Below are 230,686 nucleotides of genomic sequence, written 5' to 3' on the forward strand. Positions count from 1 at the left end.
GGCGCACGTTCGCCAGCAGACTGGCGGCGCGGTGTCGATGCTGCCACAGGAGGACGTAGGGCTGGAGATCGATCCAGATCCTGCGTTAGAGCGTGAAGCCGAGGAAACCGCCCAGCGCGTGATGGAGGGCGGAGAGTTGGGCATTCAGCGGATGCGCAAGACCGAGGTGCATGTTCAGCGCATGCCTGGCGTCGAGAAACTGCGAGAAGTGCGGGGTCAAGTCGGCGGTTCCAACGACGAACGGGACAAGAGCATTCCGGCTGATCCCGAAGTGCTGGCCAAAGAAGTCCAGCAGATCAAGCAAAATCAGGAACAGGTACTCGAGACGCTCTCGGAAGCCCGACCCGGTGCGCCGACGACGCCGGGTGCTGGTGGTTGGGGGACGACCGCGCTGAAGGGAGTTACCGGGTCGATAGCCTCTGCGGGAGCAGGGGCAGTTATCGGTGGGGCCGCTGGCTCACTCCTCCCCGGTGTTGGCACTGCGGTCGGCGCGACGGCTGGAGCCATGATCGGCGATCTCACGAAAAAGGGTATAGAATACGGTGCTGACCGTGTTCCGGGTAGCCAGGCGAAACAGCTCGACCAGATGTACACCGAGATTACCCAGATGTACAAAGAGCTGAAAGAAGGGGAGCAGACTGGATCCCAGACGATGGAGGTCGATTACTAATGAAAGCTGAGATCGAGAAAGAAACTGAAAGGGGATTCGGAGTTACGGTGCACGATAACGAGAGTGTCAAACACAAAATCGGTGTGCTATATGATGGGGAAATAAACGGCCATCTTCAAGACGGCTACTCAGACGACCCTGCGAAACGAACCGAAGACGAAAACGAACACGTCAATCAAGCTCGCCGCTACGCTCGCTACTACGTCTACGAGCAGCGGGGCTACGACACGGTCGAGCACACCGAAAACCCGGGGTACGTCAACGCCGTCCGAGAAGCCATCGCCGATCTCTCGGACGTGGAGTTCAGACAGTACTTCGGACCGCTGCACCAGCAACTCCGGAGCCACCACGACGACAACGTCGAGCGACTCGTCGATATCCCCCCGGCGCACGGGCCGAGGACGCGGTAATCTACGAACTCGACACCTACCTCGGGATCGATCTCGAAGACGACTCTATCGCCGACCAGGTTGCGGCACTGACCGAAGCGCACGGACTGGGTTTCGAGAAGGGGACGCGGGCAGTCACCGAGGCGTCCGAAAACGACCTCGCAGACTGGGAGAGCGTCGGCGAGCACTTACTCGACATCACTGACGGTGACGTTCCACTGAACGTTGCCGCCGTCTCGGGTATCCACGTCGGCTATCCCAACGCCGCGGGTGAACACGAGGTGCAAGAAGCCGAGGATCCGCTCGACCGCGAAGCTGACGCCCGGATCGAACTCATGCCAGCCGACCCTGGGTCACTCGAGGAGTTCCGCGCATACCTGGACCACCATCTCCGGTGTCAGGTCCGGGACTGCTTCGCGGGAATGGGGCTGTTCCCGCCCGAACCCTTCCAGACGGTCGGCTACGGGAAGTTCATCTACGCTCGGCGGTACGATCACTACGATCTGTATCCGCGGTTCCACAGGAGTGACGAAGAGCAAAACGCACTGCTCGGGTAGTCTGATGAGCAGTATTCAAACGACTTCGTGAGTCGGCCACACGTGACCTTCCACACTCGAAGAAGTGGCAAACGATCGAACCGCATCGGCGCTCTGACGCCGACACGAAACCGAGCGAGGGCGAGGATCCTCGCGAGGACTCTCTGAGGACCAGTGCGATCAGACCCGCGGCTCGAAGTACTCGATCGTCCGTTCGAGCCCCTCACGAAGGTCGATTTCGGGCTCCCAACCGAGTTCTCGCTTCGCTTTCGTGATGTCCGGGCGGCGGACGTCCGGATCCTGGGGCGGGAGTTCCTCGTGGGTGATCCCGCTGTCGCTGTCGCACAACTCGATGATGACCTCGGCCAGTTCGCGAATCGATCGCTCGTCGGGGTTGCCGATGTTCACGGGCTCCTGGACGTCGCTGTCCATGAGCGCGACCAGGCCGTCGATCATATCCGAGACGTAGCAGAAACTCCGGGTCTGGCTGCCGTCGCCGTAGACAGTCAGGTCCTTGCTCGTCAGCGCTTGCTGGATAAAGTTCGGGATGACGCGCCCGTCATCGAGGCGCATCCGCGACCCGTAGGTGTTGAAGATCCGCGCGATCCGGATGTTCAGGCCGTGTTCTTCTTTGTACGCTCGCAACATCGCCTCGCCGTAGCGTTTGGACTCGTCGTAACACGAGCGCGGGCCGAACGGATCGACGTTCCCGCGGTAGTCCTCGGGCTGGGGATTGACTTCTGGATCGCCGTAGACTTCGCTCGTGGAGGTGAAGAGGTACTTCGCGTCTTTCTCTTTGGCGAGTCCGAGCGTCTTGTGCGTCCCCAGCGCGCCCACCTTCAGCGTCTTGATCGGGTACTCGCGGTAGAACACTGGGGAGGCGAGACTCGCCAGGTGGAGAACCCAGTCTAACTCTCCGTTGACGTGGACGAACTCGGTGACGTCGTGGTCGTGGAAGGTGAAGCCGTCCTCGTAGTAGATCTCCTCGAGGTTCTCGGTCCGGCCCGACACTCGGTTGTCCATCCCGATCACTTCGTGGCCGTCGTCGAGGAGGCGCTCACAGAGGTGCGAGCCGAGGAATCCCGCCGCCCCGGTGACGAGGACGCGACTCATCGATACTCCGCGATGAGTTCTTCGACGGCGTCGTGCATCTCGCCGTCGTCGTGTTTGAGTGCCATCTCCAGGTTCGCCTTGAGCCAGCTCGGGATGTTCCCGATGTCGTAGCGATCCCCTTCGAGTTCGACCCCGCGGACGCTCTCAAGCTTGCGGATCGCGTCCGTGAGCTGGAGTTCGCCACCGACACCTTCGCTCGTCTCTTCGAGCACGTCGAAGATCTCGGGCGTGAGGACGTATCGACCCGTGATCGCGAGGTTCGACGGGGCCTGCTCACGCGCGGGCTTCTCGACGAAGTCGTTCACGGGGAAACACCCCGAGACGGTCTCCGGATCGTCGACGTCGGCGACGCCGTAGGAGGGGACGGTCTCCCAGGGCACTCGCTCCAGCGAGAGCACGGAGGTCTCGTACTCCTCGGCGTACGTGATGAGTCGTTCCGTGCACGGGCGGTGATTCTGGACGATGGTGTCACCGAGCAACAGTGCGAACGGTTGATCGCCGACGTGTTTGCGGGCGTACAGCACGGCGTCACCGAGCCCGTTGCGCTCTTGCTGGCGGATGTAGTGGATGTCTGCGAGTTCCGAGATCCCACGGACGCGTTCGAGGCGGTCTTGTTTGCCGGCGGATTTGAGCTCCTCTTCGAGTTCGTAGGACTTGTCGAAGTGCTGTTCGATCGCCTGCTTGCCCCGGCCCGTGATGAAGAGGATGTCGTCGATGCCGGCGGCCACGGCCTCCTCGACGACGTACTGGATCGTCGGCTTGTCCAGCACGGGCATCATCTCCTTGGGCTGGGCTTTGGTCACGGGGAGAAACCGGGTTCCGAACCCCGCGGCGGGGATGACCGCTTTCGAGACGTCCATGAATGTGCGTCTGTTCTGCGAGCGCGGGTTTATATCTTGAGGGCTTTCCGTCACCTCCGAGTGAACTCCGCGCTTTTGGCCGTTCCAGAGACAGCGGTGCGGACAGTCGCAGGGACACTCCTGCTCAGGTCCGGTCACTGCCGAGGTCGATTTCGACTCGAAGCCCGCCTGCGGCACTCTCTGTGAGCTGAATCGACCAGCCGTGCGCATCGACGATCTCCTTGACGATCGCCAAGCCGAAGCCGGTCCCGTCTACAGTCGTCGAATATCCGGCCTCGAAGACTGCCGCACGCTTCTCGGCAGGGATACCGGGGCCGTCGTCCGCGAGGAAAAAGCCGGTGTCTGTATCGCCGACGGTCACGGTTACCTCGGGGCCGCCGTGTTCGATCGCATTCCGGACGAGGTTCTCGAACAGTTGCTTGAGACGGCTCGGATCGGCTTCGATCGTGCGTTCGGTCTGGACATCGAGCGTCGCAGTGTCCGTGTCCACGTTCTGCCAGCAGTCTTCGAAGAGAGATGCCAGCTGGACCGCTTCTAATTCCTGAACACGATTCCCCTCACGCGCGAGCGTCAGCAGGTCCTCGATCAAGGTCTCCATCCGTTCGAGCGCCGTTTCGATGGGCTCGATGTGCTCGCTCTCGCAGTCGTCTCTGAGGAGATCGAGCCGGCCGTCTGCGACCTGCAGTGGGCTCTGGAGGTCGTGGGAGACGACGCTCGCGAACTCCTCGAGGCGTTCGTTCTGACGCGACAACTCGCGCTCGCGTTCGCGCAGCCGCTCGGTCTGGTCTACTTGGTCGAGTGCCGTCGCGGTGTTGCTGGCCAGGATTCGGCCCAGGACGATGTCGTGTTGATCGAACGCTTTGTGTTCGTCCGATCCGGCGATCAGGATCCCGCCATCACCGACCGGCAGATAGAGTTCACTCTCGATCGGCGACTCCGAGTTGTAGATGTCTGAGTCCTCGTGGACATCGTCGAGTGCGACTGGATCGCCAGATTCGAAGACTCGCCAGGCGATGCTCTCGTCTGTTTCGAACGTCGGGGGCTCACCGATGATCGCGCGGCCAGCGTCGGCGATCGCTTTCGGGGCGAGCGCTGACCGCTGCTCGTCGTAGAGATAGAGCGCGTTCGCGTCCATACCCAGGATATCTCGCGCGGCTTCAGCGCTGATGTCGGCGACTTCTTGATGTGTCTCTGCAGCCATCAACTCTCGCGTCGTCTCGTTGAGCGCTTCGAGTTTCTGCTCGCGGGTTTCCTGTTCGGTGATGTCACTGTACACCCACAGGTGTCCTTCCCCACCCGGGAGTTCGATCGGTTCGTAACGCCGCTCGAACGTCCGGCCGTCACGCAGTTCGAGTCGTTCGTCTCGGACGGGATCGCGCTCTTCGATGAGCGTCTCGATGCGATCGGTAAAGGCGTCTGCATCGACGAACAGATCGCTAGCCTCCGCAGCCAACTCGTCACAGTCAGCTCCAGCCAGTGACTCCGGCGTCCCGGAAAATCCGAAGAGTTCGAGCAGTCGTTCGTTGGTCGCCAGTACGTTTCGCGAACTGTCTTCGGCGAGGACGCCCACAGGGAGTGTCCCGAACAGCGTCGAGAGGAGCGCGTTGGTCTGCTCGAGTTCGTCTTCGTACGCCTTGCGTTCGGTGATGTCTCGGTTGTTCGTGATGATCCCCGATATCACGGGATGCTCGAGTTCGTTTCGACCGCGGACTTCGAGCCAGCGCCACTCTCCATCGGCCGAGCGAAATCGGGCTTCGGAGGTAACGACGCCCGAGGGGTCTTCCACGAGGGCAGTAAACGTCTCGTACAACGTCTCGACGTCGTCAGGATGGACGAGGTCGAACCCGTTCTCACCGATCAGTTCGTCCTGTTCGTAGCCCAAGATCCGTGTTGCTGAGGGGCTTTGATACTTGATCCGGCCAGTTTCGTCGAGAACAGTGATGATGTCGCTCGACCCTTCGAGATACGCTTCGTACTCTTCGAGTTCTCGTTCACGTGCTTTACGCTCGGTAATCTCCCTGGCAGAGACGATGATCGACACGACTGTACCCTCCTCGTCTCTGACTGGCCTAAACACACCTTCGACAGTATAGGGGTCACCTGCTGGTGTTTGCAGGTCGGCCTCGAAGTTGACGTACTCGCCGTTCGCTGCCCGGCCGATCCACTCCTGGACGTCTGATTCGCTGAGATCCGAGTGGGCGAACCACGGCGTCTCCCAGAACCGCGTTCCAGTCAGGTTCTCGCGAGCCTTGCTGACGTACTCCATCGCTGTTTCGTTGACGTCGAGGACAGACCCATCTGTATCGAGCAGTCCGACGAGGATGTTCGGATCGTCGAATATCGCCTGATACCGGCGCTGGCTCTGTTCGACTAACTGTTGAGATCGGTCGTGTCCGACCGCGTTGACGATCCGATTGGCCAGCACCGTATACTGATCCGTCCCCTTCTCTTTCTGGAGGTAATCGGTCACACCAGCGGAGATCGCGTCGCTTGCAACTTCCTCGGACCCTCTCCCCGTGAAGAGAATGAACGGTAGATCTGGCTCAGTCTCCCGGACTGTTTGCAGAAACTCGATACCGTTCTGCCCGGGCATCTCGTAATCAGAGACGATACAGTCGACGCTCTCGCTCTGGAGTCGGTCCAGTCCCTCTTTTGCATCTGCTGCGGTCTCGACTGTAATCCGATCGTCTTCACGCTGGAGAAACTCGGATGCCAACTCCGTCACACTCGGATCGTCGTCGACGTGGAGAACTCGGATCGTCTCTGAAGGCCCGTCGACCATTACCGTCAAGTTAGTTTATCAGACGAATAACGGTTGGGGCACCAGTATCGGATTCGAGATTTGTCTACCGATACGTACACCGAAGCGTCTCGTGAACACACGTGCGACTGGCTAGTCGGCGTGAGCGGGTCGCCGTTCGACAGTCGTCGCTGGCTGCGACGTGATCGCGCGAAGCGTTGCCCAGACGAGTATCGTGACGAGTCCGAGAAGCGGCAGCGAGGCGACAGTCAGCAACTCTCTCACGACGAACAACAGATGCGACCGAATTGGGTCAGGCACGCCAGCTACCGTCAGCCCCGTCGCGATCTGTGCGGGCTGGACCGGAAACGCGATCGTGACGATCCCCGCCAACAGCAGCGACTGCGCGCGACTCGCCGCGTCGAGATACAGGAGGGTGAGAATCGGGAAGTAGGCGTAGACGACGTACAGTGCGTTCGACGCTGGCGAGACCAGCAACATGGCGATAGTGGCGACGAGATACGTCGTGAGTCGACCAGTGAGGCCGTGCTCACGGCGTGCGACGAGCGCCAGCGACGGTGTCACGACGAGCACGGACAGCGGCAGGTACAGGTGCGGGTCGATCTGGGGGAGGAGTTGGGAGAGCGGCCGATGCAGCGACATCGCGAAGAAATCCGGCGAGACAGTGCCAGCGAACTCCGCAACGCGACTGCGAGTGGCGAGAACGTCGAGATAGCGCCAGTAGGCATCGAGGCCGAACCAGACCCAGCCGAGGGCGAGCCCGGCGAGTCCAGTGAGGGTGGCGGCGAGGACGGCGCGCCAGGCGCGCCGCCAGACGAGCCAGAGACCTAGGACGACGGGAAAGACCTTCACGAGACTCGCGCCGGCGAGAGCGACGCCTGCAATGTCCTCTCTATCGCGTTCGAGTGCGACGAACGCACCCGCCAGGGCGAGTGCGATCAGCATATCGACCTGGCCCTGTCCGAAGACGGCCATCGCGGGCGCGGTACCGAGACAGAACCCGCCGATGAGCAGGCGATCGACGCTGGACAGTCTCGCTCGTCTGGCTTCGATCGTGTGTATCGTGAGTGCCGCGAGTGCGAGCGCCATACCGACGTTGCACAGCGTCTGCAGGGCGAAGGCGACCTTCCAGCCACCAGCGGCGGCCTGGGGCAGGAATAGCACGACAGATATCGGCGGGTAGACGTACGAGACACCTGGAATGTCGGTCTGGATGCCGACGAACGGTTGGCCGTGGAGGGCGGCCTCTGCGGCCGTGTAGTAGGCGCGGAAGTCCCACGCGAAGTACGTCGTCTCGGCCATCCCGAAGAAGTACATCGGTACCAGCAGGCCACCGATGATACCGGCCAGCAATACTATGCGGAGGGTGTTGGGTGCGTGCAATCGCTGTCGGAGGGGGAGGGGAGATCCGGGGCGGGGCGACATCGAGAGGCTGTACTCGTGGGCGGCGGATAATGGGTGAGCGCGTGTTTCTGAGCGGGAAACACCCCGAGACGGTCTCCGGATCGTCGACGTCGGCGACGCCGTAGGAGGGGACGGTCTCCCAGGGCACTCGCTCCAGCGAGAGCACGGAGGTCTCGTACTCCTCGGCGTACGTGATGAGCCGTTCCGTGCACGGGCGGTGATTCTGGACGATGGTGTCACCGAGCAACAGTGCGAACGGCTGGTCGCCGACGTGTTTGCGGGCGTACAGCACGGCGTCACCGAGCCCGTTGCGCTCTTGCTGGCGGATGTAGTGGATGTCTGCGAGTTCTGAGATCCCACGGACGCGTTCGAGGCGGTCTTGTTTGCCGGCGGATTTGAGCTCCTCTTCGAGTTCGTAGGACTTGTCGAAGTGCTGTTCGATCGCCTGCTTGCCCCGGCCCGTGATGAAGAGGATGTCGTCGATGCCGGCGGCCACGGCCTCCTCGACGACGTACTGGATCGTCGGCTTGTCCAGCACGGGCATCATCTCCTTGGGCTGGGCTTTGGTCACGGGGGGAAATCGGGTTCCGAACCCCGCGGCGGGGATGACCGCTTTCGAGACGTCCATGAATGTGCGTCTGTTCTGTGAACGCGGGTTTATATCTTGAGGGGGCGGGTTTCGAACCCAGCGGTAAACGATGACCTTCCCCGGACTCGGGACACTGCCGGGACCGTTCTGCAAACGCCGGAGAGGAGAGAAATATTTGATCGTCCGCAGGCGAAGCTATTCGTCGTCTTCTGTTGGTGGTTCGCCGCGCTCGGAAGTCTCCCCCGGGGGAGTGACAGCAACGAGGAGCATCCGTCCGACGTACCCCTCCCGAAGATCGTCGACAGTCACGTTCAGCCACACTATGAGGATCGCTATTCCGAGGACACACGACCAGATACCAATTCGTCCAGATAGCGTCTCACCACCGACGAACAGAGTGGTGAGATTCAGAAGTGCCACGAGTGCGACGACAGTGCCAACGACACGAACGTGTGACCCTCGATAAAAATCGATGATGTCAGCACTTACTATTCTTCGAACGCCACCGAATGTTCGCTCCAGCTGGTCGGACGTGTGGTCGAAGACTGCGAGCAGAATCCTGACAGTCCAGGACCCTCTCGGGGATTTACTGGCAGAGGCCACTGGTCCAGCTGTCAGAACCCGGAACGTCAACGAAGCGCGAACCCACCCTGCTACTACTTTCTCGTTCGCCGTCAGGGTGCTGTTCTCATCAGCAGCTTCGAGCGCCATTTGCAGACCTCTCCCTCCCTGCACTGTGTCTGAATTCGCTGCTGCTATGCGGACCGTGGTCAGAAGTTGCGCGTACAGTATATATACGGTAGAATTTTGTACTACAGTCGATTTGAACATTTTCAGTCCCCGTCGAAGTCCACGACAGTCCCTCTGACACGGATGTGGCCGAAATCTAGCGTAACGACCCTGCCGATACGCAGTGGTGCACCATGAAAGTAGAGATGGTCGCCGAGACGTCGGCCTTCGACAGCAAGCACGAGAGAGATATCACGCTGTGTCGGATGAGACGCGGTAACGAATTCACCACTGTCAGTCGTCAGGACCGTGCTCGCCGGACTCGACGACAGATCGGTTATCGTCGCAGGTGTACCCAGGTGAGATTCGTTTAGGCCCACAGTGAGTGCGTCCGAACGAGTCGCACTGACCCCTTCCAGAGACACGACGACAGTCGTGGGCGTCGACTCGCCAACAGGTTCCAGACGACCGACAGAATCAACGACGCCGGCGACTGTCCCGTTCTCCAGATACAGCGGGTGCTGTACGCCGGGACGAACAGGCTGACCGCCGTACATCGGATATCCATCTATCCGAACCGTTGGAAGTGATACTCCCAGCCCAATTCGATACATAGAGGCGTTTTCGATCGGATATGCCGAGGCCGATTCGACCTGTCCAACGGCTTCAGTACCGATTCGAAGGGTGCCATCTCGCTGTATCCTGTCGAGGCGTGACTCGGAAACTGTCGCCGAAAATCGAACGTCAGTCTGGTCTACGCGAAGCGTCGATTGATTCGAGAACTGCCGAACTGTTCCGTTGATCGCGTACGATTCAGTTTCGAATCGGTGGCGAGGTCCCGCCTTGGGCTTCTCCGCTCCTGCCCCGATGGCCACTTTCGCGACTGTAACGACGGTTCCGTTCCGCCCTGGTGTCCTGAATACGTCTGTGACGTTCATGCCCCCGGGACCATCCGCAATACTGATCCTGTCACCAGGCGCGACTTCTGGCTCAAGACCCTCTAACTGCGGTTCGAAAATCACTGTCATATGCGAGGGGGCGTCAGGGTCAGTAGTCCTCTCACCATCCAGAACTACGAGAAAAACGCCAGCTACGACCGCAGAAACGACGAAGACGAGGACGATGGCGTCGATGAGATTCACCACGCCGAATAGCCGACCGTCGTCATCAACGAGTGGCATCTGTTGCCTCGATTGATACTCGTACGGCCTATAATGGTTACGTGTTTTGCCACCACTGCCCTGGATACCCCGCCTCAGTAGTGGTCGTGGCGTGGGCGATCAAAAGCCGAAGCGTATGGTATTGGCAGAGGGCGATTATGAACACTAGCTGATAGCGTTGTCGAGCACCCTGAAACCGTGTCGACATCGCGAAGGTGACGACCAGCAGCCCGAAAAAGACGAAGAGATATCTGGTCGGTTTGTGTTCGAGAGCGAGGCGAGCGAATCCGTAACAAAACGCCGCGAATGCGACCCAGTGAAACACGGCGGCAAACTCCAAGAAGAGATAGTTCGGTTCGACCCCCCACGGACGAGGAGACAGTGACACTTTGAGGAGGCCAAAGGGCAGTGACACAGGGTCCAATCGGCTCACGGCCGTCTCCCAAAACCGGGTGAAGACAGGCACGGACTGGACCGCTAGTATTGCGACCGGCGTTCCGACGAGGCCGAGTATCGGGATGACGTATCGTGGCACCCAGCGGTACAGAAGCCAGAGGCTGGTGGTCGCAAGCAGAACGGCGATGATGTAAAATCGCACCCACCACAGGAGGATCAGACTGCCAGTCATGATCGACAGGTGAAAGACTACTGCTCGCCAGGAGAACGTCGAGCGTTGATCGAGACGGAAGAAGTGATAGATGTAGGCGACTGCGAGACACATCGCAATGGTGCCCTTGAGATTGAGGACCGACGTCCACGCGAGGATATCCCAGTGGAGCAGAAAGAACACCAGAAACCAGTTACTGTACGACTCTGAAAACCCGAGCGAGTAGAGCAACTTCGTCACGTAGACGCCGACGATCACTGTCAGAAAAACGTTCAGCAGGACGGGCGAGTGGTAGTACGGCCCGAACAGATACTGGGCGAGGAGGTTCCACCAGTAATAGAAGACGTGTGTCCCGCCGACGGGTTCCCAGAGCATGCTCATCCCATCCTGCGAAAATAGGATCGTGAGCGGGTCGTACCCCGATTCGAGGACGTGCCGACTCCAGAGATAGTACGTCACGTCGTCTTTGATTGTGAAGGCAGGCGCTTTTGCGACTATCACCTGCCCTCCCGCAGAAACGGAGCCTTCTAGATCGAATACGAAGGTGAAGTACAAAACGGGCAGAGTAAATTTGATCGCGGCCACAGTGATCGCGAGCCAGCGCGGGAGATACACTCGAAGAAATAAAAAAGAGACCGTCGCCAGAAAGACGGCCGTGAGAAACAGCGATGCAAGAGACATCGTGTCCTCCAAGTCAAGCCGTGATATTAAATTGTATCGTCCGATCGGTGTCGCATGAGGGCTGAAACGACCTCATCAATTCCTGACGTTGGATCGATAGGGCATTCGAACGGAAGTCCGTTTGTGACAGGACAGCTCGGAGTAGACCGCCACCACTTCCCATAGTATATTACCCGGGGTAAGTAACGTGTCCAGTACGAGTCGATAGTTACGTATGGACGAGAACCCCTCTCTCCGTGATAAATTTAGGGCGATTTACCGTGTTGGCTTGTATAGGCCGGCGACAACAGCCGGGATTATTGTTCTGAGTGTCTTTGCTGCCGTGCTCGAAGGGATCGGTCTGAGTTTCTTGCTGCCGATCATCGAGGTCGCACAGTCCGGGGCCGGTGCGAGAGACGCTGGCGGGCTGGTCGGGGTGTTCGTCACGCTGTACGATACACTGGGTATTCCGTTCGAGCTGGGATTCATCGTCGCAGGCGTTGGGGCAGTGATGGTCCTCCGCTACACGTCGAGCTTCTTGGTTGCGTGGCTCCGAGCATCGCTGCGGACGAACTATGTTCGACACCTCCAGACCGAAGCGTTCGATGCGACGCTTGATACCCGTGTCGCGTACTTCGATCAGGAGGGTTCGGACGACATCCTGAACGCAATCGTCACGCAAGCGAAATACGCTGGGTGGGTCGTCGATTACCTCGTTCGGCTGGTGCAGGAAACGCTCCTGTCTCTCATGTACCTCGGGATCGCCTTGTATCTGGCACCGACCCTCACGATCGTGTCGGCGGTCGTTCTCGGTGGCCTGACGCTTCTCATCCGAGGTGTAATACAGTCGGGATACGCTGTGGGAGACCGAGTGGCAGATGCCAACGAGCGGGTCCAACAAGCAGTACAGGCAGGAACGCAGGGAATCCGCGACGTCAAGCTATTCGGAATGGCCGACGAGTTACGGACTGACTTTCAGGAATCGATCGACCAGTTTGCCCGGGAGACGATTCGACTGCGCCGGAACGAGGCAGCGATGGACAACGCCTACCAGTTGGGAACGGCACTGACCGTGTTCGGACTCATCTACGCAGCACTGGAGTTTACCTCGCTCTCGCTGGGCGGCCTCGGCGTGTTTTTGTTCGCTATGTTCAGGCTTGCGCCACGGGTCAGTACACTCAACAACTGGGCGTACAAGATCGAAGGGCGATTACCTCATCTGGTCCGTACTCAACAGTTCACTGAAGAGCTAGACGCATTTGCCGAACCGACCGATGCCGAGGGGCAAGTCCCCGAACGGATAGATTACACTGCCTTCGAAAACGTCGCCTTCGAGTACGCGACGGGAGAGCGTGTCCTCGACGGTGTGCATTTCGGTGTCGACCGCGGAGAATTCGTCGCGTTCGTCGGTCCGTCAGGGGCAGGGAAGTCGACGATCGTCTCGCTGTTGACGCGGCTGTACGAACCGACCGACGGGCAGATCACCGCGGACGGCATCCCGATCGACGAGTTCGACGTTCGGGAGTGGCGTTCCCGAGTCGCCGTCGTCAGACAGCAGCCGTTCATCTTCAACGACACGCTCCGGTACAACGTCACGATCGGCAACCGCGAGGCCTCCGACGAGCAGATCGAACGCGTGTGTGAAATCGCGCAGGTCACGGAATTTCTGGACGACCTTCCCAACGGCTACGACACTGAACTCGGCGACGACGGCGTTCGGCTTTCCGGTGGCCAGCGTCAGCGCGTCGCCATCGCTCGGGCACTACTAACGGACGCGGACTTGCTCGTTCTCGACGAAGCGACCAGTGATCTGGACTCGAACATCGAGGAGACCGTCCACGAGGCGATCGAAGCGATGGACCGCGACTACGCGATGCTCGTCATCGCACACCGGCTCTCGACTGTCATCAACGCAGATCAGATCTACACCGTCGTCGACGGGGAGATTGTCGAGTCTGGAAGTCATCAGGAGTTGCTGGCCGAGGAAGGCGAATACGCGAGCCTGTATCAGACGCAGTAGATTCTCAATGCACAGGCTTGGTCTTTGACTAACAGCTGTTCCAACTATTCACTCTGCTTCATAGACCCTTCGAGCAAATACAATCTCGTCACCCCACCATGGGGCTTCACTTTTCACCCGGCACTCATATCCCGAAGATTCTAACATCTGGACGATATCCTTCTGAACTGATTCACCATACCTTTCAGGCCCTGCATCGACAGCTATCTTCCCGACGTCAATCTCGTCATTGAGAACACCTTCGATAATTTCAATTTCAACACCTTCAGCCTCTACCTTCAAAAAATCAATGTGGGTTATGCCTTCGCAAGCGACGAGTTCAGGGACAGTATTCGCAGCCACATTATAGGATGTTGTATTTGTGCCCATTTTCGGCGTTAGGAGTGTGTTCTTACTAGGACGTGTCGAAGTGTTTAGTTCTACAACATCTTCACATTTCCAAGCTGCTTTAGGTACAATTGATATGTTTGAGTAATCAGACACGTTATCATATAGTACATTGTTAATTGATGCGAAGGGATCAATAGCCACTACCTTTTTGGCTTTTTTTGTGGCGACGAGAGAAAACGTACCGATATATGCCCCGACGTCCACTACGACATCTCCCTTCTCTACCTCAACGAATCCCTCATAAGAGTACATCTCTGAGAGCATCTGCTTATGCCGATCTGAGCCCAAGTGAATACCAGAGAGTGTTTCGGAAATGTTTGGAATCTTTCTTTTACGTCTCAATGTTAGAGGTGAAAATAGCAGCCAGTTTCCATCACGTGTCGGATATGCAATCACTCCCTCGTTGAATAGGAGTAGTCCCCAGTTGTACAGTGTTGTTGGGAGAATCACTCGAGATATTGCAGCTACGAGAGCTATAGCACCCTTCTCTGTGAATATTTCATGAGCTGAAGATAACTTCTCTCGAAACATAACTACTGAATTCCTCGGACCATCTTATCACACAAAGCCTTCATTGACCTCAAGATGGTGTGTAGTACACTCTCATAGAATAAAAATATGAATCCCTTCAGTATCGAATCTGTTCCCGGATTGCAGATCTTGGGCCAAATATAGAGCCACCGAATATTTTCCAAAATATCCATCATCAAAGTATCATTTTGAAAGTACACAAAAGAAATTTAAGATAGAGAATGAAACCATCGATATGACCTCTAAGCCAAATATATTATTGTTCTCTATTGATAGTTTGCGGAGGGATTTTTGTACAGTGTATAATGAGTCGGAGAAAACGACACCGTTCCTTAGCTCATTTTCCAATGACTGCCACGTATTCCAAAAGGCGATATCCCCCTCAATATGGACACTGGCTGTACATACTTCCCTATTCACTGGCCTGTATCCAAGAGAACATTCAATAAATGATAAAGATCAGATTCTAGGTGATCACCCAACTATCGCAGAATTGGCGACTAAGGCGGGATACACAGCAAAATCATTTGGGTTCAATGGATGGCTCAGACAAGGAGCAACGCTACGTGGCTGGGAACATACGAAAACCGATCCATGGCCTCTTCCGGATGGGTTAGGACACTATGCAAAAAAGATCTATAATAACTTATCAAGACGTACTTTCACTCATAAACCAGAAGACGAGCACACAATATCGAAGGCTCTAGATGAGATTCGAGAGATTAATGAGCCTTTTTCAATGTTTGTTCATCTTCAAGGGGCACATTATAAATATCGACCAAATTATACCGCGTATCGACGGTTTAGCGATGGAGGGCGAAGAATGATGTATTCGTGCTCGAAGAAACAGCAGAAGGTGTATAATAGCAAAGTGGGGAGATATATACAGAACGATATGACTCAGTCGGAACGCGAGGAGGTCTTAAATATGTATCGGGGGGAAATTTCTATCATTGACGATCTCCTGTCGGATTTCATTAATACCTTCCGCGAACAAAGACCAGAAGAATACGAGAACACGATAATAGTCCTCTTTTCTGATCATGGGGAATTATTTGGAGAAGATGGAATATATGGGCATAATTTCTCAATGAATGACGGGCTTATTCGAGTTCCCTTAATTATTTATGATCCAATCAATGCGATTGATGAGTGTAGCCAAGAATCGATAGTACAACTCAACGATTTATATCCGACCCTGTCAAGAATTTGTGGATTTGACGCGCCAGGCACTAATAGTACAGATCTCAATGATGATCGTGAGTATGCATTTGTGCATTATGAAGCCGCTCAGTCAATGTACGCGAATATGTTGGGGGAAATGAAAGAAAAAAATATACATAAAGATAAAATTCCTCCACGGGAATTATATTCAATTTGGAAAAATGAAAACACGAAGAGAGTGTTAGATCCAAATCAGAACAAGCTAGATAAGGACGACATTCTAGTAAGTAGATTGAACGACCATCTGCAAAGTTTGGATCGGTTGCAGCGTAGAGGAAACGAGACTGCGTCAGACGAAGTACTAGATAACCTCAGAGAGATGGGATATCTATAGACTCAGTAGGTATAGGAACTGGGGGTCCGAAAGATGAGCTATCTTGGATGATAACACCCATTTCATTGGCTAATAACTACCCGAAGTGATAAAATAGTAGAAAGGCAACCAGAATATGAATGTGCGGAATCGTCGGCGAGATCTCGCAAGATGGAATCGATATTTCTACTTTCTCGTCAATGCGGGATGAACTCTCACATCGAGGACCTGATGGCGCTGGCCTCTACACAAATGAAACCGAAACGGTAGCACTCGGATTTCGACGACTCGCCATCATCGATCTCTCAGATGCGGGTATGCAACCAATGGCGAACGAAGACGAAACGGTGTATCTCGTATTTAATGGTGAAATCTACAATTATCGGACGCTGCGTGACGACCTCCAGTCTGCCGGGCACGAATTTACCAGTCAAACGGACTCGGAAGTCATCCTGCACGGCTATGAGGAGTGGGGAGTCGATGTTCTGGATCGTCTAGAGGGTATGTTTGCGTTCGGGATTTGGGATGAGCAAGCTGAACGCCTATTCCTTGGTCGAGACCCGTTTGGTATCAAACCACTCCACTATTATTCTACAGACGATCGCTTCGTTTTTGCATCGGAACTCAAGGCGATAGTCGCAGACGAGACTGTTCCACGCGAAATATCTCCAGCAGGACTCCAGAGCTATCTCACGTACAGGTACATTCCGGCTCCACAGACGATCTGGCAAGGCATTAAGAAGATACCTCCTGGCCACTATCTCGTGTACGATGGCACCGAAGCCGAAGTGACTCCCTACTGGAACTCTTCGACGTATCTTGATAATAAACAGATCCCCGAAGAGCAGGCGGTTGAGACGTTGGATGAAACGTTGAAAAATTCGGTGAGGAAACACCTCGTCAGCGACGTCCCGGTCGGAGTCCTTCTCAGTGGGGGTATCGATTCGAGCACGGTCGCGGCACTGGCTTCGAAGTCGCAACCAGGGTTGTCTGCGTATTCGATGGGGTTCGAAGGAGCCGATGACGAACTCGAATACGCCCGTCTGGTAGCGTCGGAGTTCGACCTCGATCAAACCGAAGAAGTACTCGGCCCGGATGAGTTAGACGGTCTGCTTGACGAAATTCTATACTACTACGACGAACCACTGGCCGATAGTTCGATCTTCCCGACCTTCTTGTTGATGTCGCGCGTGAGTCAAAACCTCAAGGTCGCACTCGCTGGAGATGGCGGTGACGAACTATTTGCGGGATATCGATGGTATGACCGATATCTCAGATACAAGCGATTGAATCCGATAGCCGAGGTGATGCGTCCACTCCACAAAGCGATCAAAACAGTCAATGCCCGTGCACAGAGCGAACTTATGCAGTCTGTAGAGTGGCGTGTACAGCTGGCGAGTCTTACGGGCCTTTCACAGTATCAGATGGCGATGCATCCCCCGATTGAATCACAATGGATCGATCGAATCGTCAGTGACGAATTAAAATCTGATTCGGCCGAAGATGTCGTTACACGGTACTCGGCCCCGTCTATGAATATAAAAGACCTCCAGCATTTGGATCTGAACACATTCCTCCCAAACGACATTCTCGTCAAGGTTGACCGGGCCAGTATGGCTCATTCGTTGGAGGTTCGCGTCCCACTTCTGGACAGGTCAGTAGCAGAATACAGTCTGGGACTTGAGGAGGAGTTGATATACAAAGACAATAACAAAAAGCACCTCTTGAAGCAAGTAGCACGGAGCTATCTTCCGGATCGGATCGTCGATCGACCAAAATCCGGGTTCGGTGCGCCACTACAGGAGATGGGCTTCATAGACAAATATAAGGAAGTGTTACGAGAGTCGGTAGCAGCATCAGATGGTGTCTTTGAGCAGGAGGGGCTTGACGAGTTTCTCGATGCCGATCCCCCGAGTAATAGTTTGTTCAAGTTAATTCTGTTCGAATTATGGTATCGTCGTTGGGCAGCGTGATCACAGCTGCTGAATAAACGATATGATGTTTTTTGCTCGTTGTTCCCAGGTATATTGTCTCACTTCGCTTGAGGCATTCTCGACCAGCGACTCATATAGTGATTCCTCCGAGAACAGTTTGTTCACATTCTGTGCCAGTTCAGGTGGTGATTCTGGAGGGACAAGAAGCGAATTGTGACCGTCGGTGAGTACTTCACCCAAGATGTCGAGGTCACTAGCGACGATCGGACGCTTTGCAGCCATATATTCGAATAATTTCAGGGGAGAAAGGGAATCACGAGCCTCGGTTGTATATGGTGCTATAAGTACGTCTGCAGCGACCTGATACAGGGGTATCGATCCGGGCTCAACGAAACCGGTAAACACTACGTTACTCGGTTCACCGACGCGTTGCTTGATTCGCTCGATATCCGTGTCGAATCCACCGACAATGTACACTGTCGCCTCGATGTCCGGTGCTGCTTTGACCAACGTCTGTACACCCTTGCTCGGGTACAGATGTCCGGTATACATCACGACTTTCTCGTCAGCAGGGATACCAAGCCTATCACGAGCCTCCGATTTAGTGATACTGTCGTACTGCTCTAGGTCAACTCCATCCGGTGCGACGAAACACTTCTCGGTCGGAACTCCATATTCGCGCTGGTCGAACTGTTTGAGTGAGTGTGTGATACAAACGATTCCGTCGATAGATCGATACAGTCTCGGCTGAAGATGAGCAGAGAGTTCGTCGTGATGCTCGAATACCATCGTTGGTTGTTTCCGTGCTGGCAGCAATCGGCTCAACTCATTAAAAAAGAAGAGTCCGTAATAGTTTCTAGAATAAACGACATCTGAAGCCGTCAATTCCCCCTTCAATAGACGAGCAGTGAGTGCCCCCGACAGTGAGACGGCCATCGAAAGTACACCTATCTGTGGGACAGAGTCGATATACCCTCGGAGATCTGGGACGGTTTCGATTTCGAATCTCGTAGTTAGTCCATAGTATTCCTGTACATCTTCCCATTGAACCCGTTTTCCAAACGTTCCATAGCTTGGATGAAGGAAGTGAACAGATTCACCAGAACGTTCGAATGCTTGACACATCCTCATTTGTTGTATCGTGTGGGCTTTTTTCCCTGGTAGATCGGCATCTGAAATGTAGTATATCAAGGTATCACAAAATCAGCATTCGTGGCGTTATATATTTATCTCCGAGGACGGGTCCCTCCCAAAAATAAGTTAGAGTGATTCGGTCCTTATATGTATTAAAAATACATCTAAGCAGATTCAAAATACATAGATAAATTGACCGTCAGACATTCAAACCCGGACATATTGAAAATCTGTCCAGTTAAGAAGTCTAATTTATTCACGAACAAAAATAAATGCAATCAACTCACATCTGACAGTCGTCTCTCTCGTAGTCTATCATAAAAGAATAGAGTGATGCCGAGTGGCGACGCAAGAATACAAACGAGAACGGCTGGAAATGGTAGCGAGAGAAATTGACCGATAATGTTTTTTCTTGCCTGTAAGCCAAAACGGGTAAAGTTCGCACCAGATCTGAAGAATTGGAAGGGTGCATATCGAATATAGTCGTCTAAGTTATTACTGAGATTATGTTTATGGTACATAATCATCTCGGGTGCAGATTCAGAGGGTAGCCGTGCAGTAATTTGATCTTCCTCCGAATCAGAGTGATAAAACAGAATTTTCTCATTTACATAAATATACTCATATTCTCTGGCAATAGAATCCCACACAATATTTTCATCAACCCGAACTACTTCGCTTGTGGCTGGGAACGGGAATTGTCTCGCAACTTCAGTTCGAAGGAATCCTGATTTTCCTCCGGAGATGTTGTGAATGTATCGTTTATCTAATGGATTCGAAATGAATGGGTTTTCCGGAAAACGATCGCCGATCACCTCTCTCTGAGAGTTCACACATAATCCAACAACTCCCGCATAATCGGTACGCTTCTCACTAGAAATATCTGTCCAATAATCATAGAGTATCTCGAGAGCCTCGAGTAATAATTCGTCGTCAGAGTCGACGGGATAGAACAGTTCGCCGCGTGCGAGTTTGAGACCTCGATTGTAATTGTGGTGTTTGCCGATCGTTTCCTGAATTTCGTACCGAATCTCGAAGTCGGCCTCGCTTTGCCACTTCCGGATGAGTTCTGCAGTCCCATCTTCAGACCCGTGATCCACAACCAGCCACTCGAAATCTTGGAACGTCTGTTCACACAAACTCTCGTAGAGCCGTCCGAGCGTGTGTGCTCGATTGTACGTGGGCGTGAAGACTGTAAAGGTGTATTCGTACGATGCCATCTCGATTGCGTGCGAGTAGATTGTCCACCTACAAAGGCTTCCCGGGGTTCAAATACTCTGTTACAAAAACATCCCAAATCAGGAAACTCAGCTGGTACGTCAGCACAACCACTATACGGTCCGGTCACACACGTCGACCTGTCGAATGCACGTCCTCGCGTTGCTGGAACATCGAGCCGACGAAGTCGTTGAACCACTCGAAGCTGTAGATGCCGACGAGACGGTGGTCCTTGTTGACAAGTCCGATGGAATGGTTACGGGGTACCGCCGTGCCCTCCAGGCAGCCCGAAAACAGATCAAAACTCAGCGGCCCGATGTGATAATCGGAGGGCGTGCAGGAATCGCCAGTCTGTTCGCGCTCGGGCTCGGGACGCTCTATCGGATACCGACGGTAATTCAACTCGGTGGGAACCCGGCGAAACTATACCGTGACCGTCGCATAGAGTTCAGGCGACGAAGAGAGTTTCGGCAGGTACTGAAGTACAGCTTTCTGACCCTTGTAACATGGTTTCTGTACCGTTATGCTTCGGGTTTTCTGGTGGTTTCAGAGGCACTCAAACGGGAAATCACGCCACTGGTCAACTGCAATCCAGACAAAATCGAAATAGTCCGAGTCCCCATCGACCACGACCACTACGCCACCGCGGACGGGACAGCGTGGCGGGACCGTTTCGACGGCGATCGCCTCGTTGTCACCGTGACGAACCTCGCGTTCGAGGGGAAGTACGAGGGGGTGCGAGAGACGGTCGACGCGATGCTCCCCGTCCTCGAAGCCGACCCCGAGATCACCTATGCCGTGGCTGGAGACGGCCTCTATCTCGAGTCGCTCCGGGCGTACGTCGACCGGGCCGTCGATCCCCACCTGCGCGACAGGATCCAGCTGCTCGGCTTCGTCGACGACGTCGCCGGCTTGTACGCGGCCGCCGACCTCGTCGTCTACCTCTCGTCGGTCGACGGCTACCCGAACGTCGTCAGAGAGGCCCAGGCAACGGGGCGAGCGGTGGTAGCGACACCGAGTCACGGCGTCGCCGAGCAGATCGAGGACGGAGTCGATGGGGTCCTGGTCGAGACGACAGGCGAGGAACTGACAGCAGCAATCGACCGACTCCTCACAAACCCCGACGAGCGCGAGCGACTGGGCGAGAACGCACAGCGTCGGGTCGCCGAGGAGAACGACCCCGAGACGATCGGCGCGGAGTTACTCGCCGCCCTCGACCGACTCCGGTGAGCGATCCACGTCGATATTTGCCTCGCGACAGAGTTCGCGGTAGAGCTCGCGATACTGCTCCTGGACCTGTTCGACGTCGAACCGATCGAGGTTGACACGGGTCTGCTCGGCCATCGACATCCGAAGCGCGTCGTCGTCGAGCAACCGAGAGAGTCGCTCGACGAGCGCGTCGACGTCACCCGGCGTAACAAGAAATCCGGTCTCGCCGTCACGGATCTGTTCGGGAATCCCGGCGATGTTCGTCGATACCACGGGAACACCGGCTGCCCGTGCTTCGGTGATCACTCGCGGTGTCCCCTCTCGATAGGACGGCAAGACGAGGCTATCGGAACTGGCGAGCAGCGCAGGAATGTCTTCACGATAGCCCAGCAGCGACACCGTCCCCTCGAGTCCCCGCTCGCGAATCGTAGCCTCGAGATCGCTCTCCAGGTCACCCTCACCGACGATCAACACCTCCAGCGAGCGGTCGGTCCGGAGTCGATCGACGGCTTCGAGGAGATCGAACAAGCCTTTCCCATCGGCGAGCCGTCCCACGAACAGCAACCGAGCAGTAGCGTGCTTCTCTGGTACGGTCTCGATACTCTCCTGGCGATATCTCTCAAGATCGACGCCGTGGTAGATCGTCCGATACTGTTCAGGACGGCCGATCCCGCGGTCGAGATAGACCCGTTTGATCCGTTCGGATTTGACGACGATCGTCGTCGAGAGTGGTGCAGCCGATCGTTCGAGAGCAGTCAGGAACGCGTTGAATGCGTCTGGGCGATCGGCCGCCACGGGATCGCCGTGGACCTCGTGAATTACGACGGGCGTCCGGGCGATGGCGGCCGCGTATCGCCCGACGATCCCCGCCTCTGTGCTGTGGGTGTGGAGGACGTCTATCTGGCGCCGTCGGAGCGCGACCGCGACGGCGCCGACCGCTGCGAGCAGTGCGACAGGGTTATAGTGTCTGATCGTCCGAAATCGTACGGTCTCGACGCCTCGATCGGCGACTGTCGATACCCGCTCGTGATCGTAGGCAGCACCGTAGCCCAGCGTGAGTTCGTACGTTTCTGGAGCGCTAGCGAGGGCGTCGAGTGTGTTGACGGTCGTGGTTTCAGCGCCGCCACGGAGAAAGCGCGTGATCAAGTGGAAGACACGAACGGTCATATGCCCTCCCAGACCCCATCGTGGAATGCAGTCGCGACCTCGTCCATCGGTCGGATCGTCAACGCTCCCCGATCCCGAAGTGTCGCCGCCCGATCGAATATCGTCTCGATGCCGCCCAGCAGTGGGCCGGGATCGAGTGCGAGATTCGATGGGTGTACCCACAGGTGAAAGATACGACCCGTTTCGGCAGCTCGTTCCAGGCCGGCGATGGCCCGGTCGACCTGGGAAGTTGATGGCGTGTACTGCCAGCCGCCGTGGTGGGGGCGATACAGTTGCGAGCCGGGCACCTCGACAACACCCTCGCGAAGACGCGGGGTCACAACCGGTGGGGTTCGCTTCGTCGCCTCCGTCAGGAACCGAATCGGTCGTCTCATCCAGTCTGGAACCGTCCTCTGCTCGTACCACTCGGCGTCAGGAGTCCGGACGACTTCGATTCCGTGATCTACGAGTACGTCGCGGTGACCGACTCGATTCCGCGGATAGACGAAACTCACGGGATCGAAACCAGCGGATCGAGCCACCGCAGTCGCTCGATCGAGTTCGTCGCTAGCGGCAGCGCGCGAACAGCCGTCCGCACCGAGGATCATATGCGTGTACCCGTGGAGTCCCAGATCGTGAGTCACGGCCGTGGAGCGAAGCTCCTCCACAAGGTCGGGCCACAGCCAGAGTGCGGGATCGACACCCGCTGAACACGGTGCCGAGCCGAACCAGTCGTCGACCCACGGATACTCCGGGGGTGTCTGGTCGGTGTGGCCCTCGTGGCTCCCGCCACGACAATCCGCCAGCAGATGTGCGACGAGCGCCCAGGTCGCGGGCACCTCGTATCGATCACAGAGCGAACAGAGGTCCGTGACGACGGATCTGGTCGCGCGGAACTGCTCGGCCCGATCGGAGACACGCTCGGTGTCGAACCGCCCCCAGGCGAGTTCGGTATCCAGCGAGAGTGTGAACGTTCCCGGCGGGCCTGACATAGATGGTGAACTTGTGCTAACGGACGGCGTCGAGTGCTTTGAATATTCGGGCCTGTCACTCGAGGAGCGTCTCGTAGATCGACTGGTACTGGCCAACGATCGTCTCGAACGTGTGGTTGGCCTCGACGTACTCCCGGCCCCGCTGTCCCAGCTCTCGACGCAGCTGCTCGTCCGCAAGCCTGTCGACGGCGTCACACAACGCGGTCGTGGCATCCGGTTCGACGAGATAGCCCCGAGCACCGTCTTTGATCAGTTCAGGCATCGACGTCGCGCGATAGCCCACGACTGGAAGCGCCGCCGCCATCGCTTCGAGGACGACGTTCGGACACCCCTCCTTCACCGAGGGGAAGACGAATCCGGCGCTATTTGCGTAGACCGCGGGGAGTCGGTGCTTCGCGAGACGACCCGGCGTGTACAGTGTGTCCAGGTCGCGAGCTGCTGTGGAAATCTCTTCGTGCAGCGTCCCGTTCCCGATCATCAACACAGCGAACTCGTCAGTGTGTCTGGCGACCTCCAGCAGTGCTCGCGGTCGCTTCCGACGCTGGAACGAGCCGACGTACAACAGCACAGGTCGATCGATCCCGAGTTTGTCGAACAGTTCCGGCCGTTCGTATTCGGGCCTGAATAGGTCGGTATCGACTCCGTTGTACACGACCTCGGGCGATACACCGAGGTGTTCCCGTGCGGTTGCGGCAGTGTGTTCACTGACCGCCGTGACGGTATCTGCGATGTCGACGAGCTTCTGCTTGTACGCCGTCTGGTACGGACCGTCCGGATCGACGTCGACGCGAAGTGAATGGACCTGTTTGATACCGGGATTTCGAAGCCTGGTGAGACGGGCAAGGACGTAGCGAAGCCGCGGGTACCCACCGGTGTGAATCAGGTCGTGGCCCCGGAGTGCGGCGCGGGCGTGAGCAGGGTATTTCAGAGTCGCACTCCGGTCAAACCCGTACAACTCGGTAACGTTCGGGGCATCGAGGAGAGGATTTCGCTGATTTCGAAGTACGGTCACGGAAAAACACGCTGGATCGAGTTTCGCGGCGATGTTTTGATACAGATAGGAGATTGGGCTGTCCGAGCCGAGGATATAGGGGAGATAGATCCGATTCATCGCACTCGCTTTAGATAGCTTGCCAGCACCATTCAACATACCGGTCCAGAACGTGCCACGGCAGTCCCACAATACTATACCCATCAGGGAAGATATCCAGATGATGAACATCGAAATCGACGACACCCTCTACGAACGCATCGACGATCGGGCGGCCCGCAAGGAGTTCGAATCGGCGGACGAGTATGCCGAGACGATCCTCAGAATCGTCTTGGACGAACTCGAAGACGAACCCGACCGAGACGTTCAAGACCGACTCGAAGACCTCGGATACATGTGATTGACGAGCCAGCGGTCGAGGCAGCTCCGTCCTACAAATTCGCTGATTCAGTTGCGATACGACGTGCGACGGACCGGATCCGGTCGATCTCAGTGTCCTTCGAATCGCGTTGGGTGTACTCAACTGATCGCGTTGCGGCGTCACTGTCTTCGGCGAAGACGTCAGCTCGGACCGTCCCGTCCATGTCGTCAGGGACGGCGTGACCGTACAAGTGTAGGAGCGTCGGTGCTAGATCGAGGATCGATAACGGCTCGGGCGATCCACGTCCGAATGCGGGGCCACTCGCGGCGAACAACCCTTCACGCTTGTTCTCGGCTCGCCATCCGCTCTTCGGATCGGTGAACACGTCGTCGCTACCGATGTTGCCCGGGATGTGGACGCCGTGCGCTTGGTCGATGACTAGATCGGGCGCTTCTTCTGTATACTCTCCTTCGTACACTTCCTCACCGCAGTAGACGGCATCTGCAACGGGATTCCCTGCCGGGCTGGTAAGCGATTCGATTCTTTCTATGATGGCTCTCCGTATCGACTCGTAATCTTCGTCGTCCCGATCGAGAGTCAGATAAATTGGCCCCTGTCCGCTCGCGATGACGTCGGTGTTTTCCCAGTCGATCATCTCGGTCTTCTGTTCGCGCTTGAATTCGCCGTGTTCGTTCGGGATGCGGTTCAACAACCACTGGGGAGCGAGCCGCTCGGCCGGTTCTCGAATTCTGAGTCTCGTCGCGAGACGGACGAGGCGGTCGGTATTGATCCCGAGGCGATAGAGCGCGTTCCCCGAGCCTGTAGCCAACGATAGGTACCCTTGCTCTTCGAGCCAGGTGTTGATGTGAAAGACCGTATGGATCGGGTTCGATCCGTGGTCGCTCATGAGGACGACGTTATCGGCTATCTCCGTGATGTCACCGACGTGTTCGTCGATCGTCTGCCAGGCACGGAGCGTATACTCGTCGTCCCACAGGTAGTGGTGGAGTGAGTTGATGTAGAACGTCGACACCTGCAGAAAGTGAACGTCGTGTTCTTTCGCGAGTTGCTTGGCTGCACGGAATCGAAGATCGATGAGATCGATGATCTCTTCGGCCGCGCGTTCGCGATAATCTTTGAGCCGACAGCTCAGCAGAACTCGATAATCGAACTGCTCGCGGAGCTCCTGCTCGACCGACGGTGGTGTCGCGAAGTCTGTATTTTCGCCATCCGGAGCCCCCGCCACGAGAAACCCGTTCTGGAGTGTCTTCGGTGGATACGTCGTCGGCACACCCAGAACACCAACCGGGTCGTCTTCGGCGAGCAACTCCCAGTATTCGGTGTTTTGGCTCTTGCGGTGTGTGGGATAGTACACGCGACGCGCATCGGTGTCGATGTTTTCCCACCAGAAGATCCCGATCTTACCGGGGTTCTTGCCGGTAGCATATGCCTTCCAGTTAGGCGATGTCACCGGCGGCATCACCGACTTTAGGTCGCTTGAGACGCCGGTTTCGATTATCCGCTCGATATTTGGCAACTTGCCCGCCTCGATCCACGGCTCCAGCAGTTCGAAGTGGGCTCCGTCGAGACCGACGACAGCCGTCCGTAACCCGCTCATATCTACGTGGAAGAGGAGCGAGTAGAAAAGAGTGTTCGAGACAGAGCAACCACAATCTAGATAGGACTACCGTCCGCCTGTCTCGATGTGAGTGGTCAACTGCCGATCCGACGGACAGTTTCGTCGCTGACGACGAAGCCGGCACGCCTCCTCCATCACTGGCTCCCACAGCTCTGGCGATCGGAGTTGGCCGATACCTCGACACTCAGTCCGGACTCGGTAGCGATGAATCGACGGCTCAACGATCACGGTGTACCAGTGCCGTTCGAACCCGGGCCACATCCGAGTGTCCGAAATCCTGTTTTGACTGGTGCAGATGTCGACGATTTCGGCCACGCGAACTACGTTGCTGATCCGTTTCTCTTCCCAATGGGCGATCGATGGCATCTGTTCGTCGAAGTCTACAACGAGTGGTGCAAGCCGACAGCAGCGATCGGCCACGCGACTAGTTCGGATGGCCGAGCGTGGACCTACGAGGGACGAGTATTGACGGAGCCCGTGCATCTTTCGTATCCCTATGTCTTCGCCGCCGAAGATGAACGGTATCTCGTTCCGGATCAGAAGCGACCCGCCGAAGACGCGACGGTGACGCTGTACCGAGCGCGGTCGTTCCCGACAGACTGGGAAGCGGTCGCCACGATCATCCAGCCGGGACGCGAGACGTCGGACCACGTCGTGTTCCGCCGCGACGATCGGTGGTGGTGTCTGGTCGGTCACCAGCCGACTGGGTCATTATATGCTTACTATAGCGACATGCTCGAACGAGACGAATGGCTACCACACCGAGACAATCCGGTCGTTGAACACAGACCACACGCAGCGCGACCCGGTGGGCGTCCGATAGTCACAGACGACGAAACCGTCGTCTTTTATCAGGACTGTACCGATTCCTACGGCCAGCGTGTCAACGGATATCGGGTGACTGAACTCACCGAGGATCGATTCGAAGATGAACCACTCCAGAAAGACCCGGTACTCGAGGCCACCGGTCGGATTGGCTGGAACGCCGGGCGAATGCACCACATTGATCCGTGGCCGGTCGAGGACGGTTTCGTCTGTGCCGTGGATGGCGATATCGGATTGGGACGCGGGTCTTGGGCGAGTGCCCAGTGGTCAATCGGGGTGTTCTGGCAACCTATCGTGGGGTAAACTCCCCGATCAATAGCTGGACATATTTAACCATGTCCTGCAGGACGTCCCACACCTGCCTGACGACGATCTTCAGGTCGAACCAGAACGACTGCCGGCGGATGTACTCCACGTCGTATCGCAACTTCGCCTCCGGGTCGGTACTCGAGACGTCGTTGATCTGGGCCAGGCCCGTTAGCCCGGGCTTGACGAACCACCGCTTGCGCCAGTCCTCGGCGCTCTCTTGCAGGTGCGTCTCCTCGTCGGTCCAGGCCGCACGCGGGCCGACGACGCTCATCTTCCCGGTGAGTATCGACCAGAGCTGGGGAATCTCGTCCAGGTGCGTCTGGCGCAGGAATCGTCCGAAACGTGTGATCCGCGGGTTCTCCTCGTCGTCGGTCGGCGTCGTCTCCTCGCCGCCGACGCGCATGGTCCGGAACTTGTAGATGGTGAACGTCTCGCCGAAGGTCGTCGTTCGTTCCTGGCTGTAGAGGACGGGCCCGCCATCGTCGAGCCTGATCGCGGCGGCGATGGCGAGCGTCACGGGAGCGAGCACCACCAGCCCGACCGCCGCGAACGTGACGTCGAACAGCCGTTTGATGACGTGGTCCTGGGGATCCCAGGGTTCGAGGTCGATGTCGATCAACTCGCCGCTGCCGACCTCGGGAGTCAACACGAGGTGGGCGTGATCGCGGTGGACCTTCGCGGCGACCCCGTTGCTGTAGCAGGTGTCGAGCGCGCCGAAGAACTCCGCGCGGTCGGGGTGGGCAAAGGCCAGTACCGCCGTGTCGACGTCGTACTCTACGAGCACCTCGTCGAGCCGGGAGAGGCCGCCGAGACAGGGCAGATCGGCCAGTGGGGAGAGCGTTCCGCCGTCGGTGTATTCGGTTGCTGCCGTCTGGTCGATCTCCCGGCCGACCTGTGCGGCGGGTGGGGAGACGTAGCCGATGACCTCGCCGTCGACGGCGTCGTAGATGTCGGCCATCGTCGCGGGATCGTCGCCGATGATGATCGTGCGGCCGCCGGCCGCGCGTGGTCGGCGGCGGATGAGCACGAACCACGCCGGGATCGTGACGAACAGGAACGCGCCGACGATCAACAGCGTCGAGCGCGGGAGTCGATAGGTGTAGTCGAAGTAGCCGATCGTCGCGAGCGCCAGAAACGCGACAACCGTGCGCTGGGTCGCGAGCATCCAGACGTCGAGGATCCGACGCGGCCGGGGCTTGTACAGCGGTGCCAGCGCGCCGACGACGACCAGAATCGCCGTGACCGTTTCGACCGCTAGCTCCACTCCGCCAGCGTTGTCCAGTGGGAGATCACCGACGACGGGAAGCAGCCGAAACAGTGATTCGACCAGCGGGTAGTTCGCCGCGACCAGCGCGATTATCACGAGTCCCACGACTCCGGTGACACTCGCGATTCGATACCGCCAGCCGCTCGCCATTAGAAGTGTGCAGTCTGCGAGGATGTATAAGCGCTACGCGCGTGTCAGACGTGTGCATGCCAGCCGTCGAATGGATCACCTGCGTCTGAGCGACTCGCCACTCTTTCGCTTCCGTATCCAGAACGATCCCCGAGAGTCTCCGGCGACTGACTCGCCTACAGACCGAGCTGACCTCGGAGCATCGACAGCCCGGTTCGATAGTACGACGGTCGCGTGATCCGGTCGTGTTCGTCGCGCGAGAGCGAGAAATCGAAGATGTCGAGATTCTGCCGGAGGTGCCCACGAGAGGTCGACATCGGGATCGTGACGACGTTCGCGTGCTGGGTCACCCATCGAAGTTCGGTCTGGGCACTCGACTTGCCATAGCGCTCGCCGATCTCCGAGAGGAGTGGATCCCCGATCGCCGCACCGTTCGCGAGCGGGCTGTACGCCGTCAGGAGAATATCATTGGCCTGGCAGTACTGCAGGAGGTCGCGCTGTGGCCACCAGCAGTGAAAGAGCACCTGATTCGTGAAGATCGGCGCGTCGGAGTATTCGCGGGCGCGATCCAGTCGATCTTTGCCGAAGTTGCTGACGCCGATGTGACGCGCGAGCCCGCGATCGATCGCGGTATTCAGGCCTCCCATCACGGTTTCGAGATCAGCCAGGGGGTTCGGCCAGTGGATCAGCAATAGATCGACGGCGTCGACGCCGAGTCGTTCGACGCTCTCTTCGACGGAGGTGACGATTGCGTCGACCGAGCGGTGGGTCGGCAGGACCTTCGTCGTGAGAAAGACGTCTTCGCGATCGACCTCTGCCTCGGCGATGGCGCGACCGACGCCGAACTCGTTCCCGTAGGCCTGGGCCGTATCGATGTGTCGATAGCCCAGGTCGAGCGCCGTCGCGACGGATTCGTACGCCGTGTACGTGTCCATCTGCCAGGTCCCGAGGCCGATTGCCGGAACTTCTGTCCCCGAGCGTGTCTCGTACTCCATACAACAATACACGCACTGTCAGTGTATATGCTCAGCGATGGTTCAGCCTCCGATACCTCAGTCTCTCTCAGCCCGATCGCTCACTCCCATCGATCGTCTCCGCTTCGAAGGGGGGCGTAGTGGCGAGCGTGCCTGGCCGCCGTTTCGAGATGACCCAGCGAGACGGAGTCGTTCAGCAGGGAGTGCACACCAGCAGGAAGTGAGCGCGCCCGAGAGAGAACTGCCCTCAGACGAAATAAAGGAAAGATATCTTTCAAAACCGCGATTGACCAACGGACGACTGATTCCGGCAACTCTCAAATTATCCCTCATCACAACCCGAAAAAGCCGTATTTTCGCTCAAACGAGATTTTGAAACGCGCTCGGTATTATATAAAAAACTCGATAATTCTTATGGTGGAGAGCGAGGAAGGTGTCGGTGGAGAGACAATGAGCGAAGATGCAATCGAACGGTTCGTCGGTGGCGTAACCGGGCACAGCCGACTCGTGCTCCTGGTGATGGTGCTTCTCACTGCCGGAATGTTTGGCGGGATGGCACAGCTGGACAGCGGGAGTCAGGCGGGGGGTACGACCGACATGTTCCCGGAGACGACGGTCGCAGAGAAGGCCGACTACGTCAGCGAGCAGTACAGTACACAAGACGGTGAACAACAGAGCGCACCGGCGATGGTGTACGTCCAGCCGGCGTCTGGAAACGCGCTCTCGAAAGACGCGCTACTCGGGGCGTTGCACTACCAGCAGGCGGTGCTCGATGCGGATGCCGTCGCGAGTGAGATACAGACCGATCAGCCGACGAGCGTCGCGAACCTCGTCGCGAGTCGCATAGCCGAGACACCGGACGCGACGCTCGACGAGCAAATCACGGCACTCGACGCAGCGACCGACTCGGAGGTCGCCTCGGCCGTGCGCTCGACGCTGACTGCGGATTCGGAAGCACTGGCGCTGCTCCCGCGGAGTTACGAGCCGGGGACCGCTCACGCCGAGAGTCACCGGATGCTGTTCGAGTTCACGGCCGGCGAGGATGGCCAGCCACCGAGCGCTGCCCAGCGCGCCCTCTACGAGGCGGCGAGCGAGCGCGAGGGGTTCTTCACGCTCGGTGAGCACGCCAGAGCAGCGGGAAGCCAGCAGCTGAACGCGAACACGATGGAACTCGTCGTTCCGTTCGCACTCGTGTCGATCCTCGGCATCCTCGCGTTCGCCTACCGCGACGTCGTCGACGTCATCGTGGGGATGATCGGCGTCGGCGTCTCGATCGTCTGGATGTTCGGCATCCTCGGGTGGCTCGGCGTGAGCGCGGGCATGACGATGATCATCGGGCCCGTGTTGATCGCCGGGTTGAGTATCGACTTCGGCTTCCACGTCTTCACGCGCTACCGAGAGGAGCGAGGCAGTGAGGAGACGATTCGCGCCCCGATGGCTCGGTCGATGCGCGGCGTCGCGCTCGCGCTCGGACTCGTCACCGTGACCGCGGCGATCGGCTTCCTCTCGAACGTCGCCAATCCCGTCGGGTCCATCCGGGATCTCGGCATCGGCATCACGCTCGGCGTGATCGCTGCGTTCGTGATCTTCGTGACGCTGGTCCCAGCACTGAAGATCAGCATCGACGGTCTGCTCGAACGCGTCGGCTTCGACAGACGAAACGCGCCGCTCGGTAGCGGGTCGTTCCTGCGGCCGCTGCTTTCGAGCAGTGTCACTCTCGCACGGAAAGCCGCACCCGTGATCGTGGTCGTTGCACTCCTCGCGAGTGCCGGCGGTGCGGTGACCTGGACGGCCCTCGACCAGGAGAGCTTTCAGCAACAGAGCGAGCCAGCAGCCGAGTGGAAACAGGACCTCCCCGAGCCGATGGGCTGGGACCAGCCGGCGTACTCCCAGCACAGCCGGTACGTCCAGGGAGCCTACAGTGCCGTCGCCACCGACGCGAGCCAGCGGTTCCAGCTTCTCGTCGAAGGCGAGGTGACCACTGACGGGAGTCTCGACGCGATCGCAGCGGCCACGGACCGATCCGTGTTCACCGATTCGCGCTCTCGGGAGTCGCTGAGATCGCCGGTGACGGTGATTCAGTCCGTCGCTGCAACGCACGACGGGTTCGCCGAGACAGTCGCCGCGGCCGACACCGACGGCGACGGGATTCCCGATACCGATCTCGCGACCGTGTACAACCGCCTCTACGAGGTCGCACCCGAGGAGGCACGCCAGGTCGTCGAGCGGACCGACGGCGAGTACCGCTCACTGCGAGTTATCGGGCCCGCCGAGAGCGCCGGCATGACTGACGATCGCATCGACGAGGTCCGTGCGGCTGCGACGGCCATCGAGGACCGTGGCAGGGACCTTCAGGCGACCGCTGTCAGTCAGGCCGCCGTGTTGGACTCCCAGCTCGACGTCGTCACCGACGGGATCATCCGCGTGCTCGTGCTCGCCCTGGCGGCGGTGTTCGTCGGACTGGTACTCATCTTCCGGCGCGTCCACGACAGCGCGACGCTGGGCGTAACGACGGTCGTGCCCATCCTGATGGTCACGGGGCTGGTCGTCGGCGGGATGTACCTCCTCGACGTGCCGCTCACGCTGGTGACGGCACTGTTGATGAGCCTGGTCGTCGGACTCGGTATCGACTACAACATCCACATCAGCGACCGCTTCGCCCAGGAACTCGACCGCGGACGAGAGCCAGTCGACGCTCTCCGGGTTGCGGTGACCGGGACGGGTGGTGCGCTACTCGGAAGCACGCTCACCTCGGCCGGTGCGTTCGTCGCCCTGCTGTTGCACCCTCACCCCCAGCTCCAGAGCTTCGGAATCCTGGTCGTCCTGACACTCGTCACCTCCTTCCTGGTGAGCGTCGTCGTCCTGCCGAGCCTGCTCGTGCTCTGGGCGCGTCACACCTCGGCCGTGAGGACGACGGCGCAGCCGACGACGGTCGCTGCCGCCCGGTCTGACGACTGATCGTAGCGGCCGTAGTTTCAATATCCTGGCCGCGCCCCCATGCGTATGGGGACCGATCGGACGGCCGACGACGTCTTTCGGTTGCTGGCCGACGAGATTCGGCTGGACATCCTCAAGACTGTCGCGATTGCACAGCACGAGGAGCTGGAGTCGGGCATCGCCGCGCTGTCGTTTTCGGACATCTACGAGCGGGTGGACGTCGACAACACGTCGAAACTCTCGTATCACCTCAGCGAACTCACGGGAACGTTTCTCAGGAAACACGAGGACGGCTACGCGTTCACACACGCTGGCGAACAGCTCGTGCGGTTCGTCCTCGCCGAAAACTTTCGGGCGCCGCCGGATATCGGAACGATCGAGACTGACGGCAGTTGTCTCTACTGCGGTGAGCAAGCCCTCGAAGCGAGCCTGCACGAGCAGTACTTCTTCATCCGCTGTTCGGCGTGCGAACAGCCGGCGTTCTCCTATCGGGTCCGGCCGGCACAGGCTCGGTCACGCTCGGGAGCGGCCCTGCTCGAATCGGTCATCTGGGAGCAGGCGGGTGACTTCTTCAAGATGCGCCAGGGTGTCTGCCCGGACTGTGGCGGCCGCATGGAAACCGAGATTATCGATACGGCCGACGCCTCCGTCCCCGATGCCGTCTCCGCGTCGTTCGGGACGATCAGCGTGTGCCGAACGTGTCTTCGGTTTTTGAGCATCCCGCTACCGTATGCCGCTGCCTATCATCCGGAAGCGATGACCTTCCTCTGGGAGCACGGGATAGACGTCATGGGAACCGGTATCTGGGAACTCCATCAGCACCTTCAGGACGGCAGGTGGACGTCCGAGCGTATCGAGAACGAGCCGGCAGAATTTTGCGTCGCGTTCGAGACCGAGTCTGCATCACTTCGGCTGTTTCTCGACGACGACGCGACGGTCGTTCAGACCGAACGCGTGCGCCGACGAAACCAGGGCGACCGGCGATCGTGATAGAATCGTTTCAAAACCGCTGTTGAGTGAACGTGGCTATCTCCAGGCCGAAATATCTCTATTTGCCGACTCTACCCGCCGATCTGCCTGCATCGCTCAATCGAGATTTTGAAACGATCTCGAAAATATATCAATAGTTCGATAATACTTATGCGGGTCGCAGTCTACCGATCGAACGAGAGAGAGCAGCCACGATGAATTCGACCGACACTCCCGGACACCAGACCGACGAACAGCGTGCTTCACAGCAACGAGATCGACCGATGTCCACCGCAGACATCCAGGAAGCCTACGCCAGATATGCAGACCGTATCCGTCGGTTCGAAGCAGTCGACCGCCTCGTTACTGGTCGGTATCGTCGTGAACGCTTCGCGGACGTGACTGGTAGAGTGCTCGACGTCGCCTGTGGGACGGGGCCGAACTTCCGATATCTCCCCGACACGGTCGATCTCGTCGGCATCGACATCAGCCCGGAGATGCTGGCAAACGCCGAAGAACGACTCGACCAGCGTTCGATAGACGGTGAACTTCGACAGATGGACGCCCAGAATATCGAGTTCCCCGACGACAGCTTCGATGCGGTAATCTCGGCGCTTTCGACCTGTACGTTCCCGGATCCCGTGGCTGCACTCCGGGAGATGGAACGCGTCTGCAAGCCCGGGGGGACGATCCGGCTGGTCGAACACGGCCGCAGCGACGTCGGCCTGCTCGCGCGTTATCAGGAGTGGCGTGCCGACGCCCATTACGAGAAGGCGGGCTGTCGCTGGACCCAGCAACCCCGTGAGATCGTCGCAGCGGCCGACATGTCGGTCACAGACACGACCACAGGACTGTTCGGAATCATCACGACGTTCGAAATCGACCCAGCCAGCGGTGACGATCGATGATCGAATCCGCTGGTCGCGTCGCACCAATCCCGTTGGACTCTGACTTCGATACGGGCCCTGAATCTGGGAGGCCAGTCACGATACCGACCTCGCGACCGACGCGGAGCCCCACCCGTCTCCCCAAATGTAGTTTAGAATATAACTAAGGCAGCGGCCGTTGTACTACCAGGTATGGAGACGACTGACACTGCGAGCGGCGGCGAGCAGGACAGCGCGACCAGTGAGCCGCGAGACGACCTCACGTTCGCTCGACCGTTGCCGGAGTACGTCGATTGGCTCGTCGGGGTGGCGATCGCACTCGGTGGGATGGCACTGGTCGTCGGTGGCACTGCCGTGGCCTTCGTCGTCGACCGAGACCTGCTGGCCGAAGACATCGAGGCTGGGGAGATCACGATCGTGGTCTTGCAACGCGATCTCACAGAAGCAGAGATGCTCGATTTTTCACTGGAAGTCGTGAACTGGACTGGGATCGGTCTCCTCGTCACGGGCATCGGGCTCGTCCTGTTCGCGATCGGATACGTCGTGTTCCGCCATCGTGCCCATCAAAAGGCCGGGGACGAGGATAGCGTCGGCACGTATCGATCGTCGGCCGTTCTCGGTGCAGTCACGACGTCGGTGCTCTCGTTCGTCCCCTTCTCGCCAGTGCTCGGCGGCGGCCTGGCAGGCTATCTCGAACAGCCCGCGTCGGGACGACCGGTGAGTGTGGGTGCTCTGTCGGGATTCCTGGCGATGGTCCCGGCACTGGTCATTCTGGGCTTCGTCACTGTCGGCCTGTATTCTGGGTTCGCCACGATCCAGGAAGCCGGCCTCGGTTTCGTTGTCGTCGCGGGGATGTTCTTCGGACTCCTGGTGCTCAGTGCCTACGGTGCCGGGCTCGGGGCGCTGGGTGGCTTCGCAGGTGGTCGGCTGGCCGAAACAGAGTGATCGTCCAGCTATTTATCTGATCAACGTTCCCAGCCCCGTTTCCAGATCCACCGATGGCTCGTAGCCGAGTCGTCCCCGAGCCTTCGAGATGTCCGCGACACTCCGCTCGATATCACCATCGCGCGGGTCTTCGTGGACGATATCGCTCTCACTACCGGCCACGCTTCGAATAGTTTCGGCCAGTTCCAGCACGCTCGTCTCCGCGCCTGTCCCGACATTGTAGGCCTCACCGACAGCGTCCGTTGTCGCGGCTGCGAGATTCGCTCGAACCACGTCCTCGACGTGGACGAAGTCCCGCGTCTGGGAACCGTCGCCGTGCACAGTCAGTGGCTCTCCTTGCTGTGCCTGCCGACGGAAGACGCTCACGGCACCGCTGTAATCGCCCGCGGACTGGCGCGGCCCGTAGACGTTGAAGTAGCGCAGGGCCACAGTGGGGAGGTCGTAGAGGTCGGCGTACAGCCGCGTGTAGTGGTCGACGGTGAGCTTGTCGACGCCGTAGGGTGAACTGGGTCGCATCGGTACGTCCTCGCCGACGGGGAGCGTCTCGGGATCGCCGTAGATTGCGGCACTCGAGGCCGTCACGATGCGGGCGTCCTGCTGACGGGCGAACTCCAGGACTCGGATGGTCCCGTCGGTCGTCACGTCGTGACAGCCGGCCGGGTTCTCGACGGACTTGGCGACGCTGACCACGGCGGCCTCGTGGAAGATCACGTCCACGTCACCAGCCTGTGCGAGATCCGCGAGATTGCGCACGTCGCCCTCGATTAGCGTCGCTTCCTCGGGAACGTTCTCGCGCTCGCCCGAGGAGAGGTCGTCCAGCACCACGACATCGTTGTCTGCGACCAGTACGTCGGCGATGTGGCTGCCGATGAAACCCGCGCCGCCCGTGACGAGCACGCGTTGTCCGGTGAGTTCGACCATAGGTCTCTCTCGCACGGGACGAGCAAAAAACCTCTCTGTCGACGCTGCGAAGCGTCGCAAGGTGTCCGACGTTCGTCTCTCGTGATCGAGGGGCTGGGCCAGCCACGGACACGAAGTTCACAGGCAGTACGAGAAAATATCAATCAGTCTGAACTGGCCCCAAAGAGTTTGGGCAATTCGGTATACCCGTGGAAGCCGTTGTTATCATTTGGTACCATGTCACAGATTGTACCCGCAGTCGTCATGCAGGCGTCACAGAAAGACATGTTCGAACACGTGCTGAACGATCCGCTGCTGGGGAGTTCGATCTACGCCAACATCGCTCTCGCAGGGCTGACGTTGCTGTTGTTCGCGTACATGGCGCGCGACGTCATCGATCCGCGGGCGAAGCTGATCGTCGTCTCGGTGATGGGGGTCTCGGCAGTCTCGATTGCCAGTTACATGGGGCTGGCCTCGGGGTTGACGGTAAGCATCCTCGAGATGCCCAGCGGCCACGCCCTGGCCGATGCGACGACAGAACTCGCTCACAACGGTGAGACCGTCGACGGGACCGTCAGCCTCTGGGGTCGGTATCTGACGTGGGCGTTCTCGACGCCCCTGATCCTGCTCGCGCTCGGACTGATCGCGGGCTCGAACCGCACGAAGATCTTCACCGCCATCTTCTTCGACGTCGGTATCATGCTCACGGGCCTGGCCGCCGCGCGGACCACGTCCTCGTACTCGATGCGATGGGCATGGTACGCACTCAGCGTCGCCTTCTTTCTGGTCGTCGTCTACATCCTGCTGTTCGAGTGGCCCGAGGACGCCAGAGAGGCCGGTACAGCAGACGTCTTCAACACGCTGAAGATCCTGACGGTGGTGCTGTGGTTCGGCTACACGATCTGGTGGGGCCTCGGTAACGAGGGACTGGCCGTCATCGAGTCCGTCGGGATCACTTCCTGGGGATACAGCGCCTTCGACATCATCGCGAAGTACCTCTTCTCCTTCCTCGTGATCCGGTACGTCATCAACAACGTCGAGACGATCAGTGCTGGGACCGGCCGCGGCACGAGCGCGGACAGCACACTCGCAGACGACTGATCGCTCCGCTCTCACCGTTTTTGTGCCGTCGATGGTCCATCAAGAGAGGATCGCCTCGGGCCCGACGAAAAGACTTATACTCGTTACTCAGAAAGTGAGTAACACAGATGTCGATCCTGATCACTGGCGGCGACGGCTACCTCGGCTGGCCCGCCGCACTGCGAATCGCTACCCGAACCGACGACCGCGTCGTCCTCGTGGACAACTTCGCCCGGCGCGAGTGGGTCGAGGAGGTCGGCTCGGTCAGTGCGGTGCCGATCGCCTCGATCGACGAGCGCATCGAAGCGGCCGAGGAGGTCCACGGCATCACGAACCTCTCGTTCGTCGAGGGCGACCTCACCGAGAAGGCCTTCGTCGACCAGCTGCTGGAAGTCCACGAGCCGGAGACGATCATCCACACGGCGGCCCAGCCCTCCGCGCCCTACAGCCAGATCAACGGCGAGCGGGCCAACTACACCCAGCACAACAACCTCCAGGCCACGCGCAACCTCCTGTGGGGGCTCGAAGAACACGACATGACCGACACCCACTTCGTCGAGACCACCACCACCGGGGTCTACGGCGCGCCCGAGTTCCCCATCCCCGAGGGTGGCGCGACGATGGAGAACCAGGGCGAGGAAGACGACGTTCCCTTCCCGGCGATGGCCGGTTCGTGGTACCACCTCACAAAGAGCCACGACGCGGCGAACCTGCGGCTGGCGAACTCGCAGTTCGACATCCCCATCTCGGACGTGCGCACCGCCATCACCTACGGGACCGAAGTCGACGAAACCCGCGCGGACCCCCGACTCAAGACCCGCTTCGACTTCGACTACTACTTCGGTGTCGTCGCCCACCGCTTCGCCGCCCAGGCCGTCGCGGGCTATCCCGTGACTGTGTACGGCAAGGGCGAACAGCGCAAACCGTTCATCGCTCTGGAGGACGCCGTCGAGGGCCTCGCCCAGTTGGCGACGATGGACCCCGACGACCGACCCGCCGAGCACGTCGTCTACAACCAGGTCACGCGCGCTATCTCTATCGTCGAGATGGGCAACACCATCGCCGACGTGGCCAACGAGTATGACCTGGACGTGGAAGTCGAACACTTCGAGAACCCCCGCGACGAGGACGAAACCCACAAGATGGAGATCGAGAACGACCGTTACGCCGACCTCATCGGCGGCCAGTCGACCACCTTCGAGGAAGGTATCACCGACGTCTTCGAGAGTCTCACTGACTATGCTGACCGGATCGAGGCCCGTGAGGACCGGTTCCTGCCAGGCGTTCTCGAACCCGACGAGGAATAATGGACGTCCTGGTCACCGGCGGCTGCGGGTACATCGGGAGCGCCCTCCTGCCCCTGCTCCAGGACGAGGAGGGGGTCGAGGAGATAACCGTGCTGGACTCCCTGGAGAGTGGCTCACCCCGAAATCTGCTGGAAGCCGAACTCGGCGAGGACCTCGCGTTCCGGCGGGGCGACGTCCGGGAGTACGGCGACGTCGAGAGCGCGATGCGCGGCGCGGACACGGTGATCCACCTCGCCGCGATCACCGGGGCGTCGAGCACGCACGACCGCCGCGAGGAGACGTTCGCGGTCAACCGCGACGGCTCGACCAACGTCTTCACCGCGGCCCAGAAGCTCGGCATCGAAAACGTCGTCTTCGCCTCCTCGTGTAACAACTACGGCCGAACCACGAGCACCGATATCGACGAGGAGACGGAGATGGAGCCGCTGAACCCCTACGCCGAGACCAAGGTCGAATCCGAGCGTGACCTGGTCGCCCACGTCGAAGACGGCAGCTTCGACGGGACGGCCCTCCGGATGGCGACGAACTTCGGCTATTCTCCGGGCGTGCGGTTCAATCTCGTCGTCAATCTGTTCGTCTTCCGCGCGCTGACGAACCGTCCCCTGACGGTGTACGGCGACGGGACGAACTGGCGGCCGTTCGTCCACGTCCGCGATGCCGCCCAAGCGTTCAAAGACGCGGCCTGCAACCCCGGCGAGTGGACCCACCCGGTCTACAACGTCGGGAGCAACGAATCGAACTATCGAATCAGCGAGATCGCCGAGGTCGTCAGCGAAGAAGTCGGTGACGTCGACATCACCTACCTCGAAGACGAACACCCCGGACCCTCCTATCACGTCAACTTCGACCGCGTGGCCGAGACGGGCTTCGAGACGGAGTGGACCCTTCGCGACGGGATTCGCGACCTCGCGAACACGCTGACAGAACGACAAGCATGACCCACTCGAGGACACAGGAGCGAGTATGACAGCAGACGACTTCCACGTCGCCGTGACCGGCGGTGCCGGCTACATCGGCAGCCGGGTCATCGATCGCCTTCGAACAGTGCATCCCGACTGGGACGTTACCGCACTGGACAACTTCTATCGCGGGGACGTCCGCCAGGTCGGCGACGTCGCAATCGAGCACGTCGACATCCGCGAGCGCGATCGCCTCGAAGACGCCCTCTCGGGCGCGGACGTCGTCCTCCACCTGGCTGCGATCAGCGGCGTCGACGACTGCAACGAGAATGCCGACCTCGCTCAGGCCGTGAACGTCGGCGGGACCGCCAACGTCGCGTGGTTCTGTCGGAAGACGGGTGCGGCGATGGCGTTCCCGTTCAGCATGGCCGTGCTGGGCGATCCAGACGAATTCCCGATCACGATCGACCAGCCGCGCGACCCGATGAACTGGTACGGCCGGACGAAGGTCATCGGCGAGCGCCTCGTCGACGAGTACGCAGACGGTGCCTTCCCCGCCCACCAGTTCATGAAGTCCAACCTCTACGGCGACCACCTCGTCGGCGAGAAAGTCGTCTCGAAAGGCACAGTCATCAACTTCTTCCTCGGGCGGGCGATGGCCGGCGAACCGCTCACTGTGTACGAGCCCGGCAGTCAGGCCCGCAACTACCTCCACGTCAAAGACGTCGCGCGGCTGTACGTCCGCAGCGCCGAACGCCTGCAGGCGCAACTCGACGCGGGAGAAACGGGGACCGAGAAGTACGCCATCGCCAGCGAGCAGGATCCCAGCGTGATGACCGTCGCCGAGCGCGTGCAGTCGATCGCGACGGAGTACGGCATCGACGTCGACGTCGAACTGGTCGAGAACCCGCGCGCCGGCGAGGAGACGCTCGTCGAGGAGTTCGAAGTCGACACGACCGACGCCCACGAGAAACTGGGCTGGGAGACCCAGTACACCATCGAGGACGCGATTCGCGAGCTGTTCGAGCGGCGGGTAGAATAAGCGACGTGGCGGCGGCCTACCGGCGCGGAAAATCCGAGCCCCGACCCATCAGGCGGACGACTTCTGTCGGACAGTCATGACCGGTACGTCGGAAAGTCGGACGACCTTTTCGGTGACGCTACCGAGCAGATACCGGTCCAGTCCCGTCCGTCCGTGAGTTCCCATTACGATGATGTCGATGCCGTCCGCGGCACGATCGAGGATCGCCTCGTGTGGCGTGCCGCGTGCGACGATGGTCTCGGTCTCGATACCCTCCAGCTGCGCGGCCGTCTCCTCGACGATCCGTTCTGCCTGTTCGAGCAGGTCCCGCTGAACGGCCTCGCTCGGAGTTCGTGACCCGGCCATGCCGGTACTCTCACCTTCGCGGCCGCCGCTCATCGCCGAGTCGTGCTCGGACTGGCGATCGTCAGCCATACCACCCATTCCCTCGGGCGTGTCGACGACGTGCATCACGTGTACCGTCGCACCGTACGTCTCGGCCAGGTCGCGGACGTTCTCCCGGGCCGCCGTTGCACCCTCGCTGTCGTCGGTTGGATACAGGATGTCGCTGTACATTGGATTTCACCCAGACCTCGCTGTGTTTAAATATAGGGAAATAATAGTTATTAAATTTATGTATTATTCCATAGGAGAGTGGTCGACACAATATCGGCAAAAAAATGCGAGTGCCACGACGGAAGTATCAGTACGCCTCGCCGCTTTCGTGCTCCCAGATCAGGTCGAACAGCCGTTTGAGCCCGGCGACGAAACTGCCGTTCTCGGTGACGGCAGCCTGGCGCATCGACAGTGGAATGTCTTTTTCCTCGACCAGCAGAATGGCCTTGCCCGACTCGTAGTCCATGCTCGGGTCGGCGAGGGTGCCCCGAAGCGGGAGTTTCTCGTTGCTGAAGCGCACGTCGATCCCGGGATACTTCGAGTCGAGCTCCTCGTAGATGTCGGCCTGGATCTCGCGGTTGTCGGGTTCGAGCAGTGCGGGGTCGAGCATCAGCACCCGGATTTCGACGCCGCGGTCGAGGGCGTCTTCCAGCGCCGGCCGAATATCGTCGAGATAGGCGAAGCTCTTGGTCATGACGCTGATCTCGCCGTCGGCCTCGTGGTACAGTTGTCGGGTTTCGGTCTCGCTGGGATCGCCCACGTCGACGACGTGAAAGAGGTCTTCGGTGGGCGTGACGTCCTCGCTGGCGCGTTCGAAGACCGGGCCGAGCGTCGAGACGAATTCTTCTCTGTGGTCCTCGACGTCACTTCGGAAACTCTCGTAGTCCTGGCGCTCGTTCTCGACCGCCCGATCGAGAATCTCGCTGGGGTGTTTGGCCTGGTACTCCTTCGGACGCCCGGGGATCACTTCGACGAAGCCGCGATCAGCAAGTTCAGAAAGCACCTCGTAGATCCGCGCTCGCGGGATTCCCGTGGCCTCCGCGAGATTCGGCGCAGTCGAGCGGCCGAGCGTCAGCAACTCTCGCAGGGCCTGGGTCTCGTACTCCCGGAGGTCCAGCCGGGCCAGGAGGTCGTCGGCGTCGTCGGTCATTACCGTGGTGTCGAGTGGTAGCCCCCTAAAAGGTTGGTCATGCACCCGGAGTCGCCACCGGAACTGACGCGACAGCCGTCCCACAATACTTATGCGATAGTATGTACACAGTGTTACTAAGATCGTGAGTAACATGGACGAACCGGAGCCACATCCAGACGATCATCTGGACGACCTCGAAGACGGCGCAGGGTGTACCGAAATCTGGGAGACGCTGAGTGAGCAGCGCGAAGCCGGTGCGGACTGATAGTGATTACTGTAGCGATTTACCACTACGACCGCCCGACTCCGGGCGGTCGATGTGGAACAGACCGACAGTAATCACTATGAGCGCCCCTCCGGTCTGGACTCGCGTCAACCCCACACGGTCTCTGCCGAGCGGCAGGCCCACGCGACAGCCACGAGCTGTTAGATATCGATCACGTGGTCGACACACCTATTCTCTCGGCCGTGGTATAGGGCCTCATGGTCGACGGGTTCGGTTCGTGGACGGAGACAAACGGCGGCAGTACTGGCACGGTCCGAATCCTCCACGTCGACGACAACCGAGACTTCGCAGCGTTGACGGCGACCTACCTGGAGCGCGAGTCCGAAGCGTTCACGATCCTCTCGGAACACTCCGCTGGTGCCGGTCTGGACCGTCTCCGGACGGCCGATGTCGATTGCATCGTCAGCGATTATCAGATGCCGGGAGAGAACGGCCTCGAGTTCTTCGAAGGCATCCCCGACCAGTACGCACACCTTCCGTTTATTCTCTTTACAGGGCAGGGGTCAGAGGAGGTCGCCAGCGACGCGTTTTCGCTGGGCGTCACCGACTACTTGCAGAAAGAGGTGGGGGGCGATCAGTACACTGTCCTGGCCAATCGAATCGAGCAGGCGGTCGCCAACGCCCAGTTCCAACGGCGCGTCGAACTCACCCGTGAGCGATTCAAGACGCTCGTCGAGGAGTCGAGCGACGCGATTCTCGTCGTCGGCCCGACGGGGAAGATCCGGTATGCGACTCCGGCCACCGAACACGTCCTCGGGCGGACGCCCGACGAGCTTCTCGGGACGGACGGGTTCGATCCCGTCCACGACGAAGACGTCGGCGTCGTGGCCCAGGAACTCACGAAACTGATCGAGGATCCGACCTACAGAGCACGAGTCGAGTTCCGGTACGACCACGGTGCGGACGAGTGGATCTGGGTCGAGGTCCGCGGTCGGAACCTGCTCGACAGCGACGCGATCGATGGGATCGTCGTCTACGTTCGGGACATCGACGACCGCAGGGGTCGTGAGCGAGAACTACAACGACAGACCGCCATCTCCCAGGCAGTCTTCGAGGAAGCCCTCGACGCGATGGTGATCGCCGACGACGACGGCGTGTACGTCGACGCCAACCGCGCGGCGTGTGAGCTCTTCGGGCTCCCCCGCGAGGAGTTGCTCGGGCGAACGATCGCCGAGTTCACGCCCGAGGAGTACGACTTCGAGCGCCACTGGACGGCCTTTCAGGAGACTGATCGTGATCACGGGCGTCTCACGCTGGTGCGAGCCGATGGCGAGCGCCGTCTCGTGGAGTTCGCGGCCACCCGGGAGATCGTCCCCGGCCGTCACCTTTCCATACTGCGCGTGATCGACGACGTGGACGCCCCCGATCAGTGATCGGCGTGGCCAGCACGAGTGCTCGCCGAGCCACGGCGACACCGTTTCGACCACCCCTGGATCGGGCGTGAGACAAGCGACGTTTCGGTAGGGATTTATCCGTGGGTGGATTCCTCCCGAGCATGAAGGTACTGGTCACGGACCCGATCGCCGACGCCGGTCTCGCGCGACTGCGCGACGCCGGTTACGAGGTGGTGACCGATTACGATATCGACACGCAGGGCGTCATCGACGTGATCGAAGACGTCGACGGCCTCCTGATCCGAGGCACAGAGATCACACGCGAGGTCTTCGAGGCCGCCGAGAACCTGCAGATCGTCTCTCGGGCGGGGATCGGGGTAGACAACATCGACATCCCCGCGGCGACCGATCACGGCGTCATCGTCGCCAACGCGCCACGCGGCAACGTCCGCGCGGCCGCCGAGCTCACCATCGGCCTCGCCTTTACCGTCGCGAGTCAGGTCCCGCAGGCCCACCAGCGCCTGAAGAACGGCGAGTGGGCCAAAGACGACATCACCCGCACCGAGTTGGGCGGGATGACCGTCGGCATCGTCGGCCTCGGACGGCTCGGCCAGGAGGTCGGCCGCCGCTTCGACAATCTCGGGTTGAACGTCGCGGCCTACGACCCCTACCTGGGTGAGGACCGAGCCGACCAGATGGACGTCGACTTGCTCGAACTCGACGAACTCCTCGAGACCGCGGACATGCTCTCGATCCAGGCTCGCCTGACCGAGGAGACCCGCGACCTCATCGGCGAGGAAGAACTCGAGAAATTCCAGGGTGACTTCGTCATCCACACCTCTCGCGGGGGCGTCGTCAACGAGCCTGCGCTGGCCGAAGCCGTCGACTCGGGCAAGATCAAGGGTGCCGGCGTCGACGTCTACGACACGGAGCCGCCGGGTGCGGACCACCCGTTCATGAGTGTCGAGAATATCGTCACGACACCGCATCTGGGCGCCACGACCAGAAACGCCCAGGTCAACGTCGCCGTCACCTCTGCCGAGCAGATAATCGACGCGCTGGAAGGCGAGTTGGTCAAGAACGCGATCAACGTCCCGTCCGTCGAAGCGACGGCCTACCCGCGCATCCGCAACTACGTCGAGGTCGCCGAGACCGCCTCGACTGTCGCGATGCGCCTGTTCGAAGGCCGCGTCGAGGAGATCGAGATCACCTACGCGGGCGCCATCGCCGACGAGGACCTCGACCTCGTCACCGCCGCGGTGTTCAAACCCTACGGCTGGCAGGATCAGGTCGTCAACGCCCCCGCCCGGATCGCCGAGCGCCGCGGGATCGACGTCACCGAGAGCCGCCGCCGCGAGACCAAAGACTACCGGAGCCTGGTCTCGATCACCGTCGGCGACGGCACCGACTCCCTCACGGTGTCGGGGACGCTGTTCGCCGGTGACGAGCCGCGACTGGTCGAGATCGACGGCTATCGGGTCGACGCCGAGCCCCACGGCCACATGCTGCTCTCGCGCAACCGTGACGAACCGGGCGTGATCGGCTTCATCGGTCGGGTCTTCGGCGAGCACGACATCAACATCGCCAGCATGGCCAACGCTCGCCAGTCCATCGACGGCGAGGCCCTGACGGTGTACAACCTCGACGATCCCGTCAGCGACGACGTGATCGAGCAACTACTGGCCGACGAGCGAATCATCGACGCCACGCGGATCGATCTGGACGGCTGATCGCCGTCGACAGACTGCGCTCGAAATTTCTCGGAAAACTCGGCCACTCACTCGCGCTGCTCGGGATGTGTCCACTCCTCGCGACACGCCTCGTCACAGAAGTGCGCCGTCTGCACCTCTCCGTCCTCGATCCAGGTGACGACCCGATGGGTCGCCTCCTGAACGATCGGGTCACCACAGATCGTACACGTCGGCGCGTCCTCCTCGGTGACGTCCTCACCGAGTTCCGAAGTCGGATCGACCATCTTCTATCGAACCGTGGGCTGGCGGATACTTAACCCCACCTTCTCGACGCGACGCTCTCTCCCAGGGCAGGCGTCACGAGCTCGCGTGATGTTTTCGACGCGGTGTCACCTGTCCCGCGTGACGACCTCGCCCGGCGTCGTCGACGCCCCGGTCGAGAGCGTGACGCCGGCGTTCAGGCTCGTGTTGATCCCGGTCTTGACGCCGTCGCCGACCACGACCCCGAACTTCCGTCGCCCCGTCGAGACGCGGTCGCCCTTGACTGTGAGCCGCACGTCGCCACCGTCGTGACGCAGGTTCGCCACGTTCGTCCCCGCGCCGAAGTTCACGTCTCGCCCGAGCACGCTGTCGCCCACGTAGGAGAGATGTGGGACGTTGCTGTCGGCCATCACGACTGTGTTCTTCAGTTCGACGCTCTGGCCCACGTGGGTGTCTTCCCCGAGGAGGGTCGCGCCACGAACGTAGGCGTTCGGGCCGAGGGTCGCGCTCGAGCGAACGAGTGCGGGGCCTTCGATCACGACGCCCGGTTCGACGGTCGCGCCCTCCTCGACGACGACTGTGCCCCGGAGGTCGGCGTCGTCGCTGACCTCGCCGTCGATCCGGCGGTCGAGGTCGCCGAGCTTCCACTCATTGGCTTCCAGCAGTTCCCAGGGCCGACCGACGTCGAGCCAGCGGTCGAGTTCGACGGGCGTCACGTCGTACTCGTCGATCACCCGCGCCACGACGTCGGTGATCTCGTACTCGCCGCGCTCGCTCTCGGGGACGTCCAGCCACTCGCGAGTCTCGGCGGGAAAGACGTACGCACCCGTGTTCGCGAGGTCAGTCGGCGGGTCGGTCGGCTTCTCGACGATACTCGAAACGAACTCACCCTCGACGGAAATGACGCCGTAGTTCGAGGGGTCAGCGACCTGGAAGGTCGCCAGCGCCGGCCCCGAGGAGAAGAGCGATTCGATTGATTCGGGGTCGTAGAGGTTGTCGCCGTTGAGGACGGCGAATTCGCCGTCGAGGTACTCCTCCGCAGCGCGGACGGCGTCGGCCGTTCCGTCCTGAGACTCCTGGATGGCGAAGGTGACTGGGACGCCGCGGTAGTTCTCCCCGAAGTAGTCCCGTACTTCGTCGGCTTCGTAGCCGACGACGACGATCAGTTCGTCCGCGCCGGCGTCGACGGCTGCGTCGGCGGTGTGGGCCAGCAAGGGCCGGTCTGCGACCGGGAGCATCGGCTTCGGCAGCGAGTCGGTCAGCGGTCGCATACGGGTTCCCTGGCCTGCAGCGAGAAGCACTGCTTGCATGTCAGACACGCCACGGCGAGGGGGCAAAACTCCGACGATGAACCCCCAGTCGAGGCAAGCTACGGGGTCGGGGGAAACACGAATGTGCGTCGAGCGGAGACGTAGGCGTGATGAGCGAGTCGCGTCGCCTGTTGCAGGTCGATTCCGACGACGCCGTTCGAGAGCAGACGGCGACCGTCGTTCGGGAGGCGACCGCGTTCGAGTACGAGGGCGTCTCGACGGCACAAGCGGCCCTCTCGCGGCTGTCGTCGTCGACGTTCGACTGCGTGGTGACAGCCGCCCAACTTCCCGAGCGCGACGGCGTCGCGTTGCTCGACTCGATCCGTGCGGAACACGACGACGTCGCGGTCGTGTTCTGTGACGACGTTTCCGACCCCACTGTGCCGGCCAGCGCACTCAACCGCGGTGCTGACGGCTACGTCCACCGTGACGAGGAGGACTGGCCGCAGGAACTCCTCGAACGAGTCCACGACGCGGCCAGGACGCGCCGTGAACGGAGAGACCATCGGCGGGCGTCGTCGATCCTCGATTCGTTGTTCGAACAGGTCCCCGAGCACATCCACCTCTACGTCAAAGACGAGACGGGAACGCATATCCGGGTGACCGACACGCTCTTCGACGCGGACATGCTCCTGGGCAAGCCCGACTACGAGGTCGTCGGTGTTCCCCCGGGCGAGTGTGAGACCTATCAGGACGACCTGGAGGTGATCGACACCGGCGAGCGGGTCGTCGACCGCGAGGAGCGCTCGCCGCTGTACGAGAAGTGGTTCTCGACCTGGAAGGTCCCGTGGCGCGACGACGGCTCGGTCGCCGGACTGATCGGGTTCACCGAGGACATCACCGAGCGCAAACGCTACGAGCAACGACTGGAGCGACTCACCGAGCGCTTCGAGCTCGCAGTGGCAGTCACGGGCGTCGGCGTCGTCGACTGGGATCTCAACTCCCGGGACGTCAATTTTCACGGCGCAGCCGCCGCGATTCTCGGGTTGGACGATCGGGCGACGCTGTCGCCGTCGACGCTACGTGACCAGGTCCATCCCGAGGACGTGAACGCGATCGATCGACTGGTCGATCCCGGCGACGCCAGCGAGATCGACGTCGAGTTCCGCGTTCCGAGCGTCGCGGGGTGGCGCTGGGTCCAACTGACGGGTGAGTGCCGGACCGACGAGGCGGGCGTCCCCGAACGAGTGATCGGGATCGTGGCCGACACGACCGAGCGAAAGGAACGCCAGCGCGCGCGGACTCGCCATCGCAAGCGGATCACCGCACTGCACGACGTGGCAGCCGCGCTCCAGCACTGTGACACCAGGACGGCGGTCTGTGAGCGGACGATCGAGGCCGCGGACGACGTCCTGGCGTTCGACCAGTGTGCGATCATGCTCCGGGAGGGCGACCGACTCCCGATCGAAGCCAGTTCCGAGGGGCTCGACGTCGACGCGATCGATCCGCTCGCCGTCGACGAAGGACTCGCGGGGCAGTGTTTCCAGCAGGGAAGCGCCTCGACTGCTCCGGACATCCGCGAGAACGACATCGCGAGGTATCGAGACGACTGCCGGAGCGTGCTCAGCGTCCCCGTGGGCGAGCACGGCGTCTTCCAGGCAATCTCGGCGGAGGTCGACCACTTCGACGCGGACGACCTGGAACTGGCGGAGCTGTTGCTCACCCACACCGCGACGGCGCTGACCCGACTCGACCGCGAGCGGGAACTCGAGCGTCAGACCGAGCGTCTCCAGCGCCAGAACGACCGTCTCGATCGCTTCGCTTCGATCGTCAGCCACGACCTCAGGAACCCGCTGGAGGTCGCTCGCGGTCACCTCGACCTCTCGGAAGCCGACGACGAGCACCTCGATCGCGTGGCCGCCATGCACGAGCGTATGGACGAACTGCTGGAGGACCTGCTGACGCTCGCTCGCGAGGGTGACCGCGTGACCGACACCGAACGGATCGAACTGGAATCGCTCGCAGCGCAGTGCTGGCAGAGTGTCGAGACCGACGGCGCAACCCTCGACGTCGCGGGGACACTGTCGTTCGGGGCCGACCCCAGCGGTGTCCAGCAACTCCTGGAGAATCTCTACCGGAATTCGGTCGAGCACGCCGCGACGGCCGACGATCCGTCGGTGACGATCCGGGTCGGGCCGCTGGAGGACGGCTTTTTCCTCGAAGACGATGGCCCGGGGATCGCCCCGGAGATCCGTGATCGAATCTTCGAGCCCGGGTTCTCGACGGACGAGACGGGGACCGGCTACGGCCTGTCGATCGTCGCCGAGATTGCCGAGAGTCACGACTGGACGATCTCCGTCGGCGAGAGCGACGACGGCGGTGTTCGCTTCGAGATCACCGGTGTCGATGTCGTGGGATGCGAGTGAGTGACCCCGTTCGACGGACTCCTTCTCCAGAAAACATTTGATACTGATGTCGGGCGAGGCTAGTATGGCTGCCGTCCTCCTCCGGGTGCTGGCGCTCGTCGTACTTGCCGTGACCGCAGGCTGTGTTTCGACGGACGCCGGACAGGCGCCCACAGTCGAGGAGACGGACACGCTGGAGGGGCCGACACAGACCGACGCGCCGACGCTGACGACGATGGAGTACCCCTACGGGACCCAGTTCGTCTCCGTCGAGCGGGTCGACGCGAGCGTCGCGCCGCCGCTGTCGGATGCTGAGTCGGCGCGGTTCGAGAACCTGACTCGGACCCGTCGGGAGACGTTCCTGCGAGCGCTTGATGCGGACGGGGGCCTCACGTTTCGACCCAGCGACGAGCGATCGAATCCGTTCGGCTTCGGCGAGAGTGACCGTCCCGAGTACGTCCGCTACGAAGGCACGTGGTATCTCGTCGCCGTCGGTATCGTGTGAGATCCCACATCGCGCTTTCGATAATTACGCCGAGAGGCAAAGCCATATGGGTTCGAACGCTCGGGCAGTAACCGGACGTGGTTTCGGTCTGGGCCGCCATGCGAGCACCTCCCTCGGAACGCTTTTCGGTCCGACTCGCGTACACGTATCTAACAATGGGTATCGGAGGCTCGGATATGTACCGCCAGCAGATCCTCGATCACTACAAGAACCCGCGTAACTACGGGGAGATCGAGGACGCGACGTTCACCCACGTCGGCGAGAACCCGATGTGTGGCGACACCATCGAGATGGACATCGTCTTGGACGACGACGAGGACACCATCGAGCACGTGGCCTTCCGCGGAGACGGCTGTGCCATCTCCCAGGCCTCGGCGTCGATGCTCTCGGAGAAGCTGCAGGGGATGTCCGTCGAGGACCTCGAAGCTCTGGATCGCGACGACGTCATCGACATGCTCGGCGTCGACATCTCGCCGATGCGAGTCAAGTGTGCAGTCCTCGCTGAGAAAGTCGCCCAGGACGGCGCGGAGATCTACTTCGGCGAGAAGGATCTGGACAAGACGCGAACTGAGGAAGACGACCCGGACGTTCCTGAGGAGTAGCCGACCAATTCTCGATCTACGGGAGCGCTTCTCACACTATCGAAACGAACACCGTCCAGCGAGCGGTAGGCACTCGTATGGTCACTGTCCGTGAAGCGACCGAGCGCGATTCCGACGCGATGCTCGATCTTCACGTCGCCTCGATCCGCGCGTTCGGTCCCGACGCGTACGACGACGGCCAGGTCGACGCCTGGGCGTACACTGAGGGCGGCCCGTCGTATCCGATCGACGATCCGGGCCACGTCGTCGTGGTCGCCGAAGCCGCCGACGGACCACTCGTGGGGTTCGGCGACGTCTCGCCATCCGAGAACGAACTGTACGCGGTGTACGTCCATCCCGACCATGCTCGGGTGGGCGTCGGGACAGCGATTCTCGACTGTCTCGAACGGACGGCTCGCCAGCGTGGTGCCGACTACCTCGAACTGACTGCCTCGAAGAACGCCGTCGGCTTCTACGAGCAGGCTACCTACGAGCGACTCGGCCTGGTCGAACACGAACCCAGCGGGCCCCACGACGTGACGCTGGAGTGTGTCCGGATGCGGAAATCGTTCGACCGCGTGACTGAGTGACACACCTCCAGCAGGGTTTTCAGGCCCGGTGACGCCACTGTTTCTATGACCGCCGACGCGAACCAGTGGGACCCCGACGACTACGACGAGCGTCACAGTTTCGTCTACGAGCGCAGCGTCGACCTGCTCGAGGTACTCGACCCCCAACCCGGTGAACGCGTCCTCGACCTGGGCTGTGGCACGGGTCATCTCACTCACGATATCGCTGAACGCGGCGCTGACGCCGTCGGAATCGACGCCGATCCCGAGATGATCGCCCAGGCTCGCGAGACGTATCCCGACCTCGACTTTCGACTGGCCGACGCCCGCAAATTCACGCTCGAATCGGCTGTGGAGGCCGTCTTCTCCAACGCCGCACTCCACTGGATTCCCGGCGTTGATCATGATGCGGTGCTCGACCACGTAGCCGACGCGCTCGCCGCGGATGGTCGTTTCGTCGCGGAGCTGGGCGGCCACGGCAACGTCGCGTCGATCACGAGCGCGCTCGAAGCCGAACTCACAGCTCGCGGCCACGACTTCGAGCACCCGTGGTACTTCCCGTCGACCGGCGCGTACGCGTCGCGACTGGAGCAGGCGGGCTTCGAAGTCCAGAATGTACGACTGTTCGATCGACCGACCACACTCGAAGGCGAGGACGGCCTGCGAAACTGGATCGAGATGTTCGGCGATTCGTTCTTCGAGGGTGTCTCCGACGAGGAATGCGAGGCGATTCTCGACGGTGTGGCGGGTCGACTGCGCGAATCGCACTACGACGGCGAGGATTGGACTGCGGACTACCGGCGACTTCGGGTGCGGGCTGTGCTCGACTAGGCCGGCCCGTCGACCAGCGTCGTCTCCCCGTCGGCGTGTGTCACCGCTACCGTGTGGCGGGTGTGACGAGCGTGCGTCTCGGCCCATCGCCGGGCGGCTGACTCTTCCAGGCGCTGGACTTCTTCCGGGCAGTTTCGACACTCCGCCTGCCAGGTCGATATCCCGTCCGGAAAGTGGCCTGTATGGCGCTGGTGGTCGAGCGCGAACTGCTCGACGGCCAGATTCCCGACGGCCATCTCGTCGAGTTCGTAGTCCAGATCCCACGCGCGGCCACAGCGCTCGCAGGCGATCGTCGGCGTGTCGTCGACGGCGTCGGGATCGCTCGGGGCGTCCGGCTCGGGATCATCGGAGTCGCTGGGCATACCCAGGCTGGGGGTCGCAGGGTCTTGAATCTGGAGCCTTTCGGTCGCGAAAACGAAGCGTCGACGTCTACTGGAATCCGATCCGGCCGGAGCCGCGCTGACGGTCCATCTCGCGGCCGCCGCCGCGGAACTCGTCTTCCATCTTCTCGAAGTAGTCGCGGATGTCGTCGGTGATCGTCGGCCGCACGCTTTCGAGTGCCGACCGGAAATGTTTCATCTCGACCTCCTCGGCGTCGTCGTCGGCCCGGAGGGCCTCGATGGCCGCTTCCCGTGAGATCGACTCCAGATCCGACCCGACGTAGCCCTCGGTGATCTCGGCGATCTCGCGCAGGCTCACGTCCGGGGCCAGCGGCGTGTCGTCGGTGTGGATCTTCATGATCTGCTCGCGACCATCGACGTCCGGCTCGCCGATGTTGATCAGGCGGTCGAACCGCCCCGAACGGATGAGGGCGGGGTCGATCATGTCCGGGCGGTTAGTCGCGCCGATGACCATCACGTCTTCCATCTCTTCGAGGCCGTCCATCTCCGTCAGGAGCTGATTGACGACGCGCTCGGAGACGTTGCTCCCGACTTCGCCGCCTCGTCCCGGTGCAAGCGAGTCGAGTTCGTCGAAGAAGATCACGGTGGGTGCGACCTGCCGTGCCTTCCGGAAGGTCTGCCTGATGGCCTTCTCGGACTCACCGACCCACTTCGAGAGGAGCTGCGGACCCCGAACGCTGATGAAGTTGGCGTCGGTCTCGTTGGCGACAGCTTTGGCCATCAGCGTCTTGCCCGTCCCGGGCGGGCCGTACAGCAGGACGCCCGCCGGTGGCTCGACGCCCATGCGCTCGAACTTTTCTGGACTATTCATCGGCCACTCGACGCTCTCTTTGACCTGGCTCTTGGCCTCGTCGAGGCCACCGACGTGATCCCAGGAGATCTTCGGCAGCTCGACGAGGACTTCGCGCATCGCGCTCGGACTCACCTCGTTGAGTGCGCCGCGGAAGTCCTCGCGCTTGATGATCATCCGATCGATCAGACTCGGCGGGATGTCCTCCTCGTCCAGATCGATCTCCGGCAAGTACCTGCGGAGGGCTTTCATCGCCGCTTCCTTCGTCAGGGACTCGATGTCCGCGCCGACGAAGCCGTGGGTCTCGTCCGCGAGACGCGGGAGTTCGACGTCGTCCGAAAGGGGCATTCCGCGGGTGTGGATCTGGAGGATCTCCTCCCGTCCGACTTCGTCGGGAACGCCGATTTCGATCTCGCGGTCGAACCGGCCGGGTCGACGCAGGGCAGGGTCGACGCTGTCGACTCGATTCGTAGCCGCGATCACGATGACCTGGCCCCGGGATTCGAGGCCGTCCATCATCGTCAGCAACTGGGCGACGACGCGGCGCTCGACCTCGCCGGTGACGTCCTCGCGCTTGGGCGCGATGGAGTCCAGTTCGTCGATGAAGATGATCGACGGGGACTCCTCGGTCGCGTCCTCGAAGATCTCGCGTAACTGTTGTTCGGACTCACCGTAGTACTTCGAGATGATCTCCGGGCCGGCGATAGAGAAGAAACTGGCGGAGGTCTCGTTGGCCACCGCCTTCGCAAGGAGGGTCTTACCCGTGCCGGGCGGGCCGTGCAGCAGGACCCCCTGTGGCGGCTCGATGCCCAGCTTCTTGAAGATCTGGGGGTGTTTCATCGGCAGTTCGACCATCTCCCGCACCCGTTGAATCTCGTTCTGGAGGCCGCCGATGTCCTCGTAGGTGATGCCGCCGCCGGTCTTCTCGAACCCGGAGATGGGTTCCTCGCGCAACTCGACGTCGGTGTCCTCGGTGATGAGCGCGACGCCGTCGGGCTCGGTCTCCACCGCGATGAGCGGGATCGCTTGCCCGGGCGAGCGCATGAACGGGTGGTTGGTCGAGGACATCACGGGGACGATGTCACGCTCGACGACCGGTCGCTTGAGGATCTGGCGTTTGACCATGCCCGCGGCGTCGCTGCCGAACTGGACGCTGGCTTCCTCGGGCGGTGCGAGGACGAGTTTCTCTGCCTTCTCTGCTTCTGCCTTTCTGATGGTGACGCGCTCGCCGATCCCGACGTCCGCGTTCTGACGGGTGAAGCCGTCGATGCGCACGGTGTCGGTGTTCCAGTCCTGGCGGTCGGCGCGCCAGACCTTGGCGGCGGTCGTGTCCCCACCCTCTATCTCGATGATGTCACCGGGGGAGAGTTTGAGATGCAACAGGGTGTCGGGGTCGAGGCGCGCGATGCCTCTGCCCGAGTCGTTCGGGTAGGCTTTCGCGACCTCTAGTTGAACTTCGTTCATAGGTGAGCGTCGATGTGATAGACTGGGGCATACCGGGAGATATGCTTTTTGCTACCGGCGGCCGGAGCGTGGTGGCGGCGGGCTTTTATGTGAGGAGTTATCATGGCTCGGCTTCTCTCGTCGGTTCGGGGTTGTTTCTGGTTCAGACAGCCCGGGAACGCCCTCGACTCGCTGGCTAGGAACCGGAGACTTTCCCGTGAACACCAACGCAGGAAAGCCCTCGACTCGCTGACGGTCTCTCTGCCGGATATCCTCACTTCGTTCAGATAGGGCCGACAGAGCGCCCGCGAGCGTGGTGAGGGCGTTCCCGAGTCGTTGTTCACGGTACTGCCTCCGAGTCCAAGCAAGAGTAGTGCGAACGATCCACAGAGATGTCGAGAACACTTTCGCACGACTTTTGAGGCTGCCCCCGATAACAAGGGTAACTAACCGATGATCTCCAAGGGCTGCGAACAGTGTGCCAACGGCGGCAAGATGGTCATCTTCGTCTACGGCTACTGTGACCAGCGGGACTGTTTCTACTGTCCCCTCGGAGAGAACCGCAAGAACGTCACCGACGTCTACGCCAACGAGCGCAAGGTCGAGGAAGACCAGGACATCATCGAGGAAGCAAAGCGGATGGACGCCCTCGGCTCCTCGATCACCGGCGGCGAACCCCAGGAAGTGATGGACCGCACCTGCCGGTACCTCTCCCTCCTCAAAGAGGAGTTCGGCGAGGATCACCACACCCACCTCTACACCGGGATCACGGGCGGCCGCGAGAACATGCGCCGCCTCGCCGAAGCAGGGCTGGACGAGATCCGCTTCCACCCACCCTACGAGCAGTGGGGCGATCTGCATGGAACCGAGTGGGAAGAGATCCTCTACATCGCTCGCGAGGAAGGTCTGACCCCGGCGTTCGAGATCCCGGGCATCCGCCCCGAGACGGAGTTCCTCGACTTCCTGGACGAGGGCGCGGCGGACTTCTGTAACATCAACGAGTTCGAGATGTCCGACGGCAACTACCGCCGGATGCAGGAGGAGGGCTTCGAACTCCGCGAGGGGCACATGAGCGCCGTCGACGGCGACCGCGAGGAAATCCTCGACGTGATGGGCGACCACGAGAAAGTCTACTTCTGTACGAGCGTCTTCAAGGATGCCGCCCAGCACCGCCGTCGCCTCAAGCGGATGGCCCGCAACGTCCGTCGCCCCTTCGACGAGATCACCGACGACGGGACCATCGTCTACGGCAAGACCACCGCCGAACCCGAACTGTTCGAGGAGCTGGACGTGCCCGGGGAGTTCTACACAGTGAAATCGAATCACGTCGAGGTGGCTTGGTGGCTCCTCGAAGAGATGGTCGAAGAGGGTGATCTGGAACGCGGGGAGATCGTCGAGCAGTACCCGACCGTGGAAGGGACAGTTGTAGAGCGGACGCCGGTGGCATAACGTACGGCGAACGAAGTGAGCCGTTTCACCGGACCGAGCGGAGCGAGGTCCGGCTTTTTCCCCACGTTTTTGCCGCGAGTGGTACCCGCAGGGCCGGCGGCCCGAGGATACCCGAAGCGGGAAAAAGTGGTTGCAGCAGTATCCGACGGTCGAGGGAACGGTCGTTGAGCGGACGCCGGTGGCATAACGTACGGCGAACGAAGTGAGCCGTTTCACCGGACGCGACCGTCGGGAGCGTCCGGCCTTTTTCCCCACGTTTTTGCGAGGAGTGGCTCGCGAAGCGCTTCTGGGAGTCTCATCTGGATCATTTGCCGGTCCCGTGGTCGCTGTATGCCTGTTTACTTGTGCAACAGGGTACCAAACTATGATATCAAATGCCTGTGAAGAGATATCTCATGGGAAAGACAAATCCTGACGACTGGAACCTGCGGCGTTTCAACGCGGTCATGGGCGCGTTACACTTCGTCCAGGGTGCGTTGATGCTCTACTTGAGCTCGTCGCGGGAGTGGACGATCACCGCGACGCGTCTCGAGTTCGATACTGAGAGTCAGCAACTCGAACCCGTCATGGAGTCGATCGGGACGATCGAGTTGGCCTATCTGGCGGTTGCGTTCCTGTTCATCTCGGCAATCGCCCACGCGCTGATCGCGACGGTTCTGTACGACCGTTACGTCGCCTACCTCGAGGAGGGCATGAACCCCTACCGGTGGTACGAGTACGCGGTCAGTGCGTCGGTGATGATCGTCCTGATCGCCATGCTCGCGGGCGTCTGGGATCTCGGCACGCTGATCGCGCTGTTCGGTCTCGTCGCAGTGATGAACCTCTGTGGACTCGTGATGGAACGGCACAATCGGCTGACCGAGAAAACGGACTGGAGTTCGTTCGTCGTCGGTTCGATCGCCGGCGTCGTCCCCTGGATCGTGATCGCGGTTACGATCGTCCGCACGTTCAACGCTGGCGGGAGCCCGCCGGACTTTGTGATCGTGATTTACGTCTCGCTGTTCGTCCTGTTCAACCTCTTTGCGATCAATATGTGGCTGCAGTATCGCGGCGTCTGGAAGTGGCAGGACTACCTGTACGGTGAACGGGCGTACATCGTGCTGAGCCTCGTGGCCAAGTCGCTATTGGCCTGGCAAGTCTACTTCGGCGCGGTGAACTCGCCAGTGTAGCACCTCCCCCTATCGCCACCGTCCTGGCACTCGAGCACTCAAAGCGACACCACGAACCACTCCTCGTCCGGACGTCGCTGTACTTCCGTCCGGAACTGCGCTGACCGCGACCGAACCCGCTCGCGCAACCACTCACGACCGCGCTCGCCCGCAGGTCGCACCGACTTCTCGACTACTTCGACCGGATGCAGCCGCAGCTCCGATAGTCCGTCGTCGACTACCACCTCGAACAGGAACGTCAGGTCGTTGCGGTGGCCCTCGACGGCGGTGAAGTCAGAGACGAACGTCCCCGTATCGTACAGGATCGGCCGCTCCTCGTACACTTCGATGCCGGCGATCTCGTGGGCGCTGTGGCCGTGGACGACGTCGACGCCGCGGTCGATGAGCCACCGGCCGAACCGGCGGTGGCGGTCGGTCTTGGGTTCGTAGTTTGGGCCCCAGTGCAGCGACGCCACGACGAGGTCCACGGTCTGAGGAATCTGCGAGAGGCTACGCTCGACACGGTGGCGGGTTGCCGGATCGCGCGGATCCATGTTCAGGTACGACGTCCCGGCGCTGTCCGGTCCCGCAGCGAATGGGCGGAATCGGTCGGTGTAACTCACCAGTGCGACGGTCAGGCCCCCGGCCTCGAACGTCCTCGGCGCGAACGCGGCCGCTTGGTCCTCACTTGCTCCGGCATGGGCAATTCCCGCGGCGTCGAGAGCACCCGTCGTGTCTCGTACCGAGACGGGCCCGTAGTCCATCACGTGGTTGTTGGCCAGACTGACGGCCCCGACGTTGCCGGTCTTCAGGACGGTCGTCGCCCAGTCCGGGTCGCCACGGAAGCGCCACTGCTTGTCCGGCCAGGGCTCGCCTCGCGTGGTGAGCGTACATTCGAGGTTGCCGACGACGGTGTCGAGCGCGTCGAGCCGCCCCTGCACCTCGTCCCACACTGCGGCTGGCGTCGACCGATGTTTCTCCTGGACGTACCGGGCCAGCAGGAGGTCGCCGACGAACCCAATCTGGGCCGTCCCATCGACGCTGTGGCCGAGTTCGAACTGGCTGTCCGGTCGTGCGCTCAGCATCGAACACCCTCCGAGTGCGACCGCACCGGAGGTCAGTACCGCTCGGCGACTACGCCGCATCGCCTGTCTCGTCGACTGGCTGTCAGAAAAGCCCTCGGTCAGTCCTCTGCTTCGACTAACTCGACCGTGAAGCGCTCGCCTTCGACGTCTTCCATGTACGAGCCCCAGCCGCCGATCGTGTAGGTTTCGTCGTCGACGTCGAGCCAGATGGTCGCCTGGTGGACGAACGACGCAAGCGGCGGCGCGTCGACCTCGAAGTCGTACTCCGCGGAGACGAGGTTCGAGATCCCGCCGGTCAGTTCGACCGACTCCCCGGATTCGGTGTCGACGCCCTCGACGGTGAGCACGACGCGCGCGCCGTCTCGGACGAGTGGGGTGACGTGATGGAGACACTCCCGGATGTTCGAGTAGGTGGCCGGAAGCCCTTCCGACCGAGTCGAGTAGACGGTCTCCCAGGTGTTCCACAGCGCGGTCTGGAAGAACCAGTAGAACACCCGCGACAGCGAGGCGTCGTTGACGAGCACGCCGTAGCGGCTCGAATCCGGGAGCGTCGACTCGGGGGCGAACGCGGCGTGCTCGCGGTCGACGACGGCCAGAAACTGCGTCTCCATGTCGCGATAGCGGACCTCGGTGACACACCCCTCGAACTGCTCGCGGACGTCCGCGAACGGCCGGTCGGTGTCGGATTCGGCACCGCCGGGCTCGCCCATCTCGGGATCGAGGTCGCTCGCCGGCGGGATCGCGTCGTCCTCTCTGGTGAGTGTGAGTTTGACGACGACCCCCCGGTCGAAGGCCGCACAGATCGCGTCTCGCAGGCGCTCGAACTGTGCGGGCGTCGCGCTGACCTCGACCTCGTGTTCGGCCGACTCGATCCACTCGCGAGCCTGCCTGAGCACGGTCTGGGGCTGAGAGACGACGCTGATGGTGGCGTGGGTGACGTCGGGTTGGCTCCAGCGCTGGTCGATCTCCTCGGCGGCGTCGAGGAAGGTGTCGGCGTAGCTCTCCAGATCTTCGATCACTGTCTCGGGGTCGTTTGCCCGGACCTGGAGGCTGCCTTCCTGGTAGGTCTCGGCGTAACCACGGTCGGCGAGGCTACGGACGACATCGTAGATTCGCGTCTGCGGGACGTCCGAGGCCTCGGCGAGCTCCGAGGCCGTCGCCGTACCGTGTTCGAGCAGCGCGACGTAGGCGTCGGCCTCGTACTGGGTGACGCCGGCGTTTTCGAGCGCTGTGCGGAGCCGCTCGGTATCCATACGCCCATCCAATCCGGTCGATCACCCTAATCGTTGCGGTCTTCCGTCACCACTATTCTTCACCGACAGACCCGTTCGAGGGCACTGGCGAGTGTGTGCGGATCCGTGGACGTGATAACGATCTCCCGTCCCCCGGCCCGTTCGATCCTGACTGCTCGTTTGCCCGCGACGATGTAGCCGATCGGCCCGTCGAAGCGGATCCCCCACCGGTACAGCGTCGGATTGAGTCGGATTCCGACACCGCCGAACTCACCCATCGGCGAGATCTCAGTCGGTCGAACCGATTCGATCTCCTCGCAGGGGATCGTCCGCGCTCGCAGGTGCAGCGGCCACAGCCGCAGGGCGAGGCCGTCGTCTCTGACTTCTACTCGGAGGTTCGCGTAATAGAACAGGACCAGCGGCGAGAACACCAGGAACAAAATGACGCCGATCACCAGTGGGACGTTCGTTCCGGGATCGCTGTCGACGGCGACGGCGACGCTGGCGAGCAGCGCGGCGGGGACGCTCCCGACGAGTAGCAGGGCCCACAGCCAGTCCTGGCGGAAGTACTGGCGCTCGCTGTAGTGGACGGTCGACACACCTGTTCATTTACTGGCAGCTACCCCAAGTGTTTCGATACGTTTTGGTGTCGAGCGCACCTCCTCTCGATCGATGTACGTCTCGCCTGCAGTCCGTACGATCGCCGACGATCCACTCGAAGACGAATCTGTCACCTTGCTCGTCGAGGTCGACGACGACTACGAGCCGGGCGTCGATTCGGTCGCCAAGCGGGTCGAGACACTCGGCGGGAGCGTCGAGGATCGACGCCGGTTCGGGACATTGGTCGTCTCGATCTCGCAGACGGCTGTGGGCGAACTCTGCGAACTGGATGGACTGGCGGTTGTCGAGACCGACAACGCGGTGACGATCGATCCCGACGGCGCGGGCGAGGACGTCGAGTACGACATCGAGTGATCGATTTTCGGCCGTGTGGCCGGTCACCATTCCGATCGGGGCGTTGCGAACCCGCAAGCGTTTACTTCCGTGCCGAGTAATTCGAACTACGATGCCGGACTGCCCACTCGCCGACGATTGCCCCGAATTCACCGAGCGTATCTCCGGGATGGGGTGTCAACACTACGGCGACCGCGGGGGAGCTGAGTGGTGCAACCACTACAACCAGCCGATCAAGGAACTCAAAGCCCAGCCCGTCAAGATGGGCGAAGAGGTCGTCGTCGACGTCGAGGACATCCACGAGAGCGGCGCGGGCGTCGGCCGAACCGACGACGGGTTCATCGTGCTCGTCGACGGCGTCCTCCCGGAGGCACGCGCTCGAGTCAAGATCACGAACGTCCACTCGAACCACGCCAAAGCCGAGGAGGTCGAGCGACTCGAGATGGCCGAGACGACCTCCGAAGAGACCGTCGAGGACGAGCGCGACGCCGCGGACGAGGACGAAGACGACCGCGGACCACGGCTGGGCAGCCGGGACAACTTCTGGGGCAGCTAGTCGACCGTGACTGACGCCGATTCGATCCTCGAACAGGCGGGATTCGATTCCGAGGCGTCGATTCTGACGCGTCGGCAGGCCGAAGTGCTGGCGCTTCGCGAGCGCGGGCTCACCCAGTCGGCCATCGCCGAGCAGTTCGGAACCTCACGAGCCAACGTCGCGAGTATCGAGTCCAGCGCCCGTGAGAACGTCCGGAAAGCTCGCGAGACCATCGCCGTCGCCGAGACGCTTCGGGCCCCGGTCCAGATCGACGTCGAAGCCGGGACCGATCTCTACGACGTGCCACCCGTCGTCTTCGAGGCCTGTGACGACGCCGGTGTGAAGGTGCCACACACGGCGCCGGAACTGCTGTCGACGGTGAGTGAAGCCGCCGGCGACGCGGTCGTGGGCCGCGAGATCAGGGTGGAGATTCTCGTCAGCGTCAGCGCCGACGGGACGGTCAGGGTCCGGCGAACCAGCGACGACTAGCGGAGACGACTGCGCTTTTTGTCTCGCCGCTCCATCGTCCGAGTATGGATCTGCAACTGCAGGACGACGCGGCGCTCTGTACCGCTGCTACGAGTGGTCTCGGCCTCGCGAGTGCGAAGGCGCTGGCGCGTGCGGGCTGTGACGTTGCCGTCTGTGGGACGACTCCCGAACACGTCGACGACGCCCGCGAGGAACTCCGGGCCGTCGGCGACGGCGACGTCCTCGCCGTCGAGGCCGACATCACCGATCCCGACGAAGTCGAGGCGTTCGTCGAGACCACGGTCGAGCGCTTCGACGGCCTCGATCACGTCGTCACGAGTGCGGGCGGACCCGCCAGTGGGTCGTTCGTCGAGACGACCGAGCGAGACTGGTACCAGGCCTACGACCTGCTCGTGATGAGCTATGTCTGGACGACCCGGGCAGCGCTTCCACATCTTCAGGACGGCGGCGGAACCATCACCGCGATTACGTCTCGGTCGGTCAGAGAGGTGCTGGACGACCTCGTGCTCTCGAACGCCGTTCGACGCGCGGTGATCGGACTCGTCAAGACACAATCTAGAGAGTTCGCACCTGCCGTACGTGTCAACGCCGTGCTCCCGGGTGCACACGAAACCAGCCGGATTCGGGAACTCGTCGAAGACGCTGTCGAGCGCGGCGAGTACGACACCTACGACGCGGGCCTCGCTGATTGGGCCACCGACGTCCCGCTCGGCCGGATCGGCGATCCCCGGGAACTCGGCGACGTCGTCGCATTCCTCGCCAGCGACCGCGCCAGTTACGTCACCGGCGTTGGCCTCCCCATCGACGGCGGATCGACGCGAAGTTGACGGAACCGCGCCTGTAGATTGAACAGGTAGTCTCTTTGCAACGAAGCCGGAAACACTTGTAGGTATCTCTCGCCGTTTTAATATCAGGAAACATGTAGCTTCAGGTAATATTATGCGGTAGCCTGTCACAACCTTTCACATCGTCGGTCGCCCGTCGGACGGGTGGCCGGAGGGAGCACACATGGGATCCACCTATTTGACAGGAAGTGCCTGAGATGGGGCAATTTCGACCCCACTCGTGGCTACTGGTGACGGTCGTCTTCGTGGCGGTCGTCCTCGGGAGCACCGCCGTCAGCGCGGCTGTCGTGACTACAGATACTACTGACGCCGAGTCCGCTGGTTCGACCGTCGTCGCCGAGTGTACGGCGAGTCCGACCGAGGTGAACATCGGCGAGACAGTCACGTTAGACGCCAGCAACTCAGATGCGAGTTTTATCCAGTTCGACAAAGAGGGTGACGGCCAGTACGAACGGGGTGACGAGACGGACTTCATCGTGAACGTCACGTACTCCGAGGCTGGAACGTACCAACCCCAGGCTCAGGACGATACTGGAGACGTCGATCAGTGCGGAGAGGTGTACGTAAACAGCCCTCCGTCAGCGGCGTTCACCTGGCGCCCGGATCCGGGCGTTGCGGGCCAGCCAGTCGAGTTCGACGCCTCGAATTCAGTGGACGGGGACGGTGAGATCGTCGCCTACCACTGGGACTGGGACGGCGACGAACTGATCGACGAGACGACCGACGCGCCGGTCGTCAACGAGACGTTCTTCCAGACCGGCTTTCGCAACGTCGGGCTCACAGTCGAAGACGACGGCGGGTCCAACTCGACGACCTACCGCGACGTCGAGATCGTTGAGGCCACCGTGATCGCCCGGTGTTCGGTCGAACCCCAGACCGTCGTGGTCGGCCAGAACGTGACGATCGACGCCAGCGCCTCGGAGAACGCCTCGTATCTCGGGTACGACTTCGGGGACGGGACGTCACGCCCCGAGACAGTCGAATTCACTGTCAACCACAGCTATTCGGAGCCCGGCGAATACACGCCAGTCATCACCGTCTACGGCCCGGGCGGCAAGAGCGATACCGTCGAGTGCCCGACGATCACTGTCGAGCGCGCGAACGCCCGGCCGACCGCCGAGTTCACCTGGAGTCCGAATCTCGGAATAGCCGGGGAGTCGATGACCTTCGACGCCTCGAACTCCTCGGACCCCGACGGGACGATCGGGACCTACCGCTGGGACTGGGACGGTGACGAGCAGTTCGAACTGACCACCGACGAGCCGGTCGTCGAACACACCTTCGACGTACCCGGGTCCAGATTCGTCGGCCTGCAGGTCGAAGACGACGAAAACGCCACGGATATCCGGTATCGTGACGTCTCCGTGGTCCGGCCGGTCGTCGCGCGGTGTTCGGTCGAACCCCGGACAGTGGAGGCCGGCCAGACGGTCGTGATCGACGCGCGTGCCTCCGAGAACGGTTCGTATCTGGCCTACGACCTCGACGGTGACGGCGAGTACGAACGGCCTGAGGCCACGGAGTTCGTCGTCGAACACAGCTACGACGAACCCGGCGAGTACACGCCCGTGATCACCGTCTACGGCGAGCGCGGGCAGTCGGATACCGTCGAGTGCCCGACGATCACGGTCGAACCCCCGAACGAACCCCCGGAGGCGTCGTTCACCTACAGTCCCGATCCGGGCGTCGCAGGAGAGACGATGACCTTCGACGCCTCGAACTCCGTGGATCCGGACGGCTCGATCGAGACCTACCGCTGGGACTTCAACGGCGACGGGACCTACGAGGAGTCCACGACTGATCCCCAGGTCGAACGGACGTTCTCGACGACCGGCTTCCGAAACGTCGGCCTGCAGGTCGTCGACGACGATGGCGCGACGGGCCGGACGACCCGTGACGTCGAACTCGTCGCTCCCCAACTGACCGTTCGCTGTACGGTCGAACCGACGTCGGTCGAACCGGGAGAGAACGTCACGATCCGGGTCGAAGCCGCGAACGGTTCGTATCTCGACTACGACTTCGACGGCGACGGCGAGTACGACCGCTTCGAGACCCAGGAATTCACGGCAACGACGAGCTACAACGAGACCGGCGAGTACGCGCCGGTCGTCAGGGTCTACCCGGCGTTCAGGGAACCGGAGACCGCCGAGTGTGATACCGTCACGGTCGAGGAACCCGACGAGAGCGGCTTGCCGATCCCGCCGTGGTGGCCGATTCCGGCTGCCGGGGGCGGACTACTCGGGCTCGGCGGGCTCGCGTACTACTTCTTCGGCGGTGGCGGCGGTGGAGCCGCTGGTGGCCGACCGAAGCCCAAACCGAAGCCGCGCCCGCACGGTACCCAGCAGGGCGCCCGCTACGAAACCGGCGTGTTCGAGATCCCCGCCGACTCCGGGCTGCTCTCGGTCCCGGTCGGATTCGAGCCCGATTTGATCCTCTGTAGCGCCGTCAACGGCGCGCGGACCGACGCCGCGACCGACCGGACGGCGGGCTGGTCGCGCGGGATCGCCCACGTGACCAGCGAGGGGATCGAAAATCGGTGTCTGACCGTCGCCGACGACGCCCACACCACCGACCAGGCCACCTGCGCGGCCGACGACGACCTCGCGCTGCAGGTCGTCCGCCACGAGGCCGACGGCCCGCCCGGCCGTGTCACCGCAGCGGTCACCGACACCACTAGCGACGGATTCGAGGTGGACGTTTCGGTGCCGGGTGACGACCCGCTGGCCGGCGGGATTCGCGTGCTCTATCAGGCCTTCCGGACGGGATCGGACGTCGACGTCGAGACCGGGACCGTGATGACGCCGACCGAACCGGGAACGCAGACGATCGACCTGGGGATCGACGCCGAGCACGTCTCGCTGACGACGACGGCGGCCGTCTCCGACGACGACCAGCTGTGGACGACCGACCGCGGCGTCGGGTTCTCGGTCGGCCACGCCGTCGCCGAGCCGACACCGGACTCGTCGATGGACGAGACGACTCTCTCACAGGCCGTCTCCGGGTCCAGCGCCTGGCCGGGTGCAGGTCACCCGGTGGCTGGCGTCGGCGACGACGCGGCGGCGTTGCACTTGCTCTATCAGGACGGCGACAATCTCGCGGGCCGGACGAGCGCGAAAGCGACGGCGCTGGGCCAGACGCTTCGCCTGCAGTACGATCGGGTCTACAACGGTCCGCACAAACTGGGCTCGACGGCCCGGCATCCAATCTCGTATCTGGCGCTCGCGGGCGAGCCGTTGCGACCCGCAGTGGGGACGTTCTCGTTGCCGCGGCCGGGCGAGACGCGAACGGTGGATTGTGGGTTCGAGCCCGCGATGATCGAGTGTCAGATCGCGCCCGCCCCGCTGGGCGAGGAGGTCGCGTCGGGGGCGACCCCTCACCCGTTCGGTGCGTCTCAGGGGACGGCGATTGCGACCGGGGACCGGCTGCGACAGTACGTCCTCCACCACGCGGTCGTGCCGGGTCAGCCCGAGGATCGAACCAGCGTTTCTGCGGCTACCGCAGAGGCCGGGCAGGCGCGAGCCTCGACCGACGGCGGGACCGACAGGGACCTGTCGGCCGCTACTCGCGGGGCGAACGTGGCCGCCGGGAACGTGGGTGCCGCGAACGCGGCCGATCTGACGGACGTCCAGCCGCTCGAACCGGCGCGGCCGGCCTCCTCGGGGATCGATCCCGAGACGGCGACTGCGCCGGCCGCACCGGAACACGACGACGACGGTCGAGTCGGGCTGTGGCTCGCGACCGACTCGGATGGGACGATCGTCGGTCGGGACGAACTCTCTGTCGTCGGGATCACCGAGACGGGTTTCCGGGCCAGCGTCGACAGCGTCGACACCGACAGTCGCGGCCCAGCCGGTCCAAGACCGACCGTCGTCTATCGGGCGTGGCCGGCGCTGGACGTTACGGGGAGCGAGCGGGAATCGACTGTCCAGGCCGGCGAAACCAGGGACGAACATCCACCTCGGGAGACCCAGAATCAGCAGCAGACACAGCGTAAGCAAGACCAGCAACAGGTCCAGGGCAGCCAGCGCGAACGGCCAGTTCGGGAGAACCGAGCCGACCTGAGCGATACGAGACCGTCGGCGGAGTCGTCGACCCGGGAGGGCCGCCGATGAGCTCGCCCACTACCGGGCGACACCGTGAGCGACTTTCAGGGGAGACAATGATCGACAGCAGCGACACGGCGACAGTACCGACGCGAGACGAACGCGGCAGAGCGGGGGCAGGCCGATGAGCGACGACGAGCCGAGCACGGACGAGGTGATTCTCGCCGAACTGGCGAAAGTGATGGAGCCGATCGGCGACGCCGCCAACAACGGGACGGTCCCGGACCTTCTGGACGACATGGGCCTCACCGACGAGGTTCTGGACGTCAAAGTCGACGCCGTCGTCAGCGAGATCCAGAAGATCACCGGCGCCTACGCCACCCTGGAGTCGGCGATCATCGACCCGCTCTCGCAGGGCAACACCCCCGATTTCAGTAACGTCGACGAAGTGTTCGAGGCGGTCAAGGACATCTTCGAGACGATCAAGAATCTCGACGACATCGAGGCCCCGGACCCCGACGTCGACGCCATCGGCGAGCGCGTCTTCGACTACCTCCTTATCACGTACCTCGCCGACGAGCACCCGGCGGCCCACAGCCTGCTGGTCATCATCGGCGTCGTCAAGCCCGAGGCCGGCCCCGGAACGGTCGGCGACCTCGAACTCTCGGCGTTCGCCAACGTTTTCGCCAGCCCGAAAGACCTCGTCGGCGACCTCTTCAACTGGGGGAGTCAGGAGTTCGAACCCTATGTCGTCCTCTTCTACGTCAAAGGCGTCGTCAGCGCGCTCGGACTCGACGCCGCCTTCCAGGAGGCCGCCCAGGAGGTCCAGCAGGTCATCGACGGCCTCGACGGCGGGACCGGCGGTAACGGCGGCACTGGCGGCGGTAGTAGCGGTGGGAACGGCGGCACAGGCGGGACGGGAGGCGGCGGTAACGGCGGAACCGGCGGTGGTGGGGCAGGCGGCAACGGCGGAGGCGGTCCCGCAGTCACCGGCCCCTCCGCGGAGATCGCGAACAAACAGTTGAACATCAATGTCTTCACCGTCTCCGACAGCAGCGGGAGCGGCGAGATGGGGATCCACATCATCCCGGTACCGGGAGAGAACGATTCGCTTCCCGGACTGGCGATTCGGCCGTTCACCAGCGGGCAGGCCGAGGTCAGCGAGGATCTCGGTTCGGGGTGGTCGTTCAACGCGAAGGTGTCGGGCAATGCCAACTGGGCGATGAAGATCACGGCCGACACGAGCGGGAAGGTCGAGCCCGAAATGCTCGATCTCGACGCCTCCGCACCAGTGGCGCGAGAGGCCCACGCCGACGCGAGACTCACCTACGAACCATCAGGCGAGGCAGATATCACGCCGATCCTCGGGGACCCTTCGAAGACTGGAATCGGCGTCCGGTACTTCCAGACTCACGCGAAGATCGACTACGACGGCGAGACGGTCGTGTTCGTGGTCGAGATTCCCGCCCGCGGGCGGATCCAGGTCAAACCCGAAGGCGGCTTCCTGAAGAAGGTCGTCCCCGACGGCGTCGCCTACGACTTCGACGCCACGGTCGGCTGGTCGTCCGAATCCGGGTTCTACTTCGAGCGCGGTGGGACCCTGGAGATGTCCCTGGCCCAGCAAAAACAGCTGGGGCCGCTCCTCCTCGAGGAAATCTACGCCGCCCTCGAACCCGACAACGGCGGTGCCAGTTCAGGGGGCGGCGGGGCAGGTGCTGGCGGTGCTGGCGGAACAGGTGCTGGCGGTGGTGGAGGCGGCGGCGCTGGCGGTGGTGGAGGCGGCGGCGCTGGCGGTGGTGGAGGCGGCGGCGCTGGCGGTGGTGGAGGCGTCGATGCCGACGCGGACGTCGACGCCTCGGCGAGCGCGGACGTCGATCTCAAGGAAGGAACCGTCATCATTCAGGGTGCGGCCTCGGGAACCGTCGAACTCGGGCCGGTCAAGGCCACGGTCAAGCGGATGGGTGTCGAGGGCGAGGTTTCCTTCCCCGAGGACGGCGGGAACCTCGGTCCCGCACAGCTCGATATGGCGTTCAAGCCCCCGGAGGGCGTCGGCATATCGATCGAAGCCGGCGCGGTCTCCGGTGGCGGCTATCTGGAGTTCGACTACGAGAACGAACGCTACGCGGGAGTCCTCCAGATCAAGGCTGGCAGCCTGACGATCAACGCCGTCGGCTTGCTCACGACCGAACTCCCTGGTGGCGAGGACGGCTTTTCGCTCCTCCTCATCATCTCCGGGGAGTTCTCGCCCGTGCAGTTGGGCTTCGGGTTCACGCTCAACGGCGTCGGCGGCATCGTCGGGGTCAACCGCTCGATGAAGCGCAAGCCGCTGGGCAAGGCCGCCCGGACGGGGTCGATGGATTCCGTCCTCTTTCCACAGAACCCCGTCGCCAACTCCCAGCGGATCATCAGCGACCTCCGGGCGATTTTCCCGCCCAACGAGGGCACTCACGTCTTCGGCCCGATGGCCAGACTGGGCTGGGGGACGCCGACGCTCATCACCGCGGATCTGGCGGTCGTCCTCGAAGTCCCGACCTGGAAGATCGCACTGCTCGGGCGACTCTCGGCACTGCTGCCCGACGAGAAAGCGCCGCTGATCGAACTCAATCTGTCGGTCGCGGGCTTTCTGGACCCGCCGAACAAGCAGGTCGCGATCGACGCCTCGCTGTACGACTCACGGATCGTCATGTGGACGGTCAGCGGCGACATGGCGATGCGTTCGAACTACGGCGACGATCCGCGGTTCCTGCTGTCGGTCGGGGGCTGGAACCCCCGCTACGACCCGCCGAAGAACTTCCCCGAACTCAAGCGCGTGACGGCCAATCTGGGCGCGCCCGGCGGCAACCCCAAGATCGAGTTCACGGGCTACTTCGCCGTCACCTCGAACACCGTTCAGGCCGGTGCGGGCGTCCACGCCCTCGCGAAGGCCGGCCCCGCCAAGATCGAAGGCAAGCTGTCCTTCGACGCGCTGATCCAGTTCAACCCGTTCAAGTTCATCGTCGACTTCCACGCGTCGTTCTCGGTCACGATCAAGGGCAAGGGACTGTCGATATCGATCGATGGGACGCTCTCCGGGCCGGGGCCGTTCCGAATCAAGGGGACGATCAAGATCAACATCCTGTTCATCGAGATCAAGATCAAGGCTGACGTCACGATCGGGCCTTCGAAGGACAAAGAGGAGCTGCCGCCGGCTCGCGTCCTGCCGAAGATCGAGAAAGCGCTGAACAAGCCCGCCAACTGGACGGCCCAACTGCCGGAGTCGGGGGCGAGCTGGGCGACCTTCCGCGAAGTCGAAGCGGGCGAGGGTGAGGTGCTGGCTCATCCGATGGGCGAGATCGGCGTCAGACAGACGATCGCGCCGCTGCAGTACGAACTGGAGACGTTCGGCAACGCGACGCCCTCGGGGTACACGAACTTCGAGATCACCGACGTCACAGTTGAGGGATCGGCCGCGATCGACTTCGACGCGACCACGAAAGAGGACTTCGCGCCCGCGCAGTTCTCGAAGATGAGCGACTCGGAGAAGATGAACAGCCCCTCCTTCGAGAAACACCCCGCTGGCCGGAAGATGCGCCACGCGGGGATCTACTGTGGCTTCCCCGAGGGCAAGCGCGATCGCAACCGTCGCCAGACGAAGTTCGGCTACGAGTGTTCTGTCATCGACCGCACCAAGGACAACTGGGGGACCGACCTCGCAAAACTCGGCCGCTTCCGAGCTGAGGGTCTCTCTGCGATCTCGGGGATGACCAACGAGCAGGTGATGGCGCTCGCGGACGTCGGTGCTGTGGCCCACTCGCCGGCACGCAACGTCGGGAATCACCGGTTTCGGCTGAGCGAGATCGATCAGGCGATCGTCGATGCCGTCGACGGCGGTGCGGTCGCCACAGTGAGCGGAGACGACGGCGAGGAGTCGGTCGTCCGCGGCGGGAGCGATCCCGACACGGGCGGGCTGGCCGGCTCGATCTCGATGGGCCAGACCAGCTACGTCGTCGCCAGGGCGAGCGATCTCACGCAGGTCGACATCCCGACCGCCGACGGCGAGATGTCAAAATCACAGGCCCAGCGGGCGCTCTCGCGGTACGAGAGTCAGTTCCCGTCGGCCGCCGCCCAACTCCGGGTGGTCAAAGCCAGCCGGGCGACGACCGACGGTCAGGGGGGTGGGAGTCGATGAGCGCGACTCGTTGCCTGTCACGACCCGCCACTGCGGCGACGGAGGTTTCACATGAGTAATTCCACGTTCACGTTCTATCCGACTGTCAGAGAGGGGTATCGGCCATCCGAGACGTTCTCGAAATCCGGCGGGACGATCCCGGCGAGCGGGTCGGCACAGATCGATCTCGAACTGACTGCGACTGGACCCGAGGGGACGACCACGAAGAATCCGGGCGTCGAACTGACGCTCTATGGCCCGGGCGAGGTGACGAACCTCGACACCGACCAGATCGTCCGGATGGAACCCGAACCCGAGACGACGGCGTTCCCGCCGAACTACTTCCCGCTGGTCGAGTTCGACAGCCCGCAACTCCCGTGGCTGTTCAGCCCCCGGCGAGCAGACGGCAAGGGCCGCAACCGGCCGTGGCTGTGTCTCGTCGTCGTCGAGGTCCAGAACACGTCCTACAAGCCTGCGGGCACCGGGCCACTGCCGGTGCTGGAGACGCCGACCGACCAGTTGCCCGACGTCAGCGAGTCCTGGGCGTGGGCCCACGCACAGGTCGTCGGCAGCCACGACCCGGAGTCGGTGTTCGGCTCGCGCTCGACGGCCACGAAGTCACGACTGCTGTGTCCACGGAATCTCGACCCGAAGACCAAGTATCGCGCCTGCGTCGTGCCCACCTTCGAACCCGGCCGGAGAGCCGGGCTGGGGCTCGACCCCTATCCCGACGGACGAGGATCGATGGAGTTGGCCTGGGATGGGGAGGACTCGGTTCGCTTGCCAGTCTATCACTCGTGGGTCTTCACGAGTTCGGCACAGGGCGACTTCGAGTCGCTGGCGCGCGAACTCGACTCGGTCGAGTTCGGCCCGAACATCGGTTTCCGGCCGATCGACGTCAGCAACCCCGGTCCTGTGGACCTGAAACTGCCCTACGACGAGGCGACGGACACGGGAACGGTCGGAATCGGCGGCGCGCTGAAATCGATCGGCGCAGAGCCCGACACCTACGATTCGGACATGCGATCGGAACTCAGAGACCTTCTGAATACGCCCAACGACGTGGTCGAAGAGACCGACTACGGCGCGGTCGGCCCGCCGCTGTACGGCCGCTGGCACGCGGGTGTGCCCGAGCTGGAGGACCCTGACGTTGACACGTCGATCTACTACTATCCGGAGTGGTTCAACACGCTCAACAGCGACCCGCGAAACAGGATCGCCGCGGGCTATGGGACGCTGGTGATACAGAACGAACAGGAGCGGCTGATGACCAGCGCCTGGGAGCAGTTCGGCGACCTCGATATCGCCAATCGGTTCCTCAGACGGATTCAGCTCGGCAAGGGAATCCTCGAACTCCGCCACCGGAAGCTGGAGTCGTACTCGACGGGCTCGCTGCTCGGGATGAGTTCGCCCGTCCACGGGATGTTGCTCGACGTCGAGACTGGAACGAAGACGGTCCACGGCACAGCACTCGAAACGGACATGCCGACGCCACTGTCCTCGCCAGCGTTCCGGCGGATCACCCGCTCGAACGGTCCCCTGGCCCGCCGGCCGGGCACGTCGGTCGATTCGGCGACGTTCGCGACCCACCTCGAAACCGGCCGGATTCCGCGACTGACCGACGGCCTCTCGTTCAGCGCCGAGCAGATGCTGGCCGGGGATGGCGAGTCGGCAGGTGCGGCCGCTGAGGGGGCGATGCAACCAATGAGCGGATCACTGCACGCCGAGGCCGCCGGGAAGGAGGGTGCCGGCGCCCCGCCAGCGACACCGTTCGAAGACGACGAGGAGTTGCCCGAACCGGGGCCGGACATCGAGCGCGCGTGGTCGGCGCTGGATAGTCTGGACGCCCACGCCGGGACGGCCGACGGTGCAATCACCGACCTCTCGATGGCAGTGCGACGAAACGATATCGAGACCGTCCGGGACCTCGTCGAAACCGCGCCGACCGTGCTCGATCACTGCGAAAATCTCCGTCGAAACACGTTCGAGTCGCTCTCGCGAGCGGTCGCGAAGGTGCTGACCGAACCACGAGCCGAGCGCCTCGCCGATTCGTTCGATCGGGCGGCTGCCAACCAGCGCCTCCAGGCGCTCCATCGCGCCCAGCGCGAACTCGAAGGCGCAGTGCAAGCCGCGATGGCGTCGCTTGCGGCCGGCGACCCACCGCAGGAGATCCGACGGCACCTCGACAGAGCCAGCGAGGCCGTGAATCAACTCCAGGGTGCCAGTGAGGACCTCAGAGAGTCCATGGAGGGACGTCCCGCGACGACGATGCGGACGATGTCGATGACTGCCGGCGACGAGTTCCTCTCGGGTGAGACGGCACAGGTCCCGAAGATCGGCCAGTCGAAACCCAAACAGGTTGAATTGCCCTCGAAAGAAAAATTGCGAACGTCGGTCATCTCGGGGCTGGACCCGACCGTGACGCTGCCCGAGCATGCCGCCGAGGTCATTGGGATTCCACAACTGCGCCAGCGGGACGACCCCGTCGAGGACGTGATGGCCGCGCCGACGTTCACGGACACGACCTACGAACTGCTTGCCGAACTGAACCAGGAGTACTTCCTGCCGGGTGCGGGCGAGATTCCGAAAAACAGCATCGGTGTCCTGCAGACCAACCCCGAGTTCATCGAGGCGTTCATGACGGGACTGAACCACGAGTTCGCCCGCGAGCTCCAGTGGCGCAACTTCCCGACTGACCGTGCTGGGACGTACTTCCGGCGGTTCTGGGATCGCAAAGGCAACCCCAAAATCGACAGTGACGATCCCGAAAAACTGGCCGATATCACGCCGATTCACACCTGGGACGAGAACGCTCTCGGGATCAACAGCCCCCACGACAACCACGCGAAAGTCGTCCTGCTGATCCGCGGGGAGCTGTTGCGGCGCTATCCCAATACGGACATCTTCGTCGCGAAGGCCGTCGCCGAGGACAACCCCGACGAAGGCGAGGAGCCCGACCGCGTGCCGGCGTTGCCGAACACCCACGTCACCCGAGATGACGCTGGCGAGGACGTCAAGTTCCCCGTCTTCCGCGGGACGCTCGATCCGGACATCACCTTTTTCGGGTTCGACCTCTCGCCGGACGAGGCGCTGTACGACCCCTACCACGAGGGCGCGACGGAGCCGGACGACCACCCGGACGAGGGGTGGTTCTTCGTCCTGCAGGAACCGCCCGCCGAGACGCGCTTCGGGATGGACGTCGGGACCGAGGCGGATATCGGGCAGACGCCCTACGGAATCGTCTCCAGCGAGCCGGGAACGCCCCGAACCCCGAGCGAAGAACTCGAAGACGAGGTCGAGACCGGCTGGAGCGGACTCTCGTGGGCACACATCGTCGAGTCGGGTGAGGATCCCTCGTCGGTGACCCACGTCGACGTCGACGGCTCGCGTCCCGGCGCAGAGAACTGGTCCTACGACGCCGACGACGTGACGGACACGCCCCCGACGCGCTGGGGCTTCAACAGCGCGCACATGGCCCGTGCGACCTGGCAACTGCCGGTTCGAATCAGTATCCACGCAGACGACATGATCCCAGAGGAACCGCCGACAGACGAGACCGACTGGCGTAACGTGCAGATCGACACACCCGCGACGATCGTCGATCTCGGAGGGAATCTATGAGCACCAGCTCCTGGAGCGCGGTCGACGACGCCCGGGCCGCCTGGCAACGGGCCGACGACGAACTCCCGCGACTCCGCGCGGTCCACGGTGATCTCTCGACCACACTCGATGCCCTCGTGCGAAACAAACCAGAGAACGCGGCTGTGGCCGAAGCGATCGACTCCCTGCAACGGCTCGGCGGCGACAGCGACGACCGCCGGGGAGCGCTGGACTTTCTGACGAACCCAGTGCTGGACGGCGACCTAACTGTTCAGGCAGCCTTCCAGCAGGGGCGGGCCGTCACGACCGACGCCGACGCCGTGGCGAGCGCACTCGCCTCGTACGTCGACGGCGGCAGCTGGTCGGCCGTCGAGTCGGCAGTCACAGACGTCCTCCAGCCTTCTGGGGGCCCGATGGCGATCGACACGACGACGCTCGAACAGCTCGTGACGCTGTTCGGGATCGCGATCGAGGCCGCGATCGCTGCCCGCGAGACGCGAGCCGACACCCTCCAGAGCGAACTCGCGAGTGCGTACGCCGATATCGACGAGCCGCTGCCAGAGATGGACGACCAGCCCATCGCACTCTTGCCCGTGCGGATGGAGACGCGGTTCGTCGACGACGCGGGTGCGAAAGAGGACGACTTGACGCAGTTGCTCGTGCGGGTCTACCCCGACCAGATCCACGGCGACTCCCACGAGGAGGAGTTGACCGACGACGAGGTGCGCTGGGGGCAGAACTTCTGGGCGACGCTGTGGTACGCCCGCCACCCGGATCCGGACGTCGTCCCGAGCAACCCCTCGGACGCATACCTGCAGAATCGGCTGCCGAACCAGCGACTCCGGGAACTGGTCGCCGACATCGACCCGACTGATTTCTCCGAGGCCCATTACAAACGCTATCGCGAACTCAAGGAGCGAGCCTGGAAACAGCTACTCGATCGCTTCGGCCGCGAGCGGGCGGCCTACGTCGTCCACGCGCTCGAACCCGACGACGAGGAACTGGCTGGCGATCTGCTGACTCGCCCGCCCGCCCCACCGCAGCCACCGTCGGGTGGTGGGGGAGGGGGGCCGAACTGGATGTACCCCGGCGCGTTCGCCGAGCAGCTGGACACCGACGCCATCACCAGTCAGATCAGCGACGATCACCTTCTCGACCAGATCGGTGGCTCCGCCACACAGTTCGACGAGTCGTCACTGCAGGTCGGCGACGATTCGGTCGACCAGAGCGACGACACCACGACAACTACTGAGCGCTCGTCCGTCGACGAGGACCTGCGTGGCGATGGCGGCCAGACCACGGGCGAAACGGGCGACGACGGAGCCGAAGGCGAAAGCTCTCAGAGCGGATCTGACGCGGGTGATACCAATAAACTACCCACGAAGGTACCAGCACTCTCGTTCCCGGAGGTCCCGCGCCGGCCCGTCTCCTGGACCCAGCAGCCCCGGGCGGCCTTGCTGCCCGATCGCTGGATCGCGATCGCCGAGTGGGAGACTCCGAAGGGCAAGACCAAGCGAGCAGCCGTGGAGGGCGACCCAATCAGAGAGCCGCTGCCGATGGGTCCCAGCCCGGAGTCGGTCGCCGCAGAAGACCTCGCACGTCAGGCCAGCGACTCGCCAGCGCCGGACGGCACCGAGTGGATGGTCGACTTCGAGGAAGCCGAGAGCGTGGGGATGGGCATGCGGCTGCGGCTGTCGGGACTGTCCGGCTTCGACCCACACCGCGGTTTCTCGACGTTCACGGTGCTCGGTGTGAAGGCCTCGATGGACGCCGAGACTACTCCGGACGCGGTGACAGAGCTCCTCGACGCCCACCACTACACTGACGGGATCGAATTTCTCGAACAGGGGACACCGACCAACAATCACGACGAGTCCTCGGGCTACACAGCGAAAGACGACCCGCTGGAAAGCATGCAGATCGAGGCGGGCGAACCACTGGTCGAGACCGGCGACCGTAGCGACGGCGACCTGCTCGCGCGGGCGCTGGCGATCGACACAGACGAGGATCACGTCTTCGGGCACGTCGAGAACGCCGGCGGAACCCAGCAGCGAGACGCCCGCCACATGAACTCGGCGCTGTGGCCGGCCACGCTCGGCTACTTCTTCCAGGACCTGATGATCCACAACGACCTGACGGACAATCCGTCGATCTTCGGCGGCGGCATGCCCGAAAACCTCCAGGGCTCGCAACGCCGGGATCGACTCTCGCAGCTCATGCTGTGGCACGACGCCTACCGGAGACACTTCGTGCGCTACGTCCGCGGGCGAGGCCCCCTCCCGGCGCTCCGGGTCGGCCCACAACCCTATGGAATCTTACCCACGAAGGCAGTCGATACCGAGCGCGATATCTCGGTACTGGATCAGCAGGTGATCGCGGATCTGGAACTGGGTAGCCAGTCGGTCTCGGACCTCCAGCAACGCGGGACGGATCTGTCCACGCTGGTCAACGGCGGCGTCGAGCCGACGCTGTTGCTGGACGCGGGCGCGAAACCCGACGAGCTTCTCGATGCGGGCGCGTCGCCGGACGACCTGCTGGCCGGCGGCGTCGACCCGAAGACGATCGTCCAGCAGAGCGGCGTCGCGCCCGCCGCGCTGACCCAGGACGGGATCGGTCTGCTGAAGACCTCGCAAGCGACGCGCTCACGGCTGAAATCGGCCGGGGTGCCGGTCGACGAACTCGAACAGCAGGGACTCACCATCCGCGCACTCGTTCGTGGCGAAGTAACGGACGAACAACTCGCGGAGCGTGGGATCACCACGAAGGCGGTCGCCGAAGCACTACTCCCGCGACAGGCCAAATCCCTCGGGATCACCCCACAGGCGCTCGAACGCGCGGGTGTCACGCCCGGTGCGCTCCTGCGCGGCGAGATCACGACCGAGCAGGTCGAGAAATTAGGTCTCTCGACGCGGGCGGTCGCCGACGTCGTGTTACCACAGGCTGTGCGCGATCTGGGGATCACGCCAAAGACGCTCGAAGACGCCGACGTTTCGCCGGTCGACCTGCTCAACGGGCAGGTGTCGGCTGCGGATCTGGAGGCTGCGGGCGTGACCAGTGAGGCCCTTGCAGAGGCACTGTTGCCACAGGAACTGGTCGACTTCGGGATCACGCCCGAACAGGTTGGTCAGGCCGTCGGTGTCGAGCAGCTCTTCAACGGTGATCTGGGCGTCGAGGGCCTTCAAGAGGCTGGCCTGGATACCCAGAATCTCGCCGACGCCCTGCTGCCCACGTCGTTCCGCGACGCAGGGATCACGCCCGACTCCCTGGAGTCTGCGGGGATCACGCCCGCGGCAGTACTGTCGGGGAAGGTCTCGCCCGAAGACATCATCGAGGCCGGCGTGACCCCTGACGCGCTGGCCGAAGCCGGGATTCTGCCTGAGGCCTTCGCGGATGTGGGGGCGGTGTTCGGTGATCTGCTCTCGGCGGGACTGAAGCCCATGGAACTGCTCGAACAGGGACTCTCGCCGAAGGCACTGGTCGACGCCGGCGTCGATCCCCAGTTGCTGGTCGAGGCGGGCCTCGCGCCGAAGAAACTCGTCGACGCCGGGATGGACGTCGTCGAACTCGCGGCCAAGGGGACGATCCCGATCGCCGACCTGCTCGAAGCTGGTGCGTCACCGCAGGAACTGGCCCGGCTCGGCGCGGCCGTCGAGGACCTCTCGGGCGGTGAGATCCCGGCACAGGAACTCGTCCAGGCCGGATTCGCGGCCATGGATCTCCTCCAGGCCGGCGCGGACGCACTCGGTGTCGCACAGGGTGGGGCACGGCCGAGTCAGCTTCGCGACGCTGGCGTCGACGCCGGAACCCTCCGCGATGCGGGCAAGGCAGCCGGCTCGCTCCGACAGGCTGGCTACACTGCTGGGGAGTTGCTCGAGTCGAACTATACCGTCGAGGAACTGCTCAACGGCGGCTTCTCGCCGGAGGAACTCTCGGCGGCCGGCGTCGATCGAGCTGCCCTCGAAGGTACTGGCCGTGACGTGAGCGACCTGCTCGCTGCTGGCCATCCGCCCGAACAGCTCCGGGCGGAGGGCTACGGCCCAGACCAGCTCATGGAGGCAGGACTGGGCGCTGCCGGGCTCGTCGCCGCGGGCTACACTGCGGGCGAGCTCAAGGACGCGGGATTGTCGACAGACCAGCTCGTCGCCGCCGGGATGGAGCCGCGCGCGCTCCGGGCCGCGGGCGTCGATCCGAAATCACTGGCCGACGCAGGGGTCGACGCTCGCCGTCTCAAGGAGGCGGGAGCGAAGGCCGAGGACCTGCTGGATCACGGGTTCGACCCGCAGGAACTGCTCGACGCCGGCTTCAACTCGGTCGAACTCGACGTCGCCGGGGTCGACGTCGACCAGATTGCGACTGAAGTCGCCGAGGGCGAGGCCGGCGTCGACGAGGTCGCCGACGCTGCACTCGACGGAGTACAGTATGCGGCGACGGTGCTGGAAGACCCCGAGCAGGCCGAACGCGACCTCTACTCTTTCAGTTTCGACCCCGCGATTCCCAAGCTGCCGAAACTGGCTGACAGCGGCCCAGGGGACGGATCGGCCGGTTGGGGACAGGCCGGCCAGCCTGACGGCGGTGTCACGGCCGGCGTCCCGGTCGTCCGACCACTGTCGATCGACGACAAACTCCCGCGTGATCTGGAGAGCAGACTGGGCGGTCTCGGCGAACTGTGGGGCGATGCGGCTGCGGGCCTGCCGTTCGCGGGGCCGACCGACGAGAGCGGCGTCCTTGACGCACTCAAGCGCGAGGGTATCTCGGCGGATATCCGCCAGCAGACGATGGCCTTCTCGGCCGAATCGATCGACCACGCCGACCGCGTCAACGATTTGGTTCGCTACTGGTACGGCGGTGGCTCGCCGATCCGCGATCTGGTCTACGACATGTGCGAGGGCCGGATCGATCTCGACCCCCGGATCGGCCACTTCCGGCTGGAGGACATCTCCCGGGCGGAGATCAACGACTACGAGCCCTCCTCGGCGCGGGACATCCAGGAGTTCTACAACTACATGTTGACCTACAGCCGGCAGGGGACGATCGAACCGCACGAGATGGTCGACGCCGATATCGGCCAGTTCGTCGACATCCTGCTCGAATCGACGTTCTCGGAGGTCAAGATGCTCTCCCAGATCGAACTGATCAAGCCCGAGAACGTCGCGCTGAACGCCGACGCAATCGAGGATATCGATGACTGGGGCGGCATGACCGACGCCGAGAGTCGTCGAGCGATCGTCAACGCGCTCGAAGACGCCGACGATCCCACGGCGTTCGTGGACGAACTCGTGAAAAATGCCCGGGCGAACTTCCCCGGGCGGTCGAAGTACTACCAGTTCGCACAGAACCAGACCGAACACAACGACTCGGGGGCGCTGCGATCGCTGCTCAGATTGCTGTTGCAGTACGGGATGCTGCAGGAGTACGTCACGGCCCGCCGTCGGTTGGGGCTGGCCTACGACGACGTGCCCGCGGCCTGGCCGGACCCGGCCTACTACGGTCCGGGCGACGACGGCCCGCTGTCGACGTTGCGCGACGAGACCCCGACAGCGCTCGACGCGCATCCCAACATCGGGAGTCCGGAGCCGACGGTGTCGAACTACTCGAAGCACGGATTCACCTCGACGTACGACCGCTACGACTACGCCGACGCCCTCCAGGACGCGGCGCTGAACTACACGTCGACGACCTCGATCGACCCGCGGATGAGCGAGTTCACCGATAGCCTCGAATATCTCGGCGGCGTCGAGCCGGCCGAGATGGCGACGCTGGCCCGGGAGACGCTCGACCTCGCGAGCCACCGCCTGGACGCCTGGTGGACCTCGCTGGCTACGAAAGACCTGTTCGAACTCCGGGAGTCTCAGGGCAGCTACGATACCGAGGCCGGCTTCGACCACGAGCAGTGGAGCGGCGGCGGCAGCGACGCCCCTCGTGCGACGCTCGATCCCGGACTGCTGTCGAACGTCACGTTACCCGAGGGGGGCTTCGGCGGGGCTGGAACGTCGCGTGGCTCGGGCGGCGGCGAGGCCACGGGCTCGGTCGGTACCGACGTGTCGACGGACATCGAAGCCGACGTCTCGAACGTCGATACCGACGTCTCAGGCGGCGATTCCGGCGGGAGCGACAGTTCCGGCGAGACCGTCCAGACACAGTTCGACCCCGCGGCGATCGCGAACATGGACATCAGGATTTCGCGTGGTGGGACCGACGACGACTCCCGATCCGACGGCGGCTTCCGTGGTTTCGACAGCGACCTCGGCAACGTGTCTGGAAGCAGTGACACCTCCGGGGAGCGTAGCGGCACCAGCGACCAGCAGTCCGGTGGTTCCCAGGGCGGGACGATCGATCTCGACGCGCTTCGAGAGGGTGGACAGATCGCGACCAGAGAGCAGTTGACCGATACCTCGATCCTCTCACCCCGGGTCAAATCGGATCCCGGGCTGTACGTCGGGGGCTACGGCTTCGTCGAGGATCTCTCGGCGGACGTCGAAGGCAGAGACGGTCCCCAGTACGTTCACGCACCCTCCGAACAACACGCGACGACCGCAGCGGTGCTGCGCAGCGGCTACGAGGCCCACGAGGCCGACGAGGGCGAGAACGTGCTAGCGATCGATCTCTCGGCCGATCGCGTCCGTGCGGGGCTGCGACTCATCCGAGGTGTCCGTCGCGGCCAGTCGCTGGCGGAACTGCTGGGCTATCGCTTCGAGCGTCGCCTCCGCGAGGAAACGCTGGAGAGTGACGCCGACGTGATGCAGTACGCCCACGTCTTCCGGACGGCGTTCCCGGCGAAGATCGGCAAACTGACTCGCCCCGACGAGTCCCAGATCCAGGGCAAGACCGAGGGCCAGCAAGACCTCGCCAAGCGTGACGTCGTCGACGGGCGCAAACTCGTCGAGAACTGGGACGACTATCCGTTCGGCCACGGCGAGGAACTACCGGCAGTCGGCTCGGAGGACTACGACGCTATCGACGCCATCGTCGCCGAGTTGACCGACGACGTCGACGCGGCCGGGGACCTCCTGACTGCCGAGAGTGTCCATCAACTCGGCCAGGGCAACTACGAGGCGGCCGGTGGATCGGTGTCAGCGCTGGCCGACGGCGATCCCCTGCCGGACCCGGATATCGCGCGGACGCCGCGCAGCCAGACCGGGTTGACCCATCGCCAGTGTCTCCTGTTCGGGACACCCGCCGTCCAGAGTGGCGCGAGCCCACGCTCGGCGGCCGAGCCGGCACTGGCGGCTTGGATCGAGGAACTGCTGCCAGCGCGCAGTGACGTCGAGTGTCTGGCGACCTACCGCTGGACCGAGACCACCGTGGATCAGGACGGCACCCAGATCGAGACCGAGCAGACCCACGAGACGAACGTCGCGCTCTCGGATCTCGATCTGGGATCGCTCGACGTGCTGTTGCTGTTCGGTGCGGAGCGCCAGCCGGCCCGTTCGGAACTCGAACAGCGCCTCGTCTACGCACTGGTGCGGGATCGGCCGACCAGTCCAGCCGTACCCGCCGACGCCGAGATCGAACTCGAACTCACCGAGACCGTCTCCCCTGGTGCGGTCGCGATGGCCGACCTGCTCGAACTGGCGCGCAGTCTACGTGAACTCGTCCAGACGGGCCGACCCGCGACTGCGGAAGATCTCGCTCATCCGACCGACGCCCGCGGTGAGGGCTACGACGTCTCGACGGCCGACACGCTCGAAACCCGAGCGAATACCGCGCAGGACCGGCTGCTCGACGTCGCGGAGCAAATCGACGAGCGACTCTCGGTGCTGGACAGCGATCACGCCGTCGGCGACGGTGTCGACGACCTGCTGGCGACCCAGACTGCCAGTGCCGACGGCGGACTGCCCGGCGGCGACCCTGGCGGGTCCTGGGGTGGTCTCGGCGGTGGCGTGACCCTCCCCGGTGAGACCTCGCCAGTCTCGGACGTGGCCTTCAGGATTCCCGAGCCGACGGTGACCGAGCAGGCGACCGATCTCGTCGACGCGATCGAGGCTGTCGACGACGAGGTCCCGCTGGCCGACGCCGAGACGACGACGACTGGAATCGACGCCGGTGCGATCCGATCCGAACTGTCGACACTGCTGGATACCCTGCCCGCCGGGCTGGCCAATCCGAACGCCGTCCGGGCTGACGTCACCGTCGAATCTGAGAGTGGGCAGTCTATCTCGGGTGTCCTCGGCCAGCCAGTCACCGTTCCCGAGGTTCCAGATGCGGACGAAGAGGACGACGGCGGCGATGGCGACACGGGCGACGATGGTGACACGGGTGAGGACACCGCTGGCGGTGCTGCAGGCGGCGCCCCGATCACCTGGCTCCCGCCGGGTGGCCAGCTGGAGACGTCGATCCCCGACGCGACGTTCGAGCAGCCCGAGTCGACCGTTGACATGGCTGACCTCCCGGAGACCGACTACGCGGGGACGACCTACTACGCCGAGAACCTAGAGTCAGTCACGATCGTCGGCAGCGCGCTCGGCGTCGGCGGTTCGGACCAGGGTAGTGAGAGCGACAGTGACGACACGTCGGGCGGTGACGACTCGACCGGCGAGTCGGGTGACGATTCCGAACCCCAGATCGACTGGTCGACGGCGACGGCGACCGTCCGAGCGTGGGGGACCGACGGTCTCTCGTGGTTCGAGCGTGAGACGACGGTGACGCCGGACGTCGACGGCTCGTTCAGCGTCGATTTCGACTTCGGTGGTGTCGACGCGGGGACGCCGTTCCAGATCGTCGCCACCGTCGACGGAACGGTCGTCTACAGCGCGACTGGTCGCGTCGTCGACGACGAGCTGAGCACGACCGCACAGTCAACTCTCGAAAACGACTGCCCGAACCTCCGGCAGTTGCTCTGGCTCCGCGCCCGCCAGGAGCTGTTCGATACGGCCGGCGGTGCGAGCGGTTCGCTGGCGGGCGCGCTCTCGATGGCGGAGTTCGACGCAATCCAGGCCGAGCGCGACGCGGCCGACCCATCCGCGACGCCGATCACGACAGACGACATCGCTGCCGTCGACGACCTGCTCGCCGTCGAGGGGATCGATCCCGCGGGGCTGGCTGGCCACTTCGACATGGCTGTCGGGCCGATCAGCAAGCTCGGCCTGGACCGGATCGTCGACGTCACCGGCGAGGGCGGGCCAGACGACGCGCGCTTCTGGTACGGGCCGACCACCTCGTTGAGCGACGTGCGAGCCCGAATCTCGCGGACGCTCGCCAACCCGGCGCTGTACAACGCCGGGGCCGCGCCGTGGCTGCTGTCGTATCATCACGATTCGGCGGCCGTGTTGCACGGGATGGACGGCGGCGAGCAGGTCGCAGCCTACCTCGACGCCTTCCTCTCGGGTCCGCCGTGGGTCCTGCGATACATCGACGAGCACGTCGACGAGCCGGTGACGCTACTCGAAGAACTGACCGCGTGGCTCTACGACCCGGCCTCGGTCGAGAATCCGGGCGACCTGCCGACCGCGCTGCACGACCTGGCTAGCGTCGTCACCGATCTGCCCGCGCTCGCGGTGCTGTTCGAGGGGCTGGCGACGGTTGATGACAACACTCATCTCGAGACGTTCAAGATCCACCTCCAGGGGCTGGCCTCGACGATGGGCGGCGGGCCGCCTTCGATGCCCGATGCGTCGACCGCGAAGGCGACTTTCGACGCCGACGCCTCCGCGGCGACCACGGATCTCGCGAGCGACGCCCACAGCGTCGCGACGACGATCGATCCAGTTGTGGAAAGCGAGGCCGATCGATCCGTCCGCCGGATCGTCCTCGAACGCCTCCGCCAGCCGATGACCGTCGCGGCCTCCTACGGCGTCTTCGGGAGCACCCCGCGCAGTCCCGACGGCGGCGCGCCCGAGGACGAGGCCGCACTGGTCGAACAGGCCCGGGCGCTGCTGGAACGACTCCGGGCGCGCCTGGAGGAGGCCGCGCCGCTGGACCCACGCGCGGCGACCGACGGTGGGACACAGCCGCCGGCCCAGCGCGTCGAGGCCCAGACCGACCGCTTGCAGGCGCTGTTCGGCGAGGACTTCACCGTGCTGCCGCCGTTCACGCCCTCGAACGGCCCCGAACTGGCGACGACGTTCACCGACGACGGGCTGATCCCCGACGGGCACGCGATGGCGGCGGAGACGCTGCTCCAGCGGAGTGCGACGTTCCGCGAGACGGTCGCTGACTTCCGGGAGGCCCGGACCTACGCCGAGGCCATCGCGGGGACGCTGACCGAACCGTTGACCGTCGGACAGGTCCCCTACGAACCCGGGGACACGTGGGTCGGGGTCGACGACGCCGATCCCGACGCGGGCAAGCTCTCGCTGGTCGCACAGTTCGGCCCCGATCTCACGCCCGGAGCCGTCGACCAGCCGATCACCGGACTGTTCCTCGACGAGTGGTCCGAAGCCATCCCGGCCGATAGCGAGACGTCCGGGGTCGCGCTCAACTACGATGACCCCGGGAATCGGCCGCCACAGTCGGTGCTGGTAGCGACGCCGCCCGACGACGGCTGGACGCTGGACGACCTGGCCGCGACGGTCGCGGAGACGGGCGAGTACATGAAACGCCGGGCGGTCGATCTGGGCGATCTCGACGACCCCTCGTATCTGTTCCCGGGGCTGTACTTCGCGCGCCAGCAGGATCCGACGCCGGAGACGCCGACGGTCGCCTTCGAGATGCTCGACTGGTACGACCGGCAACTGGAGTACACACTCTTGCGACCACAACTGCAGGTCGAACTCCAGGGGGTGTTCTTCGATGGCTGACCGGACCGTCTGGTCGCGACTCGAACCCCGGCCCCGACGAGACGAGATGCCCGACGCGCTTCGCGCGCCGATCCGCGACCCGCTGTGGATGCTCTCCCGGCAGTGGCAGGTCAGCGAGTTCCAGGGCGAGGACGCCGGCTCACCAGTGCGCGTCGACGTCGATATCGCCGAGGATCGACTGACGCGCGTCGATCTCGAGGGCGGCGGTCGCGGCGGCGAGGACGGACCAGCAGGCCCGTTCGACTACGACGGCGGCCCCCTGGAGGCGATCGTCGAACGCGAGCCGGTCATGACCGACGACGATGTCCTGACCGAGCCAGCCGACCAGCCGGGCGAGGGCCCGACGCTGCGCCGCCGCGCGGAAGCCGGCCAGCAGTTCCGGCGGACGCTGGCCGAGGCCGGCTACGGCGAGTTCGCACCCGCCGACTTCGACGACGACCTCGTTCTCGACGTGCCTGACCAGCCACTGGAGTCGAGTGACCGCAGATACGTCGAACTCGTCGGCGGCCGGACACTGGACGGCGCGAAGGTCGCGCGGGCGATCCGCTCGGCGGTCGGCAACATCGACGCCGTCGTCGCGGGCGAGGCGAGTTCGTGGTCCGGCGTCAGCGCCGGGGCGCTGCCCGTGCCGACCGGAGAGTCCCGGACCGGGGCGTTCGACGAGTGCGTCGAGGAGTTCTACGCGTGGTACGTCGACCTCTACGACGAGCCCACAGTCGAAACGGGGTCGGCGTGGGATCCGACCCGGCTCGAATATCGATTCTCGGTGACGACGGGCGCCGGAAACACCGAGACGGTGTTCGAAGCGCCGGAGTACAAGGGCGGCCACCTCGACTGGTACGCCTTCTCGACGCCCGAAGACGCCGAGAGTCTCGGGACGCCCGACGAGGGCGGGACGCCGGCCGAAGGCGCGCTCACCGAGGACGGCCAGCTCGACGTGCCGGATCTGACGGGCCTCGACACGTCTCAGGAGGTCGGGATCGGCGACCTCGCGAACATGCCGCTGAACCTCTCGACGATCAATCGGTCGAAGACGCTGCTGCCGACGCAAATCTCGTTCCCGGGGATGCCCGCCAATCGCTGGTGGGAACTGGAAGACGGCACCGTCGACATCTCTCAGGCGACTGACGAGGGCTCGAGTCTGGCCCGGATGCTCCTGGTCGAGTTCGCGGCCCAGTACGGCAACGACTGGTTCCGGATCGACCTCGATACGCCGGTCGGGACGCTCACGCGGCTGACCGATCTGACGATCACCGATTCGTTCGGCCTGACCGAGACGGCCGAGCCGGCGCGAGACGACGACTGGAACCTCTACATGCACGATCTTCCGGACCACGACGAGCCGGGACTGTTCGTGCCGCCGACGCTCGCGGATTCACGGACGAGCGAGCCGGTCGAGAAGGTCGTCTTCGCCCGCGACGAGACGGCGAACCTCGCGTTCGCGCTCGAACGGATCGTCGAGAGCCCGACCGGACAGGCCCTCGATCGGACGGAGTTCCAGGTTCCACGCCTGGAGATCGACCGTGTGTCCGCTGCCGAGGAACCGGACGAGGAGTACGTCGAACTCGCTAATTCGGGTGAAGACGAGCTCGTGATCGACGGCCACGAACTCCACACCGAGAGCGACGGCTCGCTGAGCGAGGTCCACAGCTTCGGCCAGCGGACGCTCGACGCTGGTGAGACGATCCGTGTATACACTGGCGTCGCGCCCGACGCAGACGACGTGAGTGCCGGGAAGGGAGCCTCGGCCTGGACCGACGCCGAGGCCGTCGTCGTCCAGGACGGCGACGGCAGTACCGTCGCCAAGCGACTGCTCGCCCGGCCCAGCGACGCGCTGGCGGACTACCGGCTGTCGACGGACGTGCCGGACTACTGGTTCCCGTTCACCCCTGAGCAGGGCTGGAACTTCAAACTCGAACGCGCACTCCTGCTCGACGCTTCGACGCTCGGGCTGGACATCGATGAGATCCCGCGCCCCCTCGGGGAGATCCTGCGGCCCGAGGACGAACTCCTGCCGCCCGGGGAGGACACCTACCTGATCCACGACGAGGAGATCACCCGCAGCGGTCGCGAGGTCACCCGGCACTATCAGCACGCCCGCTGGACCGACGGCGCGAGCCACCTCTGGAGTTCACGACAGAGCCGCGTCGGCGACACCCAGCTATCGAGCGGCCTGCGCTTCGACGTGCTGGACGAGCGGGAGTGACAGTCAGTTTCCACCGGGGAGCGGATAGACCAGACTGTACGCGTCTCCGAGTGACAGATCGGTCAGATCCTGCGTGAGTTTCGCCGTCTCGAACGACCCTGTCACCTCGACGGTGTTCGAAGAGACCGAGTGATCGACGCCGCTGACGTCGTGTGCTTCGACGTCGGTCAGCAACTGCTCGACGGCCTCCGTTTCGGGCTCGCCGTCGACGAGATAGACGAAGTCGAAGGTGGTCGTCTCGCCCTCGACCGTCATCGCCTGACCGAACCACGTCCCGGTCGTGAGGCTGCTCGTCTCGCTCTCGTCGTACCGGTAGTCGATGTAGAGCCGACCGTACGTCGCCGTCCCCAGCGCGTCGACGAGGCGTGCGAACGCGTCGCTCGTCTGCGTGGCTCCATCGGTCGCGCCGCTGTTGACGTCGATGAGCGTCTTCGCCCCCTCGACCGACTGGGTGAAAAGCATCGCCGAGGCGTCGACTGCGTAGGTGTACTCCTGCTCGTCGGCGACGACGAACTCGTACCCACTGTAGGAGTCGGCTCGGGACCACTCTTCGAGAGACGTGAACTCGTCCACGAAGGCCTCGGCGTCGAAGGAGCCGGTCAAGATCATCGTGCCGTTCGTGGTGATCAGGCCGTCGGTGTCGTTGGTCGACACACCGCCGACATCCGGACGATACTCCTCGATCAGCGAGTCGAGGTCGTAGGACAGCGCAGCCTCGTGATCACGCAACTGATCGTAGTGCTGGAAATTGGCGATCGTCGACTCGAAACCGTGGAGCGCCCCAGCCTCCGGGACCCACGTCGCGTAACCTGTCCGGCTCCCTCCTAAGTCAGACCCGCTCGACAGCAGTCCACACCCACTCAGCGCCGCCGCACCTGCGACGCCACCGGCGCGTAATACACCCCGTCTGGAAACCGCTCGATCCACCATACAGCCGGGGTATGGTTTGTGAGGGTTATACGTTCCTATCGACTTTCACTTTCTCGAGTCGGGTCGCGAGCGCCAGGAACGTTGCGAGGATCGTCAGCACCACTGCACACGCAGCCGCCAGGTCGTGGGCCGCCACCGAGTGATCGTAAGCGCGACCAGCCGCCGTCGTCACGACCGGTTCGGCGCGCAGCCAGGTGTGGTGCGGTCCGTCGAGGATGGGCCAGAAGTAGTCGACCACGTCGTTGAACCCGTACCACGCGACCGCGACGGCCACCGCCGGGACCGAGAAGCTGGCGTAGCGGTGGATCAGGAAGGCCTCGACGGCCATCGCGAGGTGGCTCCCGATCAAGAAGAGATAGAGCCACAGCGCGATCCCTTCGGGACCGTTGAGCGCGAGCTGGACGTACGGCGTCCACAGCCCGAGCTTGATACAGCCGAAGAAGGCCAGCGCGTGCAGCCAGTCGGCCTCCCAGCCGAGCTTCCAGGCCGCGAGCGAGAGCCCGATGAACATCGTCGCGGCGGGGCTGTCGGGGATCAGGACCCACGCTTCCAGTGGGGCGGCTCCGAGTTGTCCTTCGAGTGCAATCGACGTCGGCTGGCCGGCATAGTACCAGAACCCAAAGAGCGTCCCCACGAGATTCACGAGGACGATCGGCCACGCCAGTCGCAATCCGATGTCTTCGAGCCACTTCGGAAGGGGGGCGACGTATCGAGGCAGTCTCTCGGACGCGGGCAGATCTGCGTCGAAATACCGTGCGACCAGCCGCTCGATCCGCCGACCGACTCCCGATGCCATGTCTCGCTACTCCGGACGCCCCCGACTAAACGATAGCGAAAGCCACAGTCGATCGAATTAAAATATTACTGACAGGAGAGCAGTATAAGGGATCGCGAGTGCTATGGTATGTATGGACGTGTCAATATCCGGTCGACGGGGGTCGCCATGAACACGATCGATCAGATCGTCAGGGCGGTCAAAGAGACCGCCGACTACATGAACACGCACCTCGCGAGCCACGCGGGTAGCCGCGGTGAGACCAACCCCAGCGGCGAGGTCCAGTCTGCCGCGGACGTCTGGGCCGACGATCTCTTCTTCGACGCACTCGGGCCACTGGACGGCGTCGGCGGCTACGCCAGCGAGGAACGTGAATCGGTGATCGACTGCGGCGAGGGATATACTGTCGCCGTCGATCCGCTCGACGGATCGGCGAACCTCGCCTCGAACAACTCCGTCGGGACGATCGTCGGCGTCTACGACGCCGAACTCCCCGCCAGCGGGCGGTCGCTCGTCGCCTCGATGATGGTGCTTCACGGCCCGTACACCACCATGACCGTCGCTCGCGAAGACCGTGACGTCGTCCAGGAGTACCTCCTGCAGGACGGCCACAGCGAGCGTCGCGGGACGTTCACGATGCCACAGCCGCCCGCCGTCGTCGGGATCGCGGGCAAGCCGACCGATCGCTCGGACCGGCTCAACGCCCTCGCCGAGGAACTCGAACGCGACCTCAAACTCCGCTACGGCGGCGCGACCGTGGCCGATCTGGCGCAGGTCCTCGAATACGGTGGCATCTTCGGCTACCCCGAGTCCGAGGTCTACCCCGAGGGGAAACTTCGAGTCCACTTCGAGGCCGCGCCGCTGGCCTATCTGATCGAGAACGCCACTGGAGCCTCCAGCGACGGCCACCAGTCGCTGCTCGATATCGATCCGGACGGTCTCCACGCCCGGACGCCGACCTTTTTGGGTGATTCGGCGCTCGTCGAACGGGTCGAAGACGCACTTGCAGAACCCTAACTCGCGTACTGCTTTGCGGTCGTGTAGGCCTCTCGAACGCGCTTGAACTCCTCTTCGTCGCCGCCCTGGTCGGGATGGACGTTCTTGACTTTCCTCCGATAGGCCGATTTGACCTCGTCGATCGGCGCGCCGGCCGGCAGCCCGAGCGTAGCGAACGCCCCCCGCGCCGGATGTGTGGTTTGCTCGGTTTCGGGTTGGGACTCGCGCGTCTCGAAGGGAAGTCGCGCGCCGATCGCCACCCCTGGCAGTTCGTGCTCGACGAGAATCGGTACAGTATCGGTCTTCTCGATCCGGAAGTACGCCCGCGCGTCGAAGGTGATGGCGACGTCACGCTGTGGGAGGTAGAAGGCGACGGGCTGGCCCGCGACCGGGTGGTCTTCGGCGTAGGACTCGTCAATTTCGTCGAGGTAGTCCCGGATCTCGACCCGGCGCCGTGATTCGGTATTGCCGTACTGCTGGCGGGTCTGTTGGGCGGGGAAGAATCGATCGGCCAGCACGAACAGTCCGGCGACACAGCAGCTAGAGCCGACTCCCAACACTGTTCCCAGAACGAGCCAGTCCGGCAGCGTGGCGACCCACTCCGGCAGACCAGCGAACGACTCCATCAGTCGACGGTCGCTTAGGAACCAGCCCTCAAGAAAGGTTCGCTCGGGGCAATCTGTGCACTGTCGCGCGCGTTCGTCAGCTCAACCTAGCCGATGTAACGCAGATCCTCTTCGGAGGGGGTGGCGTTGCCCTGTTCCATCTCCTGGATCTTCCGGACGACCTCTTCCATCTCCTCGGCGCGGTCCTCCAGCGAACTGAAGTCGACTTCGAAGCCGATGACGTCCTGCAAGATTTCGAGCACTGCCTGGGCGCTCTTGGGATCGACCAGATACCCCGAAGTCTCGCCCATCAGACAGGCCGCAGCGAGATCACGGCGCTCGCTCAGACCGAGCAGGAGACCGGAGACGCCGACGATTCCACCCGCGGGTTCGTCCTCGCGAAACTCCACGCCCGCTTCTTCGAGTTCTTCGACGAAGGCCTCGGTCGTGGCCGCGCCGAGCACGTCGTACTCCTCGATGAGCTCGCCCGTCGGGACGCCCCCGAGCGCGAACACACGCTCAACGCCCAGATCGTCGGCGACATCGAGGAACGTGTCCGTGAGGCCGTAGTGGCCGGCGTTGTCCTGTGCCTGGTGGTCGCCAGTGAGTGTGACCACGTCGGGACCGGTCTCGGTCTCGACGGCGTGGAACTCTGCGTGTGCGAGTTCGGCTTTCCCGTCCTCGACGCTGACCTGTGGCGGAAAGTGCTTCGAGTAGACCCGACAGACGGGTTCGCTGTCCAGTTCTTCGAGGATGTGTTCGGCCGCGAGCTTGCCGACGTGGCCGACGCCGGGCAGTCCCTCGACGAGGACTGGGTCCTCCAGCTCCGGCTCGGCGAGTACGTCGATCTCGAATTCGTCCATACCCGCTATTCGCGGCGCCGCTCCTTAAGTGCCCTCCGGTACGAGCCGTACCGGTCTTCGGGTGAGAAGGGGGCTGGCGCGCTGTTGACAGCTTCGGCGCCACAGTCGGGACAGGTGCCAGAAAGGGTGTACACCGGGCGTTCGTGGGCGGTCTGCCACGCCGAACACACCCGGATATCCGATTTCATGTCGGTTCGCGATTATTCTTCGTCGGTGTTGCGTTCGCGGTGATAGAGCGCGCTGCCGCCGTGCTCGTCGACGACTGCGGCCGCGCGGTCGGCAGCCGTCTCGAGTTCAGCTTCGGCGGTCTTGTAGTCGGGGGCCTGCACCTTGATGCGGTACTCCGGCGAGCCCACGTAGGTCACTTCGAGCTCGACCTCTTCGGGAACACCGGAAGACGAGTCTTCCGAGCCCCCACTCGCTTCGCTCGCGGGGACCTCCCCGTTGCCCTCGGCGGCCTGCAGGGCCTCCTTGAGCACGTCGACGCCGTCACCGTCGAAGACTTCCAGATCGACGTAGCCCGTGACCTTGACGTACGGGACGGAGACGTTCTCGCGGGCGGTCTCGACGATGGCCTCGATCTCGTCGTCGTCGAGATCGGTGTCTTCGAGCGCCTCGGCCCCGTGGATGGCGGCCTCCTCGAAGCCGGCATACATCGAGCCGAATTCGGCGAGCAGTTCGTTCGCGACGGCGGCGTACTTCTCGTCTGCGATGTCGTCGCCGAACGATTGCTCCATCCAGTTGTCGGCTTTCCGCTCGTTTTTCCACTCCTGGATCTTGTCCTTGCGCTGGTGGTCGTTGACGTCCTTCAGCGAGAGGTCGATCTGCTGGGCGGATTCGTCGACGTCCAGAACCTTGGCGACGACGCGCTGGTCGACGCTGACGTGGTCGCGGACGTTCTTGATCCAGCCGCTGGCGACCTCGCTGATGTGACAGAGGCCGCGCTTGTCCTCGTACTCCAGCAGGTCGACGAACACGCCGAAGTCCTCGATCTCGTCGATGCGGCCGACGACGAGTTCGCCCGGTTCCGGCCAGCCGCTGTACTTCATCGTTACCGTGCCTCGACGGTCTCGACGACCTCGCCCTCGATCTGGGCCTTGCCACCGGTCGGGACTGCGAGCGTGTGCCCGCAGACCGCGCAGGCGACCTCCGAGGCGGCCTTGCCGAAGACGATCTGTTCGTTCTCACAGTCCGGACAGGCGACGGTGTAGAAGCTTCCTGCCATATTTACTCCTGGAATTCGAGGCGGCCGGCGCGCCATCCTTCGCGGACGTGGGCCTTGCCACACTCGCCACAGCGGTAGGTGAGGTTGGTCTTCTTCGTCGGCTTGTCCCCTCCGGGGACCTTCGAGAACTTGCCGTCGTTCCCGATGCCGCTGTTGCGCTCGCGCTGGCGGTCGTTGACCTTTTTCATTCCCGAGGAACGGCCCGATCGGACCTTCTCGACCTCGTGTTCGTTGTGCTCGTTACAGTGCGGACAGTACGTGTTGAATCGGCGTGGCATCTGCATAGCGAATCGTCCTTGCCGGCGATTTGACGTGCGCGCTTAAAACCCGTTTGGTTCCGGACCATCGCGGTGTTGCGGGGATTTCGCCGCCCTGGCTGTTTCGAGGGCCTTCGAAGTCCCTAAGTACAGTTGCGCCGAATCGACGTCTATGAAGAACCTCATCGTCAACGGCGACCCCGGGAAGCTCCGCAAGGGCGCTGTCATCGAGTACGACGGTCAGGAGTACGTCTGTTTCTCGGTCAAGCGCCAGGGCGACTGGCACGGTCCCGACCGCCCGCAGCTGTGGTGTACGGTCGGTCAGGAGGACGAGCGCGAGACCTACGAGCGCCGTCAGTACATCCCGATGCACCTCGACACGCTCTCTGCGGACGCAGACGCCGTCACCGTCGTCGAGGCAGCCTGATAGTGATTATTGTAGCGATTTACCGGTACGACCGCCTGCAGTCGGGTAGTCGATCCGGAACAGACCGACAATAATCACTCTGACTTCTCGCCTGCTTACTCGTCGAGTGCGCCCTGGTCGACGCGGTAGATCGTCACCAGCGGCCACTCCTTCTCGACCGAGACGACCGACAGACGATCGACCGTTATCGGTCGATACTCCGACCGTTCGTTCGGTCCGACGTAGATCAACTCCACGTCGTATTTCGCCAGCAATCGTCGCTGCTCGGCTGGCTCGCCAGTGAACATCGCCCGCACGTCTCTGAGCCGCTGCTCGTACACGTCAGGACCGCGGTAGGCCCGTTCCGGCAGCTTGCCCAGAACTGTCGGCACCCCAGTGAGACTCGCTGGCCCGTTGTACCAGCGGTACTGTGGGCCCGGATCGCTGAGCATGTTCGGCTGGCCCTCGACCTCGCTGTCGAGCCAGTAGACTGCCGCCGCCTCCACGTTGTGATCACGCTCGACGAACGCCAGCGCGTCCAGCGTCGGATCGGCGATCCGCTCGGTATCGGTACTGAACGTATCCACCGGCTCTTCGGGTGTGTACGCCACGGCGATCCCGAACGAGCCGTACAGTCCCGCGCCGACGACGAGCAGCCCGACCGCCAGCGTCAGCCCCACGCGCTGGCTCTCGTCGATCACTGCTCGTCGTTCAGCAAGACGGTCGAGCGCGATCGTCGCGAGACTCCAGACGATCGCGAGAACGAGTACGAATCCCGCGAGTGCCGACCACGCTGGAATCGCCGCGAGTGCGTCGATCGAGGGCGACCCGGCGATGTCGCCGGTCAGACCGAAGTGGACTGTGAGTGCGAGCATCCCATAGAGCGAGACGGCGACCATCAACGCGACTCCGAGGGCAGCGAGTGCCCGCCTGCCGAGGTCGCCCGAGAGATCGAGTGCGGATTGGCGTTCTTCCAGGAGTCGGACCAGTATCACGCCCGCAGCGACGCCCGCGAGGATCCACACCTGCATGTAGACCTTGAAGACGGTGTTGAACCGGCCGCCTGCGCCCGGCTCGACCACGTAGACGAACTCCACGAGGACGATCAGTCCGGTGAGCGCGACCAGCAGCACCGTCTCGAACCCCGGCTGTGGTGGGCTCTCACCGTCCTCGTCAGTGCGCCACGGGATCACCGTTCGACCGAACACGGAGACGGGGCCGGAGCGACGCAGCAGTATCCATCCGCCCAGGAGTATCGGGAGGAACAACCCGACTGCGGGCACAGTGAGCACAGTCGTCACGGCCACGAGCGTCGTCGCTGCTACGGCGACGGTGACTGCTTCGGGCAGTCTGTAGTGACTGTGGCGATAGAGGTACAGACCGTACAGCAGGAGGAACGCCCCGTGAGTGAGGAGCAACTCGGCGAGTGTGCTCCGGCCCGGGAACGCGCCCGGAGAGGTGTTCGCGCTGCTGGATTCGAACAGCCAGTACGGCGAGGACAGCACCCACGCGATCGCGAGGACGATCACGCCGACGACGACGGCGACGCCGAGTCGCTTGCCTTCGCGTTCGAGCCACGAGTCGATCGTTCGGTCGGTCGCTCTCTCTCCTCGAAGCAGTGCCAGTGGGTTCGTGGGACCGAGCGCCAGCGTCAACACGACCAGCCCGCCGACGGCCGGGAACGACCACGTGTTGACGACGGCGACGACGGCCCCCAGCGCCGGGAGGACACCGAACAGCGTGCCCAGTGTACGCGTTCGTGAGCGACCCGTCCCGGCGACGAACACCTGCAGGAGGATCGTCGCGACGACCAGCAGGAAGGGCGTACTCATCATGTGGGCGTGCAGATCGCCGTTGAGCCACGCAAAGAGGGGGAACTCGGTGATCGCGTTGTCGATGACGCGACTGGCCGACCAGTAGCTAAATTCCGAGATCGAACTCGCGATTCCCCGGTCGCGCGGGAGCGGGAAGAAGAGCCCCGCGACCCAGTTCCAGCCCGCCGCCAGATAGCCGAGCGGCGCACCGAGTAGGCCAAATTCTCCCGCGGCGTGTTCGAGGATGGCTCCGCCGAAGCGGAACGACGTCTGGAGGTTGCTGGCGACGCCGACGAAGAACGCGCTGGCGAGACCGGCGCGGTGGGCCGAGAAGCCGCGGTGGGCCGCGATCGATCTCGCGAGACCGTAGGCCGCGGTGACGAGCATGGCGTAGTAGCCCGCCAGCGCGAGGTTGTATGCGAAGCGCCCTTCTGTGCCCGTGATCCGGGCGAGCAGCGACGCCAGCAGGTGGCCGCCGTAGTAGTAGCGGACGCTCTCGCCCGCGAACCATGCGTCCTCGGGCGGGACGGTGGTTCCGCGAAGCGAGGACTGCAGCAGGCTCATGTCGAGGAACTTCTCGCCGGCGAGTGGCATCGCGGCGGGATCGACGGCTCGGACCGCGATGAGAAAGCAGAACGCCACACTGAACACCAGTGCGACGCGGACGTAGGCCGCGTGGTCGATGTCGTACCCGCGATACCACAGCGTTGCCGCGAGAGCGCCCAGAACGAGGAGGCCGACCCAGAGCGCGAGTGTGATCGAGACCCGACCGAGGAAGAAGACGACGAGCCAGACGAGCGCGAGTGCGAGCGGGAGGGCGACCCCGGCTCCCAGGTCGTCGAGGTCCGGAAGCAGCGCGTGGGCGAGTGGCATCCCGACGTAGAGCAGCACCAGGTACGTAAGCAGCCAGAGGGCCACCAGCCCGTATTCCATACAGCAGCAAAGGGAGATGGGTCAGATAGGCTTTTTGAAGGTCGCGCGTGGGGCGGAGGGGATGTACCACGGTAGAAAGTCACGGGCGGCGACCGAATCACAACCCTTAATGACGGCCCCGAGTTACCAGAAGGTAGCGGGATGGGATAGCTAGGAGATTCCGGCGGGCTCATAACCCGCAGATCGGTGGTTCAAATCCACCTCCCGCTATTTTCGATGTGAACAAAACCGCGAGCACCGCGTAGCGTGTGCGAGCATCCGTGAACATCGACAATTGTTGAGTGGATTTGAATCAGGCGGCGGCGACCAGCGGGAGCTGACGACGTGGTTCAAATCCACCTCCCGCTACTATTCTGCTGCGAACAATTCGTGAGCAGCGAATCGTAAAGAGTGGATCTGAACGAGAGAACACGCAGCGTGAAGCGACCGTGTTCACGTTGTTCAAATCCACTGCCCGCTCTGTGCTGTCGCTCGCAAAATCGTGAGTGACTGACATTCGAAGTCGCTCGCAGGGTCCGAGTCGGTCGAACTCTACCCGTCGCCGTGTTCGTCGACGACGACGACCTCGCCGTCGACCACGTCGACGTTGATGAGCGTCTTGACGGCGTAGTCGGTGTCGTCGAGTTTGTTCTCGCCGCCGACTTTCTTGATGACGGCGACGGTGTCGACGATCTCGGCACCGACTTCTTCGAGCGCGCCCGTGATCGCTGCGAGCGTCCCGCCGGTCGAGAGGACGTCGTCGAGTACGAGCACGCGGTCGCCATCGTAGACGTCGTTGACGTACATCTCGCTCTCGGAGTAGCCCGTGACCTGCTGGAGGGAGACTTCCCCCTCCAGGCCGTACTGACGCTTGCGGATGACGACGAGGGGGATGTCGGTCATCAGTGAGACGGCCGTCGAGAGGTGAATCCCCATCGCGGCTGGGGTGACGATCTTGTCGACGTCTTCGAGTTCGGCTTTGCGGATGATCTTGATGACGATCTCTCGGAGTAGTTCCGGTTCGAGCATGGGGACGCCGTCGCTGATCGGGTGGACGAAGTAGTGGTAGCCGTCCTTCTCGATGATCGGGGCGTCGAGCAACGACTGTCTGAGGCGGTCCATGTCGGCGCTACTCCCGGCGAGGCTAAAAGTTCCCCGTCACGCATTCATCGTGTGGATCACACTCACACTGCGCTCAGAAGGTCCGCGAGCACCCGGAGGATCGGCAGGAGTTGCCCGCCGTCGACCGGATACCGCCCCAGTCCCGTCGCGTAGGCCGTCACGACCAGCAACGAGAAGACGACCGTTCCAGCGGTCGCCAGTCCGATCGCGCCTGCGACGACTCGGTCAAAGCGATCGGTGTACGGGGTCGCGGTCGCGCCGACGGCGAGCACGCCCGCGAGCCCGAGCCCGACCAGCGCGTGAAACTGGAAGGCCTCGCCGAGGGCCAGCCCTTGGGAGAGGACGAACGCTGCGACGACCTGGCCGCCGATCAGCACGCCTCCGGCGACTGTCCAGGCGACCGTCCAGGTCTCTTTCCTGCAGACGCGTTCGATGGGGGTCAGGAGGACGAGCCCGACGACGGAGACAGGATACAGCGGTATCAGATAGCGGACCGTGACCTGTGCGTGCAGCGGCAGGCGCTCGACATACAGTAGTGTGAATAGCGCAGTGAAGACGACGACTGCGAGCGCGGTCGCCGGTCTGGGATCACGGAGCCGGCGTGGGTCGAAGTTCGCCCTCAGGCGATTCACCGCTGCGAGCGGCACGGCGACGGCACTGCCGAGTACCGGTGCCGACTCCAGCACCGAGAGGTTGATGGCTTCCTCGCTTGCACCCGAATTTGCGACGACGTATCCGCTGCGGACGAACGTCCGGTAGAGGTCGCTCGTCCGTTCGGTCGCCGTCTCGACGCCCCCGACGAGCAACCTCACGAACGTCGTGCCGGCCGTCACGATCGCGTCGAGCAGCCCCACGAGTGACTCCACGATACTACCGCCGCCCCCACCTGAGCCGCCGCTTCCGGGATCGGCTGTTGGATCGCCGTCTGCACCACCCGGGTCGACGACGCTGCTGCCCGCATCGGCGATATCGAAGCTCCGCAATAGCCGCGGCGGGACGAACGGATTGCCCGCGATCAGGAAGTTGGTCAGGAAAAACGGGACCAACGCGAGGACGAACACGCCGCCGACGACCGGCAGCGAGCGGTATCTGGCTGCCGGCGACGAGGCAAAGTCGGCCACGACGAGCGTGACCAACAGCACGAGCGCCTCGGGCGCGTGGATCCACGCGAGCAGGGCGACTGCGGCGTAGGCCCCGCCGTGGACGAGGTCCCGTCGGGGCGTCTCCGGATCGCGACTCTTCGCGAACGCGAACAGCGCGAGCAGCACACAGAGTGTCGTGAAGACGTGTCGTTTCGGGATCGGGGCCCAGAAGCCGATCGGCGTCCCCAGAACGACGAGGACGCCGGCGACGACACCCACCCGGGGAGTCGCGAGATAGCCGACCAGACGATAGGCGAACACGGCGACCAGCGCCCCCGAGAGGATCGACGTGAGTTGCATCGCGAGGACGGGAACGATCGCCTCTGGAACGGGCGTCGCGACGGCGACGTTCGCGAGAAACAGCACGAGCGCGAGCACACACCCACTGAGGGCGAACGCTCGTCGGTAGTCGAGAATCCTGCCCAGGACGACCGAAAACCAGAGGAGAGCCAGCGACCACACTGCGACGAGCGCGATCCGAAGGTCGGCGACCACCGAGGCCCCCTCGAGTAGCCAGTAGGCGGGCAACGAGAGGACGAGCTGGCCGTAGTTGCGCCCGTAGAGCTGGCCGTCGACGACGTGCATCCCCGGCGTGTCGAGTGAGGGCCCGAAGACTGCCCGCTCGATCGACAGGTGTCCCTCGGTGAGTGCGACGAAGGCGTTGGCCGTCGTGTAGGTGTCGGTGATGAATATTCCGACACGGGTCAGCAGGGCGATGTAGCACAGCGAGCCGAGAAAGAGCGCGAGACCGCGCTGATCGCCGACGACGAGCCGGCCTGCTCGAACCGAGCGTGTGTGGATGCGAGCGACGACTCGACTGACATCGGCTGCCGATACCGTTCGGGAGTCGCTCATCGTTGCACCTCGACGGTGATCGACTGCTCGCGGACGGTGATCTCCTCGCCGTCACCGCGCAGGAGCAGCGTCAGCGACGCGTCGTAGCTGTCTGCGTCGAGCTCGCTCTCGTCGATCGTGAGCCGCTGGATCGATAGCTGCTGTCGGGCCGACTGGTGGGTACAGAGAAACAGTGTCGGGCCCGCGCTCCGGCTCAGTTCCGGAATCGAGATCGTATACGAGAGGATCGGCTGGCCACTGACGTTCGTCGCCCGCACACTCCCGTCGGGGACTTCGAGGTAGTACGTCTCGGCCCCGAACTGCCCTTTCGAGATGGTCGCGCTGTCGGGCAGCGACTCGACGCTGACATCGGCAGTCCCGGATCCAATCTGGGCCGTACAGCCTCGCGGTTCCTGCGTGAGGTCGACTGCTCCCACGAGCGGGCCGGAGACGAGCGTCACCAGAACAACGAATCCGGTCACGCCGTAGACCGCCAGCCGCGTCTCCTCCATCACTCCAGGGAAGGCGGAACGTGGGAATAAAACTGTCGCGGGTCGCCGACGAGAACGATTTTTGGTGGTGGCGCTCGACTGCGACGGTATGGGCGAGTTCGACCTCGATCTGCAGGCCGTCGAGGACAAGCTAGACGGGACCGACGGCGGGGACGCACGCATCGTACTCGACATCCTCGATGGGACCACCGACGACGAGGAGTGGCTCGAACTGATCGACCAGGGCGCGGTGCTGGTGCTCAACGTCGAGGGCGATGTCAACGAACTCGCGGCCGGGTTCGCCCGCGAGATTCGGGATATGGAGGGTGAGTTGGTCCACTTTCGTGGCTTTCTGATCGTCGCCCCACCCGGCGTGATGGTCGACACCGACCGGCTCAATTAGGCTGCGCTTCCATCAGCGTCAGGTAGTGGCCGTCCGGATCGAGTATCCTGATCCCCTTTTCGACTGTTTCGGCCGCACGTGTGCGCTCTCGAACCCGATCGATCACTCTGCCGGGATCGTCGGTCCGCAGCCCCCAGTCGACGTGAACGCCGCCGCGGCCATCGGCGATTCCCAACTGCGGTTCCCACAGCTCCAGGTCAAGTTCGCCAGTCGTCAGGCGAATCCGCCGCCGTTCGTCACCACGGTCGACGACTTCGAACCCCAGATCGGTGTAGAATCCGGTGGCCCGCTCTAGGTCCGCGACCTCCAGGACCAGTTCGAAGATACCGTCGATTCCCGGCCCGGCGATGTCGCGCTGACCTAGCTCGACGCAGTTGTCCGCCGGATCGTCGAGATAGAGCGAGCGTGCGTCGCCGAAGACTGCCTCGACCAGCTCGAAGGTCGAATCGAGACGGTTCCACCACGTCTCGTACTCCCCGGAGGGGATCGAGAACGCGTAATGTGTGTGGACGCCGCCTCGCGGGACCGCGCCCGGTCGGCGGATCACGAGTTCGGTGTCGCCAGCGTCCAGTACCGTCTCGGTTTCGGTCCGCCTGACGACCGGCAGGTCGAGATCGGTGCGGTAGAAATCGACCACCGGCTCGCGGTGTTTGGCCTCCAGCGCGACCCAGCCACAGGAACCGAGCATACTGCGAGTGTGGTACCCCGGGAGGAAAAACCTCGTCGTCGATCAGACCGCAGCCGAGGCGTATCCGGTGATCGTACCGACGATCGTCTCCCAGACCGAGAAGCCGGTCGTGATCGCCAGTACGGTGTCGGCCGCGAAGAAAGCGAAGATCGCGGCACCGAAGAAGTGTGCCTTCCGGAGGTCGAACGTGTGCGAGAAGGTGTGGAAGAAGTAGGCATTGGCGAGGCTCACGGGAACGATCGCGAGCATCTCGCCGACCCATATTCCGGGGTGTGCGCCGTACTCGACGGCGAGGCCGATCGTCACGAGTTGGGTCTTGTCGCCGACTTCGCCTGCGGCCATCATCGCGAAGATCGGAACGAATCCCCCGAGGGAGTTCGGGACGTCGTAGCCCAATAGCGTCACGTCAAGCTCGCCACTCGCCGTCGTCATTCCGCCGTCAGTCGTCGTCGGCTCGGCTGCCGGGGCCGGTGCTGAACGGACGAGCAAGACTGCGAACACCGCGAACAGGACCACGGTGAACAGTTCGAGATACAGCTCCGGCAGCGCACCTCTGAGCGCGCTCCCCAGCCAGATCTCGACGGCCGTCCAGCCCGCGAAGGCCGCGCCAGCCGCCGAAACCACGAGCAGCGGGTGGTACCGCGTCGAGAGCCCCGCGATGATGAACTGCACCTTCTCGCCCGGGAGCACCGCGAGCTGGGCCGTCGCGGCAGCGACGACGACCGCGAGCCACTCACTCACGCCTGCTCACCGCCCGACTGGCGATCCGTGCCGCTCGCATATACTCGAATTTAGATCCATCTAACACGTAAGCGTTGTGGACCAAACGAAAAATTGCTGTCTGGGAAACACCGTCTCAGGCCGGTTCTTCGACCTGTTCGTCGACGGTTCCGCCACCACCGCTACGGCCGCCGAAGGTGAGGACCCACAGGACGGCGAGCCCCAGATAGAATGCCAGCGTGATCGGGATCGCGAGGATCAGCATCGTGAAGATTCCGCTCGGAGAGATGAACGCGGCAAAGGCGAAGATGGCGATGGTCACTTCGCGCCAGCGTCGCCACATCGACTCGACCGAGATCAGGCCGCCGAAGTGGAACAACAGCATCGTCACCGGGATTTCGGCGAGGAGGCCGATTCCTACGGTCGTATAGACCACCATCCAGCCGTAGTACTTGATCCGGTAGGCGATGACCATGTTCGCCCCGAGCGCGTCCTGGGCCAGCCAGGAGATGACAGCAGGCGCGACCTGAGTGTAGCCGACGTAACTCCCGAGGGCGATCCCGGCGACGAGCGACCCGCCCCAGACGATCAGGACGCGTCGGTCGCCAGTGACCAGCCCGCGCGATTTGAGCGCTGGCCAGGCGTAGTAGACGATCAGCGGCAGCGTCACGGCGATGGCAACGAGCGCGCTGAACTTGATCTCGAAGATCAGGTGTTCGACGGGATGCAGCGCCACCGTCTGGACGTCCTCGCTCCGCATGCCTTCAGGCAGGCGGGCGGTGAAGTCGTCGTTGATCTGCTTGATCCCGCCGCGATAGAGCCAGACGAACAGGCCACCGAGCACGAGCATGAACAGGCCGACGATCCTGAAGGCCTTGGAAGTCAGCGACTCCAGGATGAACGTGATGTCGTAGTAGTAGCCGCCGATGTCCTCCTCGGTCGTCTCGTCGTCGGTGAAGGCGTCGACCACGCCCGCCGTCGTCTCGGTGACGACGTTGCCCGAGCCCTCCTCGCCACTGCCGCTGGCGGCTTGCTCGCTGTCGTCCTTGTACTTGTCTTCGGGCAGCGTGTCGCGTTCCTCCGGCGGCGGGCCGGCTTCGGGTGGGCGCTGTTCCTCGGCCGGCAGTTCGGTTGTCTCTGCGGTCGTCTCGGGCTGTTCGGCGGTCCCGGTCGGTTCGGCGGCTTCCTCGGTTCTCTCCTGAGCCTCGTCGAAGCGGTCGAGGATCGCTTCTGCCTTGTCGGGATCGTTGTCCTCTATGGCCGTCGAAGCCAGCCCCATAGCCTCGTCTTCGCTCATCTCCTCGAACACTTCCGGCGGAGCGGCCCGGACGCCCGCGGCGTCGAGTTCGCTCACGTCGATCTCCGAGGGGTCACCGACGCTCGCGGGCGCCGTCGGTGCCAGCGCATCTAGTTCCCGGGAGACGAACCGGTAGAAGACGACGATCGCGACGACAATCGCGACCGCGGTACCGACGAGTCCGGCGGCGATCTCCTCTTGCAGACCGGTGTACTCACCGAGCGGCGTGAGCGTCGGCCAGTACTCACTGGAGCCGAACGTCTCGTTCAACGTCTCGATCCCGCCGGCGGTGAAGAACAGATAGATCGCGAGGAAGGCGACGACCGAGACGCCGGCGATGACGTTCCAGCGCGACCGTGCGATCGCGGCGAAATTCATCCGATCACTGCTGCGTTTGATCGTCACGACGACCCGGGTAAACTTCAGACTCGCCGCGTAGAGGACGACCAGCGGCGTCGCCCACATCAGCTGGGTGATCGGGTCCGGCGGGGTGAACAGCGCGCCGGCGGCGTAGAGCCCGAAGACGGCGTGTTTCCAGCGATCACGAAAGGTCTCGTAGGGGACGATCTCGGCGTAGGCCAGCGTACTCATCACGAGCGGGAGCTGGGCGGCGATCCCGAAAGAGAGCGACAGCAGGATGATGAACTCCATCCACTTGGTGATCGAATAGGTGGGGGTGAAGCCGGAGTTCACGGCCGTGTCGATGAGGAACTGGAACATGATCGGGAAAAAGAGAAGATAGGCGTAGGCGATCCCGACGACGAACAACGTGACGACGCCGAGACCGATGAACGCCAGCTTCCAGCGCGCGATCGGCGCTTTGGGCAACCAGCCCCGTCGCCGGAGTGCGTCCCGAGAGAGATATAGCAGCGTCGGAATCGCGAGGATCACACCGACGATGAGCCCGATCTTGAACTGCAGGAGGATGACTTCGAACGGCGTGACGGCGACGACTTCGGCTTCCTGAGTGAGGAGATCGTCTTTGAGCGCGTCCCACAGGTAGTTCTGCAGGAGGATGATGGTCCCGACGAGCGAGACGACGAAGACGATGAAGACTTGCTGGAGATTGCGCTGGGCGGCTCTGAGAATCTGCCCAGCGGCTTCGCGACCGCCAGCGATCGTGCGACGTGTGTCTTCGTCGAGTGCGCCGGACATAGCTCTCGGGGGCACTTGCCGACTCTCTGTTATCAATTTATTCATCCCCGACGCCCGTCAGCGGGCCAACGTTCATCCTGGGAGGGCGCGCAGAAAAGAAGGCTTACAATAGGGGGGGTACAAGCGGCGTCCACTATGGGCGAGGGCGAGACTGGCGGCCCGGACGTGCCGGCCGAAGAGCCGACGGTCCCGGCCGAGCCGTACGAGCCTGACCCCGACGCGGGTCCGCCCGGCGGACTCGAAGGCGCGCCCGACGATCAGGAACTCCCGCTGACCGAGCACATCGAGGAGATGTTCAGCCGGCTGCTGAAGGTGCTGGCCGTCATGGCACTCGCCAGCGCGATCGTCTTCCCCTTCGCCGAGGAGATCATCAACTTCCTGTGGTACTCCTATCTCGAAGAAGCGACAGCCCAGACCTGTTCAGGCGGCGTCGGCATCGCGAGAGATAACGCCTGTCCTCGCGTCTATCACCCGCTGGGGCTGATCCTCGCTCGCCTGAAGGTCGCGACCCTGGCGGGGTTCGTCGTCGCGCTCCCGATGTTCGTCTACCAGAGCTACCTCTTCATGCGACCCGGGCTGTACCCGCGTGAGCGCCGGTACTACCTGGCGTCGGTCCCGACGAGTCTCGTGCTCGCATTCGTCGGGCTGCTGTTCGCGCACTTCGTCGTCCTGCGGGCGATATTCACGTACTTCATGTACTACTCCCAGGGCGCGGCAGAGATCGCGTTCAGTCTCGAACAGACCTTCGAGCTGATGGTGATGATGCTCGGGTTCTTCGCGATCATCTTCCAGATTCCGCTCTTCATCATGCTCGCGATCATGATGGGCGTGACGACCAGACAGTGGCTCGCCTCTCGGCGGTTGTACTTCTGGGCCGGCTTCGCCACCATCGCATTCATTTTCAATCCCGATCCGACCGGGATGGCACCCTTCGTCGTCACGGCGACGATGATCGCGCTGTTCGAGGGCACTCTCGCCATGCTGTACTGGACCCGCGAGGGCGCGCTCGCACCCACTCTGGAGAACGCGACGGCGGCCCGGCCGCTGGTGTGGGGCGCAGCCGCTCTCGGTGGGTACGTCGCCAGTGGCCTGCCGCTGCCGGAAAGCTACTTCGGGTACCTTCCCACGGCGGCCGTCGACGCGCTGGCCTCGATCGGCGTCCTCACGTACCTGCCGGCGATCGTGGCCCTGCTGATCGTCGGACTGTTCGAGGGGACGATCCTCCTGCTCAAGCGCTATCCGAGTCGGCGGACCTACCGCATTCGACTGGCGATGTACCGAGTGCGACTTCTGGTCTGGATCGGCGCGGTCGCCGTGGGCTACTTCGCCAACCGCCGGCCGCCGCTGCTCGCGGAAGCGGCGTCGATCGAGTTCCCGACGATCCAGGTCGGGGCGGCCGTCCTCGGCGTCGTCGCCGTCTACGAACTCCTGCTGGCGATCTGGCGCTGGCGGGCCGGTCGGCAGTCCGAACCGAACCGCCCCGGGCGGTAATCGCGCCACGCTAGTCGATATTCGACACTCTCGGTCTCGTTGCTAACTGAAACTGCACACCCTCAGCGACGACCAGCCGTCTCGCTGTCGTCGCTACTCCGAACGGGGATACTCGACGTCGAGAAGATCGTCCTCGGTGTCGCTGTCCGCGGGGCTCACGCTGCCCGTTCGGTAACCGTGCAGATCCAGCGTCACGTGCTCGAACCCGCAGTCCTTGAGGTGCTCGCGGGCCGCTCGGACGAAGTCGGGGTCGAGCGCGACGTCGAGTTCGTCCTCGCCGACTTCGATCCGCGCAAGCCCGTCGTGATCGCGCACTCGAAATTGCTCGAACCCCCAGGTTCGCAGGAGGCGTTCGGCCTTCTCGATCCGTGAGAGTTTCTCCTCGGTAACCTCCAACCCCGTGGGAATCCGCGAGGAGAGGCAGGCCATCGAGGGTTTGTCGGCCACAGAGAGGTCGTAGTGACGAGCGATCTCACGGACCTCCTCTTTGCTGATGTCGTGAGCCAGCAGCGGCGAGTACGCGTCGAGTTCGTCGACGGCCTGCAGGCCGGGGCGGTGGCCCTCGCCGGGGTCGTCGGCGTTCGTGCCGTCACAGACGGTCTCGATTCCGAGGTCGCGGGCGCGGTCGAACATCGCCGACAGTCGCATCGATCGGCAGTGATAGCAGCGCTGGTCGTCGTTTGCGGCGAATTCTTGACTATCGAGTTCCGAGAAGGTGGTCTCCTCGTGGCGGATACCGATCTCTCCGGCCACGCGCCGGGCGTCGTCGAGTTCCTCGGCGGGCAGGGTTTCGCTTCGAGCGGTACACGCGACGGCGTCGCTCCCGAGGGCATCCTCGGCGATAGCGGCGACGACGCTGGAGTCGACGCCACCCGAAAAGGCGATCAGGACGCCGTCGTAGCCGGCCAGATCGGCCCGTGCGGCGTCGAGCTTGTTCGCGACAGCAGGAGCGAGATCCGCGGACATGTCTCTGTGTACGTGTGCGTGAGCAAAAGCCCGTTGTGTCCTCCTCAGTTTCTGTCGACGACTTTCTCCTCGCCCTCGAAGTGTGCGGAGTTGTCCTGCGGGTCGTAGCCGAGCGCCTCGCGGGCGTGCTGGATCGAGTAGTATTTCCGGTCGTTGTCGGAGATGCCGTAGACGATCTCGAAGTCGTACTCGGCTTCCAGGGCACACTGGTGAAGGTGGGCACAGTCGGGATAGGAGAGCCACATGGCCTGGCCGCGCTCGTAGTCGATCGGCGGGTGGTTCTTGGTGAGATTGCCGATCCGAACGTTACACACGTCGATCCCGTAGGTGTCGTGGTAGTATCGGCCCAGAACCTCGCCCGTCGCCTTGGAGACGCCATAGAGGTTGCCGGGGCGGGGGAGTTCGGTCCCGTCGAGCAGAAAGTCGTCCTCGGGGCGGTACATCTCGGGGGTGCGCGTCTCGGTCTCGAAGGCCCCGACGGCGTGGTTCGAGGAGGCGTAGACGAACTTCTCGACGCCCTCGGAGACGGCGGCCTCGTACATCTTCTGGGTCCCGTCGATGTTGTTCTCGAGGACGCTGTCCCAGGAGGCTTCCGGACGGGGATCACCAGCGAGGTGGATGATCGCCGAAACGCCCTCGACGGCGGCGTTGACCAACGCCTCGTCGGTGACGTCGCCGATCATGTACTCGTGGTCGGGTTCCTCGTCCGGGGGGCTGTGCAACAGCAGTCGCCAGTCGTAGTCCTCGGCGAGCCCGTCGAGGATCGCCTCGCCGACACGGCCGCCAGCACCCGTGAGCAGAACGGGATCGTCCATCGGGTGTATCTCTGCGACCGGCCAGTAAGTAAGATGCGGTTCGTGTCGCCACCCACCCGCTGTCGCTCCGGACGGTCAGTCGGTGATGTGACCTTCCTCGCGCAACTGGTCGGCGTCCTGTTTCTCGTAGCGCCAGGTGATGTCGGCTTTCTCGTCCTGCCAGTCCCAGGGCTCGACGAGCACGACGTCGTCCTCGCGGATCCAGATGCGCTTTTGCATCTTGCCCGGGATGCGCGCGGTGCGTTCTTTCCCATCCATGCAACGGACCTTCACGCGGTTGGCCCCCAGCATGTTCGTGACGACGGCGAACACCTCGTCGTCGTCGGGCATGCGGAGATCCTTGCGCCCGCTGTCGTCGCTCATACCCGTCACTTCGACTGCCCGACGGCTTAAGTTTTCCACCTCGCGCCGACTCGCCACTTGTGTAGGTTTTCCTGTATTTCCTGCCCTTGGAGAGAAGTCGATAACTCCAAGGGACCGAGGCGACGACTTGCAGGGAGAGATGGCGATTACGCTGCCCGACGAGGCCGAGGCGTGGATCAGCGCGTACCGGCGTCTCCTCAACGACAACGACGCGTTCGCCGAGGCCGCGTCCGGCTGGGGCGTCGACTTCGACGGCGACTTCGTCCTCGAGATCCACCCGGACGACACCTACGAGGGCGAGCCGATCTACTTCTATCTCGCGCTCCGTGACGGGGCGTGTCTCGACGTCGACGTCCTCGACGACCCGAACGCGGTTGCCCACGGCTACGCGATCCGCGGTGACTACGCCGACTGGAAGCGTCTCATCCGTGGTGACCTCGACATCGTCACTGGCGTGATGACGGGCGTGCTGGAGGCCGACGGCTCGACGATGCGGGCGATGCGCTACCAGGACGCCCTCGTCGAAATGGGCAACGTCGCCGCGCGGCTGGACACGGAGTTTCGGTACTGAGTCGGCACTGTTTTAGCCTCCCCGCTCTCGCCCACGTACATGCTCGACAAACTCGGCGCACTCGGCATCGTCGGCCTCCTCCTGACGCTGGGGGGGCTGGGTGTCGTCGCTTCGCAAAATTTGATCCTCGCCGGTGGCCTGGCACTCGTGCTGGTCGGCCTCGCTGTGACTGCGCTCGGTATCGTGCGGAACCTCCTCACCTCGCTCGGGATGGGCGGGATGGTCTAATCCAGCAACAACAGCGTCGGATCCTGCAGATACTCCTTGAGCGTGTTCACAAATCGTGCAGCGTCCGCGCCGTCGATCACGCGGTGGTCGATCGACAGCGACAGCGGCAGGACTGGCTTGGCGACGATCTCGCCGGGATCTTGGAGACTCCCGCCCTCGACCATGGGACGCTGTTCGAGCGCGCCCAGGCCCAGAACTGCGGTCTCTGGGTAGTTGATGATCGGCGTCGCGTACTCTCCACCGACAGAACCGAAGTTCGTGATGGTGAACGTCCCGCCCTGCATCTCCTCCAGCGTGATCGACCGGTCTCGGGCGCGCGCGACCAGATCGACTACCTCGTTGGCGACCTCCAGCAACGTCTTCTCGTCGACGTCCTCGACGACGGGGACCATCAGCCCGGCGTCGGTCGCGACCGCGATTCCGACGTTGTAGTCGTAGTTGTAGACGATCTCTTCGTTGTCCTCGTCGAGCATCGTGTTGAGGACGGGATGGTCTTTCAACGCGCCGACGACGGCTTTCATCACGATCGGGAGGTACGTCAGCCGGACGCCGCGCTCCTCGGCCAGGGGTTTCAGTTTCTCGCGTGTCTCGACCAGGCCTGTGGCGTCGACCCGGTCGTGATGGGTGACGTGCGGCGCGGTGAACTTCGAGGTCGCCATCGCCTCGCCGATCGTCTTCCTGACTCCGCGGTAGGGTTCGCGCTCGACGCGCTCGCCCGTGACAGCCTCTCTTGCGGCGGCCGCCTCACCCGCACTTTCGGCAGTGGCGAGACCCTCGGTTTCGGCGGCCTGGGCCTCCTGCTGTGTCTGGGCGTATTCGCGGACGGTCTCGGGCGTGACGAACGCCTCGCCGTCCCGTTGTTCGCTCGCCGGGACGGCATCGAGGTCGACACCCAACTCGGCGGCGAGCTTCCGCGTTGCAGGTGCGGCCAGCGTCCGGTCGCGGTCGGCCCCTCCCGGGGTCGCGCCCGTACTCGCTGACGGTTGCTCGACGGACTGCACCGCCTGGGCGGCCTGTCCGTCACCTGTGTCACCGGTCCCCGGCTCGCTGACTGGCTCGCTCTCGCTCGTTTCAGACTCGTCTTCACTGCCCGCAGCGGCCCGGACGTCCTGCTCGGTCACGCGTCCACCGGGTCCGCTGCCCGCGACTGTCTGGAGGTCGACGTCGAGTTCCCGGGCCAGGCGCTTGACGTGCGGCGGGGCGAAGACCGGTCCCTGATCCGGTTCGTCTCTCTCGTCCGCCGTCTCGCCAGCAGGCTCCGCTCCGTCGGCCAGTTCTCCCTCGGCTGGGTCGTCTTCGGACACTGCCTCGGCCTCTTCACCTTCCACGGCGAAGGTCACGAGGACGTCACCGACGGGCACGACGTCGCCCGGGTCGGCGTGCAACTCTTTGACGGTGCCGTTCACCGGCGAGGGGACGTCGACGACGGCCTTGTCGGTCTCGACCTCGGCGACTGGCTGATCCTCGCTGACGGTGTCGCCGACCGAGACCTTCCACTCGAGCAGTTCCCCTTCGGCGACGCCCTCGCCGACGTCGGGGAGGCGAAATTCGCGTGGCATGGTTCAGAAGTCCACGGCCTCCCGGATCCCGTCCTCGACGCGGTCGGCCTCTGGCAGGTAGTAGTCCTCCAGCGCATAGAGCGGGAACGGCGTGTCGAAGCCCGTGACGCGGGTGATCGGAGCCTCCTGGTACAAGAGTGATTCTTCCTGTAGCGTGGCGATGATCTCGCTGGCGAGTCCGCCTGTCTTGGGAGCCTCCTGGACGACGACCCCCCGCCCCGTCTTTTCGAAGGACTCGACGATCGTCTCGAAATCGAGGGGAGAGAGGGTTCGGAGATCGACGACTTCGACGTCGATCCTCCCTTCGAGACTCTCGGCGGCCTCCAGACTGGGCCGGGTCATCGCACCCCAGGTGAACACCGAGACGTCGCTGCCTTCCCGTCGGACTGCGGCCTCACCGAGCGGCAGCGTGTAGGTGTCGTCGGGGACGTCCTCGCGGAAGGCCCGGTAGATGAGCTTGGGTTCGAGGAAGATAACTGGGTCAGGGTCGCGGATCGCCGAGGCGAGCAATCCCTTCGCGTCGTGGGGCGTGCTCGGGATCACCACTTTGAGCCCGGGTTCGTGGACGTACTGGATCTCCTTCGATTCCGAATGGAGTTCGGGCGCACGGATGCCGCCGCCGTAGGGTGCCCGGATGGTCATCGGGCAGGTGTATCGACCCCGCGAGCGATTCCGGAGGCGGGCGGCGTGGCTGGTGATCTGGTCGAACGCGGGTGGCATGAAGCCCATGAACTGGATCTCCGGGACGGGCTTGAGGCCGTAGGCGGCCATGCCGACGGCGGTGCCGACGATGCCCGATTCGGAGAGTGGCGTATCGATCACTCGATCCTGGCCGAACTCCTCGTGGAGGCCCTGCGTGGCTCGGAAGACGCCGCCGTTCTCGCCGACGTCTTCGCCCATGATCAGGACGTCGTCGTCGCGTTCGAGCTCGCCGTAGAGACCGTCCCGAACGGCCTGGACGAGGGTGAGTCGCTGACTGTCGCCCGATACGTCTGTCGTAGTCGCTGTGTCACTCATGGTTACTCCAGGATGGCGTCGTCGCCGTGGCGTTCACGGAGTCGTCGCAGGTACTCGAGCTGTTCTTCCAGGCGCTGTGGCATCTCCGCGTAGACGTGTGCGAACATCTCTTCCGGACTGGGGCGCTCGACCGATTCGGCCTCCTCGATGGCGGTCGCGACCTCCTCCTCGATCTCGGCCTCGATCGTCTCGATGAGGGCGTTGTCGAGCACCTCCTCGTCGCGGAGGTACAGTTCGAGTCGATCGATCGGGTCCTTGTCCTTCCAGCGCTGGACCTCCTCGTCGTCGCGGTACACCGATGGATCGTCCGCGGTCGTGTGTGCCCCGTAGCGATACTGAACGGCCTCGATCAGTGTCGGCCGTCGCTCGCCATCGCCGGGATCGCGGGCCTTCTCGACGGCCTCGCGAGTGACCTGATACACCGCGAGGGGGTCCATCCCGTCGACCTGAATGCCGTCGAAACCGTAGGCCGTGGCTTTCTGCGCGATGGTCTCGGCAGCCGTCTGCTGCTCTCGGGGCACCGAGATCGCCCACTGGTTGTTGTTACAGAAGAATACCGCGGGCACGTCGAACACGCCCGCGAAGTTCAGCCCCTCGTGGAAGTCGCCCTCACTGGTCGCGCCGTCGCCGAAGTAACACAGGAAGGTCTTGTCCTCTCCTTTGAGCTTCGACGCCCAGGCCGCACCCGTCGCGTGTGGAATCTGGGTCGCGATGGGAACCGTGACGGTGAATATGTTGGTGTCCGGCGGCGGGCTGTTGCCGCTCTCGTGGCCCATCCAGTACAGCAGGGTGCGCTTCAGCGGCCATCCGCGAATCTCGATCGCAGCGTGTTCGCGATAGCTCGGAAAGATCCAGTCCTCTTCACCGAGCGCCATCGCGCTGCCGACCTGTGCACCCTCCTGGCCGGCCATCGGGGGGTAGGTCCCCATCCGCCCCTGGCGCTGGAGGCTGACCGCCCGCTGGTCGAAGTGGCGCGCCCGTTTCATCGCCCGGTACATCTCGAGCAGCCGAGATTCAGATATGTTCGGGACTGTCGCATCGTCCCGAACCGACCCGTCCGTACCGAGGACCTGTACCATGTCGTCCGGGTCGCGCTGGATAATACTCACGTAGGAACCCTCCGGACCTGCATGGTTCTACACACCCCCGCCACCACCAAAGGCGTTTCGCGGATTCATCCTGGGATTGTTCCAGACTAGGAGCAGAAGCTGCGAAATATTGTAATAATTAACACACTATTACAGACACTATCTAATTGAATCTCGACAGGATATTCTTCCGATCCATATACTTCCTTTCAAGGTAGTTTGATCTACGCCGCCCGCAACAAAATTATGTTTTCAAGAAGAATAGTGGCTGATTTAGCTGGTTCTCCCTTTCGACTGGGTGGACTTCTGTTCGAGGCGGCCGAGTGCAAAGTAGGTTCCAATCGTGAATATCGACCCACCAATGACACAGAATAGAAGCACTGAATTCGTCTCTTGATTGGACTGGAGAACAGATGTCAGGGTAATAAGAGCATATCCGCCTGCAGCGCTAACGATACCTACAAGAACCGCCGCAATTACACGGATAGATGGCCGGAACGGTGACACATTCTCCTCCATATTCAACACCTCTTTAGCAGAATCCTACTTCATCACAGATAAAGTCTACACCGTAGTAACAACCGAAAATGGATATGGTCCCCGCGATTGATGCACATGCACTGAAGCACCCGAATCCAAACCATGGGCCCCCACTCATGCAGCCAGCACCAATTTCGAAACATTTTGAAGCAGTCATGCCCAAACCACCTGCATTGCAGAGAGCACCTGCTATCGCTTTACAACTATCACACGAGATATCTGCATTCATTGTGCCAGATATATCTTGGACTTTCGTTCTCTCTGGCACATATTCAGATGGTTCGGCCCCTTCAGCTGCGTTACCATTGCTATAGAACCCAACAGTTCTCGCTGAACTTGAGGTGGAAAACGGCGCGTCAGGGGCTGTAGCAGTTCCAAGCTGAGCCACAGGCTGGCGATCACCATTCTGATCATCTGCGACAAGCAGGTGAAGAAATCCTCCCCCTGTTTTCTGTTTCGAATTGGTGTCATTTACCCGCCGGAAGGGGAGCATGACATATTTCGGGTCAGTTTCGTCAAGTTCGTCTACACCGACTGAAACGTCTCCAGCGAAAGTAGCATTCCAATTCGGCTCGAATCCATCTTGCCGAATTGTCTCGACCATATCCTCGAAGTGTTTGGTACCCCGAACGGAATCAAGCCATGTTTCTGTCTGACTGTTGTTCCAAGTCACTTCGACATCTTTTGGATCCACGGCTGTTTTATCTGCGAATCCAGCTTTATTCCTCAATTTTTCCCGCCCGACGGCCCCCAGCAAACCGACCGACCCAACGCTACTGCCGGTTGCTTTAAGAACACTACGACGGTTGATGTTGTTTTCCCCCATAGAAAAAACGCTTTTTGTCAGACACCTATAAAAAACTTCTTTTTGGATTGTATTTTAGATGCTTCCTAATGGTTTCCTATTGATTGTGTTAATTACTCTATAGCAATCTTCCCTCATAGCCAGTCTTGTAGGATCGATCTCGTCACTCGACAAGGAGTGTGGCCCCTTCTCAAGGCACAGCCGAATCAGTAGGACTGGCGCTCGCGGCCCGAGCGACCAACTTGAAGACGGTCTCTCGAAGAACACTCGGGTTGAAGTGGTCACTCGGCGCGGACGGCGGTGCGGGCAGTCTCGGGGTCGTCACCCCGCCGGAGCGCTTCGACGAACAGTTCACCGGCGCGATAGGAGGAGCGGACCAGCGGGCCGCTGGCACAGTAGGCAAAGCCGAGTTCGTCTTCGGCGACGCGCTGCCAGGTGTCGAAGGCGTCGGGGTGGACGTACTCGCTGACTTCGAGATGTGAGCGGGTGGGCTGGAGGTACTGGCCCAGCGTGACGATGTCGACGCCCACCGCCCGGAGGTCCGACAGGGCCTGGTAGATCTCGTAGTCGTACTCGCCGACGCCGAGCATCAGGCTGGTCTTGGCGTAGGGATCCGCGTTTGCGATCTGCCTCAGTACCGACAGCGACTGCTCGTAGCCTGCCCGGCGATCCCGCACGGGCCACTGGAGGCGTTCGACGGTCTCGACGTTGTGCGCCAGCACGTCCGGCCCGGCGTCGACGACCTTTCCCACGAGGGCAGGTTCACCCTGGAAGTCCGGGATCAGCGCTTCGACGAGCGTCTCGGGCTGGCGTCGCTTGATCTCGCGGATCGTCTCGGCGAAGTGGCCCGCGCCCTGATCGTCGAGATCGTCGCGATCGACGGAGGTGAGGACGACGTAGTCCAGCCCGATCTCGGCGACGGCCGCGGCGACTTGCCGGGGTTCCTCGGGATCGAGCGCGTTCATCCCGCCGGTCTCGACGTCACAGAAGTTGCAACCGCGCGAGCAGCGATCGCCCATCAGCATGAACGTCGCCGTGCCGGGGCCGCTGCCGCCCGCGTCCGCACCGCTCCAACATTCACCCAGATTCGGACAGTTGGCCTCCTCACAGACGGTGTGGAGGTCGTGCTCCCGGAGGGTTTGCTTGATCTCGGTGAAGCGTTCGCCAGTCGGTGGCTGGCTCTTGAGCCACCGCGGCTTCCGGGACCGACTCATACCGCTGTCTGGGGCCCAAGAGGACAAAAGTCTGCGGACCGATGCTCGCCGTCGAACACTCTTCGCATACTTTGTGAGTGAGTACCATGGGTTATCCGTCAGCAGCGCCTCTGTTCCGGTATGGCGCTGTGGGAAGCTCTCCTCGCGTACGCGCTCATCCTCGTCTGGGCAGCCTTGCTTGGGTGGCTCCCGTTTCGCCTGCTCGAATATATCTCGATCGTCGACCAGCTCCAGCCGATCAACGCCAGCCGCGTCACCAGCTCCTGGGTCGCCTGTCTGGCGTGCGGCCAAGCCAACGAACGAGGCTACGACTACTGTGAGTTCTGTGGCGCGAAGTTACCCACGACGGACTAACAGAGCGACGGTCAGGCTCGGTCCTCGAAAAAACGTCGTGTCGTTCGAAATACGGTGCGGCTGCGGTGCGGTAGGTCGACAGGGAATGCACCCGCTCGCGCCCGACCGGACGCGAGCGGCCTTTTTCCCCAAGTTTTTCGGCTGGAGCGGTCCGCCTCGCGCCGACAGGCGCGAGTGCGAGACCCGACAGCCGAAAAAGTGGCTTACATGGCGCCGCCCATACCGCCCATACCGCCCATGCCGCCGCCCATGCCGCCCATGCCGCCGCCGGGGCCGCCAGGGGCGTCGTCCTCGTCGTCGTCGGAGCCGCCGCCTTTGAGGTCGCCTGCGGCGATCACGTCGTCGATGCGCAGGATCATGACTGCGGCCTCGGTCGCGGACTCGACAGCCTGGGTCTTCACGCGGAGGGGCTCGACGACGCCCTCGCCTTCCATGTCGATGATGTCGCCGGTGTAGGCGTCCAGCCCGACGCTGGTCTCGCCGCTGTCGTGCTGGCTGCGCAGATCCACGAGGGAGTCGATCGGGTCCAGCCCGGCGTTCTCGGCGAGCGTGCGCGGGACGACGTCGATGGCGTCGGCGAAGGCCTCGATGGCCAGCTGCTCGCGGCCGCCGACGGAGTCGGCGTAGTCACGCAGACCGAGCGAGAGCTCGGCCTCGGGTGCGCCACCGCCGGGCACGACCTGCCCGTCTTCGAGGGTCACGCGGACGACGCCCAGCGCGTCCTCGACGGCGCGCTCGACCTCGTCGACGACGTGCTCGGTGCCGCCGCGCAGGACGAGCGTGACCGCTTTGGCGTCCTCGACGTCCTCGACGAAGATGCGCTCGTCACCGGCGATTTCCTTCTGGGAAACGGAGCCGGCGAAGCCGAGATCCTCGGCGGTGATGTCGTCGACGTTGGAGACGATCCGCGCACCCGTCGATCGCGAGAGGGCCTTGATGTCGGACTTCTTCGCGCGGCGGACGGCGATGATGCCCTCCTGGGCGAGGTAGTGCTGGGCCATGTCGTCGATGCCCTTCTGGCAGAAGACGACGTCCGCACCGGCCTCGCTGAGCTTGTCGACCATCTCTTTGAGCTGTTTCTCTTCCTGGTCGAGGAACTGCTGGAGCTGGTCGGGGTCGGTGACGTTGACCTCGGCGTCGAGTTCGGTCTCTTTGACCTCGATCGCGGTGTCCAGCAGCGCGATGTTGGCGTCCTCGACGCTGTAGGGCATGTTCTCGTGGACGCGCTCTTTGTCCACGATGACGCCCTCGACGAGTTCGGACTCGTCGATAGAGCCGCCGACGACGGTCTCGACGCTGACGTTGTCCGTGTCGATACCCTCGTCGTCGGCGACCGACTGGACGGCCTCGACCAGCAGCGAGGCGAGGGTGTCCTTGGCGGACTCGGCACCCTTGCCCGTCATCGCCGTCGCGGCGATGGATTCGAGGATCTCGGTGTCGTCCTCGTCGACGTCGATGGCGATGTCTTCGAGGATCTCCTCGGCCTTCTCGGCGGCCTGGCGGTAGCCCTGCGCGAGAATGGTGGCGTGGATATCCTGGTCGAGGAGGTCCTCGGCCTTCGCGAGGAGCTCACCCGCGATGACGACGGAGGTCGTCGTGCCGTCGCCCACTTCGTCCTCCTGGGTCTGGGCGACCTCGACGATCATGTTCGCGGCGGGGTGCTCGATGTCCATCTCGTCGAGGATGGTGACGCCGTCGTTCGTGACGACGACATCGCCCGCGTCGGAGACGAGCATCTTGTCCATCCCCTTCGGACCGAGCGTGGTCCGAACGGATTCCGCGACGGCCTTGCCGGCCGTGATATTCATAGACTGGGCGTCTTTCCCGGATGTCCGCTGGGAATCCTCGGACAGTACGATGAGGGGCTGGTTACCCATCTGCTGAGCCATAGTCATCGCGAGGATTGAATGTGATTCTATATAAAGCTTTCGTTGGAGCTCGACAGAGGTCGAAACCCGGGGTGGCTACTCGGGGATGTGTGAACGCCTACCGCACCGCCCTTTAAATATTAGTATTCCATGCCGAATCGCCGATGTCGGAGGTCGGGGGTGATCTGGATGCGCTCGATGTCCTGGCCGGTGCGGTACCAGACGAACGCCGCCCGGATGAACAGTTCCCGGCACTCGATACGAACGTCACGAGGATTGCCCTCGGTCCGCTCGTGGATGTCGCGGATCGCCTCCCTGGTAAAGAGGTCGGGGAACTCGCCGTCGTACTCCTCCTCGCGGAAGTACGCCAGCGAACGGCCGACGTACTCGGCGATATCCGAGGGTTCGAACGGCTCGATCCGCTCGTAGTACCGGAGCCTGGAGCCGAGGGTGCCGCGCAACTCCGCGACGCGACGCTTGCCCTCAGGAGTGCCCATCAAGAAGAGGCGGACGCCCATGTCACCGGCCACCTGCAAGGTCGAGAGCAGTCCCTCCGGGAGGACCTCGATCTCGTCGACGAGCAGGAGGAGGGTCTTGCCCTCCTCGCGAATCTCGGTGACGATGTCCCGCACGGCGGCTTTGGCCTCCTCGGTCACCCACGGGACGCCGTCGCGAACCTGTTCGTACTCTTCGGGATCGATCTCGTAGCCGGCCTCGGCCGCGGCGTTCAACAGCGTCGCGTAGAGCTTCCGGGGCGTGGTTTCGCGGGGGTTGTCAAGATACGCGAGGACGTAGCCGTCGTGTTTACCCAGGTCCCGACGCACGATCTCACGGAACGCCGTCTTGCCGGTTCCGTAGGGACTGACGAGGCCGATGTGCTGGTCCTGCAGCAACCACGAGGTCACCTGGTTGAGCATCTCGGTGTCGTGACGGACGTACAGCGGTTCGGGCATCCGCGAGAGTCCGGCCTCCTCTGTAAAGGGGAGGTCGGTTACGTCGTCCGGATCGCCGCCGATCTCCTGGCCGAAGGAGAGCAAGCGCTCTTTGACCTCTTTGAGCTGGTCGAGCAGTACTCCCTCCGAGGGCGACTCCGAGCGGCGTTGCTCGTCGTCTTTGAGCTTCTGCAGGCGCTCGACGACGTCGCCGACGCGCTGGCCGTCGTCGCGGGTCACGTTGACGGCCGAATCGGATTTTTCGGTCACTGTCTCCCCTCTATGCGATCGGTTGTACTGGGGTTTTCGGTGCGGCCGGATATATTTTCCGTCTCTACAGGCAGCGAAATCGACGAAAGAAGAGTCGAACAGGCGTCTGACGCAGCTTTGATTGTCTCCTATAGATCATCTCTGAATGACCTTTCCCAGTTAGAGAGAACCAACCATAGCACTACCATTCCTGCTAGTCTAAACTAGCCATGGAAACGGTACTGTCGCCTCTCCAAATAGTTTATATAAGGGGAACTGAGACGTCGGCGGAGAACGTCCGGTGCGCTCTCGAATCCGCAGATCCGGCCGTCGATCTCACCGTCGTCGATAGCGGTACGGACACGGGCTCTCTGCTCGACGAGCGTTCGATCGACTGTGTTCTCTCGGAGTACCCGGCAGAGAGCGGTACGGAGATCATCGAACGGCTCCGAGAGGCATATCCCGATCTCCCGGTCGTATTCGTGCTCACCGACGAGCGGGCGACGGTCGCCGACGACGCCGTCGCGGCGGGCGCGACCGAGTACGTCCGGCAATCGGCACTCCGCGATCGCCCCGAGATCTTCCGCAGGCGGATTCGCGCGGCCGTCGAGCACGCCAGGAGGGCAGCGACCGGATCATCGAGGCCCACTGCAGCCACGCCCGACGAGATCACGTTCGAGGGGGCGTTGCGAGAACACGTCGCCGAAGCGGTCGTCGGAAACTTCCCGAACGGTGCGGTGACGCTGGTCGGTACTGATCTCCGGTATCGACTGGCCGGTGGGCAGTTGTTCGAGAAACTACCGAGCGATCCTGACGACGTGATCGATACGCACGTCGGCGACCTCGAATCCGGGGATCGGGACGTGTTCGTCCAGTCCTACAGGGACGCGCTCGATGGCACTGAAACGGCCACCGAAACCCTTGTCGAGGGAGTTACTCTCCTGCACCGAACCGTTCCAGTGTACGACGCCGATGGGTCTGTCGTCGCCGCAGTCGGGATGACACAGGATATCACCGACCGGAAAGAACACGAGCGAGAGCTCGAGCGTAATCGAGAGTTCCTCGACAGCGTTCAGTCGGTCGCGAACATCGGTGGCTGGGAAGTCGATCTCCGGTCGGAGACGCTGCGCTGGACGGACGAGGTGTACCGGATCCACGAGATACCGAGCGAGTACGACCCGATCCTAGCGGAGGGGATGGAGTTCTACCATCCCGACGACCGTGAGACGATTGAACAGGCCTACGAGGAGCTGGTTTCGACCGGGGAGTCTTTCGACATGGAACTGCGCATCGTGACGGCCAACGACACCGTCCGGTGGGTCCGAACGCGGGGGGAACCCTGGACCGACGACGAAGGGAAGGTCGTCGGCGCGCGCGGGACGTTCCAGGACATCACAGAACGAAGAGAGCACGAACAGGAACTCCAGCGAAAGAGTCGAGCGATCGAGGCAGCGCCGATCGGCATCACGATGACGGACCCGGAACAAGACGACAATCCGCTCATCTATGCGAACCAGCAGTTCCTCGAGACGTCGGGATACGATCGGGAGGAAGTGCTCGGTCGGAACTGTCGGTTCATGCAGGGCGAGGAGACCGACCCGGAGACAGTCGCCAGGATCAGGGAGGGCATCGACGCCGAAGAACCCGTGGCCGTCGGGATCAAGAACTACAGGAAGGACGGGACCACGTTCTGGAACCATCTCGAGATCGCACCGGTCCACGACGATCACGGCGAACTCATCAACTACGTCGGCTTCCAGAAGGACATCACCGAACGAGTCGAATACGAACGGGAACTGGAGAAGTCACGAAGTCGATATCGGACCCTCGTCGAGCACTTCCCGAACGGGGCCGTCGCCCTCGTCGACGAGGAGCTTCGCTATATCACCGTCGGTGGGACACCGATCGACGCAGCCTGGGACGCGGAGACGGAACTCACGGGCCAACCGCTCGCGGAGGTGCTCACCGACGAGATGGCCGCCGAACTCCGCCCGCGGTACGCCGACGCACTCGAGGGCGACCAGTGTTCGTTCGAAACGGAGGTCGGCGACCGATGCTACCAGTTCCGTATCGTCCCGGTACGCGCCGACGACGGGTCCGTGTTCGCCGCGATGGGGGTCTCTCAGGACATCACTGAACAGAAAGAACGCGAACGGTCTCTCCAGAAACGGGAGCGGGTCCTTCGGGAGTTACACGCCGCGTCGAGAGAGTTCTACCCGCCGGATTCGATGGCAGATATCTCGCCGTTCGTCGTCGACTTCCTCCAGCATGCGTTCGATTTCAGCTACGTCAGCGTCAAGCGCTTCGACGAGGGAGAGGGCGTCCTGCAACCCGTCGCGACGTCTGCACTGCCCGAGCAGGGAATAGAGCAGCTGGGACCGGTCGAACCCGGTGACAATCCGCTCTGGAACGCGTATCGGGACGGCGAGTCGGTGCAATTTAGCGGTGAACTCCTGCTCGAACTGTTCGACGCGGACGGCACCGTCGGCGATCACTGTCTGGCCGTTCCGATCGGGAACTTCGGCCTGATCGTCGTGGTGACGGCCGGGGATCGATCGTTCGACGGTGCCGATCGCGATCTCCTCGAGGTGCTCGCGACCAACGCAGAGGCTATCTTCCAGAGTCTCCAGCACGACCGGGAACGGGAGACCCTCGCCGAGCGAGTCGAGACACAGCAGCAGACGCTCGAGGAATTACGGGGGGTCATCGACGCGGTACAGGCGATTCAGGCTCGTGTCGCTAACAGCGAGACCCGGGACGAACTCGAGACGGGCGTCTGTACAGAGCTGGTCGAGACCGACAGCATCGACTTCGCCTGGATCGGGCGTCCGAAGGGCAGCGATACCGATCTCGACCCGACGGCGTGGACTGGGGAGCGCCCGGACTATCTCGACTCGGTGCTACAGACGACTGGGGCGGCCACACTACCGGCCGAGCATGCCGCAGCACGGCGGGAGCCCTACGCAGTCGACAGCATCCCGAAACGGGTCATGGACGAGCAGTGGGCCAAAGAAGCGCTCTCCCGGAACTTCCGATCGGCGCTGAGTGTCCCGCTCATCTACGACGACGTGCTGTACGGTGTGTTGACGGTCTACTCCAGCCGGGAAGCGGCCTTCGAGGAGCAGTACCGGAATCTCGTCACCGACGTCGGATCGCTGCTGGTGACCTACAGTCGCGTCTTGCAGCAGCGCTACGCGTCCGATCAGGCGTTTGTCGAACTGGAGTTCGAACTCGACGATCCGACCTATCCGCTGCAGCGACTCGCCAGAGAGACTGGGAGCCGGATAGAGTACGACACGGTCACTGAAACCGTCGACGGAGGGGTCAGGACGCTCGTCACCGTCACCGAGGGCGACCCGCAGTCGGTGCTGGCGTTGGCGGACTCGACCCCCAGCATCGCCGGTGCCAGCCAGTTCGGCGATGACACGTCGCGACAGCTCCGTCTGACCATCGCCGAGCCGTTCCTGGCCTCGGAAGTCGGGAAACACGGTGGACGTCTTCTCGAGGCCGCCTCGACGGAGACGGGCACTCGGTTGCGGATCGCGCTCCCGGAGAGCGTCTCCTCGCGCCCGCTGTTCGATACGCTGACGACACAGTACCGGGAGATCGACCTGCTCGCACAGCGCCAGAGGGTCTACGAAACCGAACCGGCGGCCGAGGCGCTCACCGACCGCCAGTACGAAATCCTGAACGCCGCGTACCACAGTGGCTACTACGACGTCCCCCGAAACGTGACCGGCGAAGCGCTCGCGGCCGAGTTCGACATCTCCGGGCCGGCACTCTACAAACACCTCCAGGCCGCACACAGCAAAGTGTTCGAACAGTACCTCCGCCCAGAGACGAGTAGCATGGTTGATAATGGAGGGTTAGACGCTTAACCCGAACGAACCCGTCTGCGTTACGCGTGTAACGATTATCCTCACAATACTTTCGAATCAATAGCTGGGGTGTAGAGTCAGAAATGTCCTTGATCGATACCATCAAACTCGACCGATTCGACCTGCGGCCCAAACTGATACTCGCGTTCGTGCTCGTGGCGGTACTAGTCGGAGTGACTGGTTTCCTCGGGTATACCAGCGTTTCGGCGGTCGATGCTCAGACCCACTCGATCGTCGAGGACGACGTCGCGGAGGCGGACGCGGCGATGGAGATGAAGTACGACCTCGAAAAAGAGCGGCGGGCATTGTTCGCGGTGCTGGCTGGTGATATGGATGCCGCCGACGAGTTCCGCGCTGCATCAGCGGATTTCGAGGAGTGGTACTCGACGCTGGCCGAACGTGACGACCTGACGGACGCACAGACACAACGTCTCTCCGAGATGGAACAGCAACACGAGCAAGCGGGCGAGACAGCCGAAGAAGCGATCGCCGCCATGGAGGCTGGCAACGAGCAACTCGCTCGAGACGAGATATCGGGGATTGACGAGACCTATGCCGAGCTCGAAGAGGACACGGTCGTCTTCGAGGAGAGCGCCGACGAGAAGATGGCCGCCTCCGTTGCCGCGGCCGACGCGACGACCGACGAGAGCCACCTGCTCATCATCGGGTTGACCATCGCCGCGTTCGTCGCGGCGATCGCGATCGGGCTGTTCGTCGCCCGTCGGATCACGAAACCGGTCCAGCAACTCGAGGAAGCGTCGGTCGCCATGAGCGAGGGCGACCTGACGACCGAGGTCGACGACCACATCGAGAACGACGAAATCGGTCGGATGACTGACGCATTCAGCGAGATGCAGGCCAACCTCCGAACGGTGTTCGAGGAGATCGACGTCTTCAGCAACAACCTCGCGGCCGGTGACGACGCCCTCCAGACCCGCGAACGAAAGACGGACTTCCCCGGCACGTACGGCGAGGTCATGACGAATCTGGACAACGGTGCCACCGAGATGGTCGGCGGCTTCGAGGAGATCCGGACGGCCAGCCAGGACCTGAAACAGGGGCGACTCGACCAGGACATCGACACTGACCGACCGGGCAACTACGGCGAGATTCTCGAGCGCTTCGACGATGGGATGACGACGCTCTCGGCGAGTTTCGACGAGATCGCCGACGCGAGCGCCGGACTCAAAGACGGCGACCTCGATCAGCGACTGGAGACTGACAAGCCCGGCCAGTACGGCGATGCCCTCGCGGACCTCCAGGCCGGCATCCAGCAGCTGGGCGACAGCATCGACTCCGTCCAGTCGATCGCCAACGAGGTCGCTGCCTCCAGCGAGGAAGTGACCGCCAGCACCGAGGAGATCCAGGCCGCCAGCCAGGAGGTGGCCAACTCCGTCGAGGAGATCTCACACGGTGCCGAGTTACAGAGCGAGAACCTCGAAGAGGTCGCCAGCGAGATGAACGACATGTCCGCGACCGTCGAGGAGATCGCCTCTTCCTCTGAAGAGGTCGCCGCCACCGCGACGACCGCCGTCGAACGGAGCGAAACCGGTCGCGATCACGCGGCCGAGGCCTCCGAGGAGATCGAGAGTATCGAGGAGACGGCCCAGGAGGCGACCGCCCAGGTCCAGACCCTCGACGACAAGATGGACGAGATCGGGGAGATCGTCGACATGATCACCGGGATCGCCGAGCAGACCAACATGCTCGCGCTGAACGCCTCGATCGAGGCCGCGCGGGCGGGCGAAGCAGGTGAGGGCTTCGGCGTCGTCGCCAGCGAGATCAAGTCCCTCGCCGAGGAAGCCGGACAGGCGACCACCGAGATCGAAGACCGGATCGAGGAGATCCAGTCGACGACCGACGAGACAGTCGACGAGATGGAGGAGATGCGAGAACGCGTCGAGAGCGGGTCCGAAACCATCGAGGACGCGATCGAGATGTTCGACGACATCGCCAATGCTGTCAGCGAAGCCGAGGGCGGCATCCGAGAGATCAGCGACGCGACCGACGACCAGGCCGCCTCCAGCGAGGAGGTTGTCTCGATGGTCGACGAGGTCTCGGGCGTGAGCCAGCAGACCAGTGCGGAAGCGAGTAACGTTTCGGCTGCAACCGAAGAGCAGGCCTCCTCGCTGTCGGAGGCTTCCCAGAACCTCCAGCAACTGTCCGGACTGGCCGACACCCTCCACGAGGAGGTTTCGGACTTCGAGGTCGACGGGACGGGTCAGCGACGGTCGTCGCCGACCGTCGATAGGACCGACTCGCGTGACGTTCGATCGACGGAGACCGTCCAGACCGACACCGCCGACGAACAGGACTCGGGCCCCAGAACCATCGAACCGGGGACAAAACTCACGGCCTCCTCCGACGGTGGCCGCGACATCAACGCCCCCAACGAGCAGTCAAACGGGAGGAAACACTGATGGCCAGCGCTGAACCGACTGTCGAGATGCCCGAGCAGGCACTCGTCTTCGCACTGGGTGCGGACGATTTCTGTGTCGGGATCGAGTGGGTCGACGAGATCGTCAAGCCAGAGGAAGTCAGTTCGGTCCCGGACATGCCCCCGATGGTCGAGGGCGTGATGGATCTCCGCGGCAAGACGACCACGATCGTCGACCCGAAGGTGACCTTCGGGCTCCCCGAGACGGACACCGATCAGCAGGTGATCATCTTCGATACCGACGGCGAGACCAGCGTCGGCTGGCTCGTCGATTACGCCTACCGCGTCAGGGACTTCGAGGACCCGGAACTCGAGGCCGTCGAAGACAACCGCTACATCGAGGGTATCCTGAAAGACGGAGACGAGTTCACGCTCTGGGTGGACCCCGAGCGTGTCAACGGCCAACTCACGTGACTGACCCGATGTCCGATGCCTCAACGGAGCCGAAACCGTCTTCCGAGCACGTGTTTCTCTGGGTAGAGTCGGAACTGCGTTCGCTCGACCGTCCGCTCGCCTCAACACGTCAGGTACCGGCCATCGAGAGCGGCGCGACCGTGTCGGTCCCGGGCGCACTGGAGCGACTCCGACGTGGGGCCGACGTTTCGGCGATCGTGTGCGAGCAACCGCTTCCGAATGCCGATGCGGTTGCCTTTCTGGAAGCGGTACGCGTTCAGGAGCCAGCAGTTCCAGTCTTTCTCGTAACGGGCGACCACGACGAGACGACTGCCAATCGCGCACGGCAGGCCGGCGTGACGGAATATCTCGTCGAAGCGGACCACGAGGGCTGGTGGAACGAGGTTATCGAACTCCTCGAGATGGCCGACCAGTACCATCGCCGCTCTCGAACGGTCGGAGCGGCTGGGCCGTCGCTGGAGGCGGTCCTCGAGACCGCTCCCGACGGGCTCGGCATCGTCCGAGACGGACGGTTCGTGGACTGGAACGGACAGCTGTGCGATCTCCTCGGGGTCGCCGACTGTACGCTCAGTGACGTTGAACCGGACGACATCGTCGACCCGAAACTCCTCTCGGTCGGGGCTGAGGGCGATACGTACCGACACGAGAGCGGCGTTCCGATCACTCGGCCGAGCTGCGGCTCCCTCGTGGCGGAGGTGACGACCGCGTCGATTCAGTGGGACGGGGCGCCGGCGACGCTCCTGATCTGTCGCGACCGCTCCCCGGCGGCTGCCGATCCAACGCTGAGTTCGGGGAAACGACTCCAGCAGGCGATCGAAGACGCGGGTCACGCCGTGTACATGACGGCGCCCGACGGGACGATCAGGTACGTCAACGCCGCGTTCGAGACTATCACCGGCTACGCTGCGCGGGAGGCACTGGGTCAAACGCCACAGCTACTCAACTCCGGCCTGACACCGTCGTCGTATTACGAGGGCCTGTGGGAGACGATAACGGCGGGTGACGTGTGGCAAGAAACCGTGACGAACCGGCGGAAAAACGGCGAGATCTACCACGCCGACCAAACGATTGCTCCAGTGACAGCTGACGGTACCGTCCATGGATTTATCGCAATACAGTCCGACGTGACCGCGAAAAAAGAGATGGAAGACGACCTCCGAACGTTCAAATCGATCGTCGAGCGGATCGACGACCCGATCATGATTCAGGATTCGGCGGGTCGGTTCCAGGTCGTCAACGACGCGGTCTCGGAGCTTGCCGGGCTATCGAGAGGCGAGTTGATCGGCACCGACGAGTTCGCGTTCATGGACGACGCCACCGCCGAACAGATTCAGACGATGAAATCACGTGTGCTCGAACGCGGCGACCCCGTCACCTATGAGGTGTCACCTGAACTTCCCGGGAACGGCGAGCGGCGGTTTTCGACGGTCAGATACCCACAGTACGACGACGACGGCACCCCCGCCGGGACGCTAGCGATCTGCCGAGACGTCACGGATATAAAGAAACACCAACGCCAGTTCCGCGTCATCGAGCGGGTGTTACGACACAACCTTCGGAACCATTTTCAGGTGATTCGAGGAGTTGCTGAATCCATCGAAGCAGAAGGATCCGGGCGTGTCGCGGAGAACGCACAGACGGTCGTCCGAACGACTGACGCGGTGCTCGAGACCGTCGACAAGGAACGACAGATCACCGAGTTCCTCTCCGAACCCGAGCCGGCCGGGACGGTCGACCTCGCCCAGGTAGCGGTGTCGGTGGCCGAGCAGGCCCGACGAAACCACGAGGATGCGGCGGTTGCAGTCGACAGTCCGGGACAGTGCAACGCGGTTGCGGTCAACTTGATCGACCGAGCCGTCGAGGAGCTCGTCGAAAACGCCATTGTCCACTCCGACGGTGACTCTCCGACTGTCACCGTGACCGTGACCTGTGATGGCGACTGGGCGCAGGTGGCGGTCGCCGATGACGGGCCAGGGATCCCAGCGATGGAACGGGACGTACTGACTGGTCGTAGAGAGATCGGGCCGCTGAACCACGGCCAGGGGATCGGGATGTGGATAGTTCACTTGATCGTCCAGGAGAGCGACGGGAGACTCGAGTTCACGGAAAACGAACCACGGGGAAGCGTCGTGACCGTCGCAGTACCACGACCGGACAGGACCTGATCGTTACCCGGTGTACTGGTGGTACTCCATGCCCTTGTGCTTCATCTCGTTGTGCTTGCGTTCGAGGAACGAGTAGACCGATCCGTGAGGTGCGCCTTCGATGATCATCTCGGCGGCTTCGCGGGCGGCCTCGACCTGCTGGGGCTCGCCGATCATCCCGAACGTCGAACCGTAGATGGCGACCGACGCGCCCGAGAGTTCTTCCATCAGTTCCCGAGTACGCCCGTTCTCGCCGATGAGCCGACCCTTGATCCGCTTGAGATCTTTCTTGTTGCGAGCGACTTCGTCGATGTCGATCAGGTCGAACAGCCGAAGCTCGCCGTCCAGTAGCGTGAGCGCGTCCTCGGGGTGGAAGCCGCGCCCGATCGCCTTCACGATGTCGGGGCCTTTCAGCGCCGTCACCGGGTCGCCGACGGACTCGACTTTGACCGCGCCGGTCTCGCTGTCGATGTCCAGGCGGACCTCCGCCTGCTCTTCGATCTCGCGCATCGTCTCACCTCCTTCGCCGATCAGAACGCCGATCCGATCCTGCGGAATCGTCACGTGTTGCATGCGCGAGAATATGCGATGGGATAGGATAAGTGTTCGGCACTGTCCGCCTGAACGGCCTCCTGGACGGCCGCTCAGCGGTCGGTGACGTCCTCGACAGCGTCGCGCTACAGGGCGACGTCCTCGACAGCGTCGCACTACAGGGCGACGTCCTCGATGGCGTCGGTCAGCTCCTTGACGCTCTCGACGTCGTGCTCGCCCATGTGGCCGATCCGGAAGGTCTGCTCGCCCAGCTGGGAGCCGTAGCCGTTCGAAAAGACCATGTCGTACTCTTCTGCGACCTGTTCGATAGTCGCGGCGACGTCGATCCCCTGGGTGTTCTCGATGCAGGACACAGTCTGGGAGCGATATCCCTCCTCCGCGAAGAGGTCGAAGTGCTGGCGGGCCCAGTCGTGGACGTACTCGGTCATCTCGCGGTGGCGCTGGTCGCGGGCGTCGTGGCCTTCTTCGAGCATGTGTTTCATCTGTTTGTGATAGGCGAGCATGATCGGGATGGCGGGCGTCGAGTGGGTCTGGCCCTTCCGGTCGTAGTAGTCCAGACAGCGCTGGAAGCCGCCGTACCACGAGGCCGAGTCCTTGCCGACCTCTCGGTCGTAGGCGTCGTCGCTGACGACACAGACGGCGAGGCCGGGCGGCATCGCGAAGGCCTTCTGGGTCGAGGTGAAGATCACGTCGATGTCGTGCTCGTCGATGTCGACGTAGTCCCCACCCAGCGCGGAGACGGCGTCGACGACGAAGTAGGTGTCCGGGTACTCGGCGATGACGTCGCCGATCTCCTCGATGGGGTTGCGCACGCCGGTCGAGGACTCGTTCATGACCGTGGCGACGACGTCGTAGTGTTTGTCCGTCGATTCGAGGTGCTCGCGGATGTCCTCGGGCTTGATGGCCCGGCCCCACTCGTACTCCAGGCGGTCGACGTCTTTGCCGAGGCGTTCGGCGACGTTGGCGTGGCGCTCGCTGAAGCTCCCGCAGGTCGGCACGAGGATGTTCTCGTCGACGAGGTTCAGGGTCGACGCCTCCCAGAACTCCGTGCCCGACCCCGTGAGGATGATGACGTCGTGTTGGGTGTCGAGAAACGTCTTGGTGTCCTCGACAATTGTCGTGTAGAGGTCGGTCATGCGGTCCATGCGGTGACCGAACATCGGCTGGGCCATCGTCTCGATCACGTCCTCGCGGACTTCTGTCGGACCGGGGATATACAGCGTCTTCTCCGGGTAGTGGTCTTTGTATTCCTGTTTTTTCGTCACCGGAACCACCTGTGTGTGCTGTCCTCCGCGGGCGGGGGCCATGGGAGTTTTGATGCCGTTCGCAGGCTCGGCCGTGTCGTTCAACTTTTATTACTGTCGGTCGATTGGTATGCAACGATGGATATCCCCGAGGACGTCGCCGATATCGAGGTCCTGACCCGTCGCCGTGACTTTTTGTCGTGTCTCGATGGCGAACCGGCGGAGAAACCGACGATCGTCGAGAATCTCGATCACTCCCGCTCGACGGTCGATCGCGCGATCCGGGCCCTCGAAGACGCGGGATTCGTCGAACGCACTACCGGGGGGTACGCCACGACGCTGACTGGGCGCCTCGCCATGGAGCGGTACGACTCGTTTCTGGCCGAGAGCGAGGCGATTCTCGACGCGAAACCGGTGATCGACGCGCTTCCGAGTACCGTCGAGTTGCCACAGGGCGCGGTCACCGACGGCGCGGTCGAACACTTCGACGACCAGTACGAACTGTTCGAGGTCCTGATCGAGACGCTTCCGGTCGCAGACAACTGCCGTGTACTGTTGCCACATGTCTCCGACAGCCGACATTTCCGGTTGCTCCACTCGCAGGTCACCGACGGCGAGCTCGACGTGACGTTCTGTTCCTGCGAGCAGACGTATCGCCAACTCGCCAGGGAGTTTCCGTACCTCGCAGCGGACCTCGAAGAAACGGCGTCGTTCACGCCCGTTCGGACGCAGGCGCTCGACTTCGGACTCGTGTTGATCGACGCCGGTGGGGACCGGACGGCAGTGATCGTCGCCTACGACGACCAGTCGGTCGTCGGGGTCGTCCGTACCGACGAGCCGACCGTGATCGAGTGGGCGAGCGACGTGGCCGATCGCGTGCTCGCGGACGCTACGCCGGTCGAGACGTTCGGTACCGCTCCCGACCGCGGGACGTTTCACGAGATGGACGACCAGCGGCTTCCGGCACCGCTGCGATCCCAGGGCTTCGAGCGCCTCGACGAGACGTTCTTCGAGAACAGAACGACGCTCGATCCCGTGACTGCCTGGCGGGCCGGCCTCTCCCTATCGGAGGTCGCGGCAGGGTACGCCATCGATCGGTTCCGCGAGAGCGAGGGCGATCGCGAGTCGGTCGTCCAGTCGCTTCTCGACGCGCTCGACGACGGTGCGGACCTCGCGCTGCTCGGGCCGCCCGGATCGGGCAAGTCGACGGTCTGCAAGCAGGTCGCCTACCAGTGGTTCGACAGCCAGCGTGGGACAGTGCTGTACCGAGAGAGCGGCCGTGGCCAGTCGTTCGACGACGTCGGGTCGCTGGAGGCGACGATCGGCCGCGGAGAGGGACACACGCTGATCGTCGTCGAGGACGCCGTGCGGGCGGAGGCCAACGTGATCTTCGAGGTGATGCAGTCGTTCAGCGGTCGGACGGACGTCACGTTCCTGCTCGATGCGAGGGAAGCCGAATGGAACGACGCCGAAGAGTTCCCCATCGACGCTCGTCTGGAGACGTTTCGCCAGCGCCACGTCAACACAGTTCAGATGCCGTCGCTCGACGACGCCGAACGTCGAGCGATTCTCGATCGATTCGCCGACATCGCGGACGTCGAACGTGACGGGCTCCCGGCGACGTTTGAGGACGCTGCCGCAACGTCGTCGGTCACCGGAACGGCGTTTCTGTTCTTCCATCGGTTGGCCCGATTCGCCCAACCCGTTGGCGAAGACGCGACGCCGACGACGCTGGAGGAGCACGTCGAACGCGTCCGTGATCGACTGGTCGCCGCGGGCGAGCCGACACTCGACGTCGGTGTGCTCGCGAACACGCTGAACGCTGCCGGGATCGGCGTGACGCCCGTTGCTCTGCACGCGGTTGCGGCAGGACTGGAGCACGTCGATCACACCACCGTTCGGCGGGCTATCGACGCACTCGATGGAGAGGTCCTGTTCGGTGACGCCGATGACGGTGCCTTCCGGACGGTACACGCCGCCTGGTCGGTCGAGTTCCTCGACCAGTTGGCCGAGACGGACGAGGCCGCTGCCGACCGGTTCGGCCGGACCGTCACTGCGCTGTTATCACTGGCGGATCACGGCGACCGTCGTGAGGCGGTCGCCAGTGCTGTCACCGGCTCGACGGACCTCCTCGGGACGATCGCGGCCGAGCCGACGGGGTGGGCCGACGACGTCGCCGGGCAGCTGTTCGATCTCGGCGAGTCGTATCCACGATTGGCCGGGCTGTTCGACACCACAGACCGATCGACGCTGACGCTCCCGGCAGCCTGTCGTCGTGAGACTGCGCTCCGCCAGCGGGTTGTCCGCGGCTACATGTTCAACTGGGCTGGTCAGTTCGATCGGGCGGCCGAGGAGTTCGGGTGGCTGATAGAGACACTGCCCGATCCGACCACCTCCCACGATCCGGATGCCCTGTCCGGACGGCTGTACGCCCGCGCGAAACTGGGCATGACCCGGGTCGAGAATGCTTCGGACGTCGCTGCCGCGAAAGAGCGCGGCGAGGAGGCGCTGGCGGCCCACCGCGCCGTCGAGGACGACAGAGGCGCAGTCGAGACGATGATCGAACTCGTCACTCTCGAGCTACACGCCGGCAACCTCGACGCGGCACAGGAGTACGCTGACCGAGCGTCCGCACTCGCCGATCAGTTAGACGACGACGGTCTGAAAGCGAGAGCCCTGAAGGGTGCGGTCATGGTTGCGGATACGAACGACGAGTACGAACGAGTCGCCGAACTCGCCGAGCGAGGGATCGACCTGGCGAGAGACGTTGCAGCGATCCGGGCTGAACGGCGTCTCATTCACTATCTGGCGTTGTCCAATCACCGCATGGGAAAGCTCGAACGCGCTGTCGAATACAATCAACGGTCGGCACACCTTTCGAGACGCCTGGGCGACTGGCACATGGCGTGTGCTTCACAGGTCGCACAGGCCATGTGTGTACTCGATCAGGGACAGTTCGATCGGGCACGGCAACTGCTCGACAGCCTCAAGGACGCGCCTGCGGAGTCGTTCGTCGCGATCGAGGCAGCTGCGACTGCCATACGGGGCTTGATCGAGTTGTACACCGATCGACCCGAACAGGCGATCGCGCAGTTCCGCTCACTCGTCGACGGTGACGATGCGACCGCGCGTGCACTGACGTTCGCCCACGTCGGGCTCACCGACGCCGTCCTCGATAGCAACGATCCCGATCCCGACCGTGCCGCCCAGCACGCCGAGACGGCGCTGGATCTCGCAGAACAGGCTGGGACCTCTCGATTTGTTTCCCGGGCCGAGCGCGCTCGGGGCCGGGCCGCGCTCGTCGCCGGCGACCTCGACGCCGCTGAGCGTCGCTACCGTCACGCGAAATCCATCGCAACCGACAACTCGCTCCGACTGCGGGCGCTAGAGGCTGAACGTGGTCTCGGCCACGTCGCTCGCGAGCGTGGCACCCACGATCAGGCTCGTGAACACTACGAGTCCGTCCTCGACGGCGCCCGGGAGACCGGCGCGATCCGAATCGCGCTCGACGTCGTCGCCGACCTCGCCGAGATCGACGGGTCCGAGTGGTACGCTCTCGGTGCGGATATCGCCGCGGAGGCAGACCTCGACGACAGGGCTGACGAACTGCGCGAGCGAGCAGACGCCCGCGAGCACGAACAGCGGCCCGAAACCGACTGAAACCGCCGCGTTTTGTGCCTGTGATTGACACACACTGAGATTTTTGCCGTAACTCTCAGTTATAGACATCTGGAGACGTATGAGTGTGGTACATGACCAACGACGAATCTCGGGAACCCCAGCACTTCGGGACACGGTGTGTTCACGCCGGTCACGAGCCAGACCCGGCGACGGGCGCTGTCGCACCGCCGATCTACCAGACCTCCTCCTATGCTTTCGGTGACGCCGACTACGCCGCGGATCTCTACGCGCTCGAAGCCGAGGGCAACGTCTACTCGCGGTTCGACAATCCCACGGTTCGCATGCTCGAAAAGCGACTCGCCGACCTCGAACGCGGCGTCGACGCCGTCGCCACTGGCTCGGGAATGGCCGCACTCGACGCCGCCACGTTCGTCCTCGCGGAGGCCGGCGACAACATCGTCTCTGCCTCGTCTATCTACGGCGGCACCCACAGTTACTTCGCGAAAGCCGCCGCGCGACGCGGGATCGACGCCCGGTTCGTCGACACGCTGGAGTACGACGCCTACGCCGAGGCCATCGACGACGACACGGCCTACGTCCACCTCGAAACGATCGGCAACCCCTCGCTGGTGACCCCGGACATCGAGCGCGTGGCCGAGGTCGCCCACGATCACGGCGTCCCCCTGTTCGTCGACAACACGTTCGCGACGCCCGCGCTCTGTCGACCGCTCGAACACGGCGCGGATCTGGTCTGGGAGTCGACGACCAAGTGGATCCACGGGTCGGGAACCACCATCGGCGGCATCCTCGTCGACGGCGGGAGTTTCCCCTGGGCCGACTATCCCGAGAAGTACCCCGAGATCGCCGCGGAGAACCCGGCGTTCGACACCAACTTCGCCGAGCGATTCGGCGACCGCGCGTTCACTGTGGCCGCACGCCAGCGCGCCGTCCGGAGTCTCGGCGACGGGCAGGCCCCTTTCGACGCCTGGCAGACCCTGCAGGGAAGCGAAACCCTCTCGCTGCGGATGGAGCGCCACTGCGAGAACGCCGCGGAGGTCGCGTCGTGGCTCGACGACCACCCGGACGTCGCGTGGGTCACCTATCCCGGCCTCGAATCTCACGAGACTCACGACAACGCCCAGCGCTATCTGGAGGGTGGCTACGGCGGGATGGTCGCGTTCGGCCTCGAACGCGGGTTCGAAGGCGGCAAGACCCTCTGTGAGGAGACCGAGCTGGCGCAGTTCATCGCCAACATCGGCGACGCCAAGACGTTGATCATCCACCCCGCATCGACGACGCACGCACAGTTGAGCGAGGCCGAGCAGCGCGAGAGCGGCGTCACGCCCGACCTGATTCGGCTGTCGGTCGGGATCGAAGACGCCAGAGACATCATCGCTGACCTCGAAGCGGGGATCGAACAGGTATGAACGTCGAGCGCGGGACGGTTTCGCTGGGCGAGTTCGAGTTCGAGTGCGGGGAGTCGATTCCGGATCTGGAGGTCGCTTACGAGGCCTACGGTGAGTTTACCGGTGACAACGCGGTACTGGTGTGTCACGCCCTGACCGGGAGTTCACACGTCGCCAGCCACCGCGAGGCCGCCGGCACGAGCGGGCAGGCCCGGGCCTGGTGGGACGACATCGTCGGTCCCGGCAAGGCCATCGACACCAACGACTACTACGTCGTCTGCGCGAACATCCCCGGGTCGTGCTACGGGACGACCGGTCCCGCAAGCGAGCACCCCGAGACGGGCGAGCCCTATGGGACTGATTTCCCTGCTGTCACGGTCCGGGACTGGACGGACGCCCAGCGCGAACTGCTCGACGAACTCGGTGTCCCCGCGTTGCACGCGGTCGTCGGCGGCAGCGTCGGCGGCATGAACGTCCTCGAATGGGCGAAACGCCACCCCGATCACGTCGACCGGATCGTGCCGATCGCCACCGCCGGTCGGGTCGACCCGCAGTGTCTCGCTCTCGACGCCATCGCCCGGCGGGCGATCACGACCGACTGCAACTGGAACGGCGGCGACTACTACGGTGACGGTCCCAAACCCGACGAGGGGCTGGGACTCGCCCGCCAGATCGGCCACGTGATGTACCTCTCGAAGGCCAGCATGCAGAAGAAGTTCGGCCGCCGTTCGGCCGGCCGCGACGCCGTCCGGACCTTCCCGACCGATCCCGCGGCCGGCTTCTTCCCCTACCGGGACGTCGAGTCCTATCTCGACTACCAGGCTGAGCGCTTCGTCGAGCGCTTCGACGCCAACAGCTATCTCTATCTCACACGTGCGATGGACAACTACGACCTCGCCTCGGGGTTCGAGGACGACGCCGACGCCCTCGCCGCCTTCTCGGGCCAGTCTCTCGTCATGTCTTTCACTGCGGACTGGCACTTCACCGTCGATCAGGCCGAAGACCTCGCCGAGTCGCTCCGGGAGGCCGACGTCCGGACCGCCCACCACGTCGTCGAATCGGACCACGGCCACGACGCCTTCCTCGTCGAGCCAGAGAACGTCGGCCCGCCGCTCGCGGACTTCCTCAGTTCGGGTGTCGAAGGGACGGCCATATCAGACACCGAGGACGAAGAGATCGACGAGGGCCGGGACTTCGCGCCCGTGCACAACAGCCTGTTCTCCTGACGTGGGTATCTGCAGTCACGCAACTAGCCTGGCGATCAGGCCGGAAACGTACTCGATTTCGTCGTCGTTGACGCCGTGGCCCATCCCCGGATAGAGCCGTTTCTCGACGTCGCCGTTCAGTCGCCCGAAGACCTTCGCCGAGACGTGAACGCGCTCTGCGGGGATGTGCGGGTCGACGTCGCTACAGCCGAAGAACACGGGCGTGCCTTCGAGGTCACCCTCGTAGTCCTCGACGTCGATCGACTGGCCGATGAGACCACCGCTCAGGGCGACGACCCCGCCGTAGCGGCGCGGATTGCGCGCGACGAACTCGCTGGCGAGGCAGGCTCCCTGGGAGAATCCCAGAATCACGATCTTCTCGGCCGGAATGTCGGCGTCTTCGACATTCGCGACAGCGTCGGCGACGGCCTGCAGCCCCGAGGAGCGGCCGGGTTCGTTGGACTCGACGGGCGCGGTGAAGGGGTTGGGATACCAGGTGTTGCGGGTGGCCTGGGGTGCGAGATAGGCGACGCCGTCGGCGCCGAACTGACTGGCCATCTGGAGGATGCTCTGGGCGGTCGCGCCGCGGCCGTGGACGAGGATCATCGCTGCCTCGGCGTTCTCGAGGTCCGCGCCGGCGGTCACGAGTGGCTGGTTCTGATGCGGGCCGTTGATTCTCTCGGTCACAGCAGTGTTTGGGCCGCAATCCTCTCAAGCGTTGCGTAGAGTGACATCGATGTCACCACGCCGACGACGGTCGCACCGGTAACGTTTTTGAGGACTATCCCGTCACTACGTGCGAAGACAGCGCCCCCACCACAGGTCGGCTGTTTCTCGGTCGCAGACATTCGAGGCTCCGAGAGACGCCGTCTGTGGCGGGTGCGCACCCGGCACGAGACGGGGGAGTACACCAACGTGACCGATACCTGGCCGATGACCGACGGCGGCACGTCCGTCCAGATGCAAGGGACGCGTCCGCGGATAGAGACACATCCGCTGTTCGGCGGCGTCCGCATCGTCGATCCGATCGAGGGCTCGCAGTTCACACTCCTGACGCCCAGTAGCGTCGAACCGACCGACGCCGACACCGACCAGTTCTACTTTCCGGTCGACACCGCAGCCACGATCTGCACCACCGAGATCGAGACGCCCTATCTGGTCGATATCTGGATCCGCGACACCGAGGGCAATCTGGTCGCCCAGAGCACCAACGAGGAGTCGATCGACGTCCCGCCCGGCCGGTACAACCTGGAAGTCTCCTCGGCCCAGATGAAGCTCTACCTCGCGATCGACGGCGGCGTCAGCGTCGAGTCCAGGGACGATCGGATGTACCTCGCGTTCGACCAAACCAGTTGCGTCACCGTCGGCGTGCGATCGCTGCACGAACAGCCGGCAGCGACGATCACGACGACGGACGACCCGGAGGATCTGATGACCGCGATTTCGGCTTTCGGATCGGCGCTGAAGACGACGACCTGCGAACGGTCGTTCCCGACGCTGCGGGGCCATCCGCCACTGCTCGAACGCGGCGCGGAGCTGTCGATCCCGGAGTCGCTGGACATCCCTGACACCGGGATTCGGATCGTCGTCCCGCCCGAGCACGAGTACATCTACCCGATCGCGTCGCTGGCGTATTACCTGGGCGCGACGGTCGAACCCGGGCCCGAACCCTGCCTGTACGCCGACGGGGTCCCGTTCTCGCTGACCGCGGACGGCGACTTCGAGTCGACGGTCGCCCGCGTCCTCAAGCAGGTCTTCCTGCTGGACTGTGTGACCCGGACTGAGGGGTACTATACGGTCGACTTGCACGAGCGCGAGGTCGTCGAGGAGCAGGTCGATCTGGATTTCGCGGAACTGTACGAGCAGTCGGTCGCCGAGCAGGTGCGGGCCTATCTCTCGATTCCCTACGAGAAGATCGAGGATGCTGTCCCGCGATGGAAACTGACCGCGGACGTTATCCCCGAATCAGGCCACGCCGAGACGCTGCCGTTCCTGGCGAACGACCTCGCGGTGATTCGGTGTCCCTCCTGTGCGGACATCGAGTCGCGGTCGGTCCACGGCGGCGCGACGACTGTCGAGGACTTCTTCGGATCGAGTTCGGGGACGGCACGTGGCGGGCTGACGCGGGCGACGCGATCGGCGAGTGACGAAGAGCGCCCCTTCGAGGAGCACGTCTTCCGGCCGCCCGAGGCGGACAGTATCGAGCAGGCTTATGTTGGTGAGGGGGTTCCTCTGGGCGCTAGTAAGATGACGGTGGAGGCGTTCAATCGTCGTTTGTCCTATTCTCCATCGGAGAATGCGAGGACGAGTGTCGTTGTCGTCTGTAATGAACAAGAGATGGCAGACGAGAATACAGTTTCTGAAATATACGGGACCCGGGAGTGGCTGGATTTCGATATAACCATCCGAAATAATCTCAAAACTGATGAACTAGCCGATCTGTTAGCGACTGATGCAGACTTTTTTCACTATATTGGCCACGTTGATGATGATGGAATTCGATGTGCTGATGGATGGCTGGATTGTCGCGATCTTGAGGAAGTAAATGTTAGCGCATTTTTATTAAATGCCTGTAAGTCGTATGAGCAAGGTAATGCTCTGGTAAAGAATGGTGCAATTGGTGGGATCGTAACTGTTGCTGATTTGTTAAATAAAACAGCAACGAAGCTCGGTCAGACCCTTGCCCATTTATTAGACGGTGGATTTTCACTGTTCACAGCCTTGGAGATCTTGGAAAAACGTAGTATTATTGGGAACCACTACCTTATTGTTGGGGACGGGAATACACAGGTCGTCGAAAGTAGAACCGGATCTCCATATCTGGCCAAAGTCAGCAAGATACGCGATTGCTTTGGTGTTCAGTTCGAGTTCTACCCTTCAAAAAATTACTCTATTGGGTCAATGGTGATACCAAAAATAAAAAAGGAGTCACCAAAGTACCTCGCTGGTAACCGAACAGAGGAATATGTTTTATCAGAGTACGATCTGGAAGAGTTCTTGATGACTCATGGCTTCCCGGTCGAATTTGATGATACTATTTATTGGAGCATGGATCTACTAGCCCACTTATCCGATTAAGGTCCGGCGACAGTAGAAGCGTTCCCCGCAGCAGCCCCGGCCTCCATCATCAACACAGTCAGCCAGAAGAGGACGCCGATCCATTTGGGGTGCTCTGCGACGAAACTTCGGATGGGGGAGGCACTTTTGCTCATGTTACGACTACACGTACCACGCGATGCGAAATGAATTTTTCTAAAGAAATTCAACAGAAAATTGTCTGGAATATGGGCGCAAATTAATTATCGGCTACCAACTGTTGTCTCCTACGTAGGAAGTAAGAGAGTCTCTGTGAGTGGGGATGTACGAGATACGAGCGATAGACCGGCGTGCGCGCAAGGTTTTTGTGCTGTGCGGTATCACTCAGTGACGCGAATTCATGTCGAACGAGGCCAGGAGGCGACCGATACGTGACTGACGACTGGCGTGCGGAGTTTCAGGAGTCGCGGGCGGATGGCGTTGCTAAACCGCGGATCGAGACTCATCCAGAGAGAGATGGTGTGCGGCTGGTCGATCCGATCGAAGGTGTCGATTTTGCCTTTTTCACTCCAGAACCGACTCATCCCGTCGAGTGTGAGACCGACGAATTCTATTTTCCAGTCGACACAGCTGCAGTCGTCGGAGTCAATAGACTCAAAGCAACATATAATCTGGATGTCTGGATACGCAATTCCAATGGGGAACTAGTCGCTCAAAACGAAACTGGTTCCGTTGTCAACGTCTCACCAGGGACCTACAATGCCGAGATTGGATCTGCTCACCTCAAAATATATTTACTTGTCGAAGGTGGGCTTGAAATCGACTCACGCGGTGACAGAGACGAGATTACCTGTACAGAGACAGATCAAATTAAAATCGGCATTCGGTCGAGCCACGAGCAACCGGCGGCGACGATAACGACGACGGAAGATCCACTCGACCTGATGGATGCTATATCCTGTTTCAGTTCTGCCCTGAAAACGACGACGTGCGAACGGTCATTTCCGACCTTACGTGGCCATCCGCCGCTACTGGAATGGGGTGATTCATTGACAATTCCAGACTCGGTTGAACCGCCTCAAACGGATATCTCCATCCGAATACCCCCGCAGTACGAATACCTATTCCCTGTTGCGCCTCTTGCGTATTATCTTGGTGCGACACTGGAACCTGGTGACACCCCGGAGCTATCGGCAGACGATGAAACGTTTTCGTTGGGTGGAGCCGACGAGTTCGAAGAAACCGTTGCGAACGTGTTGAAACAGATCTTTCTGTTCGACTGCGTCACACGTACTGAGGGATTTTATCAGATTGATCTCCAAGAGCGAGCATTGGTAGAGGACCGGGTCGATTTTGATTTTTCGCAGCTCTACGAGACTGACCTCGCAGAGCAAATTCAGACGTATCTTTCGGTTCCGTACGAGACAATCGAAGATGCTGTCCCGCAGTGGAGGCTCACTGCAGATGTACTTCCCGAGTTTGAATACGCAGAAACTCTCCCCTTTTTCATCGACGAATTGGCGATTATCCGCTGTCCTTCAATCGAGGAGATTGATGAAGCGTCGCCTGACGTAATATCTCACCGAGTCCAGAACTTCTTCGATACGATGGGTTCGGACGATATGGACGTATTTTGTCGGGGAGATGGTAGTCTCCCGGAAGTCTTTCGGCCAACCCCTGCTCATAGCACCGAACACGTATTCGTGGGGGAGGGTACACCTCTCGGTACCGGGAAGGTAACGGCCGATGCACTCCGCCGCAGATTGGATTCCGAAGTCTCGGCCACAGTGACGACAGATATCGTCGTCGTCTGTAACGACCCCTCGATGGCCGAAGAGAGCACGGTTACAGACATCTATGAAGGACCAGGTTGGATTGATTCTGATGTTTCTATTCGAAATGATGTTTCGACATCTGAACTGCGGTCACTACTACAGCGAGATATCGACTTTCTACACTACGTTGGACATGTGGATGACAGTGGAATCGACTGCCCTGATGGATATCTTGATACCCAATCACTCGACGAGGTACATATCGAATCATTTCTACTCAATGCCTGTCGTTCGTATCATCAAGGGAGAGGTTTGGTGACAAACGGGGCGCGAGGTGGTGTGGTAACCCTGTCAAAAATATCTAATAAAGATGGTATTCTGTTCGGGAAGATTTTTGCTGGCTTATTATCGAAGGGCGTCACTCTTGGACAGTCGCTTTCCCTGATGGACGATCTCGAAGAGATAGAATCCGAATATCTCGTTCTCGGTGATCCGACCACGCAAATACTCAGGGCGCAGTCTGCAATAACTGAAATATATCACATTCAATCCGAGAATGATCGTTACTCTCTCTCAGCAGAACAGGGTTTCACTGACTGGTGCCGAATTGGTACGTTTGTAACTGATAAATACTTCGACGACTCTAAGGAGATATTGTGTGGCAATGAATTTAGTAGATCTGATGCCACCGAGAATGAAGTGGCAGATCTCATCGAGAACACGACCTCTATTGTTCTGTTAGACGGTGAAGTAGCCGGACTTAATTCTCATTTGAGGAGTTGATATCTTCGATATTCTGTTTCTCTCTCCCCATCAGAAAACTCTTGGTACTGCCCGTATATATGATAGCTAATGACTCCCGACACGCCGAGGTGGCGACGGTGAGCGACGAGTCGTCGGGAGACCTTCGTGGCGCATCGAACGTCCTCGTGCTGGCTCCGAGTGTCGCCGACGCGGGAATCGACGCCTGCACCAACCTGCTGGTCGACGCGACCGACCGCGTCGACCGCTTGCTCGTCGTCACTGTGGGGACCCACCCCTCAGTATGGCACGACCGACTCACCGAGCGCTCGGCCGGGCCGCTCGCGCCGGTCAGCTACGTCGACGTGAAGACGCTGGTCCGCTCGACCAGCACCGCCGCGAGCGACGGGACCGACGTTCCGTCCCCGGTCGCGACTGTTTCGAGTCCGGCGGACCTGCTGACACTCGGGAAGTCGGTCAACTCGCTGCTGGGTGACGCCGCCGCGGACGGCGACCGAGTCGCGCTGTGTATCCACTCGATCTCGGAGATGCTGCAGTTCGTCGATCGGGAGTTTTTGTTCAAGTTCCTCCACGCGGTCAGCGCGCGCGTCCGCAGCGTCGACGGCGTGGCGTTCTACCACCTCGACAACGACGCGCCCGACGAGGAGCTTCAGATCATGTTCGCCCACCTCTGTGATACCGTGGCGACCTTCGAAGGCGAGCAGATGGACGTCTCGGCGGGCTACTACGCGCCGGCGGGCGAGCAATCCGAGAGCTGATCGACCTGGGATCACAATCTACTTGAGGCCGCCTCAGGATCGTTTCGCAGGGGGAGAACATGACCGGGGGAGCAGAGACAGGAGGCGACGAGCCGACGGTCCCATCGCGAGTCTTGCTCGTGAGTGGCTACCGTGCCAGCGCGTCGACGGCGGCGCGTTCGATCGTCGATCATTGCGACGGGACGCCGGCGAGTGCCGTCGGTGTCGTGCTGGGCGATTCGACAGCGCCGTGGACCGAAGCCTTCGAATCGTCAGGCGTCCAGACGATAGCGATCGATGTCGATACGTGTACTCGATCGACGACTGTGTCTTCCAACTCGGGTGAATCCGAGCGAGCGGATTCGACTCCAGCGTCGCTGTCGGCGATCGGAACGCGAGTGCTGGAGGCGCTTGAGGGCCAGGGCACACCAGTCGTGCTCTGGATCGACTCGTTGTCGGTCCTGTTGGCACACTTCGAGCGCGAGCGCGTCTTCCGGTTCGTCCACGTGGCTGGCGAACTGGCGGCACGATGTGGCGGCACGTGCTATCTGCCGGTGTCGACGGGTCGTCACGACCCGGAGACGATCGAGATTTTCGGGACGATCTGTGACGTCATCCGTCTCGACGATCCGGATGCACTTGTGTAGTGACGTGCGTGAAACCACGGGACGGCGACCACATCTCATTTATACACGGCCGTCGAGAGTTCATGTATGGCCTCCGCTCGGGGTGCGGTGATCGTCGGTGGCGCGACGCCGGACGCGACCGACCGTCTCGCCGAGGTGCTCCGGGCCGGATATCCCGCTCACACCGCCTACGACGGCGACGCCGTCCTGGCGAGTCTCGACAACTCCGTCGACGTCGTCCTCGTCGACACGCGACTCGCCGATCTCTCGCTCCATTCGCTCTACGAGCGACGCGCCAACAGCGAGCCGTACTTCCAGATCGGCCTTTTGGCTGCCAGCGGCGAGACACCACAGTGGATCGATGCCGTGATCGACCCTTCGATCGGCGACGAAGACCTCCGGCAGGTCGCCGACTGGTTGGCAACGCGAGCGACCTATCGGAAGTGCCTCGATACGTTCTACAACCTGGCGAGCAAACACGCCAGTCTCGCCGACGAAGAGGACTCGGTCGATCCGGCCCAGCTGGAAGCCCGGCTCGATCGACTCCGAGCCGAGATCGACGACGCCGTCGCCGATCTCGACGACGAGTCGCTATTCGAGGTCGCGCTGGACGGCTTCGAGAACGAAGAGTGAAAACCGGCGCTTAGACGTACGGCAGGGAGTCGGCCGTCTCCTGGATGGCGTTCTGGTTGGCCTTCATCAGCGCCGTCGTGTCCCAGATCCCCTCGACCAGGGCCTGTCGCTGGGCGTTGTCGACGCTGACTGAGATTTCGTTGCTTCCGTAGCGGACGGTCTCGGCTTCGACGTCGACTTCGATCTCACCGTCGGGGTTGTCGTCGACCCATTGCTGGAGAGCGTTGATCGTCTCGTGATCCGCAGTGACGGTTGGGATACCCAGCGCGAGACAGTTGCCCGCGAAGATCTCGGCGAAGCCTTCGCCGATGATGGCGTCGATACCCCAGCGCATCAAGGCCTGGGGGGCGTGCTCGCGGGAGGAGCCACAGCCGAAGTTGTTGTTGACGACCATGACCGAGGCTTCCTTGAACCGATCCTCGTTCATGGGATGATCTTTCTCGTTGTCGTCGTCGTCGTACCGGAGGTCGAAAAACGAGAACTGGCCCAGCCCGTCGAAGGTGACGACCTTCATGAACCGCGCCGGGATGATCTGGTCGGTGTCGATGTCGTTGCCCCGGATCGGAATACCGGTCCCTTCGACGTAGTCGACTTCGGGGATGTCCTCGGTTCCGCTCATGCGACCACCTCCGTCGCTTCGATCGGAGGATGCTGCATGGTCCGCTCACGGGTCGCGTCGCTCCCCGTTCGCGTGTTCGAGATGCGTGGCATCTCGCTTCTCATGCCAGGTTCACCTCCTTCAGGTCGCGTACGTCTGTGACCTCTCCCGTCACCGCGGCAGCGGCGACCATTCGCGGGTTCATCAGCACAGTTCTCCCGTCCTTGCTGCCCTGGCGGCCGATGAAGTTCCGGTTCGAGGAGCTGGCACAGGCCTCGTCGCCCTCCAGCTGGTCCTCGTTCATGCCCAGACACATCGAACAGCCGGCGTTGCGCCACTCGAAGCCGGCCTCCTCGAAGGTGTCTTTCAGGCCTTCTTCCTCGGCGGCTTTCTGGACACGCTGGCTGCCGGGAACGACCATCGCACGCACGTCCTCGTCGACCTGCCGGCCCTCGACGATCCGGGCCGCGCGGCGCAGGTCGGGCAGGCGAGCGTTCGTGCACGAACCCAGGAAGGCCACGTCGATGTCGTAGCCGTTCATCGTCTCGCCGGGCTCGACGCGCATGTGCTTCTGGGCGCGCCGGGCGGTGTCGACCTTGTCGTCGGCCAGATCCTCGGGGGCCGGGATCGGATCGTTGATGCCGATCCCCTGGCCGGGCGTGGTGCCCCACGTGACGACCGGGTCCAGCTCGCCGGCGTCGATGTGGACGACGTCGTCGTACTCGGCGCCGTCGTCGGACTGGATGGACTCCCAATAGGGCTTCAGGTTCTCGAACTCCTCGGGGTTGTCCTGGAAGTAGTCGGTCTCTTTCAACCAGGCGAAGGTGGTCTCGTCGGGATTGACGTAGCCCGCGCGAGCGCCGCCCTCGATGGACATGTTACAGATGGACATTCGGCCTTCCATCCCCAGGTCCTCGATGGCCTCGCCGGCGTACTCGTAGACGTAGCCGACGCCGCCTTCCGTACCGAGTCGACGAATAATTTCGAGGATGATGTCCTTGGCCTCGACGCCCTCGCCGAGCTCGCCGTCGACCTGGATCTTGCGTACTTTCTGCTTCTCCATCGCGATGGTCTGGGTGGCCAGGACGTCCCGGATCTGGGAGGTCCCGATCCCAAAGGCCAGCGCGCCAAAGGCGCCGTGGGTCGACGTATGAGAGTCACCGCAGACGATGGTCTTGCCCGGCTGGGTCAGGCCCTGCTCCGGACCGACGACGTGGACGATGCCCTGATCCCCGGTGGTGGGGTCCAGGAAGTTGATGCCCGCGTCCCGAACGTTCTCTTCGAGTTCGGACATCATGGTCTCGGCGGCGTCGTCGGTGTAGGGTCGCGACTGGTCGGCCGTCGGGACGATGTGGTCGACAGTGGCGAGCGTCAGGTCCGGTCGCGCGACCTCGATGTCCCGTTCCCGGAGCATACCGAACGCCTGCGGGCTGGTGACCTCGTGGATGAGGTGGAGTCCGACGAACAGCTGATCCTGCCCGTTGGGCAGGGTCGTCACCTTGTGGCGATCCCACACCTTGTCGTACAGTGTTCCCTGACTCATGCGAAATCACTCCGTGATTGAGCATGAGGTCGATAGTCACAGCTCGCGAAGCGCAGCGAGCGGGAATGTCTATCGGAACTCATACTGAATCCGCTCGTCCTTCGGTGCCGCGCTCGAAGGCGGGGTTGGCACCCTCGCCGGGCGGCTCGTGGTCGACGTCTTCCATGGTCTCTTCCTCTGTTTCTTCGGCGTTCGCTCGGCCACCGTCGGCGGCCACGTCCGGGCCGCGCTTGAAGGCCGCGCCGAAGGTCTTGTCCGTGTGTGGATGCGTGTGATCCACGTCTTTCATCTCGTCAGTCATCTGCTGGAACTTCCTCTTTCTGTTGCTCGCCCCAGGCGAACAGCTCTCGCAGGCGACCACCGACGTCCTCGATGTCGTGGTCTTCCTCGGCCTGGCGCAGTTGTTTGTAGCTCGGTCGGTTCGTCTGGTTCTCGGTGATCCACTCGCGAGCGAACTCGCCGTCCTGGACCTGCCGGAGGACCTCCTCCATGTTCTCGCGGGCGTCGTCGTCGACGACTTCCTTGCCGCGGGTCAGCCCACCGTACTCTGCGGTGTCGGAGACGGAGTTCCACATCTCCATCAGCCCACCTTCGTAGATGAGGTCGACGATGAGCTTCATCTCGTTCATGCACTCGAAGTAGGCCATCTCCGGGCTGTAACCCGCGTCGACGAGCGTCTCGTAGCCCTGCTTCATCAGTTCGGTGACGCCGCCACACAGCACTGCTTGCTCGCCGAAGAGGTCGGTCTCGGTCTCCTCCTGGAAGGACGTCTCGATGACTCCCGCGCGGGTACAGCCGACGCCTTTCGCGTAGGCCAGCGCCTGCTCTTTGGCGTCGCCCGTGGCGTCCTGGTAGACGGCGATCAGGCCCGGGACGCCCTCGCCGCGCTTGTAGGTACGCCGGACCAGGTGACCCGGGGACTTCGGGGCGACCATCGTGACGTTGACCTCGGGGTCGGGTTCGATCTGACCGTAATGGATGTTGAAGCCGTGGGCGAACTGGAGCGTGTCACCGGCTTCGAGTTCGTCTTCGATAGCCTCGTAGACTGCCGGCTGGACCGTGTCCGGCACGAGGACGGAGACGGTGTCGGCGCGGGACGCGGCTTCGACCGGCGTCGCGACTTCCAGCCCGTCGGCTTCGGCTTCCTTGCGCGAGGACGAGCCCTTGCGGAGGCCGACGATCACGTCGACCCCGCTGTCGGCGAGGTTCTGGGCGTGGGCGTGACCCTGGCTGCCGTAGCCCAGCACGGCCACAGTTCTGTCGGCGAGTACCGATTCGTCGGCGTCGTCGTCGTAGTAGATCTCGGTGGTAAATTCGTCTGTCATAGCTAAATCCTCGGGAATCCCTCAGTTATCGCTTTCCATTGTCTTCGACCCGTTCTCCATGGTCTTTGATCCACGTTCGAGCGCAGCTGCGCCCGTGCGGACGACCTCGAGGATCTCGAACTGCTCGAAAGCCTCGACGGCAGCGTCGATCTTCTGCTTGCTGCCGGTGACTTCGACCGTGACGGCGTCCTTGCTGGCGTCGACGGCGTCGCCGCCGTACATCCCTGCGACCGCCTGGACGTCGTCGGGCTTCTCGCCGGCGACCTTGATCAGCGCCAGTTCACGACGCATGGCCGCCGACTCCAGTTCCTCGACCTCGATGACCGGGATGAGCTTCTTCAACTGCTTTTTGGCCTGCTGGACGCCCGGTTCGGGCTCCTCGATGACGATCGTCATCCGGGCGATATCGTCGTCTTTCGTCGGTCCAACAGTCAGACTCTCGATGTTGAACTGCCGGCGGCTGAAGAGTCCGGACACTTCCGAGAGGACGCCGGGCTCGTGTTTCACGCGCGCCGACAGCACGGCCAGACGTGGTTCGTGTGTCGCTTCCGCTTCGGGATCGATCCTGATTCCTTGGGTGTTGCGCCGACCGCTCGGACGCATCCGCTCGTCCGGGGCCGGTCCGGGCATGTCTCCAGGCATCTCAGATCATCTCCAGGTGGTCCTCGTTCAGTGCGAATAGGCCGTTGTCCCCGCCACTGGGGACCATCGGGTAGACGTTCTCGGCGGGGTCGATGATCGCGTCGACGACTGCGGGGCCGTCGTACTCGCGGGCGGCCTGGATCGTCGACTCGACCTCGTCGGGATCCTCCAGACGGAACCCGCGCGCACCGAACGCCTCCGCCAGCTTGTCGAACTCCGGGATCCACGGATATTCGGAGGCCATCCGGCGGCCCTCGTAGAAGCCGTCCTGCCACTGCCGGACCATCCCGACGGCCTCGTTGTTCAGGACGACGTAGGTGATATCCAGATTCTCCCGCACGGCCACGGAGAGTTCCTGAACGGTCATCAGGAAGGATCCGTCACCGTCGAAACAGACGACTTCCTTCTCGGGAGCCCCCAGTTTCGCGCCGATCGCGGATGGGACGCCGTAGCCCATCGTCCCCAGTCCGTTCGAGGAGACCCACGTGCGCGGATACTCGTAGGTCCAGAACTGGCAGGCCCACATCTGATGCTGGCCGACGCCGGTCGTGACGATGGCGTCGTCGTCGGCCAGTTCGTCGAATTTCTCGACGACGTACTGTGGTTTGAGCGGCTCGTCGTCGGGCATCTCGTACTCCAGCGGATACTCGTCTTTCCAGGTCTGGCACTGCTCGCGCCACTCGTCGGCGTCGGGCGCGCGGGTCATCGCGTCGTCGAGCTGTTCGAGGACGCGCTCTGCGTCGCCGATCAGCGGGTAGTCCGCCTCGATGTTCTTGGAGATCTCGGCGGGATCGATCTCGACGTGGATGATGTCCGCATCGGGTGCGAAGGTCTCGACGCCACCAGTGAGGCGGTCGTCGAAGCGGGTCCCGACGCCGAGCAGGCAGTCGGTGTTGGTGACCGCCATGTTGGCCGCGCCGGTCCCGTGCATGCCGGCCATGCCCACCGAGAGGTCGTCGGTCTCGGGGAAGCAACCCAGGCCGGGCATCGTCGTGATGACCGGGATCTCGTACTCGCGAGCGAAGTGCCGCAGTTCGTCGCTGGCCTCGCTCTTGATGACGCCCCCACCAGCCAGGATGGCCGGTTTCTCGGCCTGTCGCAGGGCTTCGGCGGCTGCCTCGACGATGACCTCGTCGGCCTCGACTGGCTCCTGGTGGGTGTCGGGCGTCTCGGGCTTCTCGGGCCATTCCGTCGTCGGCCCTTTGGTAATGTCCTTGGGCAAGTCGACCAGCGTCGGGCCCTGCCGCCCCTTCTCGGCCAGCGCGAACGCCTCGCTGACGTCGTCGCCGACGGTGTCGGAGTCGTCGGAGAAGTAGTTCTCCTTGGTGACTGGCATCGTGATGCCCGTCGTGTCGACTTCCTGGAAGGCGTCGTTACCGACGAAGTCGGTTGCGACCTGTCCAGTGAGGGCGATTATCGGGTCCGAATCCATCGCCGCGTCGGCGAGACCGGTCACGAGATTTGTCGCGCCGGGGCCGGAGGTGGCAAGCGCCAGCCCGGGCTCGCCGGTGACGATACCGTAGGCGTCCGCAGCGTGGGATGCGCCCTGCTCGTGGGCCATCGTGATGTGGTCGATCGACGAATCGTACAGCGCGTCGTAGACGGGCATGATCGCCCCGCCCTGCACGCCGAAGGCGTGGGAGACGCCGGCCTGTTCGAGGGCGGCGATCACGGACTGTGCGCCGGTCGTCACCTCGTCGATGCCGCGCTGTTCGGTCTCGTCTGTGTCTTCTGTCGCGTCCTCTTTGGGGATCGATGCACGTTCGCTCATGCTCGATCACCGCGTGTTGGGTGTCGTTGGTACATTGGTGGATTGCTGTCTGGCTGGTCGAAAACGGTACGAACCGGGTCGAAGGAGACGGGTGAAGTGGGGCCTAGACAGCCCCTACAATAGCGCCGAGAAGGACGAGCGCGCCGCTGGTGACGGGGCGATCCCGGACGCCAGCGGTCTGTGTCATCAGTATGTGTCTGTAATCGCCCCGAATAATAAGGTTTCTGTGAGAGACGCTGACGAGGACTCGTTCGAGCGACCGTCGTGGCGCCCGCTGGCGAACGGGACAGCGGCCGCTGGGCCGCTCGTGCAGACGGTGTGGCCGACATCGTCAGGCGTGGACCTCCTCGGTCCCGGCGCGCTCGACGCCGACCTCGTCGGCGAACCGTTCGAGGACGTCCATCGTGACCTGCCGTTTCTCCGCGCCGTAGTCCTTGACGCGGCGGGTCACCTGTCGGACCTCCTCGTCGGTCGGATTGTAGCCCGCCTCGATCAGTCGCTCGCGTACCGAGTGGGTGCCGGTGTGCTTGCCCAGCACCAACTCGCGAGTCGCGCCGACCATCTCCGGGGTCATCACGCCTGGCTCGAAGGTGTCGGCGTTCTCGATGACGCCCGCTGCGTGGATCCCGCTCTCGTGGGAGAAGGCGTTCCCGCCGACGACCGGCTTGTTGCCGGGAACGTCGATCGAACTCTTCTCTTCGATCACCCGGGAGAGCTCGGTGATCCGGGTCGTGTCGATCCCGGTATCGACGTCGTACAGCGATTCGAGGGCCATGACGACTTCCTCGTAGGCGGCGTTGCCCGCCCGTTCGCCGATCCCGTTGACCGAGACCTGCGCCTGGGCCGCGCCGGCCTCGTAGCCCGACAGCGCGTTGGCTGCTGCCAGCCCGAAGTCGTCGTGGGTGTGGACGTCCACGCGAGCGTCCGTGTGCGCGACGACTTTCCCGACCATTTTCTCGAACCGGCCAGGGGTCGCGACGCCCGTGGTGTCCGGGATGTTGATCCAGTCTGTGCCCGCGTCCGTGACGGCCTCGACGACGTCGATCAGGAACGCTTCCTCCGTGCGGGTCGCGTCCATCGGCGAGAACATGCACTCGACGCCCGCGTCTTTGACGCGCTCGACGGACGTGACTGCCCGTTGTAGTGCGTCTTCGCGGGTGGCGTGCATGCTGTCCTGGAGCTGGATGTCGCTGGTCGAGACGAAGACGTGGACCAGTTCGACCCCGGAGTCGAGCGCCGCCTCGACGTCTTCCTCGACGACGCGGGCGAGCCCGCAGACCGTCGTGGACGTCGAGTTGGCGATGTCACGGACGGCCTCGAACTCCGCGTCGGAGTTGACCGGGAACCCCGCCTCGATGACGTGGGTCCCCATCTCGTCCAGCAGCGCCGCTATCTCGCGTTTGTCTTCGTAACTGAACGACGTGCCGGGCGATTGCTCTCCGTCGCGGAGCGTCGTGTCGAAAATTCGTGCCTCGTCGATTTCAGAGGTGCTATCGAGTGTGCCCTGGAAGAACTCGATCCGCCGGAGACTCCGACGTACCCTCAGTGTGTTGGGTCATTTGCGTCCGAATAGGGTCGCTCACGCTATAAAAAGGTTGTTCTCCGCGTGCGAGGCCCTCGATTTCACCCAGCAAACGGATCGTCGGCTCTTCGATACCAGCGACCCCCCGACACGAGCTTTTAGTGGTCTGCAGTGGGAGATGGTATCAATGACCGTTCGGCTCGGATGTGTGTCAAACCGACGCGACTACACGCCGAAGTCGCACGACGCGACACCGGACGCCGCCCCGGTCGCGGGCGTGGACACGAGGGGAGGGGGGTCGTCGGCGGTGAGGACTGATGGGTGACCGGCAGGTCCCGCTGTTGTCGACGGTCCGTGAGTCGCTGTGGTTGCGCCTGGCCGTCGCATTGACGCTGCTGATACTGCTGATCGGTATTGTGGGCGGCGCGGTGACGCTCGCGGTGACGGACACGATCCGGGACGACGTCGACGGGGACTTCCGACTCCAGGCAGAGGCCGAGGCTGGCGAAATCCGGGAGTGGTACGACGGCAACAGCCGGTTCGTGCGCTCGATCTCCGACAGCCAGCTCTTTGAGGAGGGGGGCGATAGCGAGATCACGGCCTTCCTGAATCGCGAAGTGGACAACGCGCCCTCGGTGCGGACGATTCACTACGTCGATATCGCCGACCGGACGATTCGAAGTAGTACGAACGGGGCCAGGGTCGGTACCGGTGTGAACGCGAGCCTGGCGGTCAACGACCGGACCTTCACCGACTACGACGACACGGCGCTGGTCGGCCCCTTCGGCGCACCGGACGGGGCCACAGTCGTCGCGTTTCTCAGCCCGGTCAGGACAAGTCCCGAACACCTTCTGGTCACGATCGTCGAGGTCGAGGAGTTCGACGAGCGGTTCAGACAACCGATCGCAGGTGGGTTCACACAGGTGATCGACCCGGCAAACGATATCGTGTTCTCGGGAGCGACTGGATCGACGTCCCCCACTGAGCGACAATTGAGTCGACTCCGGGAAGGGGTGGGCGGCGAGACCGGTATCCGGCAACTTGGCCTGTCCGGCGACGAACGCTACGTCGCTGCGGTCACGCCCGTCGATGTCGGCGACGCGAACTGGCTGCTCGTCAAGTACGCGCCGACCGACAACGCGTACTCGCTCGCCCGGACGATCCGCACCGGCCTGCTGGCGTTCGTGTTCGTCGCACTCGTCGGCGTGCTCGGGATCGGCTGGCGGTTCGGCCGCGGGACCGTCCGGGAGGTGACCGCCCTCTCGGCAGCGGCCCGCCGCGTCACCGACGGCGAGTACGACGTCGAGTTCCCGAGCGATAGATCGGACGAACTCGGACGTCTGGGGACCTCACTCGCGGAGATGCGCGACGCGCTCGCCGACCGCATCTCGGAACTGGAATCGACGAAAGCGGCCGTCGACGAGGCCAACGCCGAACTGGACACACAGCGGACGATGATCTCCGTGCTCAACCGCGTGCTCCGGCACAACCTCCGGAACGCCGGACACGTGATTCGCGCTCGGGCGGAACTGCTCGCCAGTACCGAGCCGACCGAGCGACGCGAGCATACCGACCAGATCATCGAGACGGTCGAGGAGTTGCTGGACCAGGCGTCGAAAGCACGCGAGATCGAGTCCCTGGCCAGTGAGAACCGCAAGACGGGTCCGGTCGATCTGGTCCCGTTTGTCGAGCGAGCGATCGCGGAGGCCACCGGGGCGGCGACCGTCGAACGCTCGACCCCCGAGGAGGCGTACGTCCGGGGACATCCCGCCCTCGAGACGGCCGTCCTGAATCTCGTCGAGAACGCGATCGAGCACACCGACGCCGAGACGCCGACGGTCGCGATCTCGATCACGGTCGGTGCGGATCGGACGACGCTTTCGATCGCCGACGACGGACCGGGGATCCCGGAGGCGGAGGCGAGCGTCATCGAGGAGGCGGCCGTCGAGGGGCCACTGGAACACTCCTCCGGGCTCGGACTGTGGACGACGAACTGGATCGTCGAGCACGTCGGTGGGACGCTCACGTTCGAGGAGAGTCGGCTCGGCGGGACCGAGGCACTGCTGGCGTTCGAACGTGTCCCGTCCCCCTCCGAGACGGACGAGTCGGACTCGACGGACAGTTAGATCTCGATCCTCTCGATAAAGGAACGAGCGACGGTCTGGGGATCCTCGCCGTCGATGGCGACCCGTCCGTTGAGTCGCTGGATCGTGTCGAACCCACCGATCTGCGATCCCAGGCGTTCGAGCACAGTAGCGACGGGACCGTCCGCCGGGACCGCATCCGCGTTGGCCATCGGAGTCGGATTGTACGTCGGAAACACGTCCCGGTCGTCGTCCAGCAGCGTCAATCCGAGCCTCGACCGCTGTGGGTCGGTCGCGTAGCCCATCACGACGGTGGCCCGATCGTCGCGGTACAGCTGGTAGGTCAGTCCGAGCGGGACCTCCAGGATGGACGACTCCAGCGCCGCCAGCGAGTCCGCGCGAACCTCGTAGGTGTCGACGATCCGTGGCCAGCCGTCCGGCCGTCGTGCGAAGTCGGTCCCGAGCGCGATCCTGACGTCGGTGTTCCCAGCGTTGATGCGTCGGGCGAACTCGCTCAGCGTCTCCACTCCGGTCTGGGCGGCCCACTCCGGATCGGCGAGCAGGACGAACGAATTGTCGAACGGTGCGGGTGGATAGGCGCGGATCCCGGCGTCAGCGGCATCGGCTCGAACCGCCTCGAAGAGCCGCTGGGGATCCGTCGGGTGGTCCGTCCGCTGTGGCGGTAACACCGCGAAATGCGTGCCCGTGTACTCCCAGTAGAGGTCCAGATCGCCGGCGACCAGGGCGTCCCAGTTGTCGCGACTCCCGCCGAAGCCGATCTCGTCGATCGGATCGACGTCGGTCGCTTTCCCGATCGCCTCGTATGCGAGATAGCCCAGCAGCCGGCTCTCGGGAAGCCCCTTCGAGCCGATCGTGAGTGTCTCCCCTGGCGTCCGGTCCGTCGAGCTCGAACACCCGCCGACGAGACCGCCGACAGAAACTGCGCCGGCAGTGACCAGATACTGCCGTCTCCCCAGACGCGTCATCCTCTAAACGTGTGGTGGCCGTCAACAAATAACATCTGGATGAACTAGACGACTGCCGAGAGTCATCCCCGCGGACCACGAGTCACTGAAACTCGTCCAGCGTGGCGTGGACGCCCGTCCGCACGTCGCTCACGAGGGTGTCCTCGACGTCTAGCCCGAGCACGCGGACGGCGGCGTCTCCGACCCGGTCGCTGACGTCCTCGGGGGCGTAGACGCCCAGCCGCCACTGGTCGTACTGGGCGGCTCGCAGCGCCTGGACGAGCGTCGACTGCTCTTCGAGCCGGCGGACCTCCCCGGCGACGATCACGCGACTGGAGGTCTCTTTCATCTCGGGTTCCTCTGGCACGTCGAGGATCACTAGCTCGGGGTCGACGCCCGACGCGGTGGCGATTTCCTCTTCGAACGCCCGTACCTCGTCGTGGTCGGCCGCCAGCAGGTCCTCGGGGACCGCTTCCATCTCCGCCCAGACCGCCCGTTTGAACAGGTCGCGGTAGCTCAGCCGCCTGCCGTACCCCGCGGTGGCCTCGTGTGAGCGGAGCGCGACCAGCAGATCCTTATCGTCCATCCGTCGGAGTTCATTGGGCGTCACGTCGGTCTCGGCGAGCAGTCGCTCGGTCCCGCGCCGGAGCATCCCCTTGGCGATCCGGGCGACGTGGTGGGAGTAGACGACCGGATTCATCAGCGCCCGCGCCAGCAGCAGTGACTCGGCGGTCTGGACGTTGCCCTCGTCGAGCACGAGGTCGCCGTCGACGAATCGCAACTCCCGGACGAGCCGGCCGTGATCGATCGTGCCGTAGGGGACGCCGGTGTGGTGGGCGTCCCGGACGAGATAGTCCATCCGGTCGACGTCGAGTTCGCCCGAGACGAGTTGCCCGAGCTCGCCGTCGCCAGCGACCAGATCCGCGACGCGGTCGGGGTTGAGGCCGTGCTCGGAGAGGATTCCAGCCACCTCGCCCTCGCCGATCAGGTCGTGGACCTCGTCGTGGTATTTGCCTGTATGGCGGTAGATCAGGTCCTCGACGTTGTGGCTGTAGGGGCCGTGGCCGACGTCGTGCAGGAGCGCGGCCGCGCGGACGCGTTCGGCCTGCTGGCCCTCGATTCCGAGGTGGCCGAGCGCACGGTTGGCGAGGTGGTAGACCCCCAGCGAGTGCTCGAAGCGGGTGTGGTTCGCGGAGGGGTAGACCAGCGTCACGGTTCCGAGCTGTGAGATGTGCCGGAGGCGCTGGAGGGGCGCGGTGTCCAGCAGGTCCAGCGCGACGCCCTCGACTTCGATGTAGTCGTGGACGCTGTCCTTGATCGTCTTCATTGGACGGGGATTGGGCGGCTTGTGACATGAAGGGTCGGACTGGTCGGGTTTCTGGCCGAGTGTCGCCAGTGGCAGGAACGACATCGCAGTCCGGAATCCCGAATATGAGCGACGGATTCAGCGCAAACGATAGCGAACGGCCGTAGCGACGGAGATCGCGGCGTTGCCGATCCAGGACTCCACTGAGAACTCAACGTATAACTGTGTGTTCGGGTTCAGGCAGGATATAAATGATCCGGGTAGTGTTCCGGAATCTGATCTGTACCAGTGGATGTACATCGGCGGCCTCGACTACGGAGAATGGAACACAAGCAAAAGCGACCTGCAATCCGCCTCCAACTTGATGATCTATGAAGGAACCGACAACCAATTCACCGGGATAGAAGTAGAGACAACGGATATTTCAGAACCAGTCGACAACCTCCAACCCGATTCCCGGCAGGAAACCATCAACGGACCACTCTTCACAGACTACCCCAACGGCAGCGAAGAAGGAGAGTTTGGTAGTGGACAAGCGGTAGTAAGTCGTAATCCGCTAAGCGAGTGATTATTCTTCCAAGTACTCGCTGAAGAGTCTGTGTTCTAACTCTTCTTTTCTATCTTTGTGTACGATATTGTAGGTGAAGTCTTCGCCATCGTGTCCGATTGCTAGGAAGTCACCGTTCTCTCTGTCAACATTATTGTGATACTGCTTGGAAGCGTTGACGACAAGATCCCATGCCTGAACTCCTACTGTTTGCGGATTAGCATTGATGTTTGTCGGATCAAGAACTTCTCCAACCTGCTCAAACGCTGATTCAGTGTAGACGACTTCACCACCCTTCTCAGGGTCAGCATGATTTTCAGATTCATATCCTATTACCAAGTCATCGTTTAATCGGCTGAGAGTATTCTGACCGCCTTCCGTAATATAACCGTCTCCAATGTGAGCAATCAAACCATCATGATCAAGCCAACTTCTTATGCCCGTTTCTTCTGAGTTCCAGATGTCTTTGAGGCTTTGTTCTCTGGGTGAGAGGTTGGTGTTTTCGTCGTGTCTTTTGTAGCCGGGGTTTCCTTCTTCGAGTGGGTCGCTGTCGATGGGTAGGTCTGTGTCTTTGACGACGCCGCCGTCGCTTTGTTTGATTAGTATTGAGGTCATGTGGCCTTGTGTTCCGTCGTTGGCAGTCCTTGCGTCGACGATGACCTGGTCTGTTCCGACGTCGAATTCTTCGTAGAGGCCGTATGCAAGTGCTTCAGCTGCTACGTAGTCGTCTTTGTAGTTGTTTACCCAGGAGGCGAGGTCTTCGATGAATCTGCTGTCGACTTCTAGGTTATCTAGGTCGTGGCCGTTTTCGTTTTCTAGTTTTCTTTTAATCTGATCCCAGTTAGTGTTTTCTCCGGCACCCCTAGCGTATACCATGTTCTCTTCGTATATTTCTTCAAAATCTTTCTCAGGATCAGGTTCAGGTGTTGGTTCGGGAGTGTCGGTTGGTGTATCCTCCGGAGGTGTTTCTGTCGGAGTATCTGTTTCTGTTGGTGTGTCTGTAGGCGTGTCTGTGGGTGTTTCTGTTGTCGGCGTGTCGTCCGTGGTCGACGTGGCAGGCCCGTCGGTGGTCCCGTTTTCGCCGTCGTCGTCCGTACAGCCAGCCAGTGCGATCGCAGCACTCAGCCCAGCGAGCAGTTCCCGGCGCGTTCGCATTACCCGAGAGTTGTCGAGGAATCGTATAGTTCTACTGGACGGTTTTCGTGCCGTGGAACCACTGGCTTCCTACGCTGGACACGCTACCCGGGCCCCGACAATTGGTCTCCTGACCAATAGAACTATGCTATTGGCCGCACAACCAATAGACGAGGATGAGTCCCCTGCCGGAGGACCAACTGGACGGGATCAGTCGGACCATGAAGTACGAGGACGGGACGCTCGTCCGCGTCTTCGTGATTCGGACGGACCGCGATGTATACCCCTCCGGGTGGGCGTACAACCTCCACTACGGGGCGACCGAACCGAACCCGCCGGCGACGCTCGAAGACGGGACGATCCGGCGGTAGGACAACGCACACGAAGACACGAAAGGCCACGAACTCCACGCAGCCCCAGATCCCGAACCGGTCCAGGTCGAGTTTCCCGGCATGGTCGATCTCTGGGATCGGTTCTGGCGCGAGATCCCCAAAGCAGCGTTCGAGATCGCCGACGACCCCCAGCGAGGTGACCCCCATGACTGACACGCCACCGTTGCATCCGATGGAACGCGAACAGCTCCAGCACGAATCGACGCTCGTCGTTACCGTCGGCCCCTCGTCGGCGTTTCACGACGACGTCCGAGCGGCGATTCGAGGTCTTCAGGCGGACGAAGACATCGACTCACCGCCGACGATCTGCTTCGAGAGCTACGACGACTTGCTGTCGACGTTCACGCCGCGGACGCTCGATCTGATCGAGGCAGTTCGGCGCGACCGACCGGCGAGCATCAACGAGACAGCCCGTGTCGTCGATCGAGACGTCAAGAACGTCCACGAGGAACTCACGCGACTCGCGCGACTCGGTATCGTCTACTTCGTCGATGAAGCACAACGAAAGCGACCGGTCGTGTGGTTCGACGAACTCCGGATCGATCTACCCTTCGAACGTGACGGTAGTGACACCGCCGCGGCGCCGTCGTGAGGGCTTTTCCAGCTCTGACAGGAAGCGATGAGTGCCCGCGAGCGCGTCCGTGCAGTCGCGGACACGCTCTCGGAACCGCGCTCCACGAACTGGATCAGCGAGCAGGCAGACGCCGCCTGGAGTACGACGGACGAGGAACTCCAGGCCATGGTCGAGCAGCCTACCGGTACGTTTCGACCGTGACGCCGGGGATCTGCTCGTAGTGTCGGTCCGCGGCGAGTACAGGTTCGTCACGCTCCAGTGCCGTCGCGGCGATCGCCGCGTCCCCCTTTCCGATTCCGGGGCCCTCATCGTCCGGTCCATCGGCCATCCGTTCGCCCAGCAGCCGGCCGGCACGCCGCGCGATACTCGGCGTCAGATTCGCCACCGGATACGAGTCCAGCACGGCCTCGACCCGCCGACGCTCTGCCTGTGTCTGCGCGACGTTTCCGATGCCGATGTACAGTTCCAGCACTGTCATCGACGGGATCACCAGCGGGACGCCCTCTGATTCCAGCGCTCGTTCTTTCTCGACGGCTGCCTCGACGCCGTCGATGACGTCGAGGACGAAACTCGTGTCGACGATCATTCGAAGCGCTCCGCAACCTCGCGGACCGCCTGCCGATCCTCACGATCCGCGTCCTCGATGGCCTCCCGCATCGCTGTCACCTGGTCGTCGTCGAACACGTCGCGGAGGTCCCGGAGAGATCTTCCCCCGATCAGGCGATCGACGGCCTCCGAAAACGTCTCGTCTTCTCGCTTGTGGCTCTTGATCCGCTCGTAGACGTCGTCGCTCAACCGGACCTGGTGGCTCATGCGAATACGTCGTTGACAGAGATAGATAGGTGTATCGCCGCTCGGGAAATCCGTGGTGTTGCGATAGCACGGCGTCCCGAAGTAGCGTTCGAGGCCACCGACCTTTTCAATCTGGACGAACATCCGCCGGATATGGACGAGGTACTCGACGTGTTCGAACTCGATCTGGGCGAACTCGTAGAGGGCGGCTTCCAGCTGCTGGTCGCGGGCCTGTTGCTCGTGGTCGGCGTCGTGCTGATGGTGGCCGAACTGCTCGTCGACGGGACGTTCATCTGGGGAGTCGCGCTGTTCGTCCTCGGCATCGTCGCGGGGCTGTTCGCCGTCGTGAGCTTCCTCGACATCTTCTTCTAGCGACGTGGTCGGTCAAATTCCCCATCGCGATCAATCGTCGTCGGCCGTGTACGCGCCGCCACGCCGTTTGATCCGGGCGACGACCAGCCGCGTTTCGTCCTGCCGGAACGTCACCGAGAGGCGAAACTCCCCGACGCGAATCTTCCGGTAGGGACTGTTCTGCAGTGGCTCTCCGTACTCGGGCGGGTCGCGCCACGGCGAGTCGACGATCTCGTCGAGCTTTTCGAGAATACGGTCCTGCACTGTCGGATCAAGTTTGTCGAGATCGTCCCGCGCTTTTCGGGCGAGTTCCCACTCCCACCCCTCGCTATTCATCGTCCGTTCCGAACCGTTCGCGTGCCCTCTCGGCGCTCATCGTCTGGTCGTTTCGCACGTCTTCCTCGGCCGCGAGGAGAGCGAGCAGTTCGTCGCGGTCGAACGTCGGGAACTCGACCGCGTCCCGGAGCGTGTACCGGATGAACTCGCTCCGGCTGTTGAAGCCACGCCCCTGCCACGTGTCGTCGATCTCTTCGAGGAACGACTCGGTGAGCTTGAAGTTCACCGTGACGATGTCGTCCTCGCCGTCACCGTTCGTAGCTGCTTCGGACATACTATAGTAACACGCACGTACTACCAAAAGTCGTTTCGGCGGGTCAGATCTCACGAATGCGGTGTCTCATCATACCGTCGCCACTGTCGAAAGCGTTTATCCAGTCCCCTGCGTGCACTCGAACATGGTGACGTTTCTCTCGGGCGGGACGGGCACGCCCAAACTCCTCGCGGGAGCCGACGCGGTCTTCGACCCCGCGGAGACGACCGTCGTCGCGAACACTGGCGACGATATCGAGTTAGGGGGCCATCTCGTCTGTCCGGACGTCGACACCGTTCTCTTTCTCGACGGTGACGTCCTCGACCGCGAGACCTGGTGGGGCATCGACGGCGACACCGCCGCGACCCACGACGAACTTCGTCGACTCGCGGACGCCGCGGGACTCGCTTCGGGTCCGCGATATCTCTCCAAAAGCGAGCAGACTACGGGTCGTGACATCTCGCGCTGGCGGCGCTTCTCTGCGGTCGGGGAGTTCATGCACATCGGCGACAGGGATCGGGCGATCCACCTCACCCGCACGGGGTTGCTCGACGAAGGTCGCTCTCTCACCGAGGCCACCCGGACGCTCGCCGACGCGCTCGGTGTCGACCGGCCGATCCTGCCGATGAGCGACGATCCCGTGGCGAGTCTGATCCACACGCCCGACGGCGTCCAGCACTTTCAGGAGTGGTGGGTCGCCCGTCAGGGCGAACCCAGCGTCGAGCGCGTCGAGTTTCGCGGTGCCGAGGACGCCCGGCCGACGGACGCAGTGCTGAAAGCGCTCGACGACCCGGTGGTGATCGGGCCGTCGAACCCGGTGACGAGTATCGGTCCCATGCTTGCGCTGGACGACTTCCGAGAGGCGCTCGAATCGACGCCCGTGGTCGCCGTCTCGCCGTTCGTCGAGGATCGGGTCTTCTCTGGTCCCGCCGCCAAACTCATGGCCGCCGAGGGGATGGATCCCTCGACGGCCGGCGTCGCGGCGGCATACCCCTTCGCGGACGCGTTCGTCCTCGACGAGGCTGACGGGACCGAACTGAGCCGGCCGGTCGTCCGGACCGACACCGAACTGGACACCGAAGCAGACGCCGAGCGGGTCGCGAGCGCGGTGGCGGACGCGCTCGCGGAGGTGACAGCGTGAGTTTCGACGTCCAGCCACGCCTCGCGCTGGCGAGTCTCTCCGGGCAGTCCGATGTCGCCTGGGCCGCTGCCGGCAGCGAGTACGCTGGCGCGGCGTTTCTCGGGGGAATCGCGCTCGACGGGCCGACCCGCGAGGCCGCCCGCGAGCTGGTCGAGCGCGACCGAACCGAGTTCCTGCCGTCGGATCCGTTCGTCTTCGTCGACGTCCAGTTGGCTGCGCTGGACCCGATAGCGGTGCGCCCGGGCTTCAACGTCCGGGCCAGTTCGGCCCCGCCGATCCGGGAGGCCGCACGGATCTGTGCCAGTCACGATGCGATCATCGAGATCAACGCCCACTGCCGACAGGACGAGATGTGCCGTGCGGGTGCGGGCGAGTCACTCCTTCACGACCCCGCACGACTCGCTGCACAGGTCCGGGCCGCCAGTGAGACGGGCGCGACGGTGAGCGTCAAGGTCCGGACTGAAGTGGACGGTGTCGACTTGCCAGCGGTCGCGGGCCGCGCGGTCGAGGCCGGCGCGGACGTCCTCCACGTCGACGCGATGGACAGCGAGGGCGTCGTTGCTGACGTGGTCGAGGCCGCTGACGACGGAACGTTCGTGATCGCCAACAACGGCGTCCGGGATCGCGAGACGGTCCGGGAGTATCTCGACTACGGCGCTGATGCCGTGAGCGTCGGCCGGCCGAGCGACGATCCGACTGTTCTCGATCGAGTTCGACGGGCCATCGACGAGTACCTCGCGGCGGTGGAGGGGTCGGTATGAGAACGACAGGTGAAAACGCCGAACTGGCACTCCTGCTGGAAGTCGCGGGGACGCCCAAACCCGGCAACGTCGACCGCCACCGCGAGTACGACGACCTCCGATTCGAGCACTTTCTGGCGGGTGCAGTTGGATCGCAGCGCGGTCTCCGGGCGGCCGCGAAGGCTGATGGACCGCCCGTCGGTGAGGCCTTCGAGCGCGCCGTCGCGGGGATGAGCGAGCAGTCCGGCGGCAACACCCAGTTCGGCGCGCTCCTGTTGGTCGTGCCGCTCGCTCGCGCTGCCGGTCGCGGAACACTGGCCCCTGAGGGTGTCTCCGCGGTCGTCGACTCGACGACCGTCACCGACGCGGCCGGCTTCTACAGGGCGTTCGAGCACGTCGACGTCTCCGTCGACGACCCCCCCGAGGATATGGACGCGCTGGACGTCCGTCGGGGGAGCGACGCCGTCCCGGAACTCCACGCCCGCGACCTGACGCTCGAAGCGATCATGGAACGGTCGGCCGCCCACGACGGCGTCGCCCGCGAGTGGGTCGGCGGCTTCGAGCGTAGCTTCTGGACCGCTGATCGACTCTCGGATCTCGACGGGCCGGTGGCCGACCGCGCGTCGCGGGTCTTCCTCGAAGCGCTGGCCGAGGAACCTGACACGTTCGTCGCCATCAACCACGACGAGACGACCGCAGAACGCGTCAGCGAGCGGGCGGCGGCCGTGCTGGAGGGCGACGAGGACGCCGAAACGATGGCCGACGACCTCGTCGAGCGGGGGGTCAACCCCGGGACGACCGCCGACATCGTGGCGGCGGGCCTGTTCATCGCGCTCGAACGGGGGCTGGACGTGTGACCGGCGAGGACACCACGAGCGGCGACGGATGGCTGGTCGCCCTGCGCGGGGTCACCGAGTCGGTCGTGACGACGCTCGGCCCCAACGGCCGGTGGAACGTCGCTGCGCTGGGCCTGCACGCTGGCGAGCCCGTCACGGCGACGACGTGGGGCCGGACCCGGACCTGGCGGAATTTCCGCGAGCGCGGCCACGGCTACGTCCAGTTCACGCCCGATCCTGTGGACTTCGCCGAGGCCGCGATGACGATTCGCGAGGAAGACGAGCCGATCCTCGCGAGTGCCGACGCCTGGGTCGAAGTCGAGACTGAACGCCGCGACGCTGGCGAGGAGGGCGGTACGCAGTGGGTCGAGTGGGCGCTGGAACCCGTGGACGGGGCGGTCGCGAATCGCAGCGTCCGGACGACCAATCGCGGCTACTACGCCGTGATCGAGGCGACCGTCGCGGCCTCGCGACTCGGTGTGGAAGCCTACGACCAGGAGCGTCTCCGGGAGCGTCTGTCCTACTTCGAGGACGTCGTCGAGACGTGTGGCGGGGAGCGCGAGCAGGCCGCGTTCGATGTGGTCCGTGAGAACGCCGAGTGGTGAGTCGCGCTTCGAATCCTTTTTGAGCACTGTCCGGTTACGTGGGGCCACATGGCGATCAAACCGGCCTACGTCAAGAAGACAGGAACGATCCTGATGGAAAAGTACCCCGACGCCTTCAGCAGCGACTTCGAGCAGAACAAGGAACTCGTGACCGAACTCACGAACATCGAGTCCAAGGGCGTCCGCAACCGGATCGCGGGCTACGTCACGCGCAAGCAGAACCGACCCGTCGAAGCCTAATCTCTCCTCTCTGCGATCGCTCGTCGGTAGACGCGCTCGATCTGCTTTGGGCCGACGCCGTCGATAGCCTCGCGCCGTTCGTCGTAGACGACGCGCCCGCCGTCCATCACGGTCAGTCGATCGAGCGTGGCCGCGAACTCTGCGATCCGGTGGCTCGACACCAGCACGGCGTTGCCCGCGTCGGCGTACGATTCCAGAAACGACAGTAGCGACTCGGTCGTCACGTCGTCGAGGTCGGTCAGTGGTTCGTCCAGCAGCAGGTACTCCGGTTCGTTCAGCAGGCCGAGCGCCAGGTCGAGTTGCTTGCTGTATCCCCCCGAGAGGTCGCCGGCCTGGCGTTCGAGCACCTTCGGGAGGTTGAACACGCGGACGACCCGCCTGACCCACTCCAGGTCGGGATTGCCGGCCAGTCCACGAAAGACCTCGATGTTCTCGCCGACCGTGAGCGAGGGGTAGAAGGCCGGTTCCTGAAAGCTCGTTCCGAGTTGCCCACTCGGCGGTCGCGCGACCTCGCCGCTGGTCGGACTCGTCAGCCCGAGGAAAACGCGAAAGAGCGTCGACTTCCCGGAGCCGTTCGGGCCGGCCAGACAGTGCAGTTCGCCGGGGTCGACCGACAGCGAGACGTCGTCCAGCGCGAGGACGGTCCCGTAGTCTTTACTCACGCGCTCGACAGCGAGGTCCGACATGGTCAGTCACCCCTCCGGTAGGCGACGATGCCGAGTTTCAGCGCGCCCAGTGCGGCCAGCGCTGTGCCCCCGATGATGAGCAGGAAGTCCGAGTAGACCGACAGCGGGACGTCCCGAAGCATCTCCCCGCGGGTGACGATCGTCGCGTAGTGCAGCGGGACCGAGCGGACGATCGACCGCCGCAGCGGCGAGAAGAACCCTGCGGGGTAGATGATCCCGCCAAACGAGAGCAATCCGAACATGACGATCACGCAAATAAACCGGCCGGCCGTCCCGAAGCGCGTCAGGAGCATGATCGTCATGGCGACGGCAGTCATCGCGACGAACGACAACAGAAGGATGGCCACGAGGCCGATCGACGCCGGCGTGATCGCATAGCCCAGCGCCCTCGTCACGAGCCCGAAGACGGCGATGGGGACCAGCATGAGTGCGGTGAAGTAGACGAGTTTCGCGGTGACGAGCGCCTCCAGAGAGGACTCGGTACGGACGCGCTCGATGGCGCGTGATTCCGCGGCGAGGTTGTAGGGAACGTAGGTAAAGGCGAACAGCATCAGCGTCCCGATCAGCAAGATCGGGATGAGATACTCCGCCAGGGTGTGGCTGTCGCCGACGACGCGGTGCTGGACCGAGACGTCCCCGATCGGAACCGAACCCAACCGGTAGTTGAGGACGTTCACCATCGCCCGGGAGGGCTCTTCGAACAGGACCATACTCCCGTCGACGGAAAGCTGTATCTCGGTCGCTTTCGATCCATTGGCCAGTCCCGGCGGGACCGTGATCATGGCGTAGACCTCCTCGCGGTGGAGTCCACGAGTCGCTGCCGCCTCGGAGTCGTAGCGTCGGGGCGCTCCGAAACTCGACACCGCCGTCTCGACGACGGTGAGGCTGGCGTCGTCGACACTCTCGTCGCCGGCGACGACTGCCACGGGGGCGTCCTGCGGGATCACCGTCTGAAAGGCGACGCTCGCGTAGCCGAATGTCGCCGGCAACACGAGCACTAACACCAGCAGGGCAGCGGCGTTGTGCTTGCTCCAGCGAACCTCCTTGCCCAGCAGCGCACGCAGACTCACGGTTGTTCACCTGCAGGTGCCGGGTCACCGGGCAAAAGCGTTGTCAGTCCGGTCGCTGATTGGGCCTGCTCTCCCCCGGCGAGCCGGTCGACGAGCGCGAGCAACGTCTCGGGATCGGTCCGTGCCGTCACCGTGACGACGCGCCCGTCCTGGCTCACCGTCGCCGATTCGAGCAACTGGCGAACCTGCTCGTCGTCGATCGCACCGCCACCGAGGGTCAACACCGCCCCGAGGACGTCTGCGGCCTCGTCGGCCCGCGACTCGGTGCGGAAGTGCAGGTCGATCCGGCCGACGACTCGGTCGTCGACGGACTCGTAGCTCGCGCCGAGCACGTCGACGTCCCCGACGACTTCCGAGAACGGGCCAGCAGCGTCGGTCGCTGCCTCGGGCACCACCGAGGCGGCCCGGAGGTAGCTCGCCCGATTGCGTATCGCCACTGCCAGCGGGCCGGACAGCGCCTCCTGATCGCCCCGGGAGACTGCGATCACGTCCTGTACGGCCTCGTCTGTCCCGATCACCTGCCTGTTGGCCCTCACCGAGGCGATCCACACCGACTGTGTGTTTTCGGTCGCGATCAGCACCTGCTGACCGCGGTAGGATTCTTCGCGATAGGTGGCGTTCGCGGCGTCGAGCGCTGCTCGTGCGTCGGCGTGGCTCCACCTCGCCTGGAGGATCGCTGCCGCCTCGGTCTCGTTGCGCTCGACGCCCTGCGCGAAGACGGTCGCCGAGCGAACCGACGTCAGGTTCTCGACCGAGACGGTTTCGAGTCCGCGGAAGAGCCGGTCGACCGTGGTCTCGTTCGCGGGATCGCCGACAGTCAGCAGCCGTTCGAACAGTGCCTGTGCCGTCGGGTCGGCGACCAACCCGGCGTCGGCGTACCCGACGGCGTCGACGTCGTCCGGGACGAGTTCCAGAGACGGCTCGCCGACCGGTGTGCCGGTGAGCAGATTGAGCAGGCCGGTGTCGATGACCGCCCGGTAGCCGCCGAGGAAGCTCTCGACTGGCCCGGATATCGAGATGGTGACGCCGTCTGAAGTCCGATCGACGCGTGCACCTGCCAGTAGCGCGCGCGTCTCCGCGGGGACGTGCGACCGGGTCGCTTCGATTCCGTCTCGGAGCATCGGCGCGACGGCTGTCGCGTTCGCGGCATCGGCGGTCCCGACCGTGAGCGAGACGGTCGCGTCTCCACCGTCGGGATAGTAGCTTCCGCCGACCGTCTCGATGCCCCGAATCGATCGTGCGACGTCCGCGGGGACGATCGGCTCGCCCGGAACTCCCTCGGGCATAGCGGCGACGAACCGGACGGGGCCACGATCGAGGTCGTCGAAGCGCGACTGGAGCGTGTCGTTCAGGCCCCTGTCACGGCCGGTGTGGGCGTCGATGGCGTCTCTGACGGCCGGTTCGGTCCCGACGACGAACCGATCGCGTTCGAGTTGTGCGACTGCGGGGAGCGTGGCGCTACTCGACGGTTGGACGAAGACGGCCGTCCCGTGGTGGTCGCGTCGCTCGTAGGCGTCGCGGCCACCCCCGAACCCCGACATGATATCGCTCCGGCTCCAGGTCGTCTTCAGGACGAGCCCCTGGTAGGGGCCGACGCGTCCGGTCTGGTCGTAGCTGCCGAACGCTGTCACCGAGCGGAGCCGGAACGGTTCCAGTGAGGTATCGCCGAGACTTCGGAAGGCTTCGCTGAGCGAGGCCGGGCCGGTGTAGCCCGGCAGCGATTCGTTGGAGACGGTGAGGAATCCATCGACGACGTTCCGGGAAGTGTCACTGGAGAACGTCCAGGCGTCGGTGTAGACGACGACGTCCGCTTCGCTGGGGACCGAATCGAGCGCCGGACCGCCCGAGGCGACGAACGGTAACGGTCCCCCAAAAACGGTGTACAGCGTGACGAGCCCGAGGACGATCACGACGCCGACGGCGGCTTTCGCGCCGCGGCTGCTCGCGCGCTCGTCGGACTGGAACCCGTCTCCTCGCGGGCGATCACCGTTCACGGACGCTCACTCGCGGTCCCCCACGACCCGCTGGCCGACTTCGCCGGCGGACGTCGACCTCCTTCGACATAGACGTACCATACGCCATGGGAGTGATATAGCTTTTCGACCGACGGAGGACAATCCTTTTGGCTCGACCGCCGTAGCTACTGGTATGGACTGGCCACACGATCCTGACGGCGAGGAAGGAAGCGAGGGCCGACGCAAGTACGGCCACGCCGTCCTCGCGAAGAAGATCGACGAGGGGGAGGACTTCCCGCTGACCGCCGAGGAGTACGTCGAGAACTACGGCGACCATCCGGTGCGGATCGACTACGAGACGGTCGTCAGCGTCGAGGAGATCTTCGAGTACGTCGACCAGGACGAGTACGAGGACTTCCCGGACTTCCACAAGGCGATGGGTCGCGCACTGCGTGACGCGGGCTACTGGCCGTACGAACTCGAACACGCATAAGACCGCCTCTCGGCGGTTGCTGTGGCATATTGTGGGTGAGAGAGCACTGTCAGAGGCATGCTCTCTCTCCACGTCGAATGGTATCGTCCCCGAAATTAAAAACCTGTGTCACTTTTGGTAAACTTGCAACGTGTGTCTCTGGACTCCTCGTACAGTGGCGTAGACACAGCATATCGACACACCAATACACGCGCGGATTCTACGCCGGGCCAACAGTGACGAACACGCAGCTTACCCACGTCCAGATCGACAACTACGGTCCGTGGACGGTCACGCCTGAACCACGTCGGGAAGTCGATCTCCAGACGCTGCAGTCGCGGCTGTACGCCGATCTCTCACAGCTGTTCGGCAACCGCGGCGGGTACGTCTTCTTCACCCGCTTCGACAACATGATCGCGGTGTCGAACGGCCTCACCATCGAGGATCACGCCATGATCCAGGAGTCGGTGGGCAACCGCTATCCGGTGACGATGAGCCTCTCCGTCGCGACCGGAACCACGCCCGCGGCCGCGCTCGAAACCGCGACCGAGCAACTGCAGGAAGCCGGTAGCGCACAGGACAAATCCCGGCGGGAAGTGCTGGAGGGCCGGCACATCGACACGGAGTTCCGGACCGACGAGGACGTTCAAATTGCGCACTTCGACGTTGTCGACGCCACGGGCAAGTACACCGACAAACTCAGCGAGTTCGACACGTTCATCCAGATCGAACAGGGCTACGCCGCCCTGATGAAGTACATGCGCGAGGCCCACGAGGGACTCTCGTTTTTCGTCGGCGGCGACAACGTCATCGCGGTCTGTCCCGACATGGACGCCGCGGACTATCAGGACGTCGTCGAGCACGTCCACGACGACGTCGGCGTCGAACTGCAGGTCGGCGTCGGCCGCGGTTCGCTGGCCGAAGAGGCCGGGATGGCCGCGAAACATGCCCTCGAATCGAGTCGAGCGAACGGGACCGACGTGGAAGTCGACTTCTGAAACGCCGGGCTCGTTTCGGCTGCAGAATGTGAACAATTCGCATGGCGAGACAATAAGCCTACTGCAGGTACCTTTTAGACGCCACCTGAAGAAATAGCGGGTATGAACGGCGACGTCACAGTCCGCGAGGCGATGACCCGTGACTACGTCGGGGTGAGCGAATCCGATAGCGTCGTCGAGACGGCGGCGCTGTTGCTCGACGAGGATCTCGCGGGGGCAATCGTCCTCCGTGGCCAGGACCCCATCGGGATGGTGACCGCGCGCGACGTCCTCTCGTGGCTCGTCCACGACGGCGACGACGAGGGAACGGTCGGCGAGTGCATGACAGAGAACGTGCCGACGATCGCACCCGAGAAGTCGATCGAGGCGGCCGTCGACGAACTGTTCGCGCGCTCGGCGACGCAGTTGCTCGTCGTCGACGCCACGGGCGAGCCGGTCGGTGTCCTCACCCAGCGCGACGTCGTCGCGGCGACGACGCTCTCCCCGGGCGAGGAAGCGACCGATCGCGAAGTGGACTCGGCTCGCATGGAGCGCATGGAGGCCGACGGCGAGGGCGGCGGTGGATTCTCCGAGCAGGGGATCTGCGAGCGCTGCGGCGCGCTCGCGTCGGATCTGACCTCGTTCAACGGTCAGTTGCTCTGTGCGGATTGTCGGGACGTGTGAGCCGGCAGTGGGCAATTGGGGGATGACAGCATGAGCGAGGACTGGGCCGCCATCGAAGCGCCGACGATGACCGATCTCGACACGCTCGTGGACCGATGGGTCGATCTCGCGGCCGGCCAGCGCCAACACGGGTCGCACCTCGAAGCCGACGGAAACCGGGATCGGATTCGAGAGACCTTGGCCCGTCAGATCGCACTTTCGGAGGTTCGGGTCGCTCGACAGGACGGCCGGATCGTCGGGTTCGTCTCCTACACGATCGAGGGCAGCACGTTCGCGCGCTCGACGACGAAGGGGTTGATCCAGAACATCTACGTCGTGCCCGAACTCCGGGGACTCGGGATCGGTTCGCAGTTGCTCGACGTCGCCGAGGACGCGCTCGTGGCGGAGGGGGCGGACGTCGTCGCGTTGGAGGTGATGGCCGCGAACGAGGCTGCGCGGCGGTTTTATATGCGTCACGGGTACGACGCCCATCGGGTGACCCTGGAGAAGCCGGTCGAAAGCGATACGCCTTAAAGCACGTCCCTGCTATCCCCATCTGCGCCAGGGGAGCTTGGGTGGTCCAAGCACCCGACTTGTAATCGGGAGTTCGTGGGTTCAAATCCCACCCCTGGCTTCGCGCGGTCGAGCGAAGCGAGGCCGCGGTAGTGCCGAGCGGAGAGCGAACGCGAACCGCGAGGCTTGCTGCTGCGAACAATCCGTGAGCAGCGCAAGCAGTCTGGGATTTGAACGAGAGACGACGCAGCCTACGAGCCTCGCGAGCAGGATCGTCTTCGCGTTGTTCAAACCCCCAACCTCTGGTCGCGTCGGCCAGGCACCGAACACCTATAGGAGCCGCCGGCATACCACTCAATGTGGCGACTCCGTTGCGATTTCGCGTGTCGACCGAACACTGGACCGAAGGGCGCGTCCGCGCAGAAATCTACCGGGCGCTGGACGCGAACCTCGGGGCGACGATGGCTAGCCCGTGGTACAAACCGCCTGCGGGCTACCAGGCCAAGCGGTTCGAGATGGACAACGGCGACGTGGCGCTGTTTTGCTGGAACGACGACGCCTACTGGATGGGCAACACCGAGACGCCCAAGACCTTGTGGGGGACCAACAAGGTCACCTTCGACGAAGCGCCCGATCCCGTTTCGGAGTGGGCCCAGCGGGAGTTGCTGGCCCAGCTCTACGAGGAAGACCCGTGGCTCGAAGAGACGCCCAAACTGGCGTGGTTTTTCCTCCCTGTCTTCCTCTCGAAAGACGGCCGGGAGACCACGCGGGAGTTCTTCCGCGAACACGCCGCCGGCTTCCCGGACGCGAGTCGCGAGACTGCGCTCGAATTCTACGACGACTTTCTGGAGACGGGCGTCCTCGACGAGTACCGCTACGTGATGGCCTCGAAACTCGGCACTTCCGAGTACCTCAATCTGAGTCGGATGTCCGCGACGATGAGCGAGTTCACCGTGGCGAAGCTCCTGTCCGAACAAGGGTACGACGTCACTCCCGAGATCGAGATCTCGACCGGGCACTCGATCGACTTCCGGGTCGACCGCGCCGACGCCGAGACGGCGCTGGTCGAGGTCACACGGCCCGTGCCGCCGGGCGACCGCGCGGCCAACTCGGCGGTCACGGCGATCCGCCAGACAGCCGCCAACAAGACCTCCGGACAGTTAGAGGAACACGGCGGCGGCGTCACGCTGTTCGTGGACTGCTCGTCGTTCACGGATCAGCAGTGGAACGAGATCAAAACTGCGACGCCGGACGTGGGCCACCGCCCGGCCGTCATCTTCCGGGTGCGACCCGACGGCTGGCTCGACGGCTACACGAAGGGATCAGTTCCGGTCGAGCTACCTGACGAGATCGATTGATGCCATGACTCACGATACACCTGGTGAGGACGAGAGTGAGCGCCGCTGGTGTGCGCACTGTCAGCTGGCGGTCGAGCCAGCCGAGGGCGACACCGGGCCGGAGTGCCCGGCCTGCGGTCGAGCACTGTCGTGAGCTGCGCGTTCGGCGCGGCGCTCAGCAGACGTCTTTGGGGTTGACGCCCATGCCTTCGAGCGTCTCGACGTACTCCTCGTAGGCGACCTCGATGCTCTCGATTGCCGCTTGTTCGGCGGACTCCCAGTCGCTGTCGTCCTCGCACTGGCCGGCGAGCAGGTCCGCGGCCTGTTCGATCTGGGCGTCGACGTCGTCGGCGAACCCGCGGAAGAGCCGGGAAGTCTGGGGGTCGGCCTGCCCGACGAAGAAGCCGGTCCGCTGATCGGCCTTCTTCTTGGTCACGAGCGAGCGCCCGACGAACCCGCCGAGTCGCTCGATCGTCCCCTCCAACTGTGTGAGCGAGTCGTACAGCGTCGAGGCCTCGAGAATCTCGGCGTCGGTCTCGCTTTCGAGTTTCGCTGCGTGCTCGCGGGCGAGCGCGGCGGCGTCCTCGAAGGCGCCTCCGAGCGGTCCCTCCGTATCGTCGGCCCACGTCTCGAAGGTCTCGGCCGCGGCGCGCTCGTCGGCGATAGCGGCAGCGATCACGGCGTCGGGTTCCATCTCGCCGGCGGTGTCGGCGTAGAGCGATTTCGAGGAGCCGAGTCGCGAGAGCGGCGTCTGGGTTTCGTCACGAACTGTGTCGAGGAAGTCCTCGGGAGTCATGGGCGTCGATTCGCCGAGGAGCGATTTGTATGTACCGAAGCACCCTATTCGAGGTCTCGAATCACTTCCGCGGGGTTGCCCCCGACGACCACGTTGTCCGGGACGTCGTCGACGACGACCGAGCCGGCGGCCACGACGACGTCGTCGCCGATCGTGACGCCCGGGTTGATCACCGCACGGCCGCCGATCCAGACCCGGTCGCCGACCTCGACCGACTCGCCCCACTCCGGCCCGTCGGCCCGGGTTTCGGCGTCGATCGGGTGGGCCGCCGTGTAGACGTGGACGCCCGGCCCGAGCAGGCACTGGTCGCCGAAGCGAATCTCGCTGACGTCCAGAAACACGCAGCCGAAGTTGGCGTAGAAGTGCTCGCCGACGTGGATATTCCACCCGTAATCACAGTACAGGGGTGGTTCGATCCAGGCCGTTTCACCGCCAGAACCCAGCAGTTCTTCGAGGAGGAGTCGCCGCCGGTCTTCCTCGTGGGGCCCGGTGTCGTTGTAGAGGCCCGTCAGTTGACGGGCGGCGTCGCGGGCGGCGGTCAGTTCGGGATCGAGTGGATCGTAGTTTTTGCCGGCGATCATCTTCTCTTTCTCGGTGGCTGGCTCCGTCTCGCGCTCGGTATCGTCCTCGCTCATGGGAGATACTCCCGGGCCGTCTCGGCCGCCCGCTGGCCACTCTCCAGAGCGCCCTGGATCGAACACCACCGCGTGTAATCGCCAGCCAGCACGACGGGTTCGTCGGGCGCGTCGGGATCGGGCAGGTCTTCGAGAAAGCCCGGCGGCTGGGCGAACTGCGCGAACTCGATTCGGTCTGTGTGCCGGAGTTCGAGTCCGCCGACGTCTCGCTCTGGATACCACGACGCGAGGGCGTCTCGAACCTCGGCGGCCAGTTCCTCGTCGCTCTGTTCCTGTGCTCCGAGGAAGGTCGCGCTCAACAGTTGTGTGCCTTCGGGTGCGTACTCGGGCGCGACCGTCGACAGTGGCGCGATCTGGTTCGGTCGGTCGTTCTCGGCGTTCAGCAGGAGTTTCGTGCCCGTATCGAGTTTCGAGTAGGTGTCGAGCGTGAAATACTGCGTGACACAGCCCTTCGCGTCGGTGGGGATCGAGTCGACGCCGGTCAGTTCCCGGGCGCGTTTGGGGTCGGTCGCGACCACGACCGCGTCGGTCTCGACCGTCTCGCTGGCGGTCGTCCCGCCCTCGACCGTCACCTCGCTGTCCGCGACCGCGGTGACCTCGTGGCCGGTCTCGATCGTCGCGCCAGCGTTCTCGGCCCGGGATCGGAGTTGTTCGGGAATCGCGCCCATTCCCTCGGCCGGGACGGCCGTGCGTCCTGCTTCGAGCATCTTGAACGTGTACTCGAACACCCGGGAGTCCGTCGACAGTGAGCGATCGAGCGTGATCCCGCCGTAGAAGGGCGCGGCGAAACGTTCGACGAAGGCTCTCGAGAAGCCGCGGTCCGCGAGGTACTGCTGGATCGTCGTCGCCTCGCGTCCGGGATCGAGGATGTCTTCGGCGGGTGTCTGGGCGAGTTCACGCTGGAGGCGAAACAGCCCGAGTTTGTCGCCCAGTCTGACCTCGCGGTTGAACAGCGTCTCGACGGCGTCGCCCGGGCTGTCGAACGGATCGGCGAGCACCGATCGCTGGCCGTCCCGTGCGATGGTCGCGCCCGCGGTGAAGTATCGTAATCCCAGGTCGTCGAGATCGAGTTCGCGCCGGACGGCGGGATAGGCCGTAAAGAGCACCTGGAACCCGCGGTCGAACGTGAATCCCTCGTCGTGGACTGTTCGGACGCGCCCGCCGACGGTGTCGTTGCGCTCGAACAGCGTCACGTCGTATCCGTCCTCGGCGAGGTGGCGTGCGGCGACCAGTCCCGCGAGGCCACCGCCCGCGACAGCAACGTCAGTCATGGCCGGACCTGCGGGTGGCGGGCACAAAACGACTGCGTCCGTCGGATCGAAATTCGACTTCGACCGGTTGCGGTGGACAGCGCTTTGACCCTGGGGAACCCAGGCCGGCACATGGAGACGACGGCGGCCCTCACTGGATTGCGGTGTACGGACTGCGGCGAGGACTTCGATCCCGAGGCTGCGACGCATCAGTGCCCCGACTGCGGAGGGATTCTCGATCCGACCTACGACCTCGACGCGGTCGCGACCGACCGCGAGACACTCGAATCGCGATCGTTCTCGGGGATCGCTCGCTACGCCGACTTGCTGCCCTTCCCGGCCGAGACGCTCGTGACGATGGACGAGGGGGCGACGCCGCTCGTCTCTGCGCCCGACTTTGCCGAGCGACTGGGTGTCGACCAGGTCTTGCTCAAAGACGAGGGGCGCAATCCGACGGGCTCGTTCAAGGACCGCGGGGCGGCTCTCGCTGTGACGGCCGCGAGCGAGCACGGCGCGGAGACGGTCGCGCTCCCCTCTGCGGGCAACGCCGGGCAGGCAGCCAGTGCTTACGCTGCCCGGGCGGGCCTCGACGCGGAGGTGTTTGTTCCCTCGCGGGCCGTCTTCGATACCAAGGCGATGATCAACGTCCACGGCGGCGAGATGACCGTCGTCGGTGGCCGCCTCGACGACGCCGTGGCCGCGTTTCGGGACGCTATTACCGAGGAAGACTGGTATTCGGTTGCGACCTTCGAGACACCGTATCGCCACGAGGGCAAGAAGACGATGTTCTACGAGATCGCCGAGCAGTGCGAGTGGGAGAGTCCCGACCACGTCGTCTACCCGACCGGCGGTGGCGTCGGTCTCGTCGGCATGGCCAAGGCCGCCCGCGAGTTGCAAGAACTGGGCTGGATCGACGACGGTCCAGCCTTTCACGCCGCCCAGGCCACGGGCTGTGCGCCGATCGTCGAGGCCTTCGAGGCCGGCCGCGCCGAGCACGAGCCCGTCGAACACCCGGACACCATCTGCGGCGGGATCGAGGTCGCTGATCCAGGCGCGAGCCGACTCGTCCTCGACGCCGTCCGGGAGAGCGGCGGGACCGCGGTGGCGACGCCCGACGACGAGATCCTGGGCGCGGCGGTCGATATCGCCCAGACTGCCGGGATCGAGATGGGTGCGACCTGCGGAGCCGCGGCGAGCGGCGCGCTCGAACTCGCTGATAGCGGTGCGTTCGACGGCGACGAGACGGTGGTGCTCGTCAATACGGCCACCGGAAACAAGGAGTCGGATATCCTTCGGAGCCACCTGATGAGTCAGGGGATCTGACTACGATTTCTCGAGGTAGATTGCGTGAGTAAGTGTGTCAGCGGCCCCGACAGCCTCGCCGTAGTCCTCGACTGAATCGTCGAACAGGGTCGCGATCTCGTCTCGGGTCCAGATGTTCTCGCCGGCCGCCACAAGTTCGAAGAACGCCTGGGTGTGTTCGTCCTGTTCGGCGACCCACTCCCCCAGGGCTTCGCTCGGGTAGTCGGCCACGAGGTAGCCCCCGAGTTCGACGTGCTCGTAGAGGGTGGCGAAGGCGGCGTCGACGTCCCGGACGAAGTACGTCGTCGCCATGCAGTAGACGAGGTCGAACTGCCGTTCGAGGTCGAGGGCGGGGAGTGCGCCGACGACGAACTCGACGTTTTCGAGTCCCTGCTCGCTTGCCCGTTCGCGTCCGTCTTCGATCACTCGGTCGGCGACGTCGACGCAGGTGAATTCGGTATTGGGGAAGCGCTCGGCCAGCTCGAGTTCCAGAACTGCGGGGCCGCAGCCGACCGAGAGCACTGTCTCGGGGATACCGATCTGTTCGCAGAACGTCGCGAGGTACTCGATCATGGTCTCGCCCTCGCGGTAGATGCAGTGGTCGTAGTCGCGTTCTTCGTAGAATCGTCGCCACCGGTCGCTGACCATAGGTGGACATCTTGGGTCGGAACGATAGTGGTTTTCCCGATGTGGCTGGACAGGGCGGACGCTTGGACTCTCTTCTGACCCAGGTAGTGGCGCGCACTGGCTCGAGCTTGTGTCGAGCCGACCCTGTGCGGGGGATGAGGAGCGCAGCGAAGCGAGCACCGCAATCGGTTGGGGAGGGTGTGGTTACGGGATGGGAATGAAAGGGGCGACAGGGTCGGCGAGCGAGACGACGCAAGCAGGGAGGGACCGGAGGTCCCTCTGGCCGTGCGGGCGACTCACGGGTCGCCCGCACGACACTGGACTGAGCGGAGCGAAGGAAGCGCGCAGCGAGTCGCAGCCGTCGACCCTGTCGGGGCTTTCTGGGTCATAGTCACGGTGTTGTCCCAGAAAGCCCCCGTCCTCTCGACTCGGGGGGCTCGCCAGCGCACGCCAAGATATTCTATCCGGAACCGAAAACAGCAGCCACGGACCAATCGCGAACCCCGACGAATCCTAGTTCGTCGTGGTGATCTCGATGACGTCCCGGTGGTCCAGTTCCCGATCAGCCCCGACCTGCCGACCCGAGCGGATATCGTGGGCGTGCAAGAACCCGTCCCCGATATCGGAGTGCAGGAAGTACGCGAAGTCTTCGGCGGTCGACCCGTCCGGCAGGACGAAACAGTCCTGCAGGAAGGTGCCGTCGTCCTGGGGCTGTTCGGCACCCGGGAACACCGCGATAGCGTCCAGCACGTCGAACAGCGCCGTCTCCAGTGCCGTCTGCACGCCGGTCCCGCCGTAGGCACCGACGAATTGGCGAATCTCCTCCAGCCCTGCCTCTTTCTCGTCGGGCAGGTCGGCGACGATCTCGAAGTCGTCGTCGCCGGGCACGTACTCCAGCGCGCCCTGTTCGTCGCCGTGTTTGAGCGCCTTCTCGGCGTGGGCCGAAACGGGCACGAACGTCAGGTGGTCGTACTCGGGGTCGGTCGTGATCTCGCTCCAGTTGTCCTGGGCTGCGGGGGTGTCCATCTTGTTCGCAGCGATGACCATCGGCTTGGTTTCCATGCGGATCTCCCGGGCCAGGTCCTCGCGATCGTCCTCGTCCCAGGTGTCGGGGTCGAGTTCGAGATCCAGTCGCAGGACGAGCCGTTTGATCTCCTCTTCGATGATGCCGAAGGCGCTCATCTGCTCTGCCAGATCGGCCTCGATATCGCGCTCCTCGCCGTGATAGCCCGAGTGATAGCGCTCGATGCCCTTCTCCAGGATGTCGAGATACCACATGTCCAGCTCGTTCTCCAGGAAGTCGATGTCCTCGCGGGGGTCGTGCTCGTCGGTCGGCTCGCCTTCCAGATCCGTCTGCCCGGAGAAGTCGACGACGTGGACGAGCACGTCCGTCTCGTTGAGGTCCGAGAGGAACTGGTTGCCCAGCCCACGCCCCTCGTGAGCCCCTGGCACCAGTCCTGCCACGTCGACGAGTTTGACAGGGACGAAACGGGTCCCCTCGCGGCAGACGCCGTGATTGGGGGTGCAGGAGTGTTCGAACTCCGGGGCGGCACAGTCGACGCGGACGTAGGCTTCCCCGACTGTGGGGTCGATGGTGGTGAAGGGGTAGGCCCCCTCGGGAACGTCGTTCATCGTCGCGGCGTTGAACAGCGTCGACTTGCCCACCGAGGGCTTGCCGACGAGACCGATCCGGTAACTCATTGCTCTCGTTTGGACAATCGCGGGCTAAAGCGTTGCTGACCGACCCCTGCATGGCGTGAGAGTGACACACGCAGTGCCTGTCGCAGCGACTGGCGATATAAATTAGTACGAATAGTACATACGATACAATTGATACAGCATGCCGATCAGCGCAGAACGATTCGAAGACATCCCTGAAGACGAAGATGGACGGTCACCCGGAACGAACGCCCACGAGATCCTGTCCTTCCTCGAAGCGAACCCGGAACAGGCGTTCACGCGGAGCGAAATAGCCAGTGAAACGTCCGTCACCGAGGGATCAGTCGGCCCGACGCTCGTCCGGCTTCGAGAGCGTGGCCGAGTTGACCACCGCGGCCGCTACTGGCGGATCAGTGATCACGTCAGGAGTATCGAGGCGGCGTCGAACCACGCCGGCCAGGTCGCCGCGAGTCACGAAGACGAGTCGATGGCCTACGACGAGTGGCACGAATATGCGGTGGACCCGCGTGACGAACGTGAGTGAGCCGTACCGTCGCGGTGACGTCTTCTGGGCCCCCGACCCATTTCGTGAGGGGACGAATCCTCGCCTCTGGCTCGTCCTGGCTGGTGAATTGCTACCGTTCCCAGATCAGGAGTACATCTGCGTGGCTCTGACGACGAGTGATCTCCCAGGGAACGACGAGATTGGGAGTGCGTGGCTCTCGGGCAAGCACCCCGACAAGACATCCTACTGCTCACCGTGGGTACTCGCGACGATCAAAGACCGCACAGTAGTCGATCCCCAGGGTACTGTTGCCCCGGATTTCGCCGACAGAATGGCCGCCAAAGCGATCGAATACCTCGAATCGTGATCGTTGATCTCCGAGACTCGATCACAGCCCGGTCGGCTCGTGGATAAACGTCGTCTTCAGGCCCCACCCTTCGAGCAGGTCCTGCAGCGACTTTACGCCGAAGGTCTCGGTCGCGTAGTGGCCGGCCAGAAAGACGTGAATGCCGTGTTCTTTCGCGAGGTGGTAGGCCTTCTGCTTGCCTTCGCCGGTGACGAACGCGTCCGCGCCGCTCTCGGCGGCCTCCTCCAGCCAATCGACGCCGCTGCCGGTGACGATGGCGATGTCTTCGATCTTGTTCGGTCCGAAGTCGAGCACCTGTACGCCTTCGCCGCCATGAGGGAGTTCGCCCGCAAGGAGGTTGTGCAGCGCGTCGACGCTGTAGGCGTCGGGGGCGTGCCCGCGTTGGCCGACGTGGACGGGGCCGAGTTCGCCGAAGGGCTCGGTGTTCTGGAGTTCGAGCAGTTCGGCGAGGCCCGCGGCGTTGCCCAGCCGCTGGTGACCATCGAGGGGGAGGTGCGAGACGTACAGCGCCATCCCGTCGTCGATCAGCGGTGCGAGTCGACGGTAGGCCGTCCCGGTCACGCGATCGATCCCGCCCCAGGAGATCCCGTGATGGGCCACCAACAGGTCGGCCTGAGCGCTCTCGGCCTGCTCGATCGTCGAGACGGCCGTGTCGACGGCGACGGCGACACGAGCGATATCCCGGTCGGCGGGCCCGACCTGCAGTCCGTTGGCACTGGCGTCGACGTCGGCGTACTCGTCGGTCCGGAGGCGCTCGTCCAGCCGTTCGGCGATCTCACCACAGCGCATTGGACTACTCTTTCGAGTCGACCAGTGTAGTGGTTGTGGTCCGGGTGTCACGGCCACTATCACGATTCGCCGGTTCCATCGCCGAAAATAATGCCCAGGTCGAGCACGTAGTCCAGTCCGACGGCCCAGAACGCGACGAAAAACACGACGCTGACACCGCCGGCAGCGTACTGTGGCGGTACGCCGACCAGCGAAAGTATCGGCGCCGTGACGGTCAACATGACCACCCACACGAGGAACAGAACGGGCGCCAGCAGTCTGTATCGGCGGATTCCACGCAACGCACGGACGATGTCTCTTATGTATTGAATACCGAACAGGTTCTACGCCCGGACGAGCCGATCACCGCGGTCCTCGACGACACCACGCTCGATCAGCGCCTCCAGGATCGCGTGAGTCGTGTCCCGGTCGATCCCGTAGGCGCTCCGGGCCACGACGGTGATCTCCTCGATCTCGACGGGGAACTCCCGGTTCTGCAATAGTTTGACCACCTTGTTGTGCTCCGCGCGCGTGTACCCCTGCTCTCCGACGGTCTGTTCCTGCTCCTGAGACGGCTGATGATCCTGGCTGGTCTCCTCTTCGGTTCGAGCGCCTCCGTCGTCTCTCTCCGCCGTGGTCGACTCGTCTTCGTCGTCGATATCCCGCTCGTCGGCGTCGGAGGCGCTTTCTTGGGGACCGTCGCCTGCTCCCGTCTCCTCGTCGTTCGAGGATAGATCGCTCGCAGCCGTCGAACTCGCGTAGGTTCGCTCGTTCTCGTCGCCGACCCGCTCGACGCTGGTCGCGGTCATCTCCTCGCCGTTGTCGGCCTGTTCGAGCGACTCGTCCAGGTCGACCAGTTCCGAGTCGTCTCCTAAATCTGCCACTCCGCCTGCCTCGACGTCTGGCGTCTCGCCATTCAGCGCGGCTTCTAACACCTGCTCGACCACGGCTGTCAGTTTCCGCCGACAGGTCGGACACAGGACGATCCGCTGGTCCGTCTCGACGTCGGGATGGCGGTCGTGATCGACGAGGGGATACTCTTCGAGTGCGGCGTCGACCGCGTCGCCGCAGAAATAACACGACGAGAGTCGGTCCATACGACGTGTATCGGCCTCCCGTGGCAAAAGTAATATGTTCGAAATATGGCAGCTGTACGTCAGCGGTCGTCGCCATCAGCCACGGCGTCCGCGTGCGCGAAGACGAACTCCCGGAGGAGTTTCGATCCGAGGACTGCGGCTTGGCCGTCGTCCCGATCGTTGACTTCGACGATGTCACACCCCACTGCCTTGGGTGCGACCGCCCGGACCACTCGCTGCATCTCTCGGGGGGCGAGTCCGAACGGTTCGAGCGTCCCGGTCCCGGGTGCGTAGCCCGGATCCGCGGCGTCGATGTCGACGCTCAGGTATACCTCCCGATCGCCGACGTCCGGTTCCCACTCTTCGACCGCGTCCGGCGGGACGACCGTTACGTCCTCACGCTCGGCGCGCTCCCACTCGGCTTCGCTCCCGGCACGGCCGCCCAGGATCACGACTTCCTCGGCGACGTCGAGGGCGTGTCTGCTCACCGTTGCGTGGCTGTAGGGGTCGCCGCCGAACGACTCACGGAGGTCGAGGTGGGCGTCCAGACAGACCACGACGTCGGGTTCGAGCGCCCGGACCGCCGCGACCGTCACGGTGTGTTCGCCACCCAGGACGAGTGGCGTCGCTCCGTCGTCTCGCACGTCGGCGACCGTCCCCGAGAGAAAGGTCAGGTACTCCTCGACGTCACCACCCGGCCGGACGTCGCCGTGATCGTGGACGGCGAGATCGGTAAAACGGCTCTCGGTGTAGTGGTCATAGTCCTCGAAGGAGTCCGCGACAGCGCGCATCCGTCGCGGCCCGAAGCGCGTCCCCGGTTGGTAAGTCGTCGACCGATCCAGCGGCGCGCCGACGAGGACGTACTCGGCAACGTCACGGTCGGCGTTCGCGCCCGGGAATCCTGCAACCACAGTCAGACGATCTTGCGCTGACCCTCGTACTCGAGGAACTCGATCTCGTCGTCGGGGCTGACGTCCGCGTCGTCGGGCGTGACCATCACGAAGGTCTCGTAGGTTTCGAGGTCCATGACCTGCAGTTCGTCGCCGTCGACGTTGACGACCTGGCCCTGCTTGCGCTCGATGATCGGGACCCACACCTTCGCGTCCACGGGCTGGCTGAGCGAGCGCTTCTTGCCGTCGAAGACGCCCTTGCCTTCGATCCGAGCTTTCGCGCTGCCGTGTTTGCCGGGCTTGGCCGTGCTGTAGGCAGTGATCTTACACGGCGTGTCGTCCATCATCACGTAGCTTCCTTCGTCGAGTTCGCGAACCTCAGTCTGCTCTTTCGCCATGTCGCGTCGTTGCCTCCCGGCCAGTATAAACGGTTTGGAACGCTACCGCGCGTGAAATCGATCGTACTTACTGCCCGAGCTGCCGTTCGGCCGCCTGAACCGTCGCGGCCGTCTTCCCCTCGTAGCCCGCCTTTCGTGACCGTCGCTGGAAGGCGTTCTGCACGACGGCGCTGGTATCGTCACCGACGACTCGGACTACGTCACCGACGTCCATCGTTTTGAGTTGTTGCTGGGCGTCCTGAATCGGTTTGGCCGCCTCGGGTGAAGGTGGTCGGAACGTCGAGATGTCGTTGATGATCGCGAAGCCCGAGTCCAGCTCTCCGGCCGCAGCGAGCGTCTCGTCGGCTGCGACCTTCATTTGCTGTTCTTCCAGCGCGCCACTAAACGACAAGTACAGCGTGTTGGTCCGCTCGTCCGCCCGAATCTCGTAGGAACCGTCGCCGTCGAACGTGGTCTCTTCGATTGCCATATCCCACTGTTCGTCCACGTGCATATGCCAGTGCACCCAAACGAGTTAGGAAACGGCTGAAATTCAGTCGTCGGTCGGGACTTCGGTCGTCTGGCTGGCCGTCGATTCGACGTCGAGTTTCTCACTCGGGCCGACGAAGCGCGTCCAGACGATGAGCAGGCTCGGCAGGACGAGCACGCTGGCGAGGAACGCGTAGATGATCGTCAGGCCGGTGATGATCCCGAACTGCTGGAGCGCCGGTAGCAGCGCGAACGCCAGCGTCCCGAAGCCGCCGACGGTCGTCGCGGCACTTCCCAGCAGCGCGCCACCCGTACCGGTCACGGAGCGGTCGAGCGCCTCCCAGGCCGACTCGTGGCGGTCCAGCTCCTGGTTGTAGCGTTCCGAGATGTGGATACTGTAGGCGACGCCCAGCCCGACGGTGAGGCTGGTGATCATCCCCGTCAGGACGTTGAACGGGATCCCGACGAGGTACATCGTTCCCAGGATCCAGGCGACGCTCAACACCACAGGCAAGAGCGTGACGAATCCGAGCGTCGCGCTGCCGTCAGTCACCCGATAGACGATCATCAGGAACGCGATGATCGCGACGAGGGTGATCAGCAGGCTCTCGATGACGGTGTCGAGCAACTGGTCCTGGACGATCTCGAAGAGGATCGTCTGGCCCGTCGCGACCGCTCGCAACTCGCTCCCGTCTTCGATCGACGTGGCGACGGCTCGCATCTCGGACGTCGTTTCCGACCCACTGGCAGTCCCCTTGATCCCGACGTTGATCCGTGCGGCCTCGTATGCGCCGCTTTCGGTCCGGTAGAGAACGTTGCCAGCACTCTGCGGGTTGACCTCGAACAGCGCGTCGTAGACGCGCGTGAGGTTCTCCTCGGGGATCCCGTCGCCGTCGGTGTCGGCTGCGGTGACGACCTCCCTGAACTCGCTATTCCCGTTCGTGCCAGCCAGCGTCTCGTTGATGACCGTCAGCGGCGTCTGGACCGAGGCCTGTCCGCCCGAGAGCTTCAGGGTCACGTTCGAGGTCGCCGCTTCGGTCTGTGCCGCTTTGATCCGATCGAGCGATCCGTCTGCGGCCACGTCCCCTCGTATCAGGATGTCCGCCTGTGAGTCCTCGCGCTGGAATCGCTCGTTGACGAACTCCAGGTTCTGTTTGGTCCGGTAGTCGCCCGGCGCGAACGGTTCGGGGAGGTCTTTCAGCCAGTCGGGCGGATCGTCGGCCAGGAAGTCCTCGTTCGAGAAGGACGTATCGACCTGCGTGGCCCCGTACGCGCCCAGTGCGCTGACGACGAGCGCGATCGCGATCACGACGTAGGCCGACCGCTTGGCCCCGATCGACCCGATCTTCAGGCCGTCGCTCAGTCGCCCCCCGCCGGTCCCGATGGCGCGTTTCTTCCGGTCGAATCCTCGATTCTCGAGGAAGCCGTCGATCTCGATCTTCAGCGCGGGCGTCAGCACACCGAAGATCAGGAAGGCGGCCAGGATCCCGAACGAGGAGACGACGCCGAAGTCCTGGATCGGCGGCAGCGGGCTGATGAGATTCGACATGAAGCCGATGACCGTCGTCGCGGTTACCAGCGCTAGCGCGATGCCGACGCCGGAGAGCGCGACCTTCATCGACCCGCGGAGGTCGCCGTTGCCCATCTCGAAGCGCTCCTCGCGGTGGCGCATGAAGATGTGGATCGCGTAGTCGATCGACAGCCCGATCAGGAGGACGGGCACGGCGATGAAGATCTGGTTGAAGTCGATCCCCAGCCAGCCCATGAAGCCGAACGTCCAGATCAACACCGCGAAGATTCCGACGACGCCCAGGATGATGTCCAGCAGGTCACGGTAGCCGACCGCCAGCGCGATCAGCACGAATAACAGCGCCAGCGGGCCGACGATCGTCATGCTGTCGGTCATCGACTGGTTGATCTCGTCGGTGATGATCCCGCTGCCGAAGATGACCATCGAGAGTTCGCCCTCGGTATCGTCGGCGACCTCCTGCATCGCTAGCTGGGCGTCGGTGATCTCCTGGGTCGCCGTACCACCGCCGACTGCCGGCGAATCGGTCTGCTGGGTCACCAGGATGACCGTCGCGTCGGCTGTGTTCGACCCCGGCTCGTAGTAGCCACCGGTCGGCATGAATCCGAGCGCCTGGTCGGCCCTCGGATTCTGTTCAGGATCGAGTGTTCGACCGATGAGTCCGTCGATCTGCGTGGCGTTCAGTCGCTCCAGTGCCTGTATCTGCCGATCGAGGGATACCTCGCCGCTGCCACTCCCGCTCCTGAGTGCTTGCCACTCCTCGGCCAGCATCTCGTCTGCCGCGTCCGCGGCGATCTGGGCTCGCTCCTGTTGGCTCGTCGCGTTGCGGAACGCCTGGACTGCGGCTTCGAACTGCCCGTAGTCAGTGTCGCCCAGCCTGATCGGCGTACTCGAATTCAACTGATCGAAGACAGCTCTGGTCGGTGTCTCCGTGTCTGTGGCGGCCGTCTGAATCCCCCGCTGGATCGCACTGTCCGTTCGGGTCAGTGTCCGGTTGGTCTGCTCGAATATCGCACGCTGAGCCAGCACGTTCGGAACGCCGACCGTCGGTGGTTGCTCCGCGGACTCGTTGATCAGTGATCCACTCACTCTGGAGTCGGCGCGCAGGCGCTGTTGGTATTCCAGCATCTCGATCAGCGACGACTTCGAGAGGACGTTGTCGCCTCTGACGATGACCTGTACCGATGTCGCGTTCTCCGAGCCAGTCGTGAAGTTGCCATCGATGTAGTTCGACGCCTTCAATTCCGGCGTATCTGACTGGAACTGCCCAAGAGAGGACTCCTGTTCGACTGCCCCCGCCCCCGCGCCGATCGCGAGCGTCAGGAGGACCATCACGGCGATCGCGATCCGCGTGTGGCTCGTCACTGCGCCGACGACTCGATCGACCGCGCTCACCGTCTCACCTCGCGTTCTAACGTTGTTGTTACTCGCATACTAACTATCTTGGAATGTGACGGAGACAGTTATATGTCTGGCGGTCTCGGTCGACACGATATCGAAAGGAACGGAAGGAGAGACCGAGTGCCTCTGACATATCCGTTACCGCTGTCATACGACCGGTGGGGAAAGCCCCGCCAGCGTATTGACTAACCAGTCAGTCAATATAATTCTTTTGGGGTGTCGTCTGTAACAACTACCGTTGTCGTGTGTCGTTCCGGATTGGCCCGTCCCTCGTGGGTTATCGGTGGCGATAATTCGTAGCAAATAGTTTAGTGATACTCTTCGAGCATACTCGTATGAACGACGATCCTGTTGACGAGATCCGCCGGAACGCAGTTCGAATTCTCGAAGAGATGTGCGTCGATGGTGCGAGCGATTCGTTTCACTGGTCGATTTCGTTTCATCATCCGCACACAGGTCACGGTGACGGGCCGTTCAGTGGCCTTCGAGTTGGGCTGAAGAGTGGACTTCTATCGAGCACGTATCACGTTGATCAACTCCACGTACGAAGTGTCCAAGGCCACGAATACTCGGTAGAACACCAGCATACAGAGACGTTTGACTCACTCGAAGCAGCGATTCAGAATCTTAACTATCGGGCAGAACGCATGCATTAGCGCGGAAGGAGACCCGCTCACTGCCAAAACCTCTGCCAACTTAATCCGGAACCACACACTCTGTCCTCTGAGCGTCGTGCCCGCGAAAACAGATCTCGGACTGCCGCGTATACTCGTCGTGTCAGGGCTGCTCGCCGGTCTCCAGCGTGAAGTCCGTCGTCGGGTAGGCCGTACACGTCAGGCAGTAGCCTTTCTCCATCTCGTCGTCGGAGAGGGTCTCGTTGTTGCTGTGTTGGATGAAATCACTCGCAGGGCCGCCATCGATGTGGCCCGCACAGGAGAGACATTGCCCCTGTCTGCAGGCGTAGGGCATGTCGTAGCCCTCGTCTTCGCCGGCTTCCAGTAGCGTCTCGTTGTTCGCGACTTCGATCGTCTCGCCTTCCTTGGCGAACTCGATCTCGAAGTACTCGACCTCGTCCTCGCTGATCGCGTCGGGGTCGAAGCCCGCCTCTTCTTCCTCGCCCTCTGCGAGTTCGCCCTCGGACTCACCCGTCGCGATCGCGCCGGCCGGTGCACCGCCGCCGATACCGCGGTTGTACGGCTCGGGAAAGTCCGTCTCCGGGACGGACGCGGCCCGTTTTTCGAGCACGTCCTGGGAGATGTCCTCGGTCGCCTCCCAGCCCGTGCCCTTCGCGAAGTGGAGCACGACCGCACCGAGGGTCATCGCGAGCCCGAGCGCGACACCCAGTGTCTGAACCATGTGGCCGGCTACGGAACAGGGGTTTAACTAACTGTTGTTTCCACAGCAGGGTCGCGGTCCCGCGGTCGTCTCAATCCTGGCGCGCGACCTCGTGCCGACCGAACCCGTACCGCAGCCGATTGGCCAGCCGCCGGGCAAATCGCCCCTCACCATCACCGCTCGCCCGGGAGTCGAAGCGCTCGGCCAGCGCCTGGTAGATCAGCGGTACCGGCACTTCCTGTTCGAGCGCCTCCTGGACGGTCCAGGTCCCGGTCGAACCACCGGCCACGTGGTCGGCGACGTCGCCGAGGTCGTTGCCCTCCTCGCGGAACGCCTCCTCGCAGAGTTCGAGCAGCCACGAGCGGATCACCGCACCGTTGTTCCACGTGCGCGCGACCGCCTCCAGGTCCAGATCGTACCGGCCGTTCGCGAGCAACTCGAAGCCCTCGCCGTAGGCCTGCATCAGTGCGTATTCGACGCCGTTGTGGACCATCTTCACGTAGTGGCCCGACCCGACCGGTCCCATCCGGTCGTGGCCCGCCGGCCCGGTCGCGACCGCGTCGAACGCCGGCACCAACCCTTCGTAGGCCCACTCCGGGCCGCCGACCATCATCGAAAAGCCCGCCTCGGCGCTGGCAGGCCCGCCACTGGTCCCGCAGTCGAGATACGCCGCGTCGATCGACTCCGCGCGCCGGATCGAGTGCTCGAAGTAGGAGTTGCCGCCGTCGATCACGATGTCCTCCTCGTCGAGGTGCGGGTCGAGTTCGTCCAGCGCGGCGTCGACCGGGTCGCCCGAGGGCACGACCAGCCAGATGCGCTTGGGAGCCGACAGCTGCTGTGCCAGATCCGGGATCGATTCCGCGGGCGTGATACCATCTTCGGCCGCCGCGGCGACTGTGTCGGGGTCGACGTCGTAGCCGACGACCTCGTGACCGCCCTCGCGCAGTCGGTCGGCGACGATTCGCCCCATCCGTCCGAGTCCGAGTACACCGATTTCCATGCCTGGACCTCGCCTGCCCCCGATAGTAGGGTTTGTGATTCGCTACGCACGAGTAACTCCTGCCCTTAAAAATCATTAACAATAATGAGGATACGCCGACTCAGCGGGTCGTTTTCCCGACTGAGAATACGGTTTGGGTCTTTTCACCCTCAGAAAAACGCCAGAGGGCGGCAGTTTCAGCAGAACGATGGCAAATCTTTATGTACGACCCCGATACAGGATGTGCCAGGCACGCCGAGCGGGCACAGTCGGGCAAGCCGACGTGGATCGGTCGTTCGATCCACCGGAGCGCGCTGGCGTGTGCAAGAACACAAACCAACCATGAAACTGAAACAGTTCTTTACAGACGACGACGCAGTCAGTCCGGTCATCGGCGTAATTCTGATGGTCGCGATCACGGTCATTCTCGCGGCCGTCATCGCGTCGTTCGTCCTCGGACTCGGGCAGAGTACAGGTAACACCGCACCGTCGATCACGTTCAGTGAGGATTATGACTCGGATACGCCGTCGCTCACAATCTCGGTGACTAACGTCGGCGACACCGTTGAGGCAGGCGATGTTTACCTGCGTGGCACCGGTGATGGCGCTACGCTGGATCAGAGCTTGAATAACTACGACGGCAGCACGAATGCCGAGAGCGAACTGACGGCTGGAATGAACTTCGTAGTCGACAGCCCAGGTCCGGGCTCCGCATATGACATCGACGTCATCTACGACCCTGGCGACGGTGACTCCTCGACGCTGACGACGTTCACCGGCCCCGACGCGTAATCGACCCACCACTTTTCCGTTTTATTCGACCCGGTAGCCGCAGCACTCTCGGCCCCCGCAGAACAAACCCGGAACACGCTGTCGACCGTTGACACGCGACGGAATGATAGGCCTTTTAGGCGGCCTGGGCGTCCGTGTAGACGATAATGAGCTACGACTACGACAAGGTCGAAGTGCCCGAGGACGGGCACGCGATCGAAGTCATTGACGAGGACAACGACGAACTCGACATCCCCGAGAACCCGATCATCCCCATCATCCACGGGGACGGGATCGGCAAGGACGTCGGCCCCGCCGCTCAGAAGGTCCTGAGCGCCGCCGCCGAAGCCACCGGCCACGACATCGCCTGGATGCGCGTCTACGCCGGCGAGTCCGGCCGCGAGAAATACGACGAGAACCTCCCCGAGGACACCGTCAACGCCATCGACGAGTTCCGCGTCGCCATCAAGGGCCCGCTCACGACGCCCGTCGGTGCCGGCTTCCGGAGCCTGAACGTCGCGCTCCGCCAGACGCTGGACTTCTACGCCAACGTCCGCCCCACCTACTACCTCGACGGCGTCCCCTCGCCGATGAAGGCCCCCGAGGAGATGGACATGGTGACCTTCCGGGAGAACACCGAGGACGTCTACGCCGGCATCGAGTGGGAAGAGGGCACCGACGAGGTCGAGCAGGTCCGCGAGTTCGTCGAAGACGAGATGGGCTTCGACGAAGTCATGCACGACGGTCCGATCGGCATCGGGATCAAACCGATCACGGAGAAAGGCTCGAAACGGCTGGTTCGGAAGGCTATCGACTACGCGCTCGAACACGACCGCGACAAGGTCACGCTGGTCCACAAGGGGAACATCATGAAGTTCACCGAAGGGCAGTTCTCCGAGTGGGGCATGGAAGTCGCCGAGGAGGAGTACCCCGACGACGAAGTCTTCGCCGCGCCCGACTCGCTGTGGGAGACCCAGGAGGACATCGACATCCCCGAGGGCGCCGTCATGGTTGAGGAGCGCCTCGCCGACGCGATGCTCCAGTGGATGCAGCTGCGCACCGACGAGTTCGACATCATGGCGATGCCGAACCTCAACGGCGACTACCTCTCCGACGCCGCCGGTGCACAGATCGGCGGCCTCGGCATCGCACCCGGTGCGAACTTCGGTGACGCCCGCGTGCTCGCAGAGCCGGTCCACGGCAGCGCGCCGAAACGCGCCGGTCAGGACCAGGCCAACCCGACCGCGCTCATGCTCTCGGGCTGCCTGATGTTCGACTACATGGGCTGGAAGGACGCCGGCGACCTCGTGAAAGACGCCGTCGAGGAGACCATCTCCTCCGGTACCGTGACCTACGATCTCGAGCGCAACCTCGACGACGCCGAGAAGGTCTCGACGACGGAGTTTGCCGAGGCCGTTATCGAGAACATCGAAAAACTCTCGTAGAACGTTTTTCGTCCTCTGGCGGCACAGCCGCCAGAACCTCGAGAAGCTCTCGTCACGTGGACCCCTTTCTCTTGCTGGCTAGGAGTTGACGCAGCAGCCCCCAAGCAGGGAAAGCCCTCGCCTCGCTGGCTAGGAATCGGAGACTGCAACGTCAACAAGCAGGGAAAGCCCTCGCCTCGCTGGCGGCCGCTGAGCGACATATCCTCACTGCGTTCGGATAGTGGTCGCTCACCGACGCTCTTTCAGCGCCAGCGAGTCTCGCCCTTTCAATCCACCAGGGACAACAGCAGCACCGCACAGCAGGCCTGCCCTTCCCCGGGTCGCGCGCTGAAACGCGCTTCCCGGCCACGGCGGGGCGGTCAGGAAGCGTGTTCCGGCGTCCTGCGGAGCGAAGCGACGCAGGGCTCGCGAGAGCTTGCTCTCGCGGCGCCAACGCGCCGGAACTGGGGAGGTGTGGGGCCACAATATTGCGGTTGCAGCCCCCTGGAGGATTGAAAGGGCGAACCACGCTCGCGTCGAACGAAATGAGTGGAGTCGCTGTGGAGCCCCTATTCGAGTGAGCGAAGCGAACGAGAATATGCTCCACAGCGACCGCGACCGTGGTGAGGGCTTTCGAGGAAGCGTTGTTTCCAGTAGCTGTAATTGCTAGCGAGCAAGATGAGGGGCCGTCGGTTCCTGTGATCTAAAATCGCGTGACGTGCTCGACTTCGCTCGGATCGACAGCCGCGAACGCCTCGCGTGCGACCGAGCGCCGGTGGACCTCGTCGGCGCCGTCGACGATTCGGAACGCGCGAACTGCCTGATAGAAGTCCGCCAGCGGGAGGTCTTTGCCGATGCCGTTTGCCCCGCAGGCCTGGACGGCGAAGTCGATCACGTCCTGGGCGGTGTTGGCGGCGTACACCTTCGCCATCGCCACTTCGGTTCTGGCCTGTTCGCCCCGGGCGAGTTTCTCGGCGGCGTGGCGAACCATCGACCGGGCGGCGTGTAACTCGATCTCTGCGTCGGCGACCTCGAATCGGAGGGCTTGCTTCTCGTCGAGCGACTCACCGAAGGCCTCGCGCTCGCTCGTGTACGCCGTCGCGATGTCGAGCGCGCGTTCGGCCATCCCCGAGAAGCGCATGCAGTGGGTGAGCCGGGCCGGGCCGAGGCGCTGCTGGGCGATGGCGAAGCCCGCTCCCGGTGCGCCGAGGAGATTTTCGGCGGGGACGCGAACGCCGTCGAAGCGGATCTCGGCGTGGTTTTCGGGGACGAGGTCCTGGCCCATGTGCGGGATGTCGCGGACGATCTCGACGCCGTCGGTGTCGGCGGGCACCAGCAGGATCGAACTCCCTTCGTAGGGATGAGCGTCCAGATCAGTGCGGGCCATCACCAGATAGAGGTCGGCGTCGACGCCGCCCGTGGTCCACCACTTGTGGCCGTCGAGCACCCAGTCGTCGCCGTCTCTCTCGGCCGTGGTCTGCAACATCTTCGGGTCCGACCCCGCACCCTGCATCGGTTCGGTCATGGCGAACCCTGAGTCGATCTCACCCGCCACGAGCGGTTCGAGCCACCGTTCTTTCTGCTCGTCCGTCCCCACCAGTTCCAGGGTATGCATGTTCCCTTCGTCGGGTGCGGCCACGCGCATCACTGTCGGCCCGAGCAGGCTGCGCCCAGCCGCCTCGAACAGGGGGAGCACGTCACGCAAATCCTCGCCCATCCCGCCGTATTCCTCGGGAATCTGGGGGCAGTAGACCCCGTAGTCGCGGGCGGTCTGCTGGAGGTCGTCGATGACCGACTCCGATACCGGCCCCTCGCCGAGGTGATCGCGCTCGACCGGGATCACCTGTTCGTCGACGAACTGTCGCGCCCGCTCACCGAGTTCCTGGGCTCGATCCGAATCCGCATAGGAGACCACCATAGCCGGGATTCGGCTGGCGACATTGTAAATCGTGGGCCCGACCAGAGATGCCGATCCATCTGTGAACCACTCACAGCGCCAATCGTTTTGTCCGTGGCGTCGGTAGCGAGTGCTATCCATGCTCGACAGTACACAGACGGCCAAGATCCGGGGTGAGCAGCGTGCCCGACGATAGCTACCTCGACCGGATCGTCGACGAAGACGCGCTAGCGACCTACCTCGAATCCGAACTCGGGCCGGCCGACACCTACGCTGTCGAGCGCCACGAACAGGGTCACTCCAACGAGACGCTGTTCGTGACCTGGGGCGACGCCGAACTCGTGATTCGACGCCCGCCGCCCGGCGAGACCGCCGCGACCGCCCACGACGTCCTCCGGGAGTACCGGGTCATCGACGCCCTGCAGGAGACTCCTGTGCGGGTCCCGCCGACGGTCGCCGCTTGCGAGGATCACGACGTCATCGGCAGCGATTTCTACATCATGGAGCGCCTCGACGGTGACGTCATCCGCGAGCGCGAGCCCGGACGATTCGCCACCCCCACCCACCGCCAGCGCGTCGGCCAGGAGCTCGTCGACGGCCTCGCCGAGATCCACCAGGTGGACATCGAAGCTGTGGGTCTCGACGATTTCGGCCATCCGGAGGGGTTCACCCAGCGCCAGGTGAAACGCTGGAGCGAACAGCTCACCTGGGCCTTCGCCCGCACGTCCGAGGAACGCGAAATTCCGGTGCTCTACGAGGTGATGGAATGGCTCCAGAACAACGCCCCCGAATCACACCCACACACGCTGGTCCACGGCGACTACAAACTCGACAACGTCATGTTCGGTCCGGGGACGCCTCCCGAGATCGTCGGCGTGTTCGACTGGGAGCTCAGCGCGCTCGGGGATCCCCTGACCGATCTGGGGTGGCTGCTCTCCTTCTGGTGGGACGAGAAGGATCCCGAACCTCCCACGGATCTCGTCTCGACGTTCGTCAGCCACGCGGACTACCCCACCCGGCAAGAGCTGGTCGAGCGTTACGAGTCCCAGACCGGAATCGAGTACGAACACGACCGTTTCTACCGGACGCTCGCGGTCTACAAGCTCGCCGGCCTCGGCGAGATGTTCTTCCGGCGCTATCTGGAGGGCAACAGCGACGACCCCCTCTACGAGAAGATGGACGATGGCGTGCCTGCGCTGGCCGCCCGCGCCAAGCGGATCATCGACGGTGAGGAACCGCTCTGACAGACGGGGCAGGTGTCAATTAGGCTTCCGCAGCGACGTACAGCACCGCCAGCGAGTGGAGTGCCGGGTGCGGCGTCGCACACGGCCTGGCCTCGCGGACGAGATCTAATGCCGCTTCGAGCGCCAACCCCTCCTCGACGGCGAGTAACGTCCCGAGTATCGAGCTGCTCCGGGAGACGCCGGCCGTACAGTGGACGAGCAGCGATCCCTCGGCTCGGTAGCACGATCGAGCGTCGTCGACGGCGGCCGCGAACGTCTCCCAGTCGGTCTCCGGGCCGTCGGCCATGGGGTGGTGGTGGGTCGTTCGCGGATACTCGCGGAAGGTCGCCGACACCACGTGATCGAACGCCTGGTCGGAGCGTTCCGGGTCGGCGGCCTGCCAGTTGCCCAGGTAGAGGTCGCGTTCACCGATCCGACGGACGACTGGCTTGTCCTCGCCGAACCAGAACGGCAGGCCCGTCGACCGTCGCTCTCCCCCGGCGCTGTCCTCGTCCATACAATCTCTCCGGCCCTGGGCGTTGTATAGCCTTCCGGTAAACTAGTGTCACTCAGTGCCCGCGTCGGTCGGCTCCCCTTCGCCCGTGAAGGCACCCGAGGAATGGACATGGCGACCCTCCGGGAGAACACCGAGGACGTCTACGCCGGCCTCGAGTGGGAAGAAGACACCGACGCGGTCGAGCAGGTCCGTGAGTTCGTCGAGGACGAGATGGGCTTCGACGACGCCGCGCACGAGGGCCCGATCGGTCTCGGCAGGCCGATTCCCAAGCAGGTGATCAGGCGTTCTCGACGCGGTCGATCGCGTCGTCGAATCGCTCGATCGGCTGGGCTCCGACGAGCCTGCCGCCCGTCTCCGCTGCCGGGTCGTAGACGATGAACGTCGGGGTCGCCCTGACTCTGATCGATCGGGCGAATTCCACGTCTGCGCTGACCTGCGATTCGAGCGTCGACCGTCGGTCCGCGAGACACTGCGAGAGACGGTCAGCGTCGACGCCAGAGACCGATCGCGTGTACGCGAGGAGTCGATCCGCCGACGCCCAGCCCGAGTTCTTCCGGCCCTGCTTCTCGAAGATCCTCGTGTGCCAGTTCCAGTAGGTCCCGGGGTCGTCGTCACGGACCTGTCGCCACGCGCACTTCGACGCCACTGCGGCTGTCAGCGAGTCCGCTCCGAAGTACGGCACTGCCACGAAGACGATCCGGACTCGACCCGAACTGACGTACTCTCGGACGAGGTCGGGCAGCGTCTCGCGCTCGAATCGCTCGCAGAACGGACACTGGAAGTCCGTCCAGTAGTAGATCGTAATCGGTGCGTCGGCTGCGCCCATGATCGGTTTCCCCGCCAGATCGAGTCCGATCGCCGACTCCTCGTCACTCGCGTGAAATCTGGGTGACAGTCCGTGGGCGGTACTTCCGTCTGATTGCCCGAAATAGTAGATCGCACCGCCGCCGACCGCGACGGCCGAACCGGCGAGAAACGCACGCCGAGAGGGGGAATCGAAAGCCATACTCGTCGTTTCCGCTCGGCCCCGTAAACGGGTTCGACGGTTTGCTGGCTCAGCAAAGAGGAGTCGGAGCTTTCAGTCCCCGCCCCGTGCTTCCACCAGATGGACGCGCGAAACCGATTCAGTACCTCTCTGCGAAACCTCGGTGCAGCGGTCGCCTATCCGTTCGAGACGTGGCGCGGCACGGTCGGCGTGACGATCACGGCTTCACTGACGTACGTCCTCCTGATCCTGAGTACGATGCCCGAGTTCTCCATGCAGATGCTCGGCGACGGACTGCACTGGATCGATTTCGTCGTCGTCTCGCTCACGGAAACAGTGTACCGGAGCGACGGCCTGGTGGGACTGGCGATCATCGCCGCGTATGCTACGTTCACTGGTGTCGCTGTCGTCAACACTGCTGCTCGACTCCGGACGGTCGGCCGTTCGAGTCTGACCGATCTCTCCGGCGTGCTGCCGGCCTTTCTCGCGTCGGGCTGTGCCAGCTGTGGCGCCGGTCTGCTGGGCACGCTGGGCTTCGTCGGCGGCGTCGCGGTCCTCCCCTATGACGGGATGCTCGTCCGCGTCGGTGGTCTCGCCTTGCTGGCGTTCTTCCTGGGGCGGGCCGGCCGCCCGGATCGGTGTCTCGCCGGGGAGGTGGTCGAATGATCGGTGCGGGGTTCGTCCGGACGATCGGATCGAGCCGCCGAGCGATCGCGTGGGGGACGGCCACCGCGATCGGCGTGTTCTCGCTGTTCGGCGTCGTCACCGGGCTGATCCCGAACCCGCTGTACGTTCGGATGGTCCCCAGAACGGCCGTCGATTACCTGTTTCTCGTCTCGACGGCGCTGCTCGCGGGCGTCTATGCCGCCCAGCGCGTGGCGACGACGGTTCCCGGCGGCGACCGGACCTCGCCCTCGAAGAACGAAGACCGCGTGATGATGGGTGGACTGGTCGGCGGATTTCTCGCGGTCGGCTGTCCGATCTGTAACGTCTTCCTCCTCGCGCTGTTTAGCTCGTCAGCACTGATGACCTACTTCGATCCGCTGCGACCGCTTCTCGGTGTCTTCTCGGTCGCACTGCTGGCCGGCCTCATTCACCTTCGCCACCGACGGACGTGTTCGGTGTGCGAGCCGTGACTCTCGTTCGGTCCTCGACAGGTGAAGGGGTTCGGGAAACCGTGGCCTATTTCTTCATACGTAGTCTTGAAACGGCTATGCGAGACGAAAGAGCGTCCGACTTGCCGGACCTCTTTCAGGTACTGGCAGACGAGTACGCTCGGCGGATTCTGATGGCGGCCGATCGACAACCGATGACGGCCAAGGCGCTCAGTGACGCCTGTGACGCGTCGCTGGCGACAGTGTACCGTCGGGCGTCGACGCTGAAGGCACACGACCTCTTGGAGGAACGCGAATCGATCGGGCCGGATGGAGCCCATCGACGTGAGTTCGAGACGACGCTCGAGGAGATCCACGTCGATCTCACCGACGGTGAGTTGGATCTCTCGCTACAGACGCGGGACGAACTCGCGGACAACTTCACGGCCCTGTGGGACGGGATGCGGGGTGAGCAGTGATCGAGACGCCGTTCATTCTCGCGAAGCTCGTCACGCTCGGACTCTCCCTGGCCGTCTCGTACCTCGCATACCACGGCTACCGGCGTAACGAGAGCCAGCCGATGCTCTACGTCGCCGTGGGATTCGTATTCATCGGCGCGGGCGCGATCTGTGAGGGTCTCATCCACCTCGTGTTTGGAACCTCGCTCGTCTCGGCCGGGCTCATCCAGGCCGCGATCGTCTCGAGTGGCATGGTGTTCGTCCTGGTCTCGCTAACGAAGTGATCTCCGAGACGCCGACCGCTAGTCGCAGGACTCGCAGTCTCTACGACGACCGATCACGACAGCGGCGAGCGCGAGCGCCAGTGCCGTCGCACTCATTTCGACGAGCCCGCCACCGAGCGTGCCCGTCGTCGCTCCGCCCGCGCCGCCGACCATCGCCGCCGTCCCGGGGCCGATACAGCAGAGGCTCGCGACACCGGCGACCGCCAGGATCGACCGTCGATTCGCCGTCTCCTCGTCCATCGGGTCCGACGACGGACGGGTTCCGGATAGCTCTTTCCACGACGCGGTCAGTCTTTTTGTTTCCCGCCCGCGAACCCGACCTATGATCGACCTCCGCAGCGATACCGTCACGAAACCGAGCGAGGCGATGCGCGAAGCCGCCGCCAGCGCCGAGGTCGGCGACGACGTCTACGGCGAGGACCCGACCGTCAACGAACTCGAGGCTCGTACGGCCGAGATTCTGGACAAAGAGGCGGCGCTGTACGTGCCCTCGGGGACGATGGGAAACCAGATCGCCGTCCGAGCTCATACCGAACGCGGACAGGAAGTCCTCCTCGAAACGGAGTGTCACACGTACAAGTGGGAACTCGGTGGGATCGCCCAGCACAGCGGGGTCCAGGCCCGAACCATCGACGGCGGGCCAAGGGGTGTCGTCGACCCCGAACAGGTCCACGCGGGCCACGTCGAGGCCGACGGCCATCGTGCGGGAACCGGACTGCTCGTCCTCGAAAACACCCACAACGCCAGAGGCGGGACTGCGATCGCGCCCGAGCAAATCGACGCCGCCGCCGAGGCCGCTCACGACTCCGACGTCCCGGTCCACCTCGACGGTGCCCGACTGTTCAACGCCGCCACGGCACTGGACGTCCCGGCGAGTCGGATCGCCCGCGAGGTCGACTCTGTCATGTGCTGTCTCTCGAAGGGACTGGGCGCACCCGTCGGGTCGATGCTCGCCGGCAGCACCGAATTCGTCGAGCGCGCACGCCGTGTCAGAAAACTCATGGGCGGTGGAATGCGGCAGGCCGGGATCGTCGCCGCACCCGGCCTGCTCGCGCTCGACAATCGCGAGCGACTTCACGAGGACCACCGCCGCGCACGTGAGCTTGCAGCTGGAATCGACGATATCGATGGCTTCGGTGCTCGCGAGCCGGAGACGAACATCGTGCTGGTCGAGACCGACGAGCCGGCCGCGACCGTCCTCGACGCGCTCGAGGAACAGGGCGTCGCTGGCGTCGCGTTCGGCGAGAAGACGATCCGGTTCTGTACGCACTGGGACGTCGACGACGCGGCTATCGAGACTGCGATCGAACGGGTGAGTCGCGTCTGAAGTCGTACGATTATTTCCGACCGCGACTCTCTTGCATCCCTTCCTGGAAGCCGGTGACTGTCCGGCGCAGCATGAGATAGAGGGCGAAGACGAACCCGAGCATGATCGCGACGATGCCGACGAGGACGGGGTCGACCTCGACGCCAAGGAGTTCGACGAGGACTGTGTACATAGATGTCGGTATCCAGCCCCAGAAAAAAGACCTTTCGGGCCGCCGTCGCGACGGACAAGATTCTTACACCGGCATGGTGTAGCCTCTCACGATGTCGCTGCTGCCCTCCGAACCGGATACGTCGGCTGCCGACTCCGACGCCGAGCCGCGGGTGATCGGCGTCGACAGCGACGACGCCGACGACGTAATCTCCGCGCTCTCCTCCGAGACCGCCCGAAAGCTCCTGGCCGAACTTCACGAAGAGCCGGCTCCGCCCTCGAAGCTTGCCGACCGCGTCGACACGTCCCTCCAGAACGCACAGTACCACCTCGAAAAGCTCCAGAGCGCCGGCGCGGTGTCGGTCGTCGACACCGCCTACTCGGCGAAAGGCCGCGAGATGGACGTCTACGCACCCGCGGACGAACCGCTGGTCATCTTCGCCGGCGACGAGGACAAGAGCAGCGGTCTGAAGGCCGCACTCTCGCGATTCCTCGGCGGGTTCGGCGCGCTCGCGGTCGGTAGTCTCGCGATCCAACAGCTCTACGGCAGCAGTGGTGGCCAAGCCACTGACCCCGCAGCGACTGGCGGTGCGGACGCACCTGCCGGTGGTCCTCCCGCCGCCGGGACCGCGACGCCGACCGGTGCGCGTGAGACGGCAGCCCCACAGACGACTCCTGGTGCCACGGAGACGCACCAGCTCACCGATTCTGTCGTCACGTTCTCCGAACAAAACGTCACTGTCGTGAACGAGAGCGGGTACGAGTTCGTCTTCGAGGACAACGTCACCTCGATCACGACCGGAAACGGGACAGAGTACCAGATCGGAGACAACGTCACGGCCTTTGCCGACGAGATCGTCATCCAGACCGGAGGCAACGCGTCCCAGGCAGCCGACACCGCCGCGGCCACCGGACTCGAACCCGGCCTGGCCTTCTTCCTCGGTGGGCTGGTCGTCCTCTCACTGTGGCTGGGCGTCTGGTACGCCAGGAATCGCTAGCTCAAAGCGCTGTTTGAGCTTCCGCCACGACCTTTATGATGGCCTCGGTAGGACAGGATGCGCTGACCCGTTTCGGCCCTCCCACCCGACACGGCCTGCCCGCTGTGATCGTGAGTGCTGTAGCGACGGCCCGCTGTGATCGCACGCCACCGTGCGATCGAGTCGGAACGGACCTACAGCAGTGACGATAGATCACGTCTGGATCGTCTCTTCGGCCACGAGGGACCCGTCGCGCGCCCGAAGCTCGATCATCGCCCCGTGCTCCCCCTGTGTCACTTCTGCGTGCGTGGGCGCGGTTCCTCGCGGGTCAGCGTGACTTCCCGGATTGACCACCAGACAGTGGTCCGTCCGCTCTATCATCGGCCTGTGCGTGTGTCCGACGACGACCACGTCGGCGTCTTCCTGGCGTGCGAGTAAGCCGAGGCCAGTCGCTGTGTGCTCGTGGCCGTGGACGACGACCAGTCGCACCCCCTCGTGGTCGACGACGAGCGTCGACGGCAGTCGTTCTGCCAGCGTTGGCTCGTCGCTGTTCCCGTGGACGGCAGACAGCGGTGCACCGCCGTGATCAGCACCCGATTGCTCGGCAAACACCTCGTAGACAGCTGCGGTCGTGAAGTCGCCGGTGTGGACGACGTGGTCGGCCTCGCGGACGGCCTGGTGCGCTCGGCCGGCGAGTCGATGGTCGGTCTGGCCGTGGGTATCCCCGAGACAGACGAGCATATCCGGGGGTCGGCCGCGAATCGTATCAATACTTCTATACCGGTCCCTTGAGCAGGATGGCCTGATGGCCGGAAACAGCAAGGGAGTCGTGATCGCCGCGCTGATCGCCAACGGCGCGATCGCGATCATGAAGTTCGTGGGGTTTCTGTTGACCGGGAGCGCCGCCATGCTCTCGGAGACGTATCACTCGATCTCCGACACGGGCAATCAGGTGTTCCTGCTGATCGGAATCCGTTACAGTAGCCAGGACGCCGATCGACGGCACCCGTTCGGCTACGGGAAAGCCCAGTTCTTCTATAGCTTTCTCGTCTCGGTCCTCCTGTTCGGGATCGCCGGCTGGGAGTCGGCCAAACACGGTTACGAGAAACTGGTCCACGGGGGTCACGGCGGCGGCGTCGAGTCGGTGACGCTGCTCGGCCAGACCTTCCCGCCGATCTACGTCAACTACACCGTCCTGCTCGGCGCCATCGTCTTCGAGCTCTGGGCGCTGTACAAGGCCAACCAGGAACTCACGCGACAGATCGAGACCCACGGCTGGAGCGGCTACCGCGAGGCCTTCCGCAAGACCAGCGACGTCACGACGTTGACGGCCTTTACCGAGGACACGATCGCCCTCGCCGGGGCCGGGATCGCGCTCTTCGGCGTCTATCTCACCGAGGTCACGCACAACCCGGTCTTCGACGCCGCCGCCGCGCTGTTGATCGGGCTCATGCTCATGGGCTTCGCGCTCGCGCTGGCCTGGGAGAACAAACGTCTGATCCTCGGCGAGAGCCTTCCACAGGACGACGAACGAAAGCTCTACGACATCATCGAGAACGCCGAGGGCGTCGCCGAAATCGTCGACTTCCGGACGGTCTTCTTCGGGCCCGGCCGTCTGGTGGTGACTGCCGACGTAGCGTTCGAACCCGGGATCGCGACCGCCGAGATGGACGACCGCATCACCGCCATCGAAGACGAGCTGATGGCAGCCGAGACGTTCGTCAAGAAAGTCTACATCGAACCCGAGGACGGGAGCTAATCAGTCGCTTCGTCTTCTGACGCCGCCACCAGGACGAAGGTGGCGGCGACCAGCGAGAGCGCGATCGCGAGCGTCGCTCGTTCTGCCCCGACCGAGAGCGGCCCGACCACGTACCCGACGCCGCTCGCGACCACGACGCCGACGGCAGCGACGCCGACTGCGGCCGTCACGTGGACCGTCTCGACGCCGTCGCTGACGCCGTCACTCCCGATGACCGTCCCGAGATAGCTCGCCTGCTCGCCGAACTCCCAGACGAGTACGGCCGCGGCCACGCCGACGAACACGACCAGCGCTGACAGTCCCGCTTCGGCCGCGACGACCGAGCCGGTCAGTACCAGCGCCGAACCGACCAGAAAGCCGGCGGAACGATCCGACGAGAGGCCTGTGAGGGTGGCGACGTAGGTGGCCAGACTGAGGACGATCGGCAGACACAGCGCGACCACCGCCATCCAGAGCAGGATGATCGCACCCGGGCCGTAGAACAGTCCGAGTTGCTCGGCCGTCGGTGAGAACACCACGTCGGTGAGCACGTCCGGGACGGCGAGCGAAACTGTACCGATCACGCCGAGCACGAGCAGGCTGCCGGCAGCGTCGGTCGCCAGCGCCGGCGGGTCGATCCACGCTCGCGTCGTCAGAATCTCGTGGACGAACGCCCCGCCGAGGACCAGCGCAGACAGCACGACGACCACCAGTAGCGGCACGTGCAACACTCCCGAGGTGAAGACGGAGACGACCGTGTGCCCGACCGGACCGGCCGCCAGCAGGGTGCGCTCGAGGAACGACCCACCGACGACCACCAGCCCGAGCTGGACAACGACCAGCAGGCGATTATCGTGGATCCACGAACTGACAGCGTCGAGTGACTCTTCGATCGGCTCGTCGCCGACGGTGACCGTCGCGACGCGCCCGTCTCTGTCAGTCCCGACCCGTTCGTCGAGTTCGCGCAACGCCGCTGGCAGGGCGATCACCACCCCGTACAGCACCCCTTCCAGGAGTACGATCGCGGCGGTAAGCCCACTGGCCGGGATCGACGTGAGCACTCGCGTTCCGCCGGCCGCCAGCGCGAGGACGGCGCCGCTCTGTATCGCTCCCAGGACGATCGCCCCGAGCGCGAACACGTCCCGGGTTCGCCAGCAGACGCTGAACATCGAGGCGGCGTGCTCGCCGTCGATCGCGTCCGTACCTGCCAACCCGACGAAGACGGCTCCCGTCAGCGGTAGATAGAGGACTACGAACGCGCGTGGATCGAGCCACGTCACCGGCGCGAGCAGGACGAACAGGCTCGCGACGAACCACACTGCCGTCGCGGCGCGGTCGTTTCGCGCGACCGCCGTCCGGTCGCGCGCGAGTCGCCCGGCCGCCCAGCTGAGACCGACCGCACCGCCCAGGCCGACGACTGCTGCCAGCGGCTCGCCGAGCGCGATTCCGTGGACGAGCACGACGACCGCCGCGAGCACGCCGGCGAGTCTACTGGACAGCCACGTCGGTTTCCGATCGAGCTCCGTCATCGTGACCACCTGTGTTCGGCTCGTTCGAGGGCGACCGACAGTGGCGTGTCGATCTCCCAGTCGATCACGCGACACTGTCGGCGGCGTAACTCGCGGATCTGCTCGTGGCGTTCGATCCGTGTCGCCGTCCCGCCAGGCGACTCTTTGGTCGTGACGTTCGGACTCAGAACGGTCACGTCGACACCGTCGGCTTGCAGTCGTCGGAGGAATTGCCGCGGCGCATCGTCGAGCAGGGGCGAGACGAACACGACCTGCGCACGACCGGGGAGTCGATCCCTGAGCCAGTCGATCGGGATGCCGCCACTGCCGTCGCCCATCGGAATCCCGCTGCCCCTGTGCACTGTCGCGCTCTGGCTCTGGGACTGCTCCTCGGACCGAGCCCACCCGAACCGCTTGGTAGAGAAGAACGTCTTCTCGACGTCTTCGAGCGAGGACGACGACCCACTGTCTGACTCCGCAGACTGCGGCGACTGGTAGAAAAACTCCCGGAGACGTCGTCGCTGGTCGCGGCCACGACCCGGACGCTCGTAGCGCCGCCGATTCAACAGCGCCCCACCGACGGTGTTCGTCTCGTCGAGCAGTGCGTTCGCGATTCGGACCGCCGCGTGCCGGCCGAGCGTGACGGCGTCGGGCGTGAATTCGTCTCTGGCTTGCCTGGAGACCCGTCGGTCGTCGAGGACGACGACGACCGTTCCCGCTCGGGTCTCCCTGAACTCGACCGTCCGTGGGTCGCCGGTCTGGGCCCAGTAGTTCCAGTCGATCCGGTTGAGCGGATCGTTCGACTGGTACTCCCGTGTGGCGTAAAACTCCAGGCCGGCCCCGCTGGCGTCGGTCTCGATGCGCCCCTGGAACGGCGTCGTCTGTGCGGTCGTCGGCATCGTCTCGACGGTGTCCCGACAGCGGACCGTCGTCTCCAGATCGGTCTCGACCGAGCGCTCGACTTCGCCGCTGACGTTGCGCGCCCACAGCGACACCGACTCGAAGGTGTGCTCGCCACGGAGCGCTTCGAACGTATAGGTCGCGCTCGCCGACTCCCCGGGCTTGAGGCTGACGCACAGCCGCGGCGAGCCGGCCACGACCCGCAGCGAGTCCGGGACGCCGTCGATCGCCCGCAACTCTGCGATCGGACGCTCGCCGACGTTCGTGACCGTCAGCGACACCCGAACTGGCTCACCCGGGACGGGCGACTCGTCGGCGACGGTCCGCTCGACGTCGACGGCCAGATCCGGTGGCCGCGTCAGCGAACCGTAGACCGCGAGTGCCGCCGGCACGATCGCCGCGAGTACGAGCGTGACGTTCGTCAGGACGAACCCCAGCCCAGCGAGCAGCATGGCGACGACTGCGCCCGCTTCCCAGTGGCTATCGGCGCTCGTCTCGGCGTCACCGGTCGTGACCGTCGTTTCGACGTGTCTGGACTGGTCGGTCAACGGGGGCTGTCCGCCCTCGACGCCGCCACGAACGGATTCTTCCTCCAGCGCCGCGGCATCCTCGGCTCGCGGCGGGTGTGCCTGCGGGATAGCTGCGATCCGTTCGATCTCGTCGATCGTCGCCTCGACCTGCCGCTGCAGCCCGCGACCGCTGGCCCAGTCGCGCACTCGCATCGACAGCGGCCGTTCGTGCGTTCCAAGGTACGACCGGGCGCGGACGTTGTCGCTCCACGTCCCCTCAACGACCTGTACGCGAGCGGCCGTCCGAGAGATGTCCTCGGCGTCCGCGACTGCTTCGATCGCCGCGGCCTGGAGATCCGACTGGAGTTGATCGAACGCGTACTCGTACACGGGGGGTGAATCGATCTCCCGGTCGATCAGCCGCTCGTATCGGTCGTCGATGTTCCCGCCAGCGAGGCGACCCTCGTGAGCGCTCGCCTCCTCGGGCGGCTGGTCGAACGGCGGCTCGTCGGCGTGTCTTACGACCGTCCGGAGCCCGTAGCGAAGCCCCACTACCGAGAGCACGACTGCGAGCATCCCGAGCAGGACTGACTCAGAGAGGACGTCACCGTAGTGCTCGACGAACCCTGGCGGACTCGGGACCACGACGACCGCGACGGCGGCGGCGAACGTCGCCACCGCCGCCCCACCGAGCAGACGCCGCCTCATTCGTTCTCACCCCAGTGTGGCCGCAGTTGCTCGATCGCTTCTCGTGCCGCTCGCAGTCGTGCGTCGGTCTCGCCGCGCTCACCGTACCGGACTTCCTGAAACGTCTCGGTCAGCGCCTCGACCGGCTCGGCCGGCCAACCCTGTTCGATCGCTCTGTCTCGTAGCTCCGTGGGCGTCCGCGCGTAGAGTCTCCGGACTGGGAGCTCGTCGGTGAACAGATCCCACGCCTCGCGAACCGACGGCGGCTCCTCGTCGTCCTCGGCCGGCTCGGTCGGCGTCTCGGGTTCGACCGCCGACGCCGTTCGGGCGTCGGTGCTCGCCCCGCTCGTTGTCGTTGTCGTACGGGTTGCACTCCCGCTCGCGAGCGCCGACAGCGAGCCGAACAGCGAGCCGAAGCCCACCGAGAAGCCCCGGCCGACTGACGCCGGCATGGCGAGCAGTGCCCCGAGGCCACGCCCCGCCGTTCCGACCACGTCGGCGAGTCCACCGAGCCCCGTCGTGACCGCACCAGCGGTGTCGCCGAGCCCGCGCGCGAACTGTGCGAGCGAGCCCGACAGGCCGATCAGCGCCACCATCGTCGCCTGCGGAAGCGCCTGAATCCGAGCGCCGAACGGTAGTTTCGCGGCCGCCGCCGGGCCGGCGAGCAGTGTGACTACTCCGACACCGCCTGCGTACACTGTCGACAGGAAGACAGCGACGATGAGGAAGGCGATCAGTGGTCCGAAGATCACCGCGAGACCTTCGTCGTCTCCCTGTTGATCGTCCTCGTTCACGTTCGGAGACGGCGTCTCGGTCGGGGTGGGCGTCGGGGTCGTCGTGTCCGTCGGCGTCGGGGTGGGCGTCGGCGTCGTCGTGTCCGTCGGCGTCTCCGGATCGGTCGATCCTGTGTCGGGGATGTCCGGCGCGTCGGGAGCGTCTGCTTCGGCCTCGACACCCGGAAACGACCCGAGGCCGGCGGCCGGCATCAGCGACGCTGCCAGCAGGAGGGCACCCAACGAGAGCGTGAGGAGGGCGGCTCTGCGGGGATCGTATCCCATGTTCGGTGCACCCTCGCGTCCCGGTAATATACTTTGCTGTTCGTCAGCCGAATATTCATTTGACCAGACTGGTCCGCAATTGTTTTGAGGGGATGTAGAGAAAAGAGAGCCGACGTGTCCCCGCAACGATCGACCCGACTCCGGCGACGGCTCGCGGCGACCCTCGTAGCGGTCGTGCTGGCCGATCTGGTGTTCGTCGGCGCGTTGCTCGGGGCGATTGCCCCCCTCGTCGAGACCCTTCGCACCGCCCTCGCACCGGCGATTCCAGCCACGCTCTGGTGGCTCGTGCTCGTGTCGGTCGCACTGCTCGCGCTCGTGGCCGTCCAGCTCCGGACCGCCCGGACGATGACGCTCTCGCGGACCGACGTCCGCCGGCTTTCGGAGTCCGAAGCGCCGGCACTGTTCGAGCGCGTCCGCCGGCTCGCGACGCTCGCGGACTGCCAGCCGCCCGCGATCGGGCTGGTCGACTCGGACGTCCCGAACTGCTTTTCGGTCGGCGGACGCGACCCGATGCTCGTCGTCAGCTCCGGCCTCCGCGACCAACTGAACGACGACGAACTCGACGCCGTGCTGGCCCACGAACTCGCCCACCTCCGCAACCGTGACGCGACAGTGATGACCCTCGCGACGTTCCTGCCGACGCTGGCGACCGACCGACCCGTCGCCGGCCTCCCGCGGTGGCTGCGGGCGAACCTCTTCGGCGGCGCGATCCTGTTCGCGTTCGTCGTCGCGCTGGGCTGGACGCAGTCGGCTTCACCGACTGCAATCGGGCTCGTCGCCGCCCTCTCGCTCGTCCTCGGCGGCATCGCCCTCGGTGTCCTCGCGACGCCGGTGGTCTATCTGAGCCATCGTCTCTCCCAGGACCGCGAGTTCGTCGCCGACCGGGCCGGCGCGACACTCTCCGGAAAGCCCGAAGCGCTCGCGAGTGCCCTCGAAAAACTCGACGATAGCGTCGGATCGACCCCTCAGCAGGACCTTCGGTCGCTCGACGGCGTCGTCGATGAACTGTGTCTCCTGCCTCACGGGTTCGTCCGCGACGCTGCGGAGGGCGACGGCGGCCGATTCACGATCCGCCTGCGGTCGCATCCGCCCACGAGCGAGCGGATCGACCGTCTTCGTGAGTTCGCCGCCGAGATCGAGTCCTAGCCGAGATCGAAGTGCTCGGCGGCGGTCTCCATGTCCTTGTCGCCGCGCCCGCTGAGGTTGACGACGATCGTCTCGTGGTCGGTCTCTGCGGCGACTTTCTTGGCCATCGCCAGCCCGTGGCTGGTCTCCAGCGCGGGGATGATCCCCTCTTCCTCGCTGAGGGCTTTGAACGCCGACAGCGCTTCGTCGTCGGTGATCGCCCGATATTCGGCGCGGCCGACCGCCCGGAACATGGCATGTTCGGGCCCGACGCCGGGGTAGTCCAGCCCGGCCGAGACGGAGTGGACGTCGACGTCGTCGTCGATGACTCTCGTTTTCATGCCGTGGATGACGTCGTCGTGACCATCCTCGAGCGGCGCGGCGTGACGCTCGGAGTCAGCACCTTCACCGCCACCTTCGCCACCGTAGAAGGCGACATCGTCCTCTCGGAAGGCGTGGAAGAGGCCGATCGCGTTCGAGCCGCCGCCGACGCAGGCGACCGCCGCGTCCGGGAGTTCACCCAGTTGGTCGAGACACTGTTCGCGGGCCTCCTCGCCGATGATCGAGTGGAACTCCCGGACCATCCGCGGGAACGGATCGGGACCGACGACGCTGCCGACGAGGTAATGAGTGTCCTCGATATTGTGCGCGAAGTCTTCCAGCGCCGCGTCGACGGCGTCGGCCAGCCCCTTTCCGCCGCGGGTCACTTCGTTGACCTGTGCGCCCATCAGACGCATCCTGAAGACGTTCATCCGCTGGCGCTGCACGTCTTTTTTGCCCATGTAGATCTCGGTGTCCATGTCGAACAGCGCGCCGACCATCGCCGTCGCGGTGCCGTGCTGGCCCGCGCCGGTCTCGGCGATGAGACGTGTCTTGCCGGCCTTCTCGGCCAGCAACGCCTGGCCGACCGCATTGTTGATCTTGTGCGCGCCGCCGTGGAGCAGGTCCTCACGCTTGAGATAGATCTCCGCGCCCCAGCGTTCGGAGAGGTTCTCGGCGTGGTACAGCGGTGTGGGTCGACCGGCGTACTGGCGCAGGATCTCGCGGAATTCGGCCTGGAACTCGTCGGTGTGGACGATGTCGTCGAACGCCGCCGCGAGGTGGTCGAGCGGTTCGTGCATGATCTCGGGGACGTGGCGGCCCCCGTAGCCCTCGAAATCGCCACTCTGATCGGACATCGCCCGGAGTATCGAGGCTCAGGCGCATAACTGTGCCGCCGCGTTGCCGCCATCCCGGCCCATTTAGGGCTGCCCACCGCACGGTCTCTGTGGACACGCTCGAAGTCAGCACCGTCGTCTACTGCTCGAAAGCCGAGGTCTACGAGTTCCTGCTGGACTTTCCCCGCTATACGCGCCTGTCGAAACACCTTCGGGAGGTCACCCAGGACGGCGACGGCTCGCCCGGAACCGAGTACGACCTCACCTTCGCGTGGTGGAAACTCTCGTATACGGCCCACTCGCGAGTTACCGACGTCGACCCGCCGGATCGGATCGACTGGGAACTGACGCAAGATCTCGACGCACACGGGAGCTGGCTGCTCGAAGACGACCCCGACGCCGACGGTCTCGACGACGGCGATCACGAGGTCGCCACGCGCGTCCGGCTCCTCGTCGAGTTCGACCCCCACTCGGCCAAACCAGGGGCGATCGACCTCCCGCGATTCGTCTCACTGAGCTGGGTCATCGAGAAGGTGCGGCCACTGATCCAGGACGAGGCAGAGCGGGTCGTCCGCCGGCTGGTCGCCGATCTGGAAGGCGAGTCGCGGTCGGTCGAGTTAGAGATTCACACGAAACCGGAGTCCGTCTGAGAGACGTACCGCCTCGGACTCGGCTCAGGCGTCGACTTCGTCGTAGTCGCCGCCGTATTTCATGAAGAAGTACGCCAGCCCGAGCGTCGAGACCATCGCGAACCCGGAGGCGATCCCGAGCATCTTCGCGTTCTCCGGGAGGGTCGGGCCGCCACCGCCGCCACCGCCGACGGCTTCGGTTGGGACGTCGCCGCCGACGGCGATCGCGCCTTTCATGCCCTGGCCCTCGTGCGGGCCACAGTAGTAGGTGTAGATGCCGCCGGTCGTGGGCGTGACAGTGTGGGTGCTGCCCGGATCGATGACGTCGAACTCGCCGCCGGACGTCCCCGAGAGGCTGGAGCCGTCGGGCTGACTGTTGAACTTCACGTTGTGGCCCGACTCCTCGAACTCCCAGGTGATCGTCGTCTCGGGTTCGATCCAGATGAACGTCGGCTGGAAGTAGTTGCTATAGACGCCAACACTGACCTCGCTCTGTCCGCGGAGGTCCTCGTAGCCGTTGTCGGCGGCGTCGCTGACGTACGCTGGCCACTGTGGCTGGACGTTGCCACCGCCGCCACCGCCGCCGTCCTCGGCGGCCGCGGCCGTTCCGGTCGCTCCTGTCACTGTCGCCGTGCCGGCCGCCGCGCGCAAGAAGTCCCGGCGTGACGAATCGACGTTCCGTTCGCTCATGCCCGTCGCTTTGGAGTGGTGGGTAGTGAATATGTTGGTTCGAGTCGCGTCACGCTCGGGAGTCTCGCCATCACCTTCAGACGTCGCGCTCGATGACGAACCGGGTGAAATCGGCGAGTTGGTCGGCCGGTTCGGGTTCGAGATCGACCGCCGCGAGACTCTCGCGGGCCTCGCGAGCCAGTCGCTCTGCGCGCTCGCGTGCGAAGTCGATACTCCCAGTGCCCTGCAAGATCTCGATCGCCTCCATGATCTCTGCCTCGGTGTTGTCTGCGGCCCAGAGGATCTCTTCGAGGCGTTCGACCTCGTTCTCGGGAGCGTTCTCGACTGCGTGGATGACCATCAGCGTCTTCTTGCCCTCGCGGATGTCGTTGCCGAACTCCTTGCCGAAGTCGCCCGCCTGATCGAGCGTGTGCTCGACGTCGAGGATGTCGTCGCCGATCTGGAAGGCCACGCTCATGCGTTCGGCGTAGTCGGCAACCAGCCGCTCGGTCTCGGCGGATTGGCTGGTCAGAATCGCCGGCAGGCGGGCGACGATCCGGCCGATACAGCCCGTCTTGCACGCGCACATCTCGAAGTAGGCTTGCTCTGAGACCCGCACTTCCTGCTCGTTGTGCCAGCAGATGTCCATCCCCTGACCGAGATGGGTCCGGTTGAGCTCGTGCATCAGCATCTCGTAGGCCTGCAACCGCGTGTCGGCGTCGAAACCGCCGGGGTTGTGCGTGATGATCTTCAGCGGCAGGAAGTACATCGCGTTGCCGGCGTTCAGCGCGATGTCGGTCCCGTATTCGAGGTGTAGCGCCGGGCCGCCGCGTCGCATCGACGCCCCGTCTTCGACGTCGTCGACGATGATCGTCCCGTTGTGGAGGATCTCGGGAATCGCGGCGTACTGGAGATACTCTTCGGGATCCTCGCCGAATGCCTCGAACAGTTTCACCGCGACGATCGCGCGCCAGCGCTTGCCGCCGCGGTCGAGCAACTCCCAGATCGGATCCGCCAGCGCTCGCTGGATCGCCTGTGGGTCGTATCGATACGACGGCGCACCGAAAAACGACGCGAGGTAGTCCTCGTCGATCTCCCGCGGGAGCACCGTCTCGATCGTCTCGTCGATGACTGGCTGCCACGCCTCCAGAACGTCCCGCATACCTCGTCTCTCCTCCCGGTATGCCTAAAAGCCTCCCGCATCGTCCTCTTTCGCCACCGAGTACTGTCACCCAATTGACCGTGGTTTGGGAGCCCTCCCACGGTTGTCGCAGTTATTTTCAGTGTAGTTGCGGATAGATGATGAAAGATATAAATCCCCCTGGGTACGTAAGGTTTTCACATACCGTGGGAGACAGACACGGGACGCCGTCGCGTGGTGGCTGGGCGATCGAGACGGCATGTGCTGGACGCGACTGATTGACCATGAGCAGAGATCTCTTCGACACGGCAGTGTCAGACGACGTGATCGACGGGAATCGTGCAGGAACTGAGACGGTGGCCGGTCCGACTGGAGCGACCCTCGCGGCGTCGGGCGAGACGAACGGTGGCGAACCAGTCGCACTGCAGTACTTCGATTACGACGATACGGTCGGCCCCGACGGCGATCACTGGGAACGGATCACCCGCGAGACGGAGTTGATCGCGCGTTCGGGCTACGACGCGGTCTGGGTCCAACCCCCGATGGAGCCGAACACGCCCGACAGCAACGGCTACAACCCCCGGGACCACCTGACGTGGGACTCGCCGCTGGGCAGCGAGGCCGAGTTCGAGCGGATGGTCGACGCGCTGGGCAACGCCCGCCACGGCGAGGTCGGCGTCTACATCGACGCCATCGTCAACCACACGGCGACCGACGACCCCGGTGGTGGGACCTACGCCCATCTGGACGACCCCGAGTACTACCACCACCCCCACGATGGTGGCCGGACGAAGATGCAGTTGTTCGATCTCTGGGATCTCGATCAAACCCACGAGATGGTGAGTCGGCACCTCCGGGCGTACGTCGAGAAGATCGCCCAGATGGGCTGTGCGGGCGTGCGCTGGGACGCCGCCAAGCACGTCCCGATGTGGTTCTTCGACGAGTACCTCAACGAGTGGGTCGACCAGCACGACCTCTTCCGCGTGGGCGAGGTCTTCGACGGCGACGTCGACTTCCTGGAAGCGTACGTCGACACGGGGATGAACTGCTTCGACTATCCCCTCTTCTTTACCATGCACGACGCCCTTCGGGAGGGCGGCGATATGCGCTGGCTGCAAGGCGTCATCGAGCACGGTGACTGCCTGCTCGGCCGGGACTCCTATCACGCCTCGACGTTCGTCGCGAATCACGACGAGGGGCCGCCGCAGTTGCAGCGGCTGGCCTACGCGTTCATCCTCACGGCCCCGGGCTATCCGATCGTCTACAGCAACCACGCCAACGAGGAAGGCGTCGATTACGCCGCGCCGTGGCTACAGAACCTCGTCTGGATCAAGCGCACGCTGGCGAGCGGCGAGTACTACATTCGCCACGCCGACCGGGATCTGTTCGTCCACGAGCGCCACGGGAACCTCCTGACCGGGATCAACAAGGCCGACGCACCACGGACCGAATGGGTCTACACTGGCTTCGAGGACGAGACGCTCGTCGACTACACGGGCCAGCTCGACGACATCACGACGGCCGAAGACGGCTGGGTCGAACTCACGGTCCCGAAGAACGGCTGGGTCTGCTACGCGCCGGAGTAGTCGATCGGTACTATTCGACCGTTTCGTCGACGATTGCTTCCAGTTCGCTCTGCAGGTGACCGTTCGAGGCGATCACTTCGATCGAGTCGTCTTCGACCCGAGCAGGCCGCTTGCGGACCCTCCCGCCGGCTTCCTCGACGAGCAGGGTCCCGGCGGCGACGTCCCACTCCTGTAGCGAGAGCACGACGTAGCCGTCGGCGTGACCCGACGCGACCTGACAGAGATTGAGGGCCGCGCTCCCGACCCGGCGGAACTTCGAGTCGCGGTCGAGCAACGCGCTGGCGACGTCCCAGTCGATCTGTCGCCGGTCGGCGTGGCGCTCGCTGAGCCGCCCGAAGACGAACGCGCCAGGCAGTTCGTCCTGTTCCGTCACCGACAGCGACAGTCCGTCGAGATCTTCGACACCGCCGATTCCTGCCACGCCGTCGTGGACGAATGCCCCCTCCCCACGGACGCCGTACCACAGACGATCGAGTGCGGCCGGCGGCGAGACGACGACACCCACTTGCGAAGCGCCGTCGACCGCCAGCGCGATCGAGACGCAGTAGTAGGGAAACCCGGTTGCGAAGTTGGCCGTCCCGTCGATCGGGTCGACGATCCATTCACGGCCCTCGCGCGCGAGCGTCTCGCCAGTGCCTTCCTCGCCGACGATGGTGTCGTCGGGGAACCGTTCGCCCAGAACGTCCAGGATCGCGTCCTGACTGGCGTGGTCGGCCGCCGTCACCAGATCGTTGATGTTCTCCTTGGATTCGGTGCCGTCGGCGACCCGGTGGTCGCCGCGGTAGTCGGCCATCGCCTCGATTCCAGCTGCCCCGGCCTCTATCGCGGCGTCGAGTTCGGCCTCGTAGTCCATGCAGGCGCCAGGTGCGCCGTGGGCGAAAGTCCACCGCTTCGGCTCCAGCGTGGACTGTCTAGCGAACGTGTTCGGGGAAATCCTTGGCCAGGAAGCGATCCTACGCCCGCTCGATGAGCCAGCACGTCGACTACCCGGCACTCGCGGCGACCGACGCACCGACGGACCGACCGGTCGAGACGCTCGACGTCCGGTCGCTCGGGCCGCCCCATCCGCTTCGACGGACCCTGGAAACGCTGGCGGAGTTGCCCGAGGAAACTGTTCTGGTCCAGCGTAACGACCGCGCTCCACAGCACCTCTACCCGAAACTCGACGACCGGGGCTACGCCTACGAGACCGTCGAGGGCGAAGAGGCGACGTCGACCGTGATCTGGGACCGATGACGCCTGCGGAGGCCGTTCGGGCGCTGGCGGCGATCCACGACCACGGCGAGCAAATCCGCCAGCAGGAACTCGAAATCGCCCTGCAGAAAATCGACGACCTCGACGACGACCAGCGGGCCACCGTCGAAGCGCTCGCCGACCGAATGGTCGAGCAGGTTCTCGAAGCCCCGACCCGCTCGCTGCTGACCGCGGCCGTTGAGAACGACGAGGAGACTGTCGCGACGGCACTGTCGCTGTTCGTCGACGGCGAGTCGGTCGAACGAGAGGCGGACTGTTCGTCACCCGGTAAATCGATCCCCGAGTTCGCCCGCGCCCAGGATTGACTTCCTGTGCACATCCCGAGCCGGCGGCAGACGGCCGGTCCAACATGTTGGTCAAAGGCTGACTGTCACGGCGCTCGATCTCTCGGGTATGGAAGTAGACGATAGCACTCCCGAGAGGGGTCCGACCGAGGAGCGAACGATAACGCCGGTCGTGTACGTGCTCGCTCTCGCTGCGACCACGCTGGGACTCACTCATCACATCGACCACGTCGTTCGAGGCAACCACGTCGGTTGGCCGCTGACGCCCGAAGTCAACCCGTTCACGTACAGTCTCGCGATCTATCCGCTGATCGCGATCAGTCTCTACCTGACAGTTACCGAGCGCGTCGAGGCGGGCTACTGGGCGCTCTTCTTCGCGTTCAGTGCGGGGATGCTCGCCTTCTTTCACGTCAGCCCGTGGGCCGTCGAACCGCCCCAGGACGTCATCGATCCCTACGCGAATCCGCTGGTCGGCTACCTCGCGTTTGCCGTCCTGCTCGTGCTCATCGGGAGCGTGGTGTTCGGCTCGCTGTACATGGCTTCCCTGTGGTATCGGGAGGACGCATGAGTCGACATCCGTCTGTGTCGCCAGCCGACGAGCCACGACGCCTTTTTCGACCTGGAGGCCGAGATGACAGCACATGGCTCGCGCTCTCGACGCGGGGGACCGTCGGTGATCCGCGCTCGCTTTCGGATCGTCCTGCCTCCGGAGGTCTGGGTCGCCGAGGTCTCGACGACATACCCCGAGGCGACGTTTCGCCTGTTGACGGGCGTTCCGATAGACGACAGCGCGCTGGAACTGGGCGAGGTCCGCACCGACGATCCCGGCCCGATCGCCGACGACATCCGATCGCACCCCGACGTCGACGCCTACGATCTCGTCTACGCCGACGAGCAGCGCTCGATCGCCCAGTACGAGGTCGACGAACAGGCGCTGTACGACTTTCTGCTGAACTCCTCACTCCCGCCGGAGTTTCCCGTGATCGTCGAGGACGGCGAGATGACCTTCGACGTGACCGCCACTCGCGAACAGTTCGAGGCCTTCGGCGACGCGCTGGACGCGAGTGCCCGCTCCTACGAACTCCTGTCGGTCGTCCACACCGACAGCGACGAACGCCTGCTCACCGACCGCCAGCGCGAGTGTCTGACTCTCGCCCAGCGTCGCGGCTACTTCGCGGTCCCCCGGGAGTGTACGCTCGCCGAGGTGGCCGACGAACTCGACGTCGACAAGTCGACGGCCAGCGAGACGATCCGCCGCGGCACTGCCCGCGTGCTCGAACAGTTCCTGATCGACCGGGTTTGATCGGGAGTGTCGCCAGATGAGTCAGCTGTGGCGACGCTCGACGCACCGACTGTTGCACCTCCTGCCTGCGGTCGCACTCGGCGTGTTCCTGTACTCGCCGCTCCGGACACTCTCCGAGGCGGTGCTCGTCGCACAGCTGCTCCTGTTCCCATCGCTGGCGCTCTCGGGAGTCCTGTTGTGGAAGGGGCCGCGGATCCGCCAGTGGTTCGGGGAGTGACTCCTCAGAAGTCGTAGAGATCCGTCGAGAGATAGCGTTCGGCGGGATCACAGACGATCGTCGCGACGAGTTCGTCCGGGCGCTCGCGGGCGACCTGGGCGGCGACGTGGACGTTCGCCCCCGAGGAGACGCCGCCGGCGATCCCCTCCTCCTGAGCCAGTCGGCGCGCCATCGCGACCGAGTCCTCCTTCGAGACCGTCCGGACCTCGTCCAGCAGTTCCCGTTCCATGATCTCCGGGACGAACCCCGCGCCGATCCCCTGGATCTCGTGGCTGCCGGCCTCCTCGCCGGAGAGGACCGCCGAGTCTTCGGGTTCGACGGCGATCAGATCGACGTCGCACCCGGCTTCCCGGAAGTACGTACCCACGCCGGTGATCGTTCCACCTGTGCCGACCCCGGCGACGAAGACGTCCAGCTCGCCGTCGGTCGCCTCATCCAGTTCCGGGCCGGTCGTCCGCCGATGTGCGCTGGGATTGTTCGGGTTCTGGAACTGCTGGGGGACGAAGGTATCCTCGTATTCGGCGGCGAGTTCGTCGGCGCGCTCTATCGCGCCGTTCATCCCGCCGTCGGCGTCGGTGAGTTCCAGTTCCGCGCCGAGCGCTCGGAGTAGCTGGCGACGCTCCTCGCTCATCGACTCGGGCATCGTCAGGATCAGGTCGTGGCCGCGGGCCGCACAGACCGTCGCCAGCCCGATTCCCGTGTTGCCACTCGTGGGCTCGATCACGACCGTCTCGTCGGCGATCTCGCCGGCCTCGGCAGCCGCATCGAGCATCTCTCGCGCGATCCGGTCTTTGACCGAATAGGGATTGAACGACTCCAGTTTCACCAGGAGATTCGGCGCGATAGCGTCGACTCGCACCAGCGGTGTCTCTCCGATCAGTTCCGTCACGTCGGCTGCTACTCGCATCGTCTGTTCGTTCCGGGACTGTTCGGCTTGCCTTCTCTCCCTCAGTATCAGGGGTCGTTTTGTCGGATCGATCGAGCAGGCCCGCACGACAGCGGTCTGCTCAATCGGCGCTCACGCCGGCGACAACAGTTCGTCGAGTAGTTTCGACTGCGCTGCGGCGAGATGCTCAGTAAAGGTCGAGGGTTCGATCCCGAGTTCGGTCGCCACGTCGGTCGCGTTCGCGCCGCGGGGATAGGCGAAGTAGCCCATCTCGTAGGCCGTCTCGAGCACCTCTCGCTGGCGGTCGGTCAGCCGCGAGCGATCGACCGGGACGATGTCTTCGGTCCCCTCCGCATCGCCGTCGATCTGCAGGAGATACCGGATTCGGACTGTCCCGTAGTGCTCGCGGAGTTCGGTCACCAGATCTCGGAGGGCGGTGAGATCCGCCAGGTGCAGTTCGAGGACGAGCAAGCCTTCTTCGGCCCGGACCTCCGCGATCGGCGTGTTCCGACGCTCGACGTACTCACAGATACAGTCGCTGACGCGCTGATCGAACTGATAGACCGTCGCCGAGTCGTACTCGAACAGCGGTTCCAGGTCGCCGTCGAACACGTCGGGGTCGTGCTCCCCGCTGACGGTGAACTGTTCGGTCGCCCCGCCCGCCCCGTCGTCGGCCCGCCGAACCGACGAGACCGAGCCCTCGACCCCCTCGGAGAACCCCGCGACGGGACAGGCCTCGGCGGCCGGGAGTTCCAGTTCCGCTCGCATCCCAGTCATTGTATCTCAGTATCGAGCGTCCCGGCCCATAACCGCCGCGCGCGTTCCCAGCGCGTGGGAAGCGGAGCATTTCGCCGGTTGTGTCGAGAGCGGCCTTCCGATCGCAGACGGAACGGATTTTTTGTCGGCCGCGGCCGAACGCTGCGGCATGGACCTGACGCAGTTCGTCGACGGGATCGTCCACGAGCCGACCCAGATCGAGGGCCGCGGACTCGATCTCACAGTCGCCGAAATCTACGAGATCGACGCCCCCGGTCGCGTCGACTTCGGTGGTGGCGAACTCGAGCCCGCCGACCTCGAACCGCACGATCGCACCCTCCGCAACCCCGAGGACGACTACGAGTGGTGGCACCTCGACGCGGGACAGTATCTGCTGGGATACAACGAGTCCCTCGCGCTGCCCGAGGACATGATCGCGACGATTCAGGTGCGCGAGGCCGTCCGCGATCGGGGTGGCTCTCACCCGACGCTGTCGCTCGCGGAACTCGGCCACGTCCCGCTGTCGGTCGGTGGCGCGGGTCTTCGCATCAAGGAGAACGCGCGCGTCTCGACGCTGACGGAGATACGGCGTCGCTGAGGTCCTTCTTCCCCGGGGGCTGGCAGTGCCAGCGTGGTTCGACGGGCTTTTTAAGCGCGACTGGCAGATTACAGGCATGGCAGATTTCACCGTCGCCGTTGCCGACCCCGACAGCGGCGTGACGTACCAGATCGACGTCGACGGACAGGACGCGAACCGATTCATGGGCCGAGAGATCGGCGACGAAGTCGACGGCGGTGCCGTCGGCCTCGACGGCTACACTCTGGAGATCACCGGCGGCTCCGACACCGCGGGCCGACCGCTCCGCGGTGACGTCCGCGGTCCCGACCTCAAGTCCGTTCTCCTCGAAGGCGGCGTCGGCTACGAGCCCTCGCGTGACGGCGAGCGCAAGCGCGTGACCGTCCGCGGTCGCGAGATCAGCGACGAGGTCCGCCAGATCAACGCCAGCGTCGTCGCTCGCGGCAGCACCGACGTCGACGAACTGCTCGGCGAGTCCGAGGACTAGGGATCGATGGCCGACCGAATCGCCAGCGACACCGAGAGCGTCGCGACTCACCGGCTCACGATCGAGACGGTCGGCCGCACCTCCCGCCCGCGACTCGAACTCCCGGCCGAACTCGACCTCGAAGCGGGCGACGTCGTCCGCCTGACTCTCGACGGCGGGGAGTACCACGCCCGCGTCGAGTCGAATCTCGACGGCGCACTCGAACTCCGCGGCGCGTTCGACAACACCAGACTCGCCCGGAGCGACGACGGCGAAGACCGCCTCGCCGCGTGGGTCGACGACAGCGGCGTCGACCCCGGCCGGTCGGTGTTGCTCGACGTCCTGACCGAGGGCTATCACTACGGACTCCGCGAACCCGGCGAGCGCGTCGTCTACACCGCCCGGGATCCACCGGACGACTCGCTGTCGCGCATCGCCGACTCCCTCGAAGAGTAGCGCCGTCCCGATTTTCTCGACTGATAGTGGCGCGAAACGCTCAATATTCGCCCTGTCCAAGACGGGTGTAGAGCGGCGAATGTCGGAATCCATCATCGCGGACTTCGTCGGATCGTTCAACTCCGAACAGTCCGCGCGCGCCGAGCCCGTCAAAGGTCGGATCCTCCTCAGTCAGAAGCGACTGGTTCTGGCTTCGGACAAGGGCAAGACACAGATTCCGCTCTCGTCGATCTTCGACGTCGCCGTGGGGCAGGTCCCCGACGAACTCGGCGACTTCTTCAACGCGACCGTCACGGTCGCGTTCGAGCGCAACGACAACCGATACATCGCGGCGATCGAGGCCGAAGACGGCACCATCGAGAAGTTCAACTCCGTGCTGTTCAAGGCGCTGCTCAACGGGACCGAATCGACGGTCAAACACCCCGCTCGGATCGGCGGCCGGGTCACGGGCGCGGAGTTCACGGCGGCCAAACTGTTCTTACAGCCTCGCGAGATCGAGTTCCGGCGTGGGGAGAACTCCTTCCGGATCACACTCTCGACGGTCACCGGCTTCGAGCGCTTGACCCGGGAGATAGCCGGCTCGAATCGACCGGTCCTGGCGGTCAAACACAACCAGGGCGGGCAGTCGGTCCTCTCGCTGGCGGCGCTGCCGTCCGAACGGAAGATGAACGTCCTCGGGCGGTACCTCCGCCGTGAGTACCGTGAGGTCATGGAGGAGATTCGAGATATCGAACTCTCGAAGGCGGAAAAAGAGATGTTGGTCGCTATCTATTCGTCGGGTGATTTCGATGGGCTGCCACTGGCGTCGATTCTGGGCAAGGAGGGCAGCGAAGTCGAGATGTTGCGCAGTCAGATGGCGAGCAAAGGCCTCGTCGTCGACGGCGAGGATGGTCTCCAGTTGACTCCTGCGGGCCGCGTGGTCGTCAACAACCACATGGAAGACATCAACGCCTAGGCGAGCCGTCGCCGCCCCTTCTTGGCCAGCGAGACGAGACTGGCGAGGACCATCAGTCCACCGACGCCCATCAGTCCGTAGTGGATCGCCTTTCGTTCCAATCGATCACCCTGCAGGTAGTCTGCCAGGTAGGCTGTTTCGGGGTCGTCCGGGTCGACGTCGGCCTCGACGGTGTTGCCTGCGGCCCACTGCTCGGTCGCAAGCAACTCCGCGCGTTCGCGCCTGTCGACAGTGTAGCTTTCAGCACCGGCTTTGACGTTCGAACTGGTGTAGGTTTGCCCGTCGACTGTGTACTCGTAGGTCACCCTGATCACGAACTGTCGGTCCGATCCACTACCACGCTGCGTGTAGTCGGATTCGAGCACCGTCGCGTTCATTTTCACGGTCTCGTCTGCCCCGGGCATCTCCGACTGCAGGTGCAGGCCACCGTAGATCAACCCGCCGCCGATGAGCACGAACACGAGGATTCCCCACAGTGTCGTCTGACTGTCCTCGTCTCCCTTGTCGCCGTCTGACTCTCCTGACTCCGTAGTCCCCCAGTTGTCTCCGTTTGCCTCCTCGTCGTCCGCTGTCCCCCACCTATCGTCGTCTGCGCCGTCCTCGTTCTCGCGGGACATACAACTGTCTATCTGAATGATCTGTCTAAAAACCCAGGGACGGATCGCAGCGAACGCTGGACGAAACGCTGACCCACCTCACCCCTGCATCTCGACGAACCTCACGCCACCGTGATCTTCCTGATCGAGCGTCCCGTCCTCGCGTTTGACGGCCCGAACGAGCGTCTGATGACCGCGGCCCAGTGGCGCGAGCAGAATCCCCCCCGGACGGATCTGTTCGATCACGTCCGCCGGGAACTCCGGCGCGGCACAGGTCAGATACGCCCGGTCGTAGGGGGCGTGTTCGGCCCACCCGTCGTGGCCGTCGCCGGCTCGGACAGAGACCTCGTCGTAGCCCAGGTCGGCCAGCCGTCGGCGGGCCTCCCCGGCGAGGCTGTCGTGATACTCGACGCTGTAGACGTTCTCGGGGCCGACGAGTTCGGCCGTGACGGCGGCGTGATAGCCACACCCGGTCCCGATTTCGAGCACCCGTGTCCCGGGATCGAGTTCGAGCAACTCGGCCATGATCGCGACCATGTGCGGGGCGGAGATGGTCTGGCCCTCCCCGATCGGTAGTGGACGGTCGTCGTAGGCGTATTGCTGCTGATTGTCGGGGACGAACTCGTGTCGCGGGACGGCGGCCATGGCGTCGAGGACGCGCTGGTCGTCGACGCGCGTTCGGAGCCCTTCCAGCAGGCGTTCGCGCCGGTCCTCGCGGCCGTCGTCGCGCCCGACCATCATCACCACGCCGACCAGGCGGTCGACGTCTCGTCTCTGAGCAGCAGTCGCTTGACGTCCTTCGCGAAGGCCATGTCGCCGTCGTGGTCGAGTTTCTCGTGGTTGTAGCCGTGGGCGTCGTCTCGCAGGTGGACCCCCTCGACGGTGAACTCCAGGTCGCCCAGTTCGTCGGTCTCGCCGACGACGAACTCGTAGTCGCCGGGGACGTGGACGGTCTCGCTCCGGGTCCCCTCGCGGTCGCCGCCTTTCGGATGGAGGGTCGCGTTGACGCTGACGTTGCCGACGGCGCGGGTCCAGATCGTTCGGACGTCTTCGGCGGGGGCCTCTTCGACTCTGGCTTCGTCGAGTTCGAGGCTGGTGATCCGGACGGTCATGATCGCCTGCTCGGTGTCGAGCAGGAACTCCTCGCCGACGGCCAGCACTTCTTCGGCCGGCACGTCGGCGCTGGCCTTGAACGAGTCGCCGTCCTGGGAGACGACGACGTCACGCTGGATGGTCGTCTCCTCCGGGAGGGTGGTCTTGTGGACGTGATCGCACTCGGTACAGCGAACGGTGGCCTGGCCGCCGTCGCTCAGTAGCTCGTGGACTGTTTCGCGCTCGGGTGAACAGGCCGGACAGGGAATGCCGACCCGCTCTGTAGACGCAGTCATACCCCGAGATACTCGACCGGCGCATAAAAGCCGTGTGACCGGCGCTGTCCGAGGTTACTGCTCGGCGCCCGGCAGATAGATGGTTACCGTCGTGCCGTCGTCGACGTCGGCCGCGACGCGACCGCCGACGCTGGTGGTGACCCAACTGACCAGCGACAGCCCCAGCCCGCTGCCGTGTTCCAGGGGTGTCTCGGACCCTCGGTTCAGAATTGCTTGTTCGTGCTCGGCCAGGCCGGGGCCGTCGTCGCCGACGGCGATGCGAACGTCGCCCGTCTCGTCGGTGTCGACCCGGACGCTGATCGCCGGATCGCTGCCGGCGTGTTCGAGTGCGTTCTCCAGCAACTCTGTGACGGCCAGGTCGAGCCGTGCAGGGACGAGTGCCCGCGCCGTCGAGGGTGTCTCGACCTGTACTGTCCCGGCTTCGAGACCCTCTCGACACGACTCGATGGCCGATTCGACGACTGGCACGACGTCTCGCTGTTCCGGAGCGGGCTGTTCGTTGACGGCCGTCTCGAGATCGTGGGCTGTCTCACTGAGTGCTGCCAGTTCCGTGGCTGCGGCCTGGATCGTCCCTGCAGCCTCGCTGGCCTGCCCCGACAGCGTCTCCGAGAGGTGACTCGCCTGGCCGAGGATGACGTTGGTCTTGTTCCGGAGGTTGTGCCGCAACACGCGATTGAGGACGCTGATGAGACGCTCGTGACGGGCGCGTTCGGTCACGTCACGCTGAAAGCCGACGAAGTGGGTCACGTCCCCGCGCTCGTCTTCGACTGGCGTGACCGTCACTTCGTTCCAGAACGGCGTCCCGTCGGCGCGGTAGTTCAGCAACTCGGTCGTGATCGGTTCCTGCTCGCTGATCGCCGTCCGTAGCTCTTCGACGGCTTCGGGATCGGTGTTCGGGCCCTGGAGGAACTGACAGTTCTGCCCGAGTGCCGTCTCCGAATCGTACCCCGTGAGATCGGTGAACGCGTCGTTGACGTAGACCAGCGGCAGCCCCTCCTCGGCCGCGGCGATCGAGACGCCGATCGATGCGGTGTCTATCGCCCGGTTCTTGACACGCAGTTCCCGTTCGCGTTCCCGACGCTCACTGATGTCCCGGACGATGGCCTGGACGTACTCCTCGCCGTCGAGCGTGACCATTGTCGCGCTGATCTCGACCGGAACGTGGCTCCCGTCGCGGTGCTCGATTTCGAACGGCGTTCCGTCGTCGAAGCGCGAGCGCGTCTCGACGCCGTCGAAGCCACCTTCGAACAGTTCGCGATATCGGTCGGTCGCTCCGGCGGGCTGGAGGTCTGTGGAGACACGCCCTTGGAGCGCCGATTCGTCGTAGCCTGTGAGCGAGGCCGCGGCCGCGTTTGTCTCGACGATCCGGCCGTCTTCGGTGTCTGTCAGCAAGATCGCGTCGGGCGCGGCAGCCAGCAGCGACTCGTACTTCTGTTCGCCCCGTTCGATCTCTCGGTCGCGTTCGTCGAGACGCCGTTCGTGACGCCTGGATTCGATCTCCCGACCGAGCAGTCGTGCCACGAGTTCGACGAAGGCCCGCTCGGCGGCGTCGAACAACCGCTCACGCGGCGCTTCCGAGACGAAACAGACGGTCCCGTAGGTGTCGCCTTCGACGAAGATCGGTGTCCCGAGATAGCAGGCGATTCCCTGCTCGATATACGCTGGGTCGTCCGCCCAGCCCTCGCTGATCGCGTCCGACACCGCGAGGGGCTCGTGTTGCTCGATCGTCTGCCGACAGAACGTCTTCGACTGGTCGATCTCCATCCCGACCGGGACCAGTTGCTCGCGGCCGACGCTGGCGACGATTTCGTGTGTCTCACCGCCGTCGACGATCCGCTCGACGTGTCCGTTCTCGACGCCGAGGTACTCACGGCCGATCTCCAGGGCCCGATCGCGCTTTTCGGCCAGTGGGAGTGCCTCGTCGTCGAAGGCCTCGTACAGACGACGGCGGCGACGGTCGGCGTCCGTGTTCCGATCTTGCTGGGACATCGTGTGAGAAGTGATGCTGTGTTATTTCGTTCGGTCTCGCACCACTCATAAGGTGGGCCCAATTGATTAGGGACGCCTGTACTCGTCCCGAACATACAGGGTCTGTCGGTCCATTGAGAGAGACGTGTACGCCCAGTTGGTCGTCGCTGGATCGCTCGCTGCTGGGGTCGGGACGCTGTATCTGGTCGCCCGTCTCTGGCAGTACCGCGAACGTCCGGGGGCGCGTCTCTTTCTGGCGGCCCTGAGTATGCAGGCTATCTTCTGTTTCGTCTACGGGGCCGGGCTGCTGGTGTTCGATCCACTGCTTCGGCGGGTCATGGAAGCTGTCGTGTTGCTGGCACTGCCCTGGATGGCGGTGCTGTTTCTGGGCTTTGCCTTCGGGTACACCGGCCGTGGACACTTGCTCCGGAGCGTCTGGTACGGTATCCCGCTGGCGACCGCCGGGATATTCACGGTTGTCGTCGCCACGACGTCGTATCACGGCTTGATCTGGCAGGACTTCGACATCGTCCGGATCGGAGACGCTGCTGGCGCACAGTACACCCACGAGCCGGCGCTGTTCGTGATGACGGCGTTCGCCGTGCTCTGGGTCGTCCTCGGGACGGTCCTGCTGTTCGATACCGTCTTCAGCTACGGGCCGCTGTTCCGCGGGGAGGCCATCGCTGTCGGAGTCAGTCCGCTGTCGCCGGGTGTGGTGGCGCTGCTGTGGCTGTTCGAGGTCGGGCCACAGCCGGTCACCGCGATCAATCTCACGGCGGTCGCGTTCCTGCCACACGTCGCCCTGGACGGCTACGCGTTCGTCAAACGCGACATGTTCGAATTCCTCCCGGGAACGAGGCGTGCGGGCGAGCAGGCGGCGATCGAGGATCTGGCCAATCCAGTTCTTATCGTCGATACCGACGGCCGGATCGTCACGCTGAACCCCGCGGCCGAATCGCTGATCGATCTGGACGAGGAGGCCGCACTCACGCGCCAGCTGGGCGACGTGCTCGACGCCACAGTCGATCCGGCGGCTGACGAGCAACGGATCGCTCTCAGAAGTGACGGCAAGCGCCGGGAGTACCTGGTCGTCCCCGCGGAGTTGACAGATACTGCCGGCGGACAGGTCGGATATACGCTGCTCTTTCAGGACGTCACCGAGGCCATCGAGCGCGAGCAGCGACTGACGGTGATGAACCGCATTCTTCGACACAACCTCCGCAACGACCTGAACGTCGTTCACGGCTTTCTGGAGGCGGGTCGCGAACGCGTCGACGACACCGAGACCAGCCAGATGCTGCGGCGGGCCTCCCGCAAGACCGACGAACTGGTTTCGACCGGTGAGAAGGTCCGGGACATCGAGTCGACGATCGGCGACGCCGGGACGCGATCGTCGTTTGACCTCGGCTCACAACTTCGGGCGATCGCTGACGACGCCGAACGCGATTCCGGTGGTGTGGTCGAGCGCACAGTCCCCGACGCTGTCGAGGTCCGGGCCGATCGTGACGTGTTCGAACTGGTCGTCGCCAACCTGCTGGAGAACGCGCTCGTCCACGCCGCCGAAGATGGGGAACCGATTGCGCTGTCGGCGACAGCCAGCGAAGACGCGGTGACGATCACCGTCGCCGACGACGGACCGGGGATCCCCGAGAACGAACTGGAGACCATCGAACGAGGCACCGAAACCGACCTCGTCCACGGCAGTGGCCTGGGGCTGTGGATCGTCACCTGGGGTGTCCGCCACCTCGGCGGTGACGTCGCGTTCGACAGCGACGACGACGGGACGACGGTGCGGGTGACGATCCCCCGGGAAGCGTAGCCGTCGTCCTTCGAGGTGGTCGAGTAGTCGATACCCCCGCTATTGGGGGTCGCTCGGGCACTGCCGGACAGGCTCGGTCGGGGCCGGCAGACGCGGTCCGAGAGGCCGGAAGCGCCCCAACTGTCGACGAATCGATCGCCGGGGCGTTCCCAGCCGCTGGGAAATCGGCGTTCGTTTACTATTGATAGGTCCCTTCTCCCAGTGAGGAGCATCTCGAACACCCATACATATGGGGGCCACACTATGCCAGACGAATGGAACATAGTCGTTTGCGTCAAGCAGGTACCCGACGCGGACGACGTCTCGATAGATCCCGAGACTGGACGGTTGAATCGATCCGACGCCGCGGCCGTGTTGAACGCGCCCGACTACAACGCGGTCGAGGCGGCACTGGAGCTACGCGAAGCTGTCGGCGGCACCGTGACGGCCCTGTCGATGGGGCCGCCGACCGCCGAGGCCGTGCTGCGGGTCGCCGTCGGGATGGGTGCCGACGATGGCGTCCTGCTCTCGGATCCTGCCTTCGGTGGCAGTGACACGTGGCCGACGAGCCTCGCGCTCGCCCGCGCGGCCGACGAACTGGACGCCGACGTCGTCATCGCCGGCGAGGAGTCGACCGACTCCTCGACGGGACAGGTCCCGCCGGGGATCGCGGCCCACAACGGCTGGGCGCAACTGACCTACGTCGAGGGTCTCGAACCCGCGCCTGGGGAGGATCGACTGATCGCAAAGCGTGACGTCGAGGGCGGCTACGAGCGCGTCGCGGCTGACCTTCCCGTGGTCGTCGCGATGGGATTCGGCGAGAACAAGCCCCGACCCGCGGGCCTGCACCGCAAGATCTACGCCGAGACCGACTTCGAACCCGAGACCTGGACCGCCGAGGATCTGGGCGTCGAAGACGAGGTCGGCCTCTCGGTATCGCCGACGCAGGTCGGCGGCATGGACACGGCCGACCCAGTGCCGCGAGAGCAGGAGGTCGTCGAGGAGACCGACGAGCTGGCCGAACAGATCGCGGAGGTGCTGTAGATGCCCGGTGGAGACAGCGGCGTCGACGTCGAGCAATACGACGACGTCTGGGTCTTCGTCGAACAGCACGACGGCGAGGTCGCAGGCGTCGCCTGGGAACTGCTCACCAAGGGGCGAGACCTGGCCGACCAGCGCGAGGAAGACCTCGTCGCCCTCGTGATGGGCGAGGATCTCGACGAGACGTCGATCCCCGAGGAGTGTATCGCCCGCGGCGCCGACCGCGTGCTCGTCGCCGACGACCCGGTGTTCGAGCCCTACAGATCCGATCCCTACGGCGAGCAATTTCGGTATCTAGTCGAGGAGCGCAAGCCCGCCATCGCGCTGATCGGCGGGACCCACACCGGTCGCGACTTCGCCGGTCGCGTCGCCGTGCCGAACCACGCCGGACTGACCGCCGACTGCACCGAACTGGAGATGGAAAACGGCCGCTACGAGATGCGCCGGCCCGCCTTCGGTGGCGACGCGCTGGCGACGATCATCTGCCCGGACCACCGCCCGCAGATGTCGACCGTCCGACCGGGCGTGTTCCCGACCGCCGAACCCGACGACGACCGAGAGGGCGAGGTGATAGAGGTTGAGGTCGTCGTCCAAGAGGAGGGGACGATGACCGAGGTGCTCGAACGCGAGGTCGGCGACGTCGCCGACATCACCGACGCCGAGGTCGTCGTGGCCGGCGGGATTGGCGTCGAGGGCGACTTCGAGCCGCTGTGGGACCTCGCGGAGGTGCTCGGCGGCACCGTGGCAGGGACTCGCGACGCCGTCGAAGAGGGCTGGATCGAACCCGCGCGGCAGGTCGGCCAGACCGGCAAGACCGTCCGGCCGGATCTGTACATCGCGGCCGGGATCTCGGGTGCGATCCAGCACCTGGAGGGCATGGACGACAGCGAGACGGTGATCGCGATCAACACCGACCCCAACGCCCCGATCTTCGACAACGCCGACTACGGGATCGTCGCCGATCTCCACGAGGTGATCCCCGAACTGATCGCGTACTTCAGTGAGGACAGACAGGAGGTGCCAGCATGAGCGAGAGCGAGATGCAGCGGACGGGCACCGAGGCGCCGAACTACGACGACCGCTACGACGCCATCGTCGTCGGCGCGGGCCTGGCCGGCTCGTCGGCCGCGCTGACGCTCGCCCGGCAGGGCTACGATCCGCTCGTCATCGAGCGCGGCCCCTCGCCCGGGACCAAGAACGTCTTCGGTGGCGTCCTCTACACCCCGCGGATCCGCGAACTGACCGACTTCGAGGACGCGCCGAAGGAACGCTACGTCGCAAAGAAGACCTACAGCATGCTCAGCGAGGAGGGCGACGAGACCTCGATGTCCATCGCCCCGTCCTCCTGGCGCGAGGAACCGCACAACGACTCGTGGATGGTCCTGCGGCGGGACTTCGACGAGTGGTTCGCCGAGCAGGCCGTCGAGGAGGGTGCCACTCTCGTCACGGAGACGACGGTGACGGACCTCATCGAAGAAAATGAGGAGGTCGTCGGCGTCCGGACCGACCGCCCGGACGGTGAGATCCGCGCGCCGATCGTCGTGCTCGCGGAGGGCGCGAACTCCCTCGTGAGTGAAGGCGCGGGTCTCAAACAGCAGGACAGCCGCGACAACGTCGCCGTCTCGGTCAAGGAGGTCCGCAAGTACGACCGCGATACGATCGAAGATCGCTTCCACCTCGACGGGCAGGCCGGACTCGCCGCGCACTACTTCGGCGACGGCGCGGTGGGCGACGCAGTCGGCGGCGGCTTCCTCTACACGAACAAGCGCACCGTCTCGATCGGCGTCGTCTACTCTATCGAGGACGCCGCCCACTCCGACAAGACGCCGGACGAAGTTCTGGAGGAGTTCAAACAGCACCCCGCGGTCGCGCCGCTCGTTCGGGGCGGCCGGATGCTCGAATACTCCGCTCACGCCATCCCGGAGGGCGGGCCGGACTCGATGCCTGAACTCGTCCACGACGGCGCGGTCATCGTCGGCGACGCCGCCGGGCTCGTCCTCAACAGCGGGATCCACCTCGAAGGGACGAACATGGCCGTCGAGAGCGGCTATCACGCCGGGCAGGCTATCTCCGACGCGCTCGAGAACGGCCGGACCGACGCGGCCGCGCTGGCGAGCTACGAGACCGAACTTCGGAATTCCTACGTCGTCCAGAACCTCGATCACTACGGCTGGTTCATGGACACCGCGGCCGCCGAGCAGGAATTCCTGTTCGACGACCTCCCCCGCGCGCTCGGGCAGGCGGGCGAGGAGTACTTCAAGATGGACGACACCCCCAAGGAGGAGCACGTCTCCGAGGCGAAACAGCGAATCCTGACCGCGACCGGCGGCTGGTTCGGCGCGGCCAAGAAGGCCTGGAAGTTCCGCAAGATGCTGTCATAACCATGAGCAAAGCACAAACCACTCCCAAAGTTCCGGACACGCCCGACGTCGAGAACGCATCGATCGAAGACCGCCTGTACACGGTCAAGTACAAGGACAGCGGCGAGAGCCACCTCGGGATCACCATTCCGGGGATCTGCGACGAGAAGTGTACGACCTACGAGTGTACGAACGTCTGCCCCGCCGACGTCTGGCGGGCCGAGGAGGGCGGCGTCCCGACCATCGCCTACGAGAACTGCCTCGAATGTGGGAGCTGTCGGTTCGCCTGCCCGCACGGCAACGTCGAGTGGGAGTATCCCGAGACTGGAAATGGGGTCTCCTACAAGTACGGGTAGCGCGAGATTCGGAGCGACCGCAGGGAGTGAGAATCTCGCTACGGCGAGCGGTGAAACCGCGAGCAGCGAGACCCTGACCGTAGCGAAGGGTCTCGACAAAGCGAGCAGCGAGGGTATCCTTTTAGTCGTCGGCGGTGGTCGGCGCAGCGACTTCCGGGCTCGCTTTCGGTTCTTCGGAGACAGGCGTCCACTCGCGCTGGCCTTCGTAGTGGAACGCGCGGTGGCCCTTCTGGGGATCGACCACTGTCAGCGCGAGCCAGCCGTTATCGAGTAGCGACGCCACCTCCTCGTGATCGGCCAGGATCTCGGTGACGCGCTCGACCGGCGCGTGGATCACCGTCGAGAGACGCAGCGGCTGGTGGTAGGGCTCGTCGTCGGCGCTCATCAGCGACTGCAGCGGGAGGCCGGTCATCAGGTCCCCGCCGTTGCCCTGGTAGACGCCGACGTTGCCGACCGGATTCTGCGTGACCTTCGAGCCGCTGCCGAAGACGGCGTTGTCGACGGTCGCGAAGTAGTACTGGCTGTTGATCCACTGGGTGACGACCATCGGACCAGTGATGATAGCTTCCAGCGCCTCCCCGTCCGAATCGGTCGACCAGTCGTACGAGTGCAGGAACGAGCGCCCGTCGAGATCCAGCCCGCCGGTCAGTTCGCGCGGCCCGATCACGAAGCCGGCGTTGCCGGCCAGCCCCCACTCCGGGCGGGTCTCGGCCCAGTCGGCGGCGCGGCGGTGGGTCTCGCGGACTCCGGAGTCGGCCTCGGCGTCCATGTCGTCGGCGCGCTCGGCGGCAGCCCCGGCGCGTGCGACTTCCAGATCCGCACGGAGCTGTTCGACGTCTGCGTCGTGGGATTCGGGGACGTCGCTGTCGTAGAGGTCGACCTCGTCGGTCGTCGTGTTGTGCTCGGCCGCGAGGAAGACGGTGTCCTCGGGCACGTCGATCCCGCGCTCGCGGAGCTCGCGCTTGACCGCGTCGTCGTTGCAGATGGCCGCGAGCACGCGGGCGTTCGGGCCGCCGGGGTTGCCGGCGCAGGCTCCACAATCGAGGCTCGAGTCGAACGGATTGTTCGTCGTCTCGCTGGCGTGGCCGGTGAACACGACGAGGCGCGCGAACTCCTCCCACCCCATCAGTTCGAAGGCGGTCGCGGCGTACTCGACCTTTTCGTCGAGTGTGAGTCCGGCACGGAGGTCGTGGACGGCGTCGGGATTGTAGTCGATGCGGGGCTGGCAGACCTCCTGGTCGTCGGGGACGCGCTCGTCGGTGGCGTCGAAGACGTCGTGGACGCGGTCCGGGACGAGCGTGCGCGCGGTCAGTGCAGCCCCGTAGCCCGCACCCGCGCTCTCGACGAAGCTGAACGCGGTCGCGCCGTTGGCCTTGAGGCGCTTGACCGCCGACTTCGTGGCGTCGAGCGCCCCGTGCCAGCGGTCGTAGTCGGCCTTGGCGTCCTCGTTTGTCGGATGATCGCTGATACGGTGCTGGGCGTCGAGAATGGGCGGGCAGGCGTCGACGGAGACGTCAGTGTCGTGGCCCTCGTGGCGCATCGGGATCCCGAAGAAGCCGGCGTAGCCGTGGGTCTCGTAGTTGCCGGCCGCTTCGAGATGGCGGCGGATGATCTCCGAGCGCGTGTCGATACAGAAGACTAACTGAGCGTCCGGATGCTGATCGTCTTCCGCGTCTGCGAGCGACTCGCTCGCGTCGGTGAGCGAGTCGACCAGCTCCGTGCAATAGGACTGCTCCCAGGCCGTCAGCCAGACCTCGGCAAGTGGCAGGTCCTCGTCGTTCGTGCCGTGGTCGCTCGCGTCGTCGTCTTCGGGCGGTGCCAGCGGCGCGTCGAAGGCGTCGGCGAGGCTCAGTCGAACGGCGAGGTAGCCGGTGAGCGTGATCGGATAGTTCGACTGCCAGTCGCTCTCGTCGGCCGCGCGCTGTTTGAGATAGCCCGTCCAGCCAGGCAGTGCCGCGAGCTGGAACTCGAAGATGTCGCGCCACTGGCCGACCGGATACTCCGCGAGACGCTCTCTGATCGCGCCGACTGGATCCTCGGGCAGGTCGGCGATCGCTTCGGCGTCGGGAATGTCGCCGTCGTGGGGCGCGACGGTCGTGAACGCCCCGTAGAAGCCCTGCTCGCGGTTGGGCATCGACCACTCGGCCGTCCCCTGGTCGAGGAAGGCTGCCAGCCACTTCGTCAGGACTGCGTCGACGTGGTCCGTGGCCGTCGTCGAGCTCTCGACCGTGTCGGACTCGCGCTGGGCGTCGGCCATCTTCTCCAGGGCTGCCTCGGGATCTGAGTCGTAGCCGTGCTCGGATAGTTCCGAGCGCAGGATCTCGGGATCGATCTGGCCGGACTCGAACGCCCGACGGAACACCTCGGGGCTCGGGTAGCCCTCGCCGCCCAGGAGGCGTTCGGCGTCGGCGACGGCCTCGTGGAAGGGGCGGTCCTCGAACCCGGCGAGGGGGTTGGCCGTCACGAACGAGTGGAGTGGCCAGACCGACCCGACCGCGTCTGCTGCCTCGTCGATACTCGATTCGATCGCGTGTTCAGTACTCATTGTAATCCTCCGTACTCGTCAGCAGGGTCTGCGACGGCGGCTGGCTCGCGTTCAAAAGCGCCACGTAGAGGCGCTGACTGTGCTTGTAGACGCCGGTTTCGATGGCGAGATAGACCGCGAGGAACGCGGCGGCGAGCAGGCCGTGGAACGGGGTCAGTTCGGCCTGGTAGCCGACCGCGGGCAGGCCGGCCAGCAGCCCCTCGATCACGTGATAGAACCCGGCGTAGATCGCGATCGCCGGGAGTGCAACCAGCGGGACGCCGCCGTAGCGAATCGTGGCGGGCGCTGAGGTGTGCGTGACGATCTCGCGCGTCGCGTGCAGCACGGTCAGCACGACGACGAACGTCAGCAGGAGCCCGCTCCCGAGTTTCGTCCCCTTGCCGGTGAGGAACGCGAACAGCGCTCCACCTACGAGCCCGGTGGCGGTGATCACTGCGAGACCACCGACGCCAGTCGAGCCGGCTGCCTTCGACTTCGTCGGTGACGTGTGCTCGACCTGCTCGCCCGAGGCGAGGAACTGGTAGGCCTTGTAGAAGCCGTGCAGGATGAGGTGAGTGACCGCGGCCGCGAAAAAGCCCAGGCCGGCCTGCATGAGCATGAACCCCATCTGGCCGACCGTCGAGCAGCCCAGTTTGCCCTTGACGTCCGTCTGGACGAGCTTCAGGAGCTTGCCGCCCAGGGCGCTTGCTGCCCCGGCCAGGACGATCACCAGCATGACGGTGGCGTCGACGGTGACGACTGGCGCGAACCGGACCAGCAGGATGCCGCCGGCGTTGACGAACCCGGCGTGCATCAGCGCCGAGGCCGGCGTGGGCGCAGTCATCGAGGAGAGCAACCACGTGTGAAACGGGAGGAGGGCCGACTGGACCATCGCCGCGAGAACGAGCGCGCTCGCGGCGACCAGCACGATCAACGAGGAGTCTCCGAGGGCAGCAGCGATTCCCGAGACCGTCGTCGCGCCGGTGTGGACCCACAACGCCGCGAGCGCGACCGCGAGGAGCGCGCTACTGGCAAGGAAGTATCTGCGTGCGAGCGCGGCTGCGGCCTGGGCTTGCGGCCAGCCCTCGACCGTTCCGATCAGGCTGGCCATCACCAGCCCCATCGCGAGCCAGGCGGCCCCGAACAGCAGGAGGTTGTCGGCCGCGACCAGAGCCATCACGATCAGTGTGAACGCGAACACGCGGCCGAAGAATCGATCGATGACCTCGCTGCCGGCCATATAGCGACGCGAGTAGCTGTGGACGATCCCGCTGAAGAACGTGACTGTCGTCCACATCACGACTGTCAGCCCGTCGACGGCCAGCAGGCCCGGCAGTTCCCAGGTCTGGTCGGTCCACAGCCGCAGGCCCAGCACGCCGACGCTCACGATCCACAGCGCCCATACGAGCCGAGTCAGCGCTTCCGGCGCGCGTGACCCTTCACTCGATTGGGCTGGAAGCTGTCCCACCGTCGTCGTCTGTTCGTTTCCAGTCATCGTTTTGCTCCGACCGACCGTGTCGTTCGTTCAGGCCGCCACGAGCACGGTCATCGGTCGTCTTCACCCACCTCTACGAACAGACTGGTTATTAAATCTATCTATGTTACCAAACTGTTCATCAAAAGGCGAATTATAGAACATTATGGTTATACCCTATCTTGCTCTGACGCGGATGGATGTCTCTCTGGGTCTGCACCCGGCTCAAAGTGTCGAGAAGCGGGTTTCTGGGAGGGTTGTCGAGTTCTAGCCGTCGTCGGTGACGAATCCGCCGAACGGTGTCGTCTCGTGGCTCCGGACGAG

The 230,686-nt window shown here is 63.7% G+C and carries 209 protein-coding genes, 2 tRNA genes and 4 pseudogenes (2 of these 215 only partly in view); 105 read left to right on the forward strand and 110 right to left on the reverse strand.

Annotated features, from left to right (window positions below; translation table 11 throughout):
* The 3 genes from DV733_RS17550 to DV733_RS17725 all read left to right on the forward strand — a co-directional run.
* Positions 1 to 670 carry the 3' portion of an eCIS core domain-containing protein gene (locus tag DV733_RS17550; protein WP_237560510.1) on the forward strand. It extends 524 nt beyond the left edge of the window, so only the last 670 of its 1,194 coding nucleotides appear in the window; its start codon lies beyond the left edge, outside the window; it ends in the stop codon at positions 668 to 670.
* 47 nt (positions 671 to 717) lie between these two features.
* Entirely contained in the window at positions 718 to 1,080 is a 363-nt protein-coding gene (locus DV733_RS17720; RefSeq protein WP_257217565.1) for a hypothetical protein, read from the forward strand.
* Positions 1,081 to 1,340: 260 nt separating this feature from the next.
* A complete protein-coding gene (locus tag DV733_RS17725; protein ID WP_257217566.1) occupies positions 1,341 to 1,616 on the forward strand; it encodes a hypothetical protein in 276 nt (91 codons plus the stop codon).
* Positions 1,617 to 1,775: 159 nt separating this feature from the next.
* Here the strand turns inward: DV733_RS17725 and DV733_RS11140 are convergent, their stop codons facing one another.
* The 8 genes and pseudogenes from DV733_RS11140 to DV733_RS11175 all read right to left on the reverse strand — a co-directional run bounded on the left by DV733_RS11140 (position 1,776) and on the right by DV733_RS11175 (position 11,319).
* On the reverse strand, positions 1,776 to 2,708 hold the full coding sequence (locus DV733_RS11140) for a UDP-glucuronic acid decarboxylase family protein (protein WP_049994625.1): 933 nt from the start codon (positions 2,706 to 2,708) through the stop codon (positions 1,776 to 1,778).
* Positions 2,705 to 3,568 (reverse strand): UTP--glucose-1-phosphate uridylyltransferase GalU, encoded by an 864-nt coding sequence (gene galU, locus DV733_RS11145; RefSeq protein ID WP_049994624.1) that lies wholly within the window; start codon positions 3,566 to 3,568, stop codon positions 2,705 to 2,707. Before galU ends, DV733_RS11140 begins: the two co-directional genes overlap by 4 nt.
* 124 nt (positions 3,569 to 3,692) lie before the next feature.
* Complete coding sequence (locus DV733_RS17730; protein ID WP_049994623.1) at positions 3,693 to 6,350, reverse strand: PAS domain S-box protein; 2,658 nt, start codon at positions 6,348 to 6,350, stop codon at positions 3,693 to 3,695.
* Between the two features lie 111 nt (positions 6,351 to 6,461).
* A complete protein-coding gene (locus DV733_RS11155) occupies positions 6,462 to 7,754 on the reverse strand; it encodes a glycosyltransferase family 87 protein (protein WP_079979503.1) in 1,293 nt (430 codons plus the stop codon).
* Positions 7,755 to 7,881: 127 nt separating this feature from the next.
* Positions 7,882 to 8,361: pseudogene (locus DV733_RS11160) on the reverse strand (UTP--glucose-1-phosphate uridylyltransferase); the annotation flags it as partial.
* Positions 8,362 to 8,517: 156 nt separating this feature from the next.
* A complete protein-coding gene (locus DV733_RS11165) occupies positions 8,518 to 9,033 on the reverse strand; it encodes an RNA-binding protein (RefSeq protein WP_136342336.1) in 516 nt (171 codons plus the stop codon).
* Between the two features lie 122 nt (positions 9,034 to 9,155).
* Complete coding sequence (locus tag DV733_RS11170) at positions 9,156 to 10,232, reverse strand: DUF4330 family protein (RefSeq protein WP_079979502.1); 1,077 nt, start codon at positions 10,230 to 10,232, stop codon at positions 9,156 to 9,158.
* 37 nt (positions 10,233 to 10,269) lie between these two features.
* Positions 10,270 to 11,319, reverse strand: coding sequence for a hypothetical protein (locus tag DV733_RS11175; protein WP_136342337.1), 1,050 nt, complete (start codon positions 11,317 to 11,319; stop codon positions 10,270 to 10,272).
* 394 nt (positions 11,320 to 11,713) lie between these two features.
* Between DV733_RS11175 and DV733_RS11180 the strand changes: the two genes are divergently transcribed.
* A complete protein-coding gene (locus DV733_RS11180) occupies positions 11,714 to 13,498 on the forward strand; it encodes an ABC transporter ATP-binding protein (protein WP_049994617.1) in 1,785 nt (594 codons plus the stop codon).
* A 48-nt stretch (positions 13,499 to 13,546) separates the two neighbouring features.
* Here DV733_RS11180 and DV733_RS11185 read toward each other — a convergent pair whose 3' ends face one another.
* Complete coding sequence (locus DV733_RS11185; protein ID WP_079979501.1) at positions 13,547 to 14,419, reverse strand: FkbM family methyltransferase; 873 nt, start codon at positions 14,417 to 14,419, stop codon at positions 13,547 to 13,549.
* Positions 14,420 to 14,654: 235 nt separating this feature from the next.
* Here DV733_RS11185 and DV733_RS11190 point away from each other — a divergent pair, with 235 nt between their 5' ends.
* Together DV733_RS11190 and asnB are read left to right on the forward strand one after the other, a co-directional pair.
* A complete protein-coding gene (locus tag DV733_RS11190; protein ID WP_079979500.1) occupies positions 14,655 to 15,977 on the forward strand; it encodes a sulfatase in 1,323 nt (440 codons plus the stop codon).
* Between the two features lie 119 nt (positions 15,978 to 16,096).
* Positions 16,097 to 17,929, forward strand: coding sequence for an asparagine synthase (glutamine-hydrolyzing) (gene asnB, locus DV733_RS11195; protein WP_079979499.1), 1,833 nt, complete (start codon positions 16,097 to 16,099; stop codon positions 17,927 to 17,929).
* Here asnB and DV733_RS11200 read toward each other — a convergent pair whose 3' ends face one another.
* Entirely contained in the window at positions 17,930 to 19,021 is a 1,092-nt protein-coding gene (locus DV733_RS11200) for a glycosyltransferase family 4 protein (RefSeq protein ID WP_079979498.1), read from the reverse strand. It lies immediately after the preceding gene.
* Between the two features lie 281 nt (positions 19,022 to 19,302).
* On the reverse strand, positions 19,303 to 20,244 hold the full coding sequence (locus tag DV733_RS11205; RefSeq protein ID WP_079979497.1) for a glycosyltransferase family A protein: 942 nt from the start codon (positions 20,242 to 20,244) through the stop codon (positions 19,303 to 19,305).
* Between the two features lie 250 nt (positions 20,245 to 20,494).
* Between DV733_RS11205 and DV733_RS11210 the strand changes: the two genes are divergently transcribed.
* Entirely contained in the window at positions 20,495 to 21,472 is a 978-nt protein-coding gene (locus DV733_RS11210; RefSeq protein WP_237560532.1) for a glycosyltransferase family 4 protein, read from the forward strand.
* Here the strand turns inward: DV733_RS11210 and DV733_RS11215 are convergent.
* The 3 genes from DV733_RS11215 to DV733_RS11225 are packed head-to-tail and all read right to left on the reverse strand — an operon-like array spanning position 21,443 to position 24,811.
* A complete protein-coding gene (locus DV733_RS11215; protein WP_049994612.1) occupies positions 21,443 to 22,618 on the reverse strand; it encodes a glycosyltransferase in 1,176 nt (391 codons plus the stop codon). The two genes, DV733_RS11210 and DV733_RS11215, sit on opposite strands and share 30 nt — an antisense overlap.
* Complete coding sequence (locus DV733_RS11220) at positions 22,615 to 23,589, reverse strand: polysaccharide deacetylase family protein (RefSeq protein WP_049994611.1); 975 nt, start codon at positions 23,587 to 23,589, stop codon at positions 22,615 to 22,617. The genes DV733_RS11215 and DV733_RS11220 overlap by 4 nt, the downstream gene beginning before the upstream one ends.
* A 55-nt stretch (positions 23,590 to 23,644) precedes the next feature.
* The gene (locus tag DV733_RS11225) at positions 23,645 to 24,811 is read right to left on the reverse strand and encodes a glycosyltransferase family 4 protein (protein ID WP_079979495.1); all 1,167 of its coding nucleotides are present in this window, start codon (positions 24,809 to 24,811) and stop codon (positions 23,645 to 23,647) included.
* On the opposite strand from DV733_RS11225, the gene DV733_RS11230 reads away from it, so the two are divergent.
* Positions 24,804 to 24,980, forward strand: a complete 177-nt coding sequence (locus tag DV733_RS11230) for a hypothetical protein (RefSeq protein ID WP_237560508.1) — start codon at positions 24,804 to 24,806, stop codon at positions 24,978 to 24,980. The two genes, DV733_RS11225 and DV733_RS11230, sit on opposite strands and share 8 nt — an antisense overlap.
* Before the next feature lie 31 nt (positions 24,981 to 25,011).
* Here the strand turns inward: DV733_RS11230 and DV733_RS11235 are convergent, their stop codons facing one another.
* A complete protein-coding gene (locus DV733_RS11235) occupies positions 25,012 to 26,559 on the reverse strand; it encodes an alkaline phosphatase family protein (protein ID WP_049994608.1) in 1,548 nt (515 codons plus the stop codon).
* An 87-nt stretch (positions 26,560 to 26,646) separates the two neighbouring features.
* Here DV733_RS11235 and DV733_RS11240 point away from each other — a divergent pair, with 87 nt between their 5' ends.
* Positions 26,647 to 27,708 (forward strand): glucosamine inositolphosphorylceramide transferase family protein, encoded by a 1,062-nt coding sequence (locus DV733_RS11240; RefSeq protein ID WP_049994607.1) that lies wholly within the window; start codon positions 26,647 to 26,649, stop codon positions 27,706 to 27,708.
* On the opposite strand, the gene DV733_RS11245 is transcribed toward DV733_RS11240, so the two are convergent.
* On the reverse strand, positions 27,695 to 29,131 hold the full coding sequence (locus DV733_RS11245) for a sugar transferase (protein WP_049994606.1): 1,437 nt from the start codon (positions 29,129 to 29,131) through the stop codon (positions 27,695 to 27,697). The genes DV733_RS11240 and DV733_RS11245 overlap by 14 nt on opposite strands.
* A gap of 155 nt (positions 29,132 to 29,286) precedes the next feature.
* On the reverse strand, positions 29,287 to 30,105 hold the full coding sequence (locus tag DV733_RS11250) for an aldo/keto reductase (RefSeq protein ID WP_049994605.1): 819 nt from the start codon (positions 30,103 to 30,105) through the stop codon (positions 29,287 to 29,289).
* Positions 30,106 to 30,534: 429 nt separating this feature from the next.
* On the opposite strand from DV733_RS11250, the gene DV733_RS11255 reads away from it, so the two are divergent.
* The 4 genes from DV733_RS11255 (at position 30,535) to DV733_RS11270 (ending at position 35,822) form a co-directional block, all read left to right on the forward strand.
* Positions 30,535 to 33,042, forward strand: a complete 2,508-nt coding sequence (locus tag DV733_RS11255; protein WP_079979553.1) for an efflux RND transporter permease subunit — start codon at positions 30,535 to 30,537, stop codon at positions 33,040 to 33,042.
* 45 nt (positions 33,043 to 33,087) lie between these two features.
* Positions 33,088 to 34,011, forward strand: a complete 924-nt coding sequence (locus DV733_RS11260) for a winged helix-turn-helix domain-containing protein (RefSeq protein WP_049994603.1) — start codon at positions 33,088 to 33,090, stop codon at positions 34,009 to 34,011.
* Between the two features lie 263 nt (positions 34,012 to 34,274).
* The gene (locus tag DV733_RS11265) at positions 34,275 to 34,898 is read left to right on the forward strand and encodes a class I SAM-dependent methyltransferase (protein ID WP_049995332.1); all 624 of its coding nucleotides are present in this window, start codon (positions 34,275 to 34,277) and stop codon (positions 34,896 to 34,898) included.
* A gap of 171 nt (positions 34,899 to 35,069) precedes the next feature.
* Positions 35,070 to 35,822 carry a DUF5518 domain-containing protein gene (locus tag DV733_RS11270; protein WP_079979494.1) on the forward strand — a complete coding sequence of 251 codons (753 nt, stop codon included), beginning with the start codon at positions 35,070 to 35,072 and terminating at the stop codon, positions 35,820 to 35,822.
* 12 nt (positions 35,823 to 35,834) lie between these two features.
* On the opposite strand, the gene DV733_RS11275 is transcribed toward DV733_RS11270, so the two are convergent.
* Positions 35,835 to 36,743, reverse strand: a complete 909-nt coding sequence (locus DV733_RS11275) for an NAD-dependent epimerase/dehydratase family protein (RefSeq protein ID WP_049994602.1) — start codon at positions 36,741 to 36,743, stop codon at positions 35,835 to 35,837.
* 216 nt (positions 36,744 to 36,959) lie between these two features.
* Here DV733_RS11275 and DV733_RS11280 point away from each other — a divergent pair, with 216 nt between their 5' ends.
* The 4 genes from DV733_RS11280 to DV733_RS11295 all read left to right on the forward strand — a co-directional run bounded on the left by DV733_RS11280 (position 36,960) and on the right by DV733_RS11295 (position 41,050).
* Entirely contained in the window at positions 36,960 to 37,823 is an 864-nt protein-coding gene (locus DV733_RS11280) for a bacteriorhodopsin (RefSeq protein ID WP_079979493.1), read from the forward strand.
* A gap of 107 nt (positions 37,824 to 37,930) precedes the next feature.
* On the forward strand, positions 37,931 to 39,109 hold the full coding sequence (locus DV733_RS11285) for an NAD-dependent epimerase/dehydratase family protein (RefSeq protein ID WP_049994600.1): 1,179 nt from the start codon (positions 37,931 to 37,933) through the stop codon (positions 39,107 to 39,109).
* Complete coding sequence (locus DV733_RS11290; protein WP_049994599.1) at positions 39,109 to 40,047, forward strand: NAD-dependent epimerase/dehydratase family protein; 939 nt, start codon at positions 39,109 to 39,111, stop codon at positions 40,045 to 40,047. The genes DV733_RS11285 and DV733_RS11290 overlap by 1 nt, the downstream gene beginning before the upstream one ends.
* A gap of 25 nt (positions 40,048 to 40,072) precedes the next feature.
* A complete protein-coding gene (locus DV733_RS11295) occupies positions 40,073 to 41,050 on the forward strand; it encodes an NAD-dependent epimerase/dehydratase family protein (RefSeq protein WP_049994598.1) in 978 nt (325 codons plus the stop codon).
* A gap of 48 nt (positions 41,051 to 41,098) precedes the next feature.
* Here DV733_RS11295 and DV733_RS11300 read toward each other — a convergent pair whose 3' ends face one another.
* A complete protein-coding gene (locus tag DV733_RS11300) occupies positions 41,099 to 41,605 on the reverse strand; it encodes a universal stress protein (protein WP_049994597.1) in 507 nt (168 codons plus the stop codon).
* A 127-nt stretch (positions 41,606 to 41,732) separates the two neighbouring features.
* Positions 41,733 to 42,575 (reverse strand): TrmB family transcriptional regulator, encoded by an 843-nt coding sequence (locus DV733_RS11305; RefSeq protein ID WP_049994596.1) that lies wholly within the window; start codon positions 42,573 to 42,575, stop codon positions 41,733 to 41,735.
* Between the two features lie 124 nt (positions 42,576 to 42,699).
* Here DV733_RS11305 and DV733_RS17735 point away from each other — a divergent pair, with 124 nt between their 5' ends.
* From DV733_RS17735 to serA, 3 genes are all read left to right on the forward strand, one after another.
* On the forward strand, positions 42,700 to 42,822 hold the full coding sequence (locus DV733_RS17735; protein ID WP_257217581.1) for a hypothetical protein: 123 nt from the start codon (positions 42,700 to 42,702) through the stop codon (positions 42,820 to 42,822).
* Positions 42,823 to 43,040: 218 nt separating this feature from the next.
* Positions 43,041 to 44,216 carry a PAS domain S-box protein gene (locus DV733_RS11310; RefSeq protein WP_049994595.1) on the forward strand — a complete coding sequence of 392 codons (1,176 nt, stop codon included), beginning with the start codon at positions 43,041 to 43,043 and terminating at the stop codon, positions 44,214 to 44,216.
* Positions 44,217 to 44,338: 122 nt separating this feature from the next.
* Complete coding sequence (gene serA, locus DV733_RS11315) at positions 44,339 to 45,907, forward strand: phosphoglycerate dehydrogenase (protein ID WP_049994594.1); 1,569 nt, start codon at positions 44,339 to 44,341, stop codon at positions 45,905 to 45,907.
* Positions 45,908 to 45,954: 47 nt separating this feature from the next.
* On the opposite strand, the gene DV733_RS11320 is transcribed toward serA, so the two are convergent.
* Complete coding sequence (locus DV733_RS11320) at positions 45,955 to 46,152, reverse strand: DUF7576 family protein (RefSeq protein ID WP_049994593.1); 198 nt, start codon at positions 46,150 to 46,152, stop codon at positions 45,955 to 45,957.
* 105 nt (positions 46,153 to 46,257) lie between these two features.
* Complete coding sequence (gene glmU / locus DV733_RS11325) at positions 46,258 to 47,439, reverse strand: bifunctional sugar-1-phosphate nucleotidylyltransferase/acetyltransferase (protein WP_049994592.1); 1,182 nt, start codon at positions 47,437 to 47,439, stop codon at positions 46,258 to 46,260.
* A gap of 110 nt (positions 47,440 to 47,549) precedes the next feature.
* Between glmU and DV733_RS11330 the strand changes: the two genes are divergently transcribed.
* The 5 genes from DV733_RS11330 (at position 47,550) to DV733_RS11350 (ending at position 52,270) form a co-directional block, all read left to right on the forward strand.
* Positions 47,550 to 49,805 (forward strand): hybrid sensor histidine kinase/response regulator, encoded by a 2,256-nt coding sequence (locus DV733_RS11330; RefSeq protein WP_049994591.1) that lies wholly within the window; start codon positions 47,550 to 47,552, stop codon positions 49,803 to 49,805.
* A 64-nt stretch (positions 49,806 to 49,869) separates the two neighbouring features.
* Positions 49,870 to 50,289: a hypothetical protein gene (locus DV733_RS11335; RefSeq protein WP_049994590.1), complete on the forward strand. Its 420-nt coding sequence runs from the start codon at positions 49,870 to 49,872 to the stop codon at positions 50,287 to 50,289.
* A gap of 155 nt (positions 50,290 to 50,444) precedes the next feature.
* On the forward strand, positions 50,445 to 50,891 hold the full coding sequence (gene sufU, locus DV733_RS11340) for a Fe-S cluster assembly sulfur transfer protein SufU (protein WP_049994589.1): 447 nt from the start codon (positions 50,445 to 50,447) through the stop codon (positions 50,889 to 50,891).
* A gap of 77 nt (positions 50,892 to 50,968) precedes the next feature.
* The gene (locus DV733_RS11345) at positions 50,969 to 51,460 is read left to right on the forward strand and encodes a GNAT family N-acetyltransferase (protein ID WP_049994588.1); all 492 of its coding nucleotides are present in this window, start codon (positions 50,969 to 50,971) and stop codon (positions 51,458 to 51,460) included.
* Between the two features lie 45 nt (positions 51,461 to 51,505).
* A complete protein-coding gene (locus tag DV733_RS11350; protein WP_049994587.1) occupies positions 51,506 to 52,270 on the forward strand; it encodes a class I SAM-dependent methyltransferase in 765 nt (254 codons plus the stop codon).
* Here the strand turns inward: DV733_RS11350 and DV733_RS11355 are convergent.
* Together DV733_RS11355 and DV733_RS11360 are read right to left on the reverse strand one after the other, a co-directional pair.
* Positions 52,267 to 52,632 (reverse strand): hypothetical protein, encoded by a 366-nt coding sequence (locus DV733_RS11355; protein ID WP_049994586.1) that lies wholly within the window; start codon positions 52,630 to 52,632, stop codon positions 52,267 to 52,269. The genes DV733_RS11350 and DV733_RS11355 overlap by 4 nt on opposite strands.
* 67 nt (positions 52,633 to 52,699) lie before the next feature.
* Entirely contained in the window at positions 52,700 to 54,925 is a 2,226-nt protein-coding gene (locus DV733_RS11360) for a CDC48 family AAA ATPase (protein WP_049994585.1), read from the reverse strand.
* Between the two features lie 432 nt (positions 54,926 to 55,357).
* On the opposite strand from DV733_RS11360, the gene DV733_RS11365 reads away from it, so the two are divergent.
* The gene (locus DV733_RS11365; RefSeq protein WP_049994584.1) at positions 55,358 to 56,353 is read left to right on the forward strand and encodes a radical SAM protein; all 996 of its coding nucleotides are present in this window, start codon (positions 55,358 to 55,360) and stop codon (positions 56,351 to 56,353) included.
* A 395-nt stretch (positions 56,354 to 56,748) separates the two neighbouring features.
* Positions 56,749 to 57,522, forward strand: coding sequence for a heliorhodopsin HeR (gene heR, locus DV733_RS11370; RefSeq protein WP_161569354.1), 774 nt, complete (start codon positions 56,749 to 56,751; stop codon positions 57,520 to 57,522).
* A gap of 38 nt (positions 57,523 to 57,560) precedes the next feature.
* Here the strand turns inward: heR and DV733_RS11375 are convergent, their stop codons facing one another.
* Genes DV733_RS11375 through DV733_RS11385 form a run of 3 tightly spaced genes read right to left on the reverse strand, consistent with a single transcriptional unit; the run spans position 57,561 to position 60,417 of the window.
* Positions 57,561 to 58,646 carry a CapA family protein gene (locus DV733_RS11375; RefSeq protein WP_049994583.1) on the reverse strand — a complete coding sequence of 362 codons (1,086 nt, stop codon included), beginning with the start codon at positions 58,644 to 58,646 and terminating at the stop codon, positions 57,561 to 57,563.
* Between the two features lie 38 nt (positions 58,647 to 58,684).
* Positions 58,685 to 59,839 carry a TrmB family transcriptional regulator gene (locus tag DV733_RS11380; RefSeq protein WP_049994582.1) on the reverse strand — a complete coding sequence of 385 codons (1,155 nt, stop codon included), beginning with the start codon at positions 59,837 to 59,839 and terminating at the stop codon, positions 58,685 to 58,687.
* A 59-nt stretch (positions 59,840 to 59,898) separates the two neighbouring features.
* Positions 59,899 to 60,417 carry a hypothetical protein gene (locus tag DV733_RS11385; protein WP_049994581.1) on the reverse strand — a complete coding sequence of 173 codons (519 nt, stop codon included), beginning with the start codon at positions 60,415 to 60,417 and terminating at the stop codon, positions 59,899 to 59,901.
* A gap of 73 nt (positions 60,418 to 60,490) precedes the next feature.
* Here DV733_RS11385 and DV733_RS11390 point away from each other — a divergent pair, with 73 nt between their 5' ends.
* The 9 genes from DV733_RS11390 (at position 60,491) to DV733_RS11430 (ending at position 87,370) form a co-directional block, all read left to right on the forward strand.
* A complete protein-coding gene (locus DV733_RS11390) occupies positions 60,491 to 60,793 on the forward strand; it encodes a hypothetical protein (RefSeq protein WP_049994580.1) in 303 nt (100 codons plus the stop codon).
* Positions 60,794 to 60,884: 91 nt separating this feature from the next.
* Entirely contained in the window at positions 60,885 to 61,328 is a 444-nt protein-coding gene (locus tag DV733_RS11395; RefSeq protein WP_049994579.1) for a TRAM domain-containing protein, read from the forward strand.
* A 6-nt stretch (positions 61,329 to 61,334) separates the two neighbouring features.
* Positions 61,335 to 61,796, forward strand: a complete 462-nt coding sequence (locus DV733_RS11400; RefSeq protein ID WP_049994578.1) for a Tfx family DNA-binding protein — start codon at positions 61,335 to 61,337, stop codon at positions 61,794 to 61,796.
* Positions 61,797 to 61,840: 44 nt separating this feature from the next.
* On the forward strand, positions 61,841 to 62,623 hold the full coding sequence (locus tag DV733_RS11405) for an SDR family oxidoreductase (RefSeq protein WP_049994577.1): 783 nt from the start codon (positions 61,841 to 61,843) through the stop codon (positions 62,621 to 62,623).
* 215 nt (positions 62,624 to 62,838) lie between these two features.
* Positions 62,839 to 66,750 (forward strand): PKD domain-containing protein, encoded by a 3,912-nt coding sequence (locus DV733_RS11410; protein ID WP_049994576.1) that lies wholly within the window; start codon positions 62,839 to 62,841, stop codon positions 66,748 to 66,750.
* 115 nt (positions 66,751 to 66,865) lie between these two features.
* The gene (locus tag DV733_RS16970) at positions 66,866 to 70,849 is read left to right on the forward strand and encodes a DUF6603 domain-containing protein (protein WP_049994575.1); all 3,984 of its coding nucleotides are present in this window, start codon (positions 66,866 to 66,868) and stop codon (positions 70,847 to 70,849) included.
* A gap of 51 nt (positions 70,850 to 70,900) precedes the next feature.
* Positions 70,901 to 74,449, forward strand: a complete 3,549-nt coding sequence (locus DV733_RS11420; protein WP_049994574.1) for a hypothetical protein — start codon at positions 70,901 to 70,903, stop codon at positions 74,447 to 74,449.
* A complete protein-coding gene (locus DV733_RS11425; protein WP_049994573.1) occupies positions 74,446 to 85,164 on the forward strand; it encodes a hypothetical protein in 10,719 nt (3,572 codons plus the stop codon). The genes DV733_RS11420 and DV733_RS11425 overlap by 4 nt, the downstream gene beginning before the upstream one ends.
* A complete protein-coding gene (locus DV733_RS11430) occupies positions 85,157 to 87,370 on the forward strand; it encodes a lamin tail domain-containing protein (protein ID WP_049994572.1) in 2,214 nt (737 codons plus the stop codon). The genes DV733_RS11425 and DV733_RS11430 overlap by 8 nt, the downstream gene beginning before the upstream one ends.
* Before the next feature lie 3 nt (positions 87,371 to 87,373).
* Here the strand turns inward: DV733_RS11430 and DV733_RS11435 are convergent, their stop codons facing one another.
* The gene (locus DV733_RS11435) at positions 87,374 to 88,300 is read right to left on the reverse strand and encodes a hypothetical protein (protein ID WP_049994571.1); all 927 of its coding nucleotides are present in this window, start codon (positions 88,298 to 88,300) and stop codon (positions 87,374 to 87,376) included.
* 25 nt (positions 88,301 to 88,325) lie between these two features.
* Positions 88,326 to 89,096: a DUF1405 domain-containing protein gene (locus tag DV733_RS11440; RefSeq protein ID WP_049994570.1), complete on the reverse strand. Its 771-nt coding sequence runs from the start codon at positions 89,094 to 89,096 to the stop codon at positions 88,326 to 88,328.
* Between the two features lie 147 nt (positions 89,097 to 89,243).
* Here DV733_RS11440 and DV733_RS11445 point away from each other — a divergent pair, with 147 nt between their 5' ends.
* Positions 89,244 to 90,092 carry a class 1 fructose-bisphosphatase gene (locus DV733_RS11445; RefSeq protein ID WP_049994569.1) on the forward strand — a complete coding sequence of 283 codons (849 nt, stop codon included), beginning with the start codon at positions 89,244 to 89,246 and terminating at the stop codon, positions 90,090 to 90,092.
* Here DV733_RS11445 and DV733_RS11450 read toward each other — a convergent pair.
* The 6 genes from DV733_RS11450 to DV733_RS11475 form a co-directional block, all read right to left on the reverse strand.
* Positions 90,089 to 90,697 (reverse strand): J domain-containing protein, encoded by a 609-nt coding sequence (locus tag DV733_RS11450; protein WP_079979492.1) that lies wholly within the window; start codon positions 90,695 to 90,697, stop codon positions 90,089 to 90,091. The two genes, DV733_RS11445 and DV733_RS11450, sit on opposite strands and share 4 nt — an antisense overlap.
* An 86-nt stretch (positions 90,698 to 90,783) precedes the next feature.
* Entirely contained in the window at positions 90,784 to 91,539 is a 756-nt protein-coding gene (locus tag DV733_RS11455; protein ID WP_049994568.1) for a proteasome assembly chaperone family protein, read from the reverse strand.
* A gap of 5 nt (positions 91,540 to 91,544) precedes the next feature.
* On the reverse strand, positions 91,545 to 91,727 hold the full coding sequence (locus DV733_RS11460; protein WP_079979491.1) for an RNA-protein complex protein Nop10: 183 nt from the start codon (positions 91,725 to 91,727) through the stop codon (positions 91,545 to 91,547).
* Between the two features lie 12 nt (positions 91,728 to 91,739).
* Complete coding sequence (locus tag DV733_RS11465; protein ID WP_049994567.1) at positions 91,740 to 92,588, reverse strand: translation initiation factor IF-2 subunit alpha; 849 nt, start codon at positions 92,586 to 92,588, stop codon at positions 91,740 to 91,742.
* Positions 92,589 to 92,590: 2 nt separating this feature from the next.
* The gene (locus tag DV733_RS11470) at positions 92,591 to 92,764 is read right to left on the reverse strand and encodes a 30S ribosomal protein S27e (protein ID WP_049994566.1); all 174 of its coding nucleotides are present in this window, start codon (positions 92,762 to 92,764) and stop codon (positions 92,591 to 92,593) included.
* A gap of 2 nt (positions 92,765 to 92,766) precedes the next feature.
* Positions 92,767 to 93,048 carry a 50S ribosomal protein L44e gene (locus DV733_RS11475; RefSeq protein WP_049994565.1) on the reverse strand — a complete coding sequence of 94 codons (282 nt, stop codon included), beginning with the start codon at positions 93,046 to 93,048 and terminating at the stop codon, positions 92,767 to 92,769.
* 145 nt (positions 93,049 to 93,193) lie between these two features.
* On the opposite strand from DV733_RS11475, the gene DV733_RS11480 reads away from it, so the two are divergent.
* Positions 93,194 to 93,448, forward strand: a complete 255-nt coding sequence (locus DV733_RS11480; RefSeq protein WP_049994564.1) for an HAH_0734 family protein — start codon at positions 93,194 to 93,196, stop codon at positions 93,446 to 93,448.
* 95 nt (positions 93,449 to 93,543) lie between these two features.
* Here the strand turns inward: DV733_RS11480 and DV733_RS11485 are convergent, their stop codons facing one another.
* Positions 93,544 to 96,174 carry a DUF2298 domain-containing protein gene (locus tag DV733_RS11485; protein WP_049994563.1) on the reverse strand — a complete coding sequence of 877 codons (2,631 nt, stop codon included), beginning with the start codon at positions 96,172 to 96,174 and terminating at the stop codon, positions 93,544 to 93,546.
* A gap of 135 nt (positions 96,175 to 96,309) precedes the next feature.
* Between DV733_RS11485 and DV733_RS11490 the strand changes: the two genes are divergently transcribed.
* Positions 96,310 to 96,384, forward strand: a tRNA-Met gene (locus tag DV733_RS11490).
* A gap of 321 nt (positions 96,385 to 96,705) precedes the next feature.
* Here DV733_RS11490 and hpt read toward each other — a convergent pair.
* The 3 genes from hpt to DV733_RS11505 form a co-directional block, all read right to left on the reverse strand.
* The gene (gene hpt / locus DV733_RS11495) at positions 96,706 to 97,275 is read right to left on the reverse strand and encodes a hypoxanthine/guanine phosphoribosyltransferase (RefSeq protein WP_049994562.1); all 570 of its coding nucleotides are present in this window, start codon (positions 97,273 to 97,275) and stop codon (positions 96,706 to 96,708) included.
* A 62-nt stretch (positions 97,276 to 97,337) separates the two neighbouring features.
* Positions 97,338 to 99,272: a hypothetical protein gene (locus DV733_RS11500; protein WP_049994561.1), complete on the reverse strand. Its 1,935-nt coding sequence runs from the start codon at positions 99,270 to 99,272 to the stop codon at positions 97,338 to 97,340.
* The gene (locus DV733_RS11505) at positions 99,269 to 99,763 is read right to left on the reverse strand and encodes a hypothetical protein (protein WP_049994560.1); all 495 of its coding nucleotides are present in this window, start codon (positions 99,761 to 99,763) and stop codon (positions 99,269 to 99,271) included. The genes DV733_RS11500 and DV733_RS11505 overlap by 4 nt, the downstream gene beginning before the upstream one ends.
* 88 nt (positions 99,764 to 99,851) lie before the next feature.
* On the opposite strand from DV733_RS11505, the gene DV733_RS11510 reads away from it, so the two are divergent.
* Entirely contained in the window at positions 99,852 to 100,145 is a 294-nt protein-coding gene (locus tag DV733_RS11510) for a DUF5779 family protein (RefSeq protein WP_049994559.1), read from the forward strand.
* Here DV733_RS11510 and DV733_RS11515 read toward each other — a convergent pair.
* From DV733_RS11515 to DV733_RS11525, 3 genes are all read right to left on the reverse strand, one after another.
* Entirely contained in the window at positions 100,138 to 100,833 is a 696-nt protein-coding gene (locus tag DV733_RS11515) for a VOC family protein (RefSeq protein ID WP_049994558.1), read from the reverse strand. The genes DV733_RS11510 and DV733_RS11515 overlap by 8 nt on opposite strands.
* A gap of 42 nt (positions 100,834 to 100,875) precedes the next feature.
* Positions 100,876 to 101,574, reverse strand: a complete 699-nt coding sequence (locus DV733_RS11520; RefSeq protein WP_049994557.1) for a TMEM165/GDT1 family protein — start codon at positions 101,572 to 101,574, stop codon at positions 100,876 to 100,878.
* Positions 101,575 to 101,689: 115 nt separating this feature from the next.
* Complete coding sequence (locus tag DV733_RS11525; RefSeq protein WP_049994556.1) at positions 101,690 to 104,005, reverse strand: twin-arginine translocase subunit TatC; 2,316 nt, start codon at positions 104,003 to 104,005, stop codon at positions 101,690 to 101,692.
* Positions 104,006 to 104,140: 135 nt separating this feature from the next.
* On the opposite strand from DV733_RS11525, the gene tatC reads away from it, so the two are divergent.
* Complete coding sequence (gene tatC / locus DV733_RS17790; RefSeq protein WP_079979490.1) at positions 104,141 to 105,496, forward strand: twin-arginine translocase subunit TatC; 1,356 nt, start codon at positions 104,141 to 104,143, stop codon at positions 105,494 to 105,496.
* 93 nt (positions 105,497 to 105,589) lie between these two features.
* Here tatC and larE read toward each other — a convergent pair whose 3' ends face one another.
* From larE to eif1A, 3 genes are all read right to left on the reverse strand, one after another.
* Positions 105,590 to 106,462, reverse strand: a complete 873-nt coding sequence (gene larE / locus DV733_RS11535; RefSeq protein WP_049994555.1) for an ATP-dependent sacrificial sulfur transferase LarE — start codon at positions 106,460 to 106,462, stop codon at positions 105,590 to 105,592.
* 44 nt (positions 106,463 to 106,506) lie between these two features.
* Complete coding sequence (gene azf, locus DV733_RS11540; protein WP_049994554.1) at positions 106,507 to 107,277, reverse strand: NAD-dependent glucose-6-phosphate dehydrogenase Azf; 771 nt, start codon at positions 107,275 to 107,277, stop codon at positions 106,507 to 106,509.
* A 75-nt stretch (positions 107,278 to 107,352) separates the two neighbouring features.
* Entirely contained in the window at positions 107,353 to 107,640 is a 288-nt protein-coding gene (gene eif1A / locus DV733_RS11545) for a translation initiation factor eIF-1A (protein WP_049994553.1), read from the reverse strand.
* Positions 107,641 to 107,779: 139 nt separating this feature from the next.
* On the opposite strand from eif1A, the gene DV733_RS11550 reads away from it, so the two are divergent.
* Positions 107,780 to 108,211 carry an SCP2 sterol-binding domain-containing protein gene (locus tag DV733_RS11550; protein ID WP_049994552.1) on the forward strand — a complete coding sequence of 144 codons (432 nt, stop codon included), beginning with the start codon at positions 107,780 to 107,782 and terminating at the stop codon, positions 108,209 to 108,211.
* Between the two features lie 39 nt (positions 108,212 to 108,250).
* Positions 108,251 to 108,439, forward strand: a complete 189-nt coding sequence (locus tag DV733_RS11555; RefSeq protein ID WP_049994551.1) for a DUF7470 family protein — start codon at positions 108,251 to 108,253, stop codon at positions 108,437 to 108,439.
* Here the strand turns inward: DV733_RS11555 and DV733_RS11560 are convergent.
* The 5 genes from DV733_RS11560 to lipA all read right to left on the reverse strand — a co-directional run bounded on the left by DV733_RS11560 (position 108,436) and on the right by lipA (position 114,662).
* Positions 108,436 to 109,998, reverse strand: a complete 1,563-nt coding sequence (locus DV733_RS11560; RefSeq protein ID WP_049994550.1) for a 2-oxo acid dehydrogenase subunit E2 — start codon at positions 109,996 to 109,998, stop codon at positions 108,436 to 108,438. The two genes, DV733_RS11555 and DV733_RS11560, sit on opposite strands and share 4 nt — an antisense overlap.
* Before the next feature lie 3 nt (positions 109,999 to 110,001).
* Positions 110,002 to 111,015 carry an alpha-ketoacid dehydrogenase subunit beta gene (locus tag DV733_RS11565; protein WP_049994549.1) on the reverse strand — a complete coding sequence of 338 codons (1,014 nt, stop codon included), beginning with the start codon at positions 111,013 to 111,015 and terminating at the stop codon, positions 110,002 to 110,004.
* A 2-nt stretch (positions 111,016 to 111,017) separates the two neighbouring features.
* A complete protein-coding gene (pdhA, locus tag DV733_RS11570; protein ID WP_049994548.1) occupies positions 111,018 to 112,124 on the reverse strand; it encodes a pyruvate dehydrogenase (acetyl-transferring) E1 component subunit alpha in 1,107 nt (368 codons plus the stop codon).
* 511 nt (positions 112,125 to 112,635) lie between these two features.
* Positions 112,636 to 113,469 carry a halocin C8-like domain-containing protein gene (locus tag DV733_RS11575; protein ID WP_079979488.1) on the reverse strand — a complete coding sequence of 278 codons (834 nt, stop codon included), beginning with the start codon at positions 113,467 to 113,469 and terminating at the stop codon, positions 112,636 to 112,638.
* 260 nt (positions 113,470 to 113,729) lie between these two features.
* Positions 113,730 to 114,662, reverse strand: coding sequence for a lipoyl synthase (lipA, locus tag DV733_RS11580; RefSeq protein ID WP_049994546.1), 933 nt, complete (start codon positions 114,660 to 114,662; stop codon positions 113,730 to 113,732).
* A gap of 120 nt (positions 114,663 to 114,782) precedes the next feature.
* Between lipA and DV733_RS11585 the strand changes: the two genes are divergently transcribed.
* The gene (locus tag DV733_RS11585) at positions 114,783 to 115,016 is read left to right on the forward strand and encodes a hypothetical protein (RefSeq protein ID WP_049994545.1); all 234 of its coding nucleotides are present in this window, start codon (positions 114,783 to 114,785) and stop codon (positions 115,014 to 115,016) included.
* A gap of 203 nt (positions 115,017 to 115,219) precedes the next feature.
* Here DV733_RS11585 and thsA read toward each other — a convergent pair whose 3' ends face one another.
* Both thsA and DV733_RS11595 read right to left on the reverse strand, forming a co-directional pair.
* On the reverse strand, positions 115,220 to 116,893 hold the full coding sequence (gene thsA, locus DV733_RS11590) for a thermosome subunit alpha (protein WP_049995328.1): 1,674 nt from the start codon (positions 116,891 to 116,893) through the stop codon (positions 115,220 to 115,222).
* Between the two features lie 131 nt (positions 116,894 to 117,024).
* Positions 117,025 to 118,011, reverse strand: a complete 987-nt coding sequence (locus tag DV733_RS11595) for an AAA family ATPase (protein ID WP_394346232.1) — start codon at positions 118,009 to 118,011, stop codon at positions 117,025 to 117,027.
* A 284-nt stretch (positions 118,012 to 118,295) separates the two neighbouring features.
* Between DV733_RS11595 and DV733_RS11600 the strand changes: the two genes are divergently transcribed.
* From DV733_RS11600 to DV733_RS11615, 4 genes are all read left to right on the forward strand, one after another.
* Positions 118,296 to 121,943, forward strand: a complete 3,648-nt coding sequence (locus DV733_RS11600; protein WP_049994544.1) for a PAS domain S-box protein — start codon at positions 118,296 to 118,298, stop codon at positions 121,941 to 121,943.
* A gap of 83 nt (positions 121,944 to 122,026) precedes the next feature.
* Positions 122,027 to 124,363: a methyl-accepting chemotaxis protein gene (locus DV733_RS11605; RefSeq protein WP_136342339.1), complete on the forward strand. Its 2,337-nt coding sequence runs from the start codon at positions 122,027 to 122,029 to the stop codon at positions 124,361 to 124,363.
* On the forward strand, positions 124,363 to 124,794 hold the full coding sequence (locus DV733_RS11610) for a chemotaxis protein CheW (protein ID WP_049994543.1): 432 nt from the start codon (positions 124,363 to 124,365) through the stop codon (positions 124,792 to 124,794). The genes DV733_RS11605 and DV733_RS11610 overlap by 1 nt, the downstream gene beginning before the upstream one ends.
* Positions 124,795 to 124,802: 8 nt before the next feature.
* Positions 124,803 to 126,959, forward strand: a complete 2,157-nt coding sequence (locus DV733_RS11615) for a PAS domain S-box protein (protein ID WP_049994542.1) — start codon at positions 124,803 to 124,805, stop codon at positions 126,957 to 126,959.
* A 3-nt stretch (positions 126,960 to 126,962) separates the two neighbouring features.
* Here the strand turns inward: DV733_RS11615 and DV733_RS11620 are convergent, their stop codons facing one another.
* Positions 126,963 to 127,511: a KH domain-containing protein gene (locus DV733_RS11620; RefSeq protein ID WP_049994541.1), complete on the reverse strand. Its 549-nt coding sequence runs from the start codon at positions 127,509 to 127,511 to the stop codon at positions 126,963 to 126,965.
* 134 nt (positions 127,512 to 127,645) lie between these two features.
* Positions 127,646 to 128,755 carry a pyridoxal-phosphate-dependent aminotransferase family protein gene (locus DV733_RS11625; protein ID WP_049995326.1) on the reverse strand — a complete coding sequence of 370 codons (1,110 nt, stop codon included), beginning with the start codon at positions 128,753 to 128,755 and terminating at the stop codon, positions 127,646 to 127,648.
* Between the two features lie 117 nt (positions 128,756 to 128,872).
* On the opposite strand from DV733_RS11625, the gene DV733_RS11630 reads away from it, so the two are divergent.
* The 3 genes from DV733_RS11630 to metX all read left to right on the forward strand — a co-directional run bounded on the left by DV733_RS11630 (position 128,873) and on the right by metX (position 134,987).
* Positions 128,873 to 132,394 carry a P-loop NTPase gene (locus DV733_RS11630; RefSeq protein WP_049994540.1) on the forward strand — a complete coding sequence of 1,174 codons (3,522 nt, stop codon included), beginning with the start codon at positions 128,873 to 128,875 and terminating at the stop codon, positions 132,392 to 132,394.
* A 92-nt stretch (positions 132,395 to 132,486) separates the two neighbouring features.
* On the forward strand, positions 132,487 to 133,782 hold the full coding sequence (locus tag DV733_RS11635) for an O-acetylhomoserine aminocarboxypropyltransferase/cysteine synthase family protein (protein WP_049994539.1): 1,296 nt from the start codon (positions 132,487 to 132,489) through the stop codon (positions 133,780 to 133,782).
* Positions 133,779 to 134,987, forward strand: a complete 1,209-nt coding sequence (gene metX / locus DV733_RS11640) for a homoserine O-acetyltransferase MetX (protein WP_049994538.1) — start codon at positions 133,779 to 133,781, stop codon at positions 134,985 to 134,987. Before DV733_RS11635 ends, metX begins: the two co-directional genes overlap by 4 nt.
* A 15-nt stretch (positions 134,988 to 135,002) precedes the next feature.
* On the opposite strand, the gene DV733_RS11645 is transcribed toward metX, so the two are convergent.
* Together DV733_RS11645 and DV733_RS17135 are read right to left on the reverse strand one after the other, a co-directional pair.
* On the reverse strand, positions 135,003 to 135,641 hold the full coding sequence (locus DV733_RS11645) for an alpha/beta hydrolase (RefSeq protein ID WP_049995325.1): 639 nt from the start codon (positions 135,639 to 135,641) through the stop codon (positions 135,003 to 135,005).
* A gap of 8 nt (positions 135,642 to 135,649) precedes the next feature.
* Positions 135,650 to 135,814 carry a hypothetical protein gene (locus DV733_RS17135; RefSeq protein ID WP_154019533.1) on the reverse strand — a complete coding sequence of 55 codons (165 nt, stop codon included), beginning with the start codon at positions 135,812 to 135,814 and terminating at the stop codon, positions 135,650 to 135,652.
* A 67-nt stretch (positions 135,815 to 135,881) separates the two neighbouring features.
* On the opposite strand from DV733_RS17135, the gene DV733_RS11650 reads away from it, so the two are divergent.
* A complete protein-coding gene (locus DV733_RS11650; RefSeq protein ID WP_237560507.1) occupies positions 135,882 to 138,044 on the forward strand; it encodes a hypothetical protein in 2,163 nt (720 codons plus the stop codon).
* Here DV733_RS11650 and DV733_RS17350 read toward each other — a convergent pair.
* Positions 138,041 to 138,178 (reverse strand): DUF7503 family protein, encoded by a 138-nt coding sequence (locus DV733_RS17350; RefSeq protein ID WP_170178702.1) that lies wholly within the window; start codon positions 138,176 to 138,178, stop codon positions 138,041 to 138,043. The genes DV733_RS11650 and DV733_RS17350 overlap by 4 nt on opposite strands.
* 255 nt (positions 138,179 to 138,433) lie before the next feature.
* Here DV733_RS17350 and DV733_RS11655 point away from each other — a divergent pair, with 255 nt between their 5' ends.
* From DV733_RS11655 to DV733_RS11670, 4 genes are all read left to right on the forward strand, one after another.
* Entirely contained in the window at positions 138,434 to 140,560 is a 2,127-nt protein-coding gene (locus DV733_RS11655) for a hypothetical protein (RefSeq protein ID WP_136342340.1), read from the forward strand.
* Between the two features lie 98 nt (positions 140,561 to 140,658).
* Entirely contained in the window at positions 140,659 to 141,297 is a 639-nt protein-coding gene (locus DV733_RS11660; protein ID WP_136342341.1) for a DUF7504 family protein, read from the forward strand.
* Positions 141,298 to 141,356: 59 nt separating this feature from the next.
* Positions 141,357 to 141,923 (forward strand): DUF7504 family protein, encoded by a 567-nt coding sequence (locus DV733_RS11665; RefSeq protein WP_049994533.1) that lies wholly within the window; start codon positions 141,357 to 141,359, stop codon positions 141,921 to 141,923.
* A 66-nt stretch (positions 141,924 to 141,989) separates the two neighbouring features.
* The gene (locus DV733_RS11670; RefSeq protein ID WP_049994532.1) at positions 141,990 to 142,535 is read left to right on the forward strand and encodes a HalX domain-containing protein; all 546 of its coding nucleotides are present in this window, start codon (positions 141,990 to 141,992) and stop codon (positions 142,533 to 142,535) included.
* A 10-nt stretch (positions 142,536 to 142,545) separates the two neighbouring features.
* Here the strand turns inward: DV733_RS11670 and leuD are convergent, their stop codons facing one another.
* From leuD to DV733_RS11705, 7 genes are all read right to left on the reverse strand, one after another.
* The gene (gene leuD / locus DV733_RS11675) at positions 142,546 to 143,154 is read right to left on the reverse strand and encodes a 3-isopropylmalate dehydratase small subunit (RefSeq protein WP_049994531.1); all 609 of its coding nucleotides are present in this window, start codon (positions 143,152 to 143,154) and stop codon (positions 142,546 to 142,548) included.
* A 100-nt stretch (positions 143,155 to 143,254) separates the two neighbouring features.
* The gene (gene leuC / locus DV733_RS11680) at positions 143,255 to 144,676 is read right to left on the reverse strand and encodes a 3-isopropylmalate dehydratase large subunit (protein WP_049994530.1); all 1,422 of its coding nucleotides are present in this window, start codon (positions 144,674 to 144,676) and stop codon (positions 143,255 to 143,257) included.
* Between the two features lie 79 nt (positions 144,677 to 144,755).
* Positions 144,756 to 144,977, reverse strand: a complete 222-nt coding sequence (locus DV733_RS11685) for a hypothetical protein (protein ID WP_049994529.1) — start codon at positions 144,975 to 144,977, stop codon at positions 144,756 to 144,758.
* Positions 144,970 to 146,001, reverse strand: a complete 1,032-nt coding sequence (ilvC, locus tag DV733_RS11690; RefSeq protein ID WP_049994528.1) for a ketol-acid reductoisomerase — start codon at positions 145,999 to 146,001, stop codon at positions 144,970 to 144,972. Before ilvC ends, DV733_RS11685 begins: the two co-directional genes overlap by 8 nt.
* A gap of 21 nt (positions 146,002 to 146,022) precedes the next feature.
* Positions 146,023 to 146,631 (reverse strand): acetolactate synthase small subunit, encoded by a 609-nt coding sequence (ilvN, locus tag DV733_RS11695; protein WP_049995323.1) that lies wholly within the window; start codon positions 146,629 to 146,631, stop codon positions 146,023 to 146,025.
* Positions 146,632 to 146,644: 13 nt separating this feature from the next.
* Complete coding sequence (ilvB, locus tag DV733_RS11700) at positions 146,645 to 148,414, reverse strand: biosynthetic-type acetolactate synthase large subunit (RefSeq protein WP_049994527.1); 1,770 nt, start codon at positions 148,412 to 148,414, stop codon at positions 146,645 to 146,647.
* Between the two features lie 331 nt (positions 148,415 to 148,745).
* Positions 148,746 to 149,960 (reverse strand): LeuA family protein, encoded by a 1,215-nt coding sequence (locus DV733_RS11705; protein WP_079979486.1) that lies wholly within the window; start codon positions 149,958 to 149,960, stop codon positions 148,746 to 148,748.
* A 293-nt stretch (positions 149,961 to 150,253) separates the two neighbouring features.
* Here DV733_RS11705 and DV733_RS11710 point away from each other — a divergent pair, with 293 nt between their 5' ends.
* A complete protein-coding gene (locus DV733_RS11710; RefSeq protein WP_049994525.1) occupies positions 150,254 to 152,062 on the forward strand; it encodes a sensor histidine kinase in 1,809 nt (602 codons plus the stop codon).
* On the opposite strand, the gene DV733_RS11715 is transcribed toward DV733_RS11710, so the two are convergent.
* Positions 152,059 to 153,006 carry an ABC transporter substrate-binding protein gene (locus DV733_RS11715; RefSeq protein ID WP_049994524.1) on the reverse strand — a complete coding sequence of 316 codons (948 nt, stop codon included), beginning with the start codon at positions 153,004 to 153,006 and terminating at the stop codon, positions 152,059 to 152,061. The two genes, DV733_RS11710 and DV733_RS11715, sit on opposite strands and share 4 nt — an antisense overlap.
* Positions 153,007 to 153,088: 82 nt before the next feature.
* The gene (locus DV733_RS11720) at positions 153,089 to 154,312 is read right to left on the reverse strand and encodes an HD domain-containing protein (protein ID WP_049994523.1); all 1,224 of its coding nucleotides are present in this window, start codon (positions 154,310 to 154,312) and stop codon (positions 153,089 to 153,091) included.
* Between the two features lie 163 nt (positions 154,313 to 154,475).
* Between DV733_RS11720 and DV733_RS11725 the strand changes: the two genes are divergently transcribed.
* Positions 154,476 to 154,859 carry a hypothetical protein gene (locus DV733_RS11725; RefSeq protein ID WP_136342342.1) on the forward strand — a complete coding sequence of 128 codons (384 nt, stop codon included), beginning with the start codon at positions 154,476 to 154,478 and terminating at the stop codon, positions 154,857 to 154,859.
* On the opposite strand, the gene DV733_RS17465 is transcribed toward DV733_RS11725, so the two are convergent.
* Entirely contained in the window at positions 154,860 to 155,993 is a 1,134-nt protein-coding gene (locus DV733_RS17465) for a hypothetical protein (RefSeq protein ID WP_178115772.1), read from the reverse strand.
* 155 nt (positions 155,994 to 156,148) lie between these two features.
* On the opposite strand from DV733_RS17465, the pseudogene DV733_RS17880 reads away from it, so the two are divergent.
* The 3 genes and pseudogenes from DV733_RS17880 to DV733_RS17140 all read left to right on the forward strand — a co-directional run.
* Positions 156,149 to 156,517: pseudogene (locus tag DV733_RS17880) on the forward strand (toxin-antitoxin system TumE family protein).
* Positions 156,518 to 156,536: 19 nt separating this feature from the next.
* Entirely contained in the window at positions 156,537 to 156,956 is a 420-nt protein-coding gene (locus tag DV733_RS11740; protein ID WP_049994520.1) for an HVO_A0114 family putative DNA-binding protein, read from the forward strand.
* A gap of 27 nt (positions 156,957 to 156,983) precedes the next feature.
* Positions 156,984 to 157,115, forward strand: a pseudogene (locus DV733_RS17140) (DUF7342 family protein); the annotation flags it as partial.
* 1 nt (position 157,116) lies between these two features.
* Here DV733_RS17140 and DV733_RS11745 read toward each other — a convergent pair.
* Complete coding sequence (locus DV733_RS11745) at positions 157,117 to 157,524, reverse strand: PIN domain-containing protein (RefSeq protein WP_049994519.1); 408 nt, start codon at positions 157,522 to 157,524, stop codon at positions 157,117 to 157,119.
* Positions 157,521 to 157,751, reverse strand: a complete 231-nt coding sequence (locus tag DV733_RS11750; RefSeq protein WP_049995322.1) for an antitoxin VapB family protein — start codon at positions 157,749 to 157,751, stop codon at positions 157,521 to 157,523. The genes DV733_RS11745 and DV733_RS11750 overlap by 4 nt, the downstream gene beginning before the upstream one ends.
* A 132-nt stretch (positions 157,752 to 157,883) precedes the next feature.
* Here DV733_RS11750 and DV733_RS11755 point away from each other — a divergent pair, with 132 nt between their 5' ends.
* Complete coding sequence (locus DV733_RS11755) at positions 157,884 to 158,102, forward strand: hypothetical protein (protein ID WP_049994518.1); 219 nt, start codon at positions 157,884 to 157,886, stop codon at positions 158,100 to 158,102.
* Between the two features lie 30 nt (positions 158,103 to 158,132).
* Here the strand turns inward: DV733_RS11755 and DV733_RS11760 are convergent, their stop codons facing one another.
* Together DV733_RS11760 and DV733_RS11765 are read right to left on the reverse strand one after the other, a co-directional pair.
* Positions 158,133 to 158,417 (reverse strand): type II toxin-antitoxin system RelE family toxin, encoded by a 285-nt coding sequence (locus DV733_RS11760; RefSeq protein WP_049994517.1) that lies wholly within the window; start codon positions 158,415 to 158,417, stop codon positions 158,133 to 158,135.
* Positions 158,410 to 158,691: a ribbon-helix-helix domain-containing protein gene (locus DV733_RS11765; RefSeq protein ID WP_049994516.1), complete on the reverse strand. Its 282-nt coding sequence runs from the start codon at positions 158,689 to 158,691 to the stop codon at positions 158,410 to 158,412. Before DV733_RS11765 ends, DV733_RS11760 begins: the two co-directional genes overlap by 8 nt.
* 124 nt (positions 158,692 to 158,815) lie before the next feature.
* Between DV733_RS11765 and cofD the strand changes: the two genes are divergently transcribed.
* Genes cofD through DV733_RS11790 form a run of 5 tightly spaced genes read left to right on the forward strand, consistent with a single transcriptional unit; the run spans position 158,816 to position 162,232 of the window.
* Positions 158,816 to 159,811, forward strand: coding sequence for a 2-phospho-L-lactate transferase (cofD, locus tag DV733_RS11770; RefSeq protein ID WP_049994515.1), 996 nt, complete (start codon positions 158,816 to 158,818; stop codon positions 159,809 to 159,811).
* Positions 159,808 to 160,572, forward strand: a complete 765-nt coding sequence (locus DV733_RS11775) for a tRNA-dihydrouridine synthase (protein ID WP_049994514.1) — start codon at positions 159,808 to 159,810, stop codon at positions 160,570 to 160,572. Before cofD ends, DV733_RS11775 begins: the two co-directional genes overlap by 4 nt.
* Positions 160,569 to 161,408, forward strand: coding sequence for a triphosphoribosyl-dephospho-CoA synthase (locus tag DV733_RS11780; RefSeq protein ID WP_049994513.1), 840 nt, complete (start codon positions 160,569 to 160,571; stop codon positions 161,406 to 161,408). The genes DV733_RS11775 and DV733_RS11780 overlap by 4 nt, the downstream gene beginning before the upstream one ends.
* Complete coding sequence (locus DV733_RS11785) at positions 161,405 to 161,992, forward strand: DUF447 domain-containing protein (protein WP_049994512.1); 588 nt, start codon at positions 161,405 to 161,407, stop codon at positions 161,990 to 161,992. The genes DV733_RS11780 and DV733_RS11785 overlap by 4 nt, the downstream gene beginning before the upstream one ends.
* 48 nt (positions 161,993 to 162,040) lie before the next feature.
* Positions 162,041 to 162,232 (forward strand): 30S ribosomal protein S17e, encoded by a 192-nt coding sequence (locus DV733_RS11790; protein ID WP_049994511.1) that lies wholly within the window; start codon positions 162,041 to 162,043, stop codon positions 162,230 to 162,232.
* On the opposite strand, the gene DV733_RS11795 is transcribed toward DV733_RS11790, so the two are convergent.
* From DV733_RS11795 to DV733_RS11805, 3 genes are read right to left on the reverse strand one after another with little or no spacing between them, the layout of a single operon-like run.
* Entirely contained in the window at positions 162,229 to 162,918 is a 690-nt protein-coding gene (locus DV733_RS11795) for an ABC transporter ATP-binding protein (RefSeq protein ID WP_079979485.1), read from the reverse strand. The genes DV733_RS11790 and DV733_RS11795 overlap by 4 nt on opposite strands.
* Positions 162,919 to 162,920: 2 nt before the next feature.
* Entirely contained in the window at positions 162,921 to 163,988 is a 1,068-nt protein-coding gene (locus DV733_RS11800) for an ABC transporter permease (protein WP_049994510.1), read from the reverse strand.
* Positions 163,985 to 165,982: a hypothetical protein gene (locus DV733_RS11805; RefSeq protein WP_049994509.1), complete on the reverse strand. Its 1,998-nt coding sequence runs from the start codon at positions 165,980 to 165,982 to the stop codon at positions 163,985 to 163,987. Before DV733_RS11805 ends, DV733_RS11800 begins: the two co-directional genes overlap by 4 nt.
* Positions 165,983 to 166,136: 154 nt before the next feature.
* Here DV733_RS11805 and DV733_RS11810 point away from each other — a divergent pair, with 154 nt between their 5' ends.
* From DV733_RS11810 to DV733_RS17745, 7 genes are all read left to right on the forward strand, one after another.
* The gene (locus DV733_RS11810) at positions 166,137 to 166,436 is read left to right on the forward strand and encodes a DUF5785 family protein (protein ID WP_049994508.1); all 300 of its coding nucleotides are present in this window, start codon (positions 166,137 to 166,139) and stop codon (positions 166,434 to 166,436) included.
* Between the two features lie 215 nt (positions 166,437 to 166,651).
* Positions 166,652 to 167,413, forward strand: coding sequence for a GTP cyclohydrolase III (locus tag DV733_RS11815; protein ID WP_049994507.1), 762 nt, complete (start codon positions 166,652 to 166,654; stop codon positions 167,411 to 167,413).
* 102 nt (positions 167,414 to 167,515) lie between these two features.
* Positions 167,516 to 168,076 carry a CBS domain-containing protein gene (locus DV733_RS11820; protein ID WP_049994506.1) on the forward strand — a complete coding sequence of 187 codons (561 nt, stop codon included), beginning with the start codon at positions 167,516 to 167,518 and terminating at the stop codon, positions 168,074 to 168,076.
* Positions 168,077 to 168,106: 30 nt separating this feature from the next.
* Complete coding sequence (locus tag DV733_RS11825; protein WP_237560506.1) at positions 168,107 to 168,589, forward strand: GNAT family N-acetyltransferase; 483 nt, start codon at positions 168,107 to 168,109, stop codon at positions 168,587 to 168,589.
* A 26-nt stretch (positions 168,590 to 168,615) separates the two neighbouring features.
* Positions 168,616 to 168,689: transfer RNA gene (locus DV733_RS11830), tRNA-Thr, on the forward strand.
* A 238-nt stretch (positions 168,690 to 168,927) separates the two neighbouring features.
* Positions 168,928 to 169,926 (forward strand): DUF5784 family protein, encoded by a 999-nt coding sequence (locus DV733_RS11835; RefSeq protein ID WP_049994505.1) that lies wholly within the window; start codon positions 168,928 to 168,930, stop codon positions 169,924 to 169,926.
* Between the two features lie 4 nt (positions 169,927 to 169,930).
* Positions 169,931 to 170,059, forward strand: a complete 129-nt coding sequence (locus tag DV733_RS17745; RefSeq protein ID WP_257217567.1) for a hypothetical protein — start codon at positions 169,931 to 169,933, stop codon at positions 170,057 to 170,059.
* 21 nt (positions 170,060 to 170,080) lie between these two features.
* Here the strand turns inward: DV733_RS17745 and DV733_RS11840 are convergent, their stop codons facing one another.
* The 3 genes from DV733_RS11840 to DV733_RS11850 are packed head-to-tail and all read right to left on the reverse strand — an operon-like array spanning position 170,081 to position 172,607.
* Positions 170,081 to 170,701, reverse strand: a complete 621-nt coding sequence (locus tag DV733_RS11840) for a hypothetical protein (protein WP_049994504.1) — start codon at positions 170,699 to 170,701, stop codon at positions 170,081 to 170,083.
* Between the two features lie 44 nt (positions 170,702 to 170,745).
* Positions 170,746 to 171,336: a sugar O-acetyltransferase gene (locus tag DV733_RS11845; protein ID WP_049994503.1), complete on the reverse strand. Its 591-nt coding sequence runs from the start codon at positions 171,334 to 171,336 to the stop codon at positions 170,746 to 170,748.
* Positions 171,333 to 172,607, reverse strand: a complete 1,275-nt coding sequence (locus DV733_RS11850) for an NAD(P)/FAD-dependent oxidoreductase (RefSeq protein ID WP_049994502.1) — start codon at positions 172,605 to 172,607, stop codon at positions 171,333 to 171,335. Before DV733_RS11850 ends, DV733_RS11845 begins: the two co-directional genes overlap by 4 nt.
* 111 nt (positions 172,608 to 172,718) lie before the next feature.
* Between DV733_RS11850 and DV733_RS11855 the strand changes: the two genes are divergently transcribed.
* Complete coding sequence (locus tag DV733_RS11855; RefSeq protein WP_049994501.1) at positions 172,719 to 173,909, forward strand: threonine synthase; 1,191 nt, start codon at positions 172,719 to 172,721, stop codon at positions 173,907 to 173,909.
* On the opposite strand, the gene DV733_RS11860 is transcribed toward DV733_RS11855, so the two are convergent.
* Both DV733_RS11860 and DV733_RS11865 read right to left on the reverse strand, forming a co-directional pair.
* Positions 173,910 to 174,536 (reverse strand): class I SAM-dependent methyltransferase, encoded by a 627-nt coding sequence (locus DV733_RS11860; protein ID WP_049994500.1) that lies wholly within the window; start codon positions 174,534 to 174,536, stop codon positions 173,910 to 173,912.
* Between the two features lie 492 nt (positions 174,537 to 175,028).
* The gene (locus DV733_RS11865; RefSeq protein ID WP_049994499.1) at positions 175,029 to 176,216 is read right to left on the reverse strand and encodes a redox-regulated ATPase YchF; all 1,188 of its coding nucleotides are present in this window, start codon (positions 176,214 to 176,216) and stop codon (positions 175,029 to 175,031) included.
* A gap of 139 nt (positions 176,217 to 176,355) precedes the next feature.
* Here DV733_RS11865 and DV733_RS11870 point away from each other — a divergent pair, with 139 nt between their 5' ends.
* On the forward strand, positions 176,356 to 176,718 hold the full coding sequence (locus DV733_RS11870) for a hypothetical protein (RefSeq protein ID WP_049994498.1): 363 nt from the start codon (positions 176,356 to 176,358) through the stop codon (positions 176,716 to 176,718).
* A complete protein-coding gene (locus DV733_RS11875) occupies positions 176,711 to 177,046 on the forward strand; it encodes a hypothetical protein (RefSeq protein ID WP_202594317.1) in 336 nt (111 codons plus the stop codon). The genes DV733_RS11870 and DV733_RS11875 overlap by 8 nt, the downstream gene beginning before the upstream one ends.
* 21 nt (positions 177,047 to 177,067) lie before the next feature.
* Here DV733_RS11875 and DV733_RS11880 read toward each other — a convergent pair whose 3' ends face one another.
* The 9 genes from DV733_RS11880 to gnd all read right to left on the reverse strand — a co-directional run bounded on the left by DV733_RS11880 (position 177,068) and on the right by gnd (position 185,910).
* Positions 177,068 to 177,835 (reverse strand): Nif3-like dinuclear metal center hexameric protein, encoded by a 768-nt coding sequence (locus DV733_RS11880; RefSeq protein ID WP_049994497.1) that lies wholly within the window; start codon positions 177,833 to 177,835, stop codon positions 177,068 to 177,070.
* Positions 177,836 to 177,894: 59 nt separating this feature from the next.
* Positions 177,895 to 178,056, reverse strand: coding sequence for a hypothetical protein (locus DV733_RS17145; RefSeq protein ID WP_154019531.1), 162 nt, complete (start codon positions 178,054 to 178,056; stop codon positions 177,895 to 177,897).
* A gap of 102 nt (positions 178,057 to 178,158) precedes the next feature.
* Positions 178,159 to 178,911 (reverse strand): hypothetical protein, encoded by a 753-nt coding sequence (locus DV733_RS11885; protein WP_049994496.1) that lies wholly within the window; start codon positions 178,909 to 178,911, stop codon positions 178,159 to 178,161.
* A 59-nt stretch (positions 178,912 to 178,970) separates the two neighbouring features.
* Entirely contained in the window at positions 178,971 to 179,801 is an 831-nt protein-coding gene (gene speB, locus DV733_RS11890) for an agmatinase (RefSeq protein WP_049994495.1), read from the reverse strand.
* Positions 179,802 to 179,803: 2 nt separating this feature from the next.
* Complete coding sequence (locus DV733_RS11895) at positions 179,804 to 180,178, reverse strand: translation initiation factor IF-5A (protein WP_049994494.1); 375 nt, start codon at positions 180,176 to 180,178, stop codon at positions 179,804 to 179,806.
* 67 nt (positions 180,179 to 180,245) lie between these two features.
* The gene (locus DV733_RS11900) at positions 180,246 to 180,671 is read right to left on the reverse strand and encodes a hypothetical protein (protein WP_049994493.1); all 426 of its coding nucleotides are present in this window, start codon (positions 180,669 to 180,671) and stop codon (positions 180,246 to 180,248) included.
* 39 nt (positions 180,672 to 180,710) lie between these two features.
* Entirely contained in the window at positions 180,711 to 183,569 is a 2,859-nt protein-coding gene (locus DV733_RS11905) for an efflux RND transporter permease subunit (protein ID WP_049994492.1), read from the reverse strand.
* Positions 183,570 to 184,352: 783 nt separating this feature from the next.
* Complete coding sequence (locus tag DV733_RS11910) at positions 184,353 to 184,931, reverse strand: 2Fe-2S iron-sulfur cluster-binding protein (protein ID WP_049994491.1); 579 nt, start codon at positions 184,929 to 184,931, stop codon at positions 184,353 to 184,355.
* Positions 184,932 to 185,001: 70 nt separating this feature from the next.
* Positions 185,002 to 185,910 (reverse strand): phosphogluconate dehydrogenase (NAD(+)-dependent, decarboxylating), encoded by a 909-nt coding sequence (gene gnd / locus DV733_RS11915; RefSeq protein WP_049994490.1) that lies wholly within the window; start codon positions 185,908 to 185,910, stop codon positions 185,002 to 185,004.
* A gap of 321 nt (positions 185,911 to 186,231) precedes the next feature.
* Between gnd and DV733_RS11920 the strand changes: the two genes are divergently transcribed.
* Positions 186,232 to 186,681: a type IV pilin gene (locus DV733_RS11920; protein WP_049995319.1), complete on the forward strand. Its 450-nt coding sequence runs from the start codon at positions 186,232 to 186,234 to the stop codon at positions 186,679 to 186,681.
* Between the two features lie 146 nt (positions 186,682 to 186,827).
* Complete coding sequence (icd, locus tag DV733_RS11925) at positions 186,828 to 188,105, forward strand: isocitrate dehydrogenase (NADP(+)) (RefSeq protein ID WP_049994489.1); 1,278 nt, start codon at positions 186,828 to 186,830, stop codon at positions 188,103 to 188,105.
* Positions 188,106 to 188,787: 682 nt separating this feature from the next.
* Here icd and DV733_RS11930 read toward each other — a convergent pair.
* The gene (locus DV733_RS11930; protein ID WP_049994488.1) at positions 188,788 to 190,002 is read right to left on the reverse strand and encodes an acyl-CoA dehydrogenase family protein; all 1,215 of its coding nucleotides are present in this window, start codon (positions 190,000 to 190,002) and stop codon (positions 188,788 to 188,790) included.
* 161 nt (positions 190,003 to 190,163) lie between these two features.
* Between DV733_RS11930 and DV733_RS11935 the strand changes: the two genes are divergently transcribed.
* Positions 190,164 to 191,225 (forward strand): phosphotransferase family protein, encoded by a 1,062-nt coding sequence (locus DV733_RS11935; RefSeq protein ID WP_049995318.1) that lies wholly within the window; start codon positions 190,164 to 190,166, stop codon positions 191,223 to 191,225.
* A gap of 19 nt (positions 191,226 to 191,244) precedes the next feature.
* Here the strand turns inward: DV733_RS11935 and DV733_RS11940 are convergent, their stop codons facing one another.
* On the reverse strand, positions 191,245 to 191,721 hold the full coding sequence (locus tag DV733_RS11940; RefSeq protein ID WP_049994487.1) for a dual specificity protein phosphatase family protein: 477 nt from the start codon (positions 191,719 to 191,721) through the stop codon (positions 191,245 to 191,247).
* 70 nt (positions 191,722 to 191,791) lie between these two features.
* On the opposite strand from DV733_RS11940, the pseudogene DV733_RS17750 reads away from it, so the two are divergent.
* Positions 191,792 to 192,009, forward strand: a pseudogene (locus tag DV733_RS17750) (NADP-dependent isocitrate dehydrogenase); the annotation flags it as partial.
* On the opposite strand, the gene DV733_RS11950 reads toward DV733_RS17750, so the two are convergent.
* On the reverse strand, positions 191,999 to 192,727 hold the full coding sequence (locus tag DV733_RS11950; protein ID WP_049994485.1) for a DsbA family protein: 729 nt from the start codon (positions 192,725 to 192,727) through the stop codon (positions 191,999 to 192,001). The pseudogene DV733_RS17750 and the gene DV733_RS11950 overlap by 11 nt on opposite strands.
* 99 nt (positions 192,728 to 192,826) lie before the next feature.
* Here DV733_RS11950 and DV733_RS11955 point away from each other — a divergent pair, with 99 nt between their 5' ends.
* The 4 genes from DV733_RS11955 to DV733_RS11970 all read left to right on the forward strand — a co-directional run bounded on the left by DV733_RS11955 (position 192,827) and on the right by DV733_RS11970 (position 194,542).
* Positions 192,827 to 193,372 carry a hypothetical protein gene (locus DV733_RS11955; protein WP_049994484.1) on the forward strand — a complete coding sequence of 182 codons (546 nt, stop codon included), beginning with the start codon at positions 192,827 to 192,829 and terminating at the stop codon, positions 193,370 to 193,372.
* Positions 193,369 to 193,842 (forward strand): hypothetical protein, encoded by a 474-nt coding sequence (locus DV733_RS11960; RefSeq protein ID WP_049994483.1) that lies wholly within the window; start codon positions 193,369 to 193,371, stop codon positions 193,840 to 193,842. The genes DV733_RS11955 and DV733_RS11960 overlap by 4 nt, the downstream gene beginning before the upstream one ends.
* 77 nt (positions 193,843 to 193,919) lie before the next feature.
* A complete protein-coding gene (locus tag DV733_RS11965) occupies positions 193,920 to 194,279 on the forward strand; it encodes a winged helix-turn-helix domain-containing protein (protein WP_049994482.1) in 360 nt (119 codons plus the stop codon).
* Entirely contained in the window at positions 194,276 to 194,542 is a 267-nt protein-coding gene (locus DV733_RS11970; protein ID WP_237560505.1) for a DUF7521 family protein, read from the forward strand. The genes DV733_RS11965 and DV733_RS11970 overlap by 4 nt, the downstream gene beginning before the upstream one ends.
* 18 nt (positions 194,543 to 194,560) lie before the next feature.
* On the opposite strand, the gene DV733_RS11975 is transcribed toward DV733_RS11970, so the two are convergent.
* Positions 194,561 to 194,782 carry a hypothetical protein gene (locus DV733_RS11975; protein WP_049994481.1) on the reverse strand — a complete coding sequence of 74 codons (222 nt, stop codon included), beginning with the start codon at positions 194,780 to 194,782 and terminating at the stop codon, positions 194,561 to 194,563.
* Positions 194,783 to 194,864: 82 nt separating this feature from the next.
* Here DV733_RS11975 and DV733_RS11980 point away from each other — a divergent pair, with 82 nt between their 5' ends.
* Positions 194,865 to 195,869: a threonine aldolase family protein gene (locus DV733_RS11980; protein WP_049994480.1), complete on the forward strand. Its 1,005-nt coding sequence runs from the start codon at positions 194,865 to 194,867 to the stop codon at positions 195,867 to 195,869.
* 10 nt (positions 195,870 to 195,879) lie between these two features.
* Here DV733_RS11980 and DV733_RS17355 read toward each other — a convergent pair whose 3' ends face one another.
* Positions 195,880 to 196,041, reverse strand: coding sequence for a DUF7859 family protein (locus tag DV733_RS17355; RefSeq protein ID WP_170178703.1), 162 nt, complete (start codon positions 196,039 to 196,041; stop codon positions 195,880 to 195,882).
* Between the two features lie 91 nt (positions 196,042 to 196,132).
* On the opposite strand from DV733_RS17355, the gene DV733_RS11985 reads away from it, so the two are divergent.
* Positions 196,133 to 197,017, forward strand: coding sequence for an ArsR/SmtB family transcription factor (locus DV733_RS11985; RefSeq protein WP_079979484.1), 885 nt, complete (start codon positions 196,133 to 196,135; stop codon positions 197,015 to 197,017).
* Between the two features lie 192 nt (positions 197,018 to 197,209).
* Here the strand turns inward: DV733_RS11985 and DV733_RS11990 are convergent, their stop codons facing one another.
* Entirely contained in the window at positions 197,210 to 197,737 is a 528-nt protein-coding gene (locus tag DV733_RS11990) for a YfcE family phosphodiesterase (protein ID WP_049994479.1), read from the reverse strand.
* Between the two features lie 64 nt (positions 197,738 to 197,801).
* Here DV733_RS11990 and DV733_RS11995 point away from each other — a divergent pair, with 64 nt between their 5' ends.
* On the forward strand, positions 197,802 to 198,755 hold the full coding sequence (locus DV733_RS11995) for a cation diffusion facilitator family transporter (protein ID WP_049994478.1): 954 nt from the start codon (positions 197,802 to 197,804) through the stop codon (positions 198,753 to 198,755).
* Here DV733_RS11995 and DV733_RS12000 read toward each other — a convergent pair.
* Genes DV733_RS12000 through DV733_RS12010 form a run of 3 tightly spaced genes read right to left on the reverse strand, consistent with a single transcriptional unit; the run spans position 198,752 to position 203,396 of the window.
* Positions 198,752 to 200,263, reverse strand: coding sequence for a DUF7519 family protein (locus tag DV733_RS12000; protein ID WP_136342343.1), 1,512 nt, complete (start codon positions 200,261 to 200,263; stop codon positions 198,752 to 198,754). The two genes, DV733_RS11995 and DV733_RS12000, sit on opposite strands and share 4 nt — an antisense overlap.
* Positions 200,260 to 202,359, reverse strand: a complete 2,100-nt coding sequence (locus tag DV733_RS12005) for a DUF58 domain-containing protein (RefSeq protein ID WP_049994476.1) — start codon at positions 202,357 to 202,359, stop codon at positions 200,260 to 200,262. The genes DV733_RS12000 and DV733_RS12005 overlap by 4 nt, the downstream gene beginning before the upstream one ends.
* A complete protein-coding gene (locus DV733_RS12010; protein WP_049994475.1) occupies positions 202,356 to 203,396 on the reverse strand; it encodes a DUF4129 domain-containing protein in 1,041 nt (346 codons plus the stop codon). The genes DV733_RS12005 and DV733_RS12010 overlap by 4 nt, the downstream gene beginning before the upstream one ends.
* Before the next feature lie 114 nt (positions 203,397 to 203,510).
* Between DV733_RS12010 and DV733_RS12020 the strand changes: the two genes are divergently transcribed.
* Positions 203,511 to 204,542 carry a M48 family metalloprotease gene (locus DV733_RS12020; RefSeq protein ID WP_049994474.1) on the forward strand — a complete coding sequence of 344 codons (1,032 nt, stop codon included), beginning with the start codon at positions 203,511 to 203,513 and terminating at the stop codon, positions 204,540 to 204,542.
* Here DV733_RS12020 and trpB read toward each other — a convergent pair.
* On the reverse strand, positions 204,539 to 205,699 hold the full coding sequence (trpB, locus tag DV733_RS12025) for a tryptophan synthase subunit beta (protein WP_049994473.1): 1,161 nt from the start codon (positions 205,697 to 205,699) through the stop codon (positions 204,539 to 204,541). The two genes, DV733_RS12020 and trpB, sit on opposite strands and share 4 nt — an antisense overlap.
* Positions 205,700 to 205,788: 89 nt before the next feature.
* Between trpB and DV733_RS12030 the strand changes: the two genes are divergently transcribed.
* Positions 205,789 to 206,328, forward strand: coding sequence for an SRPBCC family protein (locus DV733_RS12030; RefSeq protein ID WP_049994472.1), 540 nt, complete (start codon positions 205,789 to 205,791; stop codon positions 206,326 to 206,328).
* A gap of 24 nt (positions 206,329 to 206,352) precedes the next feature.
* On the opposite strand, the gene DV733_RS12035 is transcribed toward DV733_RS12030, so the two are convergent.
* Positions 206,353 to 206,997 carry a plastocyanin/azurin family copper-binding protein gene (locus DV733_RS12035; RefSeq protein WP_049994471.1) on the reverse strand — a complete coding sequence of 215 codons (645 nt, stop codon included), beginning with the start codon at positions 206,995 to 206,997 and terminating at the stop codon, positions 206,353 to 206,355.
* A gap of 76 nt (positions 206,998 to 207,073) precedes the next feature.
* Positions 207,074 to 208,138 (reverse strand): polyprenyl synthetase family protein, encoded by a 1,065-nt coding sequence (locus DV733_RS12040; protein ID WP_049994470.1) that lies wholly within the window; start codon positions 208,136 to 208,138, stop codon positions 207,074 to 207,076.
* A 263-nt stretch (positions 208,139 to 208,401) separates the two neighbouring features.
* Here DV733_RS12040 and DV733_RS12045 point away from each other — a divergent pair, with 263 nt between their 5' ends.
* A complete protein-coding gene (locus DV733_RS12045; protein ID WP_049994469.1) occupies positions 208,402 to 209,703 on the forward strand; it encodes an alpha-amylase domain-containing protein in 1,302 nt (433 codons plus the stop codon).
* A gap of 10 nt (positions 209,704 to 209,713) precedes the next feature.
* On the opposite strand, the gene DV733_RS12050 is transcribed toward DV733_RS12045, so the two are convergent.
* Positions 209,714 to 210,556, reverse strand: a complete 843-nt coding sequence (locus DV733_RS12050) for an inositol monophosphatase family protein (RefSeq protein WP_049994468.1) — start codon at positions 210,554 to 210,556, stop codon at positions 209,714 to 209,716.
* 113 nt (positions 210,557 to 210,669) lie between these two features.
* On the opposite strand from DV733_RS12050, the gene DV733_RS12055 reads away from it, so the two are divergent.
* The 5 genes from DV733_RS12055 to DV733_RS12075 all read left to right on the forward strand — a co-directional run bounded on the left by DV733_RS12055 (position 210,670) and on the right by DV733_RS12075 (position 212,761).
* Complete coding sequence (locus DV733_RS12055) at positions 210,670 to 210,939, forward strand: DUF2249 domain-containing protein (RefSeq protein WP_049994467.1); 270 nt, start codon at positions 210,670 to 210,672, stop codon at positions 210,937 to 210,939.
* On the forward strand, positions 210,936 to 211,262 hold the full coding sequence (locus tag DV733_RS12060) for a hypothetical protein (protein WP_049994466.1): 327 nt from the start codon (positions 210,936 to 210,938) through the stop codon (positions 211,260 to 211,262). The genes DV733_RS12055 and DV733_RS12060 overlap by 4 nt, the downstream gene beginning before the upstream one ends.
* 88 nt (positions 211,263 to 211,350) lie before the next feature.
* The gene (locus tag DV733_RS12065; protein WP_049994465.1) at positions 211,351 to 211,809 is read left to right on the forward strand and encodes a hypothetical protein; all 459 of its coding nucleotides are present in this window, start codon (positions 211,351 to 211,353) and stop codon (positions 211,807 to 211,809) included.
* A gap of 63 nt (positions 211,810 to 211,872) precedes the next feature.
* Entirely contained in the window at positions 211,873 to 212,544 is a 672-nt protein-coding gene (locus DV733_RS12070; RefSeq protein WP_202594300.1) for a helix-turn-helix domain-containing protein, read from the forward strand.
* A gap of 16 nt (positions 212,545 to 212,560) precedes the next feature.
* Positions 212,561 to 212,761 (forward strand): hypothetical protein, encoded by a 201-nt coding sequence (locus tag DV733_RS12075; RefSeq protein ID WP_049994463.1) that lies wholly within the window; start codon positions 212,561 to 212,563, stop codon positions 212,759 to 212,761.
* Positions 212,762 to 212,765: 4 nt separating this feature from the next.
* Here the strand turns inward: DV733_RS12075 and cysK are convergent, their stop codons facing one another.
* Both cysK and DV733_RS12085 read right to left on the reverse strand, forming a co-directional pair.
* Positions 212,766 to 213,668, reverse strand: a complete 903-nt coding sequence (gene cysK / locus DV733_RS12080; protein WP_049994462.1) for a cysteine synthase A — start codon at positions 213,666 to 213,668, stop codon at positions 212,766 to 212,768.
* A 111-nt stretch (positions 213,669 to 213,779) separates the two neighbouring features.
* On the reverse strand, positions 213,780 to 214,424 hold the full coding sequence (locus DV733_RS12085; protein WP_049994461.1) for a helix-turn-helix domain-containing protein: 645 nt from the start codon (positions 214,422 to 214,424) through the stop codon (positions 213,780 to 213,782).
* A gap of 148 nt (positions 214,425 to 214,572) precedes the next feature.
* On the opposite strand from DV733_RS12085, the gene DV733_RS12090 reads away from it, so the two are divergent.
* The 4 genes from DV733_RS12090 (at position 214,573) to DV733_RS12105 (ending at position 216,857) form a co-directional block, all read left to right on the forward strand.
* On the forward strand, positions 214,573 to 215,001 hold the full coding sequence (locus DV733_RS12090) for a dCTP deaminase/dUTPase family protein (protein ID WP_049994460.1): 429 nt from the start codon (positions 214,573 to 214,575) through the stop codon (positions 214,999 to 215,001).
* A 76-nt stretch (positions 215,002 to 215,077) separates the two neighbouring features.
* Entirely contained in the window at positions 215,078 to 215,467 is a 390-nt protein-coding gene (locus tag DV733_RS12095) for a 30S ribosomal protein S6e (protein WP_049994459.1), read from the forward strand.
* A 6-nt stretch (positions 215,468 to 215,473) separates the two neighbouring features.
* Entirely contained in the window at positions 215,474 to 215,902 is a 429-nt protein-coding gene (locus tag DV733_RS12100) for a DUF7112 family protein (RefSeq protein WP_049994458.1), read from the forward strand.
* A 79-nt stretch (positions 215,903 to 215,981) separates the two neighbouring features.
* The gene (locus DV733_RS12105; protein WP_049994457.1) at positions 215,982 to 216,857 is read left to right on the forward strand and encodes a CheF family chemotaxis protein; all 876 of its coding nucleotides are present in this window, start codon (positions 215,982 to 215,984) and stop codon (positions 216,855 to 216,857) included.
* Here DV733_RS12105 and DV733_RS12110 read toward each other — a convergent pair.
* The 4 genes from DV733_RS12110 to DV733_RS12125 all read right to left on the reverse strand — a co-directional run bounded on the left by DV733_RS12110 (position 216,854) and on the right by DV733_RS12125 (position 220,830).
* Complete coding sequence (locus DV733_RS12110) at positions 216,854 to 217,474, reverse strand: DUF3592 domain-containing protein (RefSeq protein ID WP_049994456.1); 621 nt, start codon at positions 217,472 to 217,474, stop codon at positions 216,854 to 216,856. The genes DV733_RS12105 and DV733_RS12110 overlap by 4 nt on opposite strands.
* A gap of 78 nt (positions 217,475 to 217,552) precedes the next feature.
* Positions 217,553 to 218,194, reverse strand: a complete 642-nt coding sequence (locus DV733_RS12115; protein ID WP_237560504.1) for a protein-L-isoaspartate(D-aspartate) O-methyltransferase — start codon at positions 218,192 to 218,194, stop codon at positions 217,553 to 217,555.
* Positions 218,194 to 218,841 carry an HVO_0476 family zinc finger protein gene (locus DV733_RS12120; RefSeq protein ID WP_049994454.1) on the reverse strand — a complete coding sequence of 216 codons (648 nt, stop codon included), beginning with the start codon at positions 218,839 to 218,841 and terminating at the stop codon, positions 218,194 to 218,196. The genes DV733_RS12115 and DV733_RS12120 overlap by 1 nt, the downstream gene beginning before the upstream one ends.
* A gap of 54 nt (positions 218,842 to 218,895) precedes the next feature.
* Positions 218,896 to 220,830, reverse strand: a complete 1,935-nt coding sequence (locus DV733_RS12125; RefSeq protein ID WP_049994453.1) for a PAS domain S-box protein — start codon at positions 220,828 to 220,830, stop codon at positions 218,896 to 218,898.
* A gap of 124 nt (positions 220,831 to 220,954) precedes the next feature.
* Here DV733_RS12125 and DV733_RS12130 point away from each other — a divergent pair, with 124 nt between their 5' ends.
* From DV733_RS12130 to DV733_RS12150, 5 genes are all read left to right on the forward strand, one after another.
* Entirely contained in the window at positions 220,955 to 222,628 is a 1,674-nt protein-coding gene (locus tag DV733_RS12130; protein WP_049994452.1) for a histidine kinase N-terminal 7TM domain-containing protein, read from the forward strand.
* A gap of 243 nt (positions 222,629 to 222,871) precedes the next feature.
* Entirely contained in the window at positions 222,872 to 223,651 is a 780-nt protein-coding gene (locus DV733_RS12135; RefSeq protein ID WP_049994451.1) for an electron transfer flavoprotein subunit beta/FixA family protein, read from the forward strand.
* Positions 223,652 to 224,677, forward strand: coding sequence for an electron transfer flavoprotein subunit alpha/FixB family protein (locus DV733_RS12140; protein ID WP_049994450.1), 1,026 nt, complete (start codon positions 223,652 to 223,654; stop codon positions 224,675 to 224,677).
* Complete coding sequence (locus DV733_RS12145) at positions 224,674 to 226,029, forward strand: FAD-dependent oxidoreductase (RefSeq protein ID WP_237560503.1); 1,356 nt, start codon at positions 224,674 to 224,676, stop codon at positions 226,027 to 226,029. Before DV733_RS12140 ends, DV733_RS12145 begins: the two co-directional genes overlap by 4 nt.
* A 2-nt stretch (positions 226,030 to 226,031) precedes the next feature.
* A complete protein-coding gene (locus DV733_RS12150; protein ID WP_049994449.1) occupies positions 226,032 to 226,364 on the forward strand; it encodes a ferredoxin family protein in 333 nt (110 codons plus the stop codon).
* Between the two features lie 121 nt (positions 226,365 to 226,485).
* Here the strand turns inward: DV733_RS12150 and DV733_RS12155 are convergent, their stop codons facing one another.
* From DV733_RS12155 to DV733_RS12165, 3 genes are all read right to left on the reverse strand, one after another.
* Complete coding sequence (locus tag DV733_RS12155; protein ID WP_049994448.1) at positions 226,486 to 228,909, reverse strand: DUF2309 domain-containing protein; 2,424 nt, start codon at positions 228,907 to 228,909, stop codon at positions 226,486 to 226,488.
* Positions 228,899 to 230,383, reverse strand: coding sequence for a proton-conducting transporter transmembrane domain-containing protein (locus DV733_RS12160; protein ID WP_049994447.1), 1,485 nt, complete (start codon positions 230,381 to 230,383; stop codon positions 228,899 to 228,901). The genes DV733_RS12155 and DV733_RS12160 overlap by 11 nt, the downstream gene beginning before the upstream one ends.
* Positions 230,384 to 230,629: 246 nt before the next feature.
* Positions 230,630 to 230,686 carry the 3' portion of an Lrp/AsnC family transcriptional regulator gene (locus DV733_RS12165; RefSeq protein WP_049994446.1) on the reverse strand. It continues 414 nt past the right edge of the window, so only the last 57 of its 471 coding nucleotides appear in the window; its start codon lies beyond the right edge, outside the window; the stop codon is at positions 230,630 to 230,632.

Origin of the sequence: Halapricum salinum (assembly GCF_004799665.1) — an archaeon.
GTDB lineage: Archaea > Halobacteriota > Halobacteria > Halobacteriales > Haloarculaceae > Halapricum > Halapricum salinum.

Coding starts and splice junctions, on each gene's coding strand:
- DV733_RS11185 (WP_079979501.1), bottom strand. CDS start 14,419: ATGTTTCGAGAGAAGTTATCTTCAGCTCATGAAATATTCACAGAGAAG.
- DV733_RS11745 (WP_049994519.1), bottom strand. CDS start 157,524: ATGATCGTCGACACGAGTTTCGTCCTCGACGTCATCGACGGCGTCGAG.
- DV733_RS12005 (WP_049994476.1), bottom strand. CDS start 202,359: ATGAGGCGGCGTCTGCTCGGTGGGGCGGCGGTGGCGACGTTCGCCGCC.
- DV733_RS11455 (WP_049994568.1), bottom strand. CDS start 91,539: ATGGACGAATTCGAGATCGACGTACTCGCCGAGCCGGAGCTGGAGGAC.
- DV733_RS11550 (WP_049994552.1), top strand. CDS start 107,780: ATGGCGATTACGCTGCCCGACGAGGCCGAGGCGTGGATCAGCGCGTAC.
- DV733_RS11740 (WP_049994520.1), top strand. CDS start 156,537: ATGGAACGCGAACAGCTCCAGCACGAATCGACGCTCGTCGTTACCGTC.
- DV733_RS11910 (WP_049994491.1), bottom strand. CDS start 184,931: ATGGTTCAGACACTGGGTGTCGCGCTCGGGCTCGCGATGACCCTCGGT.
- DV733_RS11955 (WP_049994484.1), top strand. CDS start 192,827: ATGGACGCGCGAAACCGATTCAGTACCTCTCTGCGAAACCTCGGTGCA.
- DV733_RS11880 (WP_049994497.1), bottom strand. CDS start 177,835: ATGCGCTGTGGTGAGATCGCCGAACGGCTGGACGAGCGCCTCCGGACC.
- DV733_RS11395 (WP_049994579.1), top strand. CDS start 60,885: ATGCCGGACTGCCCACTCGCCGACGATTGCCCCGAATTCACCGAGCGT.
- DV733_RS11895 (WP_049994494.1), bottom strand. CDS start 180,178: ATGGCGAAAGAGCAGACTGAGGTTCGCGAACTCGACGAAGGAAGCTAC.
- DV733_RS11940 (WP_049994487.1), bottom strand. CDS start 191,721: ATGGACGAGGACAGCGCCGGGGGAGAGCGACGGTCGACGGGCCTGCCG.
- DV733_RS11355 (WP_049994586.1), bottom strand. CDS start 52,632: ATGCCCAGCGACTCCGATGATCCCGAGCCGGACGCCCCGAGCGATCCC.
- DV733_RS11575 (WP_079979488.1), bottom strand. CDS start 113,469: ATGGGGGAAAACAACATCAACCGTCGTAGTGTTCTTAAAGCAACCGGC.
- DV733_RS11760 (WP_049994517.1), bottom strand. CDS start 158,417: ATGAATAGCGAGGGGTGGGAGTGGGAACTCGCCCGAAAAGCGCGGGAC.
- DV733_RS11635 (WP_049994539.1), top strand. CDS start 132,487: ATGACCAACGACGAATCTCGGGAACCCCAGCACTTCGGGACACGGTGT.
- DV733_RS11795 (WP_079979485.1), bottom strand. CDS start 162,918: ATGTCGGACCTCGCTGTCGAGCGCGTGAGTAAAGACTACGGGACCGTC.
- DV733_RS11790 (WP_049994511.1), top strand. CDS start 162,041: ATGGCGATCAAACCGGCCTACGTCAAGAAGACAGGAACGATCCTGATG.
- DV733_RS11320 (WP_049994593.1), bottom strand. CDS start 46,152: ATGGTCGATCCGACTTCGGAACTCGGTGAGGACGTCACCGAGGAGGAC.
- DV733_RS12100 (WP_049994458.1), top strand. CDS start 215,474: ATGGCCGACCGAATCGCCAGCGACACCGAGAGCGTCGCGACTCACCGG.
- DV733_RS12065 (WP_049994465.1), top strand. CDS start 211,351: ATGGAAGTAGACGATAGCACTCCCGAGAGGGGTCCGACCGAGGAGCGA.
- azf (WP_049994554.1), bottom strand. CDS start 107,277: ATGGACGATCCCGTTCTGCTCACGGGTGCTGGCGGCCGTGTCGGCGAG.
- DV733_RS11845 (WP_049994503.1), bottom strand. CDS start 171,336: ATGAGCGAGGACGATACCGAGCGCGAGACGGAGCCAGCCACCGAGAAA.
- lipA (WP_049994546.1), bottom strand. CDS start 114,662: ATGAGTCGGTCCCGGAAGCCGCGGTGGCTCAAGAGCCAGCCACCGACT.
- DV733_RS11220 (WP_049994611.1), bottom strand. CDS start 23,589: ATGTCAGGCCCGCCGGGAACGTTCACACTCTCGCTGGATACCGAACTC.
- icd (WP_049994489.1), top strand. CDS start 186,828: ATGAGCTACGACTACGACAAGGTCGAAGTGCCCGAGGACGGGCACGCG.
- DV733_RS11950 (WP_049994485.1), bottom strand. CDS start 192,727: ATGGCTTTCGATTCCCCCTCTCGGCGTGCGTTTCTCGCCGGTTCGGCC.
- DV733_RS11345 (WP_049994588.1), top strand. CDS start 50,969: ATGGTCACTGTCCGTGAAGCGACCGAGCGCGATTCCGACGCGATGCTC.
- DV733_RS12075 (WP_049994463.1), top strand. CDS start 212,561: ATGAGTCAGCTGTGGCGACGCTCGACGCACCGACTGTTGCACCTCCTG.
- DV733_RS11450 (WP_079979492.1), bottom strand. CDS start 90,697: ATGGAGTCGTTCGCTGGTCTGCCGGAGTGGGTCGCCACGCTGCCGGAC.
- DV733_RS12000 (WP_136342343.1), bottom strand. CDS start 200,263: ATGACGGAGCTCGATCGGAAACCGACGTGGCTGTCCAGTAGACTCGCC.
- sufU (WP_049994589.1), top strand. CDS start 50,445: ATGGGTATCGGAGGCTCGGATATGTACCGCCAGCAGATCCTCGATCAC.
- DV733_RS12040 (WP_049994470.1), bottom strand. CDS start 208,138: ATGCGGGACGTTCTGGAGGCGTGGCAGCCAGTCATCGACGAGACGATC.
- DV733_RS11840 (WP_049994504.1), bottom strand. CDS start 170,701: ATGACTCCCGAGGACTTCCTCGACACAGTTCGTGACGAAACCCAGACG.
- DV733_RS12160 (WP_049994447.1), bottom strand. CDS start 230,383: ATGACTGGAAACGAACAGACGACGACGGTGGGACAGCTTCCAGCCCAA.
- heR (WP_161569354.1), top strand. CDS start 56,749: ATGGGAAAGACAAATCCTGACGACTGGAACCTGCGGCGTTTCAACGCG.
- DV733_RS11515 (WP_049994558.1), bottom strand. CDS start 100,833: ATGCTCGGTTCCTGTGGCTGGGTCGCGCTGGAGGCCAAACACCGCGAG.
- DV733_RS12090 (WP_049994460.1), top strand. CDS start 214,573: ATGGACCTGACGCAGTTCGTCGACGGGATCGTCCACGAGCCGACCCAG.
- glmU (WP_049994592.1), bottom strand. CDS start 47,439: ATGCAAGCAGTGCTTCTCGCTGCAGGCCAGGGAACCCGTATGCGACCG.
- DV733_RS11335 (WP_049994590.1), top strand. CDS start 49,870: ATGGCTGCCGTCCTCCTCCGGGTGCTGGCGCTCGTCGTACTTGCCGTG.
- DV733_RS11610 (WP_049994543.1), top strand. CDS start 124,363: ATGGCCAGCGCTGAACCGACTGTCGAGATGCCCGAGCAGGCACTCGTC.
- DV733_RS12070 (WP_202594300.1), top strand. CDS start 211,873: ATGACAGCACATGGCTCGCGCTCTCGACGCGGGGGACCGTCGGTGATC.
- DV733_RS11270 (WP_079979494.1), top strand. CDS start 35,070: ATGGAGACGACTGACACTGCGAGCGGCGGCGAGCAGGACAGCGCGACC.
- DV733_RS12155 (WP_049994448.1), bottom strand. CDS start 228,909: ATGAGTACTGAACACGCGATCGAATCGAGTATCGACGAGGCAGCAGAC.
- ilvC (WP_049994528.1), bottom strand. CDS start 146,001: ATGACAGACGAATTTACCACCGAGATCTACTACGACGACGACGCCGAC.
- DV733_RS11230 (WP_237560508.1), top strand. CDS start 24,804: ATGAACATCGAAATCGACGACACCCTCTACGAACGCATCGACGATCGG.
- DV733_RS17730 (WP_049994623.1), bottom strand. CDS start 6,350: ATGGTCGACGGGCCTTCAGAGACGATCCGAGTTCTCCACGTCGACGAC.
- DV733_RS11510 (WP_049994559.1), top strand. CDS start 99,852: ATGGGCGAGTTCGACCTCGATCTGCAGGCCGTCGAGGACAAGCTAGAC.
- DV733_RS11155 (WP_079979503.1), bottom strand. CDS start 7,754: ATGTCGCCCCGCCCCGGATCTCCCCTCCCCCTCCGACAGCGATTGCAC.
- DV733_RS11260 (WP_049994603.1), top strand. CDS start 33,088: ATGGGGACCGATCGGACGGCCGACGACGTCTTTCGGTTGCTGGCCGAC.
- DV733_RS11605 (WP_136342339.1), top strand. CDS start 122,027: ATGTCCTTGATCGATACCATCAAACTCGACCGATTCGACCTGCGGCCC.
- hpt (WP_049994562.1), bottom strand. CDS start 97,275: ATGGACCGCCTCAGACAGTCGTTGCTCGACGCCCCGATCATCGAGAAG.
- DV733_RS11330 (WP_049994591.1), top strand. CDS start 47,550: ATGAGCGAGTCGCGTCGCCTGTTGCAGGTCGATTCCGACGACGCCGTT.
- DV733_RS11475 (WP_049994565.1), bottom strand. CDS start 93,048: ATGCAGATGCCACGCCGATTCAACACGTACTGTCCGCACTGTAACGAG.
- leuC (WP_049994530.1), bottom strand. CDS start 144,676: ATGAGTCAGGGAACACTGTACGACAAGGTGTGGGATCGCCACAAGGTG.
- DV733_RS17465 (WP_178115772.1), bottom strand. CDS start 155,993: ATGCGAACGCGCCGGGAACTGCTCGCTGGGCTGAGTGCTGCGATCGCA.
- DV733_RS11860 (WP_049994500.1), bottom strand. CDS start 174,536: ATGGTCAGCGACCGGTGGCGACGATTCTACGAAGAACGCGACTACGAC.
- DV733_RS12045 (WP_049994469.1), top strand. CDS start 208,402: ATGAGCAGAGATCTCTTCGACACGGCAGTGTCAGACGACGTGATCGAC.
- DV733_RS11870 (WP_049994498.1), top strand. CDS start 176,356: ATGCCGATCAGCGCAGAACGATTCGAAGACATCCCTGAAGACGAAGAT.
- DV733_RS11850 (WP_049994502.1), bottom strand. CDS start 172,607: ATGACTGACGTTGCTGTCGCGGGCGGTGGCCTCGCGGGACTGGTCGCC.
- DV733_RS11410 (WP_049994576.1), top strand. CDS start 62,839: ATGGGGCAATTTCGACCCCACTCGTGGCTACTGGTGACGGTCGTCTTC.
- DV733_RS11560 (WP_049994550.1), bottom strand. CDS start 109,998: ATGCCACGCGAATTTCGCCTCCCCGACGTCGGCGAGGGCGTCGCCGAA.
- DV733_RS11715 (WP_049994524.1), bottom strand. CDS start 153,006: ATGACGCGTCTGGGGAGACGGCAGTATCTGGTCACTGCCGGCGCAGTT.
- DV733_RS11505 (WP_049994560.1), bottom strand. CDS start 99,763: ATGGAGGAGACGCGGCTGGCGGTCTACGGCGTGACCGGATTCGTTGTT.
- DV733_RS11460 (WP_079979491.1), bottom strand. CDS start 91,727: ATGAAATCGGATATCCGGGTGTGTTCGGCGTGGCAGACCGCCCACGAA.
- DV733_RS11285 (WP_049994600.1), top strand. CDS start 37,931: ATGTCGATCCTGATCACTGGCGGCGACGGCTACCTCGGCTGGCCCGCC.
- DV733_RS11755 (WP_049994518.1), top strand. CDS start 157,884: ATGGACGAGGTACTCGACGTGTTCGAACTCGATCTGGGCGAACTCGTA.
- DV733_RS12125 (WP_049994453.1), bottom strand. CDS start 220,830: ATGTCCCAGCAAGATCGGAACACGGACGCCGACCGTCGCCGCCGTCGT.
- DV733_RS11180 (WP_049994617.1), top strand. CDS start 11,714: ATGGACGAGAACCCCTCTCTCCGTGATAAATTTAGGGCGATTTACCGT.
- DV733_RS11465 (WP_049994567.1), bottom strand. CDS start 92,588: ATGAAGTACAGCGGCTGGCCGGAACCGGGCGAACTCGTCGTCGGCCGC.
- DV733_RS11965 (WP_049994482.1), top strand. CDS start 193,920: ATGCGAGACGAAAGAGCGTCCGACTTGCCGGACCTCTTTCAGGTACTG.
- DV733_RS17135 (WP_154019533.1), bottom strand. CDS start 135,814: ATGTCTGCGACCGAGAAACAGCCGACCTGTGGTGGGGGCGCTGTCTTC.
- leuD (WP_049994531.1), bottom strand. CDS start 143,154: ATGAGCGGAACCGAGGACATCCCCGAAGTCGACTACGTCGAAGGGACC.
- DV733_RS11200 (WP_079979498.1), bottom strand. CDS start 19,021: ATGAGGATGTGTCAAGCATTCGAACGTTCTGGTGAATCTGTTCACTTC.
- DV733_RS11960 (WP_049994483.1), top strand. CDS start 193,369: ATGATCGGTGCGGGGTTCGTCCGGACGATCGGATCGAGCCGCCGAGCG.
- DV733_RS12115 (WP_237560504.1), bottom strand. CDS start 218,194: ATGATGGTCGGGCGCGACGACGGCCGCGAGGACCGGCGCGAACGCCTG.
- DV733_RS11765 (WP_049994516.1), bottom strand. CDS start 158,691: ATGTCCGAAGCAGCTACGAACGGTGACGGCGAGGACGACATCGTCACG.
- DV733_RS11665 (WP_049994533.1), top strand. CDS start 141,357: ATGACCGGGGGAGCAGAGACAGGAGGCGACGAGCCGACGGTCCCATCG.
- DV733_RS11440 (WP_049994570.1), bottom strand. CDS start 89,096: ATGGCATCGGGAGTCGGTCGGCGGATCGAGCGGCTGGTCGCACGGTAT.
- DV733_RS11235 (WP_049994608.1), bottom strand. CDS start 26,559: ATGAGCGGGTTACGGACGGCTGTCGTCGGTCTCGACGGAGCCCACTTC.
- DV733_RS11425 (WP_049994573.1), top strand. CDS start 74,446: ATGAGCACCAGCTCCTGGAGCGCGGTCGACGACGCCCGGGCCGCCTGG.
- DV733_RS11780 (WP_049994513.1), top strand. CDS start 160,569: ATGAGAACGACAGGTGAAAACGCCGAACTGGCACTCCTGCTGGAAGTC.
- eif1A (WP_049994553.1), bottom strand. CDS start 107,640: ATGAGCGACGACAGCGGGCGCAAGGATCTCCGCATGCCCGACGACGAC.
- ilvN (WP_049995323.1), bottom strand. CDS start 146,631: ATGCCCGGACCGGCCCCGGACGAGCGGATGCGTCCGAGCGGTCGGCGC.
- DV733_RS11825 (WP_237560506.1), top strand. CDS start 168,107: ATGAGCGAGGACTGGGCCGCCATCGAAGCGCCGACGATGACCGATCTC.
- serA (WP_049994594.1), top strand. CDS start 44,339: ATGAAGGTACTGGTCACGGACCCGATCGCCGACGCCGGTCTCGCGCGA.
- cysK (WP_049994462.1), bottom strand. CDS start 213,668: ATGCGAGTAGCAGCCGACGTGACGGAACTGATCGGAGAGACACCGCTG.
- DV733_RS11930 (WP_049994488.1), bottom strand. CDS start 190,002: ATGGTGGTCTCCTATGCGGATTCGGATCGAGCCCAGGAACTCGGTGAG.
- DV733_RS11375 (WP_049994583.1), bottom strand. CDS start 58,646: ATGCGGCGTAGTCGCCGAGCGGTACTGACCTCCGGTGCGGTCGCACTC.
- DV733_RS12150 (WP_049994449.1), top strand. CDS start 226,032: ATGAGCAAAGCACAAACCACTCCCAAAGTTCCGGACACGCCCGACGTC.
- DV733_RS11600 (WP_049994544.1), top strand. CDS start 118,296: ATGGAAACGGTACTGTCGCCTCTCCAAATAGTTTATATAAGGGGAACT.
- DV733_RS12085 (WP_049994461.1), bottom strand. CDS start 214,424: ATGACTGGGATGCGAGCGGAACTGGAACTCCCGGCCGCCGAGGCCTGT.
- DV733_RS11900 (WP_049994493.1), bottom strand. CDS start 180,671: ATGCACGTGGACGAACAGTGGGATATGGCAATCGAAGAGACCACGTTC.
- DV733_RS12110 (WP_049994456.1), bottom strand. CDS start 217,474: ATGTCCCGCGAGAACGAGGACGGCGCAGACGACGATAGGTGGGGGACA.
- DV733_RS11445 (WP_049994569.1), top strand. CDS start 89,244: ATGAACACGATCGATCAGATCGTCAGGGCGGTCAAAGAGACCGCCGAC.
- metX (WP_049994538.1), top strand. CDS start 133,779: ATGAACGTCGAGCGCGGGACGGTTTCGCTGGGCGAGTTCGAGTTCGAG.
- DV733_RS11205 (WP_079979497.1), bottom strand. CDS start 20,244: ATGGCATCGTACGAATACACCTTTACAGTCTTCACGCCCACGTACAAT.
- DV733_RS11290 (WP_049994599.1), top strand. CDS start 39,109: ATGGACGTCCTGGTCACCGGCGGCTGCGGGTACATCGGGAGCGCCCTC.
- DV733_RS11430 (WP_049994572.1), top strand. CDS start 85,157: ATGGCTGACCGGACCGTCTGGTCGCGACTCGAACCCCGGCCCCGACGA.
- DV733_RS11390 (WP_049994580.1), top strand. CDS start 60,491: ATGTACGTCTCGCCTGCAGTCCGTACGATCGCCGACGATCCACTCGAA.
- gnd (WP_049994490.1), bottom strand. CDS start 185,910: ATGGAAATCGGTGTACTCGGACTCGGACGGATGGGGCGAATCGTCGCC.
- DV733_RS11190 (WP_079979500.1), top strand. CDS start 14,655: ATGACCTCTAAGCCAAATATATTATTGTTCTCTATTGATAGTTTGCGG.
- DV733_RS11360 (WP_049994585.1), bottom strand. CDS start 54,925: ATGAACGAAGTTCAACTAGAGGTCGCGAAAGCCTACCCGAACGACTCG.
- DV733_RS12050 (WP_049994468.1), bottom strand. CDS start 210,556: ATGGACTACGAGGCCGAACTCGACGCCGCGATAGAGGCCGGGGCAGCT.
- DV733_RS11350 (WP_049994587.1), top strand. CDS start 51,506: ATGACCGCCGACGCGAACCAGTGGGACCCCGACGACTACGACGAGCGT.
- DV733_RS11525 (WP_049994556.1), bottom strand. CDS start 104,005: ATGTCCGGCGCACTCGACGAAGACACACGTCGCACGATCGCTGGCGGT.
- DV733_RS11295 (WP_049994598.1), top strand. CDS start 40,073: ATGACAGCAGACGACTTCCACGTCGCCGTGACCGGCGGTGCCGGCTAC.
- DV733_RS11165 (WP_136342336.1), bottom strand. CDS start 9,033: ATGGCGCTCGAAGCTGCTGATGAGAACAGCACCCTGACGGCGAACGAG.
- DV733_RS11305 (WP_049994596.1), bottom strand. CDS start 42,575: ATGACCGACGACGCCGACGACCTCCTGGCCCGGCTGGACCTCCGGGAG.
- larE (WP_049994555.1), bottom strand. CDS start 106,462: ATGTCCGCGGATCTCGCTCCTGCTGTCGCGAACAAGCTCGACGCCGCA.
- ilvB (WP_049994527.1), bottom strand. CDS start 148,414: ATGAGCGAACGTGCATCGATCCCCAAAGAGGACGCGACAGAAGACACA.
- DV733_RS11985 (WP_079979484.1), top strand. CDS start 196,133: ATGTCGCTGCTGCCCTCCGAACCGGATACGTCGGCTGCCGACTCCGAC.
- DV733_RS17145 (WP_154019531.1), bottom strand. CDS start 178,056: ATGTTGACCGTCACGGCGCCGATACTTTCGCTGGTCGGCGTACCGCCA.
- thsA (WP_049995328.1), bottom strand. CDS start 116,893: ATGGGTAACCAGCCCCTCATCGTACTGTCCGAGGATTCCCAGCGGACA.
- asnB (WP_079979499.1), top strand. CDS start 16,097: ATGTGCGGAATCGTCGGCGAGATCTCGCAAGATGGAATCGATATTTCT.
- DV733_RS11980 (WP_049994480.1), top strand. CDS start 194,865: ATGATCGACCTCCGCAGCGATACCGTCACGAAACCGAGCGAGGCGATG.
- DV733_RS11685 (WP_049994529.1), bottom strand. CDS start 144,977: ATGACTGACGAGATGAAAGACGTGGATCACACGCATCCACACACGGAC.
- DV733_RS12140 (WP_049994450.1), top strand. CDS start 223,652: ATGCCCGGTGGAGACAGCGGCGTCGACGTCGAGCAATACGACGACGTC.
- DV733_RS12105 (WP_049994457.1), top strand. CDS start 215,982: ATGTCGGAATCCATCATCGCGGACTTCGTCGGATCGTTCAACTCCGAA.
- DV733_RS11435 (WP_049994571.1), bottom strand. CDS start 88,300: ATGGTGGATCGAGCGGTTTCCAGACGGGGTGTATTACGCGCCGGTGGC.
- cofD (WP_049994515.1), top strand. CDS start 158,816: ATGGTGACGTTTCTCTCGGGCGGGACGGGCACGCCCAAACTCCTCGCG.
- DV733_RS12145 (WP_237560503.1), top strand. CDS start 224,674: ATGAGCGAGAGCGAGATGCAGCGGACGGGCACCGAGGCGCCGAACTAC.
- DV733_RS11920 (WP_049995319.1), top strand. CDS start 186,232: ATGAAACTGAAACAGTTCTTTACAGACGACGACGCAGTCAGTCCGGTC.
- DV733_RS17350 (WP_170178702.1), bottom strand. CDS start 138,178: ATGAGCAAAAGTGCCTCCCCCATCCGAAGTTTCGTCGCAGAGCACCCC.
- DV733_RS11245 (WP_049994606.1), bottom strand. CDS start 29,131: ATGGCGAGCGGCTGGCGGTATCGAATCGCGAGTGTCACCGGAGTCGTG.
- DV733_RS12060 (WP_049994466.1), top strand. CDS start 210,936: ATGACGCCTGCGGAGGCCGTTCGGGCGCTGGCGGCGATCCACGACCAC.
- DV733_RS11265 (WP_049995332.1), top strand. CDS start 34,275: ATGTCCACCGCAGACATCCAGGAAGCCTACGCCAGATATGCAGACCGT.
- DV733_RS11310 (WP_049994595.1), top strand. CDS start 43,041: ATGGTCGACGGGTTCGGTTCGTGGACGGAGACAAACGGCGGCAGTACT.
- DV733_RS11250 (WP_049994605.1), bottom strand. CDS start 30,105: ATGGAGTACGAGACACGCTCGGGGACAGAAGTTCCGGCAATCGGCCTC.
- DV733_RS11995 (WP_049994478.1), top strand. CDS start 197,802: ATGGCCGGAAACAGCAAGGGAGTCGTGATCGCCGCGCTGATCGCCAAC.
- DV733_RS11480 (WP_049994564.1), top strand. CDS start 93,194: ATGAAGAACCTCATCGTCAACGGCGACCCCGGGAAGCTCCGCAAGGGC.
- DV733_RS11885 (WP_049994496.1), bottom strand. CDS start 178,911: ATGGACCGACTCTCGTCGTGTTATTTCTGCGGCGACGCGGTCGACGCC.
- DV733_RS17745 (WP_257217567.1), top strand. CDS start 169,931: ATGACTCACGATACACCTGGTGAGGACGAGAGTGAGCGCCGCTGGTGT.
- DV733_RS11820 (WP_049994506.1), top strand. CDS start 167,516: ATGAACGGCGACGTCACAGTCCGCGAGGCGATGACCCGTGACTACGTC.
- DV733_RS11300 (WP_049994597.1), bottom strand. CDS start 41,605: ATGTACAGCGACATCCTGTATCCAACCGACGACAGCGAGGGTGCAACG.
- DV733_RS16970 (WP_049994575.1), top strand. CDS start 66,866: ATGAGCGACGACGAGCCGAGCACGGACGAGGTGATTCTCGCCGAACTG.
- DV733_RS11990 (WP_049994479.1), bottom strand. CDS start 197,737: ATGCTCGTCTGTCTCGGGGATACCCACGGCCAGACCGACCATCGACTC.
- DV733_RS11170 (WP_079979502.1), bottom strand. CDS start 10,232: ATGCCACTCGTTGATGACGACGGTCGGCTATTCGGCGTGGTGAATCTC.
- DV733_RS11500 (WP_049994561.1), bottom strand. CDS start 99,272: ATGAGCGACTCCCGAACGGTATCGGCAGCCGATGTCAGTCGAGTCGTC.
- DV733_RS12095 (WP_049994459.1), top strand. CDS start 215,078: ATGGCAGATTTCACCGTCGCCGTTGCCGACCCCGACAGCGGCGTGACG.
- DV733_RS12135 (WP_049994451.1), top strand. CDS start 222,872: ATGCCAGACGAATGGAACATAGTCGTTTGCGTCAAGCAGGTACCCGAC.
- DV733_RS11620 (WP_049994541.1), bottom strand. CDS start 127,511: ATGCAACACGTGACGATTCCGCAGGATCGGATCGGCGTTCTGATCGGC.
- galU (WP_049994624.1), bottom strand. CDS start 3,568: ATGGACGTCTCGAAAGCGGTCATCCCCGCCGCGGGGTTCGGAACCCGG.
- DV733_RS11670 (WP_049994532.1), top strand. CDS start 141,990: ATGGCCTCCGCTCGGGGTGCGGTGATCGTCGGTGGCGCGACGCCGGAC.
- DV733_RS12055 (WP_049994467.1), top strand. CDS start 210,670: ATGAGCCAGCACGTCGACTACCCGGCACTCGCGGCGACCGACGCACCG.
- DV733_RS11975 (WP_049994481.1), bottom strand. CDS start 194,782: ATGGACGAGGAGACGGCGAATCGACGGTCGATCCTGGCGGTCGCCGGT.
- DV733_RS11280 (WP_079979493.1), top strand. CDS start 36,960: ATGTCACAGATTGTACCCGCAGTCGTCATGCAGGCGTCACAGAAAGAC.
- DV733_RS11140 (WP_049994625.1), bottom strand. CDS start 2,708: ATGAGTCGCGTCCTCGTCACCGGGGCGGCGGGATTCCTCGGCTCGCAC.
- DV733_RS11470 (WP_049994566.1), bottom strand. CDS start 92,764: ATGGCAGGAAGCTTCTACACCGTCGCCTGTCCGGACTGTGAGAACGAA.
- DV733_RS11585 (WP_049994545.1), top strand. CDS start 114,783: ATGGCGCTGTGGGAAGCTCTCCTCGCGTACGCGCTCATCCTCGTCTGG.
- trpB (WP_049994473.1), bottom strand. CDS start 205,699: ATGTCCGATCAGAGTGGCGATTTCGAGGGCTACGGGGGCCGCCACGTC.
- DV733_RS11420 (WP_049994574.1), top strand. CDS start 70,901: ATGAGTAATTCCACGTTCACGTTCTATCCGACTGTCAGAGAGGGGTAT.
- DV733_RS12035 (WP_049994471.1), bottom strand. CDS start 206,997: ATGAGCGAACGGAACGTCGATTCGTCACGCCGGGACTTCTTGCGCGCG.
- DV733_RS11275 (WP_049994602.1), bottom strand. CDS start 36,743: ATGGTCGAACTCACCGGACAACGCGTGCTCGTCACGGGCGGCGCGGGT.
- tatC (WP_079979490.1), top strand. CDS start 104,141: ATGGGCGAGGGCGAGACTGGCGGCCCGGACGTGCCGGCCGAAGAGCCG.
- DV733_RS11710 (WP_049994525.1), top strand. CDS start 150,254: ATGGGTGACCGGCAGGTCCCGCTGTTGTCGACGGTCCGTGAGTCGCTG.
- DV733_RS11405 (WP_049994577.1), top strand. CDS start 61,841: ATGGATCTGCAACTGCAGGACGACGCGGCGCTCTGTACCGCTGCTACG.
- DV733_RS17355 (WP_170178703.1), bottom strand. CDS start 196,041: ATGTACACAGTCCTCGTCGAACTCCTTGGCGTCGAGGTCGACCCCGTC.
- DV733_RS11565 (WP_049994549.1), bottom strand. CDS start 111,015: ATGAGTGACACAGCGACTACGACAGACGTATCGGGCGACAGTCAGCGA.
- DV733_RS11215 (WP_049994612.1), bottom strand. CDS start 22,618: ATGACCGTTCGTGTCTTCCACTTGATCACGCGCTTTCTCCGTGGCGGC.
- DV733_RS11750 (WP_049995322.1), bottom strand. CDS start 157,751: ATGAGCCACCAGGTCCGGTTGAGCGACGACGTCTACGAGCGGATCAAG.
- DV733_RS12120 (WP_049994454.1), bottom strand. CDS start 218,841: ATGACTGCGTCTACAGAGCGGGTCGGCATTCCCTGTCCGGCCTGTTCA.
- DV733_RS11255 (WP_079979553.1), top strand. CDS start 30,535: ATGAGCGAAGATGCAATCGAACGGTTCGTCGGTGGCGTAACCGGGCAC.
- DV733_RS11485 (WP_049994563.1), bottom strand. CDS start 96,174: ATGGAATACGGGCTGGTGGCCCTCTGGCTGCTTACGTACCTGGTGCTG.
- DV733_RS11365 (WP_049994584.1), top strand. CDS start 55,358: ATGATCTCCAAGGGCTGCGAACAGTGTGCCAACGGCGGCAAGATGGTC.
- DV733_RS11615 (WP_049994542.1), top strand. CDS start 124,803: ATGTCCGATGCCTCAACGGAGCCGAAACCGTCTTCCGAGCACGTGTTT.
- DV733_RS11720 (WP_049994523.1), bottom strand. CDS start 154,312: ATGAAGACGATCAAGGACAGCGTCCACGACTACATCGAAGTCGAGGGC.
- DV733_RS11555 (WP_049994551.1), top strand. CDS start 108,251: ATGCTCGACAAACTCGGCGCACTCGGCATCGTCGGCCTCCTCCTGACG.
- DV733_RS11855 (WP_049994501.1), top strand. CDS start 172,719: ATGGAGACGACGGCGGCCCTCACTGGATTGCGGTGTACGGACTGCGGC.
- DV733_RS12010 (WP_049994475.1), bottom strand. CDS start 203,396: ATGGGATACGATCCCCGCAGAGCCGCCCTCCTCACGCTCTCGTTGGGT.
- DV733_RS11865 (WP_049994499.1), bottom strand. CDS start 176,216: ATGAGTTACCGGATCGGTCTCGTCGGCAAGCCCTCGGTGGGCAAGTCG.
- DV733_RS11810 (WP_049994508.1), top strand. CDS start 166,137: ATGGACTGGCCACACGATCCTGACGGCGAGGAAGGAAGCGAGGGCCGA.
- DV733_RS11630 (WP_049994540.1), top strand. CDS start 128,873: ATGGATATCCCCGAGGACGTCGCCGATATCGAGGTCCTGACCCGTCGC.
- DV733_RS11225 (WP_079979495.1), bottom strand. CDS start 24,811: ATGTTCATCATCTGGATATCTTCCCTGATGGGTATAGTATTGTGGGAC.
- DV733_RS11380 (WP_049994582.1), bottom strand. CDS start 59,839: ATGGATACCGAGCGGCTCCGCACAGCGCTCGAAAACGCCGGCGTCACC.
- DV733_RS11210 (WP_237560532.1), top strand. CDS start 20,495: ATGGTTACGGGGTACCGCCGTGCCCTCCAGGCAGCCCGAAAACAGATC.